The following is a 230,686-nucleotide window of genomic DNA, read 5'->3' as shown; positions in this document are numbered from 1 at the left end:
GTTACTTAAAACGGGAATTAACGGCGTCAGCCAGAATTTCAATCAATTGTTCTGTATCTTCCCAACCCAAACATGGGTCGGTAATTGACTGACCATAGACTAAAGGCTGATCTGCACAAATCTTTTGATTACCTTCTTTTAAGAAGCTTTCAGCCATGACACCGCTAATTGCTTTGGAGCCTTGCTTTATTTGTTGTGCGATGTCTTGCGCGACATCTAATTGACGGCGATGGATCTTTTGGCAATTCCCATGGCTAAAGTCGACGACTAAATGCTCAGCCAAACCGAACTCATTTAACTTTTCACAGGCTTGTGAAATGTATTGCGCTTCGTAGTTAGGTTTTTTACCACCGCGCATAATGATATGCCCATGAGGGTTACCGCGAGTTTGGTAGATAGTCATTTGCCCGTTTTTATCTGGAGATAAAAACATATGTTGTGCTTTAGCGGCACGGATGGCATCAATTGCAATATTAATATTGCCATCAGTTCCATTTTTAAAGCCTACAGGGCAGGAGAGTGCAGACGCCATTTCGCGGTGAATTTGGCTTTCTGTTGTTCTTGCGCCGATAGCACCCCAGCTAATCAAGTCAGCAATGTATTGTCCGGTCACCATATCCAAAAATTCAGTGGCGGTTGCTAACCCTAATTGGTTAACTTCAATCAAAAGCTTACGGGCTAATCGAATCCCTGTATTCACTTGGCATGAATTATCGAGGTGTGGATCAGAGATTAAACCTTTCCAACCTACAACGGTGCGAGGCTTTTCAAAATAGGTGCGCATGACAATTTCTAAGCGATCTTGATATTTTTGGCGTAGCACATTGAGCTTATTCGCATATTCAATAGCAGCATCAATATCATGAATAGAGCACGGACCTACGATGACCAATAAACGAGGGTCTTCACCGGATAAGATCTTTTCAATTCTTTTACGTGACGCTGTCACGTTTTCGGCAATTGCTTGGGATATAGGAAATTCCTCAGCGAGCGCTTGTGGCGTAATTAAACTGTCCACTCGCTGAGTGCGTAACTCATCTGTTTTTTGCATTTCGTTTCTCAAAACTGGTACTCGGCTGAACCATTTTGTCCTGCCGTATTAGTGACTAATGTCACAATAAACGAAAGTGGCTCAAATTCAAACCATCAACTAGGGTGAATGAATAATTTTTTATAATTAATTTTATTAAAAAATACGGCGCTGTAATCCCATCGTATCGATCACTTTGGCTGAAATTTCTTCAACGGAATAGTTCGTCGTATTTAAGTAATTGATTTTATTTTGTCTAAATAGAGCTTCTACTTCTGCAATTTCAATACGACATTGGCGGAGTGACGCATAACGGCTGTTTTCTCGTCGTTCTTCACGAATAGCCGCGAGTCGTTCAGGGCTGATGGTTAATCCAAATAATTTGTGAGTATATGGACGCAATGCTGCGGGTAATTGTAAATTGTCCATATCATCAGCCGTGAAGGGATAGTTAGCGGCTTGAATACCAAACTGCATCGCTAAGTATAAGCTGGTGGGTGTTTTCCCACAGCGTGATACACCAATTAAGATCACTTGGGCTTGCTCAAGGTTGCGCAGTGAAATTCCATCATCATGTGCGAGAGTATATTCAATGGCGGCAATGCGAGCGTCATATTGATTCATATTTTGCATGGATAATCCATGAGTACGATTCAATTTAGGCTCAGGCTCTAATCCCACTTCTCGTTGGATTGGGGCAACAAGACTTTGGACAATATCCTGACAAAAACCTGCACTTTGGGTGATGATCTCTTTGACTTCTGGCGAAATGATTGAATAGAACACTAAAGGACGAAGGTTCGTTTCCACGTAGATGGCATCGATTTTTTGCTTAATTTCAAGGGCACGGGCTTGATTGGTGACGAACGGCAACGTGTAAGAAATAAAGGATAAAGGGAACTGAGATAAGACAGCGTGCCCTAACGTTTCAGCGGTAATCGCGGTGCCATCGGAGATGAAAAAAACGGTACGCTGGACTTGGCTGGCACTTTTACTCATAGAATTTAATTCGCTCATAAATAGCTTCTTTTTATCGTGTTTTTTCTGAGTTTTGAAAAATATTGTTAGTGAATAAACGTCAAAAAATAATTTGTGGGGGAAGTATAGCCAAATTTTGAACAATTTTTAGAACAAAAAATTTTTATTAATTGATGGAACGATTCACCAGTCCATCTTCCCATAACGTCTGTGCTAGTCTATTCCCGCGGCGATTATTCGCCAACGAGATTTTTTACGATTTGTTGTCTGTCACTAAATTGCTATAAAAGGATCGCTTTCAATGTCCACAAATGGCCTTACTCCGTGTAATGTACTTTGGTATAACCAATTAGGGATGAATGATGTTGACCGTGTTGGAGGCAAAAATGCTTCTCTCGGTGAAATGATTACCAACTTGTCCGATCTTGGTGTATCCGTACCAAACGGTTTTGCGACAACCGCACAGGCGTTTAATGATTTTCTGGAGCAGAGCGGTGTAAATCAGCGTATTTACAACCTGCTAGATGAAACGGATATTGATGATGTGAACCAACTGGCGGTAGCCGGTGCTCAGATCCGTCAATGGGTTATTGATACACCATTGACGCCAGCATTAGAGAAGGATATTCGTGACGCATTCCTCCAGCTTTCTGAAGGTGAAGCCGAAGCGTCATTTGCTGTTCGCTCATCAGCAACCGCTGAAGATATGCCGGATGCCTCATTTGCTGGGCAGCAAGAGACATTCCTTAACGTTCAAGGGATTGATGCGGTTTTGGTTGCTATTAAACATGTGTTTGCGTCGCTGTTTAATGACCGTGCTATTTCTTATCGTGTACACCAAGGTTACGATCATCGTGGCGTTGCACTGTCTGCGGGGGTACAAAGAATGGTGCGTTCTGACCTCGCTTCTTCCGGTGTTATGTTTACTATCGATACTGAATCTGGTTTTGACCAAGTCGTCTTTATCACCTCGGCTTATGGTCTTGGCGAGATGGTTGTCCAGGGCGCGGTAAACCCAGATGAATTCTATGTGCATAAACCAACGCTGAAAAACAATAAGCCTGCAATTGTACGCCGTACTTTAGGCTCTAAGAAGTTGCAGATGGTTTACGCGGACAGTAAAGAGCACGGTAAGCAAGTGAAGATTGAAGATGTGCCAGAAGCACTACGCAATCGTTTCTCTTTAACTGACCTCGAAGTGGAAGAGCTAGCTCGCCAAGCGTTACAGATTGAAAAACATTACGGTCGTCCAATGGATATCGAATGGGCAAAAGATGGTCATAATGGTCGTCTGTATATTGTCCAAGCGCGTCCTGAAACCGTTCGTTCTAACCAGCAGGTTATGGAACGCTACCAACTGAAAGACCAAGGGCAGGTTTTAGTTGAAGGCCGTGCTATCGGTCATCGTATTGGCGCAGGAACGGTGAAAGTCATCCATAACTTAAGTGAAATGGATCGCATTCAACCAGGAGATGTGTTAGTGACAGACATGACGGACCCTGATTGGGAACCGATCATGAAAAAAGCTGCCGCCATCGTGACAAACCGTGGTGGACGTACTTGTCACGCAGCAATTATCGCTCGTGAACTGGGCATTCCCGCAGTTGTCGGTTGTGGCGATGCAACGGATACTCTGAAAGAAAATCAAGAAGTCACGGTTTCTTGTGCTGAAGGGGATACCGGTTTTGTCTATGACGGAAAGCTACAGTTTGAAGTTCAAAGCTCTCAAGTTAAAGATATGCCAAGTTTAAATGTGAAAATCATGATGAACGTGGGTAATCCTGACCGTGCATTTGACTTTGCTTGTTTACCGAATGAAGGCGTAGGCTTAGCAAGACTTGAATTTATCATTAACCGGATGATTGGTGTGCATCCAAGAGCGCTGCTCGAATTCGATGAGCAAACTCCTGAGCTGCAAGCCGAAATCCGTAATATGATGGCTGGCTATGATGACCCAGTGGAATTCTATGTTAGCAAGCTAACTGAAGGCATTTCAACACTGGCTGCGGCATTCTGGCCTAAACGCGTTATCGTTCGTTTATCTGACTTTAAATCCAATGAATATGCGAATTTAATCGGTGGCGATAAGTATGAACCGAAGGAAGAGAACCCAATGTTGGGCTTCCGCGGTGCTGGGCGTTATGTCTCTGAAAAATTCAGTGATTGTTTTGCATTAGAATGTGAAGCGGTTAAACGTGTCCGTAACACGATGGGACTGACTAACGTTGAAGTCATGATTCCATTCGTTCGTACTGTCGCACAAGCTGAGTCTGTTGTGGCTGAATTAGCTAAGCATGATTTGAAACGCGGCGAAAATGGTCTCAAGCTTATTATGATGTGTGAGATCCCATCCAACGCACTATTAGCAGACCAATTCCTTGAGCATTTTGATGGTTTCTCCATTGGTTCAAATGACATGACTCAGTTAACGCTTGGTCTTGATAGAGATTCTGGTGTTGTATCTGAATTGTTTGATGAACGTAATGATGCAGTGAAAGCGATGTTGTCGATGGCAATCAAAGCGGCTAAGCGTCAGAACAAGTATGTTGGCATCTGTGGGCAAGGTCCTTCAGACCATCAAGATTTCGCTCAATGGCTGGTGGATGAAGGCATTGATAGCCTATCTTTGAATCCAGATACTGTTGTGCAAACTTGGGTGACAATCGCAGAAAATCAATAGGTTAATTATTCATTTTTAGATGGGTAATTATAAAAAGGTCGGTAAATAATAACTATTTACCGACCTTTATTTATATATATAACGCTTTCACCAACTCATCCGTATTAAATAAAATATAAGTTTAATTTACGTAAATATTCATAATATATTATTCAGAATTTCAGCAAAATAAAACTACAGTCTCACGCTTTATTCATTATCAATGTTAAATATAATACCATTGAATTAATAAAAACCATTAACTCCATTAAACCCATCACTCTAATTATGCGTAATTACGTATATGGAGAGTAATAAGAATATTATATTGTTAATATAGGTCTGGACATGACTGTGACGCAGATGGGAGTAGGTACTGGGAGAGTAAAGACAAAAAAAAAGCCTATCATGGGCTGACAGGCAAAGACTACACACAGCAATTCGGCTAAGTAAGTCACGTTGGAAATTAAATAACGCAACTTATTAATTCATTATCGAAGAGATATTAACGGAAATATATTAAACCGTTTAAATAAGTTAATCACTCAGAACACTCTTAATAAAATATTACTTATTGTTCTAAAATGATTATTCATTCGACGGAGGGATATTAACATAATTTAAAATAAAAACTAACAGTAGAGTGTTAAATATTGTTTCTAAATATTAATGAGAATGTCTAAATGGAAAAACATGTTCAAAATGAAACATGTTTTTCCGGATTAAACTAAATTTATTTCTTCATTAAAAATTCTTCTTCAAGAAATTTTTCAGTGGCTTCTAAATCTTCGCTTGGTGGCGCAACTTCGTTCATCCACGCTTTAAGTAGGCTGTATGAAACGGCCAGTACAACCGGTCCAATAAATAGACCTATCATCCCGAATGACAAGATGCCTCCAATGACTCCCACTAAAATAAGCACCATAGGAAGGTCTGCCCCCATCTTGATGAGCCAAGGGCGTAATACGCCGTCCATGGTCGCAACAACCGCTGCCCATACACCGAGAATAATCGCCCATGTGGTATCACCTGTCCAAAATAACCAGAGCACAGAAGGCACCATCACTAGCAGAGGACCAAGTTGCGCTACGCAGCAGATAAAAATTAAAACAGTAAGGATAGCGGCATAGCTAATACCAGACAGAGCTAGACCAATTCCACCGACAATCGCTTGGATCAGTGCAGTGACGACAACCCCTAGCGCGACAGCACGAATGGATTGCGCTGCGAGAACCACTGCTGCATCACCACGAATGCCGGCAAGGCGTACAGCAAAGTGACGAACACCCAAAGTCACTAATTCACCTTTATAGTAGAGTAACCCGCTAAATAGTAGCATTAAGACAAGGTGGAACAAGAAACGACTAGCACTAATGGCTTGAGTGGCAAACCAACCCGCAGCTTGACCAAAGTAAGGTTGAACTTTTGCCAATAATGCGTTTCCGCCACTGGCGACGAGACTATGCCAAGCGTAATACAGTTTTTCGCCCACCATTGGAATTTGGTTTAACCACTCTAAGTCAGGCAGTGTCATGTTAGTGGGGGATTTTGCCAATTCAATGAGCGGCGCACTGTTTTGGATAATGCTGCCAATCAAAATACTGGTTGGAATAACAAATAGAAGAAAGATCAGCAGAACCATGGTAAGTGAGGCGAGCCAACGTTTATGCCAAAGGCGTGCTTCTAATCGTAAGAGAATTGGCCAAGTCGCAATCACCATCATCCCCGCCCATATAAATCCTAAAATAAATGGGCTTAAAACCCAAAAACAGGTGGCTATCATAAAGATAATGGAGAGCAGCCCTAGGACAAGCTTGGGTAAGTCCAAGCGTTTTTGCGATTTTTCCATTAATGATCAATCCTTAATAAATGAAAATTCTGTGGGGTTAGTGCTTTTACAGGTGAAAATAACGTAATTATTTTTCATGCTTAAAAGAAACAATATTGTGATATGGTTTTACTGACAATGTCATCGGCAGATGCGCTATCTTTACAGGTCGCGAGGAGATCGTTCAATAAACCTTGTGCCTATTGTGCTACTTAAACTAAGGATAGTACATCACGACAAATGCGATTACTCAACAACAAGAGTCATGATTAATAATGATCCCGCGTATATCTGAAGCACCACATCTTAGTCAGTTAGCCATACAATTTCTGCACGAGTTACAACAGCAAGGTTTTACTGGTGATACTGGCACCAGCTATGCTGAGCGTTTGTCTATGGCAACGGATAACAGCATTTACCAACTATTACCTCACGCAGTTATATTTCCACGTTCAAGTGCTGACGTGCAAATTATTACGCGCGTAGCAGGGCAAGATAAATACCGCGAACTCAGCTTCACTCCACGGGGAGGTGGTACGGGCACAAATGGGCAGTCACTCACCGAAGGTATTGTGGTGGATATGTCCCGTTATATGAATCGAATTTTAGAAATTAACCCAGAGCAAGGATGGGTAAAGGTTGAAGCGGGGGTTATTAAAGACCAGCTTAACCAGTTTCTAAAACCGTATGGGTATTTCTTCTCTCCAGAATTATCAACGAGTAACCGTGCAACACTGGGTGGCATGATTAACACTGATGCATCTGGACAGGGCTCATTGGTGTATGGCAAAACGTCAGATCACGTTTTGGGTGTTAAAGCGATGGTTTTAGGGGGCGCCTGCCTAGATACCCGAGCTATGCCTATCGAACTCGCCCAAACGATTGCGTTAGAGGATTCAGTAGAAGGTCGAATTTATAAAACCGTACTTGAGCGTTGTTTAGAGCAACGTCCGTTAATCGAAGAAAAATTCCCAAAATTAAACCGATTTTTAACGGGCTATGACCTACGTCATGTCTTTAGTGATGACCTTACCCAGTTTGACTTAACTCGTATTTTAACAGGTTCTGAGGGATCTCTGGCGTTTATTACCGAAGCCACATTAGATATTACGCCGTTACCGAAAGTACGTCGCCTAGTGAACGTTAAATATGATTCGTTTGAATCTGCGCTACGTAATGCACCATTTATGGTACAAGCACAGGCACTATCAGTGGAAACAGTTGATTCCAAAGTGCTCAATTTAGCGAAAGAAGATATCGTCTGGCACTCAGTAAAATCACTAATCACAGATGTCCCGAATAAAGAGATGTTAGGGCTGAACATTGTTGAGTTTAGTGGTGATGATGAGAATGAAATTAATCAGTTGACCGATAGCTTATGCCAACGTCTTGATGAACTGATGGCAAATAATCAGGCTGGAGTGATTGGTTATCAGGTCTGCCATGACCTGGATGATATTACACGTATCTATAATATGCGCAAAAAAGCAGTGGGATTACTGGGTAATAGTAAAGGCGCAGCAAAACCGATCCCTTTTGTTGAGGATACTTGTGTACCACCAGAACACCTTGCGGATTATATTGCCGAGTTTAGGGCTCTGTTGGATAGACATAAATTGAATTATGGCATGTTTGGTCACGTCGATGCCGGTGTGCTACATGTTCGTCCTGCATTAGACATGTGCGACCCTCAACAAGAAATATTGATGAAGCAAATTTCTGATGAGATTGTTGCGTTAACTGCAAAATATGGCGGGTTACTGTGGGGGGAGCACGGTAAAGGCTTTAGGGCACAATATAGCCCTGAGTTCTTTGGCGAGGTGCTATATGGTGAACTACGCAATATAAAAGCGGCTTTTGATCCCGATAACCGTTTGAATCCAGGTAAAATATGCCCACCTGCAGGTATCGATGCCTCAATGAAGCAAGTCGATGCGGTGAAACGAGGTACTTTTGATCGTCAAATTCCAATTCAAATGCGCCAAGAATTTCGGGGAGCTATGGATTGTAATGGTAATGGGCTATGTTTTAACTTTGATGTGAAAAGCCCAATGTGCCCATCAATGAAAATCAGTGGTCAGCGGGTTCATTCACCGAAAGGTCGCGCCACGTTAGTCCGTGAATGGCTACGCCTATTGGCAGAGCAAGGCGTAACACCAGAACAGATTGATAAAGGTGTCAAAAGCGATTCTCCATCGCTGCGTGGGCTAATTGAAAAAACGCGTAATTCATGGCGTGCTAAACAGGGGGACTATGATTTCTCCCATGAAGTAAAAGCCTCCATGTCAGGTTGCTTAGCCTGTAAAGCGTGCTCCACTCAATGCCCAATTAAAATTGATGTGCCATCTTTCCGTGCAAAATTCCTTGCTCTTTACCATAGTCGCTATTTGCGACCTGTGCGTGACCATATTGTGGCGAATGTGGAAGTGAGTGCACCATTGCTGTCAAAGGCATCGGGTGTGTTTAACTTCTTTTTACGCCAAACATTGGTGCAAAAGCTTAGTGAGCGCACCATTGGTATGGTGGATTTGCCGCTGTTTTCACAACCGACGTTGAAACAAGAGTTATCGGGTCATGCCGCAACATCAATGACGTTGGAGCAACTTGAGGGAATGTCAGCGAGCCAACGTGAAAAACATGTGTTAGTCGTGCAAGATCCGTTCACCAGTTATTATGATGCGAAAGTGGTCGTTGACTTTGTTCGGCTGATTGACAAATTGGGTTATAAGCCTGTCTTATTGCCGTTTTCACCGAATGGCAAAGCGCAGCATATTAAAGGTTTTTTAAGTCGCTTTGCAAAAACCGCACGTAAAACATCGGAGTTTTTAAATCGGGTTGCTAAGCTGAAATTACCTATGGTCGGGGTCGATCCTGCGCTGGTACTATGTTATCGCGATGAATATCATGAAATATTGGGCGAGCAGCAGTGCCAATTTACGGTGATGCTAGCTCATGAATGGCTAATTTCATTACCGGTGCAAATAGAGACGAGTGGAGCGGATGAGCAGCCTTGGTATTTCTTTGGTCACTGTACAGAATCCACCGCATTGCCTAATAGTGCTAATCAGTGGGCGGCATTATTTACGCGTTATGGACGCAAGCTCATCAATGTTAGCGTGGGTTGTTGCGGTATGGCGGGTACTTATGGTCATGAAGTTGCGAATCTCGAAAACTCAAAAGGTATTTATAATTTGTCGTGGAAACCTGCGATAGAAAAATTACCCTTAGAGCGTTGTTTAAGCTCGGGATATTCCTGCCGTAGCCAAGTAAAACGAATGGAAAAAACGGCAATTAAACACCCAATTCAAGCCTTACTGGAGATTGTTTCATGATTTGGAAGCGTCAATTTAACTTACAACAAATGGCAGCAATGGCTGAAGGCTGTATGTTAGGCCACTTGGGGATTGAAATCACTGGCTTTGGTGATGATTACCTTGAAGGGACGATGCCGGTAGATCACCGTACTAAGCAACCCTTTGGGTTATTACACGGTGGAGCATCCGTGGTATTAGCGGAATCTTTAGGTTCCATTGCCGGTTATCTTTGCAGTGAAGGTGAGCAGCGAGTGGTTGGTTTGGAAATTAATGCTAACCATGTTCGTGCCGCTCGGGAAGGTATAGTGAGAGGTGTCTGCAAACCGATTCATTTAGGGCGTCGTCAGCAGGTGTGGAATATCGAAATTTTTAACGAGAAAGGGCAGCTGTGTTGTACTTCTCGTTTAACCACCGCGATTTTGTTTGAATAATCAGCAATTTCGCCTGATAGATACCCTCAGTTTATTTGAGGGTATCATCCATTTATTTGTCTTTCATATCAAAACTTTATAACCTATCTGAATTATTTATTTTTACTCAATTAATTTCGTCCTATATCAAATATTACTTTATTAATTTGTGTCATTTTTATGTACTCAATAATACATAATAAATATCATCATAATCTAAAATTATTGCTTAATAATTAATTGGTTAGACTTTATCTTGTGTGGAAATGGCATCAATAATGTCCTCTCATCGCTATAACCTCTTAAAACAAATGGTTGAAGTCATATGGGTAATCATTACCATGTCATATAGAGAAGAAATCGCTGATAACAGGCTGAAAAACCATAAGAAAAGTGAGGTCAAAATGACTGATGGTGTAGAAACATTTTCATTGGATGAAAATTCATGGCAGGGCGTCAGCCTAACCCCGAATGCCGCTAAACAGATTAATAAATTGGTTCTTCAAACACCGAATAGCAAGGGACTGTCGCTTGGCGTCAAACAGTCAGGATGTGCGGGTTTTGGATATGTCTTCGAGATGATTGAAAATCCAACCGATGACCACTTGCTGTTTGAACTCGATGGTGCACACCTATATGTACCAAAACAAGCTATGCCATTTATTGATGGCACCGTAGTGGATTATGTCCAAGAAGGGCTTAACCATATTTTTAAATTTAATAACCCGAAAGCTCAGCATGCCTGTGGGTGTGGTGAAAGCTTCGGCGTTTAACTTGTGAAGCTAGATTATGTCTCAGAGCAATGTAGAAGTTGGCGAAGATGTTCAAAGCTGGCTTGATGAAAAACGTTATAAAGAAGGCTTTTTTACCCAAGTTGCCACCGATGAGATGGCTAAAGGGCTCAATGAAGATGTCGTTCGCGCCATTTCTGCTAAACGTAATGAACCTGAATGGATGTTGCAGTTCCGTCTAGATGCATTCAATCATTGGAAAGGAATGGAAGAGCCGCATTGGCTGAAAGCACATTATCCAAACTTAGATTATCAAGATTATAGTTATTATTCAGCACCTTCCTGTGGGTCGTGTGATGATACCTGCGGTTCACAATCAGGGGCGACGCAATCAACGGGTACGGCTGAAGAGGCAAATTACCTGACGAGCGAAGTTGAAGATGCCTTCAACCAACTCGGTGTCCCTGTTCGTGAAGGAAGCAAAGTCGCCGTGGATGCGATATTTGACTCTGTTTCTGTATCAACAACCTACCGCGGTGATTTGGCCAAACACGGGATTATTTTTTGCTCGTTCAGTGAAGCTATTCAAGAATACCCAGAACTCGTCCAAAAATATTTAGGTAGCGTAGTCTCGAGCCATGATAATTTCTTTGCCGCACTGAATGCCGCAGTGGCATCAGATGGAACGTTTGTTTATATCCCGAAAGGGGTTCGCTGCCCGATGGAATTATCAACGTACTTCCGTATTAATGCGGCAAAAACAGGGCAATTTGAGCGTACCATCTTAATCGCAGATGAAGGCAGCTATGTGAGCTATATCGAAGGCTGTTCAGCGCCTGTGCGCGATAGCTATCAGTTACATGCAGCCGTAGTCGAAGTGATTATCCATAAAGATGCTGAAGTCAAATATTCGACGGTGCAGAACTGGTTCTCTGGTGGCGATAGCGAAACTGGGGGGATCCTCAATTTCGTGACTAAGCGAGCCCTGTGCGAAGGTGAAAATTCCAAAATGTCGTGGACCCAATCCGAAACAGGCTCTGCGATTACATGGAAATACCCGAGTGTGATCTTAAAAGGGGATAACTCGGTAGGCGAATTTTTCTCTGTCGCGCTGACCAACGGTAATCAGCAAGCGGATACAGGGACCAAGATGATCCATATTGGTAAAAATACTCGCTCAACCATTATCTCGAAGGGAATTTCGGCAGGTAAAAGCCAAAATAGCTATCGTGGTTTAGTCAAAATTCTTCCTAGCGCCCATAACGCTCGTAACTTTACCCAGTGTGATTCGATGCTCATAGGTACCCAATGTGGTGCGCATACCTTCCCGTATGTGGAAGTGAAGAACAATACGGCACAATTGGAGCATGAAGCGACAACCTCCCGTATTGGGGAAGACCAGCTATTTTATTGCTTGCAACGTGGGATCAGCGAAGATGATGCTATCTCAATGATTGTTAACGGTTTCTGCAAAGATGTTTTCTCAGAACTGCCATTAGAGTTTGCCGTTGAGGCACAAAAATTATTGGCTATCAGCTTAGAACATAGTGTGGGCTGATCCTAACCGAGTTTAGTTGCGCTTAAGCGCCAAAGGCATGTTGATATGTTAAGTATTAAAGATTTGCATGTAAGTGTAGAAGGTAATGAAATCTTAAAAGGCTTATCTCTGGAAATTAAATCAGGGGAAGTTCACGCTATTATGGGACCAAATGGTTCGGGTAAGAGTACGTTATCCGCGACCTTAGCGGGACGCGAAGATTATCAAGTTGATAGCGGCGAAGTGACGTTCAATGGTAAGGATTTATTAGCGTTAGATCCTGAAGAGCGGGCTGGTGAAGGTATTTTTCTTGCATTCCAATACCCAGTTGAAATTCCAGGCGTCAGTAACCAGTTTTTTCTGCAAACTTCAGTGAATGCAGTTCGTGAATACCGCCAACAAGAGCCTCTAGACCGTTTTGATTTTCAAGATTTTATTGAAGATAAAATCGAATTATTAGATATGCCCCAAGACCTGTTAACACGTTCTGTGAACGTGGGTTTCTCGGGTGGCGAGAAAAAACGTAATGATATTTTACAGATGGCGGCATTAGAGCCGAAGTTATGTATCTTGGACGAAACTGACTCTGGTCTAGATATCGATGCGTTAAAGATTGTCTCTAATGGGGTGAACTCTCTGCGCACACCTGAGCGTTCGTTTATCATCGTGACGCACTATCAACGCATTTTAGATTACGTAAAACCCGATTTTGTGCATGTCCTTTATCAAGGAAAAATTATTAAATCAGGTGATTTCAGTTTAGCGAAAAAACTGGAGGAGCAAGGCTATGGCTGGCTTATTGACCAACAGTGAAAGAACTGAAAAGCGGGCTGCCGTTGATGCACTAAATCAACAGGCGATGCGCCGTTTTGAAACGTTATATGAGCAGGGGGCAGGTGGAAAATCTCAGCATGCTCAAACTCATTGGAGCCTTGCTAAGCATGTAGGGCTACCAGCGTTTCGTCATGAAGATTGGCACTATACGCCGCTTAATAGCGTGTTAAATACCCAATATCGTTTTAGTTCGCCCAACCAGCAAGTACAACTGAGTGAGGCTCTTGCGTTACCTATCGATGCGTATCGCATTGTGCTGGTGGATGGTCGGTATAATGCGGAACTGAGCTCTGTGGATACAGGGGAATTTCAAGTTTCACTACTTGATAGCCAAGATTGGTTGCCAGACGCAGTGAGTAGCGAGATTTTCTTGCATCTCACGGAATGTTTAGCGGTTCAGCCGCTGATTATTCAGCTTGCTGCCAATAAAGTGGCAGCTAAGCCGCTTTATTTATTGAATATTTCCAGTAGTAGCCATGATCCAGAAGCGATGAACATGAGCCAGTATCGTTATCATCTTACGCTGGGAAATAATAGCCAATCTCACGTCATTGAACATTTTGTTAGCTTAGATGATCAACCGCATCTCACTGGCGGGCGTTTGACTGTTGAAGTAGGGGATAATGTTCAATTTACCCATTTCAAGCTCATGACAGAGAACGCATCGGCTCAGCATTTTGCTCATAATGACATTATCGTAGGTCGCGATAGCGTAGTGAAAAGCAGTAGCTTTTTATTGGGTGCTGGACTGACTCGTCATCATACGAGTAGCCGTCTTGAAGGTGAAAACACGGAATTTGAGTTAAATAGTTTGCTGTTACCGCAAGGCAATGAAATTGCGGATACACGCAGTTATCTTGAGCATAATGCAGGTTATTGCTCAAGCCATCAATTGCACAAAGTCATTGCTATGGATAGCAGTAAAGCGGTATTTAACGGCATGATCAAAGTTGCGCCGAATGCACTAAAAACAGATGGGCAAATGACGAACAACACCTTATTACTGGGTGAAAAAGCGGAAATCGATACGAAACCGCAACTTGAAATTTATGCCGATGATGTAAAATGTGGACACGGTGCGACGGTCGGGCGTATTGATGACGAGCAGCTCTTTTATTTGCGCTCTAGAGGAATTGATAGCCAAGCTGCGAAACAGATGATTATTAACGCATTTGCCGCCGAGTTAACGGAATCTATTGCTATTGATGGGCTGAAACAGGCAGTAATGTTGAGTATTCACCAGCGATTAGCAGAGGTGTAAACCGATGGCCTTTGATGTTGAAACAGTGAGGCAGGATTTTCCTGCCTTAGCGCAATCAGTAAATAACCATCCACTGGTATATCTGGATAGCGCAGCCAGCGCCCAGAAACCGTTATCCGTTGTGGATACTGAAAGCCAATTTACGTTGCACGAATATGCCGCGGTTCATCGTGGCGTACATACGCTGAGCGCAAATGCGACTACGCGAGTCGAAAATGTACGACAAAAAGCCGCTGATTTTTTGCATGCCACATCCCCTGAAGAGATTGTGTTTGTTAAAGGCACGACAGAAGGGATTAATCTCGTTGCGAATAGCTTCGGGCGTGAGTTTATCCAGCAAGGTGACAATATTATTATCACTGAAATGGAACACCATGCGAATATCGTCCCATGGTTTATGCTGGCAGAAGAACGTGGATTTGAAGTCCGCATTTTGCCGATTGTTGAAGATGGCACACTGGATACGGCTCAACTAACACAACTGATTGATGCGCGGACTAAATTATTCAGCTTTACCCATATTTCCAATGTGTTGGGTACAGTTAACCCAGTGAAGGCATTGATTTCACATGCGCGCGAAATTGCCAGTCAATATGGAAATCCCCTCGCTATTGTCGTGGATGGCGCGCAAGGGGCTATGCATCAAACAGTGGATGTTCAAGCGCTGGATTGTGACTTTTATGTTTGCTCTGGGCACAAGCTGTATGGACCAACGGGGATTGGGATTTTATACGGCAAAAAGGCATGGTTAGAAAAAATGCCGCCTTGGGAAGGAGGCGGAGCGATGATCCGCCAAGTTAGTCTCACAAAAGGGATTACATTTGCAGATATTCCTTGGCGATTCGAAGCCGGAACCCCGAACATTAGTGGTATCGTTGGTTTAGGGGCTGCTTTTGATTATCTCAATGGTTTGGGACTTAGCGACGTTTTTGAATATGAAAAGCAGCTGATGCAATATGCCACAGAGTTGCTGAAGCAAGTACCTTCCCTTCGATTATATGGGAATGATCAACGAGAAGGGGTGATCGCCTTTAATTTAGGTGAGCATCACGCCTATGATGTTGGCGCATTTCTTGATAGATATGGGATTGCTATTCGTACAGGACACCATTGTGCGATGCCGTTAATGGAGCACTATCAGGTTCCAGCTATGTGTCGGGCGTCTATAGGTATTTATACGACAAAGCAAGAGATTGATGCTTTGTATAATGCGTTGTTGCGGATTAAACAATTACTCGGCTAAAACAGGCTTTATATAAAGACAAGTCGTATTTAGCAATGGACAGTAAAGGAAATATTATGTCGGCGTTACCCGATGAAACTAAGCTATTACGCAATTTCGCCCGTTGCCAAGATTGGGAAGAGCGCTATTTGTATATGATTGAGCTGGGTGGGCGACTCCCTGAATTATCTGAAGCTCAAAGAGTGGATGCTAATTTGATTGCAGGTTGCCAAAGCCAAGTATGGATTGATATGCAAAAGCAACCGGACGGTCATGTGGCTCTTGCGGGAGACAGTGATGCAGCAATTGTTAAAGGTCTAGTCGCGATTGTGATTATCCTTTTTCAAGGGAAAACACCCGAGCAAATTCTTGCCGTGGATGTGAAGCGGTTTTTCCAACAATTAGCGCTTGAACAGCATCTTACACCTTCGCGTACGCAAGGTTTAAATGGCATGATCAAGTCGATTTTGACGCGAGCTAGCCAACTAATTTAATGCCTCAGTGGGAAATCTTCAGAATTTCCCACATTTTTCTTTTATTCCTCTTATTCTTATACTAGAACTTATAGTTAAGTAACTTACTGTATTCTATTGTTAAATTAACAATGTCTTACGGTAGCTATCGCTTATTCTAATGATTAGCTGGCTAAAATATTTATTAAGTATTAAAGATATTCGAGATAGTTGCTATTATGAGCGATATTGTTTGAATTTTGTAATGAATCTTATTTTCCTTGGAGTAGGTATGAAAAGAGTTTTGACGGCGGTAAGTTTGTTTGTCATGAGTGCGGTGCTGGCACCAGCACAGGCTAAAGATTATCCATTACCCAATAACAATACGCGCCTAATCGGGGAAAATATCACGTATGTGGTGCCTAACGATGGGCGCCCACTGGAAGCAATTGCAAGTGACTACCAAATTGGTTTACTGGCAATGTTAGAAGCAAATCCCGGCACCGACCCTTATTTGCCTGAAGTGGGTAAGCCACTGATTATTCCAGCGCAGATGTTATTACCTTCAACGCCGCGTACAGGCATTGTGATCAACTTAGCGGAACTTCGTCTCTATTACTATCCAGAAAATAGCCGCAAAGTGGTTGTGTATCCAATTGGAATTGGCCAACTAGGACGTGATACCCCTGAAATGGTCACATCCATTAGCCAGCTGATTAAAGACCCAACATGGACACCGACAACCAATATTCGTAAGCATTATGCGCAACAAGGTATAACGTTGCCTGCGGTAGTACCCGCTGGACCTGAAAACCCAATGGGGCTATATGCGCTGCGTCTGTCTTATGGTCGAGGTGAATACCTGATCCACGGTACTAATGCTAATTTTGGTATTGGTATGCGAGTGAGTTCTGGTTGTATTCGTTTACGCCCTGATGATATCAAGGCGTTGTTCACGAATGTGCCAAAAGGTACCCGAGTTCAAGTTATTGATCAGCCTGTTAAGTATTCGAAAGAGCCGGATGGTAGTTACTATATTGAAGTGCATCAGCCGTTGTCTCGTAAAGACAGTGATAACCCACAAACGATGCCAATTAAGCTGACAGACGATTTCCAAGCGTTTTTAGCGAATCCAGGGGTTGATAAAGCGAAGGTTCAAGCAGAGCTCTCTAGACGCTCAGGGCTTCCTGTAAAAGTGAATGTTGGCGAAAACTCGGAAACGATGGGACGCGATTATCAGCAATTAAAACCGATTGCACCATTTACGATCACTCAACCTCAACCTGTGTTTGAAGGGGAAGTGAAGTCATCTATTCCTGCCAAATATCAGTCATTTAAAAGTTAATGACTACCTATCCTGAGCGAGAGTCGATGTAAAAAATAAGGGCCTATACAATAGGCCCTCAATAATAATTCAGCTGTTAAGCTTTTCTAGATAACATCAAGTCGAACTTATTTTTTGTAAGTACGTACTTGGTTGTCCAGACGTTGGTTTGCACGAGCTGCTTCTTCTTGTGCAGTTTGTACATCAGAACGCAGAGACTGAACGTCATTGCTCAGCTGGTCAACTTTACCGTTCAGAGTTTGCACGTCTGAAGAGAGCTTTTGCACTTCAGTGCTGTTAGAACAACCCGCCAGTAATGCTGAAGCTAATACGATAGAGCCCAGTACAATTTTAGTACGAATCATTATTTTACCCTCTAGATTGATTTATCTTGAAAATATAAAAGCAAGTAACCAAAAAATAGACTTAAGAGCGTTATCTTAAAGCTACCTCTATCCCTTTAAAACAACCTAATGTAAATTAGGGTATGGTACTTACTAAGTCTTATGCTAGTACGTAATTCAAAGTTTTGCTAGAAATACTTTATATTTAACAGGGTGAAAACGAATAAAAATTTCAATTAAGGGATTGTTAGTTTGAAATTTGAGCGAATGGTTATCGTTTTATGATTAATTTTGTAAATGATTTGTAATTGAGATTTACGTGAATTAGATTTTCGAAGATCATAACGTAACTTATTGAAATTATATTTCGCACGAATCACTAAATTCCAGTTATGTTAGCGAATAAAAAAACCCTACTGCGGTGAAGCAATAGGGTTATTGTCATTCTTACTAAGGCTAAATGATTACAGAACGTGCACTGATGACGTATTCGTTGTACCGCTTTGTACTAACGCACCAGAGACCATAACCACTGCATCACCGGATACAGCTAAACCACTTTCCAGTGCAGCACGTTTACCTTCGCGATAGAAATCATCGGTTGATTCAAATGGGCCCACGATCATCGGAATAACACCTTTAACTAACAGTAACTGACGTGCAGTTTCTTCATTCGTTGTTAGAGCTAGAATTGGCGCGGTAGGGAAGTATTTGCGTACAGATTTCGCTGATTTGCCACCGTAAGTCGCTACAACGATTAATGGTACATCCAGTTTTTCTGACATTTCAACGGCACCACGACAAACCGCTTCAGTGACACGTAAACGCTGAGTTGGTTTTTGGTTTTCAATGCGAGTAGGCATTACGCGGTCAGTACGCTCACAAATTGTTGCCATGATGGTCACAGCTTCAACTGGGTATTTACCTTTCGCGCTTTCCCCTGACAACATAACTGCATCAGTACCATCTAAGATAGCATTCGCAACGTCACCTGCTTCTGCGCGGGTAGGGCGTGGGTTTTTGATCATTGAATCTAACATTTGCGTTGCAGTAATAACCACTTTACGAGCATTAACGCATTTTTCAATCATCATTTTTTGGGCGAAAATGACTTCTTCAACTGGGATTTCAACCCCTAAATCACCGCGTGCAACCATGATGCCGTCAGAGGCTTCAAGGATTTCGTCGAAATTGTTTAAACCTTCTTGGTTCTCAATCTTAGAGATGATCTGAATATTCTCGCCACCGTGTTTTTTCAGATGAGCACGAATTTCTTCAACGTCTGAACGTTTACGAATAAATGAAGCAGCAACAAAATCAACACCTTGTTGGCAGCCAAAAATGAGGTCTTCTTTATCTTTTTCTGCCAGAGCGGGTAAACCGATAGAAACACCCGGTAAGTTAACGCCTTTTTTCTCACCAAGGTCGCCATTGTTTAATACTTGGCAAACGACTTCTGTGTCAGTGATATTGGTGACAGTCATACCAATTAAGCCATCATCGACTAAAACGGTATCACCGACTTTTAAATCTTTAGTTAAGCCAGGGTAAGTAACAGCAACACGCTCTTGGTTACCGATGACGGAAGTATCTGTTGTGAAAGAGAAGGTTTGACCTGCAACGAGAGAAACGTCATTGCCGCCTTCTAATTTCATGGTGCGGATTTCTGGACCTTTAGTGTCCAGCAGAATAGCTGCTTGTTTACCGGTTTTTGCACAGACAGAGCGGAGGTTATTGATACGTTGACCATGTTCTTCATAGTCGCCGTGGGAGAAGTTAAGGCGCATGACATTCATGCCTGCATCCAGTAACTGGGTTAATTTCTCTTCTGATTCGGTTTTTGGTCCGATGGTACAAACAATTTTGGTTTTTTTCATGGCAGTCTATCTAATGGTTATAAAGGAAATCGGTATTGCCGCCGATGCTTAATGCGCAAGATAGTCTATGTTGCGCAACTCATTTATAAGAATAGGCGACAGTCTGGTATTCAAAATCTATTTATTGGAAAAGCGTCAATTTTTGATTCTTAGTATAGTGTAGATGACATTTTTCATTAAAGCTAACGTGCTGATTTGTCTTTGTTGAAACCTTTCAGCTCATAGGGGTATTATAAACAACATCAAACTGTGAGACAAATCAAATTTTACTAAATTTGATTCAGAAGTAATTAAGATCAAACAACCGCGAGATTTTCAATTGAATGTGGGTTGCGCAACAAAATAAGGGAAAACAAAATCACAATCAAGACAAATATGATGTTTGAAAAAAGTATGTTTAATCAGGATAAATAGAGGTTCAGAGTCTTTATTGATTTGAATAATTAGAATGGTGCGTCCGAGTAGACTCGAACTACCGACCCCCACCATGTCAAGGTGGTGCTCTAACCAACTGAGCTACGGACGCACTGAATTTGATGCTTTGTTTGTCGCTGATGGTAATTTAAATGGTGCGTCCGAGTAGACTCGAACTACCGACCCCCACCATGTCAAGGTGGTGCTCTAACCAACTGAGCTACGGACGCATACAATCATTACTGCTTTAACGACGGGGACGAATATTAACGTTCTGTCGTCAATCTGGCAAGGGGAAAATGTAATTTTGCGAGAGTTTGCTCGTATTTAAAACTATTCGCAAAAAAACAGAGTCTCCCTTGCCATAAAACGCTGAAAATTACGTCAATTATCGAGTTGAACGTAATAGAACAACACTATCCGACTGGCGATGGATCCACAAAATACGTGTTGCCATACCAATGGCTGCTGCGGTTAAGCCAATAATAAATCCTAGCCAAAAACCTTTTGGTCCCATAGGGTCAGTCACTAAATCTGTTAATGCCAGAATATAGCCTGACGGTAAGCCTAAAATCCAATACGCAGTAAAGGTGATAAAGAAGATTGAGCGAGTATCTTTATAACCGCGAAGTACCCCAGCGCCAATAACTTGCACAGAATCTGAAAGCTGATAAATCGCTGCGTATAGCATTAAGCTAGAGGCAAGAACAACAACCTCTGGATTCTTGTTATACATCATAGCGATAGGCTCGCGGAATGAGCTGGTAAAGATCGCCGTTAAACACGCTAAAGATAGCCCGACCGCAAGCCCTGTATAAGAAGACACTTTTGCGGCCTCTGTAGACTGGCGTCCTAAGTTATAGCCAACACGAATAGTGACGGCGATCCCCATCGATAGTGGGAACATAAACATCACGGAGCTGAAATTAAGAGCCACTTGATGACCTGCAACAGCAACAACACCTAGAGGAGCAACCAGTAGGGCAACAACAGCAAACAATGTGACTTCAAAGAACAGTGCTAAACCAATCGGCGCTCCGAGTACGATAATGCGCTTTAAAATATCTGGATTCGGCGTTGCTAATGTTTGTGCTGGACGGATATCTCGCTGATTTGGCGCATGTTTAACATACCATCTCATCATTAAGCACATCGCCCAGTACACCGTTGCAGTTGCAACACCACAACCGACGCCGCCTAAGGCTGGTGCGCCAAAATGGCCATAAATAAAGATATAGTTAACGGGAATATTCACCATCAAGCCAAGAAAGCCGATAACCATCCCCGGTTTGGTTTTCGATAAACCTTCACATTGGCTACGATAGACTTGATAGAAAAGATAACCAGGCGCTCCCCACATAATCGCGTGGAGGAAACGTACCGATTTATCCGCTAACTCTTCATCGATATGAGGCATGTTACTGATAATCAGTTTGCTGTTGTATAGCAATAACATGACACTGATACCTAAAATGAATGCCAGCCATAATCCTTGCTGAACTTGGTCACCAATTAAATTTCGACGACCAGAGCCGTTCATTTGAGCAATAATTGGCGTGAGAGCCATGAGAATGCCTTGCCCTAATAAGATAGCAGGCAACCAAATAGAAAAACCAACAGCCACAGCTGACATCTCAATTTCACTAACACTTCCAGCCATAATGGTGTCCACAAACCCCATTGCAGTTTGGGAGAATTGAGCGAAGAAGATAGGGATTCCGAGAGCCAACAAGCTACGCGCTTCTGTAATATATTTCTGCACGCATACACCTTCACAATAAGTTTCGAATTAAAAAAAGAAAAAGAGGAATGAAAATTCTATGATTTACTAAAAAATCAGATAGTTAATGCTAACCCCTTATTCTATCTCTTTTATGTACTCAATCCAACATTGTTATAGTTAAGAATAATAAAACAGCATATTAGTATAGAAATGGTTTAAATATTTTGTGATGACAGCATGAATATAACCACTCAAATAAGATAGATCTCTGAAAATTCTTAGGTAAACTGAGTTTATTAATTCACAGCACTGAGAGTCATTATGTTTACAGGCATTGTTCAAGGAACCGCTCCAATTATTGCAATCACGGAAAGAGCTAATTTCCGTACTCATGTCATGAAATTCACGCCAGAATTATTAGTGGGTTTAGAAACAGGCGCATCGGTAGCACACAATGGTTGCTGCTTAACCGTGACTAAAATTGAAGGTGAAAATGTTAGCTTTGATTTAATCAAAGAGACGTTGCGCTTAACAAATTTGGGTGAATTAAAAGAAGGGGACGTGGTTAATATCGAGCGTGCGGCTAAATATGGTGATGAAATTGGTGGTCATGTTGTTTCGGGCCATATCGTGACCACGGCTGAAATTAGTAAAATTTTCACTTCGGAAGATAATCATCAAATTTGGCTATCTATCTATGATAAAGCACTGATGAAATATATTTTGCACAAAGGCTTTGTCGCGATTGATGGTATCAGTTTAACGGTTGGTGATGTGATCAATAATCGTTTTTGCGTACATTTAATTCCCGAAACGCTGGCAAGAACAACGCTTGGAAGCAAACGTCTGGGGGATAAGGTCAATATTGAGATTGATCCACAAACCCAAGCAATCGTTGATACCGTTGAGCGCGTTTTGCATCAAAAAGAACAAGAAAAATTATTGACACAAAAGCAAGCGGCAGAAGACTTAGCAGAAAGTGAGAAACCTTCCGCTTAGTTTCTCATTTGGTGAGGCTATAGCTCATCATTGAGCTATAGCTTATTTAATCGATGATGTTAAATTCACTCGAACTTTCTATTATTTTTCACTAAAGTTGACGGAAAAAATTGCATTATCACGCTCAATAGCTTCGACTAATTGTTTGAAATGTGAGCTTTTTTGATACATTTCTAATGCGTGTGCATTTTCCCACTCTTCAAAAACAATATAACCATTCTCTTTTGCCATCAGATCATACTGCAAACATCCTTTTTCCATCCGGCTGCGTTTGGCAATTTCACTAACGATTTTTTTCGTTAAATACCCATCCTTTTTTTCGGTAGTGATTTGGGCATATACAACAATACTCATACCGTTCTCCTTATATACTCGGAACTATCTTAATGGAGACTTTGTTTTTGTATTGTAAAAAAGCGAATAATTTGACTTTAAAAATGCCGATGGCGTCATAGTAAAGTAACGCTTAAAATCCCGATAAAAGTGGGATTGATCATAATAACCCGTTTCAAACCACCGGTAGGTATCTTGTTCTTTAACCATACTTTTCATGACGTGTTCTAAGCGGCAATTGATTTGATAACGTTTTGGTGTAATTCCAAATTCTTTTAAAAACTCCTTTTGAACTAAGCGTGCACTGTAGCCTATTTCATCGGCAATTTCGGTGATTTTTTTATTTGGATTACGATAAAGGGAATCAAGTACGTGATCGATAAAATGGGCTTTCTTAGTCTCCTTGGTAACATAGAAACATTCATTTAGCTCCTTAAACGAGGAGTTAGCTAATGATTTAAACCAGTTATTGCTCCAAACTTGGCTAAGAGGGGTTGGCGTGTCTGTATAATTTAATGTGCGTAGTGGAAGTAAAAAACGCAATGCGTCATGGCGAATACGTAAGACCATCACACTGGCATTATTAGGGATGGCAGTAAAGATATTGATTCTGGGAATGACTAATTGAAAGGGATTAACGGATGTATGCTCATGGGTCGACATGCTGATATTTTCCGTCGAAACCCAGATTTCAGCGCCGGTACCCGGAAATATTTTAATCGCATCAGTAAATTTCTTGATGATCAAAATGGAACTCACAAATTCTTTTAATTCATCAGGAGGATAATACTGTTTCAGCATGGTTCTTCAAAACGTCATAATTGAATGTGCTAATAATAGCGTGTTATAAGTAAAAATTAACTCTATAAATTACGTATTCATCAAAATAAAAAATCAGCCACGTGACTCATGATGGTAACGTGGCTGATTTCTAATACGGTGAAGTATAAGTTTAATTAATCATGCTGGTATTCAGTATGCTTAATTGCCTCATTTGATTTAGTGGCACAGCGCTGCATAAAGTAGCCAATAATCATTGGGATAACAGTAAATGCCATCACTCCCGTAGTGGAAAGTAATGGATCAAAAGTGAGTGTAGACACTAATAAACTGGCTAAGAAACACAACCCTAACTGTAAAGCATTTTGTAACGCAGCGGCTTTACCACTGGCTGAAGGGAATGTATTGAGTGCTTTTGCAACGGCAATAGGGTACGAAGCTCCGTTCATTGCAGCCATAAAGCAGAATGGAATCAAAATCATCGTCAATGTCGGCTGCATGTAGATTGCCATTATAAATAGAATAATCATGCTGATGGCATAACCTGCTAATAATAATGGGAATAAAGTTTCAGCACGAACTTTAGCTAACACAAAACGGCAGCCATAACCCCCAACGATGAAGGCTAACGTTTGAGGTATATAACTTAAACCGATGTCAGCAGGGTTAAAGCCCATATTACGTAAAATAAATGGGGAACCTGTTAACCAGGCAAAGAAACCCGCACTACATGCTGCATAAATCATGACGTTGCCGCTGAAAACGGGGGAACTTAGCAGGGTAATAAAAGAAATTTTTGCTTGAGCTTTTTCTTCATCAACAGTGATTTTTGGGGCAACTTTCTTTAAACATAGTGTGGGTAACAGCAATAAAACGCCAACCAACATCAGTACAATAAAAATAAATTCCCAGTTTCTGTGTTCAAGTACCCATGCGCCTAACAATGGTGCTAAGGCAGGAGAGAGTGCAACCAGCGGCATAATAGAGGCAAACACTTTTTGGGTATCGGCTTCGTTATAGCGATCGATAACCAATGCTTGCCATAAAACAGCAGCAGCACAGACGCCAACGGCTTGTAAGAATCGTAATATTAATAACTGAGTTGCATCTGTAACCCAAATCATCCCTAAGCAACTCACAATAAATAGGGAAAGTCCGGCAATAAGGATAGGTTTACGACCTAATTTATCGGAAAGAGGGCCCCACAAAAGCTGAGCAAAAGCGAAGCCAGCTAAAAAGATACTTAATGATGCGCTGATCGCACCTTCAGTGGTGTTTAATGCGGTTTGCATTGAACCAAAGGCAGGCAGATACATATCGATGGCTAAAAACCCCAGCATGCTTAAGCCGGCAAGGTAAATCAAAAATCCAGAGGAGTTTTTTGTCGCAGTATTTGTCATAGTTTTTACTTAATCTATATTTGAAATAATGTTAACGGTTATCTTATTGTATAGGCTATTTTTTTACGTTGTGAAACGGTAATATTTGGACTCTGCTATCAAATTATTTGAAGGGAAAGAAAATGTGGTCAGCTCATGCACTTGAAGTCATAGACGCAGTGGCTCGAACGGGAAGTTTTAGTGGTGCCGCAGATGAGCTGCATCGAGTCCCTTCAGCGATCAGCTATACAGTGAAACAAATCGAGGAATGGTTGGCAGTACCACTATTTGAGCGGCGTCACCGCGATGTAGTGTTGACTGAAGCGGGCGTTATCTTTATTAAAGAGAGCCGAAGTGTTATCAAAAAAATGATTGATACCCGCCATCAGTGTCAACAAGTCGCAAATGGGTGGCGTGGGCAGTTCAGTATTGCGGTTGATTGTATTGTGAAACCACAGCGTACTGAGCAGTTGATTTTAGACTTTTATCGCCATTTTCCTGATATTGAGCTCTATATACACCCTGAAGTTTTTAATGGTGTCTGGGATGCTTTAGCGGATGGCAGAGTGGATGTGGCAATTGGTGCAACTCGTGCCTCACCCATTGGTGAGCGTTATAGTTTTCGTGATATGGGGTTTATGTCATGGCGCTGTGTGGCAAGCCCTGAACACCCATTAGCAAAAATCCAAGGTAAACTGACGGATGACCAAATGCGAGAGTATCCGAGTTTATGTCTTGAAGATACCTCTCGAAGCTTACCTAAGCGAGACACGTGGGCATTGGATAACCAGCGCCGCTTAGTTGTGCCTTATTGGGAAAGTGGTTTGGCATGTTTAGCGAATGGTCTCTGCGTTGGAATGGTGCCAGAACATCGAGCCGCACCCTTGTGTGCAGAAGGGAAATTAGTTGAATTGGAGCTAGCGCAGCCTTTCCCTGAAAGTCCATGTTGCTTAACATGGGTTGAAAACAATACATCTCCGGCGTTGAGATGGCTTCTGGACTATCTTGGTGATAGTGAAACGCTCAACGCGGAGTGGTTTGCTAGCTAAATTATAGTGATATGGTTAACGACGATAATCAATAAATGGACCATCTGCCACGGAACGGCGTTCAACTAAACGTGGATGAACTTCAATCGTTTGTGCATCTTCACGTTTATTCACGATACGATCAAGCAACATCGCAAATGCCATTTGACCTAAGCGCTCTTTTGGCTGGTGAATGGTAGTCAAAGCTGGAGTGAAGTAACGAGCGTTACGCACGTTATCATAACCAATAATGGAAATATCTTGAGGAACGCGCAGTCCCATCTCATCAGCAGCACAAATTGCCCCCATCGCCATAATATCACCACCACAAAAGACAGCTGTAGGGCGGTGCTTGTTACTGAGGATTTGCATCATCGCTTTATAACCGGATTCTGGCTCGAAATCCCCCTGAACAATCCACTCATCTTTCAGGGTGACTTTGGCTTCTTCCATGGCTTTTTTAAAACCAGTTAAACGTCCAATCCCCGTATTTCTTTCGAGAGACCCCGGGATCACGCCAATTTCCCGATGACCGCGGTCAATAAGGTAACGACCGGCTAAATAACCACCGTGGAAAGAGTTATCAATAATACTATCAGTAAAGTCGCCACGAGAAGTTCCCCAATCCATTACCACCATTGGAATATTGCGGTAATCTTCCAACATGCCAATTAGGGTATCGGGGTATTCTGAGCACATGACAAGTAGACCATCGACTCGTTTTTGCGCCAGCATTTGCAGGTAGGCTTTTTGCTTACCTAAGTTATTGTGAGAATTACATAAAATTAAAGTGTAGCCTTTCTCATAGCAACTATTTTCAACAGATTCGATGACTTCTGCAAAATAGGGCGCCTCACTTGATGTCGCCAGTAGACCAATTGATTTGGTGTGATTGACTTTTAAACTACGAGCAACCGCACTTGGAGAATAATTGAGCTCTTTGATGGCGGCCCAAACGGCCGTTTTTGTATCATCAGCGACAAAACGCGTCTTGTTGATAACATGGGAGACGGTTGTGGTGGAGACGCCTGCACGCTTCGCCACATCTTTAATTGTTGCCATGAGAAGAAAAAACTCCTAACCAAAACTTGGTCTCTAAAATAATTCTAGTTAAATAATTACCTGCATATTGATGCATAGTCTCTTTGCTGGCAATAATTTAGCGATTTGTTATCGATTTTGTCTGATCTAGCGCAAAAACGAAAGAAATAATTGATGTTATAACATGTGATATAGACACTGGTTTTACGTTTTTGTGCATGTATACTGAAATAACCTTTTTATTTTATGGTTATTTGATAATTCAATTTCTCGATATGAGAGGGTCTCATGGATACAGATTTAAAATATGGATTACTAGCGGCATTTGGCTCTTTAGCTGTAATTATTTTGTTTGTTGTGCACATTTTCTGATTTCATTTTCATCCTTACTATTTAGGATGAGAAATAATTAAGGGCGAGTATTGTACTCGCCCGTAGTCATTTTAGATCTGAACTAAAATTAAGCCAGATTTTCTTCAACAAATTTCCAGTTAACCAGCGCCCAGAAATTTTCTAAGTATTTTGGACGCGCGTTACGGTAATCGATGTAGTAAGCGTGTTCCCAGATATCAACAGTCAGAACGGGCTTGTCGTCACCAGAGATTGGTGTTGCTGCGTTAGAGGTGTTGACGATAGCGAGGCTACCATCTGCTTTTTTCACTAACCAAGTCCAACCTGCACCGAAGTTTTTAACTGCGGCATCAGTGAATTGCTCTTTGAACTGAGCGAATGAACCGAATGCTTTGTTGATAGCTTCAGCAACTTTACCTGTTGGTTCGCCACCTGCATTTGGTGCTAAGCAGTGCCAGTAGAAAGTGTGATTCCAAACTTGAGCCGCGTTATTGAATACGCCAGCGTCAGAAGTTTTGATGATTTCTTCTAAAGACAGACCTTCAAATTTGGTGCCTTTGATCAGGTTGTTCAGGTTAACAACATATGTGTTGTGGTGCTTACCATAGTGATATTCTAAGGTTTCAGCAGAGATATGCGGTTCTAAAGCATCTTTAGCATAAGGTAGAGCTGGTAATTCAAAAGACATTGCGTACTCCTTGATTGCTTTTATTCAGTGTTTAGGGTGTTTGCTCGTAAAATGAGCGAAATTAAACGTGTATCTATTTGTTAATCTACTTCTATTATAGTGACGGGAAACGATTATCAGCTACCACGTCATCGAATCAGTTATTTATTTATCATAACAGAATACAGGCTACCGTAAGAAAAAACCTGCTACATGATGCTATTTATGTCTTAATTGTTAGTAAGTTGCATAATATCACTCTCACCCTGATCGTGATTATCATGGATAAGCGGAGAAATGCATCAAGTGTTATTAATTTGCTAATATATTAACAAATAACTCCTATGATTACACGGCAAAAACGCCAACAGAAAATTTTTTATAGCAAAAAGAAAACGTTGCTATTTGTTCTTCACCTTTTGAGTACCGCAAATAGGAGTGCTATAGTATTCACCTTATAAAACTGGCATATTGTATGAAACAATCACGGAACAATTTGCGATGTTTTGACAATGCCGGCATTACACCGGTCAATCTGTTCTGTCTAATGAGTTATCTTGGAAATGGTTCTGAGGAATGATTTAAAGTGACTCACCTGACTACAAAATCAGCACCCACGTTTTAGGATATAAAATGACAACAATCGAAAAAATTGAGCGCCAAGTTAAAGAAAACCCAATTTTATTATATATGAAAGGCTCTCCAAAACTGCCTAGCTGCGGATTTTCTGCTCAAGCTGTTCAAGCACTGTCTTCTTGCGGTGAACGCTTTGCTTACGTCGACATTCTACAAAATCCAGATATCCGCGCAGAGCTGCCAAAATATGCTAACTGGCCAACATTCCCGCAATTATGGGTTGATGGCGAGTTAGTTGGTGGTTGTGACATTATCGTTGAAATGTTCCAGCGTGGCGAGTTACAAACATTGATTAAAGAAACTGCGGACAAGTACCGTCCAGCAGATGAAACCATTACTGAGTAATCAAATGGTTATGTGGGCCTTTGAGCTTACAACATATTGATAGAAAACCGTATTAGCATAAAAACTAATACGGTTTTTTTGTATTTATGGCGGGAATAAAGGGCGTTATTGAGGTTCGCTAGGAAGCGGCCATCCGCCGAGTTTTTTCCATTTATTCACTAACTCGCAGAATAACAGTGCGGTACGATTAGTATCATACAAGGCGCCATGAGCTTGTTTTCCATCAAATGGAATACCCGCTGTGACACATGCTTTTGCGAGGATAGTTTGCCCAAAAACTAAACCACTCAGTGCTGCCGTATCGAATGTTGCAAAAGGATGGAAAGGGTTACGCTTTAACCCAGAGCGTTCAGCTGCATTCATGACAAAACTGTGGTCAAAATTAGCATTGTGCGCCACCATAATTGCTCGATTACAATCTGTGTTTTTCATGCCTTTTCGGATTGTTTTAAAAATGGCATGCAATGCGTCATATTCACTCACTGCCCCACGTAATGGGTTGGTTGGATCGATACCTGTAAATTCAAGAGCCGAGGGTTCCAAATTCGCCCCCTCAAAAGGTTCTACATGAAAATGCAGCGTTTCATCAATGGCGAGCCAGCCATCTTTATCCATCTTAAGTGTAATGGCGGCTATCTCAAGCAGACCATCAGTTTTAGGGTTGAACCCACCAGTTTCAACATCAATAACAACAGGGTAGTAACCCCGAAATCGGTTAACCAGTGAGTTAGGATTATTTTTTTCAGACATTAGGCTTTCAATTTACAGTTTCTGGTTGGCTTCATTATGCCAAAGGGAATTCATTTTTGCAGGTAGATACTGAAGAAATTTCGGGGGATGATATCCTCCCCCGAAATTTAAAATTCATGAAGAGGATTAATTACCTAATCCTTTACTTGCACTTTTATTCTCAATGAGCTCGATTTTATATCCATCAGGATCTTCAACAAATGCGATAACGGTGGTGCCGCCTTTGACAGGACCTGCTTCACGAGTCACATTTCCACCTGCATGACGGATGTCTTCACATGTTTTAGCAACATCATCAACTCCGAGTGCAATGTGACCATATGCATTGCCTAAATCATATTCTGTTACGCCCCAATTATAAGTTAGTTCGATAACAGCACCTTCGCTTTCATCACTGTAGCCTACGAATGCTAAGGAATATTTATATTCTTCATTTTCGCTCGTACGCAGTAGGCGCATGCCTAATACTTTAGTATAAAAATCAATGGAGCGTTGCATGTCGGTGACACGGAGCATGGTATGTAGTAAGCGCATAATAAAAGTCTCCCAATAAATTCGTACGCAGTGATGCTTAAAGTCGAATCAATTTATTAATATAACGCGTGATATGGCTAAATACAGCGATTGTGGTTTATTTTTTAGCCATATCATGGTTATACTCAATTCGAGGGAGTATATCATAATTTTATGTTTATATTACGGGTGGTTAACGATGGCTGAACAACTTGAGTTTTTTGACATTCCAAGCCCTTGTCGTGGGATATGTCAAACCAATGAGCAAGGGTATTGCCGAGGTTGCTATCGTACTCGAGATGAACGTTTCGGGTGGTTGCAATTAACCAATGCTCAGAAACGTCATGTGATTCGTTTATGCCGTCAACGACTATTAAGAGCAAATAGTAAGAAAGTGGTCCAAGAAGAAAATAATGATCCACAGCAGTCATTGTTTTAGTGGGTTAATTATTTCACTACTAATTAGTAGGTTGTAAATCATTAAAGTACGAATTGATAAATTAACATTAATTTCATTGGTTATCTTTCAATAAAATTTTATTTATTCAAAATGATGATGGTATTTATGCAAATCCACTGTAAATGACATAATTTTAAGAATAACTATATTCTTTTGTTTTTAAAGGATTTATTTGCTATTGCATTTTTTATTGTTAGCTGTAATTACTATAAGGGTTAAAATAGATAGATTCGAAAGAAGAGTAAGGCTATTCTTATTAATAAGATAATTGATAGGTTATCTTATTAAGTGATTGGATTGTTTTTACATGAAAGTACATGGAAGAAAATAAAGGATATATCACGCAATAAATTATTGATACTCACTATATATAGGTATTTATTAGGTATTGAGTCAATAAAAGGTTGTCAATATAAAAGGGAATTAATATATAATTTAAAAAATAATATGTATTAGGTATATTTTTTAGACATTATAATTATATACAGGAGGGTAAATTGGAATCACAAATTGGAACTGAATTATCTCGCGTAGTACGTATGTGGCGAGCATTAATTGACTATCGTCTAAAGCCACTGAAGTTAACGCAAACACATTGGGTAACATTACATAACATTAGTCAGTTACCTCCAGAACAATCACAGATTCAGCTGGCAAAAGCCATTGGGATTGAGCAACCGTCATTGGTTCGGACGCTAGATCAATTGGAAGAGAAAAAGCTAATTTCTCGCCATACTTGTGCTAACGATCGACGAGCCAAAAGAATCAAATTAACTGAGGAATCAGAGCCTTTTATCAAGACTGTGGATCAAGTGATTAATAATACGCGTACAGAAATTCTGAGTAATATTAGCCATGATGAGCTAGGGCAGTTATCTCTATTGTTGTTAAAGTTGGAAAAAAATATCCTACGATTACAGAATGATTCATAGCTTAATAATTATTTATTCATGAATGAAATGTAATCGAAAATATATTGAACTAATAAATATAGCCACTATTCACGTAATATGTATTTTGATTTTATCTAATGCATGATTTTTTACGTGAGGCGGCTTTATATTTTGCTACTTTTAGATATAAAGTTTTGGGCGCTGTAGATAAGGCTGAACAGTAAAGGATAGTGTGAAAATATCATATTTTCCTTTCATTAAAATAATATCAATTTAAATTATTTCATCTATGAAGTATGGGGATGTAAAGACGAATCAAAATAAATTTAAAATGAAGCATACAAAAAAATTCAGTAAAATAATTTAGCATTGTTAATAACACTAAATTTTATTAACAGCCATGAGATTAAAATTAAATCACTAAAACTTGTTAACAGAAAATGCGTTCACCGACTCATGGGAGGTGAACGCATTTTATTTTAATTTGAATCAACTTAACGAGGTGAAACTGTGACTGTGCTTCCGCTGTTTGCAATCATGACACGTTGACCAACACGGAAAGTAGTTGGATCTTGTTTTTGAACAACAACAATATTTTTACCGCTGTCTAAACGAATTTCCAGTTGAACACCTTGGCTTTTATTTAAAGCGCCTTGAGCCTGTTGACCTGCTAAACCGCCGGCAATTGCACCAGCAGCGGTTGCCAGCGTTTTGCCTGTACCACCACCAACAGTATTACCTAATAGACCACCAATTACAGCACCACCAATAGCACCAATAACGTTACCATCTTCACCCGCTTGGATAGTAACAGGGCGCGCATTCAGGACTGTACCATAAGTAACGGTTTGCACTTGTTTAGCATCTTGAGCTGAAATAGTATCACCAGAAAGCGTACTCGTATTGACACAGCCAGATAATGCAACAACCGCAGCAACACCTACAAAAACTTTCTTAAGCATAATAACTCCTATGAGACTTGCTGTTTGTGGCAGTAACGTAGCATTGAATATTTGTTCTTACCATAAGCGCAATAACATCAAAAATTTATTTTAGATAACAGAGCCTAGATTACTAATCTTGAATTAAATAATGCATCAACACTAGGTAAAATGTCTCAAATTCCACCTAAAATCCCAATTTAGGGCACCCTTTGCTAAAGAGTGATCTGTTTTTATCTATTTCAGAGCATCTCATTATAGCAATCAATAAAGAGTGCACTTTTACCTGTAATGGTGACCACTCACTTTAAGGTGTAGCAGATAATTACAGAATGAACCATTATAAATCAAATTAAATAAGCAATAGATAAAAAAAACATCTATTGCTGCTATTTTGCTCACTATTTTGAATCTTCTCTTCATTTATTTATTATTCCTGCGAAGCGGTACGAGAAATTGAATCGATCAGTTGACAAATACTTCCCTCGAAGCACAATCTTTCGTAGTTTATCTCATCAAGTGAATAGGCACGTTAAAGGGAATAAATGATGATTAAGTCAGGTCGCTATATCGGTGTTATGTCAGGAACTAGCCTAGATGGTGTTGATGTCGTTTTAGCTGCAATAAATGATAAATTTGTTGCGGAACAAGCGAGCTTGAGTGCCTCATTTCCTATCGAATTGAAAAAGCGGATTCTAAATATTTGCCAAGGGCAGGAAACAACACTTTCTGAACTAGGGAAAATTGACAGAGAACTCGGCACAATATATGCCAATGCCATTAATCAGCTTCTTCAGCAAACGGGTTTATCTTCTGAAGATATTATTGCTATTGGCTGTCATGGGCAGACGGTTTGGCATGAACCTGATAGCGAAACCCCCTTTACTATGCAAATTGGTGATAACAATCGAGTCGCAGCCTTAACGGGAATCACTACAATTGGTGATTTTCGTCGTAGAGATATGGCTTACGGTGGTCAAGGTGCGCCATTAGTTCCTGCATTCCATTTGGCGGTATTAGGGCATCCCACTGAAAAACGAATTGTGCTCAATATTGGTGGAATAGCGAATGTTACCGCATTACTCCCAAATGCTTATGTAAAAGGTTATGACACAGGGCCTGGCAATATGCTAATGGATACTTGGGTCTGGCGTAATAAGCAACAAGCCTATGATAAAGATGGAGAATGGGCAAAGACGGGTACGGTGAATCAAGCACTATTGAACATGATGCTTAATGATGGCTACTTTAAACGTTCAGCACCAAAAAGTACTGGGCGTGAATATTTTAATATGCAATGGTTGGAGCAGCATCTAGCGCATTTTCAATTGTTATCACCTGAGGATGTTCAAGCTACATTGTGTGAATTAACCGCTGTATCTATTGTGGATCAAGTTAAATTATGCGGCGGCTGTGAACGTTTGATAGTGTGTGGTGGTGGCGCTCAGAACAAATTCTTAATGTTGCGGTTAGCGACATTATTACCGGGTATTGAAGTGGCACCCAGCGATAAATATGGACTGAGTGGCGATGATATGGAAGCACTCGCGTTTGCATGGCTTGCGGCCCGCACAATTTCAGGTTTATCCGGTAGCCTTGCCTCAGTCACTGGTGCCAGCAGAGATAGCGTATTAGGTGCGATATATCCTGCTAATATAGATAAAAAATAACCGCTATAAAGGACAGTAAAATGAACGAGCTTGAAGAGATCGATCTTGCCGCGGTACGACGTGAATATACAAAAGGTGGCTTGAGACGCAAAGATTTAACTCCTGATCCGATTCCGCTTTTTGAGCGTTGGTTAAAGCAAGCTTGCGAAGCACGGTTAACCGATCCTACCGCAATGTGTGTAGCAACCGTCGATGAAACCGGACAGCCTTATCAGCGAATCGTGTTATTAAAGCATTTTGATAAAGATGGGTTAGTTTTTTATACCAACTTAGGTAGCCGTAAAGCGCAGCATTTAGAGCATAACAATAAAATCAGCCTGCATTTCCCATGGTATCAATTGGATCGTCAGGTTCATTTTACGGGAGTTGCTGAGCGATTGAGCCCGATTGAAGTACTGAAATATTTCCATAGTCGTCCAAAAGATAGCCAAATTGCGGCTTGGGCATCGGCGCAATCTTCGAGAATTTCAGCGCGAGGGATCCTAGAAGGGAAATTTTTAGAACTTAAACAGAAATTCCAAAATGGCGAGGTTCCATTACCCAGTTTTTGGGGGGGATATCGTGTTGTTTTCAATAGTGTCGAATTTTGGCAAGGTGGTGCTCACCGCCTGCATGACCGCTTTCTATACCAAAGAGAAGGGGATGGTTGGGTAATTGACCGATTAGCCCCGTAATAAATGGTTTTTTAGCTGGCGCTTAATTGATATGCGCTTTATGCTATAGCCTCGTTTAAGAAAATTGACAAATCATATTGGCAAGCCTTTGAGCGTTGTCTCACTTTGTCCATTTTTAATATTAAAATAGATAGACAAAATTCAACCGATGGAGTCATTGATGTCTAGCAATAACCTGATTAAACAATTGCAAGAGCGGGGCCTCGTTGCCCAGGTAACGGATGAGGATGCGTTAGCAGAGAGACTGGCGCAGGGCCCTATCTCTCTCTATTGTGGCTTCGACCCTACCGCTGACAGCTTGCACTTGGGACATCTGGTTCCTTTGCTGTGTTTAAAACGATTCCAACTAGCCGGGCACAAGCCTGTGGCGTTGGTTGGTGGCGCAACGGGTCTAATTGGCGATCCGAGCTTTAAAGCTACTGAACGTAAATTAAACACCACAGAAACCGTTCAAGAGTGGGTAGAAAAAATCCGTAACCAAGTTTCACCATTCCTTAGTTTTGATTGCGGTGAAAACAGCGCACGTCTAGCTAACAACTATGATTGGTTTGGCAAAATGGACGTACTGACGTTCTTACGTGATATTGGTAAACACTTCTCTGTTAACCAAATGATTAATCGTGAGTCCGTTAAACAGCGTTTAAACCGCGATGATGTCGGCATCTCTTTCACTGAGTTTGCGTATAACCTGTTACAGGGTTATGACTTTGCGAATATGAATAAAGAGATGGGTGTTGAACTGCAAATTGGTGGTTCAGACCAATGGGGAAATATCACTTCCGGTATCGACTTAACACGTCGTTTACACCAAAACCAAGTATTTGGTTTAACCGTTCCTCTGATCACCAAAACTGACGGTACTAAATTCGGTAAAACTGAAGGTGGTGCAGTTTGGTTAGATCCAAAGAAAACCAGCCAATATAAATTCTACCAATTCTGGATCAATACAGCAGATGCTGACGTTTATCGCTTCCTGAAATTCTTTACTTTCATGGAATTAAGCGAAATAGATGCATTGGAAGAAGAAGACAAAAATAGTGGCAAAGCACCTCGAGCACAGTATGTATTAGCAGAGGAAGTGACTAAATTAGTTCACGGCGAAGCGGGTCTTGCAGCAGCAAAACGTATTACTGAAAGCCTATTCTCTGGTGCGGTATCTGATTTAACTGAGGCTGACTTCGAGCAATTGGCGCAAGATGGTATTCCATGCATCGCCCTTGAAGACGGCGCAGATCTTCAGCAAGCATTAGTTGATTCAGAGCTGGCTCCTTCCCGTGGTCAAGCTAGAACCGCAATCAGCTCAAATGCAGTATCTATCAATGGTCAAAAACAAACTGAACCAATGTATGTATTTACTGATGCTGACCGTTTATTTGGCCGTTATACCCTTATCCGCCGCGGTAAGAAGAACGACTGCTTAATTAACTGGAAATAGCTCTGACGAACCTTTGTAATATTGAGCCCGGAAATCTCCGGGCTATTCATATTGGCAATGGCTACTCACTGATTTCTCTTCATTCGACATAACAATTCTCTGGGTTTCCAATGAAAAGCGTATTATCAATTCAATCCCATGTTGTTTTCGGCCATGCAGGAAACAGTGCTGCTGCATTCCCTATGTGCCGTATGGGCGTAGATGTGTGGCCACTTAACACAGTTCAATTCTCCAACCATACACAATATCCTCAATGGACAGGTTCTGTATTTCCCGCTCAACACTTGACGGATATTGTTGAGGGATTAGCAAAGATTCATAAGCTTGAAATCTGTGATGCCGTGTTAAGTGGATATATTGGCTCCGCTGAACAAGGTAGTGACATTCTGGCAATTGTGAAAAAGGTTAAAGCTGCAAATCCTCAAGCACTCTATTTTTGTGATCCTGTTATGGGACACCCAGAAAAAGGGTGTATCGTTGCCCCCGGAGTGGCTGAGTTTCTTTGCCAGCAAGCATTAGCGGCGAGTGATGTTATTGCGCCTAACTTATTAGAGTTAGAAACGTTAGCGAATGAAAAAATCACTACGGTTGAGCAAGCGGTGAACGCGGCGCGTAAGTTATGCCATCAAGGTCCTAAAACAGTATTAGTTAAGCATTTGAGCCGAGCGGGTTATCGTGCAGATCGCTTTGAAATGATTTTAGTCACTGCAGAACATAGTTGGCATGTTAGCCGTCCATTAGTGGATTTTGGTGAAAAGCAACCTGTTGGGGTTGGTGATTTAACTAGCGGTCTAATGTTGGTCAATATCTTGAAAGGCGAGCCATTAAATAAAGGCTTAGAGCATGTTGCCGCGGCGGTTTATGAAGTAATGTTGAAAACTAAAGAAATGGGTGAATACGAGCTTCAATTAGTTGCAGCTCAAGATTTGATGGTTAATCCTCAACATAAGTTCTGTGCAACTCAGTTAGATTAATTGAGATTGTAAATAAAAACAGCGCCCATTGGCGCTGTTTTTGTATAAATGGTTATTTGTGGGTGATTACTTTTTCAGTAATCCTTCTGCTTCTAATGCTTCTTGAACTTTTGGTCGTTTAGCAATTTTTTCGCAATATTCATTCAGATGGCTCAATCCACTGATATCAACACCGACCAAACGGGTCCAATTAGTGACAGTAAACAAATATGCGTCAGCGACACAGAAATCGCTTTTGGCAACAAAGTAAGGTTGGTTTTTCAGAACATCGTTCACATACTGGAATTTCTTCAGTAAATTTGCGCGGACAACATCTTTATATTCTTCTGGGGTACCAGGGGAAAATAATGGTCCGAAGTTCTTATGGAGTTCGGTAGAAATGAAGTTTAACGCTTCTAACTGATGATAACGTTTCATTGAACCCGGCAGTGCAATTAAATTTCTGTTTGGGTTTTGATCCGCAATATATTGAACAATGACTGCGCCTTCTGTTAATTGTTCATCATCATCTAAAACGAGAGTAGGGACTTGACCTTTAGGGTTAATTGCTAAGAAGTTCTCACCCGTTTCTGTGATTTTTTCTTTTAAGTTAACACGAACAATACTGAAATCTAATCCTGCTTCACGCAGAATGATGTGAGGGGAGAGTGAGCAGGCACCGGGAGCGTAATACAATTTCATTATAAAACTCCTAAGTCATAGAATAATCATCTTTATTGTTCCACCAAGTATACACTAGATTCAAAAAGAGAATTGCTAAAGGATGTGGAATTAGTCTCAATATTTAAAATCGGTAAAAATAGGTGATTCTTACGATAAGTGAGCAGCGAGGAGCTGGCCATCTAGCCAATTGATAATCATCTGAAATTAAGATTGTTACAGGGTGGGTATCTGAGAGTAGTTTGTTATACTCTCGCGCATTGTATTGAGGTTATCCCTCAACCCCTCCGACTACATTTTATGAGCGGCTAAAATGGCATCCGTTTCTCACATATTGAACCATCTTACCAAGCTTGACTCTCTTTTGATGGCGCACAAACCTAATAATAGTAAAGGATTCAAACGCTTTATTCTTGAGTTTTGGTTTTTTGGTTTGATTAATGCGCGCTCTTGCTTGTTTGCAGGTTTTTTCTTTTTAGCACTATTCCTAGTACCAGCAAAAGGGATCTTGGGTGTTCCTCGCTATGATGTTTTATTGATTTTTGCTGTGTTATTTCAAGCGTTATTGGTGTGGGCGAAATTAGAAACGTGGGATGAATTAAAAGCTATCTGCGTGTTCCATTTAGTTGGGTTTATGATGGAATTATTTAAAACCTCTGCGACGATTGGTTCATGGCAGTATCCTGATGATGCTTATACTAAATTATGGGGTGTCCCGTTATTTACGGGGTTTATGTATGCAGCGGTAGGCAGTTATATCATTCAATCTTGGCGTTTTTTTAACGTTAGGATTGAACATTATCCGCCTTACTGGATGGCAACTTTAGTGGCCTTGGCAATCTACATTAACTTTTTCAGCCACCATTATATTGATGATTATCGCTGGTATTTGACTGCCTTTATTTTTGGCTTATATGCTCGCAGCATGGTGTTTTACACCCCATTGGATAAAGAGCGAAAAATGCCACTGTTACTTGCATTTATGCTAATTGGCTTCTTTATTTGGCTGGCGGAGAATTTTGGGACGTTCTTCGGTGTTTGGCAATATCCAAACCAGATTGGAGCATGGTCGATGGTGCATGCAGGAAAATGGGGGGCATGGTCGTTGTTGGTGATCGTCACTTTTACTATTGTGGTGCATCTCAAACATATCAAAAGCTGTGTTTCAATCGCTCGCTAGAGACCCGATTTTCGTGAAATGCGAGCAAGTGAATCTCGCTCGCATTTTCTGTGATTACAAATCTTGCCGCCATGCATCAATGGATAATGGCTCACCAAAGTGGCTTTCAATGAGGCGACGAGTCACATCATGGAGTGGCGCTGCGAGAACTTCTGCAGTATTACCTCGCTCAACCACTTCGCCTTTATCCATCACCAGCATTTTGTCGCTAATGTGTTTCATCATACCTAAATGCTGAGTCACGTAGATATAAGCAATATCTTGCTTAGCTTGCAAATCGAGCATCAAGTTAATGATCTGCGAGCGCATCGACATATCAAGGGAAGCCAGTGCTTCATCAGCAACAATAATTTCTGGCTGTAAAATCAATGCGCGGGCGAGGGCGATTCGCTGTTTTTGACCAGATGCTAGCATATGTGGGTAATATTCAGCATGATCAGCGAGCAGACCGACTTGGCGTAGCGTTTGGATAATCCGTCGTTCCCGTTCAATTCCCGTTAAATCGGTATTCAATTTTAACGGCAATTCCAGTGTTTGCCCAATACGCTGTCGCGGATTTAAGGAGGTGCTTGGATCCTGAAATATCATGCGAATACGCTGGCTGCGATAGCTATAATCACCAAAACTGAGTCGATGACCACGAATAAGAATTTCACCACCAGACGGTTCCGTTACGCCTGAAAGCATACGGGCAAGGGTTGATTTACCTGAGCCGTTTGCTCCAATGATGGCCAAAGTTTGTCCCGCCTGTAGGTTAAAACTCAGGGGCTTAACGGCTTGCAATTCGTGGCGGCGAAAGAGTCCTTCACGAAAACGGAAAGTTTTGGTTAGGTTACGCACTTCAAGTAACGTTTCCATCATGGTTGCTCCTCCGTATTCAGGGGATAGTGGCAGGCAACCAGATGACCCTTAATACTGCGTAGTGGTGGCGCATCAATGCAAGTACGTTGAGCATAAGGACAGCGAGGACCTAGGCGACAGCCAATCGGTAAATGTTCTAATGATGGAATTGCGCCTGGTAAAGTATTCAATCGGCCTTTATGGGGAATTGGGCTTTCAAAATCAGGAATAGAACGGATCAATGCCTGTGTATAAGGATGACGAGGACGCTGTAAAATATCTTCAGGTGTTGCACTTTCCACGGTCTGACCGCAATACAGCACATTAATGCGGTCCACCAGTTTAGACATCATTTCCATATCATGGCTGATGAGCAAAATTCCCATATTATTGTTTTGATTTAATTTATCCAATAAACGGAAAATTTGTGCTTGTGTGGTGGATTCCATTGCGTTAGTTGGTTCATCTGCAATTAATAAGCGCGGTTGGTTGGCGATAGCAATGGCGATCATCACTTTTTGGCATTCGCCATCAGTTAGCTCATAAGGGTAGCTATGCATAATATCTTTGTGATCTTTGATACCCACTCGGTGTAGTAATTCGATTGCGCGGCGTTTACGCCAATTAAAGCGCTGCCACCAACGTCCTTTATATGTCCAGCCGGGAATGGATTGAATCAACTGCTTTCCTATATCAGCCGCGGGATCAAGACACGATTGCGGCTCTTGGAAAATCATGGATATGTTATGCCCGATCAGTTGACGCCGCTTGCGCGGGCTAAGCTTAAGTAAGTCGATATCTTGAAAGCGAAAACGGTCAGCAGTGACACGGATATTATCTTTGGTGATCCCACAAATGGCTTTCGCGATGAGGCTCTTACCAGAACCCGATTCGCCAACTAAGCCACGAACTTCACCTTCAGAGAGGGTCATAGATACCCGATCAACGGCTTTAACGGGACCATTGGCGGTCATAAACTCAATCGTTAAATTACGAATATCAAGTAATGGCATTATTCTACCCCCGAATTAATCGCACGGTGTAGTCCATCACCTAGTAGGTTTACAAACAAGACACTCGACATTATCGCCACACCGGGCAAAATCACGGTCCACGGTGCAACATAAATGAGCTCTAACGTATCCCCAAGCATGGCGCCCCACTCGGAAGATGGAAGTTGAGCGCCTAGGTCTAAAAAGCCTAGAGCAGCAATATCCAAAATGGCAATTGAAAGCGCACGCGTCAGCTCAGTGACTAAAATCGGCGTGATATTCGGTAATACGGTATACCACAAAATAAAGATGTTTGAAGCGCCATCTAAGCGTGCTGCCACAATGTACTCTTTATCAAGTTCATCATGAACAGCAACATAAATTGTGCGCACCATACGTGGAATCAAAGCAAGGCAAATCGCCAGCATGGCATTGGTCAAACTGGCACCCATAAATGCGACCACGATAATGGCGAGCAACAAAGAAGGAATGGATAGCAAGGTGTCGAGAACGTGGTTAAACACTACGGATTTAAGACCACGAGTCATCCCAGCTAAGCAACCTAAAACTAAGCCAACAATTGTTGCAATTATGGTGACTAACAAAGCAGAGCCGAAGGTTGATTTTGTCCCAATGAGTAAGCGGCTTAAAATATCGCGACCTAAATCATCAGTTCCAAAGAAAAAGGCAACTTCACCATAATGAGACCATGATGGCGGCGTAATTTGGTATCCCAAAAATTGTTGATCAATGGCATAAGGCGCTAAATAGGGACCGACAAAACAGAGGATGATTAAAAAAAGCACCCCAAAAAAGCCGATCATTGCTAGGACGTCGGAGGAAAAAATATTCCACACCACCCGTGTTGGGGATGGCATTTTTTGTTCACGATAAAAATTATCTGAGGACATACCAATCCTTATGCTTTAATGGGTCCATCATCGCACCTAAAATATCGGATAATACGTTCACGGTGATCACCAATGCGCCAATCAACATGACGCCTGCAGAAATTGCGGAATAATCCCCTTGGCGTATTGCGGTAACCAACCAACGTCCTAATCCAGGCCAGTTAAACACTAATTCTGTCACCATCGTTAATGTTAGCATCGTGGAGAATTGCAGACCCAATTTGGGAATGATAGGTGGGATAGCATTATGAAAAATATGGCGGCGGATAATTTTAAATCGGGAAAGCCCTCTCGTGGCGGCAGCTTTGACATAGTTACTGCTGGCTATCTCATCGGTACTAATACGAACTAATCGAATCACTTCAGTGGTTGGCGCCAGTGCGAGTGTGACTACAGGCAGGATCATGTGTTCTAATACATTGATAATCATATCTTTACGATATGGTGATCCCGAAATCCATGCATCGATTAACGCAAATCCAGTGACTGGCTTTAGGTTATAAAGCAGGTCAATTCTCCCCGAAACAGGTAACCAGCCTAAATGGAGAGAGAAAAATAGAGTTAAGACCAAAGCTAAAACGAAAACCGGTACGGAGAACCCAAGTAAGGCAAAGGTGCTGATTGCGATATCAACGGGTTTATTACGCCAAAATGAGGCGATCATTCCAAGTGGGATGCCCACAAACAACGCGAATAAAAAAGCGAGAATGCACAGTTCCATCGTGGCTGGGAATGTGTCTTGAAGTTGGTCCGTAATGGGTTCACCATTAATGCTGGAGACCCCAAAATCGAAATGCAATAAACCATCGAAATAGAAAATATAGGCATCAATGAGTGATGCACCACTGAGTGGCGCATTGGGTGTGAAATAACTTAAGCTAAAGCTGACCAGTGATAGAAAAAATACAGTCACTAGCAAAAGTAGCAGTCGCCTCAAAGAATAGATGATCATGGCTGCTGCTCCGCCTTATTAGGTACTACTTTTTTCGGTTCTTGCATTTCACGATAAACCCCAGCAAATGAGGTGTTCCCAAAAGCGCTAATCACTAATCCTTTCATATCAAAACGATAAGCTTGTAAACGCAGTGAATAAGCTAGGGGTAAAATGGGTAATTCTTCAGCGAGAATCTTCTGTGCTTGATGATAGTAATCAATGCGATCAGCCAGCTCTTGGGTCAGAAGGGCTTTATGTAAAACCTCATCAAATTGTGTATCGCACCAATGGCTTAAGTTAGTTTGTGAACCAATTGCGGCACAACTTAGCAGAGGGCGAAAGAAGCTATCAGGGTCATTACTGTCGGTTGTCCAACCCGCCAATGTCATATCATGAGAACGATCCATTAACTGATTTTCTTGGAAGCGACCTTCAACCGAGCGGATACTCATGACAATGCCTACTTGTGCAAGATCAGCCTGAATTAACTCTGCCATTTTTAAAGGGCTTGGGTTATAGGATTGTGATGCAACAGGAACCCATAGCTCAAGTTTCAAATTTTCTAATCCCATTTCTTGTAGCATCTGCTTCGACAGCTCTGGATTGTAATCAGTTATTTTTGTTTGATTATCAAACGCCCAAGAAGCGCGTGGCAAAATGGATGAAGCCGTCTCTGCGGTGCCATAGTAAATGGATTGCATGAGTCGCTCATTATTAATTGCATAGGATATGGCTTGGCGAACTTTGAGTTGGTCGAGTGGAGGCTTGCTGGTATTAAAGGCTAAATAGGCGATATTCATGCCTGAGCGCATGGAAATACGCAGGCGAGGATCATCACGTAGGACTTTTAATTGACTGGCAGCAGGGTAAGCAAGAACATCACATTCCCCTGTGAGCAGTTTTGATATGCGCCCAGTACCACCGGCCCCCATATCAACGACCACTTCCTCCATACGAGGTTCTCCCTTCCAATAATCTTTATTACGCAATAAGCGGACAAACTGCCCAGATTGGTAATCATCAAAATAGAATGGACCTGTCCCTACGGGGCGCCAATCAATCATTTCTTGGTGATTGCTCGCAGAGAGTGTATCTGCATATTCCGCAGATAAAATCGGTGCATAGTGAGTCGCTAAATGCCACAAAAAGGAAGCATCGGGGGATTTTAAGCGAAACTCAACAGCATAATTATTTAATTTTTTTATGCTTTCGACACTACTCGCAAATTGCAAACTGTCAAAATAAGGATAACGTCCACCATTAATAAAATGGTACGGATTACTCGTTTCGAACATGCGTGAAAAGCTAAAAACCACATCATCAGCATTCATATTGCGTGTTGGTGTAAACCAAGGCGTAGTTTGAAATTTGACGTCTTTTCTGAGGTATAGCCGGTAGGTGGCACCGTTATCCAGCACTTCCCAACGTGAGGCTAGTTCGGGAATTAATCGATAAGTAAATGGGTCAACATCGAGCAAGCGGTCATACAGTTGTGCACCAAGGGGATCAATAATTAACCCACTACTGGCAAGTTGTGGGTTAAATGTAGTGACAATGCCATTGACGCAGTAAATGAAGCCATTTTGGCGAATATCTGCTGGGACATCATTGGCAATGGTGTCTTTGTAGCTTATGTCTGTTTGCTCAGCCAATGCTGACAGAGAAACAGTAAATAAAAACCAAAGAGTTAAAAGGCGCATAGATCTAATGTAGTTGACCTGAATTGCCTTATTGTAGCGTAAAAATAGGGTTACTGGGTATAAGCAAAATTTGTGGTGATATTTTGTTCATAATATCAATTGAAACGAAAGTTAATGTATGTAAATGAGAATCAACTTGGTCGTAATTAATTATAAAATAAAGAGTTATTTTGTATCTAATCTTAATGAGAAATAATCGCATTAAAAAGCTTTACAAATGATACTAATAACCATTATCATTAAATTCGTCTCCTAAGTGCTTAGCTTTTGCAGACAAGGCATGACATTGCTCACATTGCTTCCAGTGTTTTATTTGTATAGCCAGCTCGGGTGCTGGCTTTTTTTTTGCTCAATCGCCGCCTTCTAAGCTAATTTGATGTTTTTTTATCAATCCTCGAAATTGATCATAGCTGAGTGACAAGTACTGAGCGGCTTTACGCTGATTAAAATGCGCGTGACGTAGTGCTGCTTTAACATGATTTTTTTCCGATTCCAATTGCCATTGGCGTAAATCAAAAGGGAAGGAGAGGTGCGCTTCTTGGGGGGCTGATGAGGACGGGGCGGCATCATGTAGTTCGGCAAGTTTTTCCCCAAACGGATCTAAAATAATCGTATCGACAGGTTGGTCACTTTCTCCATGACGATATACCGATCGTTCCACCACATTTTTAAGCTCACGAATATTACCCGGCCAAGCATATTGCATGAGAGTCTGTTGTGCTTTTTCAGAAAACCCCGTGAAATAAGGACGTTTTAACTCCCTTATCATGCCAATCGCAAAGTGCTCAGCGAGCAAAAGAATATCTGGAATGCGCTCTCGTAAAGGTGGTATACGCAGGACTTCAAAGGCAAGCCTATCGAGTAAATCTGCGCGAAATCGGCCTTTACGTGCCAGCTCCGGAAGATTGGCATTGGTTGCGCACACTAAGCGAACATCCACTTTTAAAGATTGGCTTCCCCCGACACGTTCTAGCTCGCCATATTCAATCACTCGTAAGAGCTTTTCTTGGACAGACATAGGAGCCGTTGCGAGCTCATCAAGGAACAGCGTCCCTTTGTCCGCACGTTCGAAGCGACCTTGATGGCGCTTTTGTGCGCCGGTAAATGAACCTGCTTCGTGCCCGAATAATTCAGAATCCAGTAAGTTCTCATTGAGTCCACTGCAATTTAAGGAGATAAAAGGCTCTTGCCAGCGTGGGGATAAATAATGAAGACGATCGGCGATGAGCTCTTTACCCGTTCCTCGTTCACCAATGACGAGCACAGGCTTATTGAGTTTTGCAAGTTCGGAGGCTCGTTCGAGAACATCGAGGAAATTGCTGGAAACACCAATGATAGTATTGTTAGTTTCTTTCATGGTTTTTTTTACCAAGTGTTGGTTAATTTCACCTGCTTTTAACTATAGTGTAAATGGTCATCAATAGAAAATAAAATTTTATTTTTGTTTATTTTCAATATGTTATTTGATAATTGAAAAGTTGGCACGCTGCTTGCTATTTTAGAGTTGTAAAAGATTTAAATTGAAATAATTATCGGTTTAATAATTTCAATTTTATATTCATGGAGCATCACGTATTGGTTGGACGCCAACATCGGGTTGAGGCTCTACAGAAAGATAACATCCATCAAGAGGATATAAATTATGGGTATTTTTTCACGTTTTGCCGACATCATTAATGCCAACATTGCTTCACTGCTTGATAAAGCTGAAGATCCGCAGAAAATGATTCGCCTGATGATTCAGGAAATGGAAGACATGTTAGTGGAAATTCGCTCCACATCAGCACGTACGTTAGCGGAGAAAAAAAGCTTAGAGCGTCGTGTGGAAATGGGTGAAAAGCAAATTGCTGAATGGCAAGAAAAAGCGGAATTAGCGCTCATTAAAGATAAAGAAGATTTAGCGCGTGCGGCATTGATTGAAAAGCAAAAAGTCAGCGCCATGGTCGATACCTTAAAACATGAGCTGATTATTGTTGATGAAACACTGACTCGCTTAAAAGGTGAAATCACTGAATTAGAAAATAAATTGCAAGAAACTCGTGCAAAACAGCAGTCAATGACAGTGCGTTTAGAAGCTGCGCAATCAAGCCGCAATGTTCGTCGCCAGTTAGATAGTGGTAAACTGGATGAAGCGATGGCGCGTTTTGAGCAGTTTGAGCGCCGTATTGACCATATGGAAGGCGAAGCGCAAAGCTACGGTATTGGTAAACAACGCTCTTTAGAACAGCAATTTGCTGAGTTAAAAGCGGATGATGAAATTAGTGCACAATTAGCCGCGCTTAAAGCTAAAATTAACAAAGACGAATAATATTAAACACGCAAGGCGCAGTATTTCTGCGCCAGTGCGCTAGGCTAAATAACCATAAATAAGGAAATGTGATGGGCTACGTTTTATTGTCTCTCGTATTAATCATTTTTGTCATTTTTGTTCTGCCAATTTGGTTGTGGCTCCATTATGGTAAGAAAAATAACGGGCAGGGAAGTCAGCTTACTGAGAATGAAGTGCAACGTTTAATGCAATTGGCTGAACAGTCATCTCGTATGCAGCAACGTATTAAAACGCTTGAAGATATTTTAGATGCCGAGCATCCAAATTGGAGGCAAAAATAATGACTAATCTACGCAACCGTAAGTTATATCGCTTAACGGATAAACGGGTTTTTGGTGGTGTTTGTTCCGGTCTCGCTGACTATTTAGAGTTACCGGTTGCTTTGGTCAGAGCATTAGCAGTACTCGCCCTGTTTATGAGCTTTGGATTGACCTTAATTGTGTATGTGGTGATGTGCTTTTTTGTTGAAGCTGCGCCAAGTGGTTATCGCAGTGAACGAGACATTGGTCTTGAAGTGACGACACTATTAAACCAAATTGATGCACAGCTACAAGCTGGAGAAATGAAGTTGCGTCAAATGGAACGCTATGTGACCTCGGATACTTATACCGTGAACAGTAAATTTCGTCACCTATAACAGATTTGCACCATCACATAAATGGGAATAGAGTTTAATAACTGTATTCCCATTATATTTTTATTGGGAGAGCGAGAATTAGGAGCACTATGAAACGGCTACAAAATGAATTAACTGACTTAATGAACCGTAGCGTTGATCGCCATGTAAGGCTTGCTGTTACGGGGCTAAGCCGTAGTGGCAAAACTGCATTCATCACTTCTCTCGTCAATCAACTCCTTAATTCCACGACAGGTGCGCGTCTCCCGCTATTTTCTGCGGCAAGAGACAAACGTATTTTAGGCGTTAAACGTATCCCTCAGCGCGATATGTCTATTCCTCGTTTTGCTTATGATGAAGGTATTGCCTCACTGTATGGGAATCCGCCTCAATGGCCCACGCCAACTCGAGGTGTCAGCGAAATTCGCTTAAAACTGCATTACCGTTCAAATGACTCATTTGTTCGTCATTTCGTAGATAACTCCTCCTTGTATTTGGAGATTGTAGATTATCCGGGAGAGTGGTTACTGGATTTACCTATGCTGGATCTGAACTATTTAACATGGTCTAGCCAAATGAAGGTGCTGCTGAAAGGCAAGCGTGCTGAACTCGCTAATGAGTGGTTACAGCTTTGCGAAAAATGTGACCCATTAGCGCCCGTAGATGAGAACTTGTTAGCTGAAATTTCGGATGCTTACACTGCATATTTACATGAATGTAAGCGTCAAGGGCAGCACTTTATTCAACCTGGTCGGTTTGTCTTACCGGGAGATCTCGCGGGTGCACCTGCATTACAGTTTTTCCCATGGCCAAACATTGAAAAATATGGTGAAAAACAGTTAGTGCAAGCGGATAAACACACCAATATTGGTGCGTTGCAGCGCCGCTATCAATACTATTGTGACCATGTGGTGAAAGGGTTTTATAAAGACCATTTTCAACGTTTTGATCGTCAAATTGTGCTGGTGGATTGTTTGCAGCCCCTAAATAGCGGTGCAGACGCATTCAATGATATGCGGATGGCGTTAACACAGTTAATGCGCAGCTTCCATTATGGAAAACGCACATTACTTAGACGGATGTTTTCCCCATGTATTGATAAGCTTCTATTTGCAGCCAGTAAATCCGATCATGTTACACCCGACCAACATGCTAATTTGGTCTCGTTATTACAACAACTAGTCCAAGATGCATGGCAAAATGCAGCATTTGAAGGTATCAGCATGGATTGTGTTGGGCTTGCGTCAATTCAAGCAACGGAAAGCGGTATTGTCGATTATAAAGGCGAAAAATTACCGGCGTTGAAAGGCGAACGTCTTAGTGATGGTCAGCCACTGACTTTCTACCCAGGAGATGTGCCTAAGCGTTTGCCAAATGAACAGTTCTGGCAACAGCAGGGCTTCCAATTTGAAAATTTCCGCCCTCGTCCAACGCCGTTAGACCAACCTTTGCCTCATATCCGAATGGACAGTGCGCTGGAATTTTTGTTAGGAGATAAACTGAAATGAGTGAACCTCTAAAACAACGTGTGGATTTTGCAGATAAAGCAGGTAAACCTGCTATGGAGTCGTTAAAACAAGCGCAAACTTTTGATGAAAGTGCATTTGAAAAATTTATTCCAGTCGATATACAGGAAGAGCAAGATAGCCAAGACGGTGAAGTTGAAAGCTTGATCAATGACGCACTCAAACCTAAGCGCAGTTTTTGGCGAAAACTGGTTGGGACTGCAGCGGGTATTTTTGGCGTAAGCGTTGTTGCTCAATTAGGTATTTGGATCCACCAATCATGGATTACCCAAGATTGGACTGCACTTGGAACGGCTGCTGCGGGCGGACTGATTGTCGTGGCTGGTGTTGGCTCTGTGGTTGGTGAATGGAGACGTTTATATCGACTCAGGGAGAGAGCTCAAGAGCGAGATTATGCACGGGAATTGCTTCATAGCCATGGAATGGGGCAGGGTAAGGCATTTTGTGAGAAGCTAGCCAAGCAATCCGCATTACCGATGCAGCATCCCGCCATTCAGAGTTGGCAAGCAACCGTTCATGACTCCCATAACGATAGGGAAGTGATTGAGCTATATAGTAAATTAGTGCAGCCAATTTTGGATGAACAAGCACGCAAAGAGATTAGCCGTTCATCGGCAGAATCTGCATTAATGATTGCAGTCAGTCCATTGGCGATTGTGGACATGGCATTTATTGCATGGCGCAATATTCGTTTAATTAATCGCATTGCGGCAATTTATGGTATTGAACTTGGGTATTATAGCCGAATTCGTTTATTTCGTATGGTACTGATTAATATTGCATTTGCAGGTGCATCCGAACTTATTCGTGAAGTGGGTATGGACTGGCTGTCTCAGGATATTACCGCGCGGCTCTCGACTCGAGCGGCACAAGGAATAGGGGCTGGGTTACTGACGGCTAGACTTGGTATCAAGGCGATGGAGCTATGTCGTCCATTACCATGGATAGGCGATAAGCCAAGATTAGGCGATTTCCGCCGCCAATTAATTGGGCAGTTGAAAAACGCGATCCCCACAAAGAAAGATAATTCATAAGCTGTAAATATAGCTGGCAGGATGAGTTGACAGTTTAATCACATCCTGCCTATCCCCTCTAAAAGAGACTTTTCCTGTTTGTTTAATCAACAACCCTGCTGTCTAAGAAAAAACTCGGACTGATATTTCTTAGAAACTAGATGGGTGTCAACAATATGTGACACGAATACTGTATTACTGACCTAATTAACGCTAAAATATCAAGAATTATGTTCTCTACAGAAGGTTTCATCATGCGCCTCGAAGTGACCTGCCAAGACCGTATCGGTTTAACGCGTGAATTACTTGATCTTTTAGTCCTACAAAACATTGACTTAAAAGGTATCGAAATTTCAGCTCAACGTCGAATTTATCTGAATTTTGCACCTGTCGATTTTCAGGTTTTTAGCACGTTAATGGCAGAGATCCGCCGTATTAATGGAGTGATTGATGTACGTCGTATCTACTTTATGCCATCAGAGCGTGAGCATAGAGCTGTTTGGGCATTGCTTAACTCATTCCCTGAAGCTGTATTATCCATTGATAATAAGCTGAATATCGAATTGATTAACCCAATGAGTTTGCAGTTATTTGGGGTTGATGAAACCAAAATCAAACAAAAATCTTTTTCGCAGTTAATTCCTAATCATGGGCTACATCGTTGGTTTGAGCGGGAGTCACCTGAGCCTTATACCGAGCGAGTCTCTGTAAAAGGAAGTGACTATTTAATGCAGGTCACACCAATCATTCTAGCGGATGAAGACGGAAAATTTCACTGCACAGGCGCAGTTATTCTCCTCAAATCGGTCGCTATATTGGAAAATCAGCGTAAGCAAGCGACAGAAGTTGATGTGGATAACCGTGGATTTAACCAAATTGTTGCGGTTAGCCCTGCTATGGTTCAAGTGATCGAGCGAGCCAAACGTGTTGCAATGCTTGATGAGCCACTTTTGTTAGTCGGTGAAACGGGAACAGGTAAAGATATTTTGGCAAAAGCGTGCCATTTACACAGTGCTCGCGGCAATGCGCCATTTTTAGGATTAAATTGTGCATCGTTGCCAGATGATGTCGTCGAAAGTGAGTTATTTGGATATGCTGCGGGTGCCTATCCAAATGCTATTGAAGGGAAAAAAGGCTTTTTTGAGCAGGCAAACGGTGGAACTGTCTTACTGGATGAAATTGCCGAGATGTCGCCTCAAATGCAAATCAAGCTGCTACGTTTCCTGAATGATGGCACATTCCGACGTGTCGGTGAGGAGCATGAAGTTAAGGTAAATGTGCGAGTGATCTGTGCGACACAGAAAAACTTACCCGAATTAGTCGAACAGAAAAAATTCCGTGAAGATCTCTATTATCGCCTGAATGTACTGACATTGACTATTCCACCATTAAGAGAGCGCAGTGAAGATATTAAACCGCTCACTAAAATGTTTGTGGCTAACTTTGCTAAAGAATTACATATTGCTGAACCTAAAATTTCACCAGCATTAATTGAATCACTGAATTCTTATTACTGGCCAGGCAATGTTAGACAATTGAGGAATGCATTATATCAAGGGTTATCGCAATTCAATGGCGATATTCTGGATGTGGGCGATGTTCAATTACCGGATGCAGTTAATGCACCTGCGATTGCTTTAGATACATTAAATGGCTCGCTGGATGATATTACCAAACGTTATGAAGCATCTGTATTAGCAAGACTATATCGTGATTATCCGAGCACAAGAAAATTGGCAAAACGTTTAGATATTTCTCATACTGCGATTGCAAATAAATTGAGAGAATATGGTCTCAGCACTAAGAAAGAGCAAGACTAACGCGATGAAGAATATTTTAAAATTGAGTGTGATCGGCATATTAATGAGCGTGAGCGTCAACAGCTTCGCACAAGAAAAACCAAACAATAAATTGATTGATAAACTTTGCAAAAATGCAGTACAAACAATGGATGACGTGTATGAAAATGGTGCGTTAACTCAGTGCCATTTTTCTGATCGTTCATTGCTTAGCGCTTATCAAGAATATCGTGACTTGCTCGGTGAGGATAAACAGTTTTTAGAGGCGAAATTAGAACCCAATAAAAACAAGGAAGTGATTTGCTCTGATGATAATTGCCTGTCGATTATTTACCGTTGGAGTGGTGAGAATAAATTAGAAATTGAGCAAAGTTTTTCAGGAGGAGAAACCTATCTCCAGTTTATTCAAGACAAGAAAGACACTTTGCTTGAAATACGGTACTTTCCAGATTAGTGGCACCGCTCCCAACTTGTAAAGCCCATCCAATGAAAACGCTCACTAAATTAAACATAAGCGCAAATAATTTAGTGAGCTAACTCGATTAACCCAAATTTTCATGTTCTTTACCTAAAAAGCGATGCTTTGATCATTGCGTGCTGGTGATTTTTTCTGCTATAAAAATGGTGAACGCCATTTTACTTTCTCAGTTAATGATAAATAAATGCTTAAGTTGTGCATTGATTATGAATAATAGCAACGCTGGTTTTATACCTTCAAGGAGTTGCAATGGAACAATTCACTATTAATTTTATTGTCAATTTCAAGCTACGTGAGTATATGTCTAAGAGTCACTATCAAGGTGATATGTTTGAATCAGCCAATGCTGCGGCAGAACTTTATTTAATGAATAAGGCAGCGGCAAATTATTTAGCCAAAAAGACCCGTTTTACGTGGGAAGCACTAGTGAAAAATGGGGATAAACCACGGGATTTGATTATTGATATTCTCACTTCTTGTTGCCCTGTTACACAAGAGCAAGCACAGCGAGTATTAAGTACTCTGTCACACTCATTAGTGAGTATGATGAAGGAAAACATGATTTTTACTAATGTCGTTAACGCGAAAAATCACAAACGGCTATTTTGGGCTCATGTTGATTAAAACGTGCTGCGTAAACCTCGTAAACGTCAATGCTACCCGTCAACATTATTCGTAAATACCTGTCGATAAAAAAGACCACAATCACTGAAAGTATCGGTGATTGTGGTCCAGCATAAATTGAGATTATTTCAGGCTATTTAGCGCGTTGTCATAATCAGGTTCTTCGGTAATTTCAGGAACTAGCTGGCTGTAAATGACTTTGTCATTCTCATCTAATACCACGACAGAACGTGCAGTTAAGCCTTTTAATGGTCCTGTTGTCATCTCAACACCGTAATCTGCTGCGAAATCGCTACGGAATGCAGATAATGTAACGACGTTGTCTAAACCCTCAGCACCACAAAAGCGAGCTTGTGCGAAAGGTAAGTCAGCAGAAATACATAAAACAACGGTGTTATCTAAACCACTTGCTAGTTGATTAAATTTTCGTACAGAGGCAGCGCAAACACCGGTATCTACACTTGGAAAAATATTCAGAATTTTGCGTTTACCTTTATACGTTTCTAAAGTTGCTTCGCTTAAATCCTTAGCGACTAAAGTGAAAGGTTTCGCTTGTGAACCTGCCTGTAAAAATGTACCTGCAAGTGAAATGCTGTTGCCTTTGAGTTTAACTGTCTGTGACATTCGTTTTTCTCCCGTTTATAGGTTGAGCTGCAGAGGATGAAATGAGAAAGTAATATTTATAATCAAAAAATTACGTAATTTCACGCTCTGAACTGTTGTTTTTACATTCTATTATTGACCAATTGCATTGTCAGCTTCTCAGTATGATAAACAAGAAGGTGACGCCGCAGTATACAATTAATAAGCTCTATTAAGAGTTTATGTTTTTTATTATGTATCATCCTAAAATACCATATTCAATGGGATAAAAAGAGCGCTTTGTGCCGTGTTTTACTTGTTATATGATGAGGCGAAAGCTAATTTTAAACCGATAATCAAGTCAATGGTTTACTGGATATCATTGGGAGAGCGTTGACTTACTAAATATGAATTTAGCGGTTTTTAATGGATGAATTCATCAAAGCTCAATGGTTTTTACTGTTGAGTTACCTTCTTTTTGATTAATAGATAGAAATAATAATATGCATAAACGTTCATTGACCTCTTTAGCTGTATTCATTTCGTCACTTTTTCTTTCTACATCTACTCTCAGCGCGACCATTCCCGCAGGTACTGTTTTAGCAGAAAATCAAGAAGTTGTGCGCCATCTTAAAGATGAACCCGCATCATTAGATCCAATTAAATCAGTTGGCCTTACAGAAGCTCAAGTCATGCGTGATTTATTTGAGGGTCTTGTTAATCAAGATAATCACGGTCAGCCAATCGCGGGAGTGGCATTAAATTGGCATACCAATGATAACCGAACTTGGATTTTTCAATTACGTCCTGATGCTGCGTGGTCGAATGGTGAACCCGTTACCGCCGAAGATTTTGTTTACAGCTGGCGTCGTTTAGTGACTCCCGCTAATACTTCCCCATTTGCTTGGTTTGCTGCACTGGCTGGTATTAATAATGCGCAAGATATTATTGATGGAAAGCTTCCTCCAGAGCAATTAGGAGTAGAAGCAGTAGATAAGCACACATTGAAAATTGTCTTAAATAAGCCAGTTCCTTATTTTCCTTCATTAACTGCTAACTTTAGCCTGTTTCCTGTCCATCGTGGAACCGTTGAACAATATGGCGCAGATTGGATAAAAGTGGGAAATTTGGTTGGAAACGGTGCATTTAAACTGAATGATCGCGTTGTGAATGAAAAAATCGTACTAACCCCAAATCCGCATTATTGGGATCATAAAAATACCGTTATCACAAAGGTCACCTTTGTTCCGATTAACCAAGAGTCTCATGCAACCAATCGCTATTTGGCGGGTGATTTAGATATTACTGAATCCTTCCCGAAACAGCGTTATCAAAAATTATTACAAGATATTCCGAATGAAGTTTTTACGCCTGACCAATTAGGTACCTACTATTACGCATTCAATACTCAGCGAGCACCGACAAATGATGTGAGAGTCCGTCAGGCATTATCTATGACGATTGACCGACAACTGATTGCCAGCAAAGTATTAGGCACTGGTGAGAAACCCGCTTATCATTTTACACCTGATGTCACCGCAGGTTTCAAGCCCCAGAAAGGACTGTATCAGTCACATAAGCAAAAAGAGTTGGATCAACAAGCTAAAATATTGTTACAACAAGCAGGGTATAGTGAAGCTCACCCTTTGGAATTGACATTGCTTTATAATAGTTCGGAAAACCACCAAAAAATTGCGATTGCGATTGCTTCTATGTGGAAGAAGAAGCTAGGGGTTCAGGTTAAGTTAGTGAACCAAGAGTGGAAAACCTACATTGATAGCCGTAACACCGGAAACTTTGATGTGATCCGCGCATCGTGGATTGGGGATTTTAATGAGCCATCGACTTTTTTATCGCTCCTGACATCTCAACATAATGGCAATATTCCTAAGTTTAATAGCTCGCAATATGATGCATTAATGACGTCAGCAAGTATTGAAACCAATGATGCTCAACGTAATGCCTATTATAATCAAGCAGAAGCGATTATTGCTAAAGAAGCGCCAATTGCGCCAATCTACCAATACACGAATGCACGGTTGATTAAGCCGTGGTTGAAAGGTTATCCGATTGAAAATCCAGAGGATGTGGCATACAGCCATAGCTTCTATATTATTAAGCATTAACAATGATATTTAGCCAGTACCCACCGTGCTGGCTAAACTTTTTGCGGTCCTAAAATAAAAAAACTCCTTCCACTGGAGAGTTAGAAGGAGGACCAAAAAGGAATAAACACTACAGAGCTAATAATAGGGAAAAACTTTGCGGTTTTATTGCTAATTTGTGTCAATCGAATGGGATCTCCCTAGCAAAAATTGAGAAATTTCATTGAGCTATAAATCCTGCACACCATCTTATTTTAATGCTTTTATTTTCTGTTGTTTAACACTAAATTAAACTTTGTATTTTTATTTTGTTATTGAAATCATTGCAATATTCCCTTTAATCAACTAAAAATACCTTACTTTTCAATTTATGGAGATATTTGCATGGCGTCGACCTATGGATCGCAATTTCAACACTCTAGCCCTGTTCATGCCTTTCAGTTAGATGGGAATGGCGGGGTTCTTCCTATCGATTTAAATGCAAATGCGACACAGCAATCTCCATTTTGGCTGCATTACGATTATAAAAATAAAGAGACCGCTAGCTGGATCCAACAGACTGATTTATTTAATGACCAAGTGAAATCATCACTGACTGGTAAAATGAATCGTATGCGTATGGTGCGTATTGGCGATGGTGTGTTACTCACATTGCAGACATTAAATAACACGACAGGTCAGCGTCCAGAGCAGCTAGTGGCATTTCGCATTTTCATGAATAGCCGTTTGATTGTTTCATGTAGACATCGACGTGTTCATTCATTGGATTCGGTTATTGATGATTTAAAAGAAGGTGTAGGTGCTCAAAGCACAGGAGAATGGCTTGCTGATGTTACGGATGCAATGACTGATGAAATTAGTGATTTTACTGATTCTCTTCACGAACGATTGATTGAAATGGAAGATGTGATATTGCATGGCGAAATTCCGGAAAGAGGGGAATTAGCCCTGTTGCGTAAACAAATTATTGTTGTTCGCCGTTATATGGCACCGCAACGAGATATGTTTTCACGGTTAACGGCCGAAAAATTATTATGGCTGGATGAAAATAATAGACGTCGTTTGCAAGAAATATCGGACAGACTCGGGCGTTGTATTGAAGATCTAGACGGTTTTATTGCGCGCACTGCGATTATGTCTGACGAAATTACGAACATGATGACAGAAATGATGAATCGCCGAATTTATACTATGTCATTAATGGCAATGATATTCTTACCCACCACGTTTTTAACCGGTTTATTTGGTGTGAATTTAGGGGGGATCCCGGGTAATGAGTTCAAGTTTGCCTTCAGTACATTCTGCTTGTTACTCGCGGGTTTGATTGCCACAGTGTTCTGGTGGTTAAAAAGAAGTCGATGGTTATAAGACGGTGAATTATTCTGGATAATGGGCACTAGTTTGAGATAAATCAATAAAGTGAATAGGGTTTTAAGGCAATATTACTCCCGCAGGTGAATGCAACGTTGAGCGATGAACGTTGTGCTCCATAATTGTAGTTTTTCTCATATTGAGTTCTTATACAGAATAATTGACCACTGTAATGCCGATGTCTCTTACATCGGCTTTTTTTTGCATAAAATCTGACACTACCCCTATTATATAGAGGTAGTGGGATAATTATGAGTAATCTTATTTAATTTCAATTACATCTAAACGGTCAGCGTTATAGTCGGGCTGATCATCTTCATCCATCATTGGCTGAGTCGGTAGTTCTTCGCGGTCAAAAGCCATATCGCCGCCATTGATCACGGCATCTCCATGAGAGATATTTTTAAAATCAAAAAGTTCAGTGTCACACAGATGCGAGGAAACAACATTTTGAGTTGCGCTAAACATGGTTTCAATGCGACCAGGATAGCGTTTATCCCAATCACGGAGCATCTCTTTAATCACTTGACGTTGTAAATTAGGCTGAGAACCGCACAGATTACAAGGAATGATAGGGAATGCTTTGGCTTTCGCATAACGCTCAATATCTTTTTCACGGCAATAAGCCAGAGGGCGGATAACAATGTGTTTCCCGTCGTCACTCATGAGCTTTGGTGGCATGCCTTTTAATTTTCCGCCATAGAACATGTTTAAAAACAGTGTTTGTAAAATGTCATCGCGGTGATGACCTAATGCGATTTTGGTTGCACCTATCTCTGTTGCTGTACGATACAAAATACCACGGCGCAGACGAGAACACAGAGAGCAGGTCGTTTTTCCTTCAGGAATTTTTTCCTTCACAATACCGTAAGTATTTTCTTCAACGATTTTATACTCAACACCGAGTTCCTCTAAGTAAGCCGGTAAAATATGCTCAGGGAAGCCAGGCTGTTTTTGGTCTAGGTTTACCGCGACCAAAGAGAATGAAATTGGGGCACTTTTTTGCAGGTTTTGCAAAATAGACAGTAGGGTGTAGCTATCTTTTCCCCCAGATAGGCAAACCATGATGCGGTCACCATCTTCAATCATATTAAAATCGGCGATAGCTTGCCCAACATCACGGCGGATTCTTTTTTGGAGTTTATTTAGGTTATATTGCTCTTTATTAGTCGTCATTCTCGGTTGTTCTTTCTTGTTTCTGATTGCTATTTAATTTTTTGAAAAGTATATGTTTTTTGGTTTTTTGTCGTTCTCGTTGTTTCCGAATTAACCCAGTCTTACTCTGACTCATGTAGTAAGACATTGAATAAGACTGATATGTCAGAGTTTAATAAAAATTCACAGACAAAAAGCTAAAAAACATTCACGGTAAAGAAATCTCTAAGCCAGCAATGATAGCAGATGGTAGGGGGCTTTCGATACTAGTAAGCAAAAAAGGTTCTATCTTATGATCATACTATTATCGATTTGAAGGCAAATTAAGTGGGATGATAATAAGACGGCATCAGGAGGCTATATCATAAAAATAAATATTTATCAGTATGTTATGTTTTTTATGTTAAGTACATTTTCGATTCATATTGATGATTAAAATAATGATCGTATCTATATGCCGTGTGGCAACAATTAAAATCTAAAGGAATTCAATATGTCTAATACAATGACATTTTTTAGTAAAATGGTTTAACGAATCTACAGGCTTTGGTTTTATTTCTCCTAAAGATGGAAGCAAAGATGTGTTCGTACACTTCTCTGCAATTCAAAGTGATAGCTTCAAAACGCTGAACGAAGGACAAAAAGTTAGCTTCTCAGTAGCGAATGGTGCAAAAGGTCCAGCTGCGGCAAACGTGGTGGCGCTTTAGGACGATATCGTTATGAGATGTCTTTGCTGTAAAGGGACTCAGTACAAACGGTACCATTTTGAAGTAACAAAAAGTAACCCTTCTGGTGCTAAATATATTTTTTGCAAAAGCACCATGCAAGCTCAGGCATGTTAGTCACCTGACTGGCTATGCTTAAGAACCTCGCTGTGGTGATTTTTTATGACTGCCTATATTAAATGTAAAGAATTGTAATCATTATCTTGAAATTCTCGCTAGCAATCCTATATAAGTGATGTAACAGGATAAAAAATTAATCCATACTGGCTAATAGTGCTTATGTAATAGATATTTATTTTGATATTGAAGGAGAAATTATGTCTAACATTAGATCTTTTTCATTATTTCCAGCGTTATCTGATAACCTGCTTTCTAATAGGTTTGACCAAATGGATCGTTTATTCAGTCAATTAACAGGTAACCGACCATTAACCTCAGAGCATCCATATAATTTAAAACAAATAAATGAGTCAAATTATCAATTAACTGTTAGTGTTCCTGGTTATAAGGAGGATGAGTTAAGTGTATCCTTAAAAGGTGGGAAACTCTATGTACAAGGTGAGCAATCAACTGAATTAGTTAATGATTCAGAAAAATGGATTCATCAAGGGATAACTCAAAATAAGTTTTCTCTTGAATTTAATCTCGGTAAGAATGTAAAAATTGAAAATGCAGAATTATCAAGCGGTTTGTTAACATTAAATATTGAATATGAAATCCCGGAAGAAGAAAAACCTCGGGTCATAGCTATTGAAAATAAAGATACAAAATAATTTTTCTATATTTTTTAACCCGCCAACAATGGCGGGTTTTTTTATTCAATAGAGGTTGCTATGAGCATTGGTGTATAGTAAGGCAATATTGTGTGCTTAAAGAATCAATGTTAATACAAATCCGTTAATCTTATAGTATGAAATCTCGCTTTTAAGTGATTTTCATATATATTTAAATGCTACTTTGTGAAAATACATGTATTTATTTTTCTCGTTTTGATTGATTATTTGTTTATGTTTAAGAAAAAAATAACTGTTATCCTATGAATTAAGCCCTACTGTTATAACTAATAATTAAAATAATAAACACGTATTCTTATCTCTACTATACTTATAATATCCAAATTATAGAGCGAGTATATAATGATTGATTTTTTTAGGTTAACAAAAAAAAGTTCCAGACATATTGGTATAGCAATATATGTTGGTATCATCGCGGGTGTTTTTTCTGCATTAGTCAAGTCAGGTTTTGAAGGCTTAATTCCGCCAAGAACCATTGAAACAACACCACCGCCAATCGTCTTACTAGAAAAGCTTGGGTTAAATATAGATACAATGACTTATCATTGGATGGGCTATAGCATTAATTGGGGGGGAAATGGTGTCCATATATTATTTTCAATAGCGATTGCAGTAATATATTGTATTATTGCTGAGTATTTACCCAAAGTTAGATTATTACACGGTATTTGTTTTGGTATCGCTGTTTCTATTTTTGCTCATGGCTTAGTCGTACCATTATTAGGACTATCTGGCTGGCTATGGACTGCTGGCTATCAAGCTCTTATTTCTGAGTTTGTTGGAACAGCTTTTTGGATCTGGTCAATTGAAGCAATTAGGCAAAATTTGCGTTATTGTTTAACCAAAGAAAAAGATGCTGAGTAGATTGGGATGTTTACCCCTTATCTATTATAAATTACTGATAAAATGTAAAGGCTCGTTTAAGCTATATAAGTCATCTATTCGAGAGGTCGCCTAGTGCGACCTTTTTATTTTTTGATTTCTAGATGATTGTCAGATATATGCAGCCTCAGAATCAATTACATTGTTATCAATTAACTCGGATGCTTGATAGGACATCATCCCGAACAAAGGTTATTGGCCACTATAGCGTGATAGTATGAGCGAAATTACACCTTATTAATAAAATACGATACTTAGAAAAAGAACATTATCAGTTACACGCAAGGAATAAATTTGACTTAATCTTTGACTCCATTTTTCTCATATCCATATAAATTAATCCTCCCCGACAAATACTCACCTAAATAGACGTCACTGATTTTATTGAAACCTTGTTTCGAGATATTGTCTTCTAACCACCCAATGTCTTTTCCGATGATTTCAAGTAGATCACCGTTAGCTAAGCCATCCACGATAATTGGATAACGTATGTTTTCATCACCACTTTGAATAATAGTTAACTGCCCATTCTGTTCAAGAACAACGCGTTTTAGCTGTTCTATTTCATAAATACCATTGGATCTTAACTTAAACATCAAATCATTTGCGGAAACACCATTTTTTAAACACTCTTTAACATTAACGTTGCCATTATGTACTAAGGTAATTGGCTTTCCATCAATAACACGTTTAATTAATGGGTTATTTTCTTTTAAAAATTTAAGGGTAAAAACAAGCAAAGTCCAGATGATTAACACGAGTATAAATTGCAGCACGGTTATCGACTCATTGTAAATGACACCACCAATAATCCCACCTAAAACATAGTTTTGAACCTGATCCATTGCGGATGAGGGGGCTAGGTTACCTTTTCCCATAAGGTTGATTTGAACAATCAAACATAGTATTCCCAATCCCAGCTTTATAATAATCGGTGCATAAATAATCATTTTCTTCCTTAATTTTTTATGATGGTTATTTCGGGATTTGTTAACCAAACCTCGACTAAATTGTAAGTTTTTTGATCTGAGCTTAAGTTAATACGGTAATAACGATCATTAATTTTAATGATGACACCATCGGATAATTGTACTGAATTGGAAAGGATAGAGTTTATATTTACATCTTTGTCTTTCGATAATACTCTTACAAAATTAACCATTTGTGATGATTTTGAGTGCATATTTTGGTTGTCGGTATACTCTGCATATTGAACACCTGAAATGAAGAGCAAAAATAAGAAGGCGATAATCGTTAAATCTCGATATTTAGTCTGTAAACGATGACGCATATACAGGATAAAAGCGACGATCAAAGTGAATAATGTGCCAAAAATAACAATATATTTTAAATAATCATTTATATTGGACTGTGTTTGTAAATAATCTATTCCATAAAAATTCATAGAGACATCTTTCCTGATTGTTTACGATATTAATTTTTATCATAGTGACTTATTGCCATTTCAGCGTCGATATTAAATAACAATTAGTGTGAAGCGGGCACTATTACGTTCTCAAATTCATGTATCCCCTGCTAACCAAAGTATACATTCACTTGCGGATAATCCATAAACGATAATTGTAATTTGATAGGGCAAAATTACCCTTTTAACACTATTGACTTTGCTGAAATTTCTTATTATTTATAAATAATAGACTTGTTTCAATAGGCATTACCACTAGAAAATAAAGAGGAATATTTATGAATAAAGTTCTGATTTCTGCTTGTATACTGACTTCAAGTATTCTGTCATCCAACGCATTAGCTGCCGACAAAGTCACCTCGACACCCGAAAATATGACATGTAAAGAGTATGTGGACCTGAATCCTAAAAGTTGGGCTCCAGTTGCCTTGTGGGTAACATCACAAGACACTCAATTTAAAGGCGGTGATTGGGTGGCGCTATCTGAAAAAAGCGTTGCAGAAGCACCTTTAATTCTTGAATTTTGCAAGAAAAAACCAGAGGGAACCTTAAAAGATTACCTCGCTAGTAAGAAATAAGTTTTCTTAATCTCGAGTAGCCACAGTTTACATCTGCGGCTACTCGTATGACTGACTGTTAGACTCATCTTTCTACTAAACCAAGCGTTAATGACAATAAAATAAATTATTTTTCACTCAATCATAATATTTAGCCTAACTGTGGTTAATTATAGAGTCTGTGGCTTAAATATAAAATCATCGGTTGCTGTGATATTCTAATTTTGATAGGTTATAGTTTCTGTTATCTAATACTAAATATATTTAATGAAACTCATTACCTTATTTTTTGTTTTTTTATTATTGCAGGGTGTTCATTCAATCCAACGTTTGAGCCAAATAAATCAACGTGGCCAAAGCAACATAAAGACGCGCGTTCAGATGAGCAAAAGAGAGTTGATAGGGATGCCGTTCATGAGCAACAAAGAGCTATTATGCGTGGTGAAAGACCCGATTATGGTGTATTTGAGCGCTATTAATATTTGAATAAGTATTATTTAATGCGGTGTATTTTGATTAGCTGAGAAGGTGCTTACTAAAAATTTTGTAGCTATGTTATGATTTCACTTAAGACTAATAACTGTGGATATTAAATATGAAAGATCATCACATATCTGAATGGGCAAAAGTCCGTGAAACTTCAATTGAGATTGCTCAAGCCATATTTGAATTAGCTAAAGGGAATGAGGTGTTAGCTGAAAAAATTTGGGAGGAAGGGTCTGATGAAGTACTTCCACTGGCATTTTCTAAGACAACAGAAGACAAATTGTTTTGGGGTGAGCAAACAATAGAGCGTAAAAATATTTAACTGTATTTTAATGTCCTAAAGGGGTTTGTTTATATCAGCAAAGTTGATGTGGAAAAACTCACAATCGCTCATAAAATAAGCAGGGCTCGGTTTACTCAATACAAGGCTACGCACCGCGTAGCTTTTTTTATTGCCTGAGTTATCATCGTATGGTTTTTTAAATTTTCTTATTTTTCAGTTTGTTACTGTTTTTTGTTATGTGTGAATACATGTTCAATTGAAATTGATTTTAAAATAATTACAGTATTTATGAAAAAAAACATTGCTATGATTAAGGATATATGAGTAAATACGTCTATCGGTTTGAAAGTACAGACCTATTTATGAAAGCAAGTTTTGAAAAGTTCCCCATCAAGTGTTATCCATTGATATCCACTCGTAGTGAATTCCTCCTAATTAGTTCCATAAGTATAAAGAAGTATCAAACCTATATGCCGTGTGGCAACAATTAAAATTTAAAGGAATTCAATATGTCTAATACAATGACTGGTTTAGTAAAATGGTTTAACGAATCTAAAGGCTTTGGCTTTATTTCTCCTGCTGATGGCAGCAAAGATGTGTTCGTACACTTCTCTGCAATTCAAAGCGACAGCTTCAAAACGCTGAACGAAGGACAAAAAGTTAGCTTCTCAGTAGAGAATGGTGCAAAAGGTCCAGCGGCTGTAAACGTCGTAGCTCTTTAAGATACCCGCTTAATACAGCGCTTAAAATTTCAAACCCCTGCCAATTGGCGGGGGTTTTTCGTTTATAGCTATCAGTAAATCGCATCCACATAAACTAATTGTTGCAGTAGTGTCATTCTCTTCAGGTAATGGTATGGTGAAATTTTCATAATCACCAAAAAGGTGTGACCATGAATATGCTTTCAGCCACAGAAGAATGGAATAAGAATGATTATCTGATCAGCACAGATAAAAACAGATTAGATATTCACGCGATACAACACTATCTAACAAGATCTACGTGGGCGAAAGGCATTGATGTTGAAACCGTTCGTTTATCTATTGAGCATAGTCTTAATTTTGGTGTTTATCGTAATGAGGTACAAATAGGATTTGCCCGTTTAGTCACAGATTACTCAACTTTCGCTTATCTTTGTGATGTATATGTGCTTGAAGAATATCGAGGGCAGGGGCTTGGCAAATGGTTGATAAGTTGTATTCATAGCCATCCAATTTTTCAAAAACTACGTAGAATCACTCTATTTACAACAACCGCAGCATGGCTATATGAACAATTTGGTTATGAGCCTGTCAACAAACAAAATTATGCATGGACGATTAATCGACCTGATATTTATATTCATGAAAAAAGTAAAAGTTGATTAAATAACTCAATGTAAATTTAAAAACTCACTTGAGGCATAATTTGCTCTTAATCCTATAGTTATATTTACCTAGCCAAGATATTGTACTCAAAAGAGGAGAATAAGTATGCCTGTATTTAGTCCAATAGAAATAATCGCGGACGTTATGATGAGCACGATTAATATGGTTGCAGTACCTTTTGAGTACCTACTTTATAGTGGAAAAATCTCAGAGATATTTATGATGGGTGTATTTTATATGTAACACTAGAGAGTAAAATTAAGAAATAACGTTTAGCATAAAGTCAGGTATAGCGCTTTATGCTAAATAAAAGATGAAAGCTCTATTTTTCTGGATTTAAATACGCGTCAAAAAATAATTGAAGGTCAATTTTTAATATTGAACTTAATGCGACAAGATGCTCAATATAGATAGACACTGAACCCTCTTCATAGTGGGAGTACACTCGCTCTGAGACGGAAATTGCTTGGGCGATTTCCGTGGTAGTCATTTGGCGCGCGAGCCTCTCTTTTTGGATAAATTTACCCAACGAGAGGTTATTGGGTTTTCTTTCGTTCATAATTCCCTATCCTAGAATAATCGTGAAGCAATAAGTAACATATTTGCTTTGATTTTTCATAGGGGAATATCTGTATTTTGTGATGGTTAGGATAATTAGTAAAAATTATCCTAAGATTCATTCAAATTAAGCTTTCAGTGCATATTCTACCGCACATTGTGCGTGAATAGCTGTCGTGTCAAATACAGGTACAGAAGTATCGCCAGCATTCACCAGTAGGGTGATCTCAGTACATCCTAAGATAATTCCTTCAGCGCCATGTTCGACAAGTGTTTTCATGATGCGTTGGTATTCAGTGTGTGAGGTATCGGAGATGATCCCTAAACAGAGTTCATGATAGATAATATCATGGACGATTTTTCTATCTGCTTCATTTGGGGTTATCACCCTTAAATTGAATTTATCGGTCAGACGATCTTTATAAAAGGCTTGTTCCATCGTAAACGCAGTACCTAACAAACCAATAGTTTTAATGCCAGACTGCGTTATTTTTTCACCTGTAGCGTCAGCGATGTGTAGGAATGGAAGTTTTGATTTTTCCTCAATTTGAGGGGCAACTTTATGCATTGTATTGGTACAGAGAACCAAAAAGTCAGCACCAGCAGCTTTTAAGCTCGCTCCTGCACTCGCTAAATGATCACCGGCAAGATCCCATTGTCCATGGGATTGAAAATGCTCAACTTCAGCAAAATCAACGCTATACAAAATAACTTTTGCAGAATGCAGCCCACCTAGTTGTTGCTTTATGCCTTCATTGATCTGTTGATAATAGAGTTGAGTCGATTCCCAACTCATGCCTCCAATCAATCCTATCGTTTTCATTTATTGATGCCTCGTATGCATTTTTTCCTTACTATACTGAGTGAATTTATTGGGAGTCAATGAATTAACTTAAGTTTTTATCAGAGGGGGTAAATTATTAGAAGTTTAATTTATCTACCTTAAAATAAGAAATATAGGCTTATTAGCATTGAATTATTGAATCATAAAATTATTTCTATATTAGGTTAGTCTACACTATTATTAATTAGTCACTCAGTGGGACTATCCAGTAAATCTTCATTAAATAAAATATTATTACTGCTATACTACTAAAGTTACTTATTTTATTTTTTAGTTTAGTAGAAATGAAATAAACCTAGTGACCTACACTGACTATTTTTTTGATGTTCAGTTTATGAATTTAAATTTTTTAGTTAAGGAGTTTATGATGGTAAGTAATAATCAGGCTCGCCGCCTATTAGGTATGTCATTTAAATTGAGTCGTTCTAAGCGCAACATCCAAGTTTCTGTGATTGCAAAAGAAAAAGCGGCGACTCTGCCAAAAAAATCTGGAAGATAAGCCATTTGTTGCAATGCAAAAAAATAAAGCGACAGAGAAAAAAACCTATCACTCAGTCAGCGTTTTTTATCCAGAATATATTTAACTTTTAAGTAGAATAAGACCCTCTAGTAGCTAGAGGGTTAATGGTATTCCTGAACCATACCTTTCCTATATCCAAATCCGTTTTTTTGAATTATCTGATGGTGTGTTACCACACAATCAAGTCATGATTATTTTACGATTTTTTGTGACCACCCACTAAATTTCTTAGCCTTAAAGAAAATAAAATAGTGTGGTAGTTATATTCTGTCTATAGAATCAATGAAGAGAATAATGATAAATACAATTAAAATGGATATATGTAGATGAAATTATGCCAATGGATGCTGTTTTTGTGTTTTATATTTATAAATGGTTGTTCTACGCAATTTAAAGCGGATGATGAGTCAAATAAGCTGAAATTTAGTATCCAGCATGCCAATACCATTCCAATTAAGGACTCGGTGGAAGCACTGACGGTTGCAGATATGCTACCCGGTGATATTCTTTTGTCTTCAGCAACAGGCATGAACTCATGGGGGATCCGCTTATTTAGCGTAAGTGGCGTGAGCCATGCTTCTATTTATCTGGGTTTCGGTCAGGTAGCGGAGTCGGTTGGGAGTGGCGTCAGAATAATTCCTTTGGATCAAGCTATCACTGATTCTAATAATATGGTGGTCTTGAGGCATAATTTATTAACGTCATTTCATGCAGAGAAATTGCGTGAATTCTCTGTCGCTAATGATGGAGGTAAATATAATATGAAAGGGATTGTTATGATTGCACCCTGGATGCTTACCAAACGTGTTTGTGAGCTGCCACTCATTGGGCAATCTATCCGAAGCTTTTGTCTAAAAACATTGGCGAGTGTGCAGTTAGGGGATGATATTGAACAAGCCAATGGATTCTTTTGTTCGCAGTTTGTCCTAGATGCGTACAAATATGCAGGAGTGCCTTTATTTGAAGGAAATTCATCATGGATTACGCCAGCAGATATTTTGCATATGCGTTCAGGAGATGTGCCGACCTTTATGCCGACAGAACGATTAACTTATGTTGGGCATTTAAAAAATTGGAGTTTTGGTGGTGCAATCCTCAATAAATGATAAAGCATAAAAAAAAGGCCAACTCAAATGAGTTGGCCAGCTAAACTGGAAGCAATGTGAGCAATGTCGTTGTGAAAAAGTTGAGTAAAACGCTCAACTATTCACGAGGTAAAAGATAACCATTCTCATTTAAGAAATCAACCCTTTTTTTCATATCACTATTTAATCTTTTCATCTTATCGCACATGATAAAAATACATTAAAAAACAATTGATTTGGAGATTTCACCCAGTTTCGTTACTATGGTTTAATGTAATCGGAGCGAAAAAATTTTATTATTTTTTACTTTTATTTTGAGGATTCAGGTGCGGCAAAACATGTGCAAGGAAATATTGTTGTTAATTTGTAGCCAGAGATCTCATTTATCTTTTTAGATAAGAGACATTTATGCACAGTTGATTATAATTTTATTGTTAATGTTTATTCGACAATTTATCAGGAGGGCTTATGTACAAAACGATTTTGGTCCCTATCGATCTCACTGAAGAAGAGCTGACCAGCAAAGCAGTTCGCCATGCGGTAAATTTAGCGAAACAGTCTGGTGCGAAAATTCATTTGATCCACGTTCTGCCTATCTCTTCGGCAATTATAAATGCATATGCTTTGGGCTATATGGAAATTAAAGACCGAGCAACCGTGAAAGCGGAAGAAGATATGAAAATGCTGATGGATTCGATTGATCTTCCTCATGATGATGTGAGCTACACGATTACGTTTGGCTCACCTCGTGACGAAGTGATTAATACAGCAAAAGATATCAACGCCGATATCATTGTTATTGGTTCTCGTCGCCCAAATATTACGACGCACCTGTTAGGTTCAACTGCGGCAGGAATTGTCCGCTACGCGGAAACATCTGTTCTGGTTGTTCGCTAGTTTGTTTTCTTTTAAAACCTATGCATTTTTGCATAGGTTTTTTATATTGCTGATGAGTCAATAAAACGATAGATATTACTGGTATGAGCATCGTTTCTATCAGTATGGATGTATTGGGATTTTTATGGAGAAATTCACTAAAGAATTAATAAGTGTTGAGCATTTTGTATTACGAATTCTACGCTTTTATTTTTTAGCGTTGTTGGTGTTTTTTATTGGCTTACTACCCGGAATTATTGGATTTTATTTTATCGAAGGGCATTCAATAATAGAATCCATGTTAAATGCCTTATCAATGTTGAGTGGTCAAGCACTAGAGCCAGCGCCTATCACTCAAGCAGGACGTTTCTTTATCGCTATTTACGGTTTATTTTTACAAAGTGTATTCATTATTAGTATTGGATTAATCGTCACACCATTTATTCATCGCATATTACATAAGTGGCACTTAGAAGAGGATTAAATTGAATAAAATTGTAATCAATTTACTGCGTCTATTCTCAGATTAGTAAATCAGTTCACGACATTTTTATTTAATTCAGGCTATACTTTTCTGGACAAAAATAACCATTAAACCGCTATCTCGTCTATTCAAAAAACGAATAAATTGAATGAGAGATACATCCTTGAGAGGGGCTTATATGTATAAAACTATTTTGGTTCCCGTTGATATTTCTGAAGATACATTGACTGAAAAAGCATTAAAACAGGCTATTCATTTAGCAAAAATGGATAATGCTAAAATCCATTTATTCCACTCAGTACCGGATGTTTCGAGATTCTCGATGAGTTATAGCTATCATTATGATTTGCTGTCGTCATTTACTAAAAAGGCGGTAGAGCGCTCTGAAGAGCAGCTTGTTGAATTAGTTAATCGTATTGTTAAAGAGATGGATTTTCCAGCGGATCGTATCTCTTATAAAGTGGAATTCGGCTCTCCGAGAGAAAAGGTATTAGACGAAGCTGAAAAGGTACAGGCGGACCTAATTGTTGTTGGGTCTCGTAATCCGAGTATTTCGACTCATCTATTAGGCTCGAATGCTTCAGGTATTGTTTCTTATGCGAAAATATCAGTTTTAGTGGTGAGATAATTCTATTATCTGATAAAAAAGACCTGATTTGTCAGGTCTTTTTTTTTTAGAAAAATTTATGATTTATTCACTGTTTCTTTGGCGTGCGCAATGGCGGTTAATGCTTGGCTACATGCTTGTTCTTGAGTATCTTCAGGGTAACTAGCAAGTGTTTTTTTAGCATCTTCTAATTGAGATTTCATTAATGCAATTTGTTCACTCGCATTCGGCTCATTCTTATATTGTTCTTCCGCTTGTTGAACCAGCGCATTCATTTCTTTGAAATATTTATCACAAACTTGTCCTGCACTCGCATTTAATGCAGTCAGTGAGACAAATAGACCCAATGCAATTGGCAGAATATTTTTCATCATAATTCACTTTTAAAAATCCTATTTCGACCAGCATATCATCTCATTTTTTAAAAAGACATCAGCGAACGCTGAATATTTCAGAGAGTTTTAATTTTTATCAAATTAAATGCTGCAAATTTTGAAAGTAGGTAAATAGCATAAACTGCAAATTACAAATGAGAATCATTCTTGACTGGTTGTGTGAGTAAAGTGTACATTTCAGTACACTTTATTGATGGCACATACATAGAGAGAGGAATGATAATGAGCAATAATGTAATAATTAACACCCAAGATTGGCCTTGTTGTTCGATGAATCGATTTCCATCAACGATGGTAGAAACACAATCATGGCTATCGGAACTTGAGCAATTATTAGAGAAAAAAACATCATTTGTTTTAATTTATCCGCCGATGGAGCCTAAAGGAAAGCCGACAACTGAAGATATGGAATGTATGAAATTTATACGTCGTTGGCTGAAAACAGAAAGGGAACTGATGGCTAAATATTGTCGAGCAATGGTGATTACGCTACAACCAGACGGTCGAGATAGAGAGGAAATGGAACGTACTGCCCCTGTGGTTTCATCATTATATGGACCCGATGTTTTTCTCGTCGACAATTCTCAAGCCGCGCAGCAACGTGCGAGTGAAATTTTAAAGGCGCACTGATCTATTGGTACTGATTCTACGCGCTGATTTTACGAATATAGCTAGCGATGATATCAACAGAAAGACCTATCTGTTGGTTAATAAACTCGTCGCTAGGCTTAAAGTTTTCAACACAGAAGGTTTTGATAAATACATCCGCTTTTAGCATTTCTAAATAACGAGATGAAATGCTTAGTAATATGGCTTGATCTACTTTTACAGTCGGAATTTGTGCGAGCTTTTCGGCAAGGCGCTGATAGCTTTGTACGGGACCTTGTTCGAAAAAAAGTTGGCTAATATCAGGGAAGCGGTTGTATTCTCCCAGTATTAGGCGGTATAGCCCGATAGATTGAGGTTTAATCACATTGACTAAAAAACGCGAACCATAAAATGATAATACGGCTTCAATATTGTCTAAAGGCGGCTCTTTATGGTCTGGTTCAGTAAATATATCGTCAATCATATGCGCAACAACTGCCGCAAATAAGCCTTCTTTATCTCCAAAATTTTTATATAGCGTTGAACGAGAGCCTCCCGCTCGCTCGATGATCATATCTAATGTGGTGCCTTCAAAACCATATTGTAGAAAAATATCCGCCGCTGCTGTAATAAGTGCTTGATGACGACGCTGTCCTTTCGGGGTTTTGGCCGAGCGAGTTTGGTTCATGAAATCAATTTCCTAACAAAATGGCGGCATTGGACTAAATTATCTGAAAGAGGTCATAATTCAGTTTGTTATTTTCCTCTATGATGTATATGAATATTATCATGTTTAAATCAATATCTGAATTTTTGTCAAATCCTTGGGGGAGAGAATGAAGGGTTGCATGGTTGATGAAAAGGCACAGGGAGAGGAACGCATTCTTGATGGGCAGCGGGAAATTACAAAGCTGTGTATTGAATGCGGTTTGTTGCTATTGCAACATGGCGCGGAAAGTATGCTGGTGGAACAGCTGACAACTCGTCTGGGGATTGCCTTGGGGGCAACCCAGGTGGACAGTGCGATTTCATCTAACTCGATAGTATTAACAACAATTATTGATGGGCGTTGCCTAACCTCGACTCGGCGAATTATTGACCGTGGCATTAACATGCATGTTGTGACGGAAGTTCAGCATGCGGTGATCCTTGTTGAACATCACTTGCTTGACTGCAAACAGCTGCAAAAGAAATTAGCGGGAATCAAACCATTACGCTATCCCCGTTGGTTAATGGTGGTGATGGTTGCGCTTTCTTGTGCGTGTTTTAGTTCTCTTAATGGCGGTGGTTGGGAAAGTGCAGTAATCACGTTTATGGCAAGTGGTTGCGCGATGTATATCCGGCAAATATTGACTTCTCATCAGATTAACCCATTGATTAATTTCTGTATTACAGCTTTTGTTGCCACATCGGTTTCTGGCTTATTACTCAAAGTACCGTATTTGAATGTCACTGAAACAATCGCGATGGCGGCAAGTGTTCTGTTATTAGTCCCCGGATTTCCATTGATTAATGCGGTCGCAGACATGTTTAAAGGACATGTTAATACCGGCATTGCCCGTTGGATGATGGCAAGCTTGCTCACTTTGGCTACTTGCATTGGCGTCGTGCTGGCAATGATTATCTGGAATTTGAGGGAGTGGGCATAATGTTTATTGTCGAGCTGATTGAAAAAATGGTCTTAGCGGCGATCCCAGCCGTTGGTTTTGCCATGGTGTTTAATGTTCCTGCAAGAGCATTGAAATTCTGTGGATTATTAGGCGCGATTGGCTATGGCTCACGTATGATTCTGATGTCTTTTGGCTTACAAATTGAGTGGGCGAGTTTTCTTGCCGCGATTCTTATTGGCATGATTGGGATCCAATGGTCGCGTTGGTGGCTTGCTCATCCCAAAGTCTTTACTGTGGCGGCAGTTATTCCTATGTTTCCGGGGATCAGTGCCTATATTGCGATGATTTCAGTGGTGAAAATTTCTCAGTATGGTTATACACCTGAATTAATGGAAACCCTCGTGACTTACTTTTTAAGAGCATCCTTTATTGTTGGAGCGCTCTCCATAGGGATTTCATTACCTGGATTATGGTTGTACCGTAAAAAGCCAAGTGTTTGATACTCAATGATGTTTTATTGCTAGAACCCATTGAGTAATAAACCACGCAATAGCAAAAGCGTTAATTGATAGTGATTAACGCCTTTTGTTAATAAAGTTTGTTATCTATTCTTTGTATATTATTGCGCAAATTCCGATATTGTTTTTGATGTAATAAAATTGAGTACCAATTGATATCAAAAAGACTTATATTTCATTCAACTAGCGAGTATACATAGTGTATTCAGCAATTTTTGCATGAATAACTTGCGTGTTGTATTTAATAAATTGCTTTTTTTCCTATCAATGGTGTTATTTTGAAACAGATTTTTTATTTTTCGCGCATGATTATTGCGTTAGTGTGTTTTTCCTCGTTATTTATCTCTTCCGTTTATGCTGCACCGAGCAATTTCACTGAAGCGAAAACATCCAGTAAAAGCCTCGTTTATGGTGATCAAAATCATCAAGGACAAGGAACGCTATATTGTGGTTGTGAGTGGGAGTGGACAGGTAAAAGTGGTGGGCAAGTTGATTTATCCTCCTGCGGTTACCAAGTGCGCAAACAACAGAGTCGTGCGGAGCGTATTGAATGGGAACATATCGTTCCTGCTTGGGTGTTTGGTCATCAAAGACAGTGCTGGCAGAATGGCGGTCGTAAAAATTGCGTCTCAACTGACCCTATGTTTTCTCGAATGGAAGCAGATATGCATAACCTTGCGCCTTCAATTGGGGAAGTGAACGGTGACCGCAGTAATTGGAGCTATGGTCAATTACCTGCTAATGCGCCTTATTCTTACGGTGCATGTCGTAGTCGTATTGATTTTAAACAGAAAATATTTGAGCCGCGCGACGAGGTGAAAGGACAGGTTGCTCGGGTCTACTTCTATATGCATGACCGCTATAATTTATCCATGTCACGCCAACAGCAGCAGTTATTTATGGCGTGGGATAAACAGTACCCAGTGGATGAGTGGGAACAAAAACGTGACCAGCGCATTGCTAAGTCGATGGGGCACCATAACCCATTTGTGACGGGCGCAAGAACATGGAGTTTAGGGCATAAAAATAGCGGCGATGGCTTAAAAATGAGTGATAATCCCAGTGAAATAGTCCCTCAGCCAGTACCTCAGTCTATCCCAAACCAGGAAGGTGAGACGCAGGTAAAAGGTAATCGTAATTCAAAAAAATACCATTTATCGCACTGTTCTGGATTTAAAACCTTATCAGATAAAAATGCTGAGTTGTTTACAAGTGAAGCCGACGCTCAAGCAAAAGGTTATCAATTAGCCGGTAATTGCAAACCGCGTTAATCAAAGTCTGGCTGTAATAATGCAATATATGGCGCGGTGTTATTACAGCTTTTATATGATATTTCTCACATTTTATCTTATGGATAGGTGAATTTACACATTTTCTGTTAACTTAATGTTGCAAATTTAAAAAAACTCGCGCTATATTTAATGTAAGGAAACTGTGTAGGTTGATGATATTCAGGTCAATATAATATTTGCTCTCCCGTTCGAATTATTTTTTATATTGTCATAATATTGTCATACAGATTATTTAGTTTACGAGTATCGCCTGTATAGGAGAGACTAATGAGAACTAGGTGTTTGTTAATGAGTACGCGGAACCGGTTACCACTCCATCATGAAACTGACATGATGAGATCGCTAACCGGTTTTTTTATATCTGAATTATCAACCTATGTGACACAAGAGCTTGAAGGGAGCTCCTCTCTGTTTTGAATAGTTCGTCATCTGAAATTGACATCATCGATACCTGGAAGGGTTAATACTATGAGTAGACAGAAAGCTGCAACAAAAGCACGTCGTGAAATGAAACGTACATCACGCAAAGACCGTTCAGGGAGGTATGATATGAATAACGTCACCTCCTTTGCCGAATTTACAGGCATTGAGCCGATAGGTATGGCGAAAGAACGCCGCGATGAAACTCCGATAACACCACGTAATGAAGCCCAGAAGCTCTATATTAGTTCGATAAGACATAAACAGTTAATTTTCGCTAACGGTGAGGCGGGATGCGGTAAAACTTATATCAGTACGGCGTTAGCAGCGGATGCCTTGATTAATAAGGAAATCAGTAAAATTATTGTGACTAGACCTGTGCTACAAGCGGAGGAAGATCTTGGTTTCTTACCGGGGGATATGTCTGAAAAATTTGCGCCATATTTCCGACCTGTTTATGACGTTCTCATGAAGCGATTAGGCGCTTCGTTCTTACAGTATTGTTTACGACCTGAAATTGCGAAAGTTGAAATTGCACCATTCGCTTACATGCGAGGTCGCACATTTGAAAATGCCATTGTCATCCTCGATGAAGCACAAAACGTCACTGTCACTCAAATGAAGATGTTTTTAACACGTTTGGGTGAAAATGTGACGGTCATTGTTAATGGTGACGTTACTCAGTGCGACCTACCAAGTGGGGTACAGTCGGGGTTAGGTGATGCATTGCAGCGTTTTAGTAGTGATGAAATGGTGTCAATGGTGAACTTTACGATTGATGATTGCGTGAGATCGCAACTGTGTCATAAAGCTTTGCTAGCTTATAATGATTAACTAAAAATATTTATGTGTGGAACTGCCCCGTTTTTCGGGGCAGTTTTATGTTTAATCGTCAGGATTATCCATAACTGCATGGCGTTCATGATGATAACCTTCTTCATCATAGCCATATCGCCAGTAAGGGATTGCGTAGATATCATCGCGATTAACTCCTTTTTCACGGCGAACAAAACGGCGTAATTCACGAATAATTTGGTCTTCGCCTGCAATCCAGAACCCTGTATTCTCTGTTGGAATATCCCACGACTTAAATGTATTAATCAGGTCAGTGGTTTGACTGACATCGCCACAAATCCAATCAATCTCTATGCCAGCCGGCTTGGTTAACTCTCGAATATCGTCTTGGTGGTCGAGGCGCAAAACGACGCGACCTGTTGCTGTTGCAGGCATTTTTTCCAGTAATGCAGTAATTGCAGGCAAAGAACTTGAATCCCCAGCCATAAAGTAGTGAGCACGGATAGGTAAAAGTGGATCTGGACCACCAGGGTTGGTGATCCCCAACCAATAACCCGGTTTTGCATCACGGGCGAACAGATACGCAGGTCCTGTTACGCCTTCATGCATAGCGAATTCAATGTCAATTTCGTTGAGTTCGGGACGGATCGCGCGAACGGTATAAGTCCGCACAAAAGGGCGCGGCTTATCTTCGGGCCAACTGCGTCCTTTTTCGGTTAAAACGGGAAGCGCTGGTTGGCTTTGGTGGTCAGGGGCAATAAAGATCTTGATATGACCACCTTCACACTTTGTCGGGTAATTTGCTAGCTTTTCACCCGTAAACGTAATGCTACGAATAGACGGGCTAATATCGACGATAGATTTTACTTGAATGAGCTGTGGGGGGGCAGGACGGTAGATATTTTTTTCAACAGTTTGTTCACTAGCCACGAACCGTCTCCTTTCTTAATGATAATATTATTATATGTTAATTATTATCATTATCATATCATGAATGTTTATTAGAAAACTAATCAAAGATACAGAATTCTTGAATGTAAAAATGAATATGCCGCAGCATTGAATACTGCGGCATCGGTGTTTATTTCACTTTCATTCCCGCGGCGGTCATTAACAATCTAAATAAGGATGAAAATGCAAAGAGCGCCAATACACTTCCTAACCAAATTGCTGCCATCCAACCGAGCTTTTTCCACCAAGGAGAATTAACTGAAGTATCAGTGATAGCCTTGATCTGGGGTAATTTTTCCTCTGAAGACATAGTAACTCCAATAGGTGTAAACCAAAATAACAGGGATGATGAATAGGGCACCAACCAGCATAAAGCCGAGGCTTTCTGATGGACCTGCTGCATCACGGAATGTAATTGCTGGTGGGATCAGGCTTGGCCAAATACTGATGCCTAAACCCGTAAACCCTAAGAAAATCAGCATTAATGCGGCTAAAAAAGGCACACTATCATAGCGTTGGCGCTTGGCGCTTTTTAAAATTAGCCACACACAGCCGAGCACTAATAATGGAACGGGTAAAAAGAAAAACAGGTTAGGTAAGCTAAACCAGCGTTCATAGATAGCGTCATTTAACATCGGTGTCCATACACTGAGCACCCCTACAACCGTTAACATGGCGAGTGTTAATACGGGTAGCACGCGGTACATAGTTTTGCGCAGGTGTCCTTCAGTTTTCATGATTAACCAGCCGCATGCCAGTAGGGCGTAGGCAATTACTAAACCAAAGCCGCAGAACAGTGGGAATGGTGCGAACCAATCAAAATATCCTCCCATATAGACGCGATTTTCAACATGGAAACCTTGAATGAAAGCACCAATGACAACCCCTTGTGAGAATGTGGTGAGAATTGAGCCCCAAATAAAGGCATGATCCCAACGCCGACGATGGGATTCATCTGCACGAAAGCGAAACTCAAAGGCGACGCCACGGAAAATCAACGCAAATAACATAAAGGTCAGTGGAATAGACAAGGCGTCTAAAACAATGGCATAAGCGAGAGGAAATGCACCAAATAACGCTGCACCACCGAGGACTAACCATGTTTCATTACCATCCCAAACTGGGGCAACACTGTTCATCATTAAATCGCGGTCTTGGCTCTCTTTCAGAGCGGGGTACAGAATTCCAATTCCTAAATCAAAGCCATCCATCACGATATACATCAACATGCTAAAGACAATGATGACAAACCAAATCAGTGGTAAATCAATGCCCATGAGTTGCCTCCTCGGAAATACCTTTACGAATTAATTTCATCATGTACATGTAGCCAATGCCAAATACGCTGCCATACACCACAAAGAAGGCAAGCAAGCTAATACTCATGTGCATTTCTCCATGAGCACTCACGGCATCCGCTGTGCGTTGTAAACCGTAAACGACCCAAGGTTGACGCCCGATTTCAGTGGTAAACCAACCCGCTAAAATAGCGATTAAACCAGACGGCGCCATGACAAACATAAAACGTAGAAACATTTTGGATTCATACAGTTTTTTACGTGAACGTAGCCATAATCCCCAAACGCCGGCAGCAATCATCAATAGACCGAGTCCCACCATCACTCGGAATGACCAGAACACCATAAACACATTCGGGCGATCTTCCGGTGGAAATTCTTTTAGCGCAGGAACTTGTTTGGTCGTACTGTGCGTTAAAATAAGACTCGCCATATACGGAATTTCAATGGCATATTCGGTTTTTTCTTTTTCCATATTAGGAATACCAAATAAGATGAGCGGTGTTGCCTCACCCGGTTTGTTTTCCCAGTGACCTTCCATTGCTGCAACTTTCACTGGCTGATATTTTAAGGTATTCAATCCATGAGCATCCCCAATCAAGGCTTGGATCGGTGCTAAAATCAGAATCAACCACAAGGACATGGAGAACATTTTCTTCATCGCGGAGGAGTTATTGCCCTTGAGTAAATGCCATGCGCCGGATGCGCCAATGAAAAATGCTGCCGCTAAGAATGCAGCGGTGGTCATATGCAGTAATCGATAGGGGAATGAAGGGTTGAATATTACCGCCAGCCAATCGACAGGAACAATCCGCCCATCGATAATTTCAAATCCCTGTGGTGTTTGCATAAAGCTATTGGAGGCGAGGATCCAGAAGGTCGAAATGATGGTACCCAGTGCAACCATACAAGTTGCAAAATAGTGCAGCTTTTCACCAACACGGTTCATACCAAACAACATTACACCCAGGAATCCCGCTTCTAAAAAGAAGGCAGTCAGAACTTCATAGGTTAAGAGGGGACCCGTGATCCCACCTGCAAAGTCTGAAAAAAAGCTCCAGTTAGTCCCAAATTGGTATGCCATCACCAATCCAGAAACAACGCCCATACCGAAATTGACCGCAAAAACCTTCGACCAAAAATGAAACAGTTTTATATAGTCAGTATCGCGGGTTTTTAGCCATAAACCCTCGAGTACAGCCAAAAAACTGGCAAGCCCGATGGTGATGGCGGGAAAGATAATATGGAACGACACCGTAAACGCGAATTGTATACGGGCAAGTTCCAGCGCAGTTAGTCCAAACATATTGACCCCTGAATGGAATTGATTACGACACGCCACATTTTCAGCCATTGCGAAGTAATTTTTGGCTGTTCCTTAGCAATAAGTAATTGATTTCGCTGGATTGTTAACACTCATAAATCCAACTAAAAATGTTTTGTGGTTATAGTTAAAAAAAGTCAGGTGAATGTGTGGATAAGTAGAACATGAGACGATAAACTATAATAGTAACAATTTTTGGCAAATCACCTATAACAGTGAGGCGGTAATGACGAGATATGAACAGCTAGCAGCACAAATTCGTCAACAGATTGAAGATAATATTTGGCAGGTTGGAGACAGGCTGCCTTCACTTAGGGAAAGTGTTAAGCAGTCAGGTCTAAGCTTAATGACGGTAGTTCAAGCCTATCAGTTACTTGAGAGTCAGGGGTGGGTCTCAGCGCGCCCGCAGTCAGGTTATTATGTGGCAAATCGTAATAACGCCTTTGCGGCTGCAAAAGGGGGAAAAGGACTCCATTTAAACGAAAATGTGGAGATAAACGCATCGATTTTTGGTGTTTTACAAGCTTGCAAAGACCCCGATATTATCCCTTTTGGTTCCGCTTTCCCTGAGCCCGCCTTACTGGATGACCCCAAATTAGCCAAATCTCTCGCGTCAGTGGCGCGACGTTTATCGAAAACGAATACGACGACGAACTTACCGCCGGGTAACGAACAGTTACGTCGAAATATTGCCCAGCGTTACGCAACTCAAGGGATCCACGTGGCTCCCGATGAAATTGTGATCACCGCTGGAGCGATGGAATCCTTGGTGCTTAGTTTACAAGCAGTCACCCAACCGGGTGATTGGGTGGTCATTGAGTCACCTGCATTTTATGGCTCATTGCAGGCTATTGAGCGCTTAAAGCTCAAAGCGATTGCGATAAAAACGGATCCGTTATTTGGAATCGATCTCGATGCCTTGGAAAATATCGCCGATAAGTATCCGATCAAAGCGTGTTGGTTAATGACCCACTACCAAAATCCGTTAGGGGGAACGATGCCTCCCGCCAATAAAAAACGGTTGGTCGATATCTTGAATAACCACAAAATTGTGTTGATCGAAGATGATGTCTATGGCGAGCTTTATTTTGGCAATCAGCAGCCTATTCCCGCTAAGTCATTAGATTCACAGGGTAACTTTTTTCACTGTTCATCATTTTCGAAATGTTTAGCGCCGGGATACCGTGTAGGCTGGGTAGCTGCGGGTCATCATGCGACCAAAATTCAGCATCTACAAATGATGAGTACAGTCTCTGCGAGTGTGCCAACACAGCTAGCGATAGCCGAATATTTATCCCAAGGGGGATATGATAGCCACTTGCGAAAATTACGCCAAACAATGGAGCAGCGCCAACATTTGATGTTGAGCGCAATTGCTAAATACATGCCACCGACAGTGAAGGTGAATACACCAAAGGGCGGGTATTTTCTGTGGCTTGAGTTTGAGCCACCATTTAATGCTCTACAGCTCTATCAGTTAGCACTGAAAGAAGGAATTAGTATTGCGCCGGGGAGTATGTTTTCAACCAGCGATCAGTTTAACCATGCTTTTCGATTAAATGCATCATTTACATGGAATGACCGATTAGAGCAGGCGATGAAGGTTCTTGGGCGTTTGTGTTATCGATTAACGGGGCATAAATAACCCGCGATGCAGATGGGGGACGGAAGGGAACCCGCCCCTAAATGTGACATAGTTAACTGTTGGCAAGTCCGATGGCGGCGAATGTGAGCATGCCACCTGACACACCTTCTGTAATCCGGCGCTTTTTGTCATTGTATTGGTGCTTGCTATGCATGGAGGCGAATACCATACCAATTGTACCGTAGATAATGATGCACGATGTGATAAAAGTCGCTGATAAGATTAAAGATTGTATTGCAACGCTTTCAGAAACATGGATAAAATTAGGTAAAATCGCGAAGTACACCAGTAACCCTTTAGGGTTAAGAAAACTTGTAAGAAAGGCTTTGCCAATCACTGCTTTTGTGGAAACTGTGTTAAGCTGGAGCGCTTTCGATTTTAGGGCGGATAGCAGCATACGGACGGCCAAATAAGCAACATACGCAACGCCCACCCATTTGATTGTGTGGAAAATGAACGGGGATGCGGCAACAATAGCGGCGAGCCCAAGTGCCGCTAAAATAGCGTGAGCAACATAACCTAGGATAATGCCCAAATTGGCTTTCCACGCAGCAGAAATGCCGCCAGATAATCCTTGTGATGAGATAAATAAAATATCGGGTCCCGGTGTGCAAACCAGAGGGATTACGGTTGCACTAAACAGCAATAACGTTTGTAGCTCCATCCAAACACCTCTATTTATTATTGTTTTCTTATGAAGAGAAAAATGTTTGGTTATTATAGCTATTTTCCTTTGAAATTTGGTTGTTTTGTTGCTTGTCATGGATGTTTATTTGACATTTAATATCAAAAAATAAAAACAAAAGAGGTTCGCATGCCAAAGGGTACAGGCGCACATCAATCTGAAAAGCATGAGCTGGAACACAGCAGTTCATCGCCTATCAAGTTAGATGCAATTGATAAGCATATTTTGCAGGTACTTCAACGTGATGGAAAAATCCAAAATGTTGAATTAGCGAAAGAAGTTGGGTTATCTCCATCCCCGTGCTTAAGGCGCGTTAAATTGCTTGAAGACGCAGGCGTGATTAAGCACTATGTTGCGGTGTTGGATGGCACAAAAATTGGTGCAGGATTATCACTGTTCGCGCGGATTTGGTTCAAAACGCAAGATGCACAAACAATCAATCAATTTGTTGAGGATATTCAGGGGATGCCTGAGGTGGTGGAGTGCCATCTCATGGCGGGTGAATGTGATGCGTTAATCCGTATTGTGACGGAGGATATGGCATCTTATCGTCGTTTCCATGCCGATTATCTGACACAAATTCGCAGTGTACAGAGTATAAAAACCGAAGTACCAATGGAAACGGTCAAAGTGACCTATGCATTGCCATTATAGACTGAACAGTTTAACGTATTTGTCTTCTTACACTGCTCAATAATATCGATAAATATTACTGAGCAGTTTGCTGATCAGTGCTGAATGCCCTTAACGGAATCATTATCTTGCAAAAAGATTATTCAGGACGTTCAGGGATCTCTGAAAGGTGCTCATAAATATTATCAACAACAGTATTTGGCACACAAACAACCTTTGTCAGTCTCTTATCTTTGTTATACACCTCAACACCTGATTCTATTTTAGAGCCTGAATGGTTTGTAAAAATGGTATAGGTATAAGCCCCATTTCTAAAATCAATTTCTTGAGAAGCCGCATATCCAGTATCAGTATCGGCATAACGGGTTTGGAAAAAGCCCTGCGTAAGCTGTTTAGGACTTCGGGTAATTTCAATGTCCGGTTGCTGATTTAATTTTCCAAATTGATACTGATACTGACCATTAATCAATGTCACTTTGACTTGACGGTCATTCTTGTTAACGCATTGAAATACAGTCACTGTATGTGAATCTGCCAATACGGGGGCGGACATTAATATCGGTAATACTATAGCTATAGATGTACGGCGAAGTTTCATGGGGTCCCTACCAATTAAAGAGTTATCAATGTGTTATGTTATCGGCATCTTATTCATATGCTCAATGGTCATTTTAGCATTTAAAATTAAGCTAAATGTATTAAGGGTGAAAAAGCAGACTATTCCACATCTCTTAGTTTGATATGTCCTGTTCTGGGATTTACCAAGGTCACGTTTTCCAAAGCGCGGATTTGCCATGTTTCATCTTGCTTAGCTAATACCGCCATAATTAAGGTATCAATTTTATGTGGTCCGATAGGGTGTGCCTCACCTGCAGCTAGACGGCTCCAAAAATGGGTTATTATATGACTTTCATCTAATGGGATAATATCGATAAGCTCATTTTTCATGAAGGAATCAGAATAGATAGTTTTGTGAAGGGGAATATGCAACTCGATGATTTCGTTGATACCTTTTACATAGTGTCCAAATCGGTTCACAAAGGTAGCCTCAGGGTGAAATAGCTGACTAAAGACATTCATATCGTGATTATTCCACGCAGATTCAAATGCTAAAGGCATATCTTCGGCGTTTTTGACAGTAGGGTGCATTGAAAATGCCTATATTGGTTAAGTAGGGTTTGCTATCAATACTAGATCAAATGTACGAGTGCGAAAGTCAATGGCGAAAATTTTTTCAGATTTTCGGCTAGGGTTAGATTATTACGATGGTGTTTGTTAAATTAGGGGGACGATTTTAAACGCGCGCGGATGTTAATCAAATAAGGGCAATACAGGGAAAAACATGAGTGATAACGCTCTTACCATACAGGTAAAAAATCAGCATTTACCTAATTGGCAAACATTAAAATTAATATTGAGTTCTTTGATTGTTTTTAATTTTTATTTAAATATTGTACCAAGTGTGAAATCTGATTATTCAATATTAATCAACTTATTTGATTTAGTGTTAATTCCTATGTTTGTTTTTATTGCGGCATATACAAGCAGAGGAATTTCATGGCAGGATTGGCGTGCACATTTAATCCCACCGTTGATTATCTATGTGACTTTCCAATCGATAGATGCGATCCCACTTTATTTCACGAATAGATTAAGCGTCGAAGAGTATTTGCTGTTTCCTCAAAACGGTGTTTGGTTCTTTTTAGCCGTCCCAATATGGCAAGCCATTTTTCTATTACTGCCTCCCTTTATCAAGAACAAGGCGAGGGGCGTGTTTCTTATTTTGCTGCTGTCTCTTGGTATTGCATATGTTTCGAAAATCTATTTATCTGATATAACAGGTTTTTCATCTATAATTTGGTATTTTCCATTCTTTGTTATGGCTTACTTTTGCGATGATAAAAAAGTCCTTTGGTTGAGGCAACATGCATTTTCTATCGTATCAAGCGTGATTATGCTGGTGACGATTTATCTTTATTTTCAAGTGGAAATCGAATCAGGATTAATAAACGTCTTCGGTAGTCATCTATTCATTCATCATTTTTGTCTGTATGTTTTTGCCTTTCTAATAGGGGTGTTGATCTCGATAGCGATTATTTGCCTTTCATTATCGACTGAACGTTTTGTGAAAATAGCGAATAATGCATTAGGGGTTTATTTGATTCACCCGATCATCTGTTTTGTGTTATTGGCGGGTTTAGGCTCACTCGAGATTGACGCTAGTCTGCCGCTCTTAATTTTATTGGCTCTTTTTACGATTGCGTTAGCATTATTTCTTGCCAAAAACCGGATCATTCATTGGTTTTTGAATCCAGAAATAAAGCTGAGGAAAGAGTAAAGTGAAATAAAGCTGAAAATGAAAGGGTTCGATAAAATAAAGGCTTACCTAATACTCGCGGTAAGCCTTTATGAAGTGCAGTATACGTTATTTACGCAGCGCTTTAATTTGCTCAGGGGTAACATCTGCGGCTTGACCACCCCATTGAACTCGGAGGAAGTTGACCAAATCCGCAATTTGTTGGTCATTAAGCTTGTCAGCAAAACCCGGCATACTTTGCATGTTTTGGTTATTTGGGAACGCTTGTTCCGGCAAACCATCTAAAACAGCATTGATGAGATTGGTGCTATCCACATCACGCAACGTTGAGTTCCCTTTCATTGCGACCGCAACATTTGGCTTACCTTCACCATCATAAGAGTGACACCCTGAACAGCTTTCAAGATAAACCTGTTTTCCTTGTGGATTGCCTTCACCCATTTTGAGCGGTAATGTGGCTGGTGGATTATCACCCATCAGGTATGTGGCGATGGCTTTGTTATCTTCCGGTGTGAGATGTTGAGAGCTGAGATAAATAACAGGGTGCATATCGCTGTAAGCGGAACCTTGCGGCGCAAGTCCTGTCATGAAGAATTGTTGCAGATCCTCTTTTGTCCAGCCACGTGCTGCAAGGGCTTCAGGTGTAATGTCTGGGGCTGTAAAACGACCCAGTGAGCCACCTTTCATGTACTTATCTAACTCCATTTCACCGAAGACGCCCCTTGGGGTATGGCACTCAGCACAGTGTTCTAACACATTAACCAAATATTTTCCGCGCACCCATTCAGGGGAGCTACCTTGTGAGCTATTTGGTAACGGTGTGTCATTGAAAAATAATAGATTCCAACCAATCATCGCCATCCGTTGGTTCAGTGGGAAAGGAAGTGAATTTTCAGGTGGTGCGACATCGACCGCAGGGCGGCTCATTAAATAGCTATAGATCGCATCAGAATCACTGCGACTGATGCCTTTATATGAGGTATATGGCATCGCTGGGTAAAGATTTTTACTTGGCGGCGAAATTCCCTCTGTGAGGGCTTTGTGAAATTCGTCTTTCGTCCAACGGCCGATACCATAATCGGCAGAAGGTGTTAAGTTGCTGCTATAAATGGTACCGAATGGGGTATCAAGAGGAAAACCACCAGCTAGTGGCGCACCATTAGCACTGGTATGACAGGCGGCACAATCACCTGCTAGTGTGAGGTAGCGACCACGCTCAATTTCTTCCGCGCTGGCGGTGACTTTTTGTACTGGGCCATCAGGTTTGCGGCTTTCATACCAATAAAGAACCGCCAAGACCACAATAGCTATCGCTATTAGCCATAAAATAATACGTTTGATCATTTTATCGCCTCCTTGATTAGTCCTGGGGTACTCATGACGACATCACGCACGGCTTCATAATAACGGACATAGCCAGTACAGCGGCAAATGTGGTTATTCAGGGCGGTTTTGATGGCTTCTTCTAAGTCTTCTTCGGCAATAGGATTACGTTGCAATTCTTCAACAAAAATCGTTGCAGCATTCACAAAACCAGGGGTGCAGTAACCACATTGGAAACTAAAGTGGTCGACAAACGCTTGTTGAACAGGGGATAACTTAACTTCCCCATTTTCTTCTTTCGTTGCAGCACCCTCAACGGTGCGAATACTTTTATTGTTAAAGAAGTGCGCGCCTGTAATGCAAGTACGTACTTCTTCACTGGTGCCTGATGGGTTATCTAAAATCACCACACAAGCGTGGCAGATACCTTGACCGCAGCCAAGGCGAGAACCGGTAAGATCAACATACTCATGAAGAAAATCAATCATCATGAGACCTTCAGGCACATCCATCGGTCCATATTTTTGACCGTTAATGTTGATGGTGAGTGGCAGATAATTTAGGCTCATGATAATACCTCTAGAATGTCTTTAGGGCGAACAGGCAAACTTAAGAAATGGTGACCTGTTGCATCAGCAATAGCATTAACGATAGAAGAAACGACCGGGATCATAACAACTTCAGCAACCCCTTTCGGTGGATCGGTTTCGGATAACCCAGGCAGAACTTCGCTAGTTTGTTTCCAAACTGCAACGTCACTCGCAAGTGGTAAACGGTAACGGTTAAAGTTCCAAGTTCCGTTCCCCGGTCCATCTTCATAGAGAGGTAAATATTCATGGAGAGCATGACCAATTCCCATCGCCAATCCACCTTGAATTTGTCCTGAAACGAGTTGTGGAACGATTAAATTACCACACTCGACAACGGTATGATGGTCGAGCAATTCAACATGACCAGTTGCTTTATCAATGGCGAGTTCAGAGATGGTAGCCACTGCGCTGTAATAGGTCACACCTGCATTATTTCGCTGTGTATCAGGATAATAGGCTTTTTGGCGTTTCCAAACTTGATAATCTTTGTTGGCAAAACGCAGAGAAAGACCATCCACAGGAAGGCGGCGAGTTTCATGATTGATTTCGAAATCAGCTTCAGCCCATTCCCAGCGGTTAAAGACATGGCAAACCGCACCTGTTAGACCGCCCATTTCAAACGTACGATCAATGAGGCGTTGTAAACTCAGGACTTCGAGCCCATCGGCTGTGAGGCCATTGGCGACCCAGCGAGCATCTTCACGGCGGACGACTAATGGCGCAGCTTGTCCTCCACCAATCCCTTCTTGCCAAATGGACATTGCAGCAGGCCAAAGACCATATTCGAAAACTAATCGAGCTGCTTCTTCTGTACTGTGGGTAAAGTAATAAGCAGAGTTACTGGCACTTGCAGGAGAACAGTAATTTGGTGTCCAGAGCGGGTTCGCTGCAAGACGGTCTTGCTCATCCTGTGCCATGGCAAATGGATTACCTGTCGAAATCATTGGGAGCACGGACCAATCCACCACGGAGAAGTGCGCTTCTTCGGCCGGTTTACCTAACCATTTAGCACATACCACCGCTTGGGATGTCGACATTCCCGTACCAATCTCTGCACCACTATGATAAATCGCGATCTTACCTTCAGGGGTGAGCTCAACGCGTGCAAATGAGGATTCAGCGCCTGTGCCGAAGTCTTTTTGCACACAGGAAATGCCAGTACCAAACAGTTTACCTGCATTTTTGGCTTCAAAATCGGCTTTCCGTTTTGCTCTTTCTTTCCACATCGGGTGTTCAGCGCAACGGGTGAGAACTTCATCGGCTCGAATAGCACCACCGGGGATGGCGCCTTGGGTATTTTTCATTCCTGATTGGATAATATTTTTCAGGCGAAATTCGATAGGGTCGGCATTCAATAATTTGGCTGCTTCTTCCATTAGCATATCGGTCGCTGCCATGGCTTGTAAGGTACCATAGCCACGGGCCGAACCTGCATCAACGGCACGAGAGGCGATACCGACAGCTGATAAATCACTGCGAGGGATATAGTAAATTGCTTGAGCGCCTGTCGCGCCAACCATTACGACAGACGGGGTAAAGTTACATCGCCCACCACCATCCCCAATAAATGAGGCGGAAAGTGCTTCAATTTTATGGGTTTTCTTATTGACGGCAAGGGTATAGTCCATATCGAACGCGTGGCGTTTGATGGTGGATTGAAACTGTTCATAGCGATCATTAGCTAAGCGAATAGGAACTCCATCACCATAAAGGGTTGCCATTGCACCATAATATGGGAACGGAGTGTGGTCTTTTGAGCCATAACCTACGGTAAAGCAAGGGTGTAAGAAAATTTGCTTAATCGGGAATTTGGTTTTTGCCAGCATTTCAGGGAGTGATGCCGCCACTTCTTGAGGTGATTGTGTCGGGATCACTAAATGAAAGGATTGTGTGTTAGCATCGTACCAGCCATTGGCGTTATCTGGTTCCAGTGCACAAGTGTCGATGGACTGTGAAAAGTATTTACGCTTGATAATCAGCCAGTCTTCAGGGGGATTTTCCAATTGTTTTGCCAGCTCATCGGCATAATACATACCTTCCTCATCCAGCTTCCCACCTTCACGTCCTTCAGGCCAGATTGGTAGGTGTTTTTTCATGCCAATCGGCGAAATCGGCATATCCTTCATGCTGGAATAGACATCAGGGGAGAATGGATTTTCACCGCCAATACGAACGCCTCGGTAACTTCCCCATGGGTCACGTTGTAATGGACCGGTATACGCGCCATATTGAATGACGTCATCGTGGAATTTAAGCGTTTCTTTCGCAAAGCTAAACTTGGCAAAATCATGGTAAATCAGTAACGCGACGGCTTGTCCTAAATAAGCGGGGGTTTTTCCCGTTGGTAGAAGTAAATCTTCTCCATAAAATTCAGGAAAGGCGACCCCATCTTTTTCTAAATCGCTAGCGGTGACAATTCGGTCAGGCATTAAGCCATCATTGAGTCGCTCGAGATTAAAACCTTCGTAAATTTTATCGGCTTCGGTGACGCGCAGAAGAAAGGCATGACCTTGTTGTTTAGGCCAATGTGGGATGTCTCGTGCTCGAATATCTCTAGCAAAGACTTTTTCGCCTTGGACTTTGGCATAGCCATCGATACGAAATTTAATTTTTTTATCGACGGGATTCCAATCTGGGGCTTGGAGAATTTTTTCCTCGAATAGCACATCAAAAGCTCGGCTATACAAAGGGGCGATATAACAAGAGATCCCAGCAACGACAGCACATTTAAGAAAGTGTCTGCGGGATAGTCCGACATGATTATTGCTCATAATATACCCTTACACTTATTTTTCATTGCTTCAATTTATTATTTTTTATTTTATTGCCAGTGTCGTAATGTAAATTTTTATATATCCAAAAATAATTCATCTAAATGTGATTAGAATTGGCGACCATCACAACTAATAATTGTAGTGGTCATTCTTATATATTATTTATAATATAAACAATAAATATAACTATGTATAATGTAAACCATGAATATAGGCATATTAATATTAGCAGCAGGAAAAAGTGAGCGTTTCCAAAGCACTGGAGGACGTGGAAGTAAACTCAACCACCTGCTTGATAAACAAACGGTTTTTGAAAAAACACTTTCAAATTCAATGAGTAGTGGGTTGCCTCTTCATGTAGTCACTCGCGCTGATAATGATGGCGTTATTAATAATTGTTTACAATTTAATATTCCATTTTCCGTGTTAAACAGCTACGGATTAGGTGAGTCTATTGCAGTCGGTGTGCAAAATACCCCTAATTGGCATGGCTGGCTAATTCAATTGGGGGATATGCCCTATATACCCCGTGAAATATTTATCCGAATTGCTGATGAATTAAAAAATTACTCATTAGTGCGCCCTGTATATAAAAATATACCGGGGCATCCCGTCGGTATATCAGAAAAATATCGGCAAAATTTAATTCATTTAGTGGGAGATGATGGTGCAAAATCAATCTTACGACATCAGTTTGTTTATGAAATAGAGATAAACGATGAAAATGTCACTAAAGACTTTGATTATCTTCCCCATAAAAATCAAGAATAAAAATGAATAGGATTTCAATATGCTGCGTGAAGATGTTTCTGTTATCTCTCAAGCTATTCGCTGGATCAAGGTGGAGCCAGTTTGGTTATGTACGGTACTAAATACTTATGGCTCTTCACCACGAAGCCCAGGATCGCTGTTAGTCGCTAAGGGAGATGGGAGCTATACGGGATCGCTCTCTGGTGGATGTATTGAGGAGGATTTTCTTCAACGTATTCAACAAGGACACTACTTAGAAAATAGCCAAGTTGTTCGCTATGGTCAGGGGGGCGTGGAAGCCAAAGTGAATTTACCGTGTGAAGGGAGTTTAGATGTTCTTATCGAGTATTTACCCTGTAATGAACGTTCTTACCAATATCTCACACAAATTCAAACTGCATTACTTGGCTATACGGCAATTATCAAGAAACTCACGTTACCTAATATGAGTGAGATTACAACGGTTCCAAACTCACAACATCCTACTCAGATTGAGCGCAACGGTGATGATATTCAGTTTTATATCATGGCACCGCCAAAACTGATTATTGCCGGCATTTCTAATGTTGGGGTGTATTGTGCAAACTTTGCGGTGACGCTCGGTTTTGAAGTGATTATTTGTGAGCATAGAGATGATGAGTTATTGCGTTTTGCGGGACAAATTGCAGAACAAGTCGAGATTAAAAAAATATTTCCGGCTCGTTTTTTAGAAGAAAATCCAAGCGCATCCAATACCGCCATTGTGTCGTTGACCCATGATCCGCGCATTGATGATTTAACCTTGATGGAAGCGGTTAATACCTCTGCATTTTATATTGGCGCCATGGGATCAACCCGAACCAGCGCTAAGCGTCGTGAGCGGTTATTAAATTCAGGCGGCTTGACGGTTGAAATGCTAGACCAGATCCATGCGCCTATCGGTATCCCAATTGGCAGTAAAACACCTCCCGAGATTGCGTTAGCCATTATGGCGGACATTGTGGCTCATAAGAATGGGCGGGAGCTTGCAACGAGCCGGAGCCATTAATATTAAAGCCCATGAATGTAAGTGACCCTAATAGTTGGGCGTTCATCACAAAAGAAAGGTCATAATCAACCACTAGATGTCCGCGGTTTTTGATATAAGGTGTTCTATGATTAGGGCTTAAGCCTATATAACAAATGGGTTATAAGCTATAAAGCTATATCCGATCGAATAATTATAAAAAAGGGGAGTTATTGTGAGCATATTTAAATCAATTTGGGATTTTTTTGGGATTTACCAAACTAAAAAAATAAGAGTTTTACATGCGCTAATTTTACTTTTGGTGATACTACAAATCATAGTGAGTAATTGGATGACTGGAACAAAGTCAGTTGTTCCTCCTTTTTTTGATATGACTTATTTATTCACTTGGATGCATATTGTTTCCGGTTTTGTACTTTTTTTCTTAACATTCTTTTTAGTTGTATCGTGCTTTAATCAACGCGGCCTTAGGTATTTTTATCCTTATCTCTGGGGCGACTTTAAACAAATCAAAGAAGATGTAAATTCTCTTTTAGCTAAAAAGCTACCAGACAGCTCTCCTAAAGGACTCGCCGCAACAGTTCAAGGGTTAGGACTAGGTGCTTTATCAATTGTTATTTTGTCGGGTATTGCATGGTTTATTCTATGGTTACAGCAGTCTCCACTTGCATTAGAGGCTAGGAGTATTCATAAATCACTTACGATTTTAATTGAGATTTATATTTATGGTCATGGTGGCTTAGGCATTATTCATTTTGTCATTTGGAAGAAAAGTAAATAGGCTTATTTGATACTCTCATAGACAATATGGGCGATGAGTTGCCCATATTGTCTACCCATCTGATATTTTACCAAGTACCCGTAATACCAATAAATTACCGTAGCATGAATGAAAAAACATGTTGTTATCTATTGCCATTGGCCACTGAAGAGATGACCAACTCTTGCTATTCTGTTTTGTGGCTGACTTAAGCTTACGTAATTAGTGGTATTTTCATTTTATCGACCCCATAAAGTTTAATGTAATCAATTTGTTATATATTTACAAAGGATTATGTCGCATCATCATGGCTAAGTTAATGTTTAACTTCTCCCTCATCATTAGAGTTATTATCTGTATATTTGGTGTTCAACTTGTATTTTATATTTATTAATAGCTTAAATATTTTATTTTGTGATGGTATTAACATAAAAAGTCAGAAATGAGAAATGTAAAATTAGCGAAGTTCACAATATTAAGAATAGTCATGACAGTCTCTGAAATAGCTAAAGCAGTCACAGGTAATGTTATCGCTACAAAGACTGTTAAGGTTGAAAACGACAAACGTAGCCAGTACCCATTAAAGAAAACGAGTGACATACAATATTGATGTCATTGTTTAACGATGGCTTTAGCAGAGAAGGTGAATCAGAAGTTATTCGATATGCTTCAAGCAATCGGATTTTTGATGATCTAATTCTTTGTTTTTATGATAAAATTGAAAAATAAAATCATTTTTTAGTATTTTAGAAGAGATACGTTATATATGTATAATTTTACGAAGCTAATAAAATTATTAATTGTTATCATACTCTTAATAATACTTCTTCAAAATTTTATTTTCAAAAACATGCATTATATAGAGGAATATATCATAAATAACTTTTTGTTTTGACGTTTATATTAAGTTGTTAACTTCATAAGTCGAGACTATTAATGTAATTAATTTTCAATCTCATTATACTATTGTAATAGTCTTATTATGATGTGGTGGTCGTGTATTATATTAAATGATTCATCAACAGGTTTGTATTTCTTCTTTCAATCGATAGATAAATTTGTATTATTAAATTAAATGTTTTTTGATGATCTAATCTTAATTTTTTATTGTCCTCAATTTAAAATTGGATTTATTGAATATATTAGTAAATAAATTTTAAATTTATTAGGCTGGTCATGTCTATTTAAATGTTTATTTTGAAATTTTTATGTGAAATTGAAATTGAAATTGAAATTGAAATTGAAATATGGAGGGATTGTTGATGGCATCATCCAATCAGAATGTTCAATATTTCTTTAAAAAAGAAATATCTTAGTTATTGATATAGGTGGAACTTTCATTAAGGTTTATTCTTCTGATTTAAATAATGTGATAAAAATAAAATCAGGTCTTTCAATGACACCACAAAAGTTTATCCATGAATTAAATGAAAATCTTTCTTTTTCTCATTACGCGGGTGTTAGCATTGGTTTCCCATCACCAATTATTGAAAATCGAATAATGAAAGAGCCTGCTAATCTAGGTTATGGATGGGTGAACTTTGATTTGGAATCTGCATTTAACTGTCCTGTTAAGATAATCAATGATGCCGCAATGCAAGCGACAGGAAGCTACGATGGCGGGAAAATGCTTTTTTTAGGATTGGGGACAGGATTAGGTAGTAGCTTGGTCGTGAATAATGAAGTTATCTCTCTAGAATTAGGACACCTTAATTATTTAGATCATAATTATGAATATTTTACTTGCGATGCTTACCGACAAAAAAATGGGAATAAAAATTGGGAAGATGAGGTTTTAAATATTACCGATGATTTCTATCAGGTATTCATGCCAGATTATATTGTTCTTGGTGGCGGCAACGTAGTAAGACTTAATAATCTGCCTGAATATGTTAGAAGAGGTGGTAATGATAAAGCATTTATTGGTGGAATGAAAATGTGGAATGAATAAGATGAATATGAAAAAACAAATAGGTTTTATCGGTGTAGGAAGAATGGGCGCTGCGATGGTTAGACGTATTTCTTGTTCTGGTATTTCATGTGTAGTTTATGACAAGAATATTGAAGCTCAAGCGAACATACCCCAAAAAATAAAGTTTACAACAAATTTAAATAATTTTATTGAAAGTTTATCTGAACCTAAACAAATATGGTTAATGCTTCCGGCAGGCATCGTTGATACGGTTATTACTGAACTTAAACCATACTTAAAAAATGGTGACACTATTATCGATGGTGGGAACTCTCATTTTACTGACGATATCCGTAGAGCAAATGAATTAAAAAATGACGGTATAAATTATTTAGATGTGGGTGTTAGCGGTGGCGTTTGGGGGGAGAAACGAGGATATTGTCTCATGATAGGTGGATCCAAAAACGAGTATGAATTCCTTGAACCCGTATTCAAAGCTTTAGCGCCTGGAGTTTCAGGTGCTAAAAGGACTCAAGGACGTGAAAATGAGCCATCACCCGCAGAGAATGGATATTTATATTGTGGAGAGAATGGCGCAGGGCATTTTGTGAAAATGGTCCATAATGGCATTGAATATGGATTAATGGCAGCATATGCAGAGGGGTTTAGTATTTTAAAGCATGCCAACCAAGGATTAGATAAAACAGATGTGGATGCGGAAACAGCCCCCCTTGAATCCCCGATGAATTATAAATATGAATTACCATTAAAAGATATTAGTGAGCTTTGGCGAAGAGGAAGTGTGATTAGTTCTTGGTTGTTAGATTTGATTGCACAAGAAATGTTTTTCTCAGAAGACTTAGATAACTATACCGGAAAAGTTTCTGACTCAGGCGAGGGGCGTTGGACATCTATTGCTGCGATTGACTTGGGTGTACCAACACCAGTATTAACGACCGCATTATATTCTCGTTTCTTTTCACAGCAAAGCGATTCATTTTCAAACAGAGTACAATCTGCAATGCGTCATGCTTTTGGTGGTCACCAAGAAAAAAACACATTAAATGGTGGTGAAAAATGAAACCATTATCTTTAGTTATTCTAGGTGCTAGCGGCGATTTGACCAAAAGACTTTTAATGCCTTCGTTATTTAGATTGCATCAGTTAGGTTTGATTTCTAAATTAAATATAATTGGATACTCATGCGATCAATGGAATGATAACGATTTTATTGAGCATGTTCATGATGCGCTTAGTGAGTTTGTTCTTGATTTTGATGATGAAAAATGGATTAGTTTCAGCAAGTGTTTGAGCTTTATTAGTGGTTCACTTGATGTAAAAGATCTGGCTACTTTAAGTAAAAAAATTGATGGCTCAGCTCTTTTTTATTTAGCACTACCACCTACGTTATTTGCTAAAGCCGCAGTTAAAATTGGAGAAGCTGGTCTATCAATAGAATCCTCAAGTTATTGGCGGCGTATTTTAATTGAAAAGCCATTTGGCACTGATTTAGATTCGGCACAGTTTTTACATAGTCAAATTCATTCTTATTGGAATGAATCTCAAGTCTATAGGATTGACCACTTTTTAGGTAAAGAAGCCACTCTCAACCTGATGATTTTTCGTTTCGCTAATCGTGTATTAGCGCCTATATGGTGTTCTGAACATATTGAACAAGTACAAATTACCTATGCCGAAACTCTGGGGGTTGAAAATAGATCCGTTTACTATGACCATGCAGGTGCGATGAGGGATATGCTGCAAAATCACTTAATGCAGTTATTAACATTGACCGCAATTGAACCATTAGGACATTGGGATAGTGAAATACTTAGAGATCATAAAGTTGAAATATTAAAATCAATTCGATTGGTGAACGATACAAATGTAGATACTTGGGCTGCAAGAGGACAATATACAGCTGGAAAAATAAATGATAAAGACACCATTTCTTACCGCGATGAAATAGGGATTCCTGCCAATAGTAATACAGAAACTTTCGCTGCATTACGGATAGATATTGATAATTGGCGCTGGAGAGGTGTGCCTTTTTATTTACGTAGTGGAAAGAGATTAGCTCGCAATTATGCAGAAATAGCAATTCAATTTAAAGGTCCATCAGAAGCACTGCCTGACGATATCAGCGTTGACAATAATTGGCTGGTTTTTAGATTACTTCCTAATCTACAAATAGATATGCAGGTGACAGCTAAGTTACCTGGGATGAAGTTAAATACACATAATATAGAACTCACTGCACCTTATACTCATGCGGGAGAATACGAAGTATCTGCTTATGAGCAATTAATATTAGATGCTTTAAAGGGAGAGAAAAGTAACTTTTTACGATTCGATGAGGTTGAGTGGGCATGGCGAGTCATTGAGCCAATTATAAAATCGTGGCGTCATGGAGAACCTGACCTTTATCAGGCAGGAACGGAAGGACCTAACTCTCAGAATAAAATAATGCAAAAAAATCATTCTTGGCGTTCAATTAATTATGGTAATCAATGAAATATATTTTTTTGTGAATTTTTAATTTTACATGTACATAACAGGAAAATATTTTTACTGTATTTTATAAAATTAAGGTTTATTCGAATTGTAAGTAATTATTGATTTAATTAGTGAAATCAACGATGAAATATATTAATAACAGGATGATTTTATAATGAAAACAAAACATTCGATAAATGTCATGGTGTTTTTTGTTGGATTATTAGCTGCGCTTGCAGGACTATTCTTTGGGTTAGATACCGGAGTAATTTCAGGAGCGCTTCCATTTATTAGCCGAGATTTTGAAATCTCGTCAACATTACAAGAATTTATTGTTAGCTCTATGATGTTAGGTGCTGCATTGGGTGCATTGATGAGTGGGTGGCTTTCATCTCGTAATGGAAGAAGGAAAAGTCTAATTATTAGCTCTGTATTATTTATAATTGGAGCTTTAGGTTCTTCACTATCACTAAATGCTTATTTTCTTATATTTTCTAGAGTTATATTAGGCCTCGCGATTGGTATATCTTCATTTACAACTCCTGCCTATTTATCTGAGATTGCCCCTAAGAAAATCAGGGGTGGCATGATTTCTATGTACCAACTAATGATTACTATCGGTATATTATTAGCTTTTATATCAGATACGGGTTTTAGTTATGATCATGCTTGGCGTTGGATGTTAGGGATTACGGCGATTCCAGCTGTATTATTATTTTTTGGTGTTACATTTTTACCTGAAAGTCCACGTTGGTTAGCAAGCAAAAATAAAGTTGAAGAAGCTAAAAAAATATTATTCAAATTACGTGAGTCCAAAGAGGAAGTAGAACAAGAACTTGGTGATATTCTCAATAGCTTAAAAGTGAAACAATCGGGATTTAATTTATTTAGAGATAATAGAAATTTTCGAAGAAGTGTATTTTTAGGTATTTCATTGCAATTTATGCAACAACTTACCGGCATAAATGTAATTATGTATTATGCGCCTAAAATATTTTCTTTAGCTGGATTTGCTTCTACTTCTCAGCAAATGTATGGAACCGTTTTAGTCGGTATTGTTAATGTAATTGCGACATTATTTGCTATAGCAATAGTTGACCGTTTTGGTAGGAAAAAACTATTATTAGCTGGGTTTTCTGTTATGGCTATCAGTATAGCATTACTTGCTCATATACTGTCTTATCAAACACATACTCTATTTTTACAATATATTAGTGTATCGTTATTATTATTATTTATCATCGGTTTTGCGGTTAGCGCGGGTCCTATCATATGGGTTCTTTGCTCTGAAATTCAGCCATTAAAAGGCAGAGATTTTGGAATAACATGTTCAACGACTGCGAACTGGGTGGCTAATATGTTAGTGAGTGCGACATTCTTAACATTGTTATCATTGTTAGGAGATACAAATACATTTTGGATTTATTCAATATTTAATATTATATTTATTGTCATCACATTATATTATGTGCCTGAGACTAAAAATGTGGCGCTTGAACAAATAGAAAGAAAATTAATGGAAGGAAATCGTTTAAAAGATATAGGTAGAGCGTAATACCTTACTTTCTATTTTTTTAAAATGAGTTGGATATTGATGTATAAAATATCCAACTTTTTATTGCTGGTGTCTATTATTGTTTAATTACTACAAGTAAGTATATTGTATTTACAATTCAAATCAGCTACTTGTGCTATATGAATTACTCTGATATTGCATGGATTAAAAATTAAAACTTCGCAACGGCAAGTCGTGGTGATGCGGGTGCTCAAATTATAATCGGGTCCGATTATGACTTTGGTAACGGTGCTCCCAAAGATTTTAAAACAGCGGACGATTGGTCATTGAGTGGTTTCATAAATCAGGTAAGCAGGAGAATGTAGGTGCTCAATTCCGTCTTGGCGCTATCTATGAAGACGATGATGGTGGATTTCAACGAAGATAAATCAGCGGTACTCAGTTATATATTCATTCAGTTGTAGGTTTTCATGAATCGTCTGAGAGACGATAAACAGCATAAAACCAAGTTAATCTCATGAATTTTATGCTGTTTTATTAAGAGATGAAACGGTGTGAAATTAAAGTGTAAGTTTACACATTAAACAAGAAATTCAACACATCACCATCTTTGACGATGTAATCTTTGCCTTCCGCACGCATTTTACCCGCTTCTTTTGCACCTTGCTCACCACGGTATTTGATGAAATCTTCAAATGCGATAGTTTGTGCGCGGATAAAGCCTTTTTCGAAGTCAGTGTGGATTTTACCTGCCGCTTGTGGAGCTGTTGCGCCAACAGGGATAGTCCATGCACGCACTTCTTTCACACCAGCGGTGAAGTAAGTTTGCAGGTTTAATAACTCATAACCCGCACGGATCACACGGTTCAAACCTGGCTCTTCAATGCCTAAATCTGCCATGAATTCATCACGCTCTTCATCGTCCAGCTCGGCGATATCGGATTCGATAGCGGCACAAACAGGAACAACAACAGAACCTTCAGCTTTCGCGATTTCGTAAACTTTGTCTAAGTAAGGGTTATTTTCAAAACCATCTTCATTGACGTTGGCAATGTACATGGTTGGCTTCAGCGTTAAGAAGCTTAAATAACGGATAGCGGCTTTGTCTTCAGCCGTTAAATCCAGTGAACGCAGCATACCCGCTTGTTCTAAGTGTGGCAGGCATTTTTCCAGTGCTTCCAATTCCGCTTTTGCGTCTTTATCGCCGCCTTTTGCGCGCTTTTGTACGCGGTGAATAGCACGCTCACAAGTGTCTAAGTCAGATAGTGCTAATTCAGTATTGATAACTTCGATATCCGCCGCAGGGTCAACTTGACCCGCAACGTGGATGATATTGTCATTTTCGAAACAGCGAACAACGTGACCAATCGCTTCGGTTTCACGGATGTTAGTCAGGAATTGGTTACCAAGACCTTCACCTTTTGATGCGCCTTTTACTAAGCCAGCGATGTCAACGAATTCCATCGTGGTTGGTAGAATGCGCTGAGGCTTCACGATCTCAGCTAATTGATCAAGACGTGGGTCTGGCATTGGCACAACACCCGTGTTTGGTTCAATCGTACAGAAAGGGAAGTTGGCTGCTTCGATGCCGGCTTTGGTCAATGCATTAAACAGAGTGGATTTACCCACGTTAGGCAGACCAACGATACCGCATTTAAAACCCATATGTTTCTCACCTTAATAGCGAGGGGCAGGCGTGTGCTGCCCCTAATGTTTAGAAAATTGGCGCTGATTATACACAAAAACTTGTGTTTGATGAAATCAACTCTTAGGCAGTGGCTTTAAAACCATGTAAGCGATTGATAGCTTTATCCATTCCATCTGATAACAGGATGTCCGTGCAGCGCACAGATTCATCAATCGCATCATCAATAAGCTTCTGTTCAGACAGCGGTGGTTTGCCTAACACGAAACCAACAACTTTGTTTTTATCGCCAGGATGCCCAATACCAATGCGTAAGCGGTAAAAGTTCGGGTTATTGGCAAATTTGCTTTGAATATCTTTTAAGCCGTTATGTCCGCCGTTGCTACCACCCAGTTTCATTTTTGCAACGCCCGGTGGTAAGTCGAGCTCATCATGAGCGACTAAAATTTCATCAGGATTGATTCGATAGAAATTGGCCACTGCGGCGACGGATTTACCACTTAAATTCATAAAAGTCGTTGGTACTAGCAAACGAATATCATTGCCGCCAATATTGATGCGCGCTGTATAGCCAAAAAACTTAGGCTCTTCTTTTAGTGATTGGTTATGGCGTTGTGCCAGTAAATCAACATACCACGCACCAGCATTATGGCGGGTTTGCGCATATTCAGCGCCCGGATTGGCTAATCCAACAATTAATTTTATTTTACTCACGGGGACTTTTTCACTGTCAATGTATAGAAATTGGTGACTAGTTTACCTCGTGTCGGGGTGGATGTACAAAATTGTCAGCGAGAAGATTTCTGTAGTGATAATTAGCTTCTGAATTATTCGGTAATGCTATAAGGCAAGTTTATAGTTTGATAAAAAGCATTTTTTGAGTAGATATCCTTAAACTCTTCTATACATGTGAAGCTTATCGCAAATAATTTTACTTAAAGAGCTATACTCTTTACATAAATATAAAGTTTTATCGAACTTTTCTTCAATGCTTGCTTATCAGTTTACTGATATTGGAGGTAAATATGAAACGGAAAACGGTTACATTCATCGGAAATGGTTTAATGGGACTGGGCATGGTCGTCATGGGAGGGAGCATTGGTTTAAACCTGTTTTCTCATATTGTGGACTTAGGCTTATCCGATGACATCATTAACGGTTCGTTGTTTGGAATTTTTATTGGTGCATTAGTTTGGTTAGTGGGTGCGAGAATGGGTGGTAGGGAAAAAGTGGAAGATCGTTACTGTTTAGTAAAACGCCAATTTCATTCCCGTAATGATAACCATCGTTATCCATGACAAGTTAACGTCAAATCCCAACAGTGTGAAATTAACTGTTGAAAGCTGATTGCAGAAAATAATGCGCTCGGTGAGCGGAAGCATGATGAATATAAATAAGAGTGAAATTATTGACTAAGAATTTCACTCTTATTTTTTGCTTAGAAATTATCTTAATATCACATACAAAAAATAAAGCCCCTACGGTTGATGGACAACAGTAGGGGCGCTACTTATAAATTTTTGTATCGTGACCACAATGAATGTGGTGCGATAAAGCACATTTCTCGCCTCAATAATTTAATGAAAAACGACTGAAACCAGTATGTTAAAACGGGGTCATTAAGACCCCGTTTTAGAATTAGTGCTCGAACATCGCAGAAATTGACTCTTCATTGCTGATACGGCGAATAGCTTCGGCCAGCATGCCTGAAAGGGTCAGGGTGCGAACTTTGTTCAGCGCCTTGATTTCAGGAGAAAGAGGAATTGTGTCACAAACAATGACTTCATCAATCACAGAGTTTTTGATGTTGTCTACAGCGTTACCGGAGAAGATTGGGTGAGTTGCATAAGCGAATACACGCTTAGCACCACGCTCTTTCAGCGCCTCAGCTGCTTTACACAGTGTGCCACCAGTATCAATCATATCGTCAACTAAAATACAGTCACGACCTGAAACGTCACCAATGATATGCATGACTTGAGAAACGTTTGCGCGTGGGCGACGTTTATCAATGATAGCCATATCGGTATCGTTCAGTAATTTCGCGATTGCTCTAGCGCGAACGACGCCGCCGATGTCTGGAGAAACAACGATTGGGTTTTCTAAGTCTTTCTGCAACATGTCTTCCAGAAGGATTGGGCTACCAAATACGTTATCTACAGGAACATCAAAGAAGCCCTGGATCTGCTCTGCGTGTAAGTCAACGGTAAGAACACGGTCAACACCTACACTAGACAGAAAATCGGCAACAACTTTAGCGGTGATTGGTACACGGGCAGAACGTACGCGACGATCCTGTCTTGCATAACCGAAGTAAGGAATAACAGCGGTAATACGACCAGCAGATGCACGGCGCAGGGCATCAACCATCACAACCAGTTCCATCAGGTTGTCATTAGTTGGTGCACAAGTTGACTGGATGATAAAAATATCACCACCGCGAACATTTTCATTAATTTGAACACTGACTTCGCCGTCGCTAAAACGACCAACAGCCGCGTCTCCAAGATTAGTGTAAAGGCGGTTAGCAACACGTTGTGCTAGTTCCGGTGTAGCGTTACCAGCAAAAAGCTTCATATCGGGCACGAGAAAAACCTCAGGCTTGCGTCCAGAGAGATATTGTTGACCAACAGCAATGATGGATGGGTCATTACTTATTGGTGCAATACACGGGTTATCCCAGCGCGGAATTTGTGCACAGGAGAAACATTCGCTCCTTGAGCGACGAATCCGTGCACCCACGATGGGGCTTTATTTAACACCTTCAGGGCATCCGCTTGTGTTTCGAACTCAGAAAAGACACAAGCGCCTGTTCCTGTTAGGCGAGACGGAGCATATTGTAACAGCCAAGAAACGAGCTGTTCAACCTCACGAAAACGTTTTCTTGCAATTGGTTCGCAGTCATTTGCATACGGAGCCAGTAATAATGCGGCTAAAGCGCGTTTTGGAGAATTTCGATTTAATTCTGGATCTGTGAAGATCATCGGGGTTGAGATTTCAATTCCGGGGTGAGCGACTAAATACCAACGCTCTTTTGGTTCTGCCGGTGTTAAAATTTCGCCAATCCCTTCTGCAAAGGCAGCATGACCACGAACAAAAACAGGTACATCTGCACCCAGATGTTGACCTAATTCTGCTAAAACATCATCAGAAACGTGGGCTTGCCAATGTTCATTTAACGCAATGAGCGTAGTGGCCGCGTTGGATGAACCACCACCAATACCGCCACCCATAGGCAACACTTTGTTAATACAAATATCGGCACCCAAAGGACCCTGATGGTTTAGTGACTCACGACAATAGGTCTGTAAACTTTTGGCAGCGCGAATAATTAAGTTTTTTTCGACATCCACGCCCACCATTGGAGTGAGTAAATTAATGTGATCATCGGAACGTGCAGTGAAGGTAATTTCATCACCATAATCTAAAAACTGAAACAAGGTTTGTAGCTCATGGTAGCCATTAGCACGCTGCCCTGTAATGTATAAGAATAGATTCAATTTTGCCGGTGATGGCCACGTTAATGTCATTTTTTCAGTGTCCAACTATCCATTTTTAACTTGATGATTTTATCTTTTTGATGCAATTCCATCTGATTCGGTAACATTGGTGTGGTTTTGGTATCGTAAGAGAGATAATCCAAATTCCATGTTTCACCATTGACTTTAAAAGTGACTGATTTCAACAGGTGGTTACTATCAAGGGTGTATTCTGACGCTCGACCGGGTGAGCCGACTAACCACGCGGTGAGTTCATCAATTGGGATATCCATACCCGTTAGTTGATAAATTAGCTCACTGGGTACATCGCTCATATGCGTTTGACCGTCTTTGGTGATTAACTTGGTTAAATCGGGCTCAACGCTGAGTTCCAGTTCGCGAGTTCCTAATGGATTGGTGAGCAATAAACGGTATTTTTCAGGCGTGTATTGTTGCCAGAAAAATTTCGCGTAGGTTTTGGTTTCCGTGCCAGTTCCTTGTCCGCCGATATACACAAAGGAGCCTCGAGTTTGGTAATCTCGCAATTCCGAAACTTGAGCCTGATGTTTTTGCCACTGTTCATCAGAAGATGAAGAGGTTTCTTTTGTGGTGTTTTGTGACGTTGTCACGCAGGCGGTAAGAAATAAGGCTGAGAGGGGAATTAATCGCAAAAAGCCTTTGGCTGGGCGAATAAACGACAGAGCAGAAAAAAATTGCATATCGATTCTCAACATAGAGTGAATAGTAATGACATTGCAGATGAAACCACAAACAGGGTCGTTATTTTAACCATTTTCTGGTTTTCTCAATAGAGAATTAAATTTATTTTAGACATCATTGCCTATTAAAGCTATCGAAAACACCAGAGTGCTTTAATGGGATGCTAACGTTAAAATGAGATATTTTTCAGGGATATTGCGCCAATCTTATTGGCCTATCAATGATAATATGATGAAAAGTATGGATTTGCTTTCTGTGCGTAATAAATGCATTCTTAAAGCATCTTATTGATATTTAAGGCAGCTAGTCAGATAATTACTTCATATTTTGGGGTTAATCATCTTTCTGGCTGTTAGCCATTGAGTACCCGTAGAAACAGAAGCGTTAATCATCTACAATATACGCATATAAATCTCAGCAATGAGCTAGGTTACTAGTATCAGGCTGATAAATAAATTAGCAATGTGAGCAATGTGAGTAAGTCGTAAGCACAATGACCTTATTAGCCTTAGGCATTAATCATAAAACGGCCCCGGTAGCTTTGCGTGAGCAAGTCGCTTTTGGTCCTGAAAAAATCGACCACGCACTTGAGGAACTTTTAAAACAGCCTCAAGTGCGTGGCGGTGTTGTGCTGTCTACCTGTAACCGAACTGAACTGTATCTAAGCCTTGAATCTCAAGAAAAAGCGCAAGAACAGTTAACCAAATGGTTATGTGATTTTCATGGGATCACCGCTAAAGACCTACAACCCAGTCTCTACTGGCATCAAGATGCACGCGCAGTAAGTCACCTTATGCGCGTGGCGAGTGGGTTAGATTCACTGGTTCTCGGTGAGCCTCAAATTCTCGGTCAAGTGAAAAAGGCCTTTGCGCTTTCGCAAGATAACCATTCACTGTCTAGCGAATTAGAGCGCTTATTCCAAAAATCTTTTTCCGTGGCAAAACGTGTACGAACAGAAACCGATATTGGTGCGAATGCCGTTTCTGTCGCATTTGCTGCTTGTACACTCGCGAGACAGATTTTTGAATCACTCAAACATTTGAATATTTTGTTAGTCGGTGCAGGTGAAACTATTGAATTAGTCGCGCGTCATTTACGTGAGCATGGCGTGCAGAAAATGATGATAGCTAACCGAACCCTTGAACGTGCACAACTGCTCGCCAAGGAAGTTAACGCACAAGTTATTTCATTAGCGGACATCGATAACCGTTTAGCTGAAGCAGATATCGTGATCAGCTCGACAGCCAGCCCATTGCCAATTATTGGTAAAGGAATGGTCGAACGTGCGATGAAAGCACGTCGCAGTAAACCTATGTTATTGATTGATATCGCTGTACCTCGTGATATCGAACAGGATGTAGAAAAACTCAGAGATGTTTATCTCTATACTGTTGATGATCTTGAATCCATCATTGCCCAAAATTTGGCTCAGCGTAAGGCCGCGGCGGTTGAAGCGGAATTTATCGTTGAACAAGAAAGCGGTCATTTTATGGATTGGTTGCGCTCACAAGCCGGAGTCTCTACAATTCGCGAATATAGAGAACAGGCGGAAGCAATTCGGGCAAGTATGACCGAGAAAGCACTTGCAGCCATTGCCCAAGGTGCCAACCCTGAGCAAGTAATCATGCAATTATCACAACAGTTAACCAACCGCCTGATCCACGCTCCGACTAAATCTTTGCAGCAAGCTGCAGGAAATGGGGATGTTGAGCGTCTAAATCTACTTAGGGACAGCTTAGGGCTGGACCATCAATAACCACTTTTTAATCATAGGTCTGATATAACGAATGAAGCCTTCTATTGTCGCAAAACTAGAAGCATTACAAGAACGCTACGAAGAAATTGAAGCGCACCTTGCTGATGCGGGTGTGATTGCTGATCAAGACCGTTTTCGTGCTTTATCAAAAGAATATGCTCAGTTAACGGATGTCGCGAAGTGTTTTACTGCGTGGCGCACCGTTCAGGATGATATCGAAACAGCCCAAATGCTGTTAGACGATCCTGAAATGAAAGAGATGGCTCAAGAAGAGCTTAAAGAAGCAAAAGAGCGCAATGAAGAGCTGGAACAGCAATTACAATTGCTGTTACTTCCAAAAGATCCTGATGATGAATATAACTGTTTTGTGGAAATCCGCGCTGGTGCGGGTGGCGATGAAGCAGCGATTTTTGCGGGTGATCTATTCCGTATGTACAGCCGCTATGCAGAAAGTAATCGCTGGCGTGTTGAGCTGATGAGCACCAGCGATGGTGAGCACGGTGGGTATAAAGAGGTGATCGCGAAAATCTCGGGTGACAGTGTTTATGGTCGTCTGAAATTTGAATCAGGTGGTCACCGAGTACAACGTGTTCCTGAGACTGAGTCGCAAGGTCGTATTCATACGTCCGCATGTACTATTGCTATTCTGCCTGAGTTGCCAGAAGCTGAATTGCCAGAAATCAGCCCAGCGGATCTGCGTATTGATACTTTCCGTTCTTCTGGGGCGGGTGGTCAGCACGTTAACACCACTGACTCAGCAATTCGTATTACCCACTTACCAACGGGTATTGTGGTTGAGTGTCAGGATGAGCGCTCACAACACAAGAACAAAGCGAAAGCGATGTCGGTGTTAGGTGCACGTATACGCCAAGCAGAAATGGATAAACGTCATGCTGCGGAAGCATCTGAGCGCCGTAACTTGTTAGGTTCTGGTGACCGTTCTGACCGTATCCGGACATACAATTTCCCACAAGGTCGTGTGACAGATCACCGTATCAACCTGACACTGTACCGTTTGGATGAAGTGATGGAAGGGAAACTGGATACATTAATCCAGCCTATCATCAACGAATACCAAGCTGATCAGCTTTCTGCATTATCTGAGCAGGACTAATGCGTTATAGCGAATGGTTACAGCAGGCAGTCGTAAGACTGTCTGCCAGTGATAGCGCTAAACGTGATGCGCAGATCCTGTTGCAATACACGACGGGGCGTAGCCGTACTTATATTCTAGCCTTTGATGAGACGGAACTCACGTCAGACGAACAGACCCAGCTTGACGCTTTATTAATGCGTCGTGAGCAGGGCGAGCCAATAGCATACATTGTCGGCGAACGTGAGTTTTGGTCTTTACCATTGTATGTGTCGCCAGCGACACTGATCCCTCGCCCTGATACCGAATGCCTTGTTGAGCAAGCGTTAGTGCGATTACCTAACGCGGAGTGCCGAATTTTAGATCTTGGCACTGGCACTGGCGCGATTGGATTAGCTTTAGCGTCAGAGTTGCCGAATAGTTGTGTGGTCGGCGTAGACTTTAACCCTGAGGCTGTGGCGTTAGCACAACGAAATCAACAGCGTTTAGCGCTTCCAAACATTCAATTTTCGCAAAGTGATTGGTTTGCTTCACTACCAAATGAACTATTTGATATGATTGTGAGTAACCCTCCTTATATTGATGAGGGTGATATTCACTTGAGCCAAGGTGATGTGCGTTTTGAGCCATCAACCGCGTTGATTGCTGATAACCACGGTTTTTCAGATTTAGAACACATTATTGCCACATCAAAACAATACTTAAAACAACAAGGGTGGCTGCTGCTTGAACATGGTTGGCAGCAAGGCTCAACAGTCCGAAAGCTATTTAATGAAAATGGGTACACCAATGTCGAGACTTGTCTCGATTATGGTGGTAAAGAGCGAGTTTCTCTTGGTCAATGGAATGGTTAAGTGGGCAATTGTAGTGGAATTGTAATGAAAACAATAGCAAATATTGAGTTTAATCAGTTACCGTTAAGCGAAGGCATTATGATGGTTTCTCAAATCATTCGTGCCGATTTTCCTTTTATGCAGGTACAAGCGCAATTAGATGAACTTGTCGCTAAAGCGCGAGATGCAATAGATTTGACTGCGGATAATCAGTCAAAAATAGAGCAGCTGATTACTCTGTTTTATTCTCAGTGGAAATATGGTGCTGCGGAAGGCATCTATGCCCTGTCGGATATGTTGTGGCTGGATAAAGTCTTATCCTCCAAACAAGGTACGCCTGTCTCTCTTGGTTCCATTTTTTTATTTATCGCTGAGCAACTCGACTTGGATGTTGACGCCGCGATTTTCCCGACTCAGTTGCTATTTGTTTCGACAAAGCGCGATGGTTCTCAATGGTTTATTAACCCTGTCAATGGTGAAACCCTATCTCAGCATACATTAACAATGTGGTTGAAAGGGACGGTCGATCCATACTCTGAGTTTATCTTTGATGAGCTAGATGTCGCTGAACATAGTGTCATCGTACGCAAAACTTTTGATACATTGAAAGCGGCGCTGATGGAAGAGAAGAAAATGGAGATGGCATTAAAAGTCTGTGAGACATTGCTAATCCTAGATCCTGAAGATCCCTATGAAATTCGTGACCGAGGACTTATCCTCGCGCATTTAGACTGTAATCATGTGGCACTGAGCGACCTTAACTATTTTGTTGAGCATTGCCCAGAAGACCCAGTGTCCGAAATGATTAAGATCCAAATTTATTCGCTGGATAATCTTCCAGTCGTACTGCATTGATTAACGTATAGACAGTTTACTGTCTTCCTATGAAGGGTAAGAGTATGCAACAGAAAGTAGTCAGTATCGGTGATATTAAGGTCGCAAACGATCTGCCATTTGTTCTGTTTGGTGGCATGAACGTACTTGAATCTCGCGATATGGCGATGAAAGTGTGTGAGCATTATGTCACTGTGACACAAAAATTAGGCATTCCGTATGTGTTTAAAGCCTCTTTTGATAAAGCTAACCGATCATCTATTCACTCTTATCGTGGCCCGGGTCTGGAAGAAGGGATGAAAATCTTCCAAGAAATCAAACAGACTTTCGGTGTAAAAATCATTACAGATGTGCATGAGCCTGATCAAGCACAACCTGTTTCTGAAGTGGTTGATGTTATCCAATTACCCGCTTTCCTTGCCCGCCAAACGGATTTAGTCGCTGCGATGGCAAAAACGGATGCAGTGATTAACATCAAAAAACCGCAGTTCATCAGCCCAGGACAAATCGGTAACATCGTTGAGAAATTCATTGAAGGTGGCAACGATAAAATTATTCTGTGTGACCGCGGTGCAAACTTTGGTTATGACAATCTCGTGGTTGATATGCTTGGCTTTAATGTCATGATGCAAGCGTCTAAAGGGTGCCCAGTCATCTTTGACGTGACACATTCACTGCAATGTCGAGACCCATTTGGTGCGGCTTCAGGTGGTCGTCGTGGTCAAGTGGCGGAATTGGCAAGAGCTGGCATGGCAGTAGGTTTAGCTGGCCTGTTCCTCGAAGCGCATCCAGATCCAGAAAATGCACGTTGCGACGGTCCTTCTGCGCTACCATTGCATAAATTAGAGCCATTCTTACAACAAGTTAAAGCGATCGACGAAGTGGTAAAAAGCTTCCCTGCACTGGATACTAACAGTTAATCTCGGTTCCAAATGCAATTAAACGATGTTGTTTCCATGTTCGGCGCTGATCTTCAGCGCCGATATGGTGAAAAAATTCACAAAGTCACCTTGCACGGCGGCTTTAGCTGCCCAAACCGTGATGGCACGTTGGGACGGGGTGGCTGTACATTTTGTAATGTGTCATCCTTCAGTGATGAAAACCAATCTGAACAATCCATCAGTTTGCAAATCCAACAACAAATTTCTCGAATATCCCGCGCAAATCGCTATTTAGCGTATTTCCAAGCTTATACCAGCACCTATGACGAAGTGCATAGATTAAAACTATTGTATGAAGAAGCGCTACAACAAGCTGATATGGTTGGGTTATGTGTAGGCACTCGCCCTGATTGCGTACCTGATGCTGTGCTCTCTTTGCTGGCTGGATACCGTCAACAAGGTTATGAAATTTGGTTAGAGCTTGGGTTACAAACTGCTCATGATAAGACGTTGCACCGTATAAATCGTGGGCATGACTTTGCGGCTTATCAAGCAACAGCGCAAAAAGCTCGCGCACTTGGACTCAAGGTATGTACACACTTGATTTGCGGTCTGCCAAGCGAAAATGCAACCATGAATATGCAGACATTAGATGCGGTTTTGGCATGTGGCACGGATGGTATAAAGCTACATCCATTGCACATTGTTGAGGGCAGCATTATGGCAAAAAGTTGGCGTGCAGGACGCTTAGAAACGCTATCTTTAGAAGAATATACAGCCACCGCCGGTGAGATGATCCGCCATACTCCGACCGATATTTTATATCATCGCATCAGTGCTAGTGCGAGAAAACCAACATTGTTAGCACCGCAATGGTGTGAAAACCGTTGGGTAGGTATGAACAGTTTATACCAATATTTGCTCGTAAATGGCAGACAAGGGTCAGCACTGTAATGCAGAGATTTTTAACTGAATTTTTTGAAATACTGATTCATAATAAATTTAAAAAAATAAAAAGGTGCCTATGTATCCGATAATCTCAAGTGTTAAACACGTTAGTCGTCAACTTTGTTTAGGGGCAGTAGGCTTGGTATTTTCTCTACAAGTTTCAGCGCAATACGATATTACACCTGAAAATAAGAAAGTATTCGAACACACTAAAATTGCGGCTCAAAATAATGATGCTAAAGCGCAATATGAATTAGCAGGCATGTATTTATCGGGGGTTGGTGTATTACAAAACCAAAATAACGCTAAGTTATGGGCAGAAAAATCAGCACAATCAGGTAATGCGGATGCATATTCATTATTGGCGGATATTACGTTAATGAGTGGTGATAGAACGTTCACTGAAGAATTTGTCAAAGCCCGCGAATATGCAAGTAAAGCCGTTGATGGTGGAAGTATTCGAGGAAAAATTAGTTTAGCTGAAGCTTTAATTACGCCGGAGTCTGGCGCTGTTGATTATCCGCGCGCCATTGCACTACTTGAGGAAGTCAGTGCGTTAAATGACAAAGATTACTTCAACGCGCCATTATGGTTAGGTATCATTTATTATGATGGTCATGGCGTACCACAGAATGAAAAAAAGGCGTTAGAGTGGTTTGCAAAAGCGGATGCGTTAACTTTCTCAGGTTTTGCTGAAGGAATGGCATCATTTCAATTTAATGATGGCAACAATGGTACTGTCAGAGATGACGAGCAAAAAGCCACGAAACTCCGCGCAATGGCATGTGAGCTAGGTAAAAAAGAGAATAACGAAATGTATTGCTACTAGTTTTAGGTACAGAATGAATAGAAAATGCCGCGCTTGTTTAGCAAGTGCGGCATTTTTATTGTTAGCTTCAGTTATAATTTAAGTCTTCGCCTTTTTAAGACGTAAGGGACCTTTTAGCCTCTTGAATGTGCTGAACTTCGTCTAAAGCACTATCCAGTGAGTTTTGGAAACTGAGCGCGCCATCAATAGGACGAACATTCGCACGAGCTAATGTTTTCAGCGGTTGGAACGGGATATCACACACAATAATGTGAGTATCTTTACGTACGATATCAATAAATTTCTGGAAGGCTTCTAAGCCACCCGCATCAAAGACAGGTACCGCATCCCACTGCATAACAATAATTTCATAGCCATGACTTTTTACTCGCAGTTCATCAAAAATACGTTCTGCGGCAGCAAAGAACAGTGGACCATTCACTCGGACAACTAACACGCTTTTATCTTCTTGAGTCTCCGGCAACTGTGTAACTCGTGTCATATTGGCAATACGTCGCATAAACAGCAACGAAGCAATAACGATACCGACGGTAATGGCGATCACCATATCGAATAGAACAGTTAAAGACATACATAACAGCAATACAATAATGTCATCTTTAGGTGCGCGGCGGATCAAGCTAAAGACTTTACCCGCTGCACTCATGTTCCAAGCCACGATCAAGAGCAGTGAAGACATGGCGGCAAGCGGTAAATACGACAATAAAGGCGCTAAAATAAGCAGTGTCAGTAGCACTAAAATCGAGTGTATGATAGCTGAAATAGGAGAGGTTGCACCGGCTCGAACGTTTGCAGCAGAACGAGCAATTGCAGCCGTTGCCGTGATCCCCCCAAAGAATGGGGCGGCAATATTTCCTAGCCCTTGACCTATCAATTCACTATTGGAGTGGTGCTTTTTCCCCGTCATATTATCGAGCACTACGGCACACAGTAGGGACTCAATCGCACCTAGCACTGCCATCGATAGTGCGGCAGGCATAAGTGCTGTGATCATCGCCCAGCTAATGGGGGCACTGCCTGGTAACTCCCATGGCAATATAAATTGCGGTAAAATTGGCGGAATACCACTTCCCTCTGTGCCGTCAGGAAGCAAATAGCTAAATTTAGAACCGATCGTTTCCACATGAATATCAAACAGCGTTAATATCCACATAATTAAGGTCCCAACAATAATTGCGGGTAGATGCCCAGGCAGGCGAACCTTAAGTTTAGGCCAGAAGATTAAGACAAGTAATGTGGCAAGCCCAATCAACGTATCGCTATATTGTAAGGTTGGAAAAGCTTTGCTTAGAGCAATAACCTTATCAACATAGTTTTCAGGAACATGCTCCATTTGCAGACCAAAGAAATCCTTGATTTGCATAGTGGCAATTGTAATAGCAATCCCAGACGTAAATCCCAGCGTTACGGACACGGGAATATATTCGATGAACTTACCAAACCGAGCAAAACCCATTGCCAGCAAGATAATGCCTGACATTAATGTTGCGACTAATAAGCCACTGAGCCCATATTGTTGAGATACTGGGTATAAGATCACCACAAATGCCGCAGTAGGACCGGATACGCTATAACGGGAACCACCAGAAATGGCAATTACAATCCCAGCAATTGCAGCGGTGTAAAGTCCATATTGCGGGGGAACGCCACTGGCTATTGCGAGCGCCATCGCCAATGGAATTGCAATAATCCCAACGGTAATACCCGCAATTAAGTCCTTCATGAAACGCGCTGCGGTATATTTCTCTTTCCAACAGGAGTCTATTAATGCGCTAAAAGGGCGCAATCTATTAATATTTTTTGTACTCATTAAAACCCTACCAAAATAACAGGGTGAAAAATAAACGAAATGAAGAGATGAGGATACGCCTAACTGAATCAAAAAAATGTGTTATTTATCAATGAAACTACAATTATCATAACGCTTTCAGTATCAAAAGTAAAAAATCGTTATTTTCTACGTTAAATATCATTAAACGTATTTAAAATAATTATTAACTATCGATTTGCTATTTTAAACAGTGAGTTAAAAAAGATAATAATTAATTAATAGTCAATTTACCTCTGATTTAAATATGACCCAAAATAAACTAAAAAATAAGCGAAAATAATAACCATCCCCATAATAGCGTAACGGCATAACTGGCACGCTGAAATAATTTGCGTGTACCTGCCCATCGACTTTCCATACTGCGACCCGCTGATGATTGAGGGAATAGATGCCCAAGTGCATCATCTAAGGCTTGTGTATCTCCTTGGCGATAAATCAGGATAAAGAAATGATGATCAAGGCATAAGCGGAAAATAAAATACTGGCTAGCAAAAAATAGCATGACCCCCACAGCTAGACTCAAGTGTGATATCGAACCATGGAACAACAATGCGAATTGCCCCAGCAATGCTAGGATGGCAGCTATCGCCAAATAGCGCCAACTCCCCGTGAGCACGACAATGACATCTCCACGGTCTTTATCCAGTAATGAACTCATTGGTTTTCTCTTTGTACATGAAATTGCTGATACCAGTGATGTAATTGTTCAATGGTCGCGGAATTTAAAATGACCTGAGGACGAACGCGTTCAACCTGCGCGATTGCATCTTCAATGTTTTTTGCCATATTTTGGTGTACTAACCATGCCACAACAACTGTTGCACTTCGAGAATATCCCAATTTGCAGTGAACATAGACAGTTCCACTTTGTGCGAGTTTATCCATGGTTCTAATGGCTTTTTCAATATCCTCTGGGCTTAGAGGTAACAAATCAATTTGTGGCTGGCTACAATAATTTTTCCCATAGCTGTAAATATTGCGAGACCACTCGCAAGTCATATCGAGAACGGCTTGCGTTTGCAATGGATATAACGGGCGTCCTCCCAAAACAATTTTTTCATTCACGATACTGGGTTGCTGGCAGCGCTTAGCATAGTAATGATAAGTACCCCAAGCAATAAGGCGATAAGGGAGTAATACTAATATAGCGGATGGAGAAACGTGACCTTCAGCTGTTTTCTGGAATACAGAAGCTCCAGCCCCTAAATAGCCTAATGTGACAAAAGCTAAGGCGAGAGCAGGCCATAAAAACCACCACAGAGCGCCTTGTAATAAAAAGGCGAGAGCGAAGCACAGCACTGCACCTAATCCATAGTTTTTAGCAATTTTTAGGCTTCGAGGACTTCCTGTGTAATGCCATTGCCAACGAGTATTAATAGGTAACAAATAGCTGATGATGACACCAACTGCGAACCCAGTGATCACATCAATAAAATGATGTTGCCATGTCGTGAGGACAGAAATAAGAATCAGAATTGACACGCTATGCAACAGCCAGCGCCATTGAGTTGGTGTATGGGCGCGGAAACGCAACCACAGTAACCACAGTAAAATAATATGTAATGAAGGGGCTTGGTTGTACGGTAAATCAAACAGCTCTAAGCTGTCGAACATCCAGCCAAATGCGCCATGGGTATCAGGGCGAGGAAAACTAAATTTAAGTGGGAAGAGTAAAAAGCCAACACAGGCAATAAGTGATGCTGCGATTAAGCGTAAGCCATGGATGCACTGCTCACGGCGAGAGGTACAGATGAACAGTGAAATCCCGTAAAATAGGTCGATGCTCCAATAGGGAATAATTGTCCAAGGTAAAAAAGGGATCTGTTTTTCCCAGCTATAAACATAAGAGGGTACATTGGGTAATGTAGCGGTATAGTTGTTGACTTGCCCGTACGTTAAAAAGAAAAAGGGTGCTAAGAAGAGCAACCAAAATAGCCCATAAATCCAAATTTGGCGTCGTGATGCCGTGCGCGTATCTTGGGTGTTGAGGGTCATATAATGGGTTCCTATCTTAATTTATTCATTGCTTTGTTCTAGATGAATCGTGCCCATATCACCGTTGACTGGCTGTTTTTCAGCCGTATCGGTATGAGATAAATAAAAATACAGGTTACTGGTGATGATACCAATAACCTGTAAATTAAAGAGAAAAATAATTAACGGCGTCGAGCAAGGGACACGCTAAAAATACCCCAGTTATCGATAGATTGAGTGATTTTTTCGAACCCAGCCTCTTCGACTAAGGCATCCATTTCGCCTTGGCTACGGCAGCGCATGACCCATGCTTTCCCACCTTGGTGACTGGGTAATACTCGGGCGATCATTTCAACCTGAGGATGCCATGGTTGGCAGGTATAGATAAGCAAGCCACCGGAAGGAATGGCGCGAGAAAGCCCATCCAGTGAGGCTCGGATCAGTTCATTACTTGGGAATAGCTCATACAGACCGCTGACAATACCTAATGTTGGCGCTGGAGAAACAGCAGCAAGATCATCAGCATCGAACGCATTACCTTCTTCGAAACGGATTTTATCTTCTAGGTAACGTTCTTTGATGTGTAAGCGACCTTGTTCAACGTTAATTGGGCTATAGTCACGGAGCAGAACGGAGTCCACTTTCCCATAATCATTGATAGCATCGAAGATGTAGCGCCCTTGACCTGCGGCGATATCCATAATGCGGACGGGTTTTCCGCTATTGGATAGCTCTCGAATGGCTTGGCGAATAATATTTTCAATATTTACTTTGCGCTGGCGGATCCCTTGCCAACCAATACTGTTGAGGTATTGCCTATCGATAATTCGTCCAAATAGACCAGAACCCTGTGCCTGATTGCGATAGACATAATCAAGTGTTGAGCCAGAATCAAAGCCCTTATCGTAACCAATACGGACGCCTTCAGAGGCTTTACCTAAAGTACTCATGGATTTGCTCATGATTTTATAGGCAATGTTTTTTGGGCAATATTCAGGTAATGGCACGCTTAATGAACGGTAGGCATCCGCACTGGTGCTCCATGTATCTTCAAACTGGTAATCATGTTGATACAAAGGAAGCGCGAATAATTTATCAATAAACTGACGAATTTTTTCGATAGGGATATGTCGGTCTTTTTCACCTAATGTGTCGTGATAAAAACCTGACAGAATATGCTTCTCTTTAATTGGCGTATTTAATCGCTCATAAAATTGATGTTGTGGCTTATGGTGTACCACATGGTCGCTACCTGAAATAAATAACTGGGTTGGCAATGTGATTGCCGCAGCATCTGCCACGATACGATCCGCCGTGGTATAGAGCTCCAGAAGAATATTGACGGCAATAGGGCGAGTGATCAGCGGGTCATTGTTAAATGATTGAATGCGCTGCTCATCATGGGTTAAAAACTTGGCTTTCACATAAGAGTTTACGTAGAACAGTCCACGCAATTTTTGCATGAGTCCCAAACCGGTGCGAGCAAATGGGACATATAATTTAACTTTAAATGCGGGAGACGCGAGCACCATTCCGCGAATTTTTGGGGCATAGTCATGTACCCATGCAGACACTAATACTGCGCCAACACTTTGACCAATAACAATAATATTTTCGAATGGGATTTGATATTGCTCGGATACGTAATGGACAAACTCATCAACATCACTAATGGACGTGCCCAGTGATGGGCTATAGCCCCGAGGACCTTCATTACGGCCATGTCCTCGAGCATCCCATGCGAACATAGCAAAATCAGAAAGGTTTAATTCATCCACTAAATGAGAGACACGACCAGAGTGCTCATGACCGCGGTGAAACAAAATAATGGCTTTATCGGTGATGTGTTCAGTAGGCCAATAACGGTAAAACAAGTTCGTATGATCACTGGTGGTGAATTGAGATTCGACGACAGGACGTTGTGTCGAATAGTCTGTTTGTGTGTTCATTATCATTCCTTAATTATTTTCCGATACTGCGCTTAACTCAGTCAGTGCACGGCGAATACGGTTATAGCAGGTATAGAACAACAGCAGGGAGAGGACGGCAAAAAGGATATTTATCCAGCTTACAACTACCAGTTGTGGAAAAATACAGACAAATAATCCTAATGCACCAAAGACAAATGCACGATCACTTTTACCGACAGGGCCATCATAACGGCGAGATGCGCCCATTGCTTGAGCGATGACGCCGATAAATTCAGTTAATACAGAGAGAAAGAGGCTCAACAAAATCCACCAAAAAGCCTGCGGGAAAATGAGGACGAAAGGTAGGTACAAGGCGACATCGGAAATGACATCGCCCAGTTCATTCAGCATTGCTCCGAGATGGCTTTTCTGGTTGTGTTCGCGTGCAAGCATACCATCAATGGCATTGAGAGCCATGCGGATAAATAAGACAAATGGGAGCAAGATAAATAAGTAGGGAGTTGGATAAAGCGCTAATAAACAGCCTACAATAATGGACAAGCCTAATGCAGCAAGGGTCACTTGGTTTGCCGTGATCCCCGCATCAAATAGCTGACGAACAATGGGGCGTAGCAGATTCTGAAATTTAGGTTTCAGATCATAAATGGTCATTCACTCATCCTTAAAATATACCGCAGTAGGGGGCAGTTTAGTGCTATATCAATACGCGATTATGTTTTAGCTACAATAAGAGCTGTCCTAAGTTCCTCGTTATCACGATGAGGACAGCAACTATTTTACCATTGATGATTAGAGGATACGTCAGGGAAAAAGTTCGCTCGCCTGAGTAAAGACCCAGAATTGAGGGGGACATGCATCGTTCAACGATTAGATGGAATAAGCAATCTCCTGTTCATTCACTGTTTTTTTATCGATATTAGAACGCATTCGTTTAAATTGGCTGGGAGTCATATTGGTCAGTTCTTTAAACTTACGACAAAATGCACTGTGATCGGCATAAGCACATTTAATTGAAATATCTGTAATAGAATAGTCTTCTTCTAATAATTCGATAGCATGTTCAAGGCGCTTCTTCTGAATATATTGCTGAGGTGTAATATGAAAAACTGTTTTAAATTGACGATTAAGTTGAGATAACGACAACCCTGAAATTTCAGCCAGTGTTGTTATTTTAATTGCGGTATCAAAATGCTGGCTAATATATTGTTCAACTCGACCTAATTGATTATTTAATTTAGGGCTGACTGATTTTTCATCTTGTAAATCCACAGAAATGCCCGCGACACCAATCACCTGATTACGTGTATCAAAAATAGGCACTTTGGTCGTTAAACACCAACCTAATAATCCCGCCTTATAAAGATGTAGCTCCAATTTATTGATAACACTTATTTTTTTCTGCATAACCAAATAATCTTGAGAGCTATAACTCTGCCCCAAATCCGCGTGAAAAATATCTTCTGCAGTTTTTCCTATTACGCCATTGCGCTGATCAACTTTGCATCGTTTAGCAAGGTTGTCATTGGCAAGCAAGTATTTGGCATTACGGTCTTTAACGAAGAAAGTCACATTAGGAAGTGTATTGATTAAAGGCATGACCAACCCAAGATGATTTAACAAATTATTAATATTATCCACGGGGAAAAGCATGTTTTCCTGACTAATCAACAACAGTTTATTTAAATCAATCATATTGCGCTCCAATGCATTCAACTAATTTTAATAGTTATCTGAAATGTTTTTAAATTGTGCAGAAATACGCATAGGTTGATTCGAAAGATATCAAGAGTTGTTTACATAAATCAAGCATTCTATTAACAAATGATATTAATAAGGATGAACTGATGCAGAGTAAATATAAGAAAATTGAGGTTATAGACTCTCATACCGCAGGGGAACCCACACGTTTAGTGATTGATGGTTTTCCTGATTTAGGGAATTCAGACATGGCGTCGCGCCTACAAACGTTACGCACAGAACATGACCATTGGCGATGCGCAACCATTTTAGAACCTCGAGGTAATGACATTCTAGTTGGTGCATTACTGTGTAAACCCGTTAACCCTAAAGCTGCGGCGGGCGTGATTTTCTTTAATAACGAAGGCTACTTAGGCATGTGTGGTCACGGTACCATCGGTTTGGTCGCATCATTGCATTACTTAGGGCGCATTGGTTACGGTGAGCATTTAATTGAAACCCCAGTGGGGGATGTGACCGCTAAATTACATGAAGATGGTAGCGTGAGCATTCAAAACGTTTATGCATATCGCTATCGCAAAGCAGTTCAAGTTAACGTGCCGGAGGTTGGGCTAGTGACTGGGGATATTGCATGGGGCGGAAACTGGTTTTTCCTCGTCGAAAATTCACCACTTGCTATCCAGTATGGGAATGCGAAGGCGCTGACGGAGGTCTGTTTAAAAATCAAACAAGCCCTCGTTGAACAAGGCATTTTTGGTAAAGATGACCAAGAAATTGACCATATTGAATTGTTTGGACATTGCGATGGTGCAGATAGCCAAAGTTTTGTGTTATGTCCCGGAGGGGCATATGACCGCTCGCCATGTGGTACGGGCACCAGCGCGAAATTAGCGTGCCTTGCTGCGGACAACAAGCTTGAGGAAGGTAAAATTTGGCGTCAGGCAAGTGTTATTGGTAGCCAATTTCAAGCCAGTTATCAAGTTGCGGATGCTAACGGCATCATTCCAACGATTCGTGGCAATGCTTACATCAGCGGTGAAAATACCTTACTGATTGATGAAAACGATCCGTTCCGTTTTGGTATCACGGTGGAGTGAGGTCGACGATGGATAACAGATATTCCGTCATTGTAGTCGGTGGGGGCATTGTTGGGCTCAGCATTGCGTTATCCGTACAACATCACGGCACGGACGTTTTATTGCTCGATAAAAACCAAATTGGCTCAGGTGCCTCTTTTGGTAATGCGGGGCATATTGCAACTGAGCAGGTATTTCCTGTTGCCGATCCGTCAGTGTTAAAGTCCATTCCCAGTATGCTACTTGATCCTTTAGGCGCTTTGCGTATTGATTGGCGCTATATCCTACCATTAGCACCTTGGCTATTGAAATTGTTAGGGAATATGCGCCATAAACCATTTCAACATATTCACCGTGTGCTTTCTGTGCTAAATGCTGCGTCATTATCCTCTTGGCAAGCATTTTCAAAGCAATGGCAGCTGGAGGATTTGGTCAAAATTCAAGGTTCATTGCTGGTAGCAGAAAAAAATACCACTCTGGAAAAGCTACATCGCCATGGGGAATATTTGAACAATATGGGGGTGCATAATCAGCTATTGGATCAACCCCAATTGCTCACACAACAACCTGAACTCGCGACTAACCAAATTGGTGGATTGTTCTATCCCGATACTGGACATGTAGTGGATCTCGCACAAATGCACGAACGCTTAACACAGGCTTTTGTGAATTTAGGTGGGAAAGTACTGACAGAATGTGAAGTGACCGCCATTGATTCTTCCTCAGCAAATCAAGCACGAGTGACGACACCTCAAGGGACGTTTATTGCGGATAAAGTCGTGATTGCTGGGGGCGCATTTTCAAAGTCATTAGTGAAAATGGTGAGTCGCATCAATGTCCCTTTGGAAACCGAGCGCGGTTACCACTTGATGTTACCAAATGAAAAAGGGCGTTTGTCCATTCCGATTTCCAGTATGGATCGCCGTTTTATTATGACGCCAATGAACGGTGGGTTGCGCCTCGCAGGCACTGTTGAATACGCAGGTTTGAAGCGTCCACCCAATATGCAACGTGCCCGCCATTTTTTACCGCTGGCGAATCCAATGCTGAAAACACCATTAGATAGCCAAAATACCAGTGAGTGGATGGGTTTCCGTCCCACTATCTCAGACTCCTTACCGGTCATAGACCAAAAAGGTCCGTATGTATTTGCCTTTGGGCATCAACATTTAGGGCTAACACAAGCGGCAATTACCGCAGATATCGTCAATAACATGATCCACGAGCAACCGACACCGCTCGATTGCTCGCCTTTTTCGATTAAGCGCTTTCTTTAATTCAGGAGAATTATAATGAATTTCCATGGCATTCTTGTTCCGTTAGTCACTCCATTTCATGATGATCTTTCATTAAATATCACTGCGTTAGCAGAGTTAACCGAAAAACTGATCGCCAGTGGTGTGACGGGGTTGGTGGTCTGCGGCACCACGGGTGAATATTACGCGTTAAATGAAGACGAACGTAAAACCGTATTAACCACGGTCAGTAAAATTGCCAAAGGGCGTGTGACGCTGATTGCAGGAATTAATGACTTATCTACCGAGGGCGCAATTAAACGCGCAGCACAGGCGAAAGAACTGGGTTATGAAGGGCTGATGTTATCACCACCACCGTACAGTTTACCGGATCAAAACGGGGTTTATGCTCACTATGAGAAAGTTGCAAAATCAACTTCATTACCCATCATTATGTACAACTTCCCAGCCCGTATTGGCATTGAGATTGAGTTAGATACCGTCGTGAAACTGGCGGAAATCGACAATATTGTCGCTATCAAAGAGAGTAGCGGTAGCTTTAGTCGCGCCCTGCATTTACTCCAAACACCGTTTAAAAACTTTGAGGTCATTTGCGGTTGTGATGACCAACCTGTGGATTTCTTCTTCTGGGGTTCGAAAAGTTGGATTGCCGGTGCAGGCAACGTGTTCCCAGTAGAGCAAGTTGCCATTTTTAATGCGGCGCAGCAAGGCGATTGGACAAAAGCTAAGCAGATTATGCAAGAGATTTATCCTGCGATTTACTCTATGGAATCAGGTAACTATAACCAAAAAGCTAAAGCTGGCTGCTTAAAAGGAACCTTTAATGTAGGACCTGTTCGCTTACCTCTGTCCAATATTAGCCTGCAAGAACGCCATGAATTTCTTGCACTGATTAAGCCATAGCGGGGTTGTTTATGTTGATCACTAAAGAGCAAATATTTGAGCGAGCGAAACAGAGCCAACTCTGGGCGGGCAACTTGATTGCGGGCCACCAAAGTGGGAGTGCCAAGCTTAAAAATTATACCCCCATCGATAATAGTTCGATTGGTTATATCGCGGATGGCAGTGCGCAAGATGTTCACGCGGCGGTTTGCATTGCTCGTGAAACCTTTGATGAGGGCTGCTGGAGCGGTTTGTCCCCTCAAGAACGTAAACAGGTCATGTTACGTTGGGCACAATTAATTGAAAAACATAGCGAAGAACTAGCAGCATTGGATTGCGTCGATGCAGGTAAGCCTATCACTGAATGTTTAAATACGGATTTACCCGCAACAGTCGAAACGTTTTATTGGTATGCAGAAGCTATCGACAAACTGTTTGGCAAAATTGCGCCAACTGGGCGTCAAGAAATGGGGTTAATTGTTCATGAGCCTATCGGTGTCGTGGGCGCTGTTTTGCCATGGAACTTTCCTGCACAAATGTTTGCCTGGAAAGTCGCGCCGGCGTTAGCGGTTGGTAATTCTGTGATTGTGAAACCTGCCGAATTAACCTCATTGAGTGCTTACCGTATGGTTGAACTTGCTTATGAGGCGGGTGTGCCGAAAGGTGCATTAAGTTTGGTTTGCGGGTTGGGCGAAAAAGTGGGGGAAGCGTTAGGGCGTCACCCTGATGTTGATATCGTCTCATTCACAGGGTCGACAGAAGTAGGGCGTTTATTTTTGAAATACTCCGCAGAAAGCAATCTAAAAGAAATTGTTTTGGAATGCGGTGGAAAAAGCCCACAAGTGGTCTTTGAGGACGCAGATTTAGATGCAGCTGTTCCGCATATCATGGCGGCCGCTTTCTGGAATATGAGTGAAAACTGTAGCTGTGGCTCGCGGTTAATTGTGCACGAAAATATCAAAAAGCCCCTGCTCGAAAAATTAGTTGCCGCAGTATCAACATGGCAAGTTGGGGATCCGCGTGATGCGTCTGTGTCAATCGGTCCCATGATTGAACAGGCACATTTTGAAAAAGTAGGATCGTTTTTAGAAACCACCCTTAAAGAGGGAGGGAAACTTATCACAGGAGGAAAAATACACAGTGACCTCGGTTCAGGGTGGTACATAGAACCGACAATTTTTGATGCTGTTACGCCAGAAATGTCTCTCTTTCGACATGAAGTTTTTGGTCCCATTTTTAGCCGTTACATCATTTAAGACGGATGATGAAGCGGTGAATTTAGCCAATGACACTCACTACGGGTTGGCGGCTTCGTTTTATAGCCAGAATATCCATCGAGTGATGAATATTGCACGTCGTATCAATGCGGGGACCGTGTCGGTCAACGGATTTAGCGAAGGTAATATCACCACGCCATTTGGTGGTTTCCGTCAGTCAGGTTTTGGGGGGAAAGACAACGGCTTAGAAGCCTTTGAACAATACACCCAAACAAAAGTTATCTGGTTTATCAATCAGTAAAATGACATTGACCTGAACCTTGCGAGGTTCAGGTTTCGACCCTTGCAAATACACAAATACAATTACAATCGTCGAGGAGTACATATGGAAGCCATCGTGAATACCATCGTTGGTTACATCTGGGGTAATGCTCTCGTATTCTTATCTCTGGGTGTCGGTCTCTACTTCACATTAGCAACACGCGGTGTTCAGTTCCGTTACATCGTAAAAATGGTCTGTTTATTAAAGGAAAACAAAGCGTCAAAAGATGGGATTTCCTCTTTCCAAGCCTTCTGTTTAGCCTTATCTGGGCGTGTCGGGGTTGGTAACATTGCTGGGGTGGCAACCGCGATTGCCGCGGGAGGACCTGGAGCGATTTTCTGGATGGTCGTGATGGGTTTATTAGGCGGTGCCAGTGCCTTTATTGAATCCACCCTTGCGCAAATTTATAAGCAGCGCTCAGATGATCAGTATCGTGGCGGTTCACCGTACTATATTGAAAAAGGATTGAAATTAAAGCCTTTTGCGATTTTTGTCGCGGCTGTTATTTGTTTATCTTACGGTGTATTAGTCCCTGGGATCCAAGCCAACACAATTGCGGACTCCTTCCAAACCGCCTTCAATATTCCGCCAATGGCAACAGGTGCATTAGTCACTGTGTTGATGGCATGGCTGATTTTCGGTGGCGTTAAACGTATTGCGAGTGCAGCAGATAAAATCGTCCCGATTATGGCATTAGCTTACATTGTCATGATGGTCATTATTCTGGGTAGCCATTGGGATAGCGTACCGGGCATGTTTAGCTTGATTTTCCGCAGTGCGATGGGAATGGATGCAGTATTCGGTGGTATTGTGGGAACCGCAGTATCATGGGGTGTACGCCGTGCGGTGTTCTCAAACGTGGCAGGGGCGGGTGAAGCAACATTCAGCTCCGCAGCCGCAGAAGTTAGCCATCCGGTAAAGCAAGGGTTGATCCAAGCATTTTCTATCTATATTGATACGGTCGTGGTATGTACGGCATCAGGGCTGATGATTTTAGTCACCAATATGTACAACGTATTCCCTGACGGTGCGGCGATTGCGCTTGTGGAACATGTTCCTGGGGTAGCAGCAGGAACGGCATGGACTCAGATGGCAGTATCCACGGTATTTACCTCGGCAGGGGCTGGATTTGTCTCTATTGCAGTCTTCTTGTTCGCTTTCACAACCTTAATGGCGTACTACTATATTGCAGAAACCACCATTGTTTATCTTGATCGTAAGCTTAAATATCCCGTACTTAAGCTGATTTTGAAATTCGTTTTCTTAGTGATTGTCTTTATGGGAAGCGTGCAATCGGTCAGTATCATGTGGGGACTTGGTGATATCGGTTTCGGCAGTATGAGTTACTTGAACTTGATTGCGATTGTCTTCTTATCGAAACCGGCATTAAGAGCATTACGTGACTTTGAAAGACAAACCAAATTAGGCGTCGATCCTGTGTTTGATCCAAAAGCTGCGGGAGTTGAAAATGCAGAATTATGGGAAGAAATCAGTCGTGAGTATCATGCCCAAGGCGTTGGAATTGATAAGATTGATGGAACTGGGAAGATAAACAAGAAATTAGTCGAGGAAGAATAATCTAGATTAGAAATGGCGGTGAGGGAGGGATTCGAACCCTCGATACGTTGCCGTATACACACTTTCCAGGCGTGCTCCTTCAGCCTCTCGGACACCTCACCGTTTTTCTAAATTGTGGTTGTAGAAATTGTTATAAATAACTTGTCCTGCAACGGGGCGCTACTATAGGGAAAAGAGCGCCTTCCGTCAACTCCCAATTAAATAAAAACCGAATTTTTTCTATCGTTTAGCTAAATAAAAACCAATTTGATTACTCTCTAATCTTAAAAGATTATTCTTGGTTAGAAATTGATAATAAATTGTTTATTTAAACTTCAAGCGATTAATCTAGATTCCGTTAACTCCTTAACAAAATCCTCATCTTATGGAAGTAAAATGCGGGTCTTGACTTGAAAATAAACCTCAATACGCACACTCTGGTAGAAACCTATAAGGAGTTGCCATGAATATTCTATTTTACCATCCATTTTTTGATGCCAATCAGTGGATTGATGGCATGCGTGCTCGATTGCCTCAAGCCAATATTCGTCAATGGAAGCCGGGAGATACCCAACAGGCAGATTATGCCATGGTATGGCTTCCACCTTATGAATGTCTGGCGGGTCGTCAAGACCTAAAAGGTATTTTTGCGTTAGGGGCGGGTGTGGATGCGATTTTGAAACAAGAACACGATAATCCAGGCACATTACCCGCAGGGGTTCCGCTGATGCGCTTAGAAGATACTGGCATGGCAATTCAAATGGAGGAATATGCAGCGGCAAAAGTGTTGTATTACTTCCGTCGTATGGACGAATACCGCCAATTACAATCCCAGCGTCTGTGGAAACAATTACCTGCGTATACCCATGACCAATTTGTGGTAGGTGTCATGGGGGCGGGGGCATTAGGTCAAGCTGTCGCAAAACGCTTAGAGAGCTTTGGTCTTAAAGTCAGAACGTGGAGCCGCTCTGAAAAGCAGATTCCGAATGTGAAGAGTTACTATGGTCAAGAGCAGTTAGCGGATTTCTTATCGGGAACCCGAGTGATTGTCAATTTACTGCCGAGTACACCGGAAACGGTGGGTATTTTGAATCATCAATTATTTAGCCAACTTGAGCCAAACGCCTATATTATCAACCTTGCCCGTGGCGCCCACTTAATTGAGCAAGATTTGTTGGTTGCGCTAGAAAAAGGTCAAGTTGCGGGCGCATCTCTCGATGTTTTTGCCACTGAGCCTCTGCCCCATATGCATCCATTTTGGACGCATCCGCGCATTGCAATTACACCACATGTTGCCGCATTTACATTACCTAATGAAGCCATGGATATGATTGCGAGTAATATTCAACGCATAGAAGCTGGTGAACGTCCTTTAGGTGTTGTCAATTTAGCCCAAGGCTACTGATTTCCCGTTCTAGTTTTTGCTGTCATGTTGCTAGCTGCGTCAGCACACCCTAGACACATACTTGTGTATGCATCCTAGGGATGTGCTTTCTTGCCGCCTAGTGACAACAAAAACTTGTTAGGGATATGTTCGCTATATTTATGCGATTACGCGATTTCCCGCACCTAAGGTTGAGGGAACTGTAGCGTGAATTATTTTGAGGATACTTCAGTTATCTGATTTTTTATTTGAGAAATCATCATTAGCGACTATCAGCGCCATATATAGAATTGAGCAAAGCGTGGGTTTTCTGTTTTTTCAGGTATACTGCACTGCATGATGATCACGAAAAAGTGATTGCAGGAAATTTGCTAACAGGAAGAAACTCATGAATGAATTTTCAATCGTCTGCCGTATTTTAGGCACTTTATTTCAACGTTCTCCAGACGATGCTCTCGTGAAGCCGCTTATCGATATGATTGCTCAAGATAAGCTAAAAGCTTCATGGCCATTAGAGCAAGATGAGTTGTGGGGAAGAATGGCTAAAGCCATGGATCACAAAGCGATTACTGCGGATTATCAAGCCATGTTTGGTCATGAGCCAACCGTGCCACCTTTTGCCCATCGCTATGATGAAGAGATCACGGAAGCAGAAATCCGTGAATTTCTTGTCACGCGTGGCATGACGTTAACCGATGCGCCTGCTGATGCATTTGGTGCGTTATTACTCGCGGCATCATGGTTAGAAGACCAAGCTGCGGAAGATGAAACTGCGGCGCAAGAAGAGCTATTTGATAGCTATATTCTGAGCTGGTATGGCGCTTTTCTGGGTAAAGTTGAGGCTCATGCGACAACTCCGTTTTATCGTACACTCGCGCAAATTACTCGCGATGCGGTGATTGCTCTGCGTGATGAGCTCGATTCTGAATCAGAAAGTGACAGTGAATAAGTGACGGTGTCACGAATTGCGTGGAAAGAAAGTGGATATCGTTTCTTTCTTTCCACATAAGACCTAAAGGATAGACACAATGACTCCGACAAAACTTCACGGTTTAATGTTTCTCTTTATGTCACCGTTGGCGCTGGCGCAAGTGGATAATGAATTGCTTAACTATGATAAACGCATGGTTAATTACAGTACTGAATTTCAATTTGACCCACTTTACGGGAAAGTCAAAGAATTGACTCAAACCATGAACGATGACAAAGGGCTCAGAAAAAAGGTGTCAGTGTCATTTAACCCCCATGGCTGTCTCAACGAGTTAACCTATTATAATAAAGACAGCGAAACGGAATTTACGATCGTCAGAAAATCTAAACAGCTTTACTTTTTGATTGATAAGCAAAAACTCAAAGGTTACCGCATCGATAAAATGTGTAATTTACAAACCGGAGAATTGTTGAATTGGAAATACCATTACCGTAATGGTTTGGTGAATAAGATCACTCAAGGAGATAAGGACATTGCTACGTTTGTCTATGGTAGAGAGCTTTTACCAATCGAAACTCACTATTTCAATGAAAATGAAGTTACTAATACAAAAAATGAGTATTTCTTCACGGATGGTTTAGTGACAAAAATTCTTTTTCATGCCACGAAAAATCAGCAGCCCTATTACGAAATTGTCCAAAAGTGCACTCATTATGATGATCATAAAAACCCAACTTCGTGCACCAGTGTGATGACATACAGTGATGGGCGAGTGGATAAATTCACGTATGACTATAAAACGACTTACTACGAGTAAGAATACAGGGTTAAATAATTAGTGATGTTGTGGAAATTTGTCCATAAAAAAGCAACCTAGACCTAAGGTTGCTTTTTTCATTTTACGATTATCTATTTATCAATCGAAAATATTTATGGTCAATCAATCCACCATCGGGATCACCAATTTACCCGGTTTAACTTCTAGTCCTTTAGCTAATTTTTTAGCTGTCGCTTCTGCTGCACTATTATCAGGGTTCAGGACATACACAGGTTGAGTCGAGAAGAAGGTTTCAAGGGAGCTATTTAAATAAGGGATCACGGCGGAAATGGCAGTGTCCATATTTTCTGGGGTAATTTTATATTGAGTAATTTTTAGCTCTTTCAAATAGATAGAACCAGTCTGTGCATCAAAAACAGGGCGGGCAGTTAATGTTAATGCAATATCAGCCGCTGCTGCGCCAATCAATGAGTTCATTTTTACAGTCGCTTCGCCGTTTAACGCAATCACTCCCGGTTCACTGCGCCCAATCTCTGATTGCAAATTATGCAAAGTAATATCAGCATCGGCAAAACCTGTGATACCAATATTATTTTCGTATTTCACCTTACTCGCAAGATAACTGTTAATTTGTGATTCACTGATAGTAAATTCGGTTAATTTGTCACAACCCGTGAGAATAAACAGCAATCCGAAGATAGATGCCAAGAAAATATTTTTCATAATCACTCCTTTATACAGTAATCCCCCAAGTGTAACGTATTACTGCCTGCTCAACATGACTGTTTCAATTTTTTTACGGTTAAACTGGCGATGAAGTGTCCAAAGTGTAATAAATCCAATGGTACCGAGCAAGAACCAAGGAAGTTGCGGTATATTCCATTGATGCCCAATATCATACATCCAACCACCACCGGTATAGCCAACTGCACCACCGAGTGCTAAACCTAATCGACTAAAGCCCATATAACTACCACGAGCACGTGGATCGGCAAGGGAGGCGCTCAGGGTTTCACGAGCAGGATCGGCGGTCACAGTACCTAGGTAGAAAATGCCAATCAATACAAACAGAATATTGATGGAGGATGTCATTCCAATAGGGAACATACTTAGGCTCATTAAAAACAATCCCGCCATCAAGCGCTGTTCCAAACGGAAATGTTTTTCGCTCCAACGTGCAATCGGATAAAGCAGTGTCAGAGAAATGGCAGCTTCAATGGCATACATCCATTTTACCGCCGTAGGGGTACCCGCTAATTCGTTGACGGCGATAGGGAACATCAACATGACTTGCACAGATAACATAAAGTAGCCGGAAAGGGTGACCACATAAGTCACAAATCGTTTATCTTTTAAGACTCTGTGCATACCATCACGAATAGGGGCTTTAATCGTAGAAATGCGATAAGCAGGCAGTAACCAAGCATTAAAAAGTGCAGCAATCACAAACACAGCAGCCCCTGCCCAGCAAACATAGTGGAAATCATACTGTAATAACCAACTTCCGATTAAAGCACCAATCACCGCACCCGCACTGTCTTGCATGAATAACAACGAATAAAAACGTCCTCGCTCATAAGGGCGAGTCAACTTAATCACTAAAGCGGTTCGTGGTGGATCAAATAAGGTGCCACCAAGGGCAGACAGCACACAAGATAGCCATAACACCCAAGGATCATAAGCCAACGCCATCAAGACAAAACCCGCAGCGCGTAACAGCATCCCGATAATAATTAACGGTTTAGCACCGAATCGGTCGGCAATCGCGCCCCCAAAAATGCCAAAACCTTGCTGCACAAATTGACGTAACCCAAGGGCAAAACCAACCACCACGGCAGCCCAGCCAAGCTGTTCAACAAATCGAATTGAAATTAAAGGAAAAACCACGAAAAAGCCAAGAACAACCAACATATTGTCCAGTAAAAGGAAATATTTACCAAGGCTTCTTGCCCGCGACACCTGTGCCATGAAACACCATAAAAATTAGTAACGGAAGGAATGATTCTTATTAATAGTATCAGGAGTTTGGGGGGAATGATGGGATGTGTACCATGATATTTTTTTATCGATAAATCCGTCATATTTCTCATTATAGGAGTGTTGGCAGCGCTCGCTCGCCCTCGTCACATACTTATGTATGCTTCAAGGGACTCACTGACTTGCCGCCTACCTCTAATGCGAAATCTTTAGGGTTTATGGTGCGGACATTGCCCATGATGCATTCACCTTATTGCATATTCCTAATGCTTGAATAGAACTTAATAAACTAATCGCTCAAAAAATGACTTAATTATGGAGACAATTGAATTAGTTAAGTGATAAATTTAAGTTATAATTCAAGCATCGAGAGTAAGACTGGTAACACTACTAATTAAGGGCTAACGATGTTTGGTTATCGTTCAAATGAACCCAAAGTGCGTCTAATGACTGACAGAATGATTATCCGTTTGGTCTATGAACGCGATAATTACCGACTAGCGGACTATTACAGTTTAAATAAAGAATTTTTGACGCCATGGGAACCAACCCGTGACAATTCCCATTTTAACCCCTCTGGTTGGAATAATCGGTTACATGCGATGAGTGAAATGCATCGTCAAGGTAGCGCCTTCCATTTTGTATTACTGGATAAAGACGAAAACGAAGTCATTGGTGTGGCAAATTTCAGTAATATTTTACGAGGATCATTCCATGCCTGTTATCTGGGGTATTCACTGGGGGAAAAATGGCAGGGGCAGGGATTAATGTATGAAGCGTTAACCCAAACCATCCGATATATGCAAAAAAATCAAGGGATACACCGTATCATGGCGAACTACATGCCGCATAATATGCGCAGTGGTAATTTATTAGCGCGCTTGGGCTTTGAACGTGAAGGCTATGCAAGGCAGTACCTTGAAATCAATGGGGAATGGCGTGACCACGTACTCACTGCATTAACGGACGATACGTGGAAATCGACTAAAGCCTAAACATTTACTCTACAATCGTAGTCAGTCTAGCCATCCGCTGTTAAACTGCTACGATTGTCTTCTTTTAGTTTAGCTATCATGAATTTATTAAAATCTTTGGCAGCAGTCAGCTCGATGACGATGATGTCTCGAGTCTTGGGTTTCATCCGTGATGCCATTATTGCCCGTGTGTTTGGTGCGGGGGCTGCTTCCGATGCCTTCTTTGTTGCCTTCAAACTCCCGAATTTGTTACGCCGAATTTTTGCAGAAGGGGCGTTTTCTCAAGCGTTTGTCCCGATTCTTGCGGAATATAAAAACCAGCAAGGCGAAGAGGCGACACGAACGTTTGTCGCTTATATTTCGGGGCTGCTTACCTTGGTTCTGGCAGTTGTTACGGTTATCGGGATGATTGCTGCGCCTTGGGTCATTTATGTTACTGCGCCAGGCTTCACAACAGATGCTGACAAATTTGTATTGACGACGGATTTATTACGGGTGACATTCCCGTATATTTTCTTAATTTCGTTGGCTTCGCTCGCGGGTGCGATTCTGAATACTTGGAATCGTTTTTCGGTACCCGCATTTGCCCCCACGTTACTGAACGTCAGTATGATTTTCTTTGCGGCCTTTGCGGCACCGTATTTTGATCCACAAATTATGTCGTTGGCATGGGCGGTATTAGTGGGTGGTGTGCTGCAATTAGGTTACCAACTACCGCATTTAAAGAAAATTGGTATGTTAGTATTACCGCGTTTGTCATTCCATGATAGTGGTGTTTGGCGCGTTATGAAAATGATGGGACCCGCGATTATCGGGGTATCCGTGGCGCAAATCTCATTAATTATTAACACGATTTTTGCTTCATTTCTGCAATCAGGCTCAGTGTCATGGATGTATTATGCAGATCGCTTAATGGAATTGCCGTCAGGGGTGCTGGGCGTAGCGCTTGGAACCATTTTACTCCCATCATTATCAAAAAGTTTTACCAGTGGAAACCATCAAGAATATCGGCATTTAATGGACTGGGGTCTGCGCTTGTGTTTATTACTGGCTCTACCTTGTGCCATCGGATTAGCGATGTTATCGGAAGCGCTGACAGTTTCACTTTTCCAATATGACAAGTTTACTGCCCATGACTCTTTGATGACCCAGTATGCATTGATGGCGTATTGTGTGGGCTTAACTGGCATGATTTTAGTGAAAATTTTAGCACCTGGATTTTATTCTCGTCAGGATATCCGTACACCTGTGAGGATTGCAATTGTCACGCTGATTATGACCCAGTTAATGAACTTAGCTTTTATTGGTCCAATGCAACATGCAGGTTTAGCGCTGTCTATTGGGCTGGCTGCGTGTTTTAATGCTGGAGCGTTATATTGGCAATTACGCAAGCAAGATATCTTCCAACCACTGGCGGGTTGGCGTGGTTTCCTTGTGAAGCTACTTATCGCATTGGCGGTGATGGTTATAGTGTTATTTGGCGTGTTGCACTTTATGCCACCGTGGCAAGACGGCAATATGCTGATGCGCATGTTACGTTTAATCGGTGTCGTGATTATCGGGGCGGGTAGCTATTTTGTGGCACTGTATGTGTTAGGTTTCCGTCCTCGTGATTTTATGAAACGCAGTGTTGCGTAATTTCACTTAACAGGTATTGAGTTGCTATAGATGCCAACAAACTCCCCCCTCAACAGAGGGGGAGTAGACAATTACTGATGGTACGCACTTTCACCATGGGTGGTAATATCCAGCCCATCACACTCTTCTTCAGGGGAAACTCGCAAACCGACAAGTTTATCCGCTAATTTAAAGGCGATGAATGCCACTACGCCTGACCACACAATCGTCACGGCAACACTCTCAAGCTGAACAAAAACTTGATGAGATAACGTGACGCCGTCACGGTAACCTAAGCCACCAAGCATGGTTGATGTAAATACCCCAGTCAATATACACCCTACAATCCCGCAGGTACCGTGGATACCAAATACATCACAGACATCATCGGCTTTTAGCCAACGTTTTAGGACCACAACACCCCAAAGCCCAATCACGCCGCCAACAACACCGATAATTAATGCGCCGATCGGTCCAACCGTCCCCGCGGCTGGTGTGATTGCGACTAATCCGGAGATACAACCTGAGCAGCTGCCGAGCATGGAGGGTTTTCCACGAAGTACCCATTCTGCAAAGGTCCATGAAAGGATTGCGCCAGCTGTCGCAATGATGGTATTGATAAATGCAAGTGCGGCAATGTTGTTGGCGCTGCCAGCAGAACCTGCGTTAAAGCCAAACCAACCAATGTACAGGACTGCCGTACCCATAAACACCATTGGTAAGTTATGGGGCTTTAACACTACTTGGCTGTAGTCGCTACGTTTTCCGAGTAAATATGCACCAACGAGCGCGGCAACTGCGGCATTAATATGCACGACAGTTCCACCAGCAAAGTCCAAAGCGCCGTCATCTGCTAACCAGCCACCTTCAGCCCATACCATGTGCGCGATAGGAACATAAGAAAAAGTAAACCAAATGACGGTAAAAATGAGTAACGCTGAAAAACGAACTCGCTCACCTAACGCTCCGACAATTAAGGCTAACGTGATCACGGCAAATGAGCCTTGGAACGCAACATGGATATATCGGTTGATGGAGCCCGATAAGTCATCGATAGACATCGCGTTTAAGAAAGTTAATGAACCGTCCCCAAACACTTTGTTTCCCGCAGTGAATGCGAGGCTATAGCCGAACACAAACCACAAAATAATCACTACACTAAAAATCAGCATGACTTGAGTGATCAGCGATAATACGTTTTTACTGCGTAATAATCCCCCATAAAACAATGCGATACCGGGTATGGTCATAAAGAAGACTAATGCAGTACAGATCAACATAAAGGCGTTATCTGCTTTATCAACGGTATTCACTTCCGACGCATAGGCGGGAAGTGCTAAAGCGCTTAAGGCGAATAGTGCGGTGGATAACCAAAATCGTCTCATTGTACGTCTCCCTTATAGTGCGTCATCGCCCGATTCGCGCGTGCGAATACGGACTGCTTGTAGAAGTTCAAAAACAAATAGCTTTCCATCTCCGACTTTTCCAGTATCTGCGGTACGCATAATGGCATCAAGGGCGGGTTCCAATAGGTCATCGCTAATAGCAATTTCCATTTTGGTTTTTGGTAGAAAGCTCACTTCATATTCGGCACCCCGGTAAAGCTCCGAATGACCTTTCTGCCTGCCATATCCTTTGACTTCACAGATGGTCATTCCTTGAATGCCTAGCTCAGTAAGTGCTTCTCGAACATCTTCTAATTTGAACGGTTTAATAATTGCGATGATGTACTTCATAAATCCCCCTGTCTTTTTGAAAAGGCAAAAGAGATAAAGCAAGCATCATGCCAAATGTTAATTTTTGTTTTTTAGTAAGGAAGGCGCTAAATAGAGAGAATAATGAGATATTGCTCACCAAATAAGTGCAAACTTAAGGTAAGTTACAAAAAAAATGTTCAAAAAGAGTGCAACTTAGGCGACGAAAAGTAAAAAGCCCACCGAAGTGGGCTTTAAGCAAATCAACGGGCTTACATTCTTTCGACGGTTTCAATACCGAGTGTATCGAGACCCACTTTTAAGGTTTTTTGTGTCAATAATGCCAATTTTAAACGGCTTTGGCGTTGAGCATCGGTGTCTGCGGACAGAATAGGGCAATGTTCGTAGAAACTGGAGAACAGTCCTGCTAAGTCATATAAATAAGCACACATGACATGTGGAGTCCCTTCACGAGCAACCGTTAAGATAGTCTCTTCAAACTGCATCAAGCGTGTTGCCAGCGCCATTTCGTGTGGCGCTTCTAACACGATAGGTAGAGTTAAATCCGATTCGGTAATATCGGCTTTCTTAAAGATAGAGGCAACACGGGTATACGCATATTGCATATAAGGGGCGGTGTTACCCTCAAATGCCAGCATGTTATCCCAATCGAAGATATAGTCTGTAGTACGGTTTTTAGACAGATCAGCATATTTGACAGCCCCAATCCCGACGACATTCGCCAGATTCAGTAATTCGTCTTCCGCCATATCTGGGTTTTTTTCACGGATCAGCGTTTGTGCGCGTTCAACCGCTTCATCTAATAGGTCGGAAAGGCGAACAGTACCGCCAGAACGTGTTTTGAATGGCTTACCATCTTTACCTAACATCATTCCAAACATATGGTGTTCAAGCGCCATTGATTCAGGAATATAGCCCGCTTTGCGGACGATAGTCCAAGCTTGCATTAAATGTTGATGCTGGCGGGAGTCGATGTAATACAAAGAGCGATCGGCATGCAACGTTTCATAACGGTATTTGGCACAGGCGATATCGGTAGTCGTATACAGGAAGCCACCGTCCTTTTTCTGAACGATAACGCCCATTGGTTCGCCTTCCTTGTTTTTGAATTCATCAAGGAAAACAACAGTAGCGCCTTCGCTTTCTACGGCTAAACCTTTGGCTTTAAGATCAGCAACGATACCGGGTAGCATGCTGTTATACAGGCTTTCACCCATCACATCGTCTTCCGTCAAGGTGACGTTTAAACGGCGATAAGTTTCTTGGTTCTGTTGCATGGTGATATCAACCAGTTTACGCCACATTTTACGGCAGTATTCATCACCAGATTGTAATTTTACGACGTAACCGCGAGCACGAACGGCAAAGTCTTCGTCTTCATCGTAATGTTTTTTCGCTTCACGGTAGAACTCTTCGAGGTCTGCCAGAGCCATATCGCTGGCATCTTCATTTTGTACTTTTTCTAAGTAAGCAATCAGCATACCGAATTGCGTACCCCAGTCACCAACGTGGTTCGCACGAATCACTTTATGACCGATAAATTCTTGAGTACGCGCGGCAGCATCACCAATAATCGTTGAGCGTAAGTGACCGACGTGCATTTGTTTTGCAACGTTAGGCGCGGAATAGTCAATAACGATAGTTTCAGCTTTGACGGGAGCAAGACCTAAGCGGTCGCTGGTCAGGGCTTTTTCTGCGTGAGCCGCAATCCACGTTGGGTCGATAAAAATATTGATGAAACCGGGACCGGCGATTTCAACTTTAGATGCAATACCTTCGAGATCTAATTGGCTAACAATTTGCTCGGCCAGTTGTCGGGGAGGCATGCCCATTTTTTTCGCTGCGCCCATCACGCCGTTAGCTTGATAGTCACCAAATTGCGCTTTAGCTGATTGACGAACAAGGGCGTCACAGCCTTCTGGAGCTCCCGCTGCTAGCATTGCAGCACTGATTTTATCTGAAAGAATAGCCTGAATATTCACCGGATTACCTTAAATAACGAACATAGTTACCGCATTGTGCCATTTCATGGGCGTAACTAAAAGGTGGAAGAGAAAAAACGGCAGGTTTTATACCATATTTTGGGGGAGTCGTGCTACAGTCTGCCGCTTGTTTCGCTTTTTATTATCCCTGCTTTTTATTGACGCAGGGGGTTCAACGAGAGTCATGTGAATGTTAGATTTCGATAAAATCCCACAATTAAACGATTTATGGTGTGACTTACCACATTTTGAGCAAAATCTAGTGGCGATGGCACAGTGCTTAAATGTCTCCCTGACAGATTATATTATCGACCATATTTCGGTACGCTGTCATCATCAGGCAACGGCAGAACGCTGGCATGAGGGATTGCTACAATGCGCTGAACTGCTTTCGGATAATCTAATTAATGGTCGTCCTATTCGTCTTTATGATTTGAAAAAACCGATTCAGGTGGCTGGGCAGGATGTCTATATTATTGAGCTGCCTTTTCCAAAAGATAAAACCTACCCACAAGAAAGTTGGGAACATATTGAAATGGTAATTGATGTCGCACCAGAAGCACTTGCCGAAACGGCTCGTCGTTTGTTGCCAGAGTCACTACCTGAAGGTTACTCCTATAAAGTTAGTCAGCCGAAAGGTCAGCAAGAAAGACTGCCAAATCCGACTTTGGCCGTGACAAACGGCTTAATTACTCTCAAATATCACCCATTTTCCCTTAGAAACATCGTTGAAAGCGAAAAATAAGTGATGCAATTAACGTTATTGATCATTACTCAGATATAACTCTAAACGGTGTGATATCACGCAGATAACATTTAATAAAAAATGGCATAGTTAGTTGAATGTCTAATAAAAAGCACGTTTTGGCCCTCAATTTTCAGCTCTTATTCTACTGAGCGTATGACCATTTTGGAGATCTTCATGGCGAAACTGGAAATTTGCTGTTTTGGTATCGAATGCGCCCAAGTTGCGCAAGAATATGGTGCAGATCGTATTGAACTCTGCTCGGGGGCAGCGGATGGGGGATTAACACCCAGTTATGGTTATTTAAAACTGGCGCGCGAGAAACTTCATATTCCCGTTCATCCAATCATTCGTCCACGTTGTGGGGATTTTTGCTACAACATGAGCGAATTTGATGTGATTCGCGAAGATTTGCAGATGATCAAAGAGATGGGTTTTCCCGGCGCTGTGGTGGGGATCTTGGATCCTGAAGGGCGTATTGATGTTGAACGCATGCAAACTTTGATGGAAATAGCGGATGGTATGGCAATAACTTTCCATCGTGCTTTTGATATGTGTATCAATCCGTTATTGGCTTTAGAACAACTCAAAAACCTAGGTGTGGCACGTATTTTAACGTCCGGTCAGCAGCAAAGCGCTGAATTAGGTTTGCCATTACTAAAAGAGTTACATGAAAAAAGTCGTGAAATAGATGGCCCAATCATTATGGCTGGTGCAGGGGTTCGATTGGCTAATCTGACCAAGTTTATGGAGATTGGCTTAACTGAAGTGCACAGCTCAGCAGGTAAAACCGTTCCTTCCAGCATGAGTTATCGCAAGGCGGGTGTGACCATGGCATCGAACAGTGAAACCGATGAGTTCACGCACTACTGTGTGGATGGACCCACGGTAGAAGCCATGATGGACTTTATTTCAATCACGGAAAAAGTGCCGGCATAAGTCGTAAATTCAGAATAGGACTGACTGAATTTATGATAAGGAGAGTTAAGATAGGGAGGTTAAATACCTCCCCGAGGTTGATGACAAAGAGGGATAAAAACGTGGTTTTTCCCTCTTTGTGTTATCAGGCGAAAATCAATAAATTGATTTTCCTTGTTAATTTTACAACCCAAAAGAGCCATTTCCAAACCTGATGGGTTTGTCCATGGTCTGAGGGAGGTTAAATACCTCCCTTTGTTTTTAGATTTTTTTACATTGTAAAAACTAAAAACGACTGAATGAATTTTAAGGAAAAAATCATGCTGAAAAAAGTTATCTTAGCGTCGTCGCTTGTTCTCTTCACTGCCTCCTCATTTGCATATTCATTAGCTGAAAAAGAGAAGCATCAAAGGTATGAAACGGAAGTTTCCTCTCAAGTCTCGGCATTAAATAAAACGTGTGGCTCTGAGATTAAAGTGAGTTTTGATTGGTCGACCTTCACCAAAGAGCAACTCGATACCATCGGTATTGATGGCTATAGCAAAGAGATGCTTAAGGGGATAGCCAATGTCTGTGAACACTCTGAGCTCGCAAAACAATCAGTCGGTGAGAAAATCAAACATATTACCTATTCCTATACAAAACCTAGAGTGATTGAATTGAAAGAGGGCTCATTATCGCTAGGCATGGATTTTGATGCGGCGAATGATACTAAAGCGGTAGAAGAGTATTTGATGAATAATTTATAAACTGGAATACCGTTGTTCAAATAAAAACAAAAACGTCCGAGAATTGAATATCAACTCTCGGACGTTTTACACATAGCGGTATTAAAAACCGTCACGGGGTCTATTTTACGGTTTTTTCGCGACTAAGATCGCTCGTAAAGGTGCGGGATAACCTTCAATCGTTTTGGTACTATCATTAGGATCTAAAAACTCAGCTAATGAATCCGTTTGCATCCAATCGGTGCGGCGCTGCTCTTCTAATGAAGTGACCGCTTGGTCAACAATGCGAACATCCACAAAACCACATTTTTCTAGCCACACTTTGAGCATTTTGGCGGAAGGAATAAAGTAAACATTGCGCATCTGTGCGTAACGGTCGCCAGGGATCAGGCATTGGAATTCATCACCTTCTACCACTAAGCTCTCTAATACTAATTCCCCCTCACTGACTAATTGGTCTTTCAATTGCCATAAATGATCAAGCGGGGAACGACGATGATACAGAACGCCCATAGAGAATACGGTATCAAAGGCTTTCAATGCGGGGAGTTGCTCTATACCTAAAGGGAGTAAATGTGCGCGTTGATCATCGCCTAACAGTTTTCTTACGGCTTCAAATTGGCATAGAAATAGTTCAGTTGGGTCGATACCGACGACAAATTCAGCACCTTCACCCAACATACGCCACATGTGGTAACCACTCCCGCAGCCCACGTCTAATACGTGGCGACCTTTTAATGAGGAAATATGTGGTAGAACACGATCCCACTTCCAATCTGAACGCCACTCAGTATCAATCTCGACGCCATACAGGGAGAATGGACCTTTGCGCCATGGCTTTAATTGCCCCAAAATATTGTTTAAACGGCGAGTTTCGCCTTCGGTTAACTCAGGGTCGCGTAGGGCGGTGACACTGTTTTTGATATCGAGCTGGGTTGGTGTCATTACGGGAAGGTTATCTAACATTTTCTCCCATGAAGAGAACCCGCCATGCAAACCGTCTTTTTTCCATTCCGCTAGCTGCGCAGGTAACGTTTCTAACCAATGGCTAAGAGGACCAATCGCAATTTGTTGATAGAAGCGACCAAAATCGATCATAACTGCCCCTCTTTTAAGGCTAATAAGGAACCGAAATTAAAGCATTGGAACCAGACTTCACAGTGGGTAAACCCGACACGCTTTAAACGAGTTTTATGTGCCTCAACAGAATCAGTGAGCATCACATTTTCCAACATGCTGCGTTTTTGGCTAATTTCAAGCTCGCTATAGCCGTTGGCACGTTTGAAATCATGGTGCATATTGAACAGTAATTCACCAATTTGCTGATCTTCAAAATTAAATTTTTCAGATAGCACTAAGATTCCACCCGGTAATAATCCTTGGTAAATTTTAGTGAGCAATTTTTCGCGGTCATCAGGATTTAAAAACTGCAATGTGAAGTTAAGGATGACCATTGACGCATTTTCAATGTGAATATCGCGAATATCGCCTTCGATAACATCCACCGGTGTTTCGGCTTTATAAGCATCAATATGCCGGCGGCAGCGCTCAACCATTGCAGGGGAGTTATCAACCGAAATGATTTTGCAGTTTTCCACGGAGATATTTCGGCGTACAGATAGTGTTGCCGCACCAAGAGAGCATCCAAGATCATACACTTGGCTATTTGGCGTAACAAAACGACCCGCTAACATTCCAATCATAGTAATGATATTCGAGTAGCCCGGTACGGAACGCTGAATCATATCGGGGAAAACTTCAGCCACTTTTTCATCAAACTTCCAGTCACCCAAATTGGCGATTGGCGCAGAAAAAAGGCTGTCTTTATGGTTTGGATCCTGACTTGACATAGACTTGTATTAAATAGAAGAACAAAAGTAGTGGCGGATTGTAGCAGAAAGCAACTGAACCTGAAAACCAATCCGCACAGAAGGAAGGGTAAAATTAAAGCGTAAAGGAAACCATTTGCAGCCATGGTAGATAATACGCATTGGCAAGGAGCATTAACCCGATAGCGAGATATGTCCCCATCATCCCCATTCGTCGTTGTGAATAATCATGATTTTTTAAACCATAAGAGTGCAGAATGCGGCTCGCAATGAGTACAATTCCACACACATGGATCATCCAAACTTTGGCACCATTCATCTCCATTAACAGTAATAAAATTAATGAAATTGGAATGTACTCGATAGCATTACCATGCACGCGAATAGCCGTTTGTAATTCAGAAAACCCACCATCGCCAACAGACACACGGTACTGATTTCTAAGCTTTACTACATTTAGCGATAATCTCAGTAGCAGTAAGGCACCTAGTACAGCGTATAAAGAGCTGACCATTTTTTTGCTCTACCTCCATGGAGATAAATTAAATTTTCTAAATTTTAAAACCTAATCAGTAAATCTACAAATAGAAATAATTCATTTTTGAGTTATTGAATAAGATTATCGGCTTTAAGCTGTTTCAATATCTCAATGGCAGTCGTAGAGCAGCGGTCGGCATCAGTAGAATCTAACCACGCCAGTTCCGCAATTTCAGCGGCAGGCTGGGGCGTACCATCATAGTTAGCCTGATAACAACGAATACAGACTTGTGTACCATTTTGCTTGCCATCTGCCAGCCCGACAAATTCACCGTAAAACTGGATAGAGTCGGGATGCAGGGTTAACGTCAATTCCTCATCGACTTCACGGGAAAGGGCTTGTTGGTCTGTTTCACCATGCTCACGTTTTCCTCCTGGGATATAAAATAGAGTTTTATTATGGGAGCGGACCATTGCCACTTTACCGTTTTGGACAGTAATTAAACCTAACTTATCAATGATTTTAGTGCTCATGATATTGCCTTTGAGTGCAGTAAAAAGCAGGCGTAAAACCACCTGCTTCAATCTTATTTTTTCTCGATAATTTTGACCAACTCATAACGGATACTTGATGCATCAGCGGGAGGGTTAGGGACATCAAATTGTTGAACTTCTACTACGTAGTGATAACCAGGTTCGTAGTTAAATCCTTGAATTGAGCTATAAAAATACTGCCATTCATCAGTTGGTTTTTCTTTTACTTTCATGCATTTCATTGGTGCAACACCAACGCAGTCAGCGAGAGAGGAATCGATATAAAAGACTTTGTTATTATTAGCAGGCTTCATCGTATTGGCATTGGTTCCGTTTTGACATCCTGCAAGCAGAACAAGAAAGGATGATGCGAGTAGAATTTTTTTCATAAAGTTTCCTCTGATTTCAGGCGAAAGTGTCTGAATATGAGTAATTATAGCAAAATGAAATGGGTAATAATTCCCAAAAAAATGATGATCTGACAAACAATCAAATTTTAATCATCAATTCGATATGCAATCTTTTTCATCTGCTGCGAAGGTCGCGTGAGAATCGTTTTTCTGGGTAAGGACAGTTTTTATTGATTATAGATAGTTTTTTTGTATCAATTTCGCAGTTAAGCTATAGAGCAAACTGTTTGTCTAATAGAATTTCCTATATAATGTCTGCCTTTTTTGACATTCTGAATTTTCAGCTCCGTGTTTCTTAACGATTGGTTTTATAAACAATAGGTTTCGCAAACACAACGTTTAGCAAATGGGTTCAGCAAAATGCCAAATTCCCGCAGCAAACTAAAGCACAATACGCTGAGTAAACAATAAGCTGAGTAAAAGGATAGAGTATGCGTACTAATTATTGTGGGCAATTAAACATTGCTCATGAAGGCCAGAAGGTCACTCTTTGTGGATGGGTAAACCGCCGTCGTGACTTAGGTGGTTTGATTTTTATCGATATGCGTGACCGTGAAGGTATCGTTCAGGTTTTCTTCGATCCAGAACGTAAAGACATATTTGAGAAAGCGTCAGAACTGCGTAATGAGTTCTGTATCCAAATCACAGGTACGGTACGTGCGCGCCCAGATAGCCAAAAAAATAAAGACATGGCAACGGGTGAGATTGAAATCTTTGCTGAAGGTCTGGACGTTTTTAACAAATCTGAACCTCTTCCGTTAGACAGCAACCAAACTAATACAGAAGAGCGTCGCTTAAAATACCGCTATTTAGATTTACGCCGTCCAGAGATGTCAGATCGTCTGCGTACTCGTGCGAAAATCACCAGCTTTGTTCGTAACTTTATGGACAAAGAAGGCTTTATGGACGTTGAAACACCAATGCTAACGAAAGCGACGCCAGAAGGGGCGCGTGACTATTTAGTGCCTAGCCGTGTCCATAAAGGCAAATTTTATGCCTTACCACAATCTCCTCAGCTGTTTAAACAGTTGCTGATGATGTCTGGTTTTGACCGTTACTATCAAATCGTAAAATGCTTCCGCGATGAAGACTTACGTGCTGACCGTCAACCTGAATTTACCCAAATCGATGTTGAAACGTCGTTCATGACGGCGGAACAAGTTCGCGAAGTGATGGAACGCATGATCCGTAATCTGTGGATCGACGTGAAAGGCGTTGATTTAGGCGACTTCCCAATCATGACTTTCGCCGAAGCGATGCGTCGTTATGGCTCCGATAAGCCAGACCTGCGTAACCCGATGGAACTGGTCGATGTGGCAGACATCGTTAAAGATGTTGAATTCGCCGTATTTGCGGGGCCAGCAAATGATCCTAAAGGTCGTGTCGCGGCACTGAAAGTGCCTGGTGGCGCAGTGATGACCCGTAAGCAAATTGACGAATACGGCAATTTTGTGGGTATCTATGGTGCGAAAGGCTTAGCGTGGATGAAAATCAACGAACGTGCGAAAGGCTTAGAAGGCATCCAAAGCCCAGTCGCGAAATTCCTGAGCTTAGAAATCATTGAACAAATCATCGAGCGTACGGGTGCAGCGGATGGCGATATCATTCTGTTTGGTGCAGGTGCGAAAAATGTTGTGACTGACTCTATGGGGGCACTACGCCTGAAAGTGGGTCGTGACTTCGAGCTGACGGACTTAAATAGCTGGCAACCACTGTGGGTTATCGACTTCCCAATGTTTGAAGAAAACGGTGAAGGTGGCTTAACGGCCATGCATCATCCGTTCACGTCACCAAAAGATTTCACTCCGGAAGATCTGGCGAGGAACCCTGAAGATGCAGTAGCGAATGCCTACGATATGGTTATCAATGGTTACGAAGTGGGGGGGGGCTCTGTCCGTATTCACCGTAGCGAAATGCAACAAACTGTATTTGGTATTTTAGGCATCAACGAAGAAGAACAACGTGAGAAGTTCGGCTTCCTGTTAGATGCGCTGAAATACGGTACACCACCACATGCAGGCTTAGCATTTGGTTTAGACCGTTTAGTGATGCTGTTAACTGGAACTGATAACATCCGTGATGTTATTGCATTCCCGAAAACCACCGCAGCGGCATGCTTAATGACCAATGCACCAAGCCATGCAAACCCAGACTCGCTGGCAGAATTAGCGATTGCGGTTGTGGCGAAAGAAGAAGAGTAATGGAAAATTATAAGCGCCCAGAATCGGTATTAGTCATTATTGTGGCTGAAAAAACGGGGCGGGTGCTTATGATGCGGCGTAAAGATGACCCTGACTTTTGGCAGTCTGTGACTGGGAGTTTGGAGCATCATGAAAATAGTGCTGCCGTTGCAGCACTTCGCGAAATCAAAGAGGAAACGGGGTTTGACCCGCAACCAAATCAATTACATGATTTGTCGAAAAGTATCATCTTTGAAATTTTCCCGCATTTCAGGCATCGTTATGCACCGGATGTGACCCACTGTAAAGAACATTGGTTTAAATTGGTGCTCAGCGATGAACAAACGCCATTGCTGACTGAACACACTGAATTTCGTTGGCTTGACCCGCAACAGGCGGCGGAGCTAACAAAATCGTGGAGCAACAGCCAGGCTATTTTAGAATTTGCTGTTTAATTATTTATTGACGTTTTTGGAGATATTTCATGGCAGGTCATAGTAAATGGGCCAACACCAAACACCGTAAAGCGGCACAAGACGCGAAACGCGGTAAAATTTTCACTAAAATTATTCGTGAGCTGGTGACTGCTGCGCGTTTAGGCGGCGGCGATCCGGCAACTAACCCTCGTTTGCGTGCTGCTGTGGATAAAGCATTATCAAACAACATGACGCGCGACACCTTAAACCGTGCTATTGCGCGTGGTGTGGGTAATGATGACAACGATAATATGGAAACCATCATTTATGAAGGTTACGGTCCTGGTGGCACCGCGGTTATGGTTGAATGCTTGAGCGATAACCGTAATCGTACAGTATCGGAAGTTCGCCACGCGTTTACCAAAACGGGCGGTAACTTAGGCACTGATGGTTCTGTATCTTACCTGTTCACCAAGCGCGGCGTAATCACTTACGCACCGGGTGTGGACGAAGATGCGCTGATGGAAGCGGCTCTCGAAGCCGGTGCAGATGACGTTGAAACATATGATGATGGTGCAATAGATGTTTACACCACCTTTGAAACGTTCGGTGCCGTTAAAGACGCACTAGATGCGGCTGGTTTCACTAGCGAAGCCGCTGAAGTTTCTATGATCCCATCGATTACAGCTGAACTTGATGTTGAAACAGCACCAAAATTAATGCGCCTGATCGACATGTTAGAAGATTCAGACGACGTCCAAGAAGTTTATCATAACGGTGATATCTCTGATGAAGTTGCTGAGCAACTGTAATTAAGATGATGTCTGCGTAGAGAAAGCGGGCTGTGTCCAGCCTGTTTTCTCTAACGCCTCTTCGACCTTCTATTTTTTCTTTTATTTGCTATATTTATGATTAAGCGAACGCTATTTACACTGTGATTGCGGTGGGAATGGTGATATTCCTATGTTGCCATTGTGGCAGTCATTAGATGGCGATAAGATGATATGAAAATAAATAAAGAGCAACTATAGGTTTTATATGGCGATTATTCTAGGTATTGACCCTGGTTCGCGGATCACAGGATACGGTGTTATTCGCCAACAAGGTAGACAATTACTTTATCTAGGAAGCGGGTGTATTCGCACGCAAGTTGATGATTTACCAAGCCGTCTGCAACGTATTTATGCGGGAGTCTCGGAAATTATCACCCAATATCAACCGGATGTTCTATCCATTGAACAAGTTTTTATGGCAAAAAATGCGGATTCAGCGCTGAAACTAGGGCAAGCCCGTGGTGTGGCGATTGTGGCGGCGGCAAACCAAAATATCCCCGTTTTTGAATACGCAGCTCGCCAAGTCAAACAAACGGTCGTCGGTACAGGATCCGCAGAGAAAAGCCAAGTTCAACATATGGTGAAGTCGATCCTAAAATTATCGGCAAGCCCCCAAGCCGATGCAGCAGATGCATTAGCGATTGCCATTACACATTGTCACTTTAATCAAAACTTGTTGAAAGTCGGTGATCCTCGTTTAGTGCTAGCCCGCGGAAGATTAAGATGAAGGCTGGATATGCATCCAGCATTTTTTATGGTATAAACAGCAAAGTTAAAATTTAGGACGCTAATCAAATTTAAGGGGTTCAGTGTGATAGGTCGTTTACGTGGCATTGTATTAGAAAAGCAACCACCCATTGTGTTACTTGAGCTGCAAGGTGTTGGCTATGAAGTTCATATGCCAATGACCTGTTTCTATGAATTACCCGAAATTGGTCAGGAAGCTATTGTTTTCACACATTTTGTCGTGCGAGAGGATGCACAGTTACTGTATGGTTTCAATGACAAGCAAGAACGCGCACTATTTAAAGAGCTGATTAAAGTCAATGGGGTAGGACCTAAGTTAGCGTTGGCGATTTTATCCGGCATGTCGGCACAACAATTTGTGTCTGCCATTGAGCAAGAAGCCATTTCCTCTCTGGTGAAACTACCAGGTATTGGCAAGAAAACTGCCGAGCGTTTAGTGGTCGAAATGAAAGACCGCTTCAAAGGCTTGAATGGGGATCTTTTCAATTCAGTGAGCGATATTGATTTACCAAGCGTGAAGAGCCAAGGGCCAAGCCAAGCAGATATTGAAGCCGAAGCGGCTGCTGCCTTGATTGCGCTGGGGTATAAACCGCAAGAAGCTAGCCGTATGGTGAGTAAAGTCGCGAAACCTGATAGCGATTCTGAAACCCTGATCCGTGATGCCTTACGCGCAGCACTTTAATTGAGAGATTAATACGATGATTGAAGCTGATCGCCTAATTACTGCTGAAGTGTTGCATTCTGAAGAAGAAGCCATTGATCGTGCGATCCGCCCTAAATTACTGGATGAGTATATTGGGCAACCGCAAGTTAAGCATCAAATGGAAATATTTATTCAGGCAGCCAAAATGCGGGGTGATGCGCTTGATCATCTATTAATTTTTGGGCCTCCAGGGTTAGGAAAAACCACATTAGCGGGTATTGTCGCCAATGAGCTTGGCGTTAATTTGCGGACAACGTCAGGGCCTGTATTAGAAAAAGCAGGGGATTTGGCAGCAATATTGACTAACCTTGAGCCGCATGACGTTTTATTTATTGATGAAATTCATCGCTTGTCTCCTGTGGTTGAAGAGATATTGTATCCCGCTATGGAAGACTACCAATTAGACATCATGATTGGTGAAGGTCCTGCTGCCCGCTCCATTAAGATTGATTTGCCACCATTTACATTGATAGGCGCAACCACGCGCGCAGGTTCATTAACGTCACCTTTACGTGACCGCTTTGGTATCGTACAGCGATTAGAATTTTATCAAGTTGATGATTTGCAGCATATCGTGAAGCGTAGTGCCCAATATATGGGGCTGGATATCACCGAAGAAGGCGCCTTACAGGTTGCGATGCGCTCTCGTGGAACACCACGTATTACCAACCGTTTATTACGACGCGTGCGTGATTTTGCGCAAGTTAAAGGCAATGGCAGTATTGATGAGTTGATTGCGAGCCAAGCACTGGATATGTTGAATGTGGATGCTGCCGGCTTTGACTATCTTGACCGTAAACTGCTGGTGGCCATCATCGATAAGTTTATGGGTGGACCTGTTGGCGTCGATAACTTAGCTGCTGCTATCGGAGAAGAGCGCGAAACCATCGAAGATGTGCTAGAGCCTTATCTTATTCAGCAAGGGTTTATTCAGCGAACCCCAAGAGGACGGATGGCGACGGCTCATGCCTATTTACATTTTGGATTAACGCCTAAAGAAATTTAGCTTTAAACGTATTGATTAATACAAAATTGCTATAATTGAAATAATACTAAAGCTCATACAAAATGAGATGACCTCAGTGATTGATTCCCAGTTACTGAGGTTTTTTATATCCATCTCTTACTTGATTGAGAAGTGATCCCTGTTTAGTGAGTAAAAAAGGTCATTGAGATTGTATTTCAGCAGGTTTTAAAATAGATGCATTGATAATAATTTTTATTATCATGTGGTATTTTTTCTCTTATAGAAGGTTAAGCTCAATATGAATAAAATCTCTTACAAACTAACGCTTGCTGCGCTTTTATCTATAGCCGCAGTGTCTGGTTGTACAAAAAACACCACATCCATCACGAATAAAGAAACTATTGAGAGTTGCTCTCGATATCTGCCAGAAGGGTCAACATATTGGGTGAGTATCGAGGGTGAAATAGATCTTAATAAGAAATTCCATGGCGATTTGAATGTTAATGTACCCGATGATAAATCAGGCGATCCAAAATATTCAGGTGAAGGATTCAAAGTAAAGGTAAATCAATTTATGAATTGTGTCGGTGGATTTATAAACGATAGTATTGGCGATATAGAAGTAACTGTTAAAAATGGAACACAGAAAGTGGAACAATAAACGACCTTGAGTTTAACTAAAAACCCGCTAAATGAGCGGGTCTTCTAGGATTGACTTTTATTAAGATACTCAGTGTTATACAACTAGTTTTTTGTTTTTACACATAAACTCAAGATAAACAAAATGGCAGATGTGAGCACAACGGAAGGACCTGCCGGAGTATCGTAAAATGCCGATAGGGTTAGCCCACCAGTAACTGAAATCATGCCAATCCCAATCGCGGTAAGTGCCATTTGTTCTGGTGTTTTTGCAAAACGTCGAGCGGTAGCGGCAGGGATGATCAGCAAAGAGGTAATGATCAGCGCACCAACAAATTTCATTGCGATCCCGATAGTTAACGCCGTTACCATCATCAACAATAAGCGAGAACGTTGTAAGTTAATACCATCCACAAAAGCCAATTCTGAGCTGACTGTCATGGATAAAAGCGCCCGCCATCGATAAAAAAGCAACCCGCAAACGACAACCACACCGATTAAAATCGTTATAATATCTTCATATGTTACTGATAACAAATCACCAAATAGATAAGCCATCAGGTCAACACGGACATTTGCCATTAGGCTGACAACCACTAATCCCAAAGAGAGTGAGCTGTGAGCCATAATACCGAGTAATGTGTCGACGGCTAACTGAGGTCGTTTTTCTAGCCACACAAGAATTAGGGCTAATAATAGAGTCACTGCGATAACGGCATAGAACGGGTTGATATTCAGTAGTAAACCGAATGCAACACCTAATAAAGACGCGTGGGCAAGAGTGTCACCAAAGTAGGACATGCGGCGCCAAACCACAAACGAGCCTAAAGGACCCGCAGCAATCGCGAGTAACATACCTGCAATCCAACCAGGTAGTAATAACTCAATCATGTTGGCAGTCCTTGCTGTGTTGGTGGGTTCTAATCACATTACCTTCTAAATCATGTTGGTGATTATGCTGGTGGCGATAAACGCCTAATTGCTGTGCTCCACGGTAGCCAAACATAGCAACGAATTCAGGGTGATTAGACACGACGTCAGGGGTACCCGAACAACATATATGCCCATTAATGCATAAAACTTGGTCCGTTTTTGCCATCACTAAATGCAGATCGTGAGAGACCATGAGAACCGCGCAACCCAGTTCAGTTCTCAATTGATTGATTAAATCATAAAGTGCGACTTGCCCGTTAATATCGACACCTTGGGCGGGTTCATCAAGAACCAATAAATCGGGCTTATTGAGTAGTGCGCGTGCGAGCAGAACCCGTTGAGTTTCACCGCCAGATAGTTTTTGCATAGGTTGGTCAATGAGATGTGTCGCTTTGACGCGCTCAAGTGCGGGGACTAAATGTTCCACGCGGACACCTTGCTTTAACATCATAAATCGCTTGACGGTTAAAGGTAGGGTTGTGTCCAAATGCAGTTTTTGGGGCACATAACCAATAGCGAGAGATGAGGCTCGGTTGATTGTACCTGACGTTGGCGCTAGTAAGCCTAGTACCACGCGGACAATCGTCGATTTACCAGCACCATTAGGACCCAATAATGTCACGATATCACCTTTGTTCAGAGCAAAAGTGACATCTTTTAAAACGGGTTTATCGCCAAATGAAACAGAAATTTTATTTAAAGATAGTAGTGGTTGCATATGAAAACATCTTGCAGAAATCAAGTTGTGTTATATTATAACATTTCAATTTTAAGATCACGGAAAAATGTTCATGATACACAAATCGAAACTTATTACCCGTAAATTCATCTGCAAAGCCACGTTAGCTTCAGTTTTAACTGCATCGATATTGCCGATGGCAAATGCCGATGTCGTTACATCTATCCGTCCTTTAGCCTTCATTGCCGCTGGAATTGCGGATGGGGTGACGGATACACAAGTTTTACTTCCGGATGGTGCTTCGCCACATGATTATGCACTGAAACCATCGGATTTAAAAAAGATAAAACAAGCAGATTTGTTTGTTTGGGTTGGTCCTGAATTAGAGATGTTTTTAGCGAAGCCGATCAATGGGTTAGCTCAGAATAAACGTCTAGCGTTAGCCGAACAGAAAAATATTCATGCGCTATTAATGGCAGAAAACCACGAGGAGGAAGATAGCCATCAACATGCCGATAAGCCTAATCATGATGAGGATCACGAACATCATCACCATGGTGAGTATAATATGCACATCTGGTTATCCCCAGATATTGCAAATTTGGCAGCCGATGACATTTACGCGCGTTTAGTAGAGCTTTATCCTGATCAAAAAGAGAAGCTGGACGTAAACCTTCGTAAATTCAAAGAAAATATGGCGCAAAGCGATAAGAAAATTGCTAGTATTTTAAAACCGGCTCAAAATAAAGGGTATTTTGTTTTTCACGATGCTTATGGCTACTTTGAGAAACACTATCAGCTTGCTCCATTAGGGCATTTTACGATAAACCCTGAGATTCAGCCCGGTGCCCAAAAATTGCATCAAATACGAACACAACTGGTTGAGCATAAAGCGCAATGCGTTTTTGCTGAGCCACAATTCAGGCCTGCGGTTATTGAAAGCGTAGCGAAAAATACGGGAGTCAAAATGGGTACTCTCGACCCACTTGGTAGTGGGCTGGCAATTGGACCAGATAGCTACATGAAGTTTCTGACGACGTTATCAGAACAATACGCAAGCTGCCTGAATTAAGCATAGAGGAATAGTTTAAAGTGCAGCAAATGGCAAGTGGTATTGTGCAGGCATTTAATGGCTTGTCCAAGACCCATAAAATTGTGTTGAGCACACTCACTGTCGCCACCATGGCCGTCGCAATTTGGCGGCCAGTACATATCCCTACCACCCATGAACGTGACAGCTCTCCAGATACCATCATTCCTTTATCTCAATCTACGATTGAAACAGAAGGGGATGATTTAATTCAAGATAGTAGCGAACAGTTACCTGACGAAGGTGTTGCTGATACAGATACTGACGCATCTGATGCGGATGCGACGCCACTTGCTCATGAATATGTTGTTTCAAGTGGTGATAATTTATCGTCCATTTTGACGCAGTTTGGTATCGAAGCCGGCGATGTGGCAACACTCTCGAATCAACATAAATCATTACGTAACTTAAAAATCGGTCAAACATTAAGTTGGACATTGAACGCGGATGGCGAATTAGAATCCTTAACATGGGATGTTTCTCGTCGCGAAACGCGTATCTTTAACCGTGTTGGTGCGACCAATAAGTTCGAAGAAGTGAAAGAGATCCGCAAAGGCGATTGGTCCAACACGGTGATGACGGGCTCCATCGATGGCACATTTGCTCAAAGTACGAAAAAAGCGGGTTTGACGCGTACTGAAGGGCGTGAAGTTACCAAGGCGTTGCAGTGGCAAGTTGACTTTAATAAGCTGAAAAAAGGCGATAAATTTACGGTCCTTATGGGGCGTGAAATGCTGAATGGTACACATGAGCAGAGTCAATTAGTCGGTGTTCGTTTACAGTCTGGCGGTAAGAATTATTACGCTTTCCGCGCAGAAGATGGTCGCTACTATGATAGCGAAGGTAATGGATTAGAACGTGGTTTCCTGCGTTTCCCAACTGTTAAGCAATTTAGAGTCTCATCGCATTTTAACCCGCGTCGAGTAAACCCTGTCACGGGTCGTGTAGCCCCTCATAAAGGTGTGGATTTTTCGATGCCGGTTGGCACTCCTGTGTTAGCCGTGGGCGATGGTGAAGTGATTGTAGCGAAATACAGTGGCGCCGCAGGTAACTTTATTGCGATTCGTCATGGTCGCCAATATACCACGCGTTATATGCATTTACGCCAATTGTTAGTGAAGCCAGGTCAAAAAGTAAAACGTGGTGACCGTATTGCGCTATCGGGTAATACAGGACGTTCAACGGGACCTCATCTGCATTTTGAAATGTGGGTAAACCAACAAGCGGTGAATCCTCTGACGGCAAAATTACCAAGCTCAGGCGGTTTAACGGGCAAAGAGCGTAAAGAGTATTTAGAGTTGGTCAAAGAGACCAAGCCGCAGCTTAAATTGAAATAGCCATTTCAGTTTCTTCATCCTATGACTGGCAGATACTTGTGTCTGCCAGTTTTTTTTGTAATGCTCTTACACATTCATTTTTGGTTATCAAAATAGCCGTGATTCTTGGGTATAACATGAATAAAGAACAAGATACCGACAGCAAAAAAGGCTATGTGCCAACATTTCACAAATCCTATTTATTACCAAAATATTGGGGAGTTTGGATGGGAGCGGCTGTGTTTGTTGCGCTTGCGTACATTCCTGTCAAAGTCCGTGATCCCATGTTGGCTAAAATAGGAAAGTGGGTTGGTCGTTTGGCAAAAAGCGCTCGTCGTCGTGCAAAAATTAACTTGCTCTATTGTTTTCCTGACATGACTGAACAGCAAAGAGAGGTATTGGTTGACCGCATGTTTGAAACCGCGCCGCAATCTTTTGTTATGTTGGCAGAGTTGTGTGTTCGTGGTGCTGAACGCACATTAGCGCGTACTCAGTGGCATAATAAACAAATTATTGAACAGTTACAGAAGCAACAGAGTAATGTGATTTTTATGGTTCCTCACGGCTGGGCGGTTGATGCGCCAGCTATGCTATTAGCAGCGATGGGACAAAATATGGCAGCGATGTTTCACCATCAGAAAAACCCTGTTGCCGACTATTTATGGAATAAAGCACGTTACCATTTTGGTGGTCGCCTTCACTCCCGAGAGGCTGGAATTAAACCTTTTATTGCATCAGTCAGACAAGGTTATTGGGGCTTTTATCTACCAGACCAAGATCATGGGGAAGAGCACAGCGAATTTGTCGATTTCTTCGGTACCTATAAAGCAACATTACCGGCAATCGGTCGTTTGATGAAAGTGTGTAAGGCCAAAATTGTCCCACTGTTTCCGGTGTACGACCATGTTAATCATCAATTGCATATCTATGTTCGCGAACTTATGGATGATATTGATGGAATGGATGATAACTATATTGCTCGTCGTATGAATGAAGAATTAGAATTTTTGGTTGAGCCTAACCCTGAGCAATATACTTGGATCCTTAAGTTGTTGAAGACGCGCAAAGAAGGTGAAATTGAGCCATATCAGCGCAAGGATTTATATCGTTAGATACAAGGTGATATTGTATAAAAAGCCACGGAGATAACTACCTGTGGCTTTTTTGTTTTTAGACGTTGCCTATTTATCAATAGATATTCTTTCAGTTTAATTTGCAGGGTGAAACTTCAAGGACATTAAAAATTCATCATGATGGAGTGATATTATAAATACATTGTTATATTCTTAATGGAATGAAATAGTTAGTTAAATTATGGATGATATATGGATAAAACAAAAACGACATTAGAACAATGGATAACGTTACAAGCGATAGTTGATTATGGTGGGTTTGCTCAGGCCGCTGAAGTGTTACATAAAACACAATCATCAATTAGTTATACTATTAGTAAATTAGAGCAAATCTTAGGGATGAAAATATTTGTAGTGGAAAAAAGACGTGCAATATTAACGGCGCAAGGGGAAACGTTATTAGCATTATCTCGAGAGGTCACAAATAAAGCGATTGCATTAGAAATAGCAGCAAAATTGATAAATAAGAAAAATAATAAAATAAAAATAGTTATTGACTCACTTTATGATAGTGACTGTTTATTACATAAAATTGGAGGGCTAATCAAAAGTAGAAAAGATTATGATGTTGAATTAACAAAAACATTGATGAGTCGAGAAGATATATTCACATTTAAAGAATTTGACTTATTGATATCTCATCATCATTTGGGCTCACTGAACCCTACATTTCTGGGGGAGGTTGATGCCTTACTTGTCACAGAGCCAAATCATGTCCTTCAGCGATGCGCCAAAGATAAAATAAATGCCAAGCTTGAGATGACGCCTCATATTGTTTTATCCTCAAATTTTGAAGATAAAATAAAAAGTCATCAAGTCATTAAAGTAAAAAATACGGAAACTGCGATTAAATTAATTAGCGATTCTATTGGGTATGCTTGGCTTCCTGAAAATGTTGTTCATGATTTGATAGCGGAGGGCTTTTTAAGTGAGGTTAATGCTGATTTTGAAAAAGTAAAATACGATTTCTATATTTACAAAGGCAAAAATACCATAATAAATGATTTAATAATAAACTATTTATTTAATGATTCTTGAACTAATTAATTTTTATTTTAAATTTTTCATGTAAGGTTAATAAGTATTTTTGATTTTAATTTGAAAAATTGAATATAACCATTCATTAACTTAATTAAAATAGGATGTTATATTTCTTGCTTACAAGAAATGTTACCTATATTTCTTTAATAAAATCCAAATCAAAGATCATTTACTCTATTTATAGGAGAAATCATGCATATTTTTAATAAAACTCTAAATATATTGGGAATAAATTTAGCAATGCTTACAGTACCAACCGTGCTGGCTTCTGGTGTAATTAATTTCACAGGAGAAATAACCGAGCAAGCTTGCACTGTAGATAGTAAATCACGTAATTTAAATGTAGATCTTGGTCGTGTTTCAACAAGAAGCTTGTCTTCTCAGGGGGAAGTTGCAGGGGTAACCAATTTCATTATTAAATTGGTTGATTGTCCAGATGATACTAAAGTGACGGTCAATTTTGCAGGGACACGTGACTCAGTTGATCATCATATTCTTGCTTTACATCAAGGGAATGGGATGGCAAAAAATGTCGGTGTTGCACTATATGAAAAGAATGCAGTAACGCCAATAAAGCTGTATGAAAATACGAAAGAAGTTGAATTAGACGGGGACTCCGTTGAATTAGAGTATGTTGCGGCGTATAAAGCGACAGGTGTCGCAACCGCAGGGCAAGCAAACAGCAGTGCAGTCTATAGTATTAAATATCAATAATAATATGAAGGGTGATATTTATCATCCTTCTTTATTTCTATTTTATGTCGGTATTTATATGAAAAAAATCCATGTTACTGTTTTTTATATTTCTGTTTCATTTCTTTTTCTTCAGCTAAAGGTATTAGTGTGGGGGGGACGCGTTTTGTCTATATGGATAATAAACGTGAAATTACAATTCCAATTTTTAATAGTAGTGATAAAACCCCTTTTTTAATTCAAAGTTGGGTGACGGGGTTTGACGAAGAAGTTAAAGCACCATTTATTGCAACGCCTGCTTTATTTAGAGTTGAACCCAATAGCTATGGCTCAGCAAGGATTACATATATTGGAAAACCACTGAGTTCTAATCAAGAAAAAATATACCTATTAAATATAAAATCCATTCCACCTAAAAATGAAAGTATTGAAAATGAATTGCAAATCATCATTAATTCACAATTTAAGTTTTTTTTGCGTTCAAAAGATATTCAGCCGTTAAATTTCGATGACGTTAATATAACGAACGATATTAATGGGGTGAAAATTGATAATAGGACTCCTTATCACTTATCAATAAAAAGTATTTTAATTAATGGCAAGGGCGTAAAAGGAATAAAAATGATTCATCCTTGGATGAATGAGTATGTTTTAAAACAAAAAATAGAAAGAGAGCATTCTGTTAAAATCGAATTTATTAATGATTATGGTGCCATTGTGGAAAAAAACATGACAAAGAGCTAGCTTATGGGAAAAAACGTTTTTATTAAGGATTGGATTTTTAGTAATAAGTCGATTTTTATTAGCATAACAATTTTTTCATCGATAACCGGTGCAAGTGAAATCTTCGATATTAATGCAATTAATACAGGCATTGATAACCATCTTTCAGATCCTATGCTATTAAATTATCTTTCTAAATCAGAAGGGCAACTTCCTGGTAGATATAGGGTTCATATTTACCTGAATGATGATAGTGTGGCCGATGAATATATTGAATTTATTTTTAGTGAAGAAAATCAAACACTAGAACCGCAGATTACAAGACGGCAGTTAATTAATTGGGGCGTTAAGCCTTCGATATTTTTTAAGAATGATAGCTCTGAAATTGATGAATTCATTGATGTTAGAAAATTTATCAAAGGTGGAAATATTTACCATGATTTTTTTTCTAACCGTCTAAATATCAGTGTTCCTCAAATAGCGATGAAGACAATTAGTCGGGGTTATATTAATCCGATTGAGTGGGATGATGGTGTCGCTGGATTGTTTATTAATTATTCTGCACGTTTTAATCAATCATGGAAAAGTCCAAACAACCATAAATCTATTTATTTTGGATTGCGAAATGGAGTTAATTGGGAAGCCTGGCGATTACGTAATCACAGTTATTACAATAATGTTTACGGTGATAGCCGTTGGAATAGTCTACAAACTTTCTTAGAAAGAAATATTCGTAGTTTAAATAGCCACTTAATTATTGGTGAAACTTCATCAGATAACGGGATTATGGATACTTTTCAGTACCGTGGTTTAAAACTGATGTCAGAAGAAAGTATGCTCCCACAAAGTCAACGAGGGTTCGCACCTACAGTAAATGGTATTGCGAACTCCAATGCTGTGGTGATTGTTCGGCAAAATGGTCAAATAATTTATCAAACATCCGTTCCTGCGGGGGAATTTACGTTAAATGATCTCTATCCAACGTCTTTCAATGGTGAGTTGCAAGTGACGATTGAAGAGTCTGATGGTTCGACGAGAGTATTTACACAGCCGTTTTCCAGCGTGCCAGTTATGCAAAGGGCAGGAACATTAAAATACAGTATGGAATTTGGAAAATCTCGAGCTGAGAGTGAAGAGCGACAGCCTTATTTTGTTCAGTTTTCTGGGATCTACGGATTACCTATTCACCTATCTCATTATGGAAATTTATCTCTGTTAGGTGGCGTATTCATTTCGGAATATAGACAAACTTATACAGTTGGGGCTGGCGTGAATTTAGGCAATTTCGGCGGAGCTTCATTGGATATGACTCATTCAACATCTCAGTGGGATCCTAATTTAAAGAGCACTGAGCAAACGTATCGTTTTCAATATAACAAATATGTTCAAAATACAGCGACTGGGCTTAATTTATCTGCTCAATATTTTGTTGAACCGGATGGAGATAATTTTATTTCTCAAACAGCAAATATGGATCGAATGTCAAAGAAACAGCGACTACAAATATCGCTTAGCCAATCATTGGGAAACTGGGGATCTTTGAATATAAATGGCTATCAACAAGAGTATTGGGCGCAATCAGGTTCAGATAAAAATTTTACTGTTAGTCTTGCCTCGCAGTATCAATCAGTTAATTACAGTTTTTCTTATTCACATTCTGAACAATATCATCGTGAAAAGCGGGATAAAGTATTCTCTTTTACTTGTAGCATGCCATTACGTTGGGGAGAAAATATTTATTGGGGTAATTATCATTACAACACCAGTCGTTACGCTGGCGGTATTAGCACCATAAGCCTGAGTGGCTCAGCACTTGACTCTCATCAGTTACGATATGACCTCACACAGCAATACCATCATAAAAATCAGCAGGTGAGTTACGGTGTTCGCGGTAGTTATTTAACCTCTCATGGGGAGCTTGCTCTTGGTTGGGATCACTCTCCTCGACATCAAATTGTCCATGCAGCTGCCACTGGGGCATTTTTATTTCATCACGGAGGAGTTACTGCCTCCCGATCATTCTCGGATGCTATTGGGTTAGTTAAAGCTGAGGGCATTAATAATTTAAAAATTAATAATGTACCTTCGTTGTATACCAATGAACAAGGTTATGCAGTGATTCCAATGCTAACACAATATGAGCGTAACAATGTCAGTGTTGATACCTCAACATTAATCGGCAATTACGATGTGGCACTGAATTCAACAACGGTCGTACCCACACGAGGGGCAATTGTTTTGATGGATTTTAAAGCTAAACGTGGTGGTCGCATTGTATTAAAACTAAAACATAATAATCAATTGGTTGGTTTTGGCACTCAAGTGAATGTTCTGGAACAACAACATAAGATTTCATCGGGAATTGTGGCGACTGATGGGGAAGTTTATTTGAGTGGTGTACCTGAAAATAGTGTCATTCAAGTTAAGTGGGGGGCTAATCAGTCGCAACAGTGCCAGTTACCGCTTCATATTGACTTGAGTAATTCAAATATTCAATTCATTGAAGGAACATGCCAGTAGAGGATTTATGAATCAATTTGCTATTTATATCGGAATGCTGTTGTTTTCATCAATAGCGTTTGCTGATTATCGTGCTGAATTTTCAACGTATACCGTGCCCATCACCGAAACGCTGTATGTTCCTAAAAGTGCTCCCATCAACACACATATTGCAACGATAGAGTTAGGTACTTATACGCCTTGGGTGTGGTGGAATGAGACAGGCACAACAAGGGTTGGCATTAATTTACCGGGAATTTTTGATGGGCATTATCAAATCGCAGGTGTTGGAGCTGTTAAGGAAATAGGGTTATCTGGCATTGGGTTTGCTTTGCATGGCTCGGTTAATAGCCCATGTTCAGCAAGAGGGTATGTGAATGGTAAAAATAGTCGTGACGGAAACCCGGCAAATCGCTTTTTATGTCCCAGCTCAGCATCTAAAGGTAATTACAATGTCACCTTAAAGGCTGAGTTCTATAAAATACGCCCACGCGTGAATACTCAGCTATTACAATCCACCAGTGCTGCGATGTTTATCGTTTTTAATAATCGGTTTATTACCCAAGATATTGTGGGCAATTTTGAACCTAAAATTTGGTTGTCGCCTATTCCGGTTGTTGCGAATGGATGCGAAGTTAAAAATACCATCGTCAATGTGGCATTCGGTCAAGTAGATAAATCCGGGGCTCGTGGTGTAGGGTCTACGCTTATGAATAGTCGCAAACGGTTTAAAATTGAACTGGATTGTGATGAAACTTCACCAATAAAAATTCATTTTATGGGGATGGGCGACTCGAGTGGGTTACCCGGCACCATTGCACTCAATAATGCAGAGCATCGAGAAACTGCCCAAGGTTTTGGGATCCAAATTAAATATAAAGGGCGACCGATTAAATTGAACCAAACGTTACAAGTTTCTCGCTTAAATAGTGCGCAACACTATGTTATTCCTTTGGAGGCAGTTTATATTCAAACAGAGGAAAAGACGCGAGGGGGAAAAGCGAATGGGACGTTACAGTTTAATTTACAATATCATTGAAATTAAAGAGAAAAGGGAGCACAGGCTCCCTTAATTTATAGAAGAGCTAATGATTATTCAACGACTAAAATACGGCAGGTATTGGTGCTGCCGATGGTGCCCATTTGGTCACCTTGTGTCACGATAACCGTGTCACCAACCATTAAGTAACCGTTGTCACGTAGACGCGCGATCGCTTCGCTTGCAGCGGCAATTCCATCAGTATGCGTGCTACAGAAGACAGGCGTGACGCCACGGTACAGAGAACATTGATTCAGTGTTTTTTCATGGCGTGACATAGCAAAAATTGGTAAGCCAGAGCTGATACGTGACATGATACGAGCTGTTCGTCCTGATTCTGTCATGGCGATGATTGCCTTAACACCTTTCAGGTGGTTAGCCGCGTACATGGTTGACATGGCAATCGCGTCTTCAGAACTTTCAAACTCAGCATCTAAACGGTGTTTAGAAATATTCAGACCTGGCATTTTTTCTGCGCCAAAGCAGACTTGCGCCATTGCGGCGACGGTTTCTGCTGGGTATTGTCCCGCAGCCGTTTCTGCCGATAACATAACCGCATCCGTACCATCTAAAACGGCGTTTGCCACGTCCATAACTTCGGCGCGGGTTGGCATTGGGTTAGTGATCATTGACTCCATCATTTGAGTTGCGGTGATCACTACACGGTTCAATTGACGTGAACGACGGATCAGTTTCTTTTGTACAGCGACTAGCTCAGGGTCGCCAATTTCGACACCTAAATCACCACGGGCGACCATCACGACATCTGATGCGAGGATCACTTCATCCATAATGTCATCAGTGGCAACAGCTTCAGCACGCTCAACTTTCGCAACAATTTGGCATTCACAGCCTGCATCACGCGCTAAACGGCGAGCATAATCAAGATCCTCACCGGAGCGAGGGAAAGACACGGCTAAAAAGTCGACATTAATTTTGGCTGCGGTAATAATATCAGCTTTGTCTTTTTCAGTGAGGGCTTCTGCGGATAAGCCACCACCTAGTTTGTTAATGCCTTTATTGTTAGACAGTTGTCCGCCTACAGTCACTTCAGTGAACACTTGCAAGCCTTGAACTTCACGAACTTTTAACTGCACACGACCATCGTCTAGCAGAAGAATATCGCCAGGGACAACATCAGCAGGTAAGCCTTTGTAATCGATACCGACTTTATGTTGGTCACCTTCACCTTTGCCTAATGAGGCATCCAGTGTGAATTTGTCACCAATATTGAGGAAAACTTTACCGTCTTTAAAAGTAGAAACACGAATTTTCGGACCTTGTAGATCCCCAAGGATAGCGACGTGACGCCCTAATCGAGCCGCAATCTCGCGCACTTTGTTTGCGCGGGCCATGTGGTCTTCAGGAGTTCCGTGAGAGAAATTAAGGCGAACAACGTTAGCGCCAGCATTGATAATTTTTTCTAGATTATTATCACGATCGGTTGCCGGACCAAGGGTTGTAACAATTTTAGTTCTTCTAAGCCGTCTAGACATGTATTACTCCGTGACCTGTAATGGTACAAATATAAGTGAAGCCTTTTCACTCCATTTTGAAACCTATTTACTGCAAATAGGGGTGCTGACACGAGCACAGCTATTATATACAGCAAATTTCTTAAAGCCATCGGGAGAATAAAAACTATTTGGTACCGATAGAATTAAGAACCCATTTTTAACATTGTTGTATCCATCTTTCAGACATTATCAAACCGCGAATCGCGTAATGCTTCTTTGACCCGTTTCAAGTTATCTCTAAATTTTTCGCCTCGGCGCAAAGTAAATCCGGTTGTTAACACATCAATCACTGCGAGCTGTGCCATTCTGGAGACCATTGGCATATACATGTCCGTGTCTTCAGGGACATCGATAATAATTGATAGGCTGGCTTCTTTAGCCAGGGGGGAGCCCTCTGATGTGATAGCGATAACTGTTGCATCATTATGGCGAGCGAGCTGTGCCATATCGACTAAGGCCTTTGTACGACCCGTGTGTGAAATCAACACAATCACATCGCCTTCACTACTATTGATGCAGCTCATACGTTGCATGACAATATCATCAAAGTATATGACTGGAATATTAAACCGGAAGAATTTGTTCATGGCATCATGAGCAACCGCGGCGGAAGCCCCAAATCCAAAAAAACTGATTTTGCGAGCTTGAGTCAGTAAATCTACTGCGCGATTAATTGCGTTGGTATCAAGGGTGTGCTTGACATTATCCAGTCCCGCCATCGCGGACTCGAATATTTTATGGGTATATGTGTTGACGGTGTCTGTTTCTTCAATATGGCGATTTACATAAGGCGTACCATTGGCGAGATTCTGCGCCAGTTTCAATTTAAAATCTGGAAACCCTTTGGTTTCCATTTTGCGGCAAAATCGATTAACAGTAGGCTCACTAACATCCGCCAATTGAGCCAATGCGGCGATACTCAAATGAATAGCACTTTGGGGCATCCCTAAAATGACTTCTGCCACCTTTTTTTCTGATTTACTCAAAAAATCGATGCTGGTTTTCATTTGTTCTAAAATATTCATATAGCAAAAGTGCCTATTTCAGCAAAAGGGGAAATATTTCTGCCATCGGAGTATGGTGGCATTAACATCCAGATATGACTGAAAATATACTACGTGTTGATAGTAAGCTATCTATACACTGGGGTTAACTAAGGGCTTTTTTTACGAAAATATGACCCGTATCTAATTTTCAACTAAGAAAACGGATTACATAAATCGTTATTTTCTAACAAAAGCTGGAAGCATTCAGTGATAAAAAATTTTGTTGAAGACTGGGTATGCTGGATTTTTCAGCATAAAAACTGTGACCCGTGTCATCAATATTTACTGAGCAGTAGCAAACGGGTACATTAGCAGGCAAACGATTATATTTTTATAATACGATATCCAGAACCTATCTTATTAGAGTGGCGTTTCGCGCTCAGTTTTTCTGGGCTCTAATGAGATAGTTTCTAAATTCCGCAGATTGAGGAGAACCAACATGGCGGTACATAATGCTGCTCAAGCTTGTGACCTGATTATTTTCGGCACTAAAGGTGACCTAGCGCGTCGCAAGTTACTTCCATCATTGTATCAACTGGAAAAAGCAGGTTATATCCATCCAGATACTCGCATTATCGGCGTTGGTCGTGCCCAATGGGAACAGAGCGATTATGTGGAATTTGTCAAAAAGGCATTGAATGACTTTTTGAAGGAAGAATTAGATCCAACATTATGGGAGCGAATGAGCGCACGTTTAGATTTTTGTAATCTAGATGTGAGTGAAACCGATAATTTTGTGCGTTTAGCCGATATGCTTAAACAAGACACGCAGCCGGCGATTCACTATTTTGCCATGCCACCAAGCACATTCGGTGAAATGTGTCAGGGGCTAGGCTATGCAGGATTGAACAAAAAACCAAACCGTGTCGTGATGGAAAAACCATTAGGGACGGATTTAGCATCTTCTCAACAGATTAATAACGAAGTTGCGAAATATTTTGATGAAAGCCAAGTTTACCGAATCGACCACTATCTAGGCAAAGAAACGGTACTGAACTTGCTGGCTCTGCGTTTTGCAAACTCTTTATTTATTAATAACTGGGATAATCGCACCATTGATCATGTGCAGATTACCGTGGCAGAAGAGGTTGGAATCGAAGGTCGGTGGGGGTATTTTGATCAGGCGGGTCAAATGCGAGACATGGTGCAAAATCACCTTCTGCAAATTTTAACCATGATCGCGATGTCTCCTCCTGCTGATTTAACCACTGACCGTATTCGTGACGAAAAAGTGAAAGTGCTGCGTTCTTTACGTCGTATTGATCACACAAACGTGCGTGAGAAAGCCGTACGCGGTCAATATACTGCGGGCTTTGTGCAAGGTAAGAAAGTACCGGGCTACTTAGAAGAAGAAGGCGCGAACAAGCAGAGCCAGACGGAGTCTTTCGTGGCTTTGCGTGTGGATATTGATGATTGGCGCTGGGCTGGCGTACCATTCTATTTGCGTACAGGTAAGCGTCTTCCTGCCAAATGTTCAGAAGTTGTGGTGTATTTTAAAAAACCTGCATTGAATATTTTCTCTGAAAGCTACCAAGATTTACCACAAAACAAATTGACGATCCGTCTGCAACCTGATGAAGGGATTGATATCGAAATTATGAACAAGGCTCCAGGCTTGGATCATAAACACCGTTTACAGACGACTAAATTGGACTTGAGCTTTTCTGAGACCTTTAACCAAACGCATCTTGCAGATGCCTATGAGCGCTTATTGTTAGAAGCGATGCGTGGTATTCAAGCCTTGTTCGTCCGCCGTGATGAAGTGGAAGAGGCGTGGAAATGGGTTGATTCTATTATGGAAGCATGGGCGATGGATAACGATGCGCCTAAACCTTATCAAGCCGGTACATGGGGACCGATTGCCTCTGTCGCCATGATCGCTCGTGATGGTCGCTCGTGGAATGAGTTTGAGTAATATTTTATCTTTATAAATTGGACCATGAAATGGCGGGAAGGTTGAATTCCCGCCATTTTTTTAGCTAATATTTTCTTCTTTATCTTTTCTTATTTTTTCCGCGATAGAAATTTTTGCCAACCACGTCATTTCATGTTGATTAAACACTAATGTTGTCCCGTTCTGCTTTAATTCAAATGAAAGTGGTGAGTTTTTTATTTTAAGCATCGGAAAATTATTTAATTCATCTATGATTTTTGGGGTAGTGAGTTTTATGGTTGAATGAAATACGATGGGGGAATGTTTTGCAGGTTTTGATCTTGAAAAAAAGCGCAAATTGGCATTGTCAATCCTTTAATGATGCAATTATTGAATGTGGAGTGTGCCATGAGTCATTACGCTTCTCTTTAATAATGTGATGGTTACCAAGATTGCTGACTCAAGGTAACCATTCAATTTTGGTTATTTTAAAGCACTAATTCACTGCGACCTGTCGCCGCCATATGAATAATTCCTTGTTCGATTCGTAAACACGCCATTTTAGCGGCATCTGGAACCGATAAACCTGCAAGTAACTGAGCGGTGAGTTCAGCACCAAACAGATCCCCAGTTCCTTTTGGTGTAACGGGATAACGCTTATGGCGAATAACCGCGACATCTTGTCGAGTAACACAAACTACTTCGATACTTTCATCATCGGGCTGGAATGCGCTCGTTATGATGACCCATTGGGTATTACCGTTGAGTAATGAACGCGCTGCGCGAGTCGCGTCGTCTAAATTATTGATGGTTTGCCCACTGAGTGTAGAAAGCTCAAATTTATTCGGAATGATGCCCGTCGCAAGTGGAAGCACTTCATCACGATAAACATCGGCAATCGCTGGAGGAATATAAAAGCCACTATCTTCATCCCCCATCACAGGGTCGACAATGACAGGCATTTTAGGATGCTGCTCACGCACAGAGGCTAACCAATTTGCAAGGTCGTGAGCTTTATCTGGTGAACCTAAATAACCCGTTAAAATGGCTTTAACGCTGTTTAAGCTGCCACGTTCAACAAAGCCTTGTAAGTAGCCTCGGAACCATTCACCAGGCAATTCACCGCCATAGCAAGTGGCATAGTGAGGGGTATTGCTTAAAATGACGGTGGGAACTGCGGCAACACGCAATCCTTGTTTTGTTAATGCAGGAACGGCAATGCTGTTACCGACACTGCCATAGATAACTTGGGATTGAATGGAGATGACATCATAAGGAAGCGGGGTGGCATCGACGGCGTTTTGAAAGCTATTTGACGTTAGCGTAAAGGTATCCATGACTCTCTCTTATTGGTGTGCATTATTTCTATTTTGTACGGATAGCATGATAAGAAGCGTGTTGGCATCTATTGTCAATGGTAACCGTAAAAATGAATATTGAATGAGATGAAAGCAGCATAAAACACGGTAATAAAAACTTTTTTTGCTCAGTTCGTCCAAAAATAAATGCGAGTGAAATGGTGGAATTATTCGTAAAATTGAGTCTGCCACTGTGTTGCTTAGCATATTAATGCATAATTATGCATAAAAAGAATGAATTCAAAAAGCTTTTGCATTCATTGACTTAATGATTTTGCCATGGTAGAAATAAGCTGAAACTAACAATTATATGAGGGTTCGGAGTAACTTGGATGGATGTCCATCCGATGAAATGAATGAGATATCATGCTTAGCGTGACTAGCATAAAGATCAGTAAGTCCCAAAGAAGATCAACACATAAGCTTTTCCTTTCTGCCATTCTATCCAGTGAGTATCACTGGTGCGGCGCGTTATAGCGTCTTTCTAGATTATTCAATCAGCTGAATAAAATCAGCAACTCTATTGTTTTTGTTTGAATTTTTAACAGCATTAAGCCCATGTATTAAACTAATTGCCTTTTAAACTTGTTTAAAAAACAGGCTATGATGATGCTGAATCTAGAGGGATATTATAATGATTTACTGGATATTTTTAGCATTAGCTATCGTTACTGAAGTCATTGGTACTTTATCAATGAAACATGCCAGTGTGAGTGGTGATTTCACGGGTATGGCGGTGATGTATGTGATGATTGCCACTTCCTATATTTTACTCGCTGTTGCGGTTAAAAAAGTCGCCTTAGGCGTTGCATACGCCATGTGGGAAGGGGTGGGTGTTCTGTTGATCACAACGTTCAGTGTACTGTGGTTTGGGGAATCTTTGTCACCGATGAAAATTGGTGGATTAGTTTTCTTGATCACGGGAATCGCATTGATCAAATCAGGTACCAAAAAAGCCACAGTTAACAAGTCTGCTCAAAAAGTAAAACAAGCAGCGAAGAATGCGGTTGATGCCGCCAAAGCCCGAGCTTTAGTGACGAATACCGCTAAATCGGAGGTGTAATATGGCCAGTCAATTTGAATGGTGGCATGCGGCATTTCTGATCCTTGCAGTGGTACTCGAAATCCTTGCCAACGTATTTTTAAAAATGTCTGACGGTTTTAAGCGTTATTGGTTAGGTATTCTTTCTCTGGTTGCGGTGTTAGGTGCATTCAGTGCGCTAGCGCAAGCGGTGAAGGGAATTGAATTGTCAGTTGCCTACGCGTTATGGGGTGCATTTGGCTTAATTGCTACAGTCGCAGCCGGTTGGATCTTGTTTAATCAGCGCTTGAACTATAAAGGTTGGGGCGGATTAGTTTTCCTGCTTATCGGTATGGTACTGATTAAAATGTCGTAACGGATAATACAATTCTTAAAGCTATTAGTGCTTATTCTACAATATAGTACTAATAGCTTTTCAATATATAATTACATCTAAAGTTAATAATTTCAGTAAAATGAAAATTTTAAAATATTGATCTAATGTCCATAGAATAATATATGATTATTTATTTACTGGTTTTTTTGAAAAATTAGATTCTCTTTATTCTATTAATTCATTTTTATGAAAAAAAAGTATTAAACCCTTCAGAGTAGAAAATTTATTTATATCTATCATATTTTAGATAGAATGACTAAAAAGGGATGTTTATTTTTAAAAATCAGCAATAAGGATAATGTTTATATTTTTATAATTAAGACCATTATATTTTATATATTGCATGCTATTGATTTTGATTTTGATTTTGATTTTGATTTTGATTTTGATTTTGATTTTGATTTTGATTTTGATTTTATTTAATAAATATATTCATTTTTTATGCTCATAGAAAGGAAATATCATGAATGATGTAATGATAGTAACCCCACATAGTAGTTTTCGCGATAGATTGATTTATGATGGAATGGCTTCTACAGAATATGGAAATATCTCATTAAGTGATGCAGTAAATATATACTGCATGAAGAAAGATATGATTTGCCCTGTGTGTGGTGAGGTAAATTGTGTTTATTTCAAAAGATTGTGCGATGATTTGCTAAAAAAGCCTAATGATAAAGAGCTTAAAAAAATAATGGTTAAAAGCCAAACAATAGGAGTTCCATTTACAAAGGTTTTTGATGAGTATCGTAATAAAGTTGAAAATCAACTCGCTGGTGTTCTTAAAAAAAAATGGCATTGTTCCAACGCTAAAGATTAGGCAGGAAATGTTTTCAAAGTATATGAATTTATTTGATATGTTGAATAGGAAGGTGGTAAATGGAAAGGAAGTATATATTGATAAACACATTAAGAGTTCAATATTCAGTAAGATTAATTCTAAAACATCTGTGGTATTAACATATTTAAATACTTTAGATGGTGCTAGAAATATTAAAAACTACCCTGAAATGATAGATGCTTTGAGAAAAAATGATTTCAATAGAGCTTCTAAAATTTTTTACAAAATGATGCCTAAAGATTTAGAAAGCTATTTAGCATTAGATACTATTACTGATGAAGCAATAGCCAAAGGCAAGCTGATGAGGAATTGAAAAAAATTCAAAGTAAAGCCAAAGAGGAAATAATAAAATTACAAATAAATGAAGCTATTAAGACAGCATCAGAAATAATTTCAGATATTGGTGATAAAACATCTAAAGTTATTGGAGATAAATATAAGGTTGCATCTGATAAAATAATTAATGAATTAAATGATTTTAAAGGTAAAAAAATCAAAAATTCAAGTGATGCGTTAAAAATTTTAGAGAAAACAATAAATAACCCATACCTTAAAGTTCATAAGAAAGACCTTCCCGCCATTTCTCAGACTATAAAATTTATAGATGGAAAGAAGTTATCGGAGAATTTATATAAACTAGGTGGCTCTTTTAAGCTTACGGATAAATTTTTGAAATTTGAAAAAATAAAAACTAAGGTTGAAGAGGGGTTTGAAACGGGAAACTGGAGACCTCTAGTTTTGGAAATTGAAGCTATGGCATTAGCAGGAGTTGCATCACCTAGTGTATTAGCATTTACATCAGCAAGTCTAAGCTTATTATTACCGGTTACTATTTCAGTAACACTTTTATCTGTATCTGCCATCATATTAACCGCTGTGATTACATCTTATATTGATGCAGATTTTGCTGCTGCAATAAATAAAGAAATTATTCCATAAAAGGTATTTTTAAAGCCATAATTATGAATTAGTCTGTATTTAATTTTTTATATTTAATTGGTAGAAATAGAAATGCATTTACTGTAGCACAAGTAATAGTGAAGACTGATATAAAGATAGCGTAATAATAAAGGAATGAAGTAAATTCAAAAACGGAAATTGAGCGCAAATTTATATTTCCGTTTGACATGTTATAGTTTAAGAAGTAATTAATATATGTAATAATAAAAGCAATTAAAATTATACTAAAATAACCAAATATGGTTGTAACTATCCCTTTGTTGTATAGTTTAAAATGTTCTTTTTTTATTTCTATAGAATTCCATACAATCAAATAGTATGGAATGGAAAAAAAAGGTGCCATTTTACAGTATAAAGCGGATAGATAGCTTTCATTTCGATAATAATCTGAATAAATTACAGGTATCTCACCTATCCAATTACTAATGTTTATTATTACTATATTGGGTATCATGTGTAACCATATAGCAGAAAGAGGAATAACCCCCAGCAAAATGGTAATAATAAAAACTAAGCTTGAATTGATCTTGAAAGACATTTTAGAATTCCTACTTCACATGATGGTGATAATAATATTCATTTCTATTGTCATGTAAAGATTTATTACTTCCTACTGTGTAGAGAAATACAAATTTCATTTGAGATGAAAAAAGAATATGAGAAACAGTAAAGACTCTAAATAATACGTTTTTACTTTTAATAATAAATCAAATGGATAGGACAAAGCTCGTTAATGCCGTCATGCTGTGATATGCTGTGAGACAGAAAAGAAGTGAGAGTAGTGAGAAAATAAAAGGTCAAAACATCCCGTTAAAAATAATGCCGCTCAATTCAAGTGATCGGCATTAAACTGATGGTTCTTTTTTCAAGTCTTAATCAAACTTCAAGTAATATCAATCAATCGCCGCAACGATTTTTATCTCAACTTTATATTCTGGCTTCATTAATGCGGCTTGAACAGTGCAACGGACTGGCGCACTGCCAGCGACAACCCAGGCATCCCATGCTTGGTTCATGCCCGCAAAATCAGCTTTATCTGCAAGGAAGATAGTGGCATCTAAAATTTTGCTTTTATCTGAACCGACTCGACCTAACATGACATCAATGGCAGCCAATGCATCCGCGGTTTGAATGATAATGTCGCCATCCAATTTTTCTGGGACGCTAGTATAGTAGACCACGTTGTTATGGATAACTGCTTCAGACCAACGGGTATCTGGGTCAATGCGTTCAATAGTCATAATTGTTCCTTATTATCAGTGCTGACCAAGGATATCAGTTTGCTACTATGATGAAAATCAGTTCGTTAATGAAATGATAATTAGCTCAGCAGCTATCTTGAACTCATGGTAAAGTGTGCCCATTATCAGTAAGCAATATAGGTTTGTAGTGTCTAACGACTTTTCAGCAGATGGCTTTCTAGCAAAAACAATTCCTGGATTCCAACCTCGAGCGGCGCAGGTCACCATGTCTGACGCCGTGGCTCAGTCTATCGAACAGCAACATGTGCTGGTGGCTGAGGCGGGGACAGGAACAGGGAAAACTTACGCTTATCTCGTCCCTGCATTGCGTAGCGGCAAAAAAGTGATTGTTTCTACGGGCTCGAAGGCACTTCAGGATCAACTCTACCATCGTGACCTACCTACGATCATCAATGCGATGAATTACACGGGTAAAACGGCGTTGCTGAAAGGACGTTCAAATTACCTGTGCCTTGAACGGTTGGATCAGCAATCTCTTGGTGGGGGAAGCCTCGAACCTGAAATTCTGGCGGCGGTAGTCAGATTACGCAGTTGGTCCATCGAATCGGAGTTAGGGGATACCAGCACCTGCCATGATATTGCTGAAGATAGTGCGGTTTGGCCATTGGTCACCAGCACGAATGACAACTGTTTAGGTAGTGATTGTCCGCGTTATCAAGAGTGTTTTGTGCTTAAAGCTCGTCGTAAGGCGCTTGATGCGGATGTGGTGGTGGTCAATCATCACTTATTTATGGCAGATCGGGTTGTTAAGGATACTGGTTTTGGAGAGTTAATTCCTCAAGCGGATGTGATGATCTTTGATGAAGCCCACCAAATTCCAGATATTGCAAGTCAGTATTTTGGTCAGCAGCTGAGTAGCCGCCAATTATTAGATTTGGCTCGTGATATGATCATGACTTATCGTACGGAGCTAAAAGATCAAGCCCAACTGCAAAAAAGCGCAGATAGGCTAACCCAAAGTACACTGGATTTTCGCCTTAATTTAGGGGAAAACAGTTTTCGCGGTAATTTACGTGAATTACTGAAGTTATCTGAAGTACAGCGTGCACTAACGTTGCTCGATGATGCGCTTGAACTCTGCTATGAGGTGATCAAAACATCATTAGGTCGCTCTCAAAGTTTAGACTCTATTTTTGAGCGGGTGACCATTTACCGTAACCGTTTAAGTCGCCTAAAAGAGGTGACTATCCCAGGCTATAGCTATTGGTTTGAAAGTTATGGGCGTCATTTTTTATTGGCGTTAACCCCACTTACTGTTGCGGATAAATTCAGTGAAATGATAGCCAGTACCCCGGCAAGTTGGATATTCACATCGGCGACATTGTCCGTGAATGAAAAGTTAAGCCATTTTACAGATAGGCTCGGTCTTAGTGACGCGAAAACATTGTTGCTTGCTAGCCCCTTTGATTATGAACGCCAAACCTTACTGTGTGTCCCTCGATTTTTACCTGAACCTAATCAACGGGGAAGTGCACAGAAATTGGCGAATATGCTGCGTCCACTGATCGAAAAAAACCAAGGTCGTTGTTTCTTCTTATGCACTTCACATTTGATGATGCGAGAACTTGCAGAAGAATTTAAAGCATCGCTTACGCTGCCTGTCCTTATGCAAGGCGAAAGCAGCAAAAATAAGCTGTTAGCTCAGTTTATTGCCGCGGGGAATGCGGTTTTAGTGGCAACGAGTAGTTTTTGGGAAGGGGTGGATGTCCGAGGGGATGAACTGACATGTGTGATCATTGATAAACTGCCCTTCACGGCTCCTGATGATCCGTTATTACGCGCACGAATTGAAGATTGTGAGCTCCGTGGTGGGGACCCATTTGCTGATGTGCAGTTACCTGATGCCGTGATCACCTTGAAGCAAGGCGTTGGACGCTTAATCCGTGATACGAAAGACTATGGAGTGATTGTAATCTGTGATAATCGCTTAGTGACTCGACCTTATGGCGAAGTGTTTTTACGTAGCTTACCACCATCACCACGCACTCGTAGCCTGAATAAAGCGATTGATTTTTTGGCGCAAAAGCGTTCCGAGTCAATGGAAAAACACTAATTTAGTGCAATCTCGTGGGTGGTTTATGCTAAGATACCGCCCATCTTTCAGGTTGCCGTCATAAGGCGACAACAAAAAAACTAATATTTGCCGGAGTTTAGGCATGTCGAGTCGTATTCTAGCTGTTGATACAGCCACTGAAGCTTGTTCTGTTGCACTTTTGTGTGACGGTGAAATTATTTCGCGTTTTGCGATTTCTCCTCGTGAACATACCCAGAAAGTACTTCCTATGGTTGAAGAAGTATTAGTGCAAGCGGGTATTACGTTAAATCAATTAGATGCATTAGCATTTGGGCGCGGACCCGGTAGTTTTACTGGCGTGCGGATTGGCGTGGGGATCGCACAAGGGTTAGCGCTTGGCGCTGATTTACCTATGATCGGCATTTCTTCATTAATGACACTGGCACAAGGTGCATATCGCACAACAGATTGCTCACGTGTTCTGGTCGCGATTGATGCTCGAATGTCAGAAATCTACTGCGCACAATATCAACGTGATGAGCAAGGTTTTTGGTTAGGTGAAGATACTGAAGCTGTCATGCTTCCAGCAGATTTCAAAGCTAAACTCTCAGAGTTACAAGGACAATGGTGCTACGCCGGTACTGGTTGGGGTGCTTATCCTGAATTGTTACAAGGTTCGACCATAAGTGATAGCCTGATTACTCTGCCAGCTGCGCAAGATATGTTGCCAATAGCAGAACAGTTATGGATAGCGGGTAAAATAACTGCGGTAGAGAATGTTGAGCCAACTTACCTGCGTAATGAAGTCACTTGGAAAAAATTACCCGGTCGCGAATAAAAATAAAAACCATTTTTGTAGAATGAAAATAAATAGCTATTAGGTTAATACTAGATAGCTATTTTTTTTACCTAAGACATAGAATTGGCTTTTAATTGAGCTATCATTGAACAAATGAGTACTAATAACAATTGAATTGAACATATAATGTGGTGAGGTTTTTGGGCTGTATTAATACTTATTATCTCAGTTTATAATGATGGCTAATTGGAGGTGGAAAATGAAAATTCAATTTAGCTACCGCTCAGCAATGAAAACGCTGTTACTTGCGGGCATATTAGCGCTGGCTGGTTGTGTATCGATCCCTCAATCGATCAAAGGTTCGGTGCCTAATCCTGCAGAAAATCTTAAATCGGTACAAAATGCACCGGAAATGTTTATCGGTCAAGAAGCGCGTTTTGGCGGCAAGGTTATTTCTGTTTTAAATGAACCGAAAAGAACGCGAATTGAAATAGCGGTCATGACGTTAAATAAATACGATGCTGCGCCGGAATTAAATTCCGCATCTCTTGGTCGTATCTATGCCTATATCAATGGGTTCGTTGAACCAAATGATTTTAGAAACCGCTATGTGACTGTTGTAGGTAATATTACCGGAGAGCAAGCTGGAAAAATTGGTGAAGTTCCTTATCAATACGTGACGATGAATGTGACTGGCTTTCAACGTTGGAGTATTGCTCAAAGTGTGATGATCCCACCGCCTGCGGGACCATGGGGTTATGGTTATTATGGTTCTCCATATTACTATAATCATCCTTGGGGATGGGGCTATGGATATCCAGTAGGATCTGCTCAGGTGCAAACCTATTTAACGGAAGATTAAAGAGTAATCAATATTATTATTCTGCTAAAAATCCTAGTTAATCTAGGATTTTTTTTACAAAAAACGAAATGGCAGTGGACGATTAACCGCTTAATTCTCCAAAAATTTCTCACAACGGTGTATAATTACGGGATATAAACAGAGTAAAACTCTGATGAATTAATCTTAAGTTGAATAGGGCGGCATAGACCGCCTTATTTTTATCTCGAAGGAATGAAATTTATTTAGTGATATAGCTCTCAACCTTAGCATTGTTTAATTTTCAAACTGGTACAATGAGTTAATAATTTGTTAAAGGGTTGTGTAAAATAATAACTCACTAAATTCAGGAGTAACATTTTGGAAAAAATCTGGCTAAAAAATTATCCTGCTGATGTACCTGAAGAAATAAATCCTGATGACTTCGCGTCATTAGCAGAGTTACTTGAAAATGCCGTTGCTCAATATGCGGATCAACCTGCGTTCATTAACATGGGCGCTGTGATGACGTATCGTAAGCTTGAAGAGAGAAGCCGAGCATTTGCCGCATACCTACAAAATGGATTGGGTCTTAAAAAAGGGGATCGTGTTGCCTTAATGATGCCAAATTTACTGCAATATCCTATTGCACTGTTTGGTATCTTACGTGCGGGTATGGTCGTGGTGAATGTCAATCCACTGTACACCCCGCGAGAGTTAGAGCATCAACTTAATGACAGTGGAACGACAGCGATTGTTATCGTCTCTAACTTTGCGCATACCCTAGAGAAAATCGTATTTAATACAAAGGTTAAACACGTCATTTTAACTCGCCTTGGTGACCAACTTCCCCGTCCGAAAGCCACCATCGTGGATTTTGTCGTGAAATACATCAAGCGCTTAGTACCGAAATACAATCTGCCTGATGCAATTTCGTTTCGCCGTGCGATGCATCAGGGATATCGGATGCAGTATATCAAGCCAAATATCAAGGGTGATGATTTGGCATTTTTGCAATATACCGGTGGAACGACTGGGGTGGCAAAAGGTGCAATGTTAACTCATCGCAATATGTTGGCAAATATTGCGCAGGCCAGAGCAGCATATGGGCCAGTTTTACATTTTGGTCATGAATATGTGGTTACAGCTCTACCGCTTTATCATGTATTTGCACTTACGGTAAATTGCTTATTATTTATTAATGTCGGTGGTGTGAACTTACTGATTACCAATCCGCGAGATGTTCCGGATACGGTTAAACAATTAGCTAAATATCCATTTACAGCGATCACGGGCGTTAACACATTATTCAATGCGTGGTTGCAAAATCCCGATTTTCAAAAGTTGGATTTCTCGCGCTTGCGGCTGTCCGTTGGCGGAGGAATGCCTGTCCATAAAGCCGTCGCACAGAAATGGCAAGCGCTGACAGGGCGGCATTTATTGGAAGGCTATGGCTTAACTGAGTGTTCACCATTAGTTTCAGGTAACCCATATAATTTAACAGCTTATAGTGGTAGTATCGGAATACCCGTTCCATCAACAGATGTGAAATTTTTAGACGATGATGGGCATGAAGTTCCCCGTGGTACGGCGGGTGAAATGTGGGTAAAAGGTCCACAAGTAATGAAAGGGTATTGGAATCGTCCTGATGCAACGAGCGAAGCCATTGTGGATGGCTGGTTAGCTACCGGTGATATCGCTGAAATAGACGATGAAGGCTATATTCGTATTGTTGATCGTAAGAAAGATATGATTATTGTCTCTGGTTTTAACGTCTATCCAAATGAAATTGAAGATGTGATTTCCATGCATCCTGATGTGGTTGAATGTGCCGCCATTGGCGTGCCAAGCGAAAGCACTGGAGAAGCAGTAAAAGTCTTCGTGGTTACTAAAAATTCTTCATTGACCGCTGCAGATCTTAAAACATTTTGCCGTCGTTCGTTAACCGCTTATAAAGTACCGAAAATTTTTGAGTTTCGTGATGAGCTACCAAAATCTAACGTAGGGAAAATCCTACGAAAAGAGTTAAGAGCCGAAGAGCAGCAAGCACGAGAAAAATCACCGTCATAATGAATTATTGAGTGGTGAATTAACAAAAGCAATGTGTAACGCCGGTTTTTACCGGCGTTACTGTGTCCGTCAGATACACTTAACTAAATTATAATAAAGAGAAACTTGTTTTGAATTACCGTTTAGTCACAACAGATAGCGAATTAGCCAAAGTTTGCCAAGAGGCCAGCGATGCACCGTGGTTAGCATTAGATACTGAGTTTGTTCGCACTAGAACCTATTACCCTCAACTGGGGTTATTGCAGTTGTATGATGGAAAACAGGTTTCATTGATTGATCCGCTTTTAATGACGGACTTTAGCCCATTTAAGGCACTGTTAACCAACCCAAACCAATTAAAATTTCTACATGCAGGCAGTGAAGACTTAGAAGTTTTTATGCATGATTTTGGTTGTGTGCCTGAGCCAATGATAGATACTCAAGTGCTTGCCGCGTTCTTGGGTTATCCAATTTCTTGTGGTTTTGCGACGTTAGTAGCAGAACATTTGGGTATCGAGCTAGATAAAAGCGAATCACGAACAGATTGGCTTGCTCGACCTTTAAGTGAGAAACAGTGTGATTATGCGACTGCAGATGTCCTTTATTTGCTGCCACTCGCGAAAATTTTGATGGAAAAAGTGTCAGAAGAAGGTTTATTAGCGGACGCACAAGATGAATGTCAGCGTATCGTTGCGCGTCGTCAAAAAACAGTCAAACCAGAAAAAGCTTATTTAAGCATCACTAATGCATGGCAGCTACGTGATGAGCAACTTGCCTGTTTGCAATTACTGGCAGCATGGCGTCTTGACCAAGCGAAAGCACGGGATATGGCAATAAACTTCGTCATTAAAGAAGAAAATTTATGGAAGGTCGCTCGCTACTTACCAAGTTCATTAGGTGAGCTGGACGCATTAGGTTTATCAGGGCAGGAAATTCGTTGTCACGGTCGGCGTTTATTAAGTATCGTTGAGGACGCGAAAAAACTCGATGAAAGCCAATATCCTGCACCTGTGGCTAATATCACAGAGCAAAGCCAGTACAAAAGTATCTTTAAAGAAATAAAAGCTGTGGTGAAAGAGATCGCTGAGAATGAAAAATTCAACCCTGAATTACTGGCATCTCGCCGTCAAATAAACCAATTACTAGCAGTGCATTGGGGATTAAAAGAAAAATCTTGTCAGCCTGAACTGCTTGCAGGTTGGCGTGGGCGATTATTGGAAGGACCCTTAACTCGATTACTTAGCCAAGCGTAATCCGCGATAAAGGCACAAAATAGCGATAATTTTGTGCCTTTATGTGATTTTCAAGGCACTTTTTTTCTTGGGTATTTTGTTATTCTTATCAGTAAGTTTTATTCTCATTCCGACAATCCTAAATATTTATTCCTCTTTAAATAATGAAGATTATTATTTAACACTAATCTAAAAATAATCCCATCCATTGAGATTAATATCATTATTTAATGCCGTTCAATTCTGTAATTACTCTTAAAAAATAGCAAAGATAAATAAAGATCGAACTTAAAATAGCTCATTACAGGGATGATTAACATTTATAGGGGGAGAGCTATTTTATAGTTTATTGAAAAATAAAAAGAAAAAACACCATTCTAATGTAATGATTTTTCATTGAATTATAAAACCTTTATTTGTAAATAAAACGCATTCTCATAAAATCATTTTCAGTTTGTGGGTCCACAAATATGTCCAAGAGAAAAGAGTAAAAAGCATCATCTCCTTTTAATTTTTTACTAATTGAATAAGGAAATCACTATGAATAAAAGTACTAAAGCGACGTTAATTGCTATTTTGGCAGGTATGTCTACCTATGCGAGTGCGATAACGGAATCTGCACAGAGCCAAACGTATGAGACAGAAAGGTCGGATGTAACGGTAGGAGTAACGCAATCAGTTAAAGACCCACATGGTGGTGAGATTGGTTCGCCGGGCATTGGTTATCGTCACAAATCCGATGGAAAAAGGATTTCATTTTCTGGTTTAACCAGATTGGTTATGTTCCCAAAAGAGGGCAATGTCTATGTTGTTCCTAGAACACCGCACGGTAATGTCGATATGGGGAAATTCCAGTTCTCTAAAATCGCAGATGCCGAAGTTTATTATGGGGATTGGTCACAAACTGGAATGGAAGATGATGCTAAGCACACTGCTTTCTTCTCTGGTCAAGATGCAACAACATCAGTACCAACCGAAGGTAAAGCCACTTACACCATTGCAGGGATCAATCAATATGATGGTGAGAAAAAGCTTTCCGGTGTATTTGAAGCTGACTTTGGTGATAAGGGCTATACCGGTTCATTACAAGGCGAGAACTTAAAAATTGCTCTTGAGGGTCAAATACATGATGCCGGCTCATTCTCAGGTTCAGCAATTGCTAATGACACCGTATCAGGTATGAGCTATGGGCGCTTCTTTGGCGAGAATGCGGAACATGTTGGTGGTGTCGCCGTATTTAATAGTGAGCATCAATATGATACCGCTTTTGGTGGCAGCCAGAACCAAGAGTAATCTCTATTTCGCAATATAGCTGCTATCAGGTAGGCAAAAGTTATTTTGCCTACCTGTATTTTTGTGGAAAAAGGAAAAGGAAGGCGGATGAAAAAAATAATCAACAAGATTGAAGTATTAATTATATTGTTGTTTTCTATGAATTCATTTTCTGAGAAAAATTATGGGCATCAGCAATATGAACAGATAATTGAAGTTTTAACTGAAATAAATAACACAAGAAATAAAGCGCCCACAATAATCCCAGTTAAAATAAATAAAACTGTCGACGACCTTGGTTTTATTCTTTATGATTTAGTTAACCGGCAAAAATTCCAGCAAATCGATAGAATATTACCTGACTATCTGAATGATGAAAATCATGATAAAGGTATGTTGGATTATATTTCAGCAGAAAGAGCTTATTTTAATGGTGATTATCCATTAGCACTAAAATTTTATTTGAAAATAGTCAATGGTAACCCTGACTCAGTCTTTTCTGAAATGAAATTGGCTCATGTCTATATAAAAAACAGTTATCATCGTGAAGCATTAAGTTTATATAAAAAGATAAAAGATAAATATCGAGTCAATTTACCGGAAGACCGAATCAAGCAGATAGACAAAGAAATCACAGCATTAGAAAAACGTGGTCATTGGCAGGGAAATTTCAATGCGGATTTAAAGTATGACACAAACTATACTGAGGCTCATGGTAACAAGGAACAGCAATGTGGCACGATCTTGTGTATGCAAGGCAGTGAAATTAAATCTGGTTTAGTGTACGGGTTTTCAGGAAATGCCAATAAAATCCTTTGGCAATATCGAGGTCACTCGCTGTTAGCCAGTATGGGTGGAAATGTATGGGAATACCCACATCGCTCAGTAAAAAGGCGCTTTTCGAGTTACTCATCAATAAGCTATCAGTATCTTTATGGGAATAAAAAGATCACGTTTTCACCTATTGCAGATATCAATTGGCGGGGGCATTTGTTTGATCATTACAGTGTAGGTGCAAGCATTACTGGGGTATATTTTCCCAGTAATAAGCTTTATTTGCTATCTAACCTGGCATATAAAAATCAAACTTTCTTTGGTAAACGAACATCACGTTCAGGCTATAATATTAATTACAGTATGACCGCTATTTATTCGATTAACCCACAATGGAGTGTATTCTCAAATATATATGGCGGTAAAAATATTGAAAAATATAAAAGTGATAGCTACCAAGTGTCAGGGTTAACAGTGGGCTCAATTAATGCCGTTGGCTCGAATAAGTTAGTCAATAAACTAACAAGCAGCAATTATGATTTTTTTGATTTCGATAGTGCACTTAATACAAAACGTAGTGATGAATCGTGGGAATTAAATAGCCAAATAACATTATTAGATCATACGTTTCTATCATTAACACCAACGTTCTATGTTAATTACAAATTCAATGATAGCAGTGCAAGAATAAGCTATTCCTATAATAAAAGCGAAGTGGGTTTAAATTTAAGTAAAACATTTTAGTTTACATTGAGATTTAATATGAAAGTAACAACAGTGGTGGCAATGAAAATTGCCACAGGGTTAGCTATGGGGGGCATTTCACTTTCGTCTTATGCCAGCTCAAGGGAACAAGTGGGCAATATTCAGATAAAAGACCAAATCGATACGATTAAGCAACGTGACCAAAAAGGTGCGGATGACCAATATGATAGAGATGAATCCAATATTTATATCAGTAAAGAAGCAGCCGAACGTTATAAAGGTACTAACCCTGCCGATATTTTAAATCATGGCGTTGGGGTTTATAGCGGAGATGCGCGTAATAGTGGGGCATTAGACCCAAATGTTCGCGGCATTCAAGGGCAAGGGCGCGTACCCGTTACTGTCGACGGTACGGAACAAGCTATAACGGTATGGCGTGGTTACAACGGTGCGAATAATCGTAATTATGTTGACCCTAATATGATCAGTAGCATCACAGTGATAAAAAGCCCGATGTTAGATCGTGATATTCGTACTTCTATTGGTGGTGGCGTTGCGGTTAAAACCCTCAGTATTGATGATATCGTCCCATCAGATGAACATTTTGCTGTCGATCTTAAATTGGAAACGCGAACTAATTCGACAAAGCCTCGAATTAACCAGTTGCATCTTGGAAGCGATTACCGCGATGACCCAGAACTGATGGATAGTTTAGTTAATCATTATAATGACAGTCTATCGTTAGTGATGTTCCGTGATCCTGAGACATCTGTAGAGCCAGATCAACCAGGAAGTTCGAATTTTTTTAATTTAAAAGACAGCGCGATGCGAGTGGCACTTGGGTTACGGCAAGAAAAATTTAATCTGCTATTTGCTTATAGCCACCGAAACCAAGGAAACTATTTTTCAGGTCGTCATGGCGCACATTATTTCCGAGAACCTATTATTACTCGAGATAATCAGTATTCAGAAAAGACGCTAGATCCTAACATTCCCTTTGTAGCAAATGTCTATTTGCCCACCAAAGAAGTGGGTAATACCTCCAGCAATATCGAGACTTTTCTGCAAAAAATGAATTTACAACTTTCTGAATCACAGAGTGTCTCCCTTGGGTATGTACATACTAAAAGTCATTATGGGGAAATAATGCCCTCACAAATTCGTTTTCATGATTTAGCGGGAGAAATTCCGCAATGGCCGTTGGCAAATCTTAGTTTAGGCTCTTTTTCTGTTAACTATGGATTTAAACCCAGCGACCAGCCGTTTTTTGATTTTCAGTTAAGTTATTGGCTAACAAAAATGGATTTAAATTCAAACACTGCGGGTGCTTTACCTAGACAAGCGATGGAGTATGACTGGTCTACTGATATGACTTATAGAAATCCCTTTGTAAATGGAAAACTAGTGGATGGTATAAAACTGAGTCAGCTCAATGACAGGCAAGGTATTTCCTTGTCTAATAAGACCCAATTAATGCCTAGCTTTGATGTGACTCTCATTGGTAATTTTATGAATGAGAAAATTCATAGTCATGATGATATTTATGATCCTAATGCTGAAGTACCTAAATATCACGTATTTCGAGCGATTCCGCGCGAAGGCAAACGCCAAGAATACAGTGGAGCAATTAGATTGGATTGGCGCCCCACGAATTGGCTACATGTCAATGCAGGTATTCAGTATCAAAATTATTGGTCGCGAGATTTATTAAGGGAACGTCGATTAAAAGCAAAAGACTCCCGATTTGCGGTGCATCAAATTGAGAAAGCCATGAATTTTGAATATACTCGGCCCTTTACTGAAGAGGAAGCCAGTAAGGTTAAGGGCTATGTGGATAGCAAAGGGCGTACTTTTGATGGTTACGATAAGATAGGCCTCTGGCCGGATAGTACCATTGGTGTTTCTAGAATTGAGTGGTTTGTCGCAGAAGCGTTATCACTCCCTAAGCATTCCCTAAAAAAAGCCGAGCACTATTCTACAATCCATGAAGAGTATGAGGGGTTTCGTATTACCGGATTCGACTATATCAAATGGCGAGTGGATGAAGATGGTAAGCTCACTGCGGAGAATAACCCATTCTATAACGGCGAAATTGACCTCTCAGAAGAAGTGATTGACCCGATTAGCCAGAAAAAAGTCAAAGCAATTATTGCTTATCGTGCTCCAAATAAAGAATGGGATTATATTTCAGTCGACGAGAACCAAAAGTATAAAAACCCAGGTAAACGTATTAATTCCGCGTGGAGTCCATCAATAGGGGGATCTGTCTACCTCTCCGATAATGACCGAGTGTTTGCGCGTTACGCCGAAACCGTCAGAATGCCCAGTATTTTTGAAGATACTATTGGATTCTCTGGTGAGGGTGATAGCGCAATAAGAACGCATCCCTTTAAGCCAGAACGTAGCCATACTTTTGAAATTGGGTATGTGCGTAATTTACAAAGCTGGTTGAAGTCAGAAAATGCCGCCGATTTTAGAATCAACTATTACCATAATATGATTGAAAACGCCTTTGATCGTGATGGTAATTTGGTTTTTGCACAAATGGATCAGCACCGAACCGCTGGATTGGAAGTGCTAGCCCGTTATGATAATGGACGTTTCTTTGGGGATTTAGGAATTGATTTCCGGCTGAAAAATGAAGTTTGTGATGATGCATCAATGGCTCGTTTAGACCCGCTGAATAAGTACAAAGGGTCAATCTGTACTGAAGGTGGCTTTCCGCACGGCTATCTCCGAACCCAGTTACAACCTAAATACAGTATCCATACTAACCTCGGTATGCGTTTCTTTAATGAAAGTTTGGAAGTTGGCGGACGTATACGCTATCACGCCAAAACAGAAAATAAAGATGAAGCACAGATGGCGAGCAAGTTTGGTCCTTCTTATTCACCGTTAAACAATAACCCGATGAGTTGGAATGCGGTATTTGTCACGGATGCTTATGTTACCTACCAAGTGAATAAAAACCTGTTAGTGGAGTTATTAGCTTCTAACGTATTAAACGAATATTACATTGACCCATTGACGCGTAGCATGATGCCTGCGCCGGGAAGATCTCTTCGTTTAAGTGTGACTAGTCACTTCTAAGGCTCAGCCCCAGCAAAGTATATTTGCTGGGGCTGATTAGGAATATCGCCATGAATTATTTTCGAATTTATTATGGATTACCGCTTTCTGGCTTATTACACGGCACCATTATTTATTTCTGTTTTTTTACAGTCAATTCATTGTCATTCAAAATGACAGCACCGTTAATTTCGCCAGTGGTGACCGTCGCGTTAACTCAGTTTTTAGTTGAGCAGCAAGTGAGTGTCCCCCAAGAAAGCCAATCGGTAACTGGAGATGAACTCAATACCATCGAGGAGTTTGAGTACGCGAATATCAAGGTCAGTAAGCAGCGTAACCATCAAGATAATGCCTCAAATAACGTCGCTGATAAAACACCCAATGAAGTGAAATCTAAAAAGCGTAATCCTGTAAAAAATAAAGCTAAACCAGAAGAAAAAGCCAAGAAAGACAGTTCTCGGGATGATTTGCAAACCCAAAGAGCAAAAGAAGGAGAAAGCAAAGCAAATTCTTTAGCTGCAGGGCAGCAAGGTGACCTCGCTCATTTTTCTGATGGCGAAAATAACATCAATGCCAAACAGCGCTATTTAGACCAGATCAAACGGGAAATTGATAGCCACAAACAGTACCCGCGACGAGCACGCAAAATGCGTATGCAAGGGGATATTCAAGTTCAGTTTGATGTCACAGAGAAAGGTGAATTGGTCAATACGAAAGTGCTGGATTCAGAAATGAGCCCATTTTTTGAACAGGCGATATTAGATGCAATTAAGCGTTGCAAACCTTTGGGTAAACCACCAGAGGATATGAACAGGCAGTTGAAATTAGAGATTAATTTTAAATTAGATTAGAAAAATGAGGTAAAAATCAAGCCGCTATAGTGGTATAGCGGCATTGTACAATATTACTGTTCTGCTGGTTTTGTCTCTTTAACATCTTTACCTTCCTCTGCTTCAGGAAGAGTGACGTTTAATTCGAGAACAGAAATATCATCATCTTTTTGTTCAAATTGTACGGATAACATTTCTGGGTCAACTTGAACATACTTGCAAATAACTTGCAAAATATCTCGCTTCATATCAGCAAGATAAGCTGGCTCACTATCACCGCGGCGACGTTCAGCAACGATGATTTGCAGTCGCTCTTTTGCGATATTTGCTGTCGTCTTTTTTCTCGACAGAAAGAAATCCAATAAAGCCATTATTTATCCCCCAAATAGACGCTTTAAGAAGCCTTTTTTCTCTTCTTCAATGAAACGCATAGGGCGATCTTCACCTAAAATACGTTCTACACAGTCGCTATATGCTTGTCCTGCGTCAGAGTCAGAGTCCAGAATAACCGGTTCACCTTGGTTAGAAGAACGTAGAACAGATTGATCTTCTGGGATCACACCAATTAATGGAATGCACAGAATTTCTAGAACGTCTTCCATACTGAGCATGTCACCACGGGTTACGCGACCTGGGTTGTAGCGAGTCAGTAATAAGTGTTCCTTAATTGGGTCTTGACCTTTTTCTGCACGACGAGACTTAGACGATAAGATCCCTAAAATACGGTCTGAGTCGCGAACAGAAGAGACTTCTGGGTTGGTTGTGATGATGGCTTCATCAGCGAAATAAAGCGCCATTAATGCACCGCTTTCAATACCCGCGGGAGAATCACAAATAATAAAATCAAACGCCATTTCGTTGCTAAGTTCATCAAGAACTTTTTCAACACCTTCACGAGTCAGGGCGTCTTTATCACGAGTTTGTGATGCAGGCAGAATATAGAGGTTTTCAGTACGTTTATCTTTAATTAACGCCTGATTTAGAGTTGCATCACCTTGGATAACGTTGACGAAGTCATATACTACGCGACGTTCACACCCCATGATTAGGTCAAGGTTACGTAGACCGATATCGAAATCGATAACTACAGTTTTGTTCCCTTTTTGAGCTAGGCCGGTAGCTATGGCCGCGCTTGAAGTGGTTTTACCAACGCCACCTTTACCAGAAGTAACAACAATTATGCGTGCCATGAATAATTCCTTGTAAATAAGGTCTAATTTAAGTATTCAATATTAAGTTTGTTATCAACTAAACAAAGTTTAGCTGCTTTGGTGAGAAATTCAGTAGGTATTTGATCGCTCAACCAATACTCGCCTGCAATCGACACTAGCTCTGCCTGCAAATGAGTACAATAAATCTGGCTTTCCATATCTCCAGAGGCACCAGCAAGGGCTCGACCTCTCATAACACCATAGATATGAATATTACCATCTGCTAATAATTCTGCACCTGCACTAACATTACTTGTGACGATGAGATCACTATTTGGCGCATAAATGCGCTGACCTGAACGTACTGGAGTATTGATAATGCGAGTTTTGCGATAAGCAGATTCGATAGGGGCAGACTGAGGTGCAATATCAGATTTTGCAAAAGTGACGTCATCCGTTGATGGTTCTGGCGTTTTTTTGCTTTTACCTTCATTGAGTACGGGCAGTCCCGCTTCATTGATTTTTTGTCTTAATAGTGGGTCAGTGCAACCGCTAACGCCAACAATTCGAAGACCAGCAGAAACTATCGCCTTGTGAATACTGTACATATCCGCGTGATGCGTTAATTCTGCAACATTAATAACAACTGGGGCATTTTTAAGAAAATCAGGAGCCTGACTTACTTTGTCTTGCAGCGCTTTTTTGATGAGTTTAGGCTCTTCACTGTGTAAGTGAATGACTGAAAGAGTAAAACTGCTGCCTTTAAGTTCTATTGGCGATTGTGGCATCTATCTAGACTCAGCAAATTAAAATTTCCGAAACAATCCTCGGGTGAAGATACTCAGTAAAACAATAGCATGTTATAGTTACTGCATACTTCAAGCAAGCTTACGAACCAAGAAAAAGAGTTAAATATAATGATTTGTGCAATTTATAGAAGCCCGAACCGTGATCAAACTTATTTATATATCGAAAAAAAGATGATTTTTCACGCGTTCCTGAAGAACTCCTTAAACAGTTTGGCAAACCTCAGTTCTCAATGTTAATTTCGTTAGATAAACGTGAAAAGCTGGCTAATGCTGATATTGAGCGAGTTCGCGCTGATCTCAAAGACGTTGGTTATTACTTGCAATTCCCACCTCCGGTCGAGGATTTACTTTCTGAATACCGTGAACTAAACGACTAAGACAATTTAGGAAGATCCTTAAAAAGCCATTATCGTCAGGAGGATAAAAATGAAGCCAACGTTATTATATACATTAGTCGCTGGTCTACTTTTAGCAAGTTGCAGTGCGCCACATACTCAAACTACTGCAACCCATGCGAATGAAACGCGAACTCTGACAACGGCACAAGAGGCTGCGATTGAAAAAGAAATTATCGCATTGGATAAAGCATTTCCGATCGAACAACGAGAACCTTCCCAGTTTCCAGCGTATGTGGAGTTGTTGAAACAACATGCGATTGCTCAAGGTATTAAACAATCTACGATTGATCGTGGTTTCGCTAATATTTACTTCCTAGAACGTGTTGTAAAAGCGGATAAAGGGCAGCCTGAAAAGCGTGCTACAGTGACATTAGCAAGTTATCTAAAAAATGTTTTGCCACAATCTCGCATTAATATGGGGGTGGAAAAATATTATGAAAACCAAGTTGTTCTGAATGCCGTTAGCCAGAAATATGGTGTACCACCTCAATATATTGTTTCTTTATGGGGACTTGAAAGTGGTTTTGGTCGTTCACAAGGTAAAGAAGATGTCATTTCTGCTCTCGCAACACTCTCTTTCGAAGGTCGCCGCGAAGCTCTATTTAGTAAGCAATTATTGGCTGCATTGGAAATCATGGATAAAGGTTATATTCCTGAAGATCAACAGCTGAAAGGCTCATGGGCGGGTGCAATGGGTCAAAGCCAATTTATGCCAACATCTTATCTATCTTATGCAGCGGATGGTGATGGTGATGGCAAAATGGATATCTGGAATAATAAAGCGGATGTTTTTGCTTCTATTGCTAATTATTTATCAACGGAAGGATGGCAATCTGCATTACCATGGGGCTACCAAGTCTCTTTGCCCGCTGATTTTAACCGTCGTTTAGAAGGCGTTAAAACGGAACAAGGTAAAACAGTTCAGGAATGGGAACAGTTAGGCGTTAAACTACCTGCATTTTCCCGGTTATCACCAGAGATAAAAACTTGGGTGGTCATTCCCGATGATCCTGAAGGTCGAACTTTCTTAGTCACCCAAAACTTCCGCACGATTATGCATTGGAATCGTTCATATTATTTCGCATTAAGTGTTTGTATGATGGCGGATGGTATCGCTACAAAAATACAATAACGATAATAGGAGTTACCGATATGTATCAACATCGCGACTGGCAAGGTGCCTTATTAGATTTCCCTGCCAATAAAGTAGTTTGTGTGGGTAGTAACTATGCAAAACATATTAAAGAAATGGGGTCAGCATTACCGGAAGAGCCCGTTTTATTTATTAAACCTGAAACAGCACTGTGTGATGTAAACCAACCGATTGTGATCCCTAAAGATTTAGGTTCTGTCCATCATGAAGTAGAGATGGCTATTTTAATTGGTATGCCGCTAAAAAATGCGGATGAAGACCGAGTTGCCCGTGCAATAGCCGGTTATGCCGTTGCGCTTGATCTAACGCTGAGAGATTTACAAGCGAAATTTAAGAAAGCAGGGCAACCTTGGGAGAAAAGCAAAGCCTTTGATGGTTCTTGCCCGATTTCTGGTTTTATTCCTGTTAGTGGTACAAGTGACTTACAAAATATGTCATTGAGTTTAGAGATCAACGGCGAAGTTCGTCAGTCTGGATCGACTCGTGATATGATCACGCCAGTTTTACCGCTGATTAGCTATATGTCCCGCTTCTTTACCCTCCGTCCTGGCGACGTTATTTTAACAGGAACACCAGACGGTGTTGGTCCGCTGGTTTCTGGGGATATGTTAACGCTAACGATTAATGATAATTCACTGACCACTAGAGTCATTTAAGTATAGGATTTTGCAGTATTATGTCTCAGTTTTTCTGGCAGGTTAAAACCTTAGATGAAATGACCGATGAAGAGTGGGAATCGCTCTGTGATGGATGTGGGCAATGTTGTTTACACAAACTGATAGATGAAGATACCGATGAGATCTATTTCACTAATGTGGCTTGTAACCAATTAAATATTAAAACCTGTCAGTGCAAGCATTATGCAGATCGTTTCAAATATGAAGCAGATTGCATCAAACTGACACGGGACAATTTAGAAACATTTGCTTGGTTACCGAGCACCTGTGCCTATCGTTTGCTTATGGAAGGAAAATCACTTCCTGCATGGCATCCATTGAAAACAGGTTCAAAAGCTGCAATGCATAATGAAGGTATTTCTGTTCGCCACATTGCTGTACGAGAAATTGATGTGGTGGAATGGGAAGATCATATTATGAATCATCCTAATACTAGATAGCATTTTATTGTGCCCCCTCAAAAAGCCCGCTTAGTGCGGGTTTTTTATTAACTAAATGAATAGGGGATAGAAAATACGACAAATATTATATTTACCAGCCAATTAATCGACTTAATCAGAAAATAACGTCTTTGCTATATCAATCAGAATTAATAAGATATGCATGAAATGGATTTTGTTCATTAATGGTTTTAAAAATGTTAAATATTTATTAATATCAAATGTTCTAATATTCAACTCATCTAATGCATACACCTGAATTATTTAAACCATATTTCATATCTTGTTGAAATAAAATATTTTTTAAGCCATTTCTTTCAAATATCATCTTGCATTTTTGTTATCAATTTAATGAGTTGATGTGATTTAAATAGTACTATTATTAGCGTTATTGTCACGATTGTTCATGAATATACGGAGTAAAATACTTAGTCTTAAAATAGAATAGCACTTAGCTTTAAATGCTTTTTTGCCCAAAATCGATACATAAGGTAAATCATAAACACAAAATATGTGTTTTTAGGAATATTCCTAATATGTATTTTTCAGGCAATTTTTATAAATTTGGTCGAATTGATTGCCTTATATAATTTATTTATATATCAATAAGTTATAGATATTTTCCAAATCTTGAGGCAGATCAAGTTTTTGGCAAGAAAATACTACTTATTTAGTATTGTCAGATCAGAAATGATAATTTCCTCTAACATAGATTCATGTCCCGATACTCTTAAATAGACTAAATCATTAAAGCCTAATTAAATAATGTAAGCATTATCTTGCGGTTTTTATGATTTTTTATCACAAATCTCTTGTCCTATTCATTAACGTGTTTTCCTAATTGTCACTATAGCGAAATTACAACCTAATAACTTTCGATTTCACGAATTTTTATCCTTACTTATAGCGCAATAAAGTTATAGATAATTCATTTACACCAATAGAGAGTGAATTGAGTCTTGGAATAATAATTCGATATTTAATTTTATTTATTATTCGATGTTCCAATATGAACAACGGTATAATCAATAAGAAATATTTATGTTTTATGGATTTTTAACACGTATACAGGGATATTATTTTGTTACGAAACTACTAGAAAAAGTGTCTAAATGTAAATGAAGTCATAAAATTTAACTTACATCTCAAATTTAAAATTTTCACATAAATCTTTTAATTTATAAAAAACCAAAATATAACTCTAATTAAATTCGGCTAAATCTAACAAATTACTAATTCTAGCTCTAAATATGACTTATTGCGCGTAATTAATATATTGGCATTATCAATTAATAGATCAATTATAATAGATTCTATCTATCAAAATATTAATAAGCTAAGGTAAAAACGATTTAAGGATACTTAAGTTTTTATGTATGCTTTGCGGCGAATTAGAGGGTCAAATAGCTTGTCGGTTCAAAAATAGAATGTATTAAGTCATTCCCTGTGTGTGCGTTACAGCAATTCGCTGAAAATAAAAACATACTGACTTCTCGCTGTATTTTAATGCAGCAGGGTTCCGTTTTTGCTGTTACCAACAACTAAATAAAGACCACTTAATAATTTTTATAAGTAATAAATAAAAACTCATCTTAGGAATTGAAAATGAAAAAAGTTTTACTGACTGCTATCGCAGCAACAGTTCTTGGCTTAACAACAGCAAACGCAGCAACACCAGTTGGTGGTGGTCAAGTTAACTTCAACGGTAAAGTTATGGATGTTTCTTGTAACGTTTCCGTTGATGGTCAAGGTAGCGATGCTACTGTGTATTTAGCGCCGGTTTCTTTAAAAGAAGTTAAAGATGGTGGCTCCGATACAATTTTAAAACCAAAAACATTTGCTATCGAAATCAGTGATTGTGCACAAAGTGGTAAAGCTGTTTCTGATGTTTCCGGTTTAGGCGTACGCTGGACTGGTGGTAACTTAGCCGCTAACACAAAAGGTAGCTTAGCTAACACTGTAGTTAATGGTGCTAAAAACATTCAGTTAGCGCTATCTACTGATGGTAAAGCTGCAACTAAAATTTTCCCAGGTCAAACTAGCCAACCAAAAGCCACAGGTGAGTTAAACGGCAAAAATACACGTTTCACTTACTATGTTGGTTACACCACAAGTACTCCAGATGCAGTAAGCGCGGGTGAAATTCAAAGCTACGCGACCTACGAAATTACTTATAACTAATTTTTCAGTCAGTTTTTATCGGCATTTTCGATAAAAGCATGAGTTAGTAAGCGGTGGGTAAACTGCCGCTTTTTGCTTTGAGGCCCACATGAAAGCCATTCTATTTAGTCTTTGCTTACTGTCTAGCATGACGGCATTTGCAAATAATATTATCGTTAACGGTACACGCTTTATTTATCCTAGCGATGAAAAAGAAATTACAATTCAATTAAATAATACGGCTGATCGTCCTGCTATGGCTCAAGCATGGCTTGATAATGGTGATGCATCTGAAACACCCGACACCATTAAAACGCCTTTTCAACTCACACCCCCGATTTCCCGAATTGAAGCTAAAGGTGGACAAACTATCCGCATCAAATTGATGGATAAATCCGCCATTCCACAAGACCGAGAATCACTCTGGTGGCTTAACCTTTTAGATATTCCACCTATGGTCAAAAATAAAGCAGCAGAAAATCAAAATGTGCTGCAACTAGCGATTCGTTCTCGTTTTAAATTTTTCTATCGCCCATCAGGTTTAGGTAGCCGTGAACTTGCTCCTGAACAATTAGTGGTAAAAGCCGCTGGTAGCAGACTTAATATCGACAATCCGACGCCATACTTTATTACTATTACAAAAATTTCTGTTGATGGCTCTAGTACATTGAATGATAAGACGATTTTTTTAGATCCGAAAAGCCAGTCGACAGTAGAGCTTAAAAAAGCGCTGACGTCAGGAACAAAAATTATTATTAACAATATCAATGATTACGGCTCAGATGTAGCGGTAAAAACTACCGTTAAATAGGATTTGGAATGAAGCAGAGAGAGTTAAAATATAAATATTCCAACATACTCTCCGTGACGGGTTTAGTCACAGTCTGTGCTTTGCCGTCTTTTTATGCTTGGAGTGAAGAAGAAACCACGTATGAATTTAACAGTGGTTTTATTATCGGTAGCCAAGAGAATGTTGATTTTGACCGATTTAACACCACAGGGATTAGTCCAGGAAAGTATTCTGTTGACGTGTATACCAACGGTAGTTGGAAAGGGCGCTATGACCTTGATTTTGTAGCAAAAGAAAATGGTCAACTCGGCACCTGTTATACGCCTGCACTATTATCTGACCTTGGAATTAATGTTGAAAAATTTGCACCAGCTGCATCCCTTGATAGCAAAGAATGTCTCTTTTTGAATCAATGGAACAGTGAGGCTGATGTGAGCGATATATTTCACACCTCTACGCTACGTGTGGATATATCTGTACCGCAAATATATGAGCAAAAAATCCTCTCGAGGATATGTTTCAGAACAATTCTGGGAATCAGGGATCCCCGCATTAAACCTAGGTTATATGGGGAACTATTATGATAGCCATTCTAACGATAATAATAGTGCGAGTGCTTATCTTGGATTAAATGCTGGACTAAGCTATGACGGCTGGATGTTAAAGCATATTGGGAATTTAAGCTGGCAGCGTAAAGAGGGAGCGAGTTGGCATAGTAACCAAACGTATTTACAACGTCCTGTTGCCTCGCTCAAAGCAAAAGCAACTGCGGGTCAGTTTTATACCGACGGTGACATGTTTGATAGCATTAGTCTGCTAGGGGCTAGAATTGCCACCGATGACAGCATGTATCCCGATAGCATGAGTTCTTTTGTACCTGAAATTCGTGGAGTGGCACAGAGTAACGCATTAGTGACCGTTAGACAAAATGATGTGGTCATTTATCAAGCATCAGTTTCACCTGGACCCTTTAACCTGACGGATGTTTATCCCTCTGGTTACGGAAATGACCTTGTGGTGACAGTAAAAGAAGCTGATGGTAGCGAATCTTCATTTAGCGTACCTTACACCTCTTTGGCTCAATTATTACGCCCTGGCTATACCCGCTATCAGCTCTCGGGTGGTAAATCTGATGCTGAAGGCATTAGTAATCGACCGTTTATTATGCAAGGTACTCTGCAACACGGCTTAAATAATACCTTTACGCTGTATGGCGGTTTGACCGCATTTGATGATTATCAGGCTTATTTGCTCGGTGCAGGTGTGAATACGGTTATTGGTGCCGTTGCTGTGGATGTGACACAGTCAAGAACGGTGTTTAACCAAAAGACTGAGATGGGGCAAAGCTACCGTTTTACATTTAATAAACTATTTTCTGAAACAGATACCAACCTAGTCTTAGCGGCTTATCGTTATTCAACTGAAGATTACTTTAGCCTATCCAATGCACTGTATGCCATTGACTCAGATAAAAAAGGTATGAATAGCTCATTGGGTCGTGAAAAGAATGGTTTTAGCTACACGATTAACCAAAACTTGCCTTACGAGTTAGGAAGTTTCTATTTTACAGGACGTATTTCAAGTTATTGGAACCGCTCAGGTGTTGAAAAACAGTATCAACTAAATTACACCAATCAATATGACCGCGTCTCATACGGTGTTTCGTTTATGAGAGTCTATTCCGATAACACACAAAGAAGCCAAGATGACCGTGTAAGTTTAAACGTAAACTTCCCACTCTATTTTGGGGATAACCACTATACGACAATTACGTCCAACACCACGTTTAATAATGATAAATTTGGATCTTCTCAAGTGGGTGCTAACGGCTCATTTGATGCGGACAATAACTGGACTTACGGTTTAAACACTTCTGTAGAAAATGGTGGAAGCAGCAATTTTGCATTGAATACGGGCTACCAAACGCCAGTAGTGACGACCAATGCTAACTACAGCCAAGGTCAAGGCTATCGTCAATATGGCGCATCCGCGAATGGATCCATGATAGTGCATTCTGGCGGAGTGACTTTATCACCAAATACCTCATCGACCATCGCACTAATTGAAGCAAAAGGTGCGGAAGGTGCATCAGTGATGGGATCGCACAATACCAAGATTGATAGTCGTGGCTATGCGGTGGCGCCATATGTTCGACCATACCGTATTAATAATATCGATCTTGACCCGAAAGGTAGCCCTGAAGATATCGTATTCAGCAGTACTACGGCGCAAGTTGTACCGTATGAAGGCAGTGTTGTTAAAGTCGTTTTTGATACCAAAATTGAAAAAAATGAAGTGTACAACGTGATTCGAGCAGGTAATAAAACGCTACCATTTGGAGCCAATGTAGTTGATTCAAAAGGTGATTACATTGGTATTGTAGGGCAAGGTGGTACAGTATTTATCAGCAATAATGAATCAAAAATCGCGACAGTAAAATGGGAAGGCGGTGAATGTTCATTCCCATTAACGGCTGAAAATAGTCAGGAAAGTCTATGTCAATAATCAAAAAATGGCGCTGGCTAATTGGCGCAAGTGTACTTCTTACTACACAGTATGCGGCTGCACATATTACAGGCTGGGATCATTGCGACAGAAGTAGGCAGCCCACCTACCGACTAAATATGGATATGGGGAGAGTGGTGGTTGATGCCACTTTGCCTGTAGGTGGTGTTATCGCCAGTAAAACATGGCCACTGGATACAACAAACCGTACTTATCTAACCTGTTATGGGCGTAACGTGATTGACGCAGAAATCGTTATGCCTGGCTTACGAGATATAGGTGATAAGGTATACCAATCTAGCATACCGGGGATCGGTATGAAATTTGAAAGAACGGGTCAAGTGAGTATGGTTTACCCTAGCCAATATGTGGTTAACGGTGGTTGGAGTGGAACAAATTACTATTTAGCGGGTTCAACATTCACGTTGAAGTTAATTAAAACAGCGGAAGTTACTGGTTCAGGTACGATTGCAAGAGGCGAATATACGGAATATGGTTATCAAGGACGCTCAGACCCTATTTTGACGACATCGTTAAATGCGAATGCGATCACCATTGTTTCACCTTCATGCATTATTGAAAGTGGAAAACAACAGAATGTGTATCTCAATACGATTAAACGTTCTGATTTAACTGCAAGAGATCACACTACAGGTGCGAAAGATTTTGATATTGTCTTAAGATGTAGCGGTGGAACAACGGTATCGGGGCAGGCTGATATTAAGATGGATTTCAGTGCGAATAGATCAGTTAGTGCTGTTGAAGGCGTGTTAAAGAATGATGCAACAGGATCCAGCGCCGCACAAGGTGTTGGTATTCAGGTAATAGAAAGAAAAAGTTATGCACCAATCAATTTTGGCAAACCTTTTTATGTTGGTAAGCTGGCAAACTCCCAAGAAAAGATATTTACAATCGAGTTGATTGCCCGTTACTTTCAATTTGCCGATTCTATCTCTTCCGGTGAAGTAAGGTCGCATATGGTATTTAATGTGACTTACGATTAACAACAATTATGAATTAAGTTCATCTTAAAAAACGCCTATTTTATGAAATCATAGATAGGCATTTTTTGTTTCTAAATAATATTAATTATTAAGAGTGGTATGAGGTCTGATCTTATTTTTAGTATAGGGATGACATACTATTTATAGATGGCTAATAAGGCAAATACCCAGAAAGTTAATCTTGACCAATGAAGCTCAATAATTTCATTAACTTAAACTGGGTATTTTTAGATAATCAAAAAATGATTATTAAAGATGATGTTTAGATGGAACAATTACACTTTCTGCTGCGTATTGTAATTCTTTATTTGGAATATCAAATGCTAAACCATCGTTATTTTTTATTTCACTTTTATAACCATTAAAAAACCATTCTATAGGACACATTAAAATTTCAGAAATATCAAGTAGATGGTCAATTGGAATCTTGTTTACCCCATTTTCATAACGCGATATTTGCTGCTGACTTAAATGCAACCTATCGGCTAGGTTTGCGCCTGACAAACCCAGTTCTTTTCTCCGATTTTTTATTCTAAGCCCAATGACACTATGAATGTCCATATGACATACTCAACTTATTATTAAGGATATTATTAGTCGTTTACGCTAGATATTATATTAAAATACATACTACTTTAAAAGCTAATAATTAGAATTAATGTTAATTTCAATCATCATTTTTCATTTAATGATGCTCAAATTTAACAATGCATTCAATAATTGGCTTTAAGTTATTTTGAATATTTATAATAAAAATAACAATAAGAATATACCGCTAAAACAATACGGCTAAACCTGTTTATTCAGTAAAGCAAGTAACATGAGTTTTGTAGTTAAATTGTTTAAATTATTGATTCATTTGGTTAAAATGTTCCATTTTGAAACGTTACTTATATTCCTAATTTTTATTTTATATTTTTATTGGAACTATTAATTTTGTTTTTTTATTAAGTTTAAATATATTAAATTAATTTCAAAATAAAATTTAAATATGAAATCTAGCTTAATCAAAAAAAATAAAGTTGTACTTTAAAGCGTTGTGGGAAGATATTTTAGATTAAAAATAAAATGCGCAACACTATACTAAGTATAAATATAAAGTATACTTAAATGAAGTTTATTCGTTTTATCACTGAGTGTGTGAGGGTAACATGAAACTGTATATCTATGATCATTGTCCATTTTGTGTTCGTGCAAGAATGATTTTTGGTTTAAAAAAAGTTGCAGTAGAAGAGGTTATTTTGCTGGATAACGATATTGAAACCCCAACACGTATGATAGGGCGTAAAATGGTACCTATTCTACAAAAAGATGATGGTAGCTATTTACCCGAGAGTTTAGATATTGTGCGTTATATTGATCAATTAAGTGAACCTCGCTTAGCGATAGGGAATATTAATCCCGAGATTGATAATTGGTATAAAGCAGTTTCTTCGACGGTATCCAAATTAGTGACGCCACGTTTTACTGAATCTGAGTTTCCAGAAATAGCCACCGAGGAAGCTAAAGCCACGTATATTCAGCGTGTTAGCAAGTTCCATGGTGATGATCTATCCGTGTTGCGTAAAGAAACTCATACGTTATTAATTGAGTTAGAACCGTATCTGGATCTCTTAGATGTATGGTTGGAAAAACGTAACAAAGCGCTTGTTGATATTAATGATTTCATTATTTTCCCTGTATTGCGTAGCTTGAGTATTGTGAAGGAAATAGGATTCAGCACAGCAATTCATGATTATATGGACCGAACATCAAAAGCGACAGGAATTAATTTACTATTTAATCAAGCTAAGTAGTACATAAGCTTCTTGATAGAATAAGATAAAAAAACCGCCAAATTTCAAATGGCGGTTTTTTATTTTGCAATAAAGGCACAATTACTGCATATAATCACTCAAAGTATAAACAAGTTTATAATGCCCTTGCGTTAACATTAAATGATTTTTGGATAATGTTACTGTTGCGCCATTGGTCAGCATACGATTAATTAATACATCCCATCGTGAAAGATCTTCATCTACGCACTCTAATTCTGTTTTACTTAATGTTTTAACTTTCAATGTTGCATTATTGATTACACCCATTCCGTTAAAATCATTACACATTGAGGCAGAAACAAACATTTTTTCACCAAAAGAAATTGATGGGGTTGTTTGCTTTTTGGGAACCAGTCGTCCATCTACTTCAGTTAAGACAAAGTTATGATGCATCAATTGTTGCTCAAGAGATTGTTGGCTACTACCTGCCTTGACTTGATGAGTTTGGCAAGCTGCGAGCAACAATCCAAAGAGGGTTAGTGGGATCAGTCTTTTCATGATGCGTGATCCCGCTAGGGCTTAACAACATTCGGGCAGTTTTCGCCACGGCTGACTTGTTGAATATTGCTCAACGTTGTTAAGCTGATACTGGTTAACGCTTCTTCCGTCAAAAATGCTTGGTGCCCAGTAAATAATACGTTGTGGCAAGAGGACAGTCGGCGGAAGATATCATCTTGAATGACATCATTGGATTTATCCTCAAAGAACAAATCTCTTTCATTTTCATATACATCCATGCCTAATGCACCAATTTTTTGGGATTTTAGTGCATTAATAGCAGCCGCGGAGTCAACTAAAGCACCACGACTGGTATTGATAATCATGACGCCAGGTTTCATGCGATTAAAGGCATTTTCATCGAGTAAATGATGGTTTTCTGGGGTCAACGGGCAGTGTAGAGAAATAATGTCAGATTCTCTATAGAGGGTATCTAAATCGACATATTCTGCACCAATATCGAGAGCGACTTGGTTTGGGTAAGGGTCGTGAGCCAGCAAACGCATTCCAAACCCCTTCAAAATACGCAAGGTGGCTTGACCAATTTTACCTGTACCAATAATGCCCGCAGTGCGGTTGTGCATATTAAAGCCAGTTAAGCCTTCCAGCGAAAAGTTAGCATCGCGCGTGCGTTGATAAGCACGATGAATGCGACGATTCAGGCACAACATCATACCAACAGCATGTTCGGCGACGGCCTCAGGAGAATAAGCGGGAACTCGTACAACTTGAATACCTAATTCATTGGCGGCATCCAAATCTACATTGTTAAAACCTGCACAGCGCAAAGCAAGAATATGGATATCAAGAGCAGCAAGCTCTTCTAACACGGCACGGTTTGCTTCATCATTGACGAAAATACAAACAGCATCAGCGCCTACGGCGTTTTTAGCGGTTTGGACTGTTAATGGGAAATCAAAGTATTCAATATTAAAATTAAACTCTGACTGTTGGTTGACCTGTTCCATATGTTTTCGATCATACTGTTTGGTGCTATAGGAAACAATTTTCATCAGAGGAACTCCATAATGTATAGGAACCAATAAATGAGACACTGTAGGTAAAATAAACAAACCCACAAAAATATGCGTCCAGAATAAGACAAATAGTGATGTAAATCACCTTTAAATTAATAAAATATCTCTCTGTTTACGTTTGATTTTCGTTTACATATCCTGCTTAACAAATAAAGGTCTTTTTAGTGTTAAAATGCTGCAATTGTTAAGTTTTATTTTTTCCTTTTAAGGACTAGATAGATTTTAAAGAATAGAAAAGTTAAGGAGTTACGTGAAAATTTGCATTATTGGCATATCCGGGGCAGGGAAAACAAGGCTCGCCCAAAAGTTATTGGAAGAATTTAGTCTCCCTGCATATGGTTATGATGAAATTTATTGGGATAAAACCCAAACTGAGTACGTTAAAAAGACTCTGGGAACTATGAAGTCACTAATTTCGGAGATCAAATGTAAAGATAGCAGGATAATGGAAGGGTCTTATGACAAGTGTTTAGTGCCATTTTTCGCAGCTAATCCTATATTTGCCGAAAAAGTGAAGATTGTGCATGATACACAATCATATTTTCGTGAAATTACCAACCATGCCACATCGCATAATCACTAATAACTGATTGAAAATAATGTAGTAACAGAATGAACGGATAGGGTTAAGTTGTTCATTTCTGTTTTAAAAGATTAGAATATATTTATCTAAATAGAGAAGATTATTATGGAAATGACCTATATCGCTATGCAAGTTGTTGAGCTGCTCGTTCCAACGCATCCTTTCGCTTTGTTTTCATCCATTTCTTCAATGATCTTCATTGCCGCTTTATGAATATAGCTATGTTTAGAGAATATTCATGAAACGAGCGATAAAAATACTGCTTTTATTCTTAGGCGCTATGGTAGTGCTTCTGATGATTTTGTGGTCAACATTAACACGTTGGGCGCCTGTTGTAGCCAATCACTTTTTACCCAGCCCCGTGACGTTGTCACTTTCTGCACCCCATATTGTTGACCGGCAAATTCGATTTTCTCATGCGGAGTTAACGGCAACGGATTGTTCGCTCGTGACATTAACCAATATCTATATTTCTATTTTCCCTATCAGAATCAAGGCTGATGGGCTTGATATCAATGCCGAGTGTTTGAATCAGGTTAAAACGAGCGAAGAGCCGTCCAGCCCACCGGTGAATATGACTGATATATTGGATGCCATTCCTCAATTTTCACTGGTTATTGATAAAATTAATTTACGTTCTTGGGAACAGTATCAAGGTAGTTTGTGGTTGAGAAGCACGCCTGATTTTCCACTTATGCTTGATTATCAAAGTGAAAATTTACGCGTATCTTCTCTAGTCAATCAACAAAACCAGTTAATTATCAATCAATTTTCTGCAACCTTACCCCAAAGTCCATTAATGCTGGAACAGTTACAAGCACCAGATGTGCTTAAGCAGAAAGAGGAACCACAGCATATTGAATTAACGGCTCAGTTAACGTTACCGCTCACTAGCGATCAACTTCCCGAGGCGGGAGATATCGATGCTCAGTTTAAGCTTCTTGAATTAAATAAACTTTTGCAGACTAAACTGCACTGGCAGCAAGACCAAGGTTTACTCACTGTGATGGATGTCGAACAGCAACAAGAATTATTTCACCTTCCTTGGCACGTATCATCGTCCCAAGTCATTGTGACTGATGGACAGTGGCGCTGGAATGATGCTGACATTCCATTACATGGTGGGATTGCATTTCAGATTGATAACTGGAATCAAACTTGGAGTGAATTTGTCGTTTCAGGGCGGTTAAATATGCTAACTGATGCGAAAAAAGGTAAAGCAAATTTAGTTCTTACTGTTGAACCAAGCCGAATTAACCTTCTAGATGGCGACATTAATTTTAGGCTGAATGGTCAAGTTAAGTATGATGACATGGTGTTAGATATCAATTTACCCGCAAAAATTGCAGGTCAATTGGTTTCCCCTACAGTGGCATTTATGCCAGGCTCCTTAATGAGAGCCTATGGACGACTTTCCCCCACGATTTTGTTACGTGAAATACGATTCCCTCTCGCTGGAACGAGTTTAAATGCAGATGGGATCACCGGTCGTTTACAGGCTATTTTAAAAGTGAAAGAGCAATATTGGGGTGATTTTGATATTCATCTTGATGGTAGCGCGAATAAATTTAATATCGATCAAGGCAAATGGTTTTGGAATTATTGGGGAAATGCTCAATTACCTGCATTATCTGCACACTGGGATGTTAAAGGTAATGGTAGCTGGCAAGATACGCAATTGACACTCAATAGTTTAAATACAGGTTTCGACCAGATTAAATATGGTCTACTTTCGATGTCTGCACCTAGGCTTAAGCTCACATCACCATTAGTTTGGCAACGGGATCCGGCAAAAGCGAATTTTTACGGCGGATTACAGCTAACCAGTAATCGTATGTTATTTGGTTCTGAGAGTTATTTGCCTAAAATCACAGCTAATGCCGAGCTCAAAGGCACATCACCGGCAAGTTTTCAGCTAAAAGGGGACTTAAGTACCCGCCAAGTTGGACCTATTGTCATTTTTGGGCGTTGGGATGGAGAGCGTTTACGTGGTGAAGCGCGTTGGCCTGAACAGTCGGTAAAAGCATTTCAGACATTAATTCCGAAAGACCTTGGAATTGAATTGCGCGAAGGTAAACTTTTTTCTCAGGCTGCTTTTTCCATGACACCAGAAAATGGGTTTATTGCTGGTGGACATTGGCGAGTTCAAAATACCAGCTTATGGATGAAAGATGGCGAGCTAAATGGATTGGACTTTGTCCTACCGTGGAAATTACACAATAGCACTTGGACGTTAGGTGAGAAATCACCGGTTGAATTGCGTATTAAACACATCTCGAATTTATTTGAATTTACCAATGTTAAAGCTGATTTGTCAGGTATGTATCCCCCGACTGAGACGAATCCAATTCAATTAAGCAATGTTGGATTTAACATGCTAGGCGGTGAAATTAGCCTCGATATATTGCGTTGGCCACAAAATAAACCAGCGACAATTAGCGTTCACGAAGTGGAACTCAGTGAACTATTTACAAAACTAAAAGTTTCCCAATTTGCCGTTTCTGGGCGAGTAAACGGGGAATTACCGTTTTATTTGGATAATCCGGAATGGATAATTAAAGCGGGATGGATGGAAAATAGCGGACCACTTACATTGCGCTTGGATACCAATTTTGTGGAATCTATCGCGGCTGATAATATTTCAGCAGGCTCTGCAATTGGTTGGCTGCAATATCTTGAAATTCAACGTAGTCGCACCGATGTCAATGTCACGAATTTGGGATTACTCACTATGTCGACTATTCTAGAAGGGTATAACACCAAAGAAGCGAAAAAGCGTGAAGTACATTTAAATTATCAGCATGAAGAAAATATTTTTCAGTTGTGGCGCAGTCTGCGTTTTGGTAGTGGCTTAGAAGAATGGCTCGAAAAAAATCTATAAGAGATAAAAGGAATACTGTGAAAACATTAAAACTGATCATGATGATGACAATGGCTTCGTTATTAACAGCGTGTTTACGTGTTGAAGTCGCTACACCTGATAAGCCGATTAATATCAATATGAATGTCAAAATTGAACATGAAATTCAAATCAAAGCTGATAGGCAAGTCGAAGAGTTACTAAAAGAAAATAGTGATTTATTTGGTGAGGTGAAAGCGAAATGATGAATTGGTTTAAGGCGATCGCTTTATGTTCGACGCTAAGCGTATTCTCTGCATTTGCTCTGACGGTTGAAGAAGGGAAATCTCATGGGCTTGTTGGTGAAACATTGTCAGGGTATTTGGCAGTGATTGACCAAAATAGTGATAATGCAAAGCAGCTGGTTGAGCGTATTAATGCAGAAAGGAAAAATAGATACGCGGAAATTGCGGATAAAAACGGGCTTAAAACCAATGATGTCGCAAGAATCGCAGGGCAAAAGCTGGTAGACCGGGCGCCTACAGGAGAATATGTACGTGGTATTAATGGGCAATGGGTACAGAAAAAATAAAATGCGCACTAGGTTGTGCGCAATATAGTGACAAATAAGAATGCCTAGTTTAACGAGGCATTTTATTAGGCAATCAATGTATTCATATGTTCTCTGGCCTGAGAATGAGCATTCTCAACTGATTCAGCACCGAGTGCAGTACCTTCTGCAAAAATAAATTCAATATCTGTAATGCCAATAAAATTCAAGAATAACGTGATATAAGGCACCATAATATCCGTTGGTGTATCTTTATAAATTCCGCCACGACTTGTTAGTACATATGCACGTTTATTATTTAATAAACCGACAGAACCTTGCTCGGTATATTTAAAGGTATGCCCTGAGCGCGCGATAAAATCAAAATAGTGCTTCAGTTGAGAAGGCACTGAAAAATTGTACATAGGTGCCGTGATCACTAAAACATCACTTTGCTTAATCTCATCAATCAGTTGATTTGATAGGTCTAAAAGTGCTTGTTGCTGTGCTGTTTTAGTGTCAGTTGGCGCAAAAGCTGCTAAAATTTCGCCATCAATGGCAGGGATAGGCTGCTTAACTAAATCTCTAACGAGAAATTCATCAGTAGGATTTTTTTCTTTCCACTGTTGTACAAAATAATCGGCCATTTTGTTGCTGTGTGAGTAATCCGCCAGAATGCTGGATTTCAATAGTAATACTTTACTCATTATTTTCCTCAAAACTCATATGTCGCTCATTGAATAATGATGATACTCCGTATGTGACGCATTAATAAGAAGAAATTTAGAAGGATTAGTTCGAAAAAACTGATGGTATTTGTATGAGATAACTAAAATCATAAAACAGACCAAAATATTATCTTTAGCCGCTTCATGATGATAAATAGAACAGTGGCATTATAACAAATTGAAATATAAGGATTTAAGAATGGATCCCATTCTGTCAGCATTACAGGCTGAAATTGAACAAACATCATTGCGTGATCAATGGCAATTAAAGAAACGCTTGCATGGCATAGTAAAAATACAAGACCCAAAATCCCGTATGGCAGTGATTGACGTGATTAAAGGGGATGTTGAAAAGGCGAAACAGAAAGTTGAGAAAAAACGCCTGAATATGCCAAAAATTGTTTACCCAGAAAACTTACCTGTTAGCCAAAAGAAACAAGCTATTTTTGATGCGATAAGTCAGCATCAAGTTGTGATTATTGCCGGAGAAACTGGCTCAGGTAAAACGACGCAGATCCCTAAAATTTGTCTAGAACTGGGGCGTGGAGTAAAAGGATTTATCGGTCATACTCAACCGCGGAGGCTGGCTGCTCGCTCTGTCGCTTCACGTTTAGCACAAGAATTAGAGTGTGAATTGGGTACAAATGTCGGTTATAAGGTTCGCTTTAGCGATCAGGTTAGTGATACCACTCAAGTTAAGTTAATGACGGATGGTATTTTATTAGCAGAATTACAAAATGATAAATTACTTCTGCAATACGACACCATTATTATCGATGAAGCTCACGAGCGGAGTTTAAATATCGATTTTATTTTAGGGTATTTACGTCAATTATTACCTAAACGCCCTGATTTAAAAGTCATTATTACGTCTGCAACCATTGATCCTGAAAGATTTTCTCGTCATTTCGGTCATGCGCCAATTGTGGAAGTCTCTGGGCGTACTTATCCAGTTGAAGTGCGATATCGTCCCATTATGGGCGATGATAATGACAGCGATCGTGACCAGATTGACGGCATTATTGATGCTGTTAATGAGCTTGGACGTGAAAGTGCAGGTGATATTCTGATCTTTATGAGCGGTGAGCGTGAAATTCGAGATACCGCTGACGCTTTATCCAAACTTCAATTACGTCACACCGAAATTTTGCCACTGTTCGCAAGGTTGTCTAACAGTGAACAAAATCGTATTTTCCATCCTCATGGTGGGCGTCGAATTATACTTGCAACGAACGTGGCAGAAACGTCGTTAACAGTACCCGGTATAAAATATGTTATTGATACAGGTTATGCGCGGATCAGCCGGTATAGTTATCGCACGAAAGTACAACGTTTGCCAGTAGAAGCGATTTCTCAAGCTTCCGCTAACCAGCGTAAAGGGCGGTGTGGACGTGTTTCAGATGGTATCTGTATTCGTTTGTATTCTGAAGAAGATTTCCTATCTCGACCTGAATTTACCGATCCTGAAATTCTGAGAACTAACTTGGCATCCGTCATTTTACAAATGACCTCGATAGGGCTTGGAGATATCGCTGCATTCCCATTTGTAGAAGCACCAGATAAGCGAAATATTCAAGACGGTGTCAAATTACTGGAAGAGCTCGGTGGGATCCAACCTCATAAGGAAGTAGACAAAGGATACCGTTTAACTGATATCGGCCGCCAGTTAGCACAATTACCCGTGGACCCACGTTTAGCGCGAATGGTGATTGAAGCACGAAAATATGGTGCGGTACGTGAAACGATGGTGATTGTTTCCGCATTGTCCATTCAAGACCCTCGTGAAAGACCGTTAGATAAACAGCAAGCTTCCGATGAAAAGCATCGACGCTTCCATGATAAGCAGTCAGATTTTCTGGCATTTTTAAATCTGTGGGATTATTTAAAACAACAGCAAGAGGAACTTTCTAACGCACAATTTAGAAAAATGTGTCGTCAGGATTTCCTTAACTACCTGCGGATTCGTGAGTGGCAAGATCTCTACACACAATTGCGTCAAGTGGTAAAAGAGCAAGGATTTGCTATCAATAGTGCGGCGGCAGATTTTCGCAGTATTCATGTCTCTTTATTGGCAGGGTTGTTATCACACGTTGGTCAAAAAGATGCGGAAAAACATGAATTTACCGGAGCAAGGAATGCCAGATTTACTATCTTCCCTGGGTCAGGTTTATTTAAAAAACCACCGAAATGGACGATGGTTGCTGAGCTGGTTGAAACCTCAAAATTATGGGGGCGTATTGCCGCGTCTATTGATCCTGAATGGATTGAGCCATTAGCGGAGCATTTGGTTAAACATCACTATAGTGAGCCACATTGGTCGAAGTCAGAAGGTGCCGTTATGGCATCAGAAAAAGTGACATTATATGGGCTTCCGATTGTGGCATCGCGCCAAGTCAATTATGGGGTGATTGATCCACTATTGTGCCGTGAATTATTCATTCGTCATGCCTTAGTGGAAGGGGATTGGAATACCCGTCACGCATTTTTTAAAGCTAACCTAAAATTGTTATCTGAAGTGGAAGATTTAGAACACAAATCACGCCGACGTGACATTTTGGTTGATGACGAAACGTTATTTGCGTTTTATGACCAACGTATTCCGAATGATGTGATCTCATCTCGCCATTTTGATAATTGGTGGAAAACTGTATCAAAACAGCAGCCGGATTTACTTAGTTTTGAAAAAAACATGCTGATCAAAGAGGATGCAAGTACCGTTTCCGCACTGGATTACCCCAATTACTGGTATCAGGGGGATCTTAAATTCCGCCTCAGTTACCAGTTTGAGCCGGGAACGGATGCTGATGGGGTTACTGTTCATATCCCATTGGCTATCTTAAATCAGGTACACAATGTTGGCTTTGATTGGCAGGTGCCAGGATTACGTCATGAATTGATTGTTGCGTTGATTAAATCATTGCCAAAACCAATCCGCCGTAATTTTGTGCCTGCGCCTAACTATGCTTCGGCATTTTTAGAGCGAGTTCCAACGCCTGAAGGCAGCGTGCTCGATAAATTAGAGCGTGAATTACGCCGAATGACTGGTGTGACAGTGGAACGCGAGTCTTGGCAGTTAGACCAACTGCCTGCGCATTTAAAAATGACCTATCGGGTGGTAAACGATAAAAATAAAACTGTCGCTGAAGGGCAAGATTTAGATGCTTTAAAAAATAGCCTTAAGGAAAAAGTGCAAGAAACACTGTCTGAAGTTGTGGATGATGGTATTGAGCAAAGTGGCTTACATATTTGGAGTTTCGGTGAACTGCCTCAACGTTATGAGCAAAAACGTGGCGGTTATTCTGTTAAAGCTTATCCTGCATTAGTCGATGAGAAGAACAGTGTAGGTATTCGGGTTTTCGAAACTGAATTTGAGCAGCAGCAAGCGATGTGGGGCGGAGTTCGTCGATTATTATTATTGAATATCCCATCACCGATTAAGTATCTTCATGAGAAATTGCCAAATAAATCTAAATTGGGCCTCTATTTTAACCCCTATGGTAAAGTGCTTGAATTAATTGATGATTGTATCGCATGTGGTATTGATCAGTTGATTGCAACATATGGTGGTGCGGTCTGGAATGAAGAGCAGTTTGAATCATTGAAAGAGTATGCTCGGGCAGAGTTGAATGATGTAGTTGTCAATATTGCGAAGCAGGTTGAGCAGATCTTAACCGCAGTATTTGCGATCAATAAACGATTAAAAGGACGTGTGGATTTTTCGATGGCATTGGCGTTGTCTGATGTAAAAGCACAAATGTCAGGGTTAGTCTTTAAGGGTTTTGTCACGGAGCAGGGCTGGAAGCGACTACCCGATATCTTGCGTTACTTAAATGGAATTGAGCGACGATTAGAAAAATTGGCGATTGATCCGAATCGTGACCGTGCGCAGATGAGTAAAGTTGAGCATGTGCAAACTCTGTGGCAACAGTGGATGAGTAAACTGACACCGCTGCAAAAACAATTACCTGAGGTACAAGAGGTTCGTTGGATGATTGAAGAGCTACGAATCAGTTTATTCGCTCAGCAGCTTGGAACACCTTATCCGATTTCAGATAAACGTATTATCCAAACGATGGAAAGTTTGACTCAGCAACTGTAATGAGCCAGTCAAGATAATCATTAACGCGTGAAGTGGGAACATTGCCACTCACGCGTTTTTTATTTCGTCATTCTAGTCTGTTTTGCTTTTTTAGTTACAACATGCTATTGGGTGATAATACATTTACCTTAACAACTGTGCTGTTGGTCATCATGCCAGTCACTCAGATAAATCAGGGGCAATTCCTTCGTACAATTTGTTGGGCAGCTAATTTAAACTGCATACCTTCATATCGATCTTGAGCTTTAATTTCTGCTCGTTTTTGTTGAAAGAAGCTTAACTGTTGTGGAGCTTGTTGAGTAACCGCAGAAATTTGTTGTGGTAGCGAGTGATTTCGCGCTAGTCCACGATTAATAAAAGAAGGGTTATCAGCAAACGTGACGGTCTGAGGGGGGATACGCATTTGAATCTCCTTATTTGATGAATGTATTTAAACACTACAACAGATAGAAGAGCGCGAGTTGTAAAAAACGCAGAGCTGAATAACGGGTAATAAAGAGAAGGGAATAGAAAGCGAGCTAAATTCAAGTGGTTAAGTTTAGCTCGCAGATAAAGTATGAATTACGCTAACAAGGAATATAACGCAGGTACAGAAGCGATTGCGATCGCCCACGCCAATACTTTTTCAATTAATTTAAGTGGTGCTTTTGCAGTTTGCTGTGAACGGGCATATAAAAAAATCAAGATCCCCGGAGCATACAGCACAACGGAAAGCATCAAGTTAATCAAACCAGAGGCATAAAGTAACCATAAGCCATACACACTTGCTACAAAACCGACAGCAAGCAACGCTTTACTGTGGCGTTCATAGGCAACTTTGACTAGAAATGCACCCACTAAAAAGTATGGAACCAAAATCATCTCTGAGGCGATGGTCAGCAGGGTATTGTAGTTACTGCCACTTAACCAAATAAGTACAAGTGATAATTGAACGGCGCCATTGGTTAGCCATAAAGATGAAGAAGGGGCATCATTCTTATTCAGTTTATTAAAAATCTTAGGAAATGATTGATATTGTGCGGCGATATATGGCACTTCAGCTGCCATGATTGTCCAGCTCAAGTAAGCGCCACACACTGAAATAATTAACCCTGCGGCGATAATAATGTCGCCACTCGAACCAATTAAGGAAACCATTAAAGTTGCCATGGAGGGGTTTTTAATATCAGCAAGATCGGCGCGAGGCATGATCCCAAGTGATAATAACGTAACAAGAATATAGATGATGAGAGCGGAGCTCACGGCAAAAATAGTTGCGAGACCAACATCACGACGATTTTTGGCTCTGGCTGAGACAACCACGGCACCCTCAATACCGATAAATACCCATAGAGTGATCAGCATTGTATCTTTAACTTGTTGCCAAACAGGGATACCAAGGTCAATGCCACTGAAATCCGCATCAAAAATATCGAGTTTGAAAGCAAAAAATGCCAGTACGATAAATAAGCCAAGAGGGACTAACTTTGCCATCGTTGCTAATTTATTAATCCCCGCAGCAGTTTGTACACCGCGCAGGACGAGATAATGCACAACCCACAATAAGATAGATTCACCGATCAAGGCTTGCCAAGTATTACCATCACCAAACACAATATGGTCTGGTGTATCGGTAAAGAAACTGATTGCAGCAAAAACAATGACTAAATAAGAAACGTTGGCGACAACGGCACACAACCAATAACCCCATGCGGAACAAAAGCCAATAAACTCACCGAATCCGACTTTTGCATAAGTAAATATTCCACCATCCAAATCAGGACGAATTCTGGAAAGAAATAAGAGAGAAAATGCAAGAAATAAGATCCCAACGCCCGTGATGGACCAGCCGATGATTAATGCTAACGGGCTCGCCACTTCAGCCATATTTTGTGGAAGGCTAAATACACCAGCACCTACCATGGAGCTAAGAACTAGCGCGGTAAGTGCGGTAAGGCTTAATGTATTTTTCAATGTATATCCTGGTTGTTGTGCAATCAAAAGTTAAAATCACGTTAAGATAGCAATGATATAAATAGATTCACTGTTACAGCTTTTAAATCCAGTTGGATCGCCTGCTAAATTAGAGTGTGGATTCTACGAATGAAATGCATCAGATGCAATGGGAAAATATGCACTTAACAAGATGTTTTATTCACTTTTTTTATTTCAAGGCAAACGGAAGGGGATTTTTAATCGGAATGTGTTCGAGCAAACAGCGACGTATAGCGATTCAATAAAAAAAGCCAGTTCGAATAGCAAACTGGCTTTCATCATAAAATAGAATAATAGATTATTTAAACAGGTCTGCACTGATGGTAACACTACCACCGTTTGACTGCCATTCACGAGTGATATGGTAGTACTTAGCACCTTTTGCTTCAGCACGTTTGGCGATTTGATAACGCACTTCTGGGGTATTTGTGTAATAACCTGAGAAGGTAATAGAATCAAATGGAACCATCATTGCTGCGGCGGTTTTGTTCACTTCTTCGATGACATAACCACTTGGTAAAGTCACACTCGTACGACCAGGTTGGCTTGTGGAGGTTTCAAAGAAACGACCTACGGCTGTTGTTGGTTCATCTGAACTTGCAACACCTGGGATCAGTACTTTATCTGCAGCTTCGCCACCTTGTGCTAACATCGCACGCCCTGCTTCTGAGTCAGCAGGGACAACGGCGTCTTCTTTTTGAATTTGTCGCTTAGGAGCATCTTTCTTATAGATATATGCCGTTGCTAAAGTATTACCACCATCATTCATGGCAACGTTACGAACCACATAAAAGGAGGCTGCGTCTTTTTCTTTAGCTTTTTTCGCGATTGCTTCGTATAAGTCAGGCTCGGATGGGTAGAAACCACTTACGGTAACGGTATCAAATGGTTGATACACTTTTGCATCCGCTTTAGACATTTCTTCTACACCACCGAAAACTCGGCGAGCGGGTTCTTCAACTTTTGGTGCATCTTTCGCATATACATCAGCAACAACACGCATGTTGCCACTGTCACCGACATCATCAAGGCTTTGAATGTAAAAGGCATATGCCCCCATCTTATCAGCCCTACGGGAAACTGCATCGGATGCTTCATAGATAGCATTAAAACGCCCAGTGACGGTTATACGCTCATAAGGTTGTAATTCAGTAGCCTGTTTTGGCGTTAATTCAACAGCCGCCTGTGTAGCGGTTATACTAGTTAATGATAGCACCGCGGCTGCGATGACCGTAGTTTTCAGCTTCATACAAAATCCTTCCGCCTTGCGCAATTTATTATAAACATGCTGAATAATAGTAGTAACACATGGCGGTGATTATTACACGTAACTGCCCATGTTGTCGCACTATTTTATTTTTATAAGACACAAATAATGATTGACTAGTCAAATTTACCAGTTTTTTTTAAGTATCCAGTATTTTATTGACCTAAAACTAAGATTTACACGGTGAATTCCATTTACTGTCTTAGAATCGTGATCAATTATGGATCAATAGGGTTAATTTCAGTAGGTTATTAGGACATTTTACAGCTGTTGAACGACAAAATAAGACTTTTCCTTTTGATAAGGCAGTCATTTTTTGAGCGAATAACCGACAACATAGATTACTTCGAGCTTTAAAAAGGGAATATTATGCGAATTGGTATACCAAGAGAACGACTTGCCAATGAAGCGCGTGTTGCCGCGACACCATCGACAGTGACTCAATTGCTAAAATTGGGTTTTTCAGTGTGTGTTGAGCAAAATGCGGGACATCTAGCAAGTTTTGATGATGCGGCTTACGAGCAAGCCGGTGCGGAAATTGTTGATTGTGAAAGTGCATTTGCTGCAGACATTGTATTTAAAGTGAATGCGCCACTATCAGATGAAATTCCTTTGTTAAAAGAAGGGGCGACCTTAGTCAGCTTTATTTGGCCGGCACAGAATCCTGATTTAATGGAGGCGTTGAAATCTCGTCATATCAACGTAATGGCTATGGATGCGGTACCTCGAATTTCTCGAGCGCAATCGTTAGATGCCTTAAGTTCAATGGCCAATATTGCGGGTTATCGTGCGATTGTCGAAGCTGCCCATGAATTTGGTCGCTTTTTTACGGGGCAAATTACCGCGGCAGGTAAGGTGCCACCAGCGAAAGTGATGATCATTGGTGCTGGCGTTGCAGGCTTGGCGGCCATTGGTGCCGCAGGAAGTTTAGGCGCAATTGTTCGTGCATTTGATACCCGCCCTGAAGTTAAAGAGCAGGTCCAAAGTATGGGCGCCGAATTCCTTGAATTGGATTTTAAAGAGGATGCAGGCAGCGGTGATGGCTACGCGAAAGTGATGTCTGAGGCATTTATTAAGGCGGAAATGGCATTATTTGCTGCGCAAGCAAAAGAGGTCGACATCATTGTAACGACCGCGTTAATACCAGGACGACCTGCGCCGAAGTTGATCACCAAAGAAATGGTTGAATCAATGAATCCCGGTAGCGTGATTGTTGACCTTGCAGCTCAAACTGGGGGTAACTGCGAACTCACTCAGGCTGATAAGTTAGTGGTTACAGATAATGGCGTTAAAATTATCGGTTACACAGACTTACCAAGCCGTTTACCAACCCAATCTTCTCAGTTATATGGCACTAACCTCGTTAACTTGATGAAACTGTTGTGTAAAGAGAAAGATGGCGAAATCACTATCGATTTCGACGACTTAGTGATTCGAGGTGTTACGGTGATTAAACAAGGGGAAATCACTTGGCCTGCACCGCCAATTCAAGTTTCAGCACAACCACAAGCTAAGCCGAAAGCGGTTGAGAAAGTGAAAGCGCCAGAGAAAAAAATGTCACCTATGACCAAAATGGTTCTTATGGCATTGGCTATCATTCTGTTTGGCTGGTTTGCAAATTCGGCGCCTGCTGAGTTTCTATCGCACTTCACTGTCTTTGCATTAGCCTGTGTGGTTGGATATTACGTGGTGTGGAATGTGACTCATGCATTACATACACCTTTAATGTCAGTAACAAATGCTATCTCGGGCATTATTGTTGTTGGTGCACTATTGCAGATTGGCAGTGGTGGCTGGGTAAGTTTCTTATCCTTTATTGCGATCTTGATCGCAAGCATCAATATTTTCGGTGGGTTCACAGTAACTCAACGTATGTTAAAAATGTTTCGTAAGGGATAAGGGGTAACTTATGTTGTCAAGTGGAGTTGTGACAGCAGCCTACATCGTTGCTGCTATCCTATTTATTTTTAGCCTTGCGGGGCTATCTCGTCATGAAAGTTCCCAACGTGGGAATACTTACGGCATTATTGGTATGGCGATCGCATTGATTGCGACTATTATGGGACCAAATAGTGCGAATGTGGGTTGGATGATTGTTGCGATGGTCATTGGTGCGGTCATCGGTATTCGTTTAGCCAAGAAAGTTGAAATGACAGAGATGCCAGAGCTGGTTGCTATTTTGCACAGTTTCGTGGGTTTGGCTGCGGTCCTTGTTGGTTTCAACAGCTTTATTGCGAGTGAAGGTCATGCCAGCAATGTGATGGAAAACATCCATTTAACTGAGGTCTTCTTGGGTATTTTCATTGGTGCCGTAACGTTTACTGGCTCAATTGTTGCTTATGGTAAATTGTCGGGAAAAATGTCATCTAAACCAATGATGCTACCGAATCGCCATAAGTTAAACCTTGCAGCTTTAGTTGTTTCCTTTGTTTTACTGGTCATCTTCGTTAAAACGGACAGTGTGGGCTTGCAAGTGTTCATGATGCTAATCATGACAGTCATAGCATTAGCTTTTGGTTGGCATTTAGTGGCATCGATTGGTGGTGCAGACATGCCCGTTGTTGTTTCGATGTTGAACTCTTATTCTGGATGGGCAGCCGCTGCGGCAGGTTTCATGCTCAGTAACGACTTACTGATTGTAACAGGGGCGTTAGTGGGTTCTTCGGGTGCGATCCTTTCTTATATTATGTGTAAAGCGATGAACCGTTCGTTTTTCAGCGTAATAGCGGGTGGGTTTGGTACTGATGGCTCATCAACAGGTTCGGAAGAAGAGATGGGCGAATATCGTGAAACGACAGCGGAAGAAGTTGCTGAAATGTTGAAAAATTCAACCTCAGTGATCATCACTCCAGGCTATGGTCTCGCGGTAGCACAAGCTCAGTACCCAGTGCATGATATTACGGCAAAACTACGTGAGCGCGGTATCAATGTTCGCTTTGGTATTCATCCAGTTGCGGGGCGCTTACCTGGACACATGAACGTCTTATTGGCTGAAGCAAAAGTCCCGTATGACATCGTATTAGAAATGGATGAGATCAACGATGATTTCTCCGAAACGGATACGGTACTGGTTATTGGTGCGAATGATACCGTGAACCCTGCGGCACAAGAAGATCCACATAGCCCAATTGCGGGAATGCCGGTATTAGAAGTGTGGAAAGCCAATAATGTTATTGTTTTTAAACGTTCAATGAATACAGGGTATGCTGGGGTACAAAACCCATTATTCTTCAAAGAGAATACCCAAATGTTATTTGGTGATGCAAAAGCTAGCGTAGATGCAATTTTAAAAGCGCTATAATTTATCATTATCTATAAAGTAAACGTAAACGCCCTGAATTCAGGGCGTTTTTATATCAGAAAATTATGTTTTTATTATTCATCGAATTTCGATTCATTGAAGTGGAATAAAAAAGCGCACAACTCTATTAATGCGCTTTTAATATTATGGACTGGGTTTAATCATCAGTGGCATTAATAGGACAAACAAAGCCATCCGGTTTGATTGCAAGCAAATCGCATTTTAGTTTATCAATAACATGCTCAGCGGTGTTCCCTAAAAATGCAGCGGAAAGCCCCGTACGACCCAATATACCGAGCACGACAACACCCGCATGCAACTCTTCACACATATCAGGAATAATTTTTTCAGGTAACCCTTCACGAACGTGAGTGTATTTCTCATCAATACCAAATTTCTGACGTAAGCTCTTCATGGCTATCAGATGCTGACCACGCAGTGCATTGTTATACAGACTAGGGTCAAAATCGGGAAGTTCAATCGCAATGTTCATCGGTGCGATAGGATAGGCGCTGACTAAATGAATTTCTTGTTCTTTGATGACTCTCTGGGCTAAATCTTGGGTTTTTTCGACGAGCTTGATATTCAAGTCATCGTGGTAGGATTCTTCATTGGAGAGATTGACGGCAACGACAACAGAGCCGTGGTCTGGCCATACTTTGTCTTTCACCATCCAAACAGGACATGGACATTTTCTTAATAAATGCCAATCGAGTGGGGTAAAAATGATAGATTCTAAATTGTCAGTTTGGTGAGCCATTTTCAGTAAAAGGTCATGCTGACCGTTAACCACTTCCTGGATAATGGCTTCATACGGTTTATTGTGCCAAATGACTTTGATTTCTATCTCAATTCCTGCTTCTAAATAGAAATGAGCTTGCTGCTTGATCCAAGCGGCTTTCTGGCTGATCACACCTTTGCGCATTGCATTGCGCTCTTCTGGCGAAAGTAGGGTGGTCATATCATAAGATAAGTCGTAGATAGGCAAAAATGCTTTTATCCGCCCGCCATTACGCTGCACGATATAAACTGCTCGCCTTAATGCCGGTTGATCATCCTGATTTGGGTCGATTGCTACTAGAAGATTTTTATAGTTAGCCATGCTGACATCCTCTCAATAAACGGATAGTTCCATCACTCTAAACTATGTTATTGGGGATAAATACGCAAGAAATGTGATTAAAAAGTAACAACGGATCACAAAGTTTGTGACCCGTTTATAGGAAAATTAGCAAGAAACAGGTGAAACTTTACCAGCGATATCAGTCAGTTTAGCCATATCGTCGATAGTGATATATTTGCCTTTAACACTCAGCATACCGCTTTTTTGGAAACGACCTAACAGACGGCTAATGGTCTCAACGGTTAAACCAAGGTAATTACCAATATCGCCGCGTGTCATGGTTAATCTAAACTCTCTTGGAGAAAAACCACGTTCAGCAAAACGATGAGATAGGTTCAGAATAAATGCAGCTAAACGCTCTTCCGCATTCTTCTTCGATAATAAGAGGATCATTTCTTGGTCCCCTTTAATTTCACCGCTCATCAAGCGCATAATTTGCTGACGCAAGTTAGGCATTTTGCCAGATAAATCGTCCAGCGTTTCAAATGGAATTTCACAAACCATTGAAGTTTCTAACGCTTGTGCGAAACTAGGATGTTGTGTATGAATAATGGCATCAAATCCAACAAGGTCACCTGCTAAATGGAAACCTGTAATTTGTTCATCACCTTCTTCTGTAATCGTGTAGCTTTTAATCGTGCCAGAGCGGATTGCGTATAAAGAACGTAATTCATCACCCGCTTTAAATAAAGCCTGGCCTTTTTGAATCGGTTTTTTACGTTCGATAATATTATCGAGTTGATCCAGTTCGTGTTCATTCAATGTAAAAGGGATGCAAAGTTGACTAATACTGCAATCCTGGCAATGAATAGCACAACCACCAGACTGGATGCGACGAACAACTCTTTTTTCTGGGATCATATTAAATGCTCAATCAGGTTAAAATTATTGATATGAGTCAATTTTAGCATAAGATAAGACAACAGGTAAGATCTATATAAGACAGAATCAGGTTCTTAATTAAAAAAGCAAAGAATGCTAAATTTACCAATCTAATAGATTTAGCAGATCATGCTAAACTACGGCATATTAATAATTTCATGAGTTGACATATATTAAATACATAAATTTAATATATAAAAAAGGGAATAAAAGACTCAATAAAAACAGGTTTTATTTTAGGTGATTTATTAGCATTAAATTAACACAAGAATAAACATAAAAATATCATTTTTTCCTATCAGTTTATAAAAAGAGGTCATAATGAGTAACAATTTTATGTCATTGCCGCCACTAATGACAGCTGTAGACATTATAGAGCCTAGCGTTTCAGATGAACTGCAATTAATAGAAATTCCACTCCCAAAATTACTCGCTGGTCACTTAATTGTTAAAGTTGAAGCTGCCGGTGTTAACCGTCCTGATATTTTTCAGCGCAAAGGGTCATACCCACCACCTCCTGACGCTTCACCGATCATGGGACTTGAAGTCTCTGGTACTGTTGTGGCTAAAGCGGATGATGTCACTCAGTGGAACATTGGTGATCGTATTTGTGCTCTTGTTGCGGGTGGGGGATATGCAGAATATTGCCTAGTACACCAAGATATCGCGTTACCACTTGGAAATTTATCCTTTGAAGAAGGCGCGGCAATTCCTGAAAACTTTTTTACAGTTTGGGCGAATATGTTCCAAATTGGGCAGTTAAAACAAGGGGAAACCGTGCTTATACATGGAGGAACTTCGGGCATTGGTAGCGTAGCAATAATGTTAGCTAAAGCGTTTGGGGCTACGGTGATAACGACCGTTGGCTCAGAAGAAAAAGCCGCGGTTGCGAAATCGCTTGGTGCAGACTGTGTGATTAACTATCGCACGAATGACTTTGTCACAGCCACTCAAGATTTTACGAGCCATAAAGGTGTGAATATGGTTGTCGATATTATTGGCGGTGATTATGTCAGTAAAAACTATGTTGTTGCGGCAAAATTTGGGCGAATTATTCAAATTGGTATGATGAAAGGTAACCCAACTCAGCTCAACATGATGCCATTAATGGTGAAGCGTTTAATTCACACGGGATCGACAATGCGTTCTCGAAGTAATGAAGAAAAAGCACAAATCGCGAGAGAGTTATATCAGCAGGTTTGGGATATAGTCCAAAGCGGTAAAATAAAACCAATAATTAACAAAATATATACATTAAACCAAGTGGAGAGTGCGCATCAACACATGGAGTCAGGTGATTTGATTGGTAAAATTATATTAATAAACAGATAGATGAATGTTGATTTTTTCTCTTTTTTTATATGATTAGATAACGATAACTTAGGGTATTATTTTTTATTTATAACAAATAATTTACATTATCAAGTCTTTTAAGCGTAAATATCTCTTTACAGACAATTAATTTTTGAATTTTTGTGGCTGTCCACAAATCCGAACAAAATTGAGGTGAGTTTGTTAATGTTTTAATGAAGATGGATTATATCTATAGACAAGTTGGCTCATTAACGGCTTGTCTACCACTGAATATAGGTTAAGTGATATAAGTCTAGTCATATCATTAACAAGTTGTCATTCGACACAGACATTCCCCCGTTATTGCACTTTCCAATGATAATAAGTTGAGTAACTTAATGCAGCTGGTGCCAGCCAGCTGTAGTTTGAAGGTGTAGTGATAATGAATAATTTTAAAAATAAAAATATGAACGTTGATGCATTGTTCCTAGGACCAAAATCTGAAAATGCCGTATTTTTCAGAGAAATGATGGAATATGCCGTCACTGAGCATATGCACTGGCGTTCGGGATATCATCCTGAAGATCCAGATTTAGTGACTACCGTCGATAGATATGCACCGGAGTATCGGGATACGTTATATCGTACAGAAGGCATTCTTAACCAGCTTTCCTCTAAGTTGAAAACAACCTCAGTGCCGTGGTTTTCACCGCGTTATATGGGGCATATGAATGCAGATACGTTGATGATTTCCAACCTCGCCTATGTCATGGCGATGATGTATAACCCCAATAATTGCGCCCAAGAATCCTCTCCAACTACCACCGTATTAGAAATTGAAGCAGGGTTAGATTTATGTGGGATGTTTGGGTATGACTTACAGACATCATGGGGACACATTACTTCAGGGGGCACCGTTGCTAACTATGAAGGGTTATGGGTCGCAAGGAATATCAAAACATTACCTTTAGCGATAGCCACTCATCCTCAAGCCCAAAATCTGTTATCAGATACATCAGAAAAAGCCTTGCTGAATATGCGTACGAGTGAGGTACTTGATCTGATTGATGAACTAAAAAAGCAAGGGATATTCGAAGAGATCCGTGATTTAACTTGTCGAGGAACTGGGGTAGAGCAAGGAAAACTGGGTAAATTATTAGTGCCACAATCCAAACATTACTCTTGGATGAAAGTGATGGATATCCTAGGGTTAGGGCAACAGAATATCGTCCAACTCCCAGTGAATAAAAGCTATCGTACGGACGTACCGAAAATGCGTGACATCGTGTTCTCGTTGATTGAAAAAGGGGAGCCAATTCTTGCGGTTGTGGCTGTTGTTGGCACCACTGAAACAGGGGCAATTGATAATGTTGCCGAAGTTATCAAATTACGCGAAGAGTGCGAACACCGTTTTGGTGTTTCATTCTATGTCCATATTGATGCCGCATATGCGGGCTATGCCTGTGCAATGTTCCGTGATGAAAACAACCAATTCCTTGAATATGATGAGCTGATTGAACGTTATCATCATGAGGGTGTTTTCCCTTCGGATGTAGTGTGGCCAAAACCTGACGTTTATCAAAGCTTCCGAGCCTTAAATCAAGCGGACTCTATTACAGTGGATCCGCATAAAGTTGGCTTTATTCCTTATGCAGCAGGTGCTATCTGTATGAAGGATAAGCGTATTGTCGATTTGATCTCCTATCATGCTGCGTACGTATTTGAAGAAGTCAAAGAGAGCAGTCGCAAAACTGACAAACAACAAAATGTGTTGTTGGGCTCATCAATTATGGAAGGCTCTAAAGCGGGTGCCACGGCAGCGGCGGTATGGGCTGCGCATCGGTTAGTGCCACTAAACTTATTGGGGTATGGCAAGGTGATTGCCGCGGGTGTCACTACAGCGAATTGGATGATTGAAAAAATCAATGCGAGCGAACCATTCATCATTGATGATCGCGAATTCACGCTTGCTGCTATGCCCACTCCTGATTTTCACATGATCAACTTTATGTTTAGGGAGAAAGGGAATACCTCTTTGGAAAAACAGAATCATTTAAATAAACGCCTATATGAGCTGTGTTCTTATGCCGCTGGGCGTACATACGCAAATGATTTCTTAACCTCATCAACGTCATTAACTTACGAGGAATACGGTGATAATCCTCAAAGTCTGTGTCTAGATGCAAACTTTAATGAAGATGAATGGCATAAAGTCCACTCTATTTATGTATTAAGGGCTGCAATCATGACGCATTGCCTGCGTGATAAACAACATTTCGAAAGCTACTGGAATGAATTAAGAAACATCTTTGAAGACAAATTACAACAACTCATTGATGAAGAAAATAAACGTCATCATTCCATCCAAAAAGTTAGTGTTTAATTAATTTTGTTAGGATCTCAATATGAAAAATCGCACACTTGGTAGTGTTTTTATTGTTGCAGGTACTACGATCGGTGCTGGAATGTTGGCGATGCCAATTGCAGCAGGCAGTAATGGATTTTCAGTCAGTTTAGTCATGTTATTTGGATTATGGGCATTGATGTGTTACACCGCACTTTTGTTGGTTGAAGTGTATCAGCATGAGTCTCACGAGACTGGAATAGGTAGCGTTGCACAACGTTATTTAGGTTCGAGTGGGAAGTTTATTACTGGTTTTAGCATGATGTTTTTAATGTATGCTTTAACTGCCGCGTATGTAACTGGTGCGGGTCAGATCATCACATCAAATCTAAAAGGCAGCTTTGCTATCGAAATGGCTGACTGGATGGGGATAGTTGTATTTACGATTATTGGTGGTGGAGTGGTCTGTTTTGGGACATCATCCGTGGATTTTATTAACCGAATTTTATTTACGGCTAAAATTGTCTTTTTAGTGATCATTTTGGCAATGATGTTCCCTCATGTTGAACAATTGAATTTACTCTCAGCTCCGACAGACAAAATCCTTATCCTTGCCGCTATCCCTGTGTTCTTTACCTCATTTGGTTTCCACGGGAGTGTACCGAGTGTGGTGAAATATATGGGTGGGGATGTTAAAAAGCTAAGAGTTATCTTTATATTAGGTAGTGCAATTCCGTTAGTTGCTTATATTTTATGGCAGATAGCCACTTTGGGTAGCATTGGAACGAATACGTTTGTAGGCATTTTAGCAGAGAACTCTGGGCTGAATGGATTACTGGAAGCGATTAAATCTGTTGCTCAGTCAGGTAAAACTGAATTGGTCGCGCAGATGTTTATGAGCCTTGCATTAGCCACATCATTCCTTGGGGTTGCATTAGGATTATTCGACTTTTTGGCAGATTTATTTAAGCGTCAGGATAATGCGGCAGGGCGTATACAAACGGGTCTACTAACATTTTTACCACCATTAGTTTTCGCGCTGTTCTATCCAAAAGGTTTTGTGATGGCATTAGGTTATGCTGCGATCGCATTATCTATTTTAGCGTTATTGCTCCCGAGTGCGATGGCATTAAAATCCCGCCATATTAACCCTCGTAAATATCAAGTACTCGGTGGTAAACCTGCTTTATTCATTGTGTTCCTCTGTGGCATCGTTGTTATTGGAATTCAATTAGGCATTGTTTTTAAATTATTGCCGGATATCGGCTAACACTAACGAGTTATTTTTATAGTACAAAAAGCCCGTTCTCTCTCAGAACTGGCTTTTTTCATTTACAGAGATCACTAAAAACACGTTTTGCACCTTTCACTCCAATTTTTCCCGCTATTATAATGATAATAATTATCATTAGCACATTGTGATAAAAACAGATATATCTAATTCTGGCATTATTCCGAAAACAGATTACAATATTAGATATATCGGTTTTTAATTTTTTGCACATTCACTGAGATATCAAATGGACAATCAACAACCTCTCGAAACATGTTTATGTGAGGGAAAAAGTGTTCGACGTATGTTTAACCCTAAACAGCTGCGCATTTATATTTTGCATTTACTCGTAGATGGCGCGAATTATGGTTATGAACTGATAAAAAAAATCAGTGAGGAAACTGCAGGCTTTTACTGCCCAAGTCCTGGGGTTATTTATCCTACATTGACATTACTGGAAGATCTTGGATTTATTTCAACCAGTAAAGAAACAGGAAAAGGGCGTAAGTGTTTTACGATTACTCCAGAGGGGCGCTGTTTTTTACTTTTAAAGGCTGACATCCTCGCGGAAGTCAAAATAAAACTAAATTATGCACAAGAACTGAAGGCAGGTAATCAGTTTGCCAATGAAATTGAGTTAGCGGTAGATAAATTTAAGTCTTTACTCAGACATAAAATTGTTTTGCAACAATTGTCTAAGAAGGAATCAGCTCAGGTAGTCGAGATTATTAACCAAGCAGTGAATCGAATTGAACAGGTGAATGCTGCGCTATTAATCACAGAATAAATTGAAGTAGAAGGAAAATAACATGGCAAAAACCCGTCATATTATCCAAGTAAAAGAGCAAATTCAGATGAAAGAAACCATGCAGCCGGAACAAGCGACACAAGTGGAAGAAAATAAGCAGGTTGAACCGAAAGAAAAACAGCCTGATTCAGTACCAAAGAATAAAGCTAAATTTAAAGAAGTCGTTTGCCCAAGCGTCCCAATGTCTTACTTTAAGCGGGCAAAAAAACAGAAATACTAAGTTAATATTGTGGCAAAACAGTTATTCATAAACTGAGAGTGAATAGAGTGAAATTCACAAAGTTTCACTAATGAAAATTTGCGTTACTTTATTAATAATTATTTTGTCACTGGATGTATCGAATGAAAGGCCCTAGAACACGATATGTGCACTAGAGCCTTTATTATTTTAGATATTCAATAATGCTTGGATTCGTGCGATTTCTTCAATCCATTGTCGCTGAAGTTGCGGCTTCTGATGTGAAACTTTGCGTTGCTTATCAGCGTCTAGCTTTTCTTCCAGTGCCAATAACTGTTCAAGCAAGGCATCTTCATGAGAATGGACCACTTCAGTCTGTGTATTTTCTGAAGTTAAATTGGCTTGACTCGTCTTGAATACACCGTCTGAAGCGGTAGATTGCGCTTCTATCTGTTGGTATAGTGAATCAAGATTTAAGTACTCCTCTAAGCGATTATTGTGAATATACCAATAACGCTGACAACTATTCTCAATTAGCCACTTATCATGGCTAACAACTAATAGCGCCCCTTCGAATTGAGCAATTTGCTCACTCAAGGCTTCCTTACCTTCAAGATCGAGGTGGTTAGTCGGTTCATCCAGCAAAATTAACGCATATTGCGCTAAACTGAGCCCAATAAATAATAAGCGAGCCCGTTCACCCCCGCTTAAGGTTGCTACTTTCTGTTGATGGCGTGGATAAGCAAAGCCTGCACTGATCAGTGCCATTTTTCGTTGCTCATCGGTAAGGGGAGCAAAGTGGCGTAATGCATCGAGTAAACTGTCATTATCATTCAGCTGTTCTAATTGCTGGTCGTAATAACCAACAGAAATCGTGGGATGAAACTTCAGTTGCATTTCGTGACGTAAATCAGCGAGATACTGTTGCCAAATTAAGCGCAATAAGGTGGATTTTCCACAACCATTTGCACCCATAATCGCAATGCGATCACCACTTTTTACTTGGGTAAATGGCACTGAAAACAGACATTGCCCATCAGGTGTCAATACTTGGGTGTTATCAAACTCAAGGACGCGATTGGCAGGAATCGATTTGCCATTGAGTCGTAATTGCCATTGATAACCGTCAGTAAGGTCAGTTTGTTCCTCTTTTAAACGGTCTATCTGTTTTTCCATCTGTTTTGCTTTTCGAGAAAGTCCTTCATTATCATAAACTTTACCCCAAATAGCTAAACGTTTGGCACTAGAGGCAATACGATCAATTTCCTTTTGCTCTGCTTGGTAGCGATGCTCATCAGTACGATCCGTCTCCGCTAGCGCTTGGCGCGCTAAACTGCATGGAAGTCGGTAAAAATGTAAGGTTTTATCCCGTAATATCCACGTACTGTTAGTAACTTTATCCAGTAAAGATTGATCGTGAGAAACCAACACAAAACTGCCTTTCCAATTTTGTAGAAAATTTCCTAACCAAATAAGAGTAGGTAAATCGAGGTGGTTGCTCGGTTCATCTAACAATAATAAGTCAGGCTGGCAGATTAATGCACGTCCCAGTAGTAAACGGGTATGTTGACCACCGCTAATAGCATTGGCAGATTGCTCCCATTGATGAGGTGCAAACCCTAATTCCGTCAACAACATTTCTGCTCGCCAACGCTTAGAGGCTTGCTCTTGCGGAGGCAGTTTTTGCAGCAATGCATCGATTAATGTTAAGGGTGCCACTTCCGCAGGAAGATGTTGCTCGATATAAGCAGTAATACAATGATTAGCATAAGTAATTTGCCCACTATTTGGAGATAACTGGGAAGTTAATAACTTTAATAGGGTACTTTTGCCGCTACCATTGTGACCAATCAGCCCTATACGATCACCTTGCAATAAAGTGAAACTGATATCTGACAGTAATGATGTGGTTGATGTATCGTAGTTTAATGATTTTACGGATAATAATGTGCTCATAGCTTACTCAAATTTTAGGCGTAAAAACGCCGGGTAATGTCATTACAACAACCCAGTAAGCTGAGAAAAGACTCTTTAGCTGCTTTGCTCAGGCAGGGTTATCGCAGTATAAAACTGTGAAAGCCTGAGCTCTGACGATTACCAAAGAAGTGTGAATATTCAATAAGATCACACAACAGCATAAGATTAACCTCCTTTTTATTTTCAGTATTGCGGTTGAACAATGGAGGAATGATAGCAAAGAGGGCGATTTTAGAGCAATAGCAACCATTCATTTTGTTTATCTGTGGTTATGAGCTATTGCTGTGAGCCATTGCTATAAATCATTCTTATAATCACAGTATTTTGATGAATAAAACTGCTGATCGTTAGGGTTTGGTACCATCGATGGTTAAAATCGAATCTCAAACAAAAAGAGAGATAGCAATGGATATACAAATTAAAACGGCTACCCGTGAAGATGCACCACTGATTTTAGAGATGATCATTGAATTAGCCGTCTATGAAAAAGCACGCCATGAAGTAAAAGCGAGTGTGGCTGATATTGAAAATTCCCTTTTCGCCCCAGACTCTAAAACCGAAGCGTTACTGTGTTATGTTGATGGCAAACCCGCGGGTTATGCGGTGTTTTTTACTAGTTATTCAACATGGCTAGGCCATAATGGTATTTATTTAGAAGATTTGTATGTTTCCCCTGAATTCAGAGGGGCTGGTGCGGGGAAAAAATTACTTAAGCATATTGCGCAGTTAGCTTACAAACGTCAATGCCAGCGTTTAGAGTGGAGCGTGTTGGATTGGAACCAACCTGCGATTGATTTTTACCAAAGTATTGGGGCACAACCTCAAGACGAATGGGTACGTTACCGTATGGATGCTGAAACAATTGCGAAGTTTGCCAATTAATTTTTCAATAAAACAATATTAACTGCTAAATAATATTTTCATCACCAAATCAAAGCCAGTAAATAACGTTACTGGCTTTGTTGTTACTTTTTTATATTCCTATCTACACTTGATATTGCCTCTTTCTTCGAGGGAATAACTTTTTTGTGATATATAGCGATTTAACCTAAGCTAAATTCTGATAAACTTATAATAAATAACAAGATAGACTTAATAATTGGTTGTAATATAGCTTCTGCCTGTTATGAAAATAATAAAACAAAAAATGTAGATGATATTTATTTCAAGAAAAAACAGTTTTGTAATGTGACTAATTAATTTAATTAACGCCAAAAAAATGACTGTGATTCACTAATTTATTTCATGAATAGAGAAGGGATGGTATGAAAATAAATAAGCGCAAGGTATCGTTTTACATTATTTTAATTCTAGCGATTGCTGCGGCTGGATATTATTACTGGAATCAAAATTCGAGTAGTCTTCCTGACGGTTTTGCACAGAGCAATGGCAGAATTGAAGCGACTGAAATAGATATTGCGACTAAAACAGCAGGGCGAATCGATACCATCTTGGTCAAAGAAGGGGATTTTGTACAGCAGGGTCAAGAACTAGCTCGTATGGATACTCGTGCTTTGCAGGAACAACTTCATGAAGTACAAGCTCAATTACGCCAAGCGATTAGTGCTGTTGCGACCGCTGAGTCTGGGTTAGTACAACGAAAAAGTGAAAAGCTAGCGGCACAGGCTGTCGTTCGCCAGCGTGAAGCGGAATTAGATGCAGCACAAAAACGCTTAAATCGTTCCCGCGTGTTGGTCAAAACTAAAGCTGTTTCTCAACAACAAGTGGATGATGACACTGCCCAAATGCAAGGGGCAAAGGCGGCTCTTGAAGCGTCTAAAGCGCAAGTGGCGGCATCCACTGCGGCAATTGATTCCGCACAAGCCGGTATTGTTCAAGCTAAAAATCGTGTAGAAGCTGCCACTGCCACAGAAAGGCGTATTACCGCTGATTTAGAAGACAGTATTTTAAAAGCGCCGCGCAGTGGTCGTGTTCAATATCGTGTTGCGGAGCCTGGTGAAGTACTGGGTGCTGGTGGTCGAGTGTTGAATATGGTGGATTTAAGCGATGTTTATATGACCTTTTTCTTGCCAACGGAGCAAGCAGGCAAAGTTGCTTTAGGGAGTGAAGTCCATATTATTCTCGATGCCGCGCCGAACATTGTGATCCCCGCCAAAACGACATTTGTTGCCAGCGTTGCGCAATTTACACCAAAAACAGTCGAAACCCAAAATGAGCGCTTGAAACTCATGTTCCGCGTTCGTGCACGTATTTCCCCTGAATTATTAGAAAAGCATCTTGAATATGTGAAAACAGGTTTACCCGGTAAAGCCTATGTTCGTCTAGATGAACAAACGCCGTGGCCAACTGATCTTGAGGTGAGATTACCACAATGACCGATAAATTGATGGATGATGTGATTGTTGATTTACAGCATGTCAGCCAACATTACGGTGATAACTGTGCGTTGGACGACATAACCCTCTCTATTCCTGCTCGAAAAATGGTTGGGCTCATTGGTCCTGATGGCGTGGGCAAATCAAGCCTAATGTCATTGATTGCGGGTGCTCGGATGATCCAGCAAGGGCAAGTCAATGTTTTAAATGGGGATATGCATGATAGCGACCATCGTCGCAATGTTTGTCCTAAAATTGCCTATATGCCTCAAGGATTAGGGAAAAACCTTTATCACACGCTTTCAGTTTATGAAAACGTCGATTTTTTCGGTCGGCTATTTGGGCAATCTAATGAAGAGCGGGCATATCGCATTCAAGACCTTCTCGAAAGCACAGGGCTTGCGCCTTTTAAAGACCGACCCGCAGGAAAATTGTCGGGTGGTATGAAGCAAAAGTTGGGGTTATGTTGCGCGCTTATTCATGACCCTGACTTACTGATCCTTGATGAACCAACAACAGGGGTTGACCCTTTATCTCGAGCACAATTTTGGGATCTTATTGACCGTATTCGTGAACGACAAACCAATATGAGCGTGTTGGTCGCGACCGCCTATATGGAAGAGGCTGAGCGTTTTGACTGGTTAGTTGCGATGGACGATGGCAAGGTAATGGCAACAGGTCATGCTGCTGAATTAAAAGCACAAACTGGCTGTAACGACCTTGAAGAGGCATTCATCGCCTTATTACCTGAGGAAAAACGCGCAGGTCACCAAAAAGTGGTCATTCCGCCTCGTGATACGCGAGATGACAACGTTATCGCTATTGAAGCGCAAAATTTAACGATGCGTTTTGGTGATTTTGTCGCAGTAGATCATGTGAATTTCAAAATACCTAAAGGGGAAATTTTCGGTTTTTTAGGCTCCAATGGGTGTGGTAAATCCACCACCATGAAAATGCTGACCGGTTTATTGCAAGCAAGTGAAGGGCAAGCTTGGCTATTTGGGCAAGAGATTGACCCAAAAGACATTGAAACCCGTAAACGTGTAGGGTACATGTCCCAAGCATTTTCTCTCTATAGTGAATTGAGCGTCCAGCAAAACCTTGAGTTACACGCCAAACTGTTCCACATTCCCGAAGACAAAATAAATCAGCGTATTGATGAAATGTGCCAGCGTTTTGATTTGGATGATGTCCGCGAAACCTTACCGGATGACCTGCCTTTAGGGATACGCCAACGCCTTTCGTTAGCGGTGGCGGTGATCCACCAGCCTGAAATGTTAATTCTCGATGAACCGACTTCAGGGGTTGACCCAGTTGCTCGGGATATGTTCTGGAATTTGATGGTTGATCTATCAAGACGTGACGGTGTCACTATTTTTATCTCCACCCACTTTATGAATGAAGCAGAACGCTGTGACCGCATTTCCTTGATGCATGCGGGTAAAGTTCTCGATTGCGATACGCCAAAAAATCTGATTAAAAAGCGTGGGTTAGAAACCTTAGAAGCGACATTTATCGCGTATCTACAGGATGCGGTTGGGGATCAAAATGCGGGTCAAGAGAGCGCTCCCGAATTCCATGTGGATGCGAAGTTAAAACAGCAAGCGGCAGAAGCGCTCAAAAAGCGCTTTAGTTTTCGACGTTTGTTTAGCTATAGCATACGTGAGGGCATGGAGCTGCGACGTGACCCTGTTCGCTCCACACTGGCCTTGCTAGGTACGGTTATTCTGATGTTCATTATGGGCTATGGGATCAGTATGGATGTGGAAAATCTACGTTTTGCTGTATTAGACCGAGACCAAACAGGATTAAGCCAAGGTTATACGCTGAATTTAGCCGGATCGCGCTATTTTATTGAGCAGCCGCCTCTGCAGGATTATGAGCAACTCGAGGCAGGTATGCGCAGTGGAAAAATCACCGTTGCAATTGAAATTCCGCCTAACTTTGCTCGTGATGTTGCCAAAGGAAACAATGTTAAATTGGGCGTATGGATAGATGGGGCAATGCCAAACCGAGCTGAAACCGTACGCGGTTACGTACAAGCGATGCATTTGGCGTGGTTAAGTACGATGGCGGCACGACAGCCAGCGGGAGTAGCGGGTATTCCTGCGGTGGATATTGAAACTCGCTACCGATATAACCCTGATGTTCGCAGTTTACCAGCAATTGTTCCTGCGGTGATCCCGCTTTTATTGATGATGATCCCCGCGATGTTGAGTGCCTTGAGTGTGGTGCGAGAAAAAGAGCTAGGTTCGATTATTAACCTTTATGTCACCCCGATCACCAAATTAGAATTTCTGCTTGGTAAGCAACTTCCCTATATTGTCTTGGGGATGTTTAACTTCGTATTACTTTGCATTTTATCTGTCTATGTCTTTGGTGTGGAATTTAAAGGCAGCTTTTTATCGTTGAGCTTAGCGGCTTTTTTATACATCACAATTGCAACTGGAATGGGGCTGCTGATTTCTTGTTTTATGAAAAGCCAAATTGCGGCTATTTTTGGTACTTCAATCATCACCTTGATCCCCGCGACTCAATTCTCCGGCATGATTGACCCCGTCTCTTCTTTGGAGGGAATGGGGCGTTGGGTTGGGCAGATTTATCCTACCTCGCATTTTTTAACCATTACGCGCGGTACTTTTTCGAAAGGTCTCAATCTATTTGATTTACAAGCCTCATTTATCCCGTTGGTTATCACAATCCCGATTGTGATTGGCTTAAGTGTTTATTTCCTGAAAAAACAGGAGGCATAGGGATGATCCGTAAAATACAGAATATATTTAACCTGGGCGTTAAAGAGTTACGAAGTTTAGGGCGTGACAAAGCGATGTTGGCGCTGATTGTATTTGCCTTTACGGTTTCGATTTATTCATCAGCGACCGTGACACCGGGCTCATTGCATAACGCTCCGATTGCGATTGCAGATCAGGACAAATCCCAGCTTTCGAACCGAATCATCAATAGTTTCTATGAGCCGTATTTCTTGCCGCCGGCGGATATTGTACCAAGCCAAATTGATGGATTACTCGACAGAGGGGCATATACTTTCGCTATTGATATTCCACCCAATTTTCAAAGAGATGTATTAGCAGGACGTCATCCTCAATTGCAAGTAAATATCGATGCAACACGCATGAGTCAGGCTTTTTTGGGGAACAGTTACATACAAAATATCACCTTGGGAGAGGTAAATGAATTTTTGGCAAAATACCGTAGCCAAGGGAGTTTACCCGTCGATCTTGAAGTTCGTATGCGCTTCAACCCAAACTTAACACAATCTTGGTTTGGCTCTGTGATGGCAATCATTAACAACATCACTATGTTATCGATTGTCTTAACGGGAGCAGCGTTGATCCGTGAACGTGAGCATGGCACTGTCGAGCATTTAATGGTGATGCCACTCACTCCCTTTGAAATTATGATGTCGAAAATTTGGTCGATGGGATTAGTGGTACTAATTGCTTCTGCTGTCTCTTTATTGTTAGTGGTTAAAACCTTATTGCAGGTGCCTATTGAGGGCTCAATATTGCTGTTTATGTGTGGGGTAGCGCTGAGCTTATTTGCCACAACATCGATAGGCATTTTTATGGGGACCATCGCGCGTTCAATGCCGCAGTTTGGGCTGCTAATGATTTTGGTATTATTGCCATTAAACATGCTTTCAGGGGGAATGACCGCCCGCGAAAGTATGCCGCAACTGGTGCAGGATATTATGTTAACCATGCCAACCACGCACTTTGTTAGCTTAGCGCAAGCCATTTTGTATCGCGGCGCAGGCTTTCAAATTGTATGGCCTCAATTTGCCATTCTGGTCGTGATCGGTAGCGTATTTTTTAGCTTTGCCTTAATGCGTTTCCGTAAAACTATTGCCACGATGGCATAGTATTTATCGCACTGTATCGGCTATTTTCCATAAAACGCTTGCGGATTTTATCAGTAAGCGTTTTAATGCTTCGCCTATCAATTTTTAATTAATGATTAGATTTTGCCTATCAAATCGATAGCAACGACTGATTGGATTAAGTCTCTGAGAAACAGTAACTTAATAGTCAACCAAACAGGAGGACATCAAATGTCATTAATTAATACTCAAATCAAACCTTTTTCTAATCAAGCATTTAAAGACGGTAAATTTATCGAAGTCACAGAGAAAGATGTTGCAGGTAAATGGAGCGTTTTCTTCTTTTATCCAGCAGATTTCACCTTTGTTTGCCCAACTGAATTAGGTGACATTGCTGACCATTACGCTGAATTCCAAAAAATGGGTGTGGATATCTACTCTGTATCGACTGATACCCATTTCACGCACAAAGCATGGCATGAAAGCTCTGAAACTATCGGTAAAATCAAATACGCGATGATCGGCGACCCAACAGGTGCTCTGACTCGTAACTTCGAAAATATGCGTGAAAACGAAGGCTTAGCTGACCGTGGTACATTCGTTGTTGACCCACAAGGTATCATCCAAGCTATCGAAATCACTGCTGAAGGTATTGGTCGTGATGCTGCTGACTTACTGCGTAAAGTTAAAGCTGCTCAATATGTTGCAAGCCACCCAGGTGAAGTTTGCCCAGCTAAATGGAAAGAAGGTGAAGCAACACTGTCTCCATCTTTAGATTTAGTCGGCAAAATCTAATCGATTACCCTCGATAAGACTATTGCAAAATAAGCTACGTTGCAGGCGCTAAACACAATTAAGTAAAAAGCCTGCAACGGGCTATACGACGGGTATATGTACCCGATTTCATGACCAAGGGGATTACATGCTCGATAATAATTTACAGGCTCAATTAAAAGCCTATCTAGAAAGATTAACTAAACCTGTAGAACTGGTTTCGAATTTAGATGACAGCGCAAAATCAATTGAAATAAAACAATTACTTGAACAAATTGCGTCGCTGTCAGACAAGGTGACTGTACGTGAAGAGCACGACTCCACCCAAAGAACACCTTCATTTTTAATTACCAACCCAGGGACTAGTATTGGCGTGCGTTTTGCAGGCTCACCATTGGGTCATGAATTTACGTCTTTAGTGCTGGCGCTACTGCAAGTGGGTGGTCATCCATCCAAAGAAGCCCAAGAATTATTGGACCAAGTGAAAGGGCTTGAAGGCGATTTCAACTTTGAGACTTATTATTCATTATCTTGCCATAATTGCCCTGATGTCGTGCAGGCGTTGAACTTGATGGCAGTTTTGAATCCGAACGTTCGCCATACGGCGATTGATGGTGCGCTGTTCCAAAATGAAATCGATGAACGCAACATCATGGGTGTTCCCGCTGTTTTCTTAAACGGCAAAGAATTTGGTCAAGGTCGCATGACATTAAGCGAAATCGTGAGCAAGGTTGATACCAATGCCGATGCGCGTGCGGCAAAAGCGATTAGCGAACGTGAACCCTTTGAAGTTTTAATCATCGGTAGTGGTCCGGCGGGTGCATCAGCCGCAGTTTATACTGCACGTAAAGGCATCCGTACTGGCGTCATCGGTGAGCGTTTCGGTGGACAGGTGATGGATACCGTTGATATCGAAAACTATATTTCGGTATTGAAAACAGAAGGCGCAATTTTAGCGGGTGCCCTGAAAAATCATGTAGATAGCTATAATGTCGATGTAATTGATGGTCAATCAGTCACTAAGCTTATCCCTGCTGAGCAAATTGGCGGTTATCACCAAATCGAAACGGCATCAGGCGGCGTGATGAAAGCACGCAGTATTATCATCGCAACCGGTGCTCGCTGGAGAAAT

At 40.7% G+C, this 230,686-nt stretch carries 213 protein-coding genes, 3 tRNA genes, 1 other RNA gene and 4 pseudogenes (1 of these 221 only partly in view); 137 read left to right on the top strand and 84 right to left on the bottom strand.

Annotation, left to right across the window (positions count from 1 at the left end):
• Position 1 precedes the first annotated feature (1 nt).
• Both PROVALCAL_RS14655 and ppsR read right to left on the bottom strand, forming a co-directional pair.
• Positions 2 to 1,051, bottom strand: a complete 1,050-nt coding sequence (locus PROVALCAL_RS14655; RefSeq protein WP_006660098.1) for a 3-deoxy-7-phosphoheptulonate synthase — start codon at positions 1,049 to 1,051, stop codon at positions 2 to 4.
• A 135-nt stretch (positions 1,052 to 1,186) separates the two neighbouring features.
• Positions 1,187 to 2,029: a posphoenolpyruvate synthetase regulatory kinase/phosphorylase PpsR gene (gene ppsR / locus PROVALCAL_RS14650; protein WP_179896531.1), complete on the bottom strand. Its 843-nt coding sequence runs from the start codon at positions 2,027 to 2,029 to the stop codon at positions 1,187 to 1,189.
• A gap of 280 nt (positions 2,030 to 2,309) precedes the next feature.
• On the opposite strand from ppsR, the gene ppsA reads away from it, so the two are divergent.
• Positions 2,310 to 4,688, top strand: coding sequence for a phosphoenolpyruvate synthase (ppsA, locus tag PROVALCAL_RS14645; RefSeq protein ID WP_006660096.1), 2,379 nt, complete (start codon positions 2,310 to 2,312; stop codon positions 4,686 to 4,688).
• Between the two features lie 370 nt (positions 4,689 to 5,058).
• Here the strand turns inward: ppsA and rprA are convergent.
• An RNA gene (gene rprA, locus PROVALCAL_RS19340) (antisense sRNA RprA) lies at positions 5,059 to 5,165 on the bottom strand.
• 235 nt (positions 5,166 to 5,400) lie between these two features.
• Positions 5,401 to 6,516, bottom strand: a complete 1,116-nt coding sequence (gene ydiK, locus PROVALCAL_RS14640) for an AI-2E family transporter YdiK (RefSeq protein ID WP_006660095.1) — start codon at positions 6,514 to 6,516, stop codon at positions 5,401 to 5,403.
• A 254-nt stretch (positions 6,517 to 6,770) separates the two neighbouring features.
• Here ydiK and ydiJ point away from each other — a divergent pair, with 254 nt between their 5' ends.
• From ydiJ to PROVALCAL_RS14595, 9 genes are all read left to right on the top strand, one after another.
• Positions 6,771 to 9,827: a D-2-hydroxyglutarate dehydrogenase YdiJ gene (ydiJ, locus tag PROVALCAL_RS14635; protein WP_006660094.1), complete on the top strand. Its 3,057-nt coding sequence runs from the start codon at positions 6,771 to 6,773 to the stop codon at positions 9,825 to 9,827.
• Complete coding sequence (gene menI / locus PROVALCAL_RS14630) at positions 9,824 to 10,240, top strand: 1,4-dihydroxy-2-naphthoyl-CoA hydrolase (protein WP_006660093.1); 417 nt, start codon at positions 9,824 to 9,826, stop codon at positions 10,238 to 10,240. The genes ydiJ and menI overlap by 4 nt, the downstream gene beginning before the upstream one ends.
• A 383-nt stretch (positions 10,241 to 10,623) precedes the next feature.
• On the top strand, positions 10,624 to 10,992 hold the full coding sequence (gene sufA, locus PROVALCAL_RS14625; protein WP_036962289.1) for a Fe-S cluster assembly scaffold SufA: 369 nt from the start codon (positions 10,624 to 10,626) through the stop codon (positions 10,990 to 10,992).
• Positions 10,993 to 11,008: 16 nt separating this feature from the next.
• Positions 11,009 to 12,508: a Fe-S cluster assembly protein SufB gene (sufB, locus tag PROVALCAL_RS14620; protein WP_006660091.1), complete on the top strand. Its 1,500-nt coding sequence runs from the start codon at positions 11,009 to 11,011 to the stop codon at positions 12,506 to 12,508.
• A 45-nt stretch (positions 12,509 to 12,553) separates the two neighbouring features.
• Positions 12,554 to 13,300, top strand: a complete 747-nt coding sequence (sufC, locus tag PROVALCAL_RS14615; RefSeq protein WP_006660090.1) for a Fe-S cluster assembly ATPase SufC — start codon at positions 12,554 to 12,556, stop codon at positions 13,298 to 13,300.
• Positions 13,275 to 14,582, top strand: coding sequence for a Fe-S cluster assembly protein SufD (sufD, locus tag PROVALCAL_RS14610; protein WP_006660089.1), 1,308 nt, complete (start codon positions 13,275 to 13,277; stop codon positions 14,580 to 14,582). Before sufC ends, sufD begins: the two co-directional genes overlap by 26 nt.
• Before the next feature lie 4 nt (positions 14,583 to 14,586).
• On the top strand, positions 14,587 to 15,825 hold the full coding sequence (gene sufS, locus PROVALCAL_RS14605) for a cysteine desulfurase SufS (protein WP_006660088.1): 1,239 nt from the start codon (positions 14,587 to 14,589) through the stop codon (positions 15,823 to 15,825).
• A gap of 56 nt (positions 15,826 to 15,881) precedes the next feature.
• A complete protein-coding gene (gene sufE / locus PROVALCAL_RS14600) occupies positions 15,882 to 16,298 on the top strand; it encodes a cysteine desulfuration protein SufE (RefSeq protein WP_006661939.1) in 417 nt (138 codons plus the stop codon).
• A 250-nt stretch (positions 16,299 to 16,548) separates the two neighbouring features.
• A complete protein-coding gene (locus tag PROVALCAL_RS14595; protein ID WP_036962165.1) occupies positions 16,549 to 17,601 on the top strand; it encodes a L,D-transpeptidase family protein in 1,053 nt (350 codons plus the stop codon).
• Positions 17,602 to 17,708: 107 nt separating this feature from the next.
• Here the strand turns inward: PROVALCAL_RS14595 and PROVALCAL_RS14590 are convergent, their stop codons facing one another.
• From PROVALCAL_RS14590 to PROVALCAL_RS14570, 5 genes are all read right to left on the bottom strand, one after another.
• Positions 17,709 to 17,945, bottom strand: coding sequence for a major outer membrane lipoprotein (locus tag PROVALCAL_RS14590; RefSeq protein ID WP_004263789.1), 237 nt, complete (start codon positions 17,943 to 17,945; stop codon positions 17,709 to 17,711).
• Between the two features lie 443 nt (positions 17,946 to 18,388).
• On the bottom strand, positions 18,389 to 19,801 hold the full coding sequence (gene pykF / locus PROVALCAL_RS14585; protein ID WP_006660085.1) for a pyruvate kinase PykF: 1,413 nt from the start codon (positions 19,799 to 19,801) through the stop codon (positions 18,389 to 18,391).
• Between the two features lie 449 nt (positions 19,802 to 20,250).
• Positions 20,251 to 20,327: transfer RNA gene (locus PROVALCAL_RS14580), tRNA-Val, on the bottom strand.
• Positions 20,328 to 20,368: 41 nt separating this feature from the next.
• A tRNA-Val gene (locus tag PROVALCAL_RS14575) sits at positions 20,369 to 20,445 on the bottom strand.
• A gap of 158 nt (positions 20,446 to 20,603) precedes the next feature.
• Entirely contained in the window at positions 20,604 to 21,977 is a 1,374-nt protein-coding gene (locus PROVALCAL_RS14570) for an MATE family efflux transporter (RefSeq protein ID WP_006660084.1), read from the bottom strand.
• Positions 21,978 to 22,259: 282 nt separating this feature from the next.
• Here PROVALCAL_RS14570 and PROVALCAL_RS14565 point away from each other — a divergent pair, with 282 nt between their 5' ends.
• Positions 22,260 to 22,937, top strand: coding sequence for a riboflavin synthase (locus PROVALCAL_RS14565; protein ID WP_006660083.1), 678 nt, complete (start codon positions 22,260 to 22,262; stop codon positions 22,935 to 22,937).
• Between the two features lie 81 nt (positions 22,938 to 23,018).
• Here the strand turns inward: PROVALCAL_RS14565 and PROVALCAL_RS14560 are convergent, their stop codons facing one another.
• The 3 genes from PROVALCAL_RS14560 to punC all read right to left on the bottom strand — a co-directional run bounded on the left by PROVALCAL_RS14560 (position 23,019) and on the right by punC (position 25,450).
• Positions 23,019 to 23,291, bottom strand: coding sequence for a putative quinol monooxygenase (locus PROVALCAL_RS14560; protein WP_006660082.1), 273 nt, complete (start codon positions 23,289 to 23,291; stop codon positions 23,019 to 23,021).
• Positions 23,292 to 23,315: 24 nt separating this feature from the next.
• Positions 23,316 to 24,071, bottom strand: a complete 756-nt coding sequence (locus PROVALCAL_RS14555; RefSeq protein ID WP_006660081.1) for a helix-turn-helix transcriptional regulator — start codon at positions 24,069 to 24,071, stop codon at positions 23,316 to 23,318.
• Between the two features lie 155 nt (positions 24,072 to 24,226).
• On the bottom strand, positions 24,227 to 25,450 hold the full coding sequence (gene punC, locus PROVALCAL_RS14550) for a purine nucleoside transporter PunC (RefSeq protein ID WP_006660080.1): 1,224 nt from the start codon (positions 25,448 to 25,450) through the stop codon (positions 24,227 to 24,229).
• Positions 25,451 to 25,572: 122 nt separating this feature from the next.
• Between punC and punR the strand changes: the two genes are divergently transcribed.
• On the top strand, positions 25,573 to 26,478 hold the full coding sequence (punR, locus tag PROVALCAL_RS14545) for a DNA-binding transcriptional activator PunR (RefSeq protein WP_006660079.1): 906 nt from the start codon (positions 25,573 to 25,575) through the stop codon (positions 26,476 to 26,478).
• Positions 26,479 to 26,493: 15 nt separating this feature from the next.
• Here the strand turns inward: punR and purR are convergent, their stop codons facing one another.
• Entirely contained in the window at positions 26,494 to 27,519 is a 1,026-nt protein-coding gene (purR, locus tag PROVALCAL_RS14540; RefSeq protein ID WP_006660078.1) for an HTH-type transcriptional repressor PurR, read from the bottom strand.
• Positions 27,520 to 27,786: 267 nt separating this feature from the next.
• Here purR and cydH point away from each other — a divergent pair, with 267 nt between their 5' ends.
• Positions 27,787 to 27,870, top strand: a complete 84-nt coding sequence (gene cydH, locus PROVALCAL_RS20280) for a cytochrome bd-I oxidase subunit CydH (protein WP_112860191.1) — start codon at positions 27,787 to 27,789, stop codon at positions 27,868 to 27,870.
• Positions 27,871 to 27,958: 88 nt separating this feature from the next.
• Here the strand turns inward: cydH and sodB are convergent, their stop codons facing one another.
• Complete coding sequence (gene sodB / locus PROVALCAL_RS14535; protein WP_006660077.1) at positions 27,959 to 28,537, bottom strand: superoxide dismutase [Fe]; 579 nt, start codon at positions 28,535 to 28,537, stop codon at positions 27,959 to 27,961.
• Between the two features lie 612 nt (positions 28,538 to 29,149).
• On the opposite strand from sodB, the gene PROVALCAL_RS14530 reads away from it, so the two are divergent.
• On the top strand, positions 29,150 to 29,497 hold the full coding sequence (locus tag PROVALCAL_RS14530) for a Grx4 family monothiol glutaredoxin (protein WP_006660076.1): 348 nt from the start codon (positions 29,150 to 29,152) through the stop codon (positions 29,495 to 29,497).
• A gap of 105 nt (positions 29,498 to 29,602) precedes the next feature.
• On the opposite strand, the gene rnt is transcribed toward PROVALCAL_RS14530, so the two are convergent.
• Together rnt and gloA are read right to left on the bottom strand one after the other, a co-directional pair.
• Complete coding sequence (gene rnt, locus PROVALCAL_RS14525; protein ID WP_006660075.1) at positions 29,603 to 30,247, bottom strand: ribonuclease T; 645 nt, start codon at positions 30,245 to 30,247, stop codon at positions 29,603 to 29,605.
• A 126-nt stretch (positions 30,248 to 30,373) separates the two neighbouring features.
• The gene (gene gloA / locus PROVALCAL_RS14520; RefSeq protein ID WP_006661934.1) at positions 30,374 to 30,781 is read right to left on the bottom strand and encodes a lactoylglutathione lyase; all 408 of its coding nucleotides are present in this window, start codon (positions 30,779 to 30,781) and stop codon (positions 30,374 to 30,376) included.
• Between the two features lie 178 nt (positions 30,782 to 30,959).
• On the opposite strand from gloA, the gene PROVALCAL_RS14515 reads away from it, so the two are divergent.
• Positions 30,960 to 31,199, top strand: coding sequence for a DUF1289 domain-containing protein (locus PROVALCAL_RS14515; protein ID WP_039862118.1), 240 nt, complete (start codon positions 30,960 to 30,962; stop codon positions 31,197 to 31,199).
• Positions 31,200 to 31,717: 518 nt separating this feature from the next.
• Positions 31,718 to 32,152 (top strand): transcriptional regulator SlyA, encoded by a 435-nt coding sequence (gene slyA / locus PROVALCAL_RS14510; RefSeq protein WP_006661932.1) that lies wholly within the window; start codon positions 31,718 to 31,720, stop codon positions 32,150 to 32,152.
• A gap of 455 nt (positions 32,153 to 32,607) precedes the next feature.
• On the opposite strand, the gene PROVALCAL_RS14505 is transcribed toward slyA, so the two are convergent.
• A complete protein-coding gene (locus tag PROVALCAL_RS14505) occupies positions 32,608 to 33,075 on the bottom strand; it encodes an outer membrane lipoprotein (RefSeq protein WP_006660071.1) in 468 nt (155 codons plus the stop codon).
• A gap of 524 nt (positions 33,076 to 33,599) precedes the next feature.
• Between PROVALCAL_RS14505 and anmK the strand changes: the two genes are divergently transcribed.
• The 4 genes from anmK (at position 33,600) to pdxY (ending at position 37,807) form a co-directional block, all read left to right on the top strand.
• A complete protein-coding gene (gene anmK / locus PROVALCAL_RS14500; RefSeq protein ID WP_006660070.1) occupies positions 33,600 to 34,724 on the top strand; it encodes an anhydro-N-acetylmuramic acid kinase in 1,125 nt (374 codons plus the stop codon).
• A 20-nt stretch (positions 34,725 to 34,744) separates the two neighbouring features.
• A complete protein-coding gene (gene pdxH / locus PROVALCAL_RS14495; protein ID WP_006660069.1) occupies positions 34,745 to 35,398 on the top strand; it encodes a pyridoxamine 5'-phosphate oxidase in 654 nt (217 codons plus the stop codon).
• A 160-nt stretch (positions 35,399 to 35,558) separates the two neighbouring features.
• Entirely contained in the window at positions 35,559 to 36,833 is a 1,275-nt protein-coding gene (gene tyrS / locus PROVALCAL_RS14490) for a tyrosine--tRNA ligase (protein ID WP_006661929.1), read from the top strand.
• A 110-nt stretch (positions 36,834 to 36,943) separates the two neighbouring features.
• Positions 36,944 to 37,807, top strand: coding sequence for a pyridoxal kinase PdxY (pdxY, locus tag PROVALCAL_RS14485; RefSeq protein ID WP_006660067.1), 864 nt, complete (start codon positions 36,944 to 36,946; stop codon positions 37,805 to 37,807).
• 66 nt (positions 37,808 to 37,873) lie between these two features.
• Here the strand turns inward: pdxY and gstA are convergent, their stop codons facing one another.
• Positions 37,874 to 38,488: a glutathione transferase GstA gene (gene gstA / locus PROVALCAL_RS14480; protein WP_006660066.1), complete on the bottom strand. Its 615-nt coding sequence runs from the start codon at positions 38,486 to 38,488 to the stop codon at positions 37,874 to 37,876.
• A 292-nt stretch (positions 38,489 to 38,780) separates the two neighbouring features.
• Here gstA and PROVALCAL_RS14475 point away from each other — a divergent pair, with 292 nt between their 5' ends.
• Positions 38,781 to 39,647, top strand: coding sequence for a DUF817 domain-containing protein (locus PROVALCAL_RS14475; protein WP_006660065.1), 867 nt, complete (start codon positions 38,781 to 38,783; stop codon positions 39,645 to 39,647).
• Positions 39,648 to 39,701: 54 nt separating this feature from the next.
• Here PROVALCAL_RS14475 and sapF read toward each other — a convergent pair whose 3' ends face one another.
• From sapF to pspF, 6 genes are all read right to left on the bottom strand, one after another.
• Positions 39,702 to 40,508: a putrescine export ABC transporter ATP-binding protein SapF gene (gene sapF / locus PROVALCAL_RS14470; RefSeq protein ID WP_006660064.1), complete on the bottom strand. Its 807-nt coding sequence runs from the start codon at positions 40,506 to 40,508 to the stop codon at positions 39,702 to 39,704.
• Entirely contained in the window at positions 40,505 to 41,500 is a 996-nt protein-coding gene (gene sapD / locus PROVALCAL_RS14465; protein ID WP_006660063.1) for a putrescine export ABC transporter ATP-binding protein SapD, read from the bottom strand. Before sapD ends, sapF begins: the two co-directional genes overlap by 4 nt.
• Complete coding sequence (gene sapC, locus PROVALCAL_RS14460; protein WP_006660062.1) at positions 41,500 to 42,390, bottom strand: putrescine export ABC transporter permease SapC; 891 nt, start codon at positions 42,388 to 42,390, stop codon at positions 41,500 to 41,502. Before sapC ends, sapD begins: the two co-directional genes overlap by 1 nt.
• The gene (sapB, locus tag PROVALCAL_RS14455) at positions 42,377 to 43,342 is read right to left on the bottom strand and encodes a putrescine export ABC transporter permease SapB (protein WP_006660061.1); all 966 of its coding nucleotides are present in this window, start codon (positions 43,340 to 43,342) and stop codon (positions 42,377 to 42,379) included. Before sapB ends, sapC begins: the two co-directional genes overlap by 14 nt.
• Positions 43,339 to 45,024 carry an ABC transporter substrate-binding protein SapA gene (gene sapA / locus PROVALCAL_RS14450; RefSeq protein WP_006660060.1) on the bottom strand — a complete coding sequence of 562 codons (1,686 nt, stop codon included), beginning with the start codon at positions 45,022 to 45,024 and terminating at the stop codon, positions 43,339 to 43,341. The genes sapB and sapA overlap by 4 nt, the downstream gene beginning before the upstream one ends.
• A 349-nt stretch (positions 45,025 to 45,373) precedes the next feature.
• Positions 45,374 to 46,381, bottom strand: coding sequence for a phage shock protein operon transcriptional activator (gene pspF, locus PROVALCAL_RS14445; RefSeq protein ID WP_006660059.1), 1,008 nt, complete (start codon positions 46,379 to 46,381; stop codon positions 45,374 to 45,376).
• Positions 46,382 to 46,666: 285 nt separating this feature from the next.
• On the opposite strand from pspF, the gene pspA reads away from it, so the two are divergent.
• From pspA to PROVALCAL_RS14405, 8 genes are all read left to right on the top strand, one after another.
• Entirely contained in the window at positions 46,667 to 47,332 is a 666-nt protein-coding gene (gene pspA / locus PROVALCAL_RS14440) for a phage shock protein PspA (protein ID WP_006660058.1), read from the top strand.
• A 71-nt stretch (positions 47,333 to 47,403) separates the two neighbouring features.
• On the top strand, positions 47,404 to 47,634 hold the full coding sequence (pspB, locus tag PROVALCAL_RS14435) for an envelope stress response membrane protein PspB (RefSeq protein ID WP_006660057.1): 231 nt from the start codon (positions 47,404 to 47,406) through the stop codon (positions 47,632 to 47,634).
• Positions 47,634 to 47,990, top strand: coding sequence for an envelope stress response membrane protein PspC (pspC, locus tag PROVALCAL_RS14430; protein ID WP_006660056.1), 357 nt, complete (start codon positions 47,634 to 47,636; stop codon positions 47,988 to 47,990). Before pspB ends, pspC begins: the two co-directional genes overlap by 1 nt.
• A gap of 89 nt (positions 47,991 to 48,079) precedes the next feature.
• The gene (locus PROVALCAL_RS14425; RefSeq protein WP_006660055.1) at positions 48,080 to 49,477 is read left to right on the top strand and encodes a YcjX family GTP-binding protein; all 1,398 of its coding nucleotides are present in this window, start codon (positions 48,080 to 48,082) and stop codon (positions 49,475 to 49,477) included.
• Entirely contained in the window at positions 49,474 to 50,529 is a 1,056-nt protein-coding gene (locus PROVALCAL_RS14420; RefSeq protein WP_006660054.1) for a YcjF family protein, read from the top strand. The genes PROVALCAL_RS14425 and PROVALCAL_RS14420 overlap by 4 nt, the downstream gene beginning before the upstream one ends.
• Before the next feature lie 233 nt (positions 50,530 to 50,762).
• The gene (gene tyrR / locus PROVALCAL_RS14415; protein ID WP_039862110.1) at positions 50,763 to 52,328 is read left to right on the top strand and encodes a transcriptional regulator TyrR; all 1,566 of its coding nucleotides are present in this window, start codon (positions 50,763 to 50,765) and stop codon (positions 52,326 to 52,328) included.
• Positions 52,329 to 52,332: 4 nt separating this feature from the next.
• Positions 52,333 to 52,761: a hypothetical protein gene (locus PROVALCAL_RS14410; protein ID WP_036962198.1), complete on the top strand. Its 429-nt coding sequence runs from the start codon at positions 52,333 to 52,335 to the stop codon at positions 52,759 to 52,761.
• A gap of 273 nt (positions 52,762 to 53,034) precedes the next feature.
• Positions 53,035 to 53,409 carry a hypothetical protein gene (locus PROVALCAL_RS14405; protein WP_006660050.1) on the top strand — a complete coding sequence of 125 codons (375 nt, stop codon included), beginning with the start codon at positions 53,035 to 53,037 and terminating at the stop codon, positions 53,407 to 53,409.
• A 123-nt stretch (positions 53,410 to 53,532) separates the two neighbouring features.
• Here PROVALCAL_RS14405 and tpx read toward each other — a convergent pair whose 3' ends face one another.
• On the bottom strand, positions 53,533 to 54,033 hold the full coding sequence (tpx, locus tag PROVALCAL_RS14400; RefSeq protein ID WP_006660049.1) for a thiol peroxidase: 501 nt from the start codon (positions 54,031 to 54,033) through the stop codon (positions 53,533 to 53,535).
• Between the two features lie 461 nt (positions 54,034 to 54,494).
• Here tpx and PROVALCAL_RS14395 point away from each other — a divergent pair, with 461 nt between their 5' ends.
• The gene (locus PROVALCAL_RS14395) at positions 54,495 to 56,117 is read left to right on the top strand and encodes a peptide ABC transporter substrate-binding protein (RefSeq protein WP_006660048.1); all 1,623 of its coding nucleotides are present in this window, start codon (positions 54,495 to 54,497) and stop codon (positions 56,115 to 56,117) included.
• A gap of 363 nt (positions 56,118 to 56,480) precedes the next feature.
• On the top strand, positions 56,481 to 57,464 hold the full coding sequence (zntB, locus tag PROVALCAL_RS14390; RefSeq protein WP_006660047.1) for a zinc transporter ZntB: 984 nt from the start codon (positions 56,481 to 56,483) through the stop codon (positions 57,462 to 57,464).
• 264 nt (positions 57,465 to 57,728) lie between these two features.
• Here the strand turns inward: zntB and ttcA are convergent, their stop codons facing one another.
• Positions 57,729 to 58,670 (bottom strand): tRNA 2-thiocytidine(32) synthetase TtcA, encoded by a 942-nt coding sequence (gene ttcA, locus PROVALCAL_RS14385; RefSeq protein ID WP_258526530.1) that lies wholly within the window; start codon positions 58,668 to 58,670, stop codon positions 57,729 to 57,731.
• A 470-nt stretch (positions 58,671 to 59,140) separates the two neighbouring features.
• Here ttcA and PROVALCAL_RS14380 point away from each other — a divergent pair.
• From PROVALCAL_RS14380 to PROVALCAL_RS14370, 4 genes and pseudogenes are all read left to right on the top strand, one after another.
• A pseudogene (locus PROVALCAL_RS14380) lies at positions 59,141 to 59,329 on the top strand (cold shock domain-containing protein); the annotation flags it as partial.
• Between the two features lie 12 nt (positions 59,330 to 59,341).
• The gene (ymcF, locus tag PROVALCAL_RS20310) at positions 59,342 to 59,464 is read left to right on the top strand and encodes a cold shock small protein YmcF (protein ID WP_006660043.1); all 123 of its coding nucleotides are present in this window, start codon (positions 59,342 to 59,344) and stop codon (positions 59,462 to 59,464) included.
• Positions 59,465 to 59,664: 200 nt separating this feature from the next.
• Positions 59,665 to 60,120: an Hsp20 family protein gene (locus PROVALCAL_RS14375; protein ID WP_006661916.1), complete on the top strand. Its 456-nt coding sequence runs from the start codon at positions 59,665 to 59,667 to the stop codon at positions 60,118 to 60,120.
• 363 nt (positions 60,121 to 60,483) lie between these two features.
• A complete protein-coding gene (locus tag PROVALCAL_RS14370; protein ID WP_006660041.1) occupies positions 60,484 to 61,005 on the top strand; it encodes a YagU family protein in 522 nt (173 codons plus the stop codon).
• 317 nt (positions 61,006 to 61,322) lie between these two features.
• On the opposite strand, the gene PROVALCAL_RS14365 is transcribed toward PROVALCAL_RS14370, so the two are convergent.
• Together PROVALCAL_RS14365 and PROVALCAL_RS14360 are read right to left on the bottom strand one after the other, a co-directional pair.
• Positions 61,323 to 61,973, bottom strand: a complete 651-nt coding sequence (locus PROVALCAL_RS14365; protein WP_006660040.1) for a DUF421 domain-containing protein — start codon at positions 61,971 to 61,973, stop codon at positions 61,323 to 61,325.
• Between the two features lie 8 nt (positions 61,974 to 61,981).
• Positions 61,982 to 62,428, bottom strand: coding sequence for a DUF3290 domain-containing protein (locus tag PROVALCAL_RS14360; protein WP_006660039.1), 447 nt, complete (start codon positions 62,426 to 62,428; stop codon positions 61,982 to 61,984).
• A gap of 299 nt (positions 62,429 to 62,727) precedes the next feature.
• On the opposite strand from PROVALCAL_RS14360, the gene PROVALCAL_RS14355 reads away from it, so the two are divergent.
• The 4 genes from PROVALCAL_RS14355 to PROVALCAL_RS14335 all read left to right on the top strand — a co-directional run bounded on the left by PROVALCAL_RS14355 (position 62,728) and on the right by PROVALCAL_RS14335 (position 65,138).
• Positions 62,728 to 63,027 (top strand): HdeA/HdeB family chaperone, encoded by a 300-nt coding sequence (locus tag PROVALCAL_RS14355; protein WP_006660038.1) that lies wholly within the window; start codon positions 62,728 to 62,730, stop codon positions 63,025 to 63,027.
• A gap of 574 nt (positions 63,028 to 63,601) precedes the next feature.
• Positions 63,602 to 63,814, top strand: coding sequence for a YccJ family protein (locus tag PROVALCAL_RS14345; RefSeq protein ID WP_006660036.1), 213 nt, complete (start codon positions 63,602 to 63,604; stop codon positions 63,812 to 63,814).
• A gap of 470 nt (positions 63,815 to 64,284) precedes the next feature.
• Positions 64,285 to 64,497: a transcription antiterminator/RNA stability regulator CspE gene (cspE, locus tag PROVALCAL_RS14340; protein ID WP_006661913.1), complete on the top strand. Its 213-nt coding sequence runs from the start codon at positions 64,285 to 64,287 to the stop codon at positions 64,495 to 64,497.
• A gap of 170 nt (positions 64,498 to 64,667) precedes the next feature.
• Complete coding sequence (locus tag PROVALCAL_RS14335) at positions 64,668 to 65,138, top strand: GNAT family N-acetyltransferase (protein ID WP_006660034.1); 471 nt, start codon at positions 64,668 to 64,670, stop codon at positions 65,136 to 65,138.
• Positions 65,139 to 65,464: 326 nt separating this feature from the next.
• On the opposite strand, the gene PROVALCAL_RS14330 is transcribed toward PROVALCAL_RS14335, so the two are convergent.
• Together PROVALCAL_RS14330 and PROVALCAL_RS14325 are read right to left on the bottom strand one after the other, a co-directional pair.
• The gene (locus tag PROVALCAL_RS14330; protein WP_006660032.1) at positions 65,465 to 65,701 is read right to left on the bottom strand and encodes a helix-turn-helix domain-containing protein; all 237 of its coding nucleotides are present in this window, start codon (positions 65,699 to 65,701) and stop codon (positions 65,465 to 65,467) included.
• 126 nt (positions 65,702 to 65,827) lie between these two features.
• Entirely contained in the window at positions 65,828 to 66,523 is a 696-nt protein-coding gene (locus PROVALCAL_RS14325) for an aspartate/glutamate racemase family protein (protein WP_006660031.1), read from the bottom strand.
• 385 nt (positions 66,524 to 66,908) lie between these two features.
• On the opposite strand from PROVALCAL_RS14325, the gene sra reads away from it, so the two are divergent.
• From sra to PROVALCAL_RS14300, 5 genes are all read left to right on the top strand, one after another.
• Positions 66,909 to 67,043, top strand: coding sequence for a stationary-phase-induced ribosome-associated protein (gene sra, locus PROVALCAL_RS20085; RefSeq protein WP_243441101.1), 135 nt, complete (start codon positions 66,909 to 66,911; stop codon positions 67,041 to 67,043).
• 347 nt (positions 67,044 to 67,390) lie between these two features.
• Positions 67,391 to 68,170, top strand: a complete 780-nt coding sequence (locus PROVALCAL_RS14315) for a YaeF family permuted papain-like enzyme (protein WP_006660029.1) — start codon at positions 67,391 to 67,393, stop codon at positions 68,168 to 68,170.
• 447 nt (positions 68,171 to 68,617) lie between these two features.
• Positions 68,618 to 69,046, top strand: coding sequence for a universal stress protein (locus PROVALCAL_RS14310; protein WP_006660028.1), 429 nt, complete (start codon positions 68,618 to 68,620; stop codon positions 69,044 to 69,046).
• A 124-nt stretch (positions 69,047 to 69,170) separates the two neighbouring features.
• Entirely contained in the window at positions 69,171 to 69,509 is a 339-nt protein-coding gene (locus PROVALCAL_RS14305; protein ID WP_006660027.1) for a hypothetical protein, read from the top strand.
• Positions 69,510 to 69,687: 178 nt separating this feature from the next.
• Positions 69,688 to 70,137: a universal stress protein gene (locus tag PROVALCAL_RS14300; protein ID WP_006661909.1), complete on the top strand. Its 450-nt coding sequence runs from the start codon at positions 69,688 to 69,690 to the stop codon at positions 70,135 to 70,137.
• A gap of 56 nt (positions 70,138 to 70,193) precedes the next feature.
• Here the strand turns inward: PROVALCAL_RS14300 and PROVALCAL_RS14295 are convergent, their stop codons facing one another.
• Entirely contained in the window at positions 70,194 to 70,487 is a 294-nt protein-coding gene (locus tag PROVALCAL_RS14295; protein ID WP_006661908.1) for a DUF5339 domain-containing protein, read from the bottom strand.
• A gap of 246 nt (positions 70,488 to 70,733) precedes the next feature.
• Between PROVALCAL_RS14295 and PROVALCAL_RS14290 the strand changes: the two genes are divergently transcribed.
• Complete coding sequence (locus PROVALCAL_RS14290) at positions 70,734 to 71,141, top strand: hypothetical protein (RefSeq protein WP_006661907.1); 408 nt, start codon at positions 70,734 to 70,736, stop codon at positions 71,139 to 71,141.
• 16 nt (positions 71,142 to 71,157) lie between these two features.
• Here PROVALCAL_RS14290 and PROVALCAL_RS14285 read toward each other — a convergent pair whose 3' ends face one another.
• On the bottom strand, positions 71,158 to 71,787 hold the full coding sequence (locus PROVALCAL_RS14285) for a TetR/AcrR family transcriptional regulator (RefSeq protein ID WP_006660023.1): 630 nt from the start codon (positions 71,785 to 71,787) through the stop codon (positions 71,158 to 71,160).
• Positions 71,788 to 71,935: 148 nt separating this feature from the next.
• On the opposite strand from PROVALCAL_RS14285, the gene PROVALCAL_RS14280 reads away from it, so the two are divergent.
• The 4 genes from PROVALCAL_RS14280 to phoH all read left to right on the top strand — a co-directional run bounded on the left by PROVALCAL_RS14280 (position 71,936) and on the right by phoH (position 75,773).
• Entirely contained in the window at positions 71,936 to 72,748 is an 813-nt protein-coding gene (locus tag PROVALCAL_RS14280; protein ID WP_006660022.1) for a threonine/serine exporter family protein, read from the top strand.
• Positions 72,748 to 73,209, top strand: a complete 462-nt coding sequence (locus tag PROVALCAL_RS14275; RefSeq protein ID WP_006660021.1) for a threonine/serine exporter — start codon at positions 72,748 to 72,750, stop codon at positions 73,207 to 73,209. The genes PROVALCAL_RS14280 and PROVALCAL_RS14275 overlap by 1 nt, the downstream gene beginning before the upstream one ends.
• Positions 73,210 to 73,532: 323 nt before the next feature.
• Positions 73,533 to 74,498, top strand: coding sequence for an endonuclease (locus tag PROVALCAL_RS14270; protein ID WP_006660020.1), 966 nt, complete (start codon positions 73,533 to 73,535; stop codon positions 74,496 to 74,498).
• 489 nt (positions 74,499 to 74,987) lie between these two features.
• Positions 74,988 to 75,773 carry a phosphate starvation-inducible protein PhoH gene (gene phoH / locus PROVALCAL_RS14265; protein WP_006660018.1) on the top strand — a complete coding sequence of 262 codons (786 nt, stop codon included), beginning with the start codon at positions 74,988 to 74,990 and terminating at the stop codon, positions 75,771 to 75,773.
• Between the two features lie 51 nt (positions 75,774 to 75,824).
• On the opposite strand, the gene PROVALCAL_RS14260 is transcribed toward phoH, so the two are convergent.
• The 4 genes from PROVALCAL_RS14260 to PROVALCAL_RS14250 all read right to left on the bottom strand — a co-directional run bounded on the left by PROVALCAL_RS14260 (position 75,825) and on the right by PROVALCAL_RS14250 (position 79,289).
• Positions 75,825 to 76,664, bottom strand: coding sequence for a siderophore-interacting protein (locus tag PROVALCAL_RS14260; protein WP_006660017.1), 840 nt, complete (start codon positions 76,662 to 76,664; stop codon positions 75,825 to 75,827).
• A 151-nt stretch (positions 76,665 to 76,815) separates the two neighbouring features.
• The gene (locus tag PROVALCAL_RS19335; RefSeq protein WP_036975873.1) at positions 76,816 to 76,995 is read right to left on the bottom strand and encodes a DUF2474 domain-containing protein; all 180 of its coding nucleotides are present in this window, start codon (positions 76,993 to 76,995) and stop codon (positions 76,816 to 76,818) included.
• Positions 76,952 to 77,962, bottom strand: coding sequence for a cytochrome d ubiquinol oxidase subunit II (gene cydB / locus PROVALCAL_RS14255; RefSeq protein WP_006660016.1), 1,011 nt, complete (start codon positions 77,960 to 77,962; stop codon positions 76,952 to 76,954). The genes PROVALCAL_RS19335 and cydB overlap by 44 nt, the downstream gene beginning before the upstream one ends.
• The gene (locus tag PROVALCAL_RS14250) at positions 77,952 to 79,289 is read right to left on the bottom strand and encodes a cytochrome ubiquinol oxidase subunit I (protein WP_036962294.1); all 1,338 of its coding nucleotides are present in this window, start codon (positions 79,287 to 79,289) and stop codon (positions 77,952 to 77,954) included. The genes cydB and PROVALCAL_RS14250 overlap by 11 nt, the downstream gene beginning before the upstream one ends.
• A gap of 244 nt (positions 79,290 to 79,533) precedes the next feature.
• Here PROVALCAL_RS14250 and PROVALCAL_RS14245 point away from each other — a divergent pair, with 244 nt between their 5' ends.
• Positions 79,534 to 80,952 carry an aminotransferase-like domain-containing protein gene (locus PROVALCAL_RS14245; protein ID WP_006660014.1) on the top strand — a complete coding sequence of 473 codons (1,419 nt, stop codon included), beginning with the start codon at positions 79,534 to 79,536 and terminating at the stop codon, positions 80,950 to 80,952.
• A gap of 52 nt (positions 80,953 to 81,004) precedes the next feature.
• Here PROVALCAL_RS14245 and PROVALCAL_RS14240 read toward each other — a convergent pair whose 3' ends face one another.
• Entirely contained in the window at positions 81,005 to 81,616 is a 612-nt protein-coding gene (locus PROVALCAL_RS14240; RefSeq protein ID WP_006661902.1) for a LysE family translocator, read from the bottom strand.
• 150 nt (positions 81,617 to 81,766) lie between these two features.
• On the opposite strand from PROVALCAL_RS14240, the gene PROVALCAL_RS14235 reads away from it, so the two are divergent.
• Positions 81,767 to 82,291 carry an Lrp/AsnC family transcriptional regulator gene (locus PROVALCAL_RS14235; RefSeq protein WP_006660012.1) on the top strand — a complete coding sequence of 175 codons (525 nt, stop codon included), beginning with the start codon at positions 81,767 to 81,769 and terminating at the stop codon, positions 82,289 to 82,291.
• 118 nt (positions 82,292 to 82,409) lie between these two features.
• Here PROVALCAL_RS14235 and PROVALCAL_RS14230 read toward each other — a convergent pair whose 3' ends face one another.
• Both PROVALCAL_RS14230 and PROVALCAL_RS14225 read right to left on the bottom strand, forming a co-directional pair.
• The gene (locus tag PROVALCAL_RS14230; protein ID WP_039862098.1) at positions 82,410 to 82,868 is read right to left on the bottom strand and encodes a hypothetical protein; all 459 of its coding nucleotides are present in this window, start codon (positions 82,866 to 82,868) and stop codon (positions 82,410 to 82,412) included.
• Positions 82,869 to 82,987: 119 nt separating this feature from the next.
• Positions 82,988 to 83,419 (bottom strand): SgcJ/EcaC family oxidoreductase, encoded by a 432-nt coding sequence (locus tag PROVALCAL_RS14225; RefSeq protein ID WP_006660010.1) that lies wholly within the window; start codon positions 83,417 to 83,419, stop codon positions 82,988 to 82,990.
• Positions 83,420 to 83,612: 193 nt separating this feature from the next.
• Between PROVALCAL_RS14225 and PROVALCAL_RS14220 the strand changes: the two genes are divergently transcribed.
• Positions 83,613 to 84,608 (top strand): acyltransferase family protein, encoded by a 996-nt coding sequence (locus tag PROVALCAL_RS14220; protein ID WP_006660009.1) that lies wholly within the window; start codon positions 83,613 to 83,615, stop codon positions 84,606 to 84,608.
• An 87-nt stretch (positions 84,609 to 84,695) separates the two neighbouring features.
• Here the strand turns inward: PROVALCAL_RS14220 and PROVALCAL_RS14215 are convergent, their stop codons facing one another.
• Genes PROVALCAL_RS14215 through PROVALCAL_RS14205 form a run of 3 tightly spaced genes read right to left on the bottom strand, consistent with a single transcriptional unit; the run spans position 84,696 to position 89,271 of the window.
• Complete coding sequence (locus PROVALCAL_RS14215) at positions 84,696 to 85,931, bottom strand: c-type cytochrome (RefSeq protein ID WP_006660008.1); 1,236 nt, start codon at positions 85,929 to 85,931, stop codon at positions 84,696 to 84,698.
• On the bottom strand, positions 85,928 to 86,479 hold the full coding sequence (locus PROVALCAL_RS14210) for a (2Fe-2S)-binding protein (RefSeq protein WP_006660007.1): 552 nt from the start codon (positions 86,477 to 86,479) through the stop codon (positions 85,928 to 85,930). The genes PROVALCAL_RS14215 and PROVALCAL_RS14210 overlap by 4 nt, the downstream gene beginning before the upstream one ends.
• Complete coding sequence (locus PROVALCAL_RS14205) at positions 86,476 to 89,271, bottom strand: xanthine dehydrogenase family protein molybdopterin-binding subunit (RefSeq protein WP_006660006.1); 2,796 nt, start codon at positions 89,269 to 89,271, stop codon at positions 86,476 to 86,478. The genes PROVALCAL_RS14210 and PROVALCAL_RS14205 overlap by 4 nt, the downstream gene beginning before the upstream one ends.
• 207 nt (positions 89,272 to 89,478) lie before the next feature.
• Between PROVALCAL_RS14205 and PROVALCAL_RS14200 the strand changes: the two genes are divergently transcribed.
• The 7 genes from PROVALCAL_RS14200 (at position 89,479) to PROVALCAL_RS14170 (ending at position 97,753) form a co-directional block, all read left to right on the top strand.
• Positions 89,479 to 90,045 (top strand): nucleotidyltransferase family protein, encoded by a 567-nt coding sequence (locus tag PROVALCAL_RS14200; protein WP_006660005.1) that lies wholly within the window; start codon positions 89,479 to 89,481, stop codon positions 90,043 to 90,045.
• Positions 90,046 to 90,064: 19 nt separating this feature from the next.
• Positions 90,065 to 91,051 carry an XdhC family protein gene (locus tag PROVALCAL_RS14195; protein WP_006660004.1) on the top strand — a complete coding sequence of 329 codons (987 nt, stop codon included), beginning with the start codon at positions 90,065 to 90,067 and terminating at the stop codon, positions 91,049 to 91,051.
• 193 nt (positions 91,052 to 91,244) lie between these two features.
• Positions 91,245 to 91,811, top strand: a complete 567-nt coding sequence (locus PROVALCAL_RS14190) for a cytochrome b/b6 domain-containing protein (RefSeq protein WP_006660003.1) — start codon at positions 91,245 to 91,247, stop codon at positions 91,809 to 91,811.
• A 1,348-nt stretch (positions 91,812 to 93,159) separates the two neighbouring features.
• Positions 93,160 to 93,741: an ROK family protein gene (locus tag PROVALCAL_RS14185; RefSeq protein ID WP_243441100.1), complete on the top strand. Its 582-nt coding sequence runs from the start codon at positions 93,160 to 93,162 to the stop codon at positions 93,739 to 93,741.
• Position 93,742: 1 nt separating this feature from the next.
• The gene (gnd, locus tag PROVALCAL_RS14180; protein WP_224050988.1) at positions 93,743 to 94,783 is read left to right on the top strand and encodes a phosphogluconate dehydrogenase (NAD(+)-dependent, decarboxylating); all 1,041 of its coding nucleotides are present in this window, start codon (positions 93,743 to 93,745) and stop codon (positions 94,781 to 94,783) included.
• Entirely contained in the window at positions 94,780 to 96,216 is a 1,437-nt protein-coding gene (gene zwf, locus PROVALCAL_RS14175; protein WP_006659998.1) for a glucose-6-phosphate dehydrogenase, read from the top strand. The genes gnd and zwf (PROVALCAL_RS14175) overlap by 4 nt, the downstream gene beginning before the upstream one ends.
• 157 nt (positions 96,217 to 96,373) lie before the next feature.
• Positions 96,374 to 97,753, top strand: coding sequence for a sugar porter family MFS transporter (locus PROVALCAL_RS14170; protein ID WP_006659997.1), 1,380 nt, complete (start codon positions 96,374 to 96,376; stop codon positions 97,751 to 97,753).
• A 534-nt stretch (positions 97,754 to 98,287) separates the two neighbouring features.
• On the opposite strand, the gene ychF is transcribed toward PROVALCAL_RS14170, so the two are convergent.
• Both ychF and pth read right to left on the bottom strand, forming a co-directional pair.
• Entirely contained in the window at positions 98,288 to 99,379 is a 1,092-nt protein-coding gene (gene ychF / locus PROVALCAL_RS14165) for a redox-regulated ATPase YchF (RefSeq protein ID WP_006659996.1), read from the bottom strand.
• A gap of 103 nt (positions 99,380 to 99,482) precedes the next feature.
• Positions 99,483 to 100,073 (bottom strand): aminoacyl-tRNA hydrolase, encoded by a 591-nt coding sequence (gene pth / locus PROVALCAL_RS14160; protein WP_006659995.1) that lies wholly within the window; start codon positions 100,071 to 100,073, stop codon positions 99,483 to 99,485.
• Between the two features lie 311 nt (positions 100,074 to 100,384).
• Between pth and PROVALCAL_RS14155 the strand changes: the two genes are divergently transcribed.
• Positions 100,385 to 100,657 carry a DUF2583 family protein gene (locus tag PROVALCAL_RS14155; RefSeq protein WP_006659994.1) on the top strand — a complete coding sequence of 91 codons (273 nt, stop codon included), beginning with the start codon at positions 100,385 to 100,387 and terminating at the stop codon, positions 100,655 to 100,657.
• 340 nt (positions 100,658 to 100,997) lie between these two features.
• On the opposite strand, the gene prs is transcribed toward PROVALCAL_RS14155, so the two are convergent.
• The 3 genes from prs to lolB all read right to left on the bottom strand — a co-directional run bounded on the left by prs (position 100,998) and on the right by lolB (position 103,557).
• Positions 100,998 to 101,945 carry a ribose-phosphate diphosphokinase gene (prs, locus tag PROVALCAL_RS14150; RefSeq protein WP_006661866.1) on the bottom strand — a complete coding sequence of 316 codons (948 nt, stop codon included), beginning with the start codon at positions 101,943 to 101,945 and terminating at the stop codon, positions 100,998 to 101,000.
• 68 nt (positions 101,946 to 102,013) lie between these two features.
• On the bottom strand, positions 102,014 to 102,889 hold the full coding sequence (gene ispE, locus PROVALCAL_RS14145; protein ID WP_006659992.1) for a 4-(cytidine 5'-diphospho)-2-C-methyl-D-erythritol kinase: 876 nt from the start codon (positions 102,887 to 102,889) through the stop codon (positions 102,014 to 102,016).
• Complete coding sequence (lolB, locus tag PROVALCAL_RS14140) at positions 102,886 to 103,557, bottom strand: lipoprotein insertase outer membrane protein LolB (protein WP_006661864.1); 672 nt, start codon at positions 103,555 to 103,557, stop codon at positions 102,886 to 102,888. Before lolB ends, ispE begins: the two co-directional genes overlap by 4 nt.
• 494 nt (positions 103,558 to 104,051) lie before the next feature.
• On the opposite strand from lolB, the gene hemA reads away from it, so the two are divergent.
• The 7 genes from hemA (at position 104,052) to PROVALCAL_RS14105 (ending at position 110,732) form a co-directional block, all read left to right on the top strand.
• Positions 104,052 to 105,314, top strand: a complete 1,263-nt coding sequence (gene hemA / locus PROVALCAL_RS14135; protein ID WP_006659990.1) for a glutamyl-tRNA reductase — start codon at positions 104,052 to 104,054, stop codon at positions 105,312 to 105,314.
• Between the two features lie 31 nt (positions 105,315 to 105,345).
• On the top strand, positions 105,346 to 106,428 hold the full coding sequence (gene prfA / locus PROVALCAL_RS14130; protein WP_006659989.1) for a peptide chain release factor 1: 1,083 nt from the start codon (positions 105,346 to 105,348) through the stop codon (positions 106,426 to 106,428).
• Complete coding sequence (gene prmC, locus PROVALCAL_RS14125) at positions 106,428 to 107,261, top strand: peptide chain release factor N(5)-glutamine methyltransferase (RefSeq protein WP_006659988.1); 834 nt, start codon at positions 106,428 to 106,430, stop codon at positions 107,259 to 107,261. Before prfA ends, prmC begins: the two co-directional genes overlap by 1 nt.
• A gap of 24 nt (positions 107,262 to 107,285) precedes the next feature.
• Positions 107,286 to 108,095, top strand: coding sequence for a transglutaminase family protein (locus tag PROVALCAL_RS14120; protein WP_036966210.1), 810 nt, complete (start codon positions 107,286 to 107,288; stop codon positions 108,093 to 108,095).
• A gap of 44 nt (positions 108,096 to 108,139) precedes the next feature.
• Positions 108,140 to 108,994 (top strand): 3-deoxy-8-phosphooctulonate synthase, encoded by an 855-nt coding sequence (kdsA, locus tag PROVALCAL_RS14115; protein WP_006661861.1) that lies wholly within the window; start codon positions 108,140 to 108,142, stop codon positions 108,992 to 108,994.
• Positions 108,995 to 109,006: 12 nt separating this feature from the next.
• Positions 109,007 to 109,909 carry a tRNA modification radical SAM protein MnmL/YtqA gene (mnmL, locus tag PROVALCAL_RS14110; RefSeq protein ID WP_006659985.1) on the top strand — a complete coding sequence of 301 codons (903 nt, stop codon included), beginning with the start codon at positions 109,007 to 109,009 and terminating at the stop codon, positions 109,907 to 109,909.
• A gap of 70 nt (positions 109,910 to 109,979) precedes the next feature.
• On the top strand, positions 109,980 to 110,732 hold the full coding sequence (locus PROVALCAL_RS14105) for a tetratricopeptide repeat protein (RefSeq protein ID WP_006659984.1): 753 nt from the start codon (positions 109,980 to 109,982) through the stop codon (positions 110,730 to 110,732).
• A 94-nt stretch (positions 110,733 to 110,826) separates the two neighbouring features.
• On the opposite strand, the gene dauA is transcribed toward PROVALCAL_RS14105, so the two are convergent.
• The 6 genes from dauA to PROVALCAL_RS14075 form a co-directional block, all read right to left on the bottom strand.
• The gene (dauA, locus tag PROVALCAL_RS14100; RefSeq protein ID WP_006659983.1) at positions 110,827 to 112,542 is read right to left on the bottom strand and encodes a C4-dicarboxylic acid transporter DauA; all 1,716 of its coding nucleotides are present in this window, start codon (positions 112,540 to 112,542) and stop codon (positions 110,827 to 110,829) included.
• A 280-nt stretch (positions 112,543 to 112,822) separates the two neighbouring features.
• Positions 112,823 to 113,221 (bottom strand): hypothetical protein, encoded by a 399-nt coding sequence (locus PROVALCAL_RS14095; protein WP_006659982.1) that lies wholly within the window; start codon positions 113,219 to 113,221, stop codon positions 112,823 to 112,825.
• Positions 113,218 to 114,558 (bottom strand): phosphatase PAP2/dual specificity phosphatase family protein, encoded by a 1,341-nt coding sequence (locus tag PROVALCAL_RS14090; protein WP_006659981.1) that lies wholly within the window; start codon positions 114,556 to 114,558, stop codon positions 113,218 to 113,220. The genes PROVALCAL_RS14095 and PROVALCAL_RS14090 overlap by 4 nt, the downstream gene beginning before the upstream one ends.
• Before the next feature lie 161 nt (positions 114,559 to 114,719).
• Positions 114,720 to 116,486 (bottom strand): bifunctional alpha/beta hydrolase/class I SAM-dependent methyltransferase, encoded by a 1,767-nt coding sequence (locus tag PROVALCAL_RS14085; protein WP_039862095.1) that lies wholly within the window; start codon positions 116,484 to 116,486, stop codon positions 114,720 to 114,722.
• Positions 116,487 to 116,495: 9 nt separating this feature from the next.
• Positions 116,496 to 117,119, bottom strand: coding sequence for a CDP-alcohol phosphatidyltransferase family protein (locus PROVALCAL_RS14080; protein WP_006659979.1), 624 nt, complete (start codon positions 117,117 to 117,119; stop codon positions 116,496 to 116,498).
• A 216-nt stretch (positions 117,120 to 117,335) separates the two neighbouring features.
• Positions 117,336 to 118,160 carry an AraC family transcriptional regulator gene (locus tag PROVALCAL_RS14075; protein ID WP_006659978.1) on the bottom strand — a complete coding sequence of 275 codons (825 nt, stop codon included), beginning with the start codon at positions 118,158 to 118,160 and terminating at the stop codon, positions 117,336 to 117,338.
• A gap of 152 nt (positions 118,161 to 118,312) precedes the next feature.
• On the opposite strand from PROVALCAL_RS14075, the gene PROVALCAL_RS14070 reads away from it, so the two are divergent.
• The 5 genes and pseudogenes from PROVALCAL_RS14070 to PROVALCAL_RS14050 all read left to right on the top strand — a co-directional run bounded on the left by PROVALCAL_RS14070 (position 118,313) and on the right by PROVALCAL_RS14050 (position 124,497).
• Entirely contained in the window at positions 118,313 to 119,263 is a 951-nt protein-coding gene (locus tag PROVALCAL_RS14070) for a 4-hydroxyproline epimerase (protein WP_006659977.1), read from the top strand.
• Between the two features lie 8 nt (positions 119,264 to 119,271).
• Positions 119,272 to 120,519: an NAD(P)/FAD-dependent oxidoreductase gene (locus tag PROVALCAL_RS14065; protein WP_006659976.1), complete on the top strand. Its 1,248-nt coding sequence runs from the start codon at positions 119,272 to 119,274 to the stop codon at positions 120,517 to 120,519.
• A gap of 15 nt (positions 120,520 to 120,534) precedes the next feature.
• On the top strand, positions 120,535 to 121,401 hold the full coding sequence (dapA, locus tag PROVALCAL_RS14060) for a 4-hydroxy-tetrahydrodipicolinate synthase (RefSeq protein ID WP_006659975.1): 867 nt from the start codon (positions 120,535 to 120,537) through the stop codon (positions 121,399 to 121,401).
• An 11-nt stretch (positions 121,402 to 121,412) separates the two neighbouring features.
• Positions 121,413 to 122,898 (top strand): annotated as a pseudogene (locus PROVALCAL_RS14055) (aldehyde dehydrogenase).
• Positions 122,899 to 122,982: 84 nt separating this feature from the next.
• Positions 122,983 to 124,497 carry an alanine/glycine:cation symporter family protein gene (locus PROVALCAL_RS14050; protein ID WP_006659972.1) on the top strand — a complete coding sequence of 505 codons (1,515 nt, stop codon included), beginning with the start codon at positions 122,983 to 122,985 and terminating at the stop codon, positions 124,495 to 124,497.
• 13 nt (positions 124,498 to 124,510) lie between these two features.
• On the opposite strand, the gene PROVALCAL_RS14045 is transcribed toward PROVALCAL_RS14050, so the two are convergent.
• Positions 124,511 to 124,598: transfer RNA gene (locus PROVALCAL_RS14045), tRNA-Ser, on the bottom strand.
• 341 nt (positions 124,599 to 124,939) lie between these two features.
• Between PROVALCAL_RS14045 and ghrA the strand changes: the two genes are divergently transcribed.
• The 3 genes from ghrA (at position 124,940) to PROVALCAL_RS14030 (ending at position 127,608) form a co-directional block, all read left to right on the top strand.
• Positions 124,940 to 125,881 (top strand): glyoxylate/hydroxypyruvate reductase GhrA, encoded by a 942-nt coding sequence (gene ghrA / locus PROVALCAL_RS14040; RefSeq protein WP_006659971.1) that lies wholly within the window; start codon positions 124,940 to 124,942, stop codon positions 125,879 to 125,881.
• Between the two features lie 367 nt (positions 125,882 to 126,248).
• The gene (locus PROVALCAL_RS14035; protein ID WP_006659969.1) at positions 126,249 to 126,809 is read left to right on the top strand and encodes a TorD/DmsD family molecular chaperone; all 561 of its coding nucleotides are present in this window, start codon (positions 126,249 to 126,251) and stop codon (positions 126,807 to 126,809) included.
• Between the two features lie 79 nt (positions 126,810 to 126,888).
• Positions 126,889 to 127,608: a YnfC family lipoprotein gene (locus tag PROVALCAL_RS14030; RefSeq protein ID WP_006659968.1), complete on the top strand. Its 720-nt coding sequence runs from the start codon at positions 126,889 to 126,891 to the stop codon at positions 127,606 to 127,608.
• A 123-nt stretch (positions 127,609 to 127,731) separates the two neighbouring features.
• Here the strand turns inward: PROVALCAL_RS14030 and PROVALCAL_RS14025 are convergent, their stop codons facing one another.
• Positions 127,732 to 128,292, bottom strand: a complete 561-nt coding sequence (locus tag PROVALCAL_RS14025; protein ID WP_006659967.1) for a lipoprotein — start codon at positions 128,290 to 128,292, stop codon at positions 127,732 to 127,734.
• Between the two features lie 39 nt (positions 128,293 to 128,331).
• Entirely contained in the window at positions 128,332 to 129,537 is a 1,206-nt protein-coding gene (gene mdtH / locus PROVALCAL_RS14020) for a multidrug efflux MFS transporter MdtH (RefSeq protein ID WP_006659966.1), read from the bottom strand.
• A gap of 416 nt (positions 129,538 to 129,953) precedes the next feature.
• Between mdtH and rimJ the strand changes: the two genes are divergently transcribed.
• Complete coding sequence (gene rimJ / locus PROVALCAL_RS14015) at positions 129,954 to 130,541, top strand: ribosomal protein S5-alanine N-acetyltransferase (RefSeq protein ID WP_006659965.1); 588 nt, start codon at positions 129,954 to 129,956, stop codon at positions 130,539 to 130,541.
• Between the two features lie 78 nt (positions 130,542 to 130,619).
• Positions 130,620 to 132,158, top strand: coding sequence for a murein biosynthesis integral membrane protein MurJ (murJ, locus tag PROVALCAL_RS14010; RefSeq protein ID WP_039862090.1), 1,539 nt, complete (start codon positions 130,620 to 130,622; stop codon positions 132,156 to 132,158).
• A 71-nt stretch (positions 132,159 to 132,229) separates the two neighbouring features.
• On the opposite strand, the gene amtB is transcribed toward murJ, so the two are convergent.
• From amtB to argS, 3 genes are all read right to left on the bottom strand, one after another.
• On the bottom strand, positions 132,230 to 133,522 hold the full coding sequence (gene amtB / locus PROVALCAL_RS14005; protein ID WP_006659962.1) for an ammonium transporter AmtB: 1,293 nt from the start codon (positions 133,520 to 133,522) through the stop codon (positions 132,230 to 132,232).
• Between the two features lie 12 nt (positions 133,523 to 133,534).
• Positions 133,535 to 133,873 carry a P-II family nitrogen regulator gene (locus tag PROVALCAL_RS14000; RefSeq protein ID WP_006659961.1) on the bottom strand — a complete coding sequence of 113 codons (339 nt, stop codon included), beginning with the start codon at positions 133,871 to 133,873 and terminating at the stop codon, positions 133,535 to 133,537.
• A 230-nt stretch (positions 133,874 to 134,103) separates the two neighbouring features.
• On the bottom strand, positions 134,104 to 135,834 hold the full coding sequence (gene argS / locus PROVALCAL_RS13995; RefSeq protein ID WP_006659960.1) for an arginine--tRNA ligase: 1,731 nt from the start codon (positions 135,832 to 135,834) through the stop codon (positions 134,104 to 134,106).
• Between the two features lie 190 nt (positions 135,835 to 136,024).
• Here argS and PROVALCAL_RS13990 point away from each other — a divergent pair, with 190 nt between their 5' ends.
• The 3 genes from PROVALCAL_RS13990 (at position 136,025) to PROVALCAL_RS13980 (ending at position 138,246) form a co-directional block, all read left to right on the top strand.
• Complete coding sequence (locus tag PROVALCAL_RS13990) at positions 136,025 to 136,579, top strand: VOC family protein (protein WP_006659959.1); 555 nt, start codon at positions 136,025 to 136,027, stop codon at positions 136,577 to 136,579.
• 177 nt (positions 136,580 to 136,756) lie between these two features.
• Positions 136,757 to 137,518, top strand: coding sequence for a copper homeostasis protein CutC (gene cutC, locus PROVALCAL_RS13985; protein WP_039862089.1), 762 nt, complete (start codon positions 136,757 to 136,759; stop codon positions 137,516 to 137,518).
• 299 nt (positions 137,519 to 137,817) lie between these two features.
• Positions 137,818 to 138,246, top strand: a complete 429-nt coding sequence (locus tag PROVALCAL_RS13980) for a hypothetical protein (protein ID WP_006661843.1) — start codon at positions 137,818 to 137,820, stop codon at positions 138,244 to 138,246.
• Between the two features lie 105 nt (positions 138,247 to 138,351).
• On the opposite strand, the gene cmoB is transcribed toward PROVALCAL_RS13980, so the two are convergent.
• From cmoB to PROVALCAL_RS13955, 5 genes are all read right to left on the bottom strand, one after another.
• Positions 138,352 to 139,323, bottom strand: a complete 972-nt coding sequence (gene cmoB / locus PROVALCAL_RS13975; RefSeq protein ID WP_006659955.1) for a tRNA 5-methoxyuridine(34)/uridine 5-oxyacetic acid(34) synthase CmoB — start codon at positions 139,321 to 139,323, stop codon at positions 138,352 to 138,354.
• The gene (gene cmoA, locus PROVALCAL_RS13970; protein ID WP_006659954.1) at positions 139,320 to 140,075 is read right to left on the bottom strand and encodes a carboxy-S-adenosyl-L-methionine synthase CmoA; all 756 of its coding nucleotides are present in this window, start codon (positions 140,073 to 140,075) and stop codon (positions 139,320 to 139,322) included. The genes cmoB and cmoA overlap by 4 nt, the downstream gene beginning before the upstream one ends.
• Positions 140,076 to 140,169: 94 nt before the next feature.
• On the bottom strand, positions 140,170 to 140,568 hold the full coding sequence (locus PROVALCAL_RS13965) for an MAPEG family protein (protein ID WP_006659953.1): 399 nt from the start codon (positions 140,566 to 140,568) through the stop codon (positions 140,170 to 140,172).
• Between the two features lie 92 nt (positions 140,569 to 140,660).
• The gene (locus PROVALCAL_RS13960) at positions 140,661 to 141,065 is read right to left on the bottom strand and encodes an NUDIX hydrolase (RefSeq protein WP_039862087.1); all 405 of its coding nucleotides are present in this window, start codon (positions 141,063 to 141,065) and stop codon (positions 140,661 to 140,663) included.
• Between the two features lie 53 nt (positions 141,066 to 141,118).
• The gene (locus PROVALCAL_RS13955; RefSeq protein WP_006659951.1) at positions 141,119 to 141,454 is read right to left on the bottom strand and encodes a DUF4377 domain-containing protein; all 336 of its coding nucleotides are present in this window, start codon (positions 141,452 to 141,454) and stop codon (positions 141,119 to 141,121) included.
• 452 nt (positions 141,455 to 141,906) lie between these two features.
• On the opposite strand from PROVALCAL_RS13955, the gene aspS reads away from it, so the two are divergent.
• The 7 genes from aspS to PROVALCAL_RS13920 all read left to right on the top strand — a co-directional run bounded on the left by aspS (position 141,907) and on the right by PROVALCAL_RS13920 (position 147,982).
• Positions 141,907 to 143,676 (top strand): aspartate--tRNA ligase, encoded by a 1,770-nt coding sequence (aspS, locus tag PROVALCAL_RS13950; RefSeq protein ID WP_006659950.1) that lies wholly within the window; start codon positions 141,907 to 141,909, stop codon positions 143,674 to 143,676.
• Positions 143,676 to 144,110, top strand: a complete 435-nt coding sequence (nudB, locus tag PROVALCAL_RS13945) for a dihydroneopterin triphosphate diphosphatase (RefSeq protein WP_006659949.1) — start codon at positions 143,676 to 143,678, stop codon at positions 144,108 to 144,110. Before aspS ends, nudB begins: the two co-directional genes overlap by 1 nt.
• A 29-nt stretch (positions 144,111 to 144,139) precedes the next feature.
• On the top strand, positions 144,140 to 144,883 hold the full coding sequence (locus PROVALCAL_RS13940; RefSeq protein ID WP_006659948.1) for a YebC/PmpR family DNA-binding transcriptional regulator: 744 nt from the start codon (positions 144,140 to 144,142) through the stop codon (positions 144,881 to 144,883).
• 226 nt (positions 144,884 to 145,109) lie between these two features.
• A complete protein-coding gene (gene ruvC, locus PROVALCAL_RS13935) occupies positions 145,110 to 145,631 on the top strand; it encodes a crossover junction endodeoxyribonuclease RuvC (RefSeq protein ID WP_006659947.1) in 522 nt (173 codons plus the stop codon).
• A gap of 84 nt (positions 145,632 to 145,715) precedes the next feature.
• Entirely contained in the window at positions 145,716 to 146,333 is a 618-nt protein-coding gene (gene ruvA, locus PROVALCAL_RS13930; RefSeq protein ID WP_006659946.1) for a Holliday junction branch migration protein RuvA, read from the top strand.
• A gap of 16 nt (positions 146,334 to 146,349) precedes the next feature.
• Positions 146,350 to 147,360, top strand: coding sequence for a Holliday junction branch migration DNA helicase RuvB (gene ruvB, locus PROVALCAL_RS13925; RefSeq protein ID WP_006659945.1), 1,011 nt, complete (start codon positions 146,350 to 146,352; stop codon positions 147,358 to 147,360).
• 259 nt (positions 147,361 to 147,619) lie between these two features.
• Positions 147,620 to 147,982: a hypothetical protein gene (locus tag PROVALCAL_RS13920; RefSeq protein ID WP_006659944.1), complete on the top strand. Its 363-nt coding sequence runs from the start codon at positions 147,620 to 147,622 to the stop codon at positions 147,980 to 147,982.
• A gap of 83 nt (positions 147,983 to 148,065) precedes the next feature.
• On the opposite strand, the gene znuB is transcribed toward PROVALCAL_RS13920, so the two are convergent.
• Positions 148,066 to 148,851, bottom strand: coding sequence for a zinc ABC transporter permease subunit ZnuB (gene znuB / locus PROVALCAL_RS13915; protein WP_006659943.1), 786 nt, complete (start codon positions 148,849 to 148,851; stop codon positions 148,066 to 148,068).
• Positions 148,844 to 149,611, bottom strand: a complete 768-nt coding sequence (gene znuC, locus PROVALCAL_RS13910) for a zinc ABC transporter ATP-binding protein ZnuC (protein WP_006659942.1) — start codon at positions 149,609 to 149,611, stop codon at positions 148,844 to 148,846. The genes znuB and znuC overlap by 8 nt, the downstream gene beginning before the upstream one ends.
• 73 nt (positions 149,612 to 149,684) lie before the next feature.
• On the opposite strand from znuC, the gene znuA reads away from it, so the two are divergent.
• From znuA to PROVALCAL_RS13870, 8 genes are all read left to right on the top strand, one after another.
• A complete protein-coding gene (gene znuA / locus PROVALCAL_RS13905; protein ID WP_039862084.1) occupies positions 149,685 to 150,644 on the top strand; it encodes a zinc ABC transporter substrate-binding protein ZnuA in 960 nt (319 codons plus the stop codon).
• Positions 150,645 to 150,664: 20 nt separating this feature from the next.
• Entirely contained in the window at positions 150,665 to 151,999 is a 1,335-nt protein-coding gene (gene mepM, locus PROVALCAL_RS13900; protein ID WP_039862082.1) for a murein DD-endopeptidase MepM, read from the top strand.
• Positions 152,000 to 152,115: 116 nt separating this feature from the next.
• Entirely contained in the window at positions 152,116 to 153,090 is a 975-nt protein-coding gene (gene lpxM, locus PROVALCAL_RS13895) for a lauroyl-Kdo(2)-lipid IV(A) myristoyltransferase (protein WP_006659939.1), read from the top strand.
• 213 nt (positions 153,091 to 153,303) lie between these two features.
• Complete coding sequence (locus PROVALCAL_RS13890) at positions 153,304 to 154,149, top strand: LysR family transcriptional regulator (RefSeq protein ID WP_006659938.1); 846 nt, start codon at positions 153,304 to 153,306, stop codon at positions 154,147 to 154,149.
• Positions 154,150 to 154,344: 195 nt separating this feature from the next.
• Complete coding sequence (locus PROVALCAL_RS13885; protein ID WP_006659937.1) at positions 154,345 to 154,866, top strand: fimbrial protein; 522 nt, start codon at positions 154,345 to 154,347, stop codon at positions 154,864 to 154,866.
• 33 nt (positions 154,867 to 154,899) lie between these two features.
• Positions 154,900 to 155,589 carry a fimbrial biogenesis chaperone gene (locus PROVALCAL_RS13880; protein ID WP_479725064.1) on the top strand — a complete coding sequence of 230 codons (690 nt, stop codon included), beginning with the start codon at positions 154,900 to 154,902 and terminating at the stop codon, positions 155,587 to 155,589.
• Between the two features lie 3 nt (positions 155,590 to 155,592).
• Positions 155,593 to 158,088, top strand: a complete 2,496-nt coding sequence (locus PROVALCAL_RS13875; RefSeq protein WP_006659935.1) for a fimbria/pilus outer membrane usher protein — start codon at positions 155,593 to 155,595, stop codon at positions 158,086 to 158,088.
• Between the two features lie 7 nt (positions 158,089 to 158,095).
• Positions 158,096 to 159,106, top strand: a complete 1,011-nt coding sequence (locus tag PROVALCAL_RS13870; protein WP_006659934.1) for a fimbrial protein — start codon at positions 158,096 to 158,098, stop codon at positions 159,104 to 159,106.
• Between the two features lie 53 nt (positions 159,107 to 159,159).
• On the opposite strand, the gene pyk is transcribed toward PROVALCAL_RS13870, so the two are convergent.
• A complete protein-coding gene (pyk, locus tag PROVALCAL_RS13865; protein WP_006659933.1) occupies positions 159,160 to 160,602 on the bottom strand; it encodes a pyruvate kinase in 1,443 nt (480 codons plus the stop codon).
• Positions 160,603 to 160,802: 200 nt separating this feature from the next.
• On the bottom strand, positions 160,803 to 161,648 hold the full coding sequence (locus PROVALCAL_RS13860) for a MurR/RpiR family transcriptional regulator (protein WP_006659932.1): 846 nt from the start codon (positions 161,646 to 161,648) through the stop codon (positions 160,803 to 160,805).
• 460 nt (positions 161,649 to 162,108) lie between these two features.
• Between PROVALCAL_RS13860 and zwf (PROVALCAL_RS13855) the strand changes: the two genes are divergently transcribed.
• Positions 162,109 to 163,584 carry a glucose-6-phosphate dehydrogenase gene (gene zwf, locus PROVALCAL_RS13855; RefSeq protein WP_006659931.1) on the top strand — a complete coding sequence of 492 codons (1,476 nt, stop codon included), beginning with the start codon at positions 162,109 to 162,111 and terminating at the stop codon, positions 163,582 to 163,584.
• 446 nt (positions 163,585 to 164,030) lie between these two features.
• On the opposite strand, the gene pdxK is transcribed toward zwf (PROVALCAL_RS13855), so the two are convergent.
• Positions 164,031 to 164,879 carry a pyridoxine/pyridoxal/pyridoxamine kinase gene (pdxK, locus tag PROVALCAL_RS13850; protein WP_006659929.1) on the bottom strand — a complete coding sequence of 283 codons (849 nt, stop codon included), beginning with the start codon at positions 164,877 to 164,879 and terminating at the stop codon, positions 164,031 to 164,033.
• 655 nt (positions 164,880 to 165,534) lie between these two features.
• Between pdxK and mdtJ the strand changes: the two genes are divergently transcribed.
• From mdtJ to PROVALCAL_RS13825, 5 genes are all read left to right on the top strand, one after another.
• Positions 165,535 to 165,963 (top strand): multidrug/spermidine efflux SMR transporter subunit MdtJ, encoded by a 429-nt coding sequence (gene mdtJ, locus PROVALCAL_RS13845; RefSeq protein WP_006659928.1) that lies wholly within the window; start codon positions 165,535 to 165,537, stop codon positions 165,961 to 165,963.
• A 1-nt stretch (position 165,964) separates the two neighbouring features.
• Positions 165,965 to 166,297: a multidrug/spermidine efflux SMR transporter subunit MdtI gene (mdtI, locus tag PROVALCAL_RS13840; protein ID WP_006659927.1), complete on the top strand. Its 333-nt coding sequence runs from the start codon at positions 165,965 to 165,967 to the stop codon at positions 166,295 to 166,297.
• Between the two features lie 484 nt (positions 166,298 to 166,781).
• A complete protein-coding gene (locus tag PROVALCAL_RS13835) occupies positions 166,782 to 167,138 on the top strand; it encodes a hypothetical protein (RefSeq protein WP_006659925.1) in 357 nt (118 codons plus the stop codon).
• A gap of 7 nt (positions 167,139 to 167,145) precedes the next feature.
• Positions 167,146 to 167,472 carry a hypothetical protein gene (locus PROVALCAL_RS13830; protein WP_006659924.1) on the top strand — a complete coding sequence of 109 codons (327 nt, stop codon included), beginning with the start codon at positions 167,146 to 167,148 and terminating at the stop codon, positions 167,470 to 167,472.
• Positions 167,469 to 168,098 carry a colicin-like pore-forming protein gene (locus PROVALCAL_RS13825; RefSeq protein WP_006659923.1) on the top strand — a complete coding sequence of 210 codons (630 nt, stop codon included), beginning with the start codon at positions 167,469 to 167,471 and terminating at the stop codon, positions 168,096 to 168,098. Before PROVALCAL_RS13830 ends, PROVALCAL_RS13825 begins: the two co-directional genes overlap by 4 nt.
• A 28-nt stretch (positions 168,099 to 168,126) precedes the next feature.
• On the opposite strand, the gene cui is transcribed toward PROVALCAL_RS13825, so the two are convergent.
• On the bottom strand, positions 168,127 to 168,573 hold the full coding sequence (gene cui, locus PROVALCAL_RS13820; protein WP_006659921.1) for a colicin immunity protein Cui: 447 nt from the start codon (positions 168,571 to 168,573) through the stop codon (positions 168,127 to 168,129).
• 439 nt (positions 168,574 to 169,012) lie between these two features.
• Entirely contained in the window at positions 169,013 to 169,360 is a 348-nt protein-coding gene (locus tag PROVALCAL_RS13815) for a RidA family protein (protein WP_006659920.1), read from the bottom strand.
• 148 nt (positions 169,361 to 169,508) lie between these two features.
• Between PROVALCAL_RS13815 and yoaA the strand changes: the two genes are divergently transcribed.
• The 9 genes from yoaA to PROVALCAL_RS13770 all read left to right on the top strand — a co-directional run bounded on the left by yoaA (position 169,509) and on the right by PROVALCAL_RS13770 (position 182,966).
• Positions 169,509 to 171,434: a DNA repair helicase YoaA gene (gene yoaA / locus PROVALCAL_RS13810; protein WP_039862077.1), complete on the top strand. Its 1,926-nt coding sequence runs from the start codon at positions 169,509 to 169,511 to the stop codon at positions 171,432 to 171,434.
• Between the two features lie 103 nt (positions 171,435 to 171,537).
• Positions 171,538 to 172,233 (top strand): tRNA (adenosine(37)-N6)-threonylcarbamoyltransferase complex dimerization subunit type 1 TsaB, encoded by a 696-nt coding sequence (gene tsaB, locus PROVALCAL_RS13805; RefSeq protein WP_006659918.1) that lies wholly within the window; start codon positions 171,538 to 171,540, stop codon positions 172,231 to 172,233.
• A 220-nt stretch (positions 172,234 to 172,453) separates the two neighbouring features.
• On the top strand, positions 172,454 to 173,056 hold the full coding sequence (locus PROVALCAL_RS13800; protein WP_039862076.1) for a Slp family lipoprotein: 603 nt from the start codon (positions 172,454 to 172,456) through the stop codon (positions 173,054 to 173,056).
• Between the two features lie 339 nt (positions 173,057 to 173,395).
• Positions 173,396 to 175,084: a long-chain-fatty-acid--CoA ligase FadD gene (fadD, locus tag PROVALCAL_RS13795; protein WP_006659916.1), complete on the top strand. Its 1,689-nt coding sequence runs from the start codon at positions 173,396 to 173,398 to the stop codon at positions 175,082 to 175,084.
• Between the two features lie 110 nt (positions 175,085 to 175,194).
• Positions 175,195 to 176,316, top strand: a complete 1,122-nt coding sequence (rnd, locus tag PROVALCAL_RS13790; protein WP_006659915.1) for a ribonuclease D — start codon at positions 175,195 to 175,197, stop codon at positions 176,314 to 176,316.
• A gap of 519 nt (positions 176,317 to 176,835) precedes the next feature.
• Complete coding sequence (locus tag PROVALCAL_RS13785; RefSeq protein ID WP_006659914.1) at positions 176,836 to 177,588, top strand: Slam-dependent surface lipoprotein; 753 nt, start codon at positions 176,836 to 176,838, stop codon at positions 177,586 to 177,588.
• An 87-nt stretch (positions 177,589 to 177,675) separates the two neighbouring features.
• Entirely contained in the window at positions 177,676 to 179,085 is a 1,410-nt protein-coding gene (locus PROVALCAL_RS13780; protein WP_080547037.1) for a surface lipoprotein assembly modifier, read from the top strand.
• 18 nt (positions 179,086 to 179,103) lie between these two features.
• Positions 179,104 to 182,136, top strand: coding sequence for a TonB-dependent receptor domain-containing protein (locus PROVALCAL_RS13775; protein ID WP_006659912.1), 3,033 nt, complete (start codon positions 179,104 to 179,106; stop codon positions 182,134 to 182,136).
• A gap of 50 nt (positions 182,137 to 182,186) precedes the next feature.
• Complete coding sequence (locus tag PROVALCAL_RS13770) at positions 182,187 to 182,966, top strand: energy transducer TonB (protein ID WP_117584519.1); 780 nt, start codon at positions 182,187 to 182,189, stop codon at positions 182,964 to 182,966.
• 53 nt (positions 182,967 to 183,019) lie between these two features.
• On the opposite strand, the gene minE is transcribed toward PROVALCAL_RS13770, so the two are convergent.
• Genes minE through minC form a run of 3 tightly spaced genes read right to left on the bottom strand, consistent with a single transcriptional unit; the run spans position 183,020 to position 184,884 of the window.
• Positions 183,020 to 183,316, bottom strand: coding sequence for a cell division topological specificity factor MinE (minE, locus tag PROVALCAL_RS13765; RefSeq protein WP_006659910.1), 297 nt, complete (start codon positions 183,314 to 183,316; stop codon positions 183,020 to 183,022).
• 3 nt (positions 183,317 to 183,319) lie between these two features.
• Complete coding sequence (gene minD, locus PROVALCAL_RS13760) at positions 183,320 to 184,135, bottom strand: septum site-determining protein MinD (RefSeq protein WP_006659909.1); 816 nt, start codon at positions 184,133 to 184,135, stop codon at positions 183,320 to 183,322.
• Between the two features lie 23 nt (positions 184,136 to 184,158).
• The gene (gene minC, locus PROVALCAL_RS13755) at positions 184,159 to 184,884 is read right to left on the bottom strand and encodes a septum site-determining protein MinC (protein WP_006659908.1); all 726 of its coding nucleotides are present in this window, start codon (positions 184,882 to 184,884) and stop codon (positions 184,159 to 184,161) included.
• Positions 184,885 to 185,013: 129 nt separating this feature from the next.
• Here minC and PROVALCAL_RS13750 point away from each other — a divergent pair.
• The 8 genes and pseudogenes from PROVALCAL_RS13750 (at position 185,014) to PROVALCAL_RS13715 (ending at position 194,032) form a co-directional block, all read left to right on the top strand.
• A pseudogene (locus PROVALCAL_RS13750) lies at positions 185,014 to 185,282 on the top strand (YcgL domain-containing protein).
• A gap of 49 nt (positions 185,283 to 185,331) precedes the next feature.
• Complete coding sequence (locus PROVALCAL_RS13745; protein WP_006659906.1) at positions 185,332 to 186,435, top strand: lytic murein transglycosylase; 1,104 nt, start codon at positions 185,332 to 185,334, stop codon at positions 186,433 to 186,435.
• 20 nt (positions 186,436 to 186,455) lie between these two features.
• Positions 186,456 to 187,112 (top strand): fumarylacetoacetate hydrolase family protein, encoded by a 657-nt coding sequence (locus PROVALCAL_RS13740; protein ID WP_006659905.1) that lies wholly within the window; start codon positions 186,456 to 186,458, stop codon positions 187,110 to 187,112.
• Positions 187,113 to 187,132: 20 nt separating this feature from the next.
• On the top strand, positions 187,133 to 187,573 hold the full coding sequence (locus tag PROVALCAL_RS13735) for a YcgN family cysteine cluster protein (protein ID WP_006659904.1): 441 nt from the start codon (positions 187,133 to 187,135) through the stop codon (positions 187,571 to 187,573).
• A 1,605-nt stretch (positions 187,574 to 189,178) separates the two neighbouring features.
• Positions 189,179 to 189,754 (top strand): fimbrial protein, encoded by a 576-nt coding sequence (locus PROVALCAL_RS13730; protein ID WP_006659902.1) that lies wholly within the window; start codon positions 189,179 to 189,181, stop codon positions 189,752 to 189,754.
• Between the two features lie 88 nt (positions 189,755 to 189,842).
• A complete protein-coding gene (locus PROVALCAL_RS13725) occupies positions 189,843 to 190,544 on the top strand; it encodes a fimbrial biogenesis chaperone (protein WP_039862075.1) in 702 nt (233 codons plus the stop codon).
• A gap of 8 nt (positions 190,545 to 190,552) precedes the next feature.
• A pseudogene (locus PROVALCAL_RS13720) lies at positions 190,553 to 193,028 on the top strand (fimbria/pilus outer membrane usher protein).
• Positions 193,019 to 194,032, top strand: a complete 1,014-nt coding sequence (locus PROVALCAL_RS13715) for a fimbrial protein (protein WP_006659898.1) — start codon at positions 193,019 to 193,021, stop codon at positions 194,030 to 194,032. Before PROVALCAL_RS13720 ends, PROVALCAL_RS13715 begins: the two are co-directional and overlap by 10 nt.
• Before the next feature lie 249 nt (positions 194,033 to 194,281).
• On the opposite strand, the gene PROVALCAL_RS13710 is transcribed toward PROVALCAL_RS13715, so the two are convergent.
• Positions 194,282 to 194,593: a helix-turn-helix domain-containing protein gene (locus tag PROVALCAL_RS13710; protein WP_006659897.1), complete on the bottom strand. Its 312-nt coding sequence runs from the start codon at positions 194,591 to 194,593 to the stop codon at positions 194,282 to 194,284.
• A gap of 590 nt (positions 194,594 to 195,183) precedes the next feature.
• Between PROVALCAL_RS13710 and grxB the strand changes: the two genes are divergently transcribed.
• A complete protein-coding gene (gene grxB / locus PROVALCAL_RS13705; RefSeq protein ID WP_039862074.1) occupies positions 195,184 to 195,828 on the top strand; it encodes a glutaredoxin 2 in 645 nt (214 codons plus the stop codon).
• An 81-nt stretch (positions 195,829 to 195,909) separates the two neighbouring features.
• On the opposite strand, the gene PROVALCAL_RS13700 is transcribed toward grxB, so the two are convergent.
• Positions 195,910 to 196,347: an META domain-containing protein gene (locus tag PROVALCAL_RS13700; RefSeq protein ID WP_006659895.1), complete on the bottom strand. Its 438-nt coding sequence runs from the start codon at positions 196,345 to 196,347 to the stop codon at positions 195,910 to 195,912.
• Positions 196,348 to 196,361: 14 nt separating this feature from the next.
• Entirely contained in the window at positions 196,362 to 197,360 is a 999-nt protein-coding gene (locus PROVALCAL_RS13695) for a 2-hydroxyacid dehydrogenase (protein WP_006659894.1), read from the bottom strand.
• A gap of 274 nt (positions 197,361 to 197,634) precedes the next feature.
• Here PROVALCAL_RS13695 and PROVALCAL_RS13690 point away from each other — a divergent pair, with 274 nt between their 5' ends.
• From PROVALCAL_RS13690 to PROVALCAL_RS13675, 4 genes are all read left to right on the top strand, one after another.
• Positions 197,635 to 197,967: a P-loop NTPase family protein gene (locus PROVALCAL_RS13690; RefSeq protein WP_006659893.1), complete on the top strand. Its 333-nt coding sequence runs from the start codon at positions 197,635 to 197,637 to the stop codon at positions 197,965 to 197,967.
• A gap of 238 nt (positions 197,968 to 198,205) precedes the next feature.
• Positions 198,206 to 200,848: a YdbH family protein gene (locus PROVALCAL_RS13685; RefSeq protein ID WP_006659892.1), complete on the top strand. Its 2,643-nt coding sequence runs from the start codon at positions 198,206 to 198,208 to the stop codon at positions 200,846 to 200,848.
• A 38-nt stretch (positions 200,849 to 200,886) separates the two neighbouring features.
• On the top strand, positions 200,887 to 201,072 hold the full coding sequence (locus tag PROVALCAL_RS13680) for a YnbE family lipoprotein (RefSeq protein WP_036963819.1): 186 nt from the start codon (positions 200,887 to 200,889) through the stop codon (positions 201,070 to 201,072).
• A complete protein-coding gene (locus PROVALCAL_RS13675) occupies positions 201,069 to 201,398 on the top strand; it encodes a YdbL family probable chaperone protein (protein ID WP_006659890.1) in 330 nt (109 codons plus the stop codon). The genes PROVALCAL_RS13680 and PROVALCAL_RS13675 overlap by 4 nt, the downstream gene beginning before the upstream one ends.
• A 65-nt stretch (positions 201,399 to 201,463) precedes the next feature.
• Here the strand turns inward: PROVALCAL_RS13675 and PROVALCAL_RS13670 are convergent, their stop codons facing one another.
• A complete protein-coding gene (locus PROVALCAL_RS13670) occupies positions 201,464 to 202,063 on the bottom strand; it encodes an FMN-dependent NADH-azoreductase (RefSeq protein ID WP_006659889.1) in 600 nt (199 codons plus the stop codon).
• 220 nt (positions 202,064 to 202,283) lie between these two features.
• Here PROVALCAL_RS13670 and hrpA point away from each other — a divergent pair, with 220 nt between their 5' ends.
• Positions 202,284 to 206,183, top strand: a complete 3,900-nt coding sequence (hrpA, locus tag PROVALCAL_RS13665; RefSeq protein WP_006659888.1) for an ATP-dependent RNA helicase HrpA — start codon at positions 202,284 to 202,286, stop codon at positions 206,181 to 206,183.
• Positions 206,184 to 206,355: 172 nt separating this feature from the next.
• Here hrpA and PROVALCAL_RS13660 read toward each other — a convergent pair whose 3' ends face one another.
• The 3 genes from PROVALCAL_RS13660 to ydgH form a co-directional block, all read right to left on the bottom strand.
• Positions 206,356 to 206,586 (bottom strand): hypothetical protein, encoded by a 231-nt coding sequence (locus tag PROVALCAL_RS13660; RefSeq protein WP_006659887.1) that lies wholly within the window; start codon positions 206,584 to 206,586, stop codon positions 206,356 to 206,358.
• 158 nt (positions 206,587 to 206,744) lie between these two features.
• Positions 206,745 to 208,085 (bottom strand): basic amino acid/polyamine antiporter, encoded by a 1,341-nt coding sequence (locus tag PROVALCAL_RS13655; RefSeq protein WP_006659886.1) that lies wholly within the window; start codon positions 208,083 to 208,085, stop codon positions 206,745 to 206,747.
• Between the two features lie 370 nt (positions 208,086 to 208,455).
• Complete coding sequence (ydgH, locus tag PROVALCAL_RS13650; RefSeq protein WP_006659884.1) at positions 208,456 to 209,406, bottom strand: DUF1471 family protein YdgH; 951 nt, start codon at positions 209,404 to 209,406, stop codon at positions 208,456 to 208,458.
• A 387-nt stretch (positions 209,407 to 209,793) separates the two neighbouring features.
• Between ydgH and pntA the strand changes: the two genes are divergently transcribed.
• Both pntA and pntB read left to right on the top strand, forming a co-directional pair.
• Positions 209,794 to 211,323, top strand: a complete 1,530-nt coding sequence (pntA, locus tag PROVALCAL_RS13645; RefSeq protein ID WP_006659883.1) for a Re/Si-specific NAD(P)(+) transhydrogenase subunit alpha — start codon at positions 209,794 to 209,796, stop codon at positions 211,321 to 211,323.
• A gap of 13 nt (positions 211,324 to 211,336) precedes the next feature.
• Positions 211,337 to 212,725: a Re/Si-specific NAD(P)(+) transhydrogenase subunit beta gene (gene pntB, locus PROVALCAL_RS13640; RefSeq protein WP_039862129.1), complete on the top strand. Its 1,389-nt coding sequence runs from the start codon at positions 211,337 to 211,339 to the stop codon at positions 212,723 to 212,725.
• Positions 212,726 to 212,882: 157 nt separating this feature from the next.
• On the opposite strand, the gene uspE is transcribed toward pntB, so the two are convergent.
• Positions 212,883 to 213,827 (bottom strand): universal stress protein UspE, encoded by a 945-nt coding sequence (gene uspE / locus PROVALCAL_RS13635; protein ID WP_006659881.1) that lies wholly within the window; start codon positions 213,825 to 213,827, stop codon positions 212,883 to 212,885.
• 126 nt (positions 213,828 to 213,953) lie between these two features.
• Complete coding sequence (locus PROVALCAL_RS13630; RefSeq protein ID WP_006659880.1) at positions 213,954 to 214,709, bottom strand: FNR family transcription factor; 756 nt, start codon at positions 214,707 to 214,709, stop codon at positions 213,954 to 213,956.
• A 342-nt stretch (positions 214,710 to 215,051) separates the two neighbouring features.
• On the opposite strand from PROVALCAL_RS13630, the gene PROVALCAL_RS13625 reads away from it, so the two are divergent.
• The 5 genes from PROVALCAL_RS13625 to PROVALCAL_RS13605 all read left to right on the top strand — a co-directional run bounded on the left by PROVALCAL_RS13625 (position 215,052) and on the right by PROVALCAL_RS13605 (position 220,668).
• Positions 215,052 to 216,062, top strand: a complete 1,011-nt coding sequence (locus PROVALCAL_RS13625) for an NAD(P)H-quinone oxidoreductase (RefSeq protein ID WP_117584518.1) — start codon at positions 215,052 to 215,054, stop codon at positions 216,060 to 216,062.
• Between the two features lie 403 nt (positions 216,063 to 216,465).
• Entirely contained in the window at positions 216,466 to 218,406 is a 1,941-nt protein-coding gene (locus PROVALCAL_RS13620; RefSeq protein WP_006659878.1) for a pyridoxal phosphate-dependent decarboxylase family protein, read from the top strand.
• An 82-nt stretch (positions 218,407 to 218,488) separates the two neighbouring features.
• On the top strand, positions 218,489 to 219,637 hold the full coding sequence (gene tyrP, locus PROVALCAL_RS13615; RefSeq protein ID WP_228075365.1) for a tyrosine transporter TyrP: 1,149 nt from the start codon (positions 218,489 to 218,491) through the stop codon (positions 219,635 to 219,637).
• 250 nt (positions 219,638 to 219,887) lie between these two features.
• Positions 219,888 to 220,427 (top strand): PadR family transcriptional regulator, encoded by a 540-nt coding sequence (locus PROVALCAL_RS13610; RefSeq protein ID WP_006659876.1) that lies wholly within the window; start codon positions 219,888 to 219,890, stop codon positions 220,425 to 220,427.
• A 22-nt stretch (positions 220,428 to 220,449) separates the two neighbouring features.
• Complete coding sequence (locus PROVALCAL_RS13605; protein WP_006659875.1) at positions 220,450 to 220,668, top strand: hypothetical protein; 219 nt, start codon at positions 220,450 to 220,452, stop codon at positions 220,666 to 220,668.
• 168 nt (positions 220,669 to 220,836) lie between these two features.
• On the opposite strand, the gene PROVALCAL_RS13600 is transcribed toward PROVALCAL_RS13605, so the two are convergent.
• Positions 220,837 to 222,582: an ABC-F family ATP-binding cassette domain-containing protein gene (locus tag PROVALCAL_RS13600; protein ID WP_039862069.1), complete on the bottom strand. Its 1,746-nt coding sequence runs from the start codon at positions 222,580 to 222,582 to the stop codon at positions 220,837 to 220,839.
• 426 nt (positions 222,583 to 223,008) lie between these two features.
• Here PROVALCAL_RS13600 and PROVALCAL_RS13595 point away from each other — a divergent pair, with 426 nt between their 5' ends.
• From PROVALCAL_RS13595 to ahpF, 6 genes are all read left to right on the top strand, one after another.
• Positions 223,009 to 223,485 carry a GNAT family N-acetyltransferase gene (locus PROVALCAL_RS13595; RefSeq protein ID WP_006661794.1) on the top strand — a complete coding sequence of 159 codons (477 nt, stop codon included), beginning with the start codon at positions 223,009 to 223,011 and terminating at the stop codon, positions 223,483 to 223,485.
• A gap of 383 nt (positions 223,486 to 223,868) precedes the next feature.
• A complete protein-coding gene (locus tag PROVALCAL_RS13590) occupies positions 223,869 to 224,939 on the top strand; it encodes an HlyD family secretion protein (RefSeq protein ID WP_006659872.1) in 1,071 nt (356 codons plus the stop codon).
• On the top strand, positions 224,936 to 227,692 hold the full coding sequence (gene rbbA, locus PROVALCAL_RS13585) for a ribosome-associated ATPase/putative transporter RbbA (RefSeq protein WP_006659871.1): 2,757 nt from the start codon (positions 224,936 to 224,938) through the stop codon (positions 227,690 to 227,692). The genes PROVALCAL_RS13590 and rbbA overlap by 4 nt, the downstream gene beginning before the upstream one ends.
• Before the next feature lie 5 nt (positions 227,693 to 227,697).
• Entirely contained in the window at positions 227,698 to 228,822 is a 1,125-nt protein-coding gene (locus PROVALCAL_RS13580; protein ID WP_181665357.1) for an ABC transporter permease, read from the top strand.
• A 189-nt stretch (positions 228,823 to 229,011) separates the two neighbouring features.
• The gene (gene ahpC, locus PROVALCAL_RS13575; protein ID WP_006659869.1) at positions 229,012 to 229,575 is read left to right on the top strand and encodes an alkyl hydroperoxide reductase subunit C; all 564 of its coding nucleotides are present in this window, start codon (positions 229,012 to 229,014) and stop codon (positions 229,573 to 229,575) included.
• A gap of 127 nt (positions 229,576 to 229,702) precedes the next feature.
• Positions 229,703 to 230,686 carry the 5' portion of an alkyl hydroperoxide reductase subunit F gene (gene ahpF, locus PROVALCAL_RS13570; RefSeq protein WP_006659868.1) on the top strand. The gene runs 591 nt beyond the window's last position, so only the first 984 of its 1,575 coding nucleotides appear in the window; it begins with the start codon at positions 229,703 to 229,705; the stop codon falls past the right edge of the window.

It is taken from the genome of Providencia alcalifaciens DSM 30120, assembly GCF_000173415.1.
Taxonomy (GTDB): domain Bacteria; phylum Pseudomonadota; class Gammaproteobacteria; order Enterobacterales; family Enterobacteriaceae; genus Providencia; species Providencia alcalifaciens.
Note: the sequence above shows the minus strand (reverse complement) of the source record. Positions and strands in the feature narration are given on the sequence as shown.

What these genes read in the sequence shown, in the direction of transcription:
- znuB (WP_006659943.1), bottom strand. Translation starts at nt 148,851, where the DNA reads ATGATTGAGTTATTACTACCTGGTTGGATTGCAGGTATGTTACTCGCG.
- PROVALCAL_RS14050 (WP_006659972.1), top strand. Translation starts at nt 122,983, where the DNA reads ATGGAAGCCATCGTGAATACCATCGTTGGTTACATCTGGGGTAATGCT.
- PROVALCAL_RS14410 (WP_036962198.1), top strand. Translation starts at nt 52,333, where the DNA reads ATGAAGAATATTTTAAAATTGAGTGTGATCGGCATATTAATGAGCGTG.
- ydgH (WP_006659884.1), bottom strand. Translation starts at nt 209,406, where the DNA reads ATGAAGCTGAAAACTACGGTCATCGCAGCCGCGGTGCTATCATTAACT.
- cmoA (WP_006659954.1), bottom strand. Translation starts at nt 140,075, where the DNA reads ATGTCAAGTCAGGATCCAAACCATAAAGACAGCCTTTTTTCTGCGCCA.
- PROVALCAL_RS14195 (WP_006660004.1), top strand. Translation starts at nt 90,065, where the DNA reads ATGCTGCGTGAAGATGTTTCTGTTATCTCTCAAGCTATTCGCTGGATC.
- PROVALCAL_RS14230 (WP_039862098.1), bottom strand. Translation starts at nt 82,868, where the DNA reads ATGAAACTTCGCCGTACATCTATAGCTATAGTATTACCGATATTAATG.
- PROVALCAL_RS14120 (WP_036966210.1), top strand. Translation starts at nt 107,286, where the DNA reads ATGAAAACAATAGCAAATATTGAGTTTAATCAGTTACCGTTAAGCGAA.
- PROVALCAL_RS13830 (WP_006659924.1), top strand. Translation starts at nt 167,146, where the DNA reads ATGTTTTCAAAGTATATGAATTTATTTGATATGTTGAATAGGAAGGTG.
- PROVALCAL_RS14205 (WP_006660006.1), bottom strand. Translation starts at nt 89,271, where the DNA reads ATGAGCAATAATCATGTCGGACTATCCCGCAGACACTTTCTTAAATGT.
- purR (WP_006660078.1), bottom strand. Translation starts at nt 27,519, where the DNA reads ATGGCAACAATTAAAGATGTGGCGAAGCGTGCAGGCGTCTCCACCACA.
- PROVALCAL_RS14030 (WP_006659968.1), top strand. Translation starts at nt 126,889, where the DNA reads ATGACTCCGACAAAACTTCACGGTTTAATGTTTCTCTTTATGTCACCG.
- PROVALCAL_RS14365 (WP_006660040.1), bottom strand. Translation starts at nt 61,973, where the DNA reads ATGATTATTTATGCACCGATTATTATAAAGCTGGGATTGGGAATACTA.
- ahpC (WP_006659869.1), top strand. Translation starts at nt 229,012, where the DNA reads ATGTCATTAATTAATACTCAAATCAAACCTTTTTCTAATCAAGCATTT.
- PROVALCAL_RS14025 (WP_006659967.1), bottom strand. Translation starts at nt 128,292, where the DNA reads ATGAAAAATATTTTCTTGGCATCTATCTTCGGATTGCTGTTTATTCTC.
- pykF (WP_006660085.1), bottom strand. Translation starts at nt 19,801, where the DNA reads ATGAAAAAAACCAAAATTGTTTGTACCATCGGACCAAAAACCGAATCA.
- PROVALCAL_RS14070 (WP_006659977.1), top strand. Translation starts at nt 118,313, where the DNA reads ATGCAGAGTAAATATAAGAAAATTGAGGTTATAGACTCTCATACCGCA.
- PROVALCAL_RS14290 (WP_006661907.1), top strand. Translation starts at nt 70,734, where the DNA reads ATGAGCAATAATGTAATAATTAACACCCAAGATTGGCCTTGTTGTTCG.
- PROVALCAL_RS14220 (WP_006660009.1), top strand. Translation starts at nt 83,613, where the DNA reads ATGAGTGATAACGCTCTTACCATACAGGTAAAAAATCAGCATTTACCT.
- prfA (WP_006659989.1), top strand. Translation starts at nt 105,346, where the DNA reads ATGAAGCCTTCTATTGTCGCAAAACTAGAAGCATTACAAGAACGCTAC.
- cspE (WP_006661913.1), top strand. Translation starts at nt 64,285, where the DNA reads ATGTCTAATACAATGACTGGTTTAGTAAAATGGTTTAACGAATCTAAA.
- pspF (WP_006660059.1), bottom strand. Translation starts at nt 46,381, where the DNA reads ATGAAAGAAACTAACAATACTATCATTGGTGTTTCCAGCAATTTCCTC.
- zwf (WP_006659998.1), top strand. Translation starts at nt 94,780, where the DNA reads ATGAAACCATTATCTTTAGTTATTCTAGGTGCTAGCGGCGATTTGACC.
- PROVALCAL_RS14530 (WP_006660076.1), top strand. Translation starts at nt 29,150, where the DNA reads ATGACAACAATCGAAAAAATTGAGCGCCAAGTTAAAGAAAACCCAATT.
- PROVALCAL_RS14560 (WP_006660082.1), bottom strand. Translation starts at nt 23,291, where the DNA reads ATGAGTATTGTTGTATATGCCCAAATCACTACCGAAAAAAAGGATGGG.
- rnt (WP_006660075.1), bottom strand. Translation starts at nt 30,247, where the DNA reads ATGTCTGAAAAAAATAATCCTAACTCACTGGTTAACCGATTTCGGGGT.
- PROVALCAL_RS13735 (WP_006659904.1), top strand. Translation starts at nt 187,133, where the DNA reads ATGTCTCAGTTTTTCTGGCAGGTTAAAACCTTAGATGAAATGACCGAT.
- PROVALCAL_RS14565 (WP_006660083.1), top strand. Translation starts at nt 22,260, where the DNA reads ATGTTTACAGGCATTGTTCAAGGAACCGCTCCAATTATTGCAATCACG.
- sufE (WP_006661939.1), top strand. Translation starts at nt 15,882, where the DNA reads ATGTCGGCGTTACCCGATGAAACTAAGCTATTACGCAATTTCGCCCGT.
- mdtH (WP_006659966.1), bottom strand. Translation starts at nt 129,537, where the DNA reads ATGGCACAGGTGTCGCGGGCAAGAAGCCTTGGTAAATATTTCCTTTTA.
- PROVALCAL_RS14155 (WP_006659994.1), top strand. Translation starts at nt 100,385, where the DNA reads ATGAAACGGAAAACGGTTACATTCATCGGAAATGGTTTAATGGGACTG.
- dapA (WP_006659975.1), top strand. Translation starts at nt 120,535, where the DNA reads ATGAATTTCCATGGCATTCTTGTTCCGTTAGTCACTCCATTTCATGAT.
- punR (WP_006660079.1), top strand. Translation starts at nt 25,573, where the DNA reads ATGTGGTCAGCTCATGCACTTGAAGTCATAGACGCAGTGGCTCGAACG.
- PROVALCAL_RS13860 (WP_006659932.1), bottom strand. Translation starts at nt 161,648, where the DNA reads ATGAATATTTTAGAACAAATGAAAACCAGCATCGATTTTTTGAGTAAA.
- pyk (WP_006659933.1), bottom strand. Translation starts at nt 160,602, where the DNA reads ATGTCTAGACGGCTTAGAAGAACTAAAATTGTTACAACCCTTGGTCCG.
- PROVALCAL_RS14085 (WP_039862095.1), bottom strand. Translation starts at nt 116,486, where the DNA reads ATGAACACACAAACAGACTATTCGACACAACGTCCTGTCGTCGAATCT.
- PROVALCAL_RS14300 (WP_006661909.1), top strand. Translation starts at nt 69,688, where the DNA reads ATGTATAAAACTATTTTGGTTCCCGTTGATATTTCTGAAGATACATTG.
- PROVALCAL_RS14080 (WP_006659979.1), bottom strand. Translation starts at nt 117,119, where the DNA reads ATGACCATTTATGATCTGAAACCTAAATTTCAGAATCTGCTACGCCCC.
- punC (WP_006660080.1), bottom strand. Translation starts at nt 25,450, where the DNA reads ATGACAAATACTGCGACAAAAAACTCCTCTGGATTTTTGATTTACCTT.
- PROVALCAL_RS14035 (WP_006659969.1), top strand. Translation starts at nt 126,249, where the DNA reads ATGAATGAATTTTCAATCGTCTGCCGTATTTTAGGCACTTTATTTCAA.
- PROVALCAL_RS14405 (WP_006660050.1), top strand. Translation starts at nt 53,035, where the DNA reads ATGGAACAATTCACTATTAATTTTATTGTCAATTTCAAGCTACGTGAG.
- PROVALCAL_RS14330 (WP_006660032.1), bottom strand. Translation starts at nt 65,701, where the DNA reads ATGAACGAAAGAAAACCCAATAACCTCTCGTTGGGTAAATTTATCCAA.
- mdtI (WP_006659927.1), top strand. Translation starts at nt 165,965, where the DNA reads ATGGCCAGTCAATTTGAATGGTGGCATGCGGCATTTCTGATCCTTGCA.
- PROVALCAL_RS14420 (WP_006660054.1), top strand. Translation starts at nt 49,474, where the DNA reads ATGAGTGAACCTCTAAAACAACGTGTGGATTTTGCAGATAAAGCAGGT.
- PROVALCAL_RS13685 (WP_006659892.1), top strand. Translation starts at nt 198,206, where the DNA reads ATGAAACGAGCGATAAAAATACTGCTTTTATTCTTAGGCGCTATGGTA.
- uspE (WP_006659881.1), bottom strand. Translation starts at nt 213,827, where the DNA reads ATGGCTAACTATAAAAATCTTCTAGTAGCAATCGACCCAAATCAGGAT.
- pdxH (WP_006660069.1), top strand. Translation starts at nt 34,745, where the DNA reads ATGAACGAGCTTGAAGAGATCGATCTTGCCGCGGTACGACGTGAATAT.
- PROVALCAL_RS13675 (WP_006659890.1), top strand. Translation starts at nt 201,069, where the DNA reads ATGATGAATTGGTTTAAGGCGATCGCTTTATGTTCGACGCTAAGCGTA.
- cydB (WP_006660016.1), bottom strand. Translation starts at nt 77,962, where the DNA reads ATGGGCATTGATTTACCACTGATTTGGTTTGTCATCATTGTCTTTAGC.
- gnd (WP_224050988.1), top strand. Translation starts at nt 93,743, where the DNA reads ATGAATATGAAAAAACAAATAGGTTTTATCGGTGTAGGAAGAATGGGC.
- PROVALCAL_RS13980 (WP_006661843.1), top strand. Translation starts at nt 137,818, where the DNA reads ATGCTGAAAAAAGTTATCTTAGCGTCGTCGCTTGTTCTCTTCACTGCC.
- ruvB (WP_006659945.1), top strand. Translation starts at nt 146,350, where the DNA reads ATGATTGAAGCTGATCGCCTAATTACTGCTGAAGTGTTGCATTCTGAA.
- tyrR (WP_039862110.1), top strand. Translation starts at nt 50,763, where the DNA reads ATGCGCCTCGAAGTGACCTGCCAAGACCGTATCGGTTTAACGCGTGAA.
- PROVALCAL_RS13725 (WP_039862075.1), top strand. Translation starts at nt 189,843, where the DNA reads ATGAAAGCCATTCTATTTAGTCTTTGCTTACTGTCTAGCATGACGGCA.
- sufS (WP_006660088.1), top strand. Translation starts at nt 14,587, where the DNA reads ATGGCCTTTGATGTTGAAACAGTGAGGCAGGATTTTCCTGCCTTAGCG.
- PROVALCAL_RS13940 (WP_006659948.1), top strand. Translation starts at nt 144,140, where the DNA reads ATGGCAGGTCATAGTAAATGGGCCAACACCAAACACCGTAAAGCGGCA.
- sapA (WP_006660060.1), bottom strand. Translation starts at nt 45,024, where the DNA reads ATGCGCCTTTTAACTCTTTGGTTTTTATTTACTGTTTCTCTGTCAGCA.
- PROVALCAL_RS14065 (WP_006659976.1), top strand. Translation starts at nt 119,272, where the DNA reads ATGGATAACAGATATTCCGTCATTGTAGTCGGTGGGGGCATTGTTGGG.
- PROVALCAL_RS14395 (WP_006660048.1), top strand. Translation starts at nt 54,495, where the DNA reads ATGCATAAACGTTCATTGACCTCTTTAGCTGTATTCATTTCGTCACTT.
- mnmL (WP_006659985.1), top strand. Translation starts at nt 109,007, where the DNA reads ATGCAATTAAACGATGTTGTTTCCATGTTCGGCGCTGATCTTCAGCGC.
- PROVALCAL_RS13595 (WP_006661794.1), top strand. Translation starts at nt 223,009, where the DNA reads ATGGATATACAAATTAAAACGGCTACCCGTGAAGATGCACCACTGATT.
- PROVALCAL_RS13800 (WP_039862076.1), top strand. Translation starts at nt 172,454, where the DNA reads ATGAAAATTCAATTTAGCTACCGCTCAGCAATGAAAACGCTGTTACTT.
- ydiJ (WP_006660094.1), top strand. Translation starts at nt 6,771, where the DNA reads ATGATCCCGCGTATATCTGAAGCACCACATCTTAGTCAGTTAGCCATA.
- ispE (WP_006659992.1), bottom strand. Translation starts at nt 102,889, where the DNA reads ATGACATTAACGTGGCCATCACCGGCAAAATTGAATCTATTCTTATAC.
- PROVALCAL_RS13670 (WP_006659889.1), bottom strand. Translation starts at nt 202,063, where the DNA reads ATGAGTAAAGTATTACTATTGAAATCCAGCATTCTGGCGGATTACTCA.
- sufA (WP_036962289.1), top strand. Translation starts at nt 10,624, where the DNA reads ATGACTGATGGTGTAGAAACATTTTCATTGGATGAAAATTCATGGCAG.
- PROVALCAL_RS13680 (WP_036963819.1), top strand. Translation starts at nt 200,887, where the DNA reads ATGATGATGACAATGGCTTCGTTATTAACAGCGTGTTTACGTGTTGAA.
- PROVALCAL_RS13600 (WP_039862069.1), bottom strand. Translation starts at nt 222,582, where the DNA reads ATGAGCACATTATTATCCGTAAAATCATTAAACTACGATACATCAACC.
- PROVALCAL_RS14170 (WP_006659997.1), top strand. Translation starts at nt 96,374, where the DNA reads ATGAAAACAAAACATTCGATAAATGTCATGGTGTTTTTTGTTGGATTA.
- PROVALCAL_RS14105 (WP_006659984.1), top strand. Translation starts at nt 109,980, where the DNA reads ATGTATCCGATAATCTCAAGTGTTAAACACGTTAGTCGTCAACTTTGT.
- PROVALCAL_RS14270 (WP_006660020.1), top strand. Translation starts at nt 73,533, where the DNA reads ATGATTATTGCGTTAGTGTGTTTTTCCTCGTTATTTATCTCTTCCGTT.
- PROVALCAL_RS14090 (WP_006659981.1), bottom strand. Translation starts at nt 114,558, where the DNA reads ATGACCCTCAACACCCAAGATACGCGCACGGCATCACGACGCCAAATT.
- ychF (WP_006659996.1), bottom strand. Translation starts at nt 99,379, where the DNA reads ATGGGTTTTAAATGCGGTATCGTTGGTCTGCCTAACGTGGGTAAATCC.
- PROVALCAL_RS14655 (WP_006660098.1), bottom strand. Translation starts at nt 1,051, where the DNA reads ATGCAAAAAACAGATGAGTTACGCACTCAGCGAGTGGACAGTTTAATT.
- tsaB (WP_006659918.1), top strand. Translation starts at nt 171,538, where the DNA reads ATGTCGAGTCGTATTCTAGCTGTTGATACAGCCACTGAAGCTTGTTCT.
- PROVALCAL_RS14475 (WP_006660065.1), top strand. Translation starts at nt 38,781, where the DNA reads ATGGCATCCGTTTCTCACATATTGAACCATCTTACCAAGCTTGACTCT.
- sapF (WP_006660064.1), bottom strand. Translation starts at nt 40,508, where the DNA reads ATGATGGAAACGTTACTTGAAGTGCGTAACCTAACCAAAACTTTCCGT.
- PROVALCAL_RS13610 (WP_006659876.1), top strand. Translation starts at nt 219,888, where the DNA reads ATGGACAATCAACAACCTCTCGAAACATGTTTATGTGAGGGAAAAAGT.
- PROVALCAL_RS14210 (WP_006660007.1), bottom strand. Translation starts at nt 86,479, where the DNA reads ATGAGCCTAAATTATCTGCCACTCACCATCAACATTAACGGTCAAAAA.
- PROVALCAL_RS14240 (WP_006661902.1), bottom strand. Translation starts at nt 81,616, where the DNA reads ATGGAGCTACAAACGTTATTGCTGTTTAGTGCAACCGTAATCCCTCTG.
- PROVALCAL_RS13835 (WP_006659925.1), top strand. Translation starts at nt 166,782, where the DNA reads ATGAATGATGTAATGATAGTAACCCCACATAGTAGTTTTCGCGATAGA.
- sufC (WP_006660090.1), top strand. Translation starts at nt 12,554, where the DNA reads ATGTTAAGTATTAAAGATTTGCATGTAAGTGTAGAAGGTAATGAAATC.
- cutC (WP_039862089.1), top strand. Translation starts at nt 136,757, where the DNA reads ATGGCGAAACTGGAAATTTGCTGTTTTGGTATCGAATGCGCCCAAGTT.
- PROVALCAL_RS14345 (WP_006660036.1), top strand. Translation starts at nt 63,602, where the DNA reads ATGAAAGATCATCACATATCTGAATGGGCAAAAGTCCGTGAAACTTCA.
- PROVALCAL_RS14335 (WP_006660034.1), top strand. Translation starts at nt 64,668, where the DNA reads ATGAATATGCTTTCAGCCACAGAAGAATGGAATAAGAATGATTATCTG.
- ppsA (WP_006660096.1), top strand. Translation starts at nt 2,310, where the DNA reads ATGTCCACAAATGGCCTTACTCCGTGTAATGTACTTTGGTATAACCAA.
- PROVALCAL_RS14590 (WP_004263789.1), bottom strand. Translation starts at nt 17,945, where the DNA reads ATGATTCGTACTAAAATTGTACTGGGCTCTATCGTATTAGCTTCAGCA.
- tpx (WP_006660049.1), bottom strand. Translation starts at nt 54,033, where the DNA reads ATGTCACAGACAGTTAAACTCAAAGGCAACAGCATTTCACTTGCAGGT.
- aspS (WP_006659950.1), top strand. Translation starts at nt 141,907, where the DNA reads ATGCGTACTAATTATTGTGGGCAATTAAACATTGCTCATGAAGGCCAG.
- PROVALCAL_RS13605 (WP_006659875.1), top strand. Translation starts at nt 220,450, where the DNA reads ATGGCAAAAACCCGTCATATTATCCAAGTAAAAGAGCAAATTCAGATG.
- PROVALCAL_RS14555 (WP_006660081.1), bottom strand. Translation starts at nt 24,071, where the DNA reads ATGCTGAAACAGTATTATCCTCCTGATGAATTAAAAGAATTTGTGAGT.
- PROVALCAL_RS13590 (WP_006659872.1), top strand. Translation starts at nt 223,869, where the DNA reads ATGAAAATAAATAAGCGCAAGGTATCGTTTTACATTATTTTAATTCTA.
- grxB (WP_039862074.1), top strand. Translation starts at nt 195,184, where the DNA reads ATGAAACTGTATATCTATGATCATTGTCCATTTTGTGTTCGTGCAAGA.
- PROVALCAL_RS13710 (WP_006659897.1), bottom strand. Translation starts at nt 194,593, where the DNA reads ATGGACATTCATAGTGTCATTGGGCTTAGAATAAAAAATCGGAGAAAA.
- PROVALCAL_RS13990 (WP_006659959.1), top strand. Translation starts at nt 136,025, where the DNA reads ATGTTAGATTTCGATAAAATCCCACAATTAAACGATTTATGGTGTGAC.
- gstA (WP_006660066.1), bottom strand. Translation starts at nt 38,488, where the DNA reads ATGAAATTGTATTACGCTCCCGGTGCCTGCTCACTCTCCCCTCACATC.
- PROVALCAL_RS14315 (WP_006660029.1), top strand. Translation starts at nt 67,391, where the DNA reads ATGAAATTATGCCAATGGATGCTGTTTTTGTGTTTTATATTTATAAAT.
- PROVALCAL_RS14245 (WP_006660014.1), top strand. Translation starts at nt 79,534, where the DNA reads ATGACGAGATATGAACAGCTAGCAGCACAAATTCGTCAACAGATTGAA.
- PROVALCAL_RS13630 (WP_006659880.1), bottom strand. Translation starts at nt 214,709, where the DNA reads ATGATCCCAGAAAAAAGAGTTGTTCGTCGCATCCAGTCTGGTGGTTGT.
- phoH (WP_006660018.1), top strand. Translation starts at nt 74,988, where the DNA reads ATGAGTAGACAGAAAGCTGCAACAAAAGCACGTCGTGAAATGAAACGT.
- kdsA (WP_006661861.1), top strand. Translation starts at nt 108,140, where the DNA reads ATGCAACAGAAAGTAGTCAGTATCGGTGATATTAAGGTCGCAAACGAT.
- ydiK (WP_006660095.1), bottom strand. Translation starts at nt 6,516, where the DNA reads ATGGAAAAATCGCAAAAACGCTTGGACTTACCCAAGCTTGTCCTAGGG.
- PROVALCAL_RS13655 (WP_006659886.1), bottom strand. Translation starts at nt 208,085, where the DNA reads ATGGTAGGTGCTGGTGTATTTAGCCTTCCACAAAATATGGCTGAAGTG.
- zwf (WP_006659931.1), top strand. Translation starts at nt 162,109, where the DNA reads ATGGCGGTACATAATGCTGCTCAAGCTTGTGACCTGATTATTTTCGGC.
- hrpA (WP_006659888.1), top strand. Translation starts at nt 202,284, where the DNA reads ATGGATCCCATTCTGTCAGCATTACAGGCTGAAATTGAACAAACATCA.
- PROVALCAL_RS13740 (WP_006659905.1), top strand. Translation starts at nt 186,456, where the DNA reads ATGTATCAACATCGCGACTGGCAAGGTGCCTTATTAGATTTCCCTGCC.
- PROVALCAL_RS14295 (WP_006661908.1), bottom strand. Translation starts at nt 70,487, where the DNA reads ATGAAAAATATTCTGCCAATTGCATTGGGTCTATTTGTCTCACTGACT.
- cmoB (WP_006659955.1), bottom strand. Translation starts at nt 139,323, where the DNA reads ATGATCGATTTTGGTCGCTTCTATCAACAAATTGCGATTGGTCCTCTT.
- zntB (WP_006660047.1), top strand. Translation starts at nt 56,481, where the DNA reads ATGGCGTCGACCTATGGATCGCAATTTCAACACTCTAGCCCTGTTCAT.
- PROVALCAL_RS14095 (WP_006659982.1), bottom strand. Translation starts at nt 113,221, where the DNA reads ATGAGTTCATTACTGGATAAAGACCGTGGAGATGTCATTGTCGTGCTC.
- pspA (WP_006660058.1), top strand. Translation starts at nt 46,667, where the DNA reads ATGGGTATTTTTTCACGTTTTGCCGACATCATTAATGCCAACATTGCT.
- PROVALCAL_RS13730 (WP_006659902.1), top strand. Translation starts at nt 189,179, where the DNA reads ATGAAAAAAGTTTTACTGACTGCTATCGCAGCAACAGTTCTTGGCTTA.
- minE (WP_006659910.1), bottom strand. Translation starts at nt 183,316, where the DNA reads ATGGCTTTATTGGATTTCTTTCTGTCGAGAAAAAAGACGACAGCAAAT.
- PROVALCAL_RS14595 (WP_036962165.1), top strand. Translation starts at nt 16,549, where the DNA reads ATGAAAAGAGTTTTGACGGCGGTAAGTTTGTTTGTCATGAGTGCGGTG.
- minD (WP_006659909.1), bottom strand. Translation starts at nt 184,135, where the DNA reads ATGGCACGCATAATTGTTGTTACTTCTGGTAAAGGTGGCGTTGGTAAA.
- rbbA (WP_006659871.1), top strand. Translation starts at nt 224,936, where the DNA reads ATGACCGATAAATTGATGGATGATGTGATTGTTGATTTACAGCATGTC.
- PROVALCAL_RS13920 (WP_006659944.1), top strand. Translation starts at nt 147,620, where the DNA reads ATGAATAAAATCTCTTACAAACTAACGCTTGCTGCGCTTTTATCTATA.
- ppsR (WP_179896531.1), bottom strand. Translation starts at nt 2,029, where the DNA reads ATGAGTAAAAGTGCCAGCCAAGTCCAGCGTACCGTTTTTTTCATCTCC.
- sufB (WP_006660091.1), top strand. Translation starts at nt 11,009, where the DNA reads ATGTCTCAGAGCAATGTAGAAGTTGGCGAAGATGTTCAAAGCTGGCTT.
- ruvC (WP_006659947.1), top strand. Translation starts at nt 145,110, where the DNA reads ATGGCGATTATTCTAGGTATTGACCCTGGTTCGCGGATCACAGGATAC.
- PROVALCAL_RS13775 (WP_006659912.1), top strand. Translation starts at nt 179,104, where the DNA reads ATGAAAGTAACAACAGTGGTGGCAATGAAAATTGCCACAGGGTTAGCT.
- PROVALCAL_RS13625 (WP_117584518.1), top strand. Translation starts at nt 215,052, where the DNA reads ATGAGTAACAATTTTATGTCATTGCCGCCACTAATGACAGCTGTAGAC.
- PROVALCAL_RS14305 (WP_006660027.1), top strand. Translation starts at nt 69,171, where the DNA reads ATGGAGAAATTCACTAAAGAATTAATAAGTGTTGAGCATTTTGTATTA.
- PROVALCAL_RS13770 (WP_117584519.1), top strand. Translation starts at nt 182,187, where the DNA reads ATGAATTATTTTCGAATTTATTATGGATTACCGCTTTCTGGCTTATTA.
- PROVALCAL_RS19335 (WP_036975873.1), bottom strand. Translation starts at nt 76,995, where the DNA reads ATGTCTTCAGAGGAAAAATTACCCCAGATCAAGGCTATCACTGATACT.
- PROVALCAL_RS14355 (WP_006660038.1), top strand. Translation starts at nt 62,728, where the DNA reads ATGAATAAAGTTCTGATTTCTGCTTGTATACTGACTTCAAGTATTCTG.
- znuA (WP_039862084.1), top strand. Translation starts at nt 149,685, where the DNA reads ATGATACACAAATCGAAACTTATTACCCGTAAATTCATCTGCAAAGCC.
- pspC (WP_006660056.1), top strand. Translation starts at nt 47,634, where the DNA reads ATGACTAATCTACGCAACCGTAAGTTATATCGCTTAACGGATAAACGG.
- PROVALCAL_RS14310 (WP_006660028.1), top strand. Translation starts at nt 68,618, where the DNA reads ATGTACAAAACGATTTTGGTCCCTATCGATCTCACTGAAGAAGAGCTG.
- PROVALCAL_RS13745 (WP_006659906.1), top strand. Translation starts at nt 185,332, where the DNA reads ATGAAGCCAACGTTATTATATACATTAGTCGCTGGTCTACTTTTAGCA.
- PROVALCAL_RS14200 (WP_006660005.1), top strand. Translation starts at nt 89,479, where the DNA reads ATGAATATAGGCATATTAATATTAGCAGCAGGAAAAAGTGAGCGTTTC.
- PROVALCAL_RS13955 (WP_006659951.1), bottom strand. Translation starts at nt 141,454, where the DNA reads ATGAAAAAAATTCTACTCGCATCATCCTTTCTTGTTCTGCTTGCAGGA.
- PROVALCAL_RS14235 (WP_006660012.1), top strand. Translation starts at nt 81,767, where the DNA reads ATGCCAAAGGGTACAGGCGCACATCAATCTGAAAAGCATGAGCTGGAA.
- nudB (WP_006659949.1), top strand. Translation starts at nt 143,676, where the DNA reads ATGGAAAATTATAAGCGCCCAGAATCGGTATTAGTCATTATTGTGGCT.
- PROVALCAL_RS13695 (WP_006659894.1), bottom strand. Translation starts at nt 197,360, where the DNA reads ATGAAAATTGTTTCCTATAGCACCAAACAGTATGATCGAAAACATATG.
- sodB (WP_006660077.1), bottom strand. Translation starts at nt 28,537, where the DNA reads ATGTCTTTTGAATTACCAGCTCTACCTTATGCTAAAGATGCTTTAGAA.
- PROVALCAL_RS14075 (WP_006659978.1), bottom strand. Translation starts at nt 118,160, where the DNA reads ATGATTGATTTAAATAAACTGTTGTTGATTAGTCAGGAAAACATGCTT.
- lolB (WP_006661864.1), bottom strand. Translation starts at nt 103,557, where the DNA reads ATGCAATTTTTTTCTGCTCTGTCGTTTATTCGCCCAGCCAAAGGCTTT.
- PROVALCAL_RS14225 (WP_006660010.1), bottom strand. Translation starts at nt 83,419, where the DNA reads ATGCACCCTACTGTCAAAAACGCCGAAGATATGCCTTTAGCATTTGAA.
- PROVALCAL_RS14280 (WP_006660022.1), top strand. Translation starts at nt 71,936, where the DNA reads ATGAAGGGTTGCATGGTTGATGAAAAGGCACAGGGAGAGGAACGCATT.
- sapB (WP_006660061.1), bottom strand. Translation starts at nt 43,342, where the DNA reads ATGATCATCTATTCTTTGAGGCGACTGCTACTTTTGCTAGTGACTGTA.
- PROVALCAL_RS14285 (WP_006660023.1), bottom strand. Translation starts at nt 71,787, where the DNA reads ATGAACCAAACTCGCTCGGCCAAAACCCCGAAAGGACAGCGTCGTCAT.
- PROVALCAL_RS14000 (WP_006659961.1), bottom strand. Translation starts at nt 133,873, where the DNA reads ATGAAGTACATCATCGCAATTATTAAACCGTTCAAATTAGAAGATGTT.
- PROVALCAL_RS13870 (WP_006659934.1), top strand. Translation starts at nt 158,096, where the DNA reads ATGAATCAATTTGCTATTTATATCGGAATGCTGTTGTTTTCATCAATA.
- PROVALCAL_RS14375 (WP_006661916.1), top strand. Translation starts at nt 59,665, where the DNA reads ATGTCTAACATTAGATCTTTTTCATTATTTCCAGCGTTATCTGATAAC.
- PROVALCAL_RS14215 (WP_006660008.1), bottom strand. Translation starts at nt 85,931, where the DNA reads ATGATCAAACGTATTATTTTATGGCTAATAGCGATAGCTATTGTGGTC.
- sapC (WP_006660062.1), bottom strand. Translation starts at nt 42,390, where the DNA reads ATGTCCTCAGATAATTTTTATCGTGAACAAAAAATGCCATCCCCAACA.
- tyrS (WP_006661929.1), top strand. Translation starts at nt 35,559, where the DNA reads ATGTCTAGCAATAACCTGATTAAACAATTGCAAGAGCGGGGCCTCGTT.
- ghrA (WP_006659971.1), top strand. Translation starts at nt 124,940, where the DNA reads ATGAATATTCTATTTTACCATCCATTTTTTGATGCCAATCAGTGGATT.
- PROVALCAL_RS14250 (WP_036962294.1), bottom strand. Translation starts at nt 79,289, where the DNA reads ATGTTTGGACTAACTGCGCTGGAACTTGCCCGTATACAATTCGCGTTT.
- anmK (WP_006660070.1), top strand. Translation starts at nt 33,600, where the DNA reads ATGATGATTAAGTCAGGTCGCTATATCGGTGTTATGTCAGGAACTAGC.
- PROVALCAL_RS13620 (WP_006659878.1), top strand. Translation starts at nt 216,466, where the DNA reads ATGAATAATTTTAAAAATAAAAATATGAACGTTGATGCATTGTTCCTA.
- cydH (WP_112860191.1), top strand. Translation starts at nt 27,787, where the DNA reads ATGGATACAGATTTAAAATATGGATTACTAGCGGCATTTGGCTCTTTA.
- sufD (WP_006660089.1), top strand. Translation starts at nt 13,275, where the DNA reads ATGGCTGGCTTATTGACCAACAGTGAAAGAACTGAAAAGCGGGCTGCC.
- rimJ (WP_006659965.1), top strand. Translation starts at nt 129,954, where the DNA reads ATGTTTGGTTATCGTTCAAATGAACCCAAAGTGCGTCTAATGACTGAC.
- PROVALCAL_RS13700 (WP_006659895.1), bottom strand. Translation starts at nt 196,347, where the DNA reads ATGAAAAGACTGATCCCACTAACCCTCTTTGGATTGTTGCTCGCAGCT.
- PROVALCAL_RS14425 (WP_006660055.1), top strand. Translation starts at nt 48,080, where the DNA reads ATGAAACGGCTACAAAATGAATTAACTGACTTAATGAACCGTAGCGTT.
- sapD (WP_006660063.1), bottom strand. Translation starts at nt 41,500, where the DNA reads ATGCCATTACTTGATATTCGTAATTTAACGATTGAGTTTATGACCGCC.
- mdtJ (WP_006659928.1), top strand. Translation starts at nt 165,535, where the DNA reads ATGATTTACTGGATATTTTTAGCATTAGCTATCGTTACTGAAGTCATT.
- PROVALCAL_RS13660 (WP_006659887.1), bottom strand. Translation starts at nt 206,586, where the DNA reads ATGCGTATCCCCCCTCAGACCGTCACGTTTGCTGATAACCCTTCTTTT.
- minC (WP_006659908.1), bottom strand. Translation starts at nt 184,884, where the DNA reads ATGCCACAATCGCCAATAGAACTTAAAGGCAGCAGTTTTACTCTTTCA.
- PROVALCAL_RS14370 (WP_006660041.1), top strand. Translation starts at nt 60,484, where the DNA reads ATGATTGATTTTTTTAGGTTAACAAAAAAAAGTTCCAGACATATTGGT.
- hemA (WP_006659990.1), top strand. Translation starts at nt 104,052, where the DNA reads ATGACCTTATTAGCCTTAGGCATTAATCATAAAACGGCCCCGGTAGCT.
- znuC (WP_006659942.1), bottom strand. Translation starts at nt 149,611, where the DNA reads ATGCAACCACTACTATCTTTAAATAAAATTTCTGTTTCATTTGGCGAT.
- pdxK (WP_006659929.1), bottom strand. Translation starts at nt 164,879, where the DNA reads ATGGATACCTTTACGCTAACGTCAAATAGCTTTCAAAACGCCGTCGAT.
- PROVALCAL_RS14515 (WP_039862118.1), top strand. Translation starts at nt 30,960, where the DNA reads ATGGCTGAACAACTTGAGTTTTTTGACATTCCAAGCCCTTGTCGTGGG.
- PROVALCAL_RS13890 (WP_006659938.1), top strand. Translation starts at nt 153,304, where the DNA reads ATGGATAAAACAAAAACGACATTAGAACAATGGATAACGTTACAAGCG.
- murJ (WP_039862090.1), top strand. Translation starts at nt 130,620, where the DNA reads ATGAATTTATTAAAATCTTTGGCAGCAGTCAGCTCGATGACGATGATG.
- PROVALCAL_RS13875 (WP_006659935.1), top strand. Translation starts at nt 155,593, where the DNA reads ATGGGAAAAAACGTTTTTATTAAGGATTGGATTTTTAGTAATAAGTCG.
- PROVALCAL_RS14325 (WP_006660031.1), bottom strand. Translation starts at nt 66,523, where the DNA reads ATGAAAACGATAGGATTGATTGGAGGCATGAGTTGGGAATCGACTCAA.
- amtB (WP_006659962.1), bottom strand. Translation starts at nt 133,522, where the DNA reads ATGAGACGATTTTGGTTATCCACCGCACTATTCGCCTTAAGCGCTTTA.
- PROVALCAL_RS13780 (WP_080547037.1), top strand. Translation starts at nt 177,676, where the DNA reads ATGAAAAAAATAATCAACAAGATTGAAGTATTAATTATATTGTTGTTT.
- pspB (WP_006660057.1), top strand. Translation starts at nt 47,404, where the DNA reads ATGGGCTACGTTTTATTGTCTCTCGTATTAATCATTTTTGTCATTTTT.
- sra (WP_243441101.1), top strand. Translation starts at nt 66,909, where the DNA reads ATGATGGTAAGTAATAATCAGGCTCGCCGCCTATTAGGTATGTCATTT.
- gloA (WP_006661934.1), bottom strand. Translation starts at nt 30,781, where the DNA reads ATGCGCTTACTACATACCATGCTCCGTGTCACCGACATGCAACGCTCC.
- PROVALCAL_RS13715 (WP_006659898.1), top strand. Translation starts at nt 193,019, where the DNA reads ATGTCAATAATCAAAAAATGGCGCTGGCTAATTGGCGCAAGTGTACTT.
- prmC (WP_006659988.1), top strand. Translation starts at nt 106,428, where the DNA reads ATGCGTTATAGCGAATGGTTACAGCAGGCAGTCGTAAGACTGTCTGCC.
- PROVALCAL_RS14360 (WP_006660039.1), bottom strand. Translation starts at nt 62,428, where the DNA reads ATGAATTTTTATGGAATAGATTATTTACAAACACAGTCCAATATAAAT.
- pdxY (WP_006660067.1), top strand. Translation starts at nt 36,944, where the DNA reads ATGAAAAGCGTATTATCAATTCAATCCCATGTTGTTTTCGGCCATGCA.
- PROVALCAL_RS13885 (WP_006659937.1), top strand. Translation starts at nt 154,345, where the DNA reads ATGCATATTTTTAATAAAACTCTAAATATATTGGGAATAAATTTAGCA.
- PROVALCAL_RS14275 (WP_006660021.1), top strand. Translation starts at nt 72,748, where the DNA reads ATGTTTATTGTCGAGCTGATTGAAAAAATGGTCTTAGCGGCGATCCCA.
- PROVALCAL_RS13815 (WP_006659920.1), bottom strand. Translation starts at nt 169,360, where the DNA reads ATGACTATTGAACGCATTGACCCAGATACCCGTTGGTCTGAAGCAGTT.
- PROVALCAL_RS13960 (WP_039862087.1), bottom strand. Translation starts at nt 141,065, where the DNA reads ATGAGCACTAAAATCATTGATAAGTTAGGTTTAATTACTGTCCAAAAC.
- pntA (WP_006659883.1), top strand. Translation starts at nt 209,794, where the DNA reads ATGCGAATTGGTATACCAAGAGAACGACTTGCCAATGAAGCGCGTGTT.
- PROVALCAL_RS13965 (WP_006659953.1), bottom strand. Translation starts at nt 140,568, where the DNA reads ATGGTCAGCTCTTTATACGCTGTACTAGGTGCCTTACTGCTACTGAGA.
- PROVALCAL_RS13785 (WP_006659914.1), top strand. Translation starts at nt 176,836, where the DNA reads ATGAATAAAAGTACTAAAGCGACGTTAATTGCTATTTTGGCAGGTATG.
- cui (WP_006659921.1), bottom strand. Translation starts at nt 168,573, where the DNA reads ATGATACCCAATATAGTAATAATAAACATTAGTAATTGGATAGGTGAG.
- lpxM (WP_006659939.1), top strand. Translation starts at nt 152,116, where the DNA reads ATGAATAAAGAACAAGATACCGACAGCAAAAAAGGCTATGTGCCAACA.
- ymcF (WP_006660043.1), top strand. Translation starts at nt 59,342, where the DNA reads ATGAGATGTCTTTGCTGTAAAGGGACTCAGTACAAACGGTACCATTTT.
- tyrP (WP_228075365.1), top strand. Translation starts at nt 218,489, where the DNA reads ATGTTGGCGATGCCAATTGCAGCAGGCAGTAATGGATTTTCAGTCAGT.
- dauA (WP_006659983.1), bottom strand. Translation starts at nt 112,542, where the DNA reads ATGAGTACAAAAAATATTAATAGATTGCGCCCTTTTAGCGCATTAATA.
- menI (WP_006660093.1), top strand. Translation starts at nt 9,824, where the DNA reads ATGATTTGGAAGCGTCAATTTAACTTACAACAAATGGCAGCAATGGCT.
- PROVALCAL_RS14505 (WP_006660071.1), bottom strand. Translation starts at nt 33,075, where the DNA reads ATGCTTAAGAAAGTTTTTGTAGGTGTTGCTGCGGTTGTTGCATTATCT.